Raw genomic sequence first — 228,735 nt, forward strand, 5'->3', positions numbered from 1 at the left:
AGCGGGAACGACAGCGCGCAGTACGCCGGACTCCCGGTCAGGCAGGGGGTGCACCGGCCGCACGACTGGTAGGACATGACCACCCGGTCGCCGGGGGCCACGGTGGTCACGGCGTCGCCCACGCGCTCCACGATCCCCGCGCCCTCATGGCCGAGGACCGCGGGCAGCGGGGTGGGCAGATGCTGGTCCCGGACATGGAGGTCGGTCTGGCACAGGCCGGCGGCCACGACTTTGACGAGCACCTCGTCGGGCCTCAGTGCGGTGTCGAGGACGAGGCCCTCGAAGGCGAACGGGCCGCCCTTCTCCCGCACCACCGCCGCTCTGACGGGGGTGGTGGCGGGGCCGGGGGCCTTCGCTGTCTGCGGGGAGGGCGAACCCTGCGCTGACGCCATGATCATTTCTCCCAACCGGACACGCGCCCCGGGCGGCGGACCTGACCGGTCACGCGGGGGCGGCGGTCCTTCGGCCGCCCGGCGGGCGGCGCGCTACGGAATGCCGGCGAACCGTGAGAGCGGGGTCCCAGTGCGACCCAGACCCTCATTTAGTTCGTTCTGCAACGAACCGTACGCCTTGCCGACGCGACGGTCAAGCGATGACGGATCCACCCCGCTCCACCCAGGCGCGAGAGCCGATCGGGGCTGATATATTTCGTTGCGAAACGAACTGGATCGCGGATCTCGCGACCTTCGGAACGCCCCCGCCCGACGTCGGTACGCCGGCCGTCCACCCGCCCGCTCCCCCGCACGCGACGCGGGCGCGCCGCCCGACCAACGTCTCTCCGAAAGCCCCGCCCCGCATCCCGGGCGGGGGCCGCGCACCCGGCGAGGAGGAGGAATCCGCATGCCCGGCGCCATCAGGGACGGTCGGCCGCACCGGCCCGGGGACGGCCGACGACCGCCGCCGCAGCGACTCGCCGCGCGGACCCCGGCGGCCGAGCGCGCGCGGAGACCGGGCCGCTCGGGACCTACGAGCGCCGCACGGCGTACCTGCGCCGCCCGGGCGGCCGGATCCGTGCGCGCGCGGAGACCGGGCCTCGCGGGGCCTGCGAGCGCCGAGCGCCCGCACGGTGTGCGGGCGCTACGCGCCGTCCGGGCGGCCGGGCCCGTCCTCGTACGCGGCGACGCGGACCCGGCGCAGGAAGTCCGCCACGGGCGCCTCCTCGCCGGGGAGGAGATGCCGGGCGAAGTGGCGCTCGATCCCGGCGAGGTGGATCCGGGACGCCTCGGCGAGCCGGTCCCGGCCCCGCCGGGTGAGCACGGCGCGCACGACGCGCCGGTCGTCCGGGGAAGGGCGGCGCTCGACGAGTCCGGCCCCGGCCATCCGCCCGGTGAGCCGGGTCAGTCCCCCGGTGCTGTAGACGACGGACTCGGCGAGATCGCTCATCCGCATCCGGCCGCCGGGGGCCTCGGCCAGCCGGAGCAGCACGTCGTACTGCGGGAGCGTGAGACCGGTGCTCCGGTGCATCTCCCGCTCCATCGCCCGGGTGATCCGCGCGTGGGCGAGGACGAGGTCCGTCCAGGCGTCCAGCGCCCGCCGTTCCATGCCGCCTCCCGTTCCTCCCGCCCCGAGAAATATATCTTTTCCGGCAATAGTTGCATCAGCAGACAATTCATTCTCGCGCCGACCGGCCCCGCGCCGGGCGCTTCACCCACAGGAGAGCGATCATGGGCATTCCCGCCGGTTCCGTCGGCGTCAACATCGACCCCTCCGCCTCGGGCTCCGCGGCGGCGCTGCGGCTGGCCCGGTTCGCGGACGACTCCGGGATCGACTTCGCCGGTGTGCAGGACCACCTCTACCACCCCGAGTTCCTGGACGCCTGGACGCTGGTCAGCACGCTCGCGGCGAGCACCAGCAGGCTGACCCTGCTGCCCAATGTCGCCAACACCGTGCTCCGCCTCCCCGCGCCGCTGATGAAGGCCGCCAACACGCTCGGCCATCTCAGCGGCGGCCGGGTCGCCCTCGGCGTCGGCGCGGGAGCCTCCGCCCCCGCCATCGCGGCCTACGGCGGCCCCGAGCACACCCCCGGCGAGGCCGTCGGCGCCTTCGAGGAGGCGCTGACCGTCATGCGGGCGATGAGCGACCCGGAGCAGCGGTCCGTCCGCTTCGACGGCGAGCACCACCAAATCCGCGGGGCCCGCCCGGGACCGTTCCCCGAGCGGCCGGTGCCCCTCATGGTCGGCGCGTACCGGCCGCGGATGCTGCGGATCACCGGCCGCCTCGGCGACGGCTGGCTGCCCAGCAACGGCTACGCGCCCCCGGAGCTGATCCCCGGCATGCGGAGCGTGATCGACGAGGCCGCAGAGGCGGCCGGCCGTGACCCGCGCTCCATCCAGCGGATCTACAACGTCATGGGCACCGTCACCGGCGAGGGCACTCCCGCCTCCGACGGGAAGGGCGTCGTCGGGCCGCCCGGATTCTGGGTGGACACCCTGCTGCGCTACCGCGAGGAGCTGGGCTTCGACTCGTTCCTCTTCTGGCCCGTCGACGCCGACAGCGAGAGCCAGGTCGCGCTCTTCGCCGAGCACGTCGCGCCCCACATCCGTACCCGCACCCCGTAAGGACCCCGGCAGTCATGAGCACCACACCCGACACCGCCCCTCGGGCGGCGCGGACCCTCGACGTCCCGCCGCCGGGGGTCTGGCACCTGGATCCCCTGCACTCCAGCATCGGTTTCGTCGCCCGCCACCTCGGATTCGTCCGGGTCCACGGACGCTTCACCGACGCCGAGGGCACCCTCACCGTCGCCGACCCCGTCGAGGAGACGACCGCGCGGGTGCGGATCGCCGCCGCCACCGTGGACACCGGCGTCCCGGCCCGCGACAGGCATCTGCGCTCGCCCGAGTTCCTCGACACCGCCCGGCACCCCGTGATGGAGTTCCGCGGCCACGGGGTCCGCCGTACCGAGGAGGGCTGGGCGATGGACGGGGACCTCACGGTCGCGGGCGTCACCCGCGCCCTCACCCTCGACGGGCGGTTCCTCGGCGAGGACGTCTATCCCTTCACCGGCGGCCGCCGGCTGGGGTTCACCGGGCGCGCCGCCGTCGACCGCGGCGACTTCGGCGTCTCGGGGCTGCCTCCGCTGCCCGGGGCCCGGATCTTCGTCGGCGCCCTGGTCGACATCACCCTCGACATCAGCATGATCGACCACGACATCCAGCCCTTCAACGAGCAGCTCCTCGGACGCCCCCAGGCGCTCTGAGCGCCTCCCGCCGAGAAGGCCCGCCCCTCCTCGGGGGCGCGGGCTCAGACTCCCGGCGGGAGGGTCGCGTCGGCGTTCGTGTCCATGGCCATCCGGTTCCGGTACGCCAGCGCGTCCGGGTACCGGGTCACATAGCGGGCCCCGATCAGCCGGTAGCGGGGATTGCCGGTGTGCAGCATCTCGTGCTGCTCGGCCGCCGTGCCGAGGACTCCCGTGCCGGGGGCGCGGCTCTCGGCGGTGAGGAAGTCCGCGAACGGCTCGGCGTGCGCGGCCAGTTCATGGTTGAGGATCTCCACGATCGCGCCCTCCTGGAGGGTCTGGTCGGTGACGGCCACCGTCACGGCGAGGGTGAGGGCGTCGTCCGGGTGGGCGGCGAGCCAGTCGCTCAGCGCGGCGGCCGTGCGATCCGTCAGATCGTCCGGGTTCGCGGGGTCCGGCCTGCCCCGGTACAGCCTGGTCGAGCCCTCCGGCAGCCGGCCGGCGCCGCCGGTGACGATCACATCGGTACGGGGCGTCCGCGCGAGCTTGGACAGCAGCGCCTCGGCCGGCCCGGGCCACAGCCCCCATCCGGCGTCCGCCGCCCCGGCGGGGCGGTCGCACTCCCGGAAACGGGCCTCGGCCTCCTGGAAGACCCGTACCGTCTCGGCGTCCCGGCGGGCCTTCGCGGCCATGGTCCGCTCGTACCGCCGCGCCTCGCCGGGATCCTCGAAGGTCTTCTTCGGCCCGGCGGCCCAGGAGGCCCCCACATCCCTGAATCTGCCCGTGAAGATCAGTGCCATCGTGTCTTCCCCCCGAGACCTCGGGTCCGGACGCCCCCGCGTCCGCGGCCCGTGACGGATCCTGTCACGGCACGGCCCCCCTGCGGGCGGGAACGCCCGGAAGCGGGCACGGTCGCCCCTGGTCCGGGACCGCCGGCGCGCGCGTCCCAACGGCCCCGCCCGCGAGACGCGTTGACGGGATCCGTCCCGGGAACCCTGGCGGACGCGTGCCCTCACCACATGCCAAGAGGTGCGCGATGTTCTAATATGTGCGATATGAGTTGGTCTCTGGGCCGGACATCCGGACGCCCGGCCCAGAGACCTCCTTCGCGTCACTTCGCGTCACGGAAAGGCGGTCGAGATGCCTTCGCCGTCCGTCGAGAACGCCGGGCCGGTCGCCCCCGTCGACCGGGCCCGGGTCGAGGCCGTGCTCTCCTCCCTGGCGAGCAGGCTTCCCGCGGCAGCACGATCCGTCCCCGGGCAGATCCTCTTCCGGCTGACCGGACCCGACGTCGACTTCGCCATCCGGACCGACGACGACGGAGCCCGCTTGGCCCCGCCCGACCGGGACCCCGCCGGTCCGCCGCTGATCGAGGTGGTCGGCGACGCCGCGACCGTGTGCGCCGTGCTGACCGGCGAACGCGACGCGCGGCGGCAGTTCTTCGAGGGCGGCTTCCGGGTACGGGGGAATCTCCGGCACATGAGCGATCTCGCGCTGGAGCTGGGACTGATCAGCACACCGCTGTGAGCGGCGGGGACGGTCGCCGCACCCCCTTCGCGGCACCGCGAGTTCATGGAACGACGAGCGAGGAGGCGTCCCATGGCGCAGACCACCGGGCTCGTACAGAAGATCTCCACCCTCTTCCGGAACGGCCCGTCCGCGTGCGCCTGGGTCGGCCCGTCACCCGCGAACGCGGTGATGCTCAATGTCGTGAGCGACGGCTCCCCGGCGGGCGTCGCGTACGCCAACGCCCTGATCGACGTGCTCACCGGCGCGATGACGCACCGCCGCGAAGTCGTCGCCTTCTTCGAGGAGTCCGGCTCGAAGATCACCGGCGTGAATATCGAACCGGTCTGACCGGGAGGTGTGAGCGATGGCGTCCTCTCAGGGCCGGGTGCTCAAGACGAGTGCGCAGCCCGCCCAGTCCGGGCCGGGCGGCGCCGTGTGCTTCTGGATCGGCGCGTCCCTGAGCGACGCCGCCGTCTGCTCGGTGGGCATCCTCGCCGACGACGATCCCGCCGAACTCGGCTTCAAAAGGGCCGCGCTGAAGACGCTGGCCGCGGCCCAGACGGCGGACTACCAGGTGATCGTCGAGCATCCGGACGACAGCGGCACGGTCACCCGGGTGACGCTGCTCTCCTACGATCTGTCGCCCGTCGGACCGGCGGTGCACCGCGACTTCTTCTCGGTCTGCGGCGGCGGCATCCCCCAGAACGCCGAGTTCGTGTTCGAGTCCGCCGCCGTCGAGGTGACCGTCACTCCCCAGCTGGTCCGCCCCCACTGGGCCTTCCTCTCCGAACTCCCCACTTCCGTGCCGACCGGCCGGAACACCGTCCGCCTCCAGGCCCCGGGCTACCGCACCCAGGCCGTGCCCATCGAGGTGTCCGCCGGACCCCGGACGTCGGTCCGCACGCTCTACCCCGGAGCGCCGAAGACCTCCCCGTACACCATCGCCTTCGTCGCCAACCCTGCCATCGAGGCACAGAACGGCGGAACGGTGCGCGCGGACCCCGCGGTGATCAACCGGACCGACTACCACGACGTGGTCCGCTACAGCCTGACGAACCTCTTCGCCCAGGAGGAGGACCTGCTGCGGGACGCGGACGTCGACGCGCAGATCCGGCTCGTCGCCGTCTGCGACGCGGCCCTGCCCGTGGCCGCCGGGAACGCGCTCGCGCACGAGATCTCCGGCGGCACGATGGAGACCCGCCGGGACCGGCTGAACGACTTCCTCGCGCAGTACGACATCGTCGCGGACTACGTCTCCGTACTGCACGACTCGGCCACCCATCTGCGGGCCAGCGCCTGGTACACGAGCGACGACCCGAACAGGCCGTCCACCTTCTTCACCTACGGAGGCGGCGAGTTCGGCCACGGCCACTTCGCCCGGGTGCCCGGCAGCTCGGCCATGCCGGTCACGACGGACCAGCGCGGACTCACCGCCATGCACGAGTTCTGCCACGCGGCGTCCGACTTCGACAACGGCCGGGTGTGGGACCTGTATGTGAACGGCGGCAGCGGGGGCTTCGACGTCAACTCCCACTCGCGCGCCGCGAGCACCGACCCCATACCGGTGGACTTCGCGTTCTACAACGGATTCTTCTACCAGAGCGACCGGACCCGGGACGGCCTCGGCTACCCGGCGGACTGGGTCTCGTACCACCCCGCCCTCATCGACACGACCCGCCCGAACCTCATGGACGACTACTGGCAGGCCGACTTCCCCCTCCGCTGCCGCCTGGACCGGCTCACCCGCGGCTGGCTCGGGAGCAGACTGCACGCCAAGATCTTTCGCTGAACCGCCGAAAGACGGGAGACGGGACTGTGGAACCGCTGCACCCCGAGCTGAGGCAGGCGCTCAAGGAGACCCACCCCGGGCTCACCGACGAGGACATCGACCGGGTGGAGGAGCTGAGCGCCAAACGGTTCGGCGTGGACCCGGAGCGGCAGCCGCGCGACCGGGCACGGCTCGACGACGAGGTCGACGAACTGATGGCGCGGCTCATGCCGCACTACTCCGAGGTGGTCACGGCCTTCGCCCAGCGGCGCACCCGCGGCCGCCCGCCCGCGCCCGAGCCCCGGGTGCGCTTCAAGTCGCCCGAGGAGTCCTGACTCCGGCCTCCCCCGGATCCGGCCGTGCGGTACGCGGCGGCCGCGTGCCGTGTCGTCACCCCGGCCCTCCCCGGCCGCCGTCCGGGGGCTCCCACACCGAGCAGTCGTGGGCGAAGAGCACCCTGCGCGGGTCGAAGTCGGCGAGCCGGTCCAGCCAGCGCGGAAAGCCGGGCAGCGGCTGCTCCGCTCCCTCCAGCGCGGCCCGGCGGGCCGACTGGTCCGACGCGAACTCGGACGCCAGGTCGTGGGCCTGCCCGGCGAGGACCACCGAGCCGTCGCCCCGGCGAAGGACCAGCGACTGATGGCCCGGCGTGTGCCCGGGAGTCGTAATGATCCAGACACCGGGCCGGATCTCCGCCTCCCCGGCGAGTTCCTCGTAGACCGCGCCGGGGAAGTCCACGAGCCCCTCGACCGTGTGGCCGCCCCGCCGGGCCGCGGCCAGTTGGGCCTCCTGGACCAGGATCGGCGTACCGGGCAGCAGGGGATTCCCTCCGCAGTGGTCGAAGTGCAGATGGCAGTTCACCACGAGCGAGACCTCTTCGAGCCCGACCCCTGCCGCCGACAGCGCCTCCCGCAGCCCTCGCCGCCGGGGCCGGTAGTACGCCTCGGTCCCCGGGTCGGCGACGCCGATGCCGGTGTCGAAGAGAATCACCCCCCGGCCGTCCCGCACCAGATAGGCCAGCACGGGCTCGACCCGCGCCCGCGAACCGCCCGCCTCCGCCGCCGGCCGAACGAAGTACCCCAGATCGAGCCGGCGCACCGCCGTGTTGCTCCCCATCCGCCCATAATCACAGTCCGGCGCCGCACCGTCCGGTCCGCTCTTCCGAGAGCAGAGTCCGGGGCTGTCCCGCGCGGGGGCCTCGGCTTCGACAGCGCCGCGCCCGCCCGCGGTCGTCACAGGTGTCCTAGAGTCGGGCCATGGACAGGACCGATCGCGTGGACCGGGTGATCGCGGCGTCGCGGGCGAGCGTTTACGGTGCGCTGCTCGACCGGGAGGCGCTGGAGGCGTGGCTGCCGCCGGAGGGGATGCGCGGGCGGATCGAGTGGTGGGATCCCCGGCCGGGCGGCGGGTTCCGGATGGTGCTGACGTATCTCGATGCGTCCGGCGGGCCGGGCAAGGCCTCGGGGGCGACGGATGTCGTCGATGTGGAGTTCGCCGATCTGGCGCCGTCGGAGCGTGTGGTGCAGCGGGCGGTGTTCGAGGCCGAGGACCCGTCGTTCGCGGGCGTCATGACGATGACCTGGGCGCTCGCCGACGCCGATGGCGGGACCAGGGTGACGGTCACGGCCACGGATGTGCCGCCCGGCATCGGGCAGGGGGACCACGAGGAGGGGATCGCCTCCTCGCTGGCGAATCTGGCGTCGTACGTCGAAGCGGCCGGCTGAGTCCGACCGGGCGCGCCCATGCCGTGGGGGCGGCGGTCGGCGGGCGGGGCGGGGCGGGGCCATGACGTCCGGGGTAATCGACCGCGTTCCGCTCCCCCGGCAGGATCGGGGACATGGGCGGGGAACCCCGCCCGCCGCGGCCCGAGGAGAGCGCCATGACCATCACTCCCACCGTCACCGACGCGAGTTCCGCCGCCGAGGCGACCCGGGCCGTCGTGCGGGAGTTCCTCGCCGCGCGGCTGGCCGGGGACACCGGGCGGCTGGTGGCGCTCTTCGCCGACGAGGTGGACTGGCTGCTGGCCGAGAACCCCGGCGTGCCGTGGATCCGTCCGCGGTCCACCGCCGCCGATTGCGCCGCCCAGGCGGCGGAGTTGACGGAGCACACCGTGCCGGAGGACGCGCGGGCCACGGTCGACCTCTTTCTCGTGGACGGCGCGGACGCCGTCCTGACCGGGCGTCTGTCGGGGACCGTACGAGCGACGGGCAAGTCCTTCGAAGGCCCGTTCGCGCTGCATCTCACCGTGGAGAACGGCCGGATCACCCGGCACCGCCTCTACGAGAACAGCCTGTCGATCGCCGGGGCCTGCGCTCCCTGAGAACGCGGCCGTACGGGAGCGGGCGGCGCGCCCGCGCCGCCGTGTGTCCGGCCAGGTGCGGATCATGGCCCTGGGGACGGGCCCCGGACCTCCCGAAAGCGCGGGGCCTCGTCGTCGGGGACGTCCGGCGAGGCGAAGTGGAAGGGCACTCCGAGGTAGTCGGCGAGAGCCCGGCCGGCCTCGGCCGCGGCGGGGGCCGGCGCGGAGCCGCCGGGTCCGTGATGGACGGTCGCCAGACTCCCTTCTCCGGCCGGCCGCTCCAGAACCGCCACCAGCAGCACGAACCAGTCGTGGACGGTATCGCCGTCCCAGACCGCCTCGACGGCGGTCACCCGGCCGGGGAGGGCGGCGGCACGGGCCGCGAGGGAGCGGACGTCGAGCGGGTCGGGCGGGCGGAAGCGGACTCGATCGCCCAGCGCCTCGTAGCGCTTGTGAACGACCAGTTCCGCCTCGTGCAGGCCGAGCCCCAGCGGCCGCAGCGCCTCCCAGACGGCTCTGACCGCCGCCATCCGGCGGTCGCTCGACACCTGCGCGTCCACCTCGCGACGGGTCCGTTCCTCCAGGAAGGCCCACCAGCCGCTCATACGCCTCCGATCCCGTTCCGCCGAGCCTGTCGTGAGCCGAATCCGCGCCGTCGCGGTACGGCCCGGCCCGGCCGTCCATCCGGCGCGCCGTCAGTCCGCCGCGCCCGTCAGTCCGTCGCGTCCCTCCGTTCGCCGCGCCGACCCGCTGACGCGGAGAGCGCGTGCCCGCCTCATCGGGGCGGCGCTCCGGCGTCAGCCGACGGGCTTCTCCCAGACCGAGACATGCCGAGTGCTCTCACTGGTGAACGGCTCCCTGGTCCATCCGTCCCACCGCTCGCTCAGCGTCATCCCGGCCAGCTGGGCCATCAGATCCAGCTCCGAGGGCCACACATAGCGGAAGGGAATCGACGACAGCTCACCCCGGCCGTCGACGAACTCGATGTAGTTCGAGCTGGTCGCCTGGGTGGCGACGTCGTAGACGTCCACGGCCCATCGTTTCCGGCTCACCTCGAACGGCACGGCGTTCTGCCCGGCCGGGAGCTTGCGCAGTTCGGGAATCATCACCTCGACGACGAAGCGGCCACCGGGCGCCAGATGGGCCGCGGCGTTGCGGAAGCACGCCACCTGCTCCGCCTGCGTCGTCAGATTCATGATGGTGTTGAAGACGAGATACGCGAGGGAGAACGTCCCCTCCACCCGCGTCGTCGCGAAATCCCCGATCGTGACGCCGATCGCGTCACCGCCCGGCTTGGCGCGCAGCCGGGCGGCCATCGCCCGTGACAGGTCGATGCCGTGGACCGGGACCCCGCGCCGGGCCAGCGGCAGGGCGATGCGTCCTGTCCCGATCCCCAGCTCCAGGGCGCGTCCGCCGCCGGAGAGACCCGCCAGGAAGTCGGCTGTCGCGTCGACGACGCCGGGGGCGAACATGTCGCCCTCCTCCTGGTCGTAGACCGCTGCGACACGTTCTCCGAAGTATCCGTCCCGATCGTCCATGGCCAGACCGTACTGACGGGGGCCGGCGCGGCGCACGGGATTTCTTTCGGCCGCCACGGCTCAGTCGGCGGTGGTGAGGGTCTCCAGGGTCATGCTGGTCAGGTCGGCTTCCAGTCCGCCGGCGTCTGGCATGACGGTGGCGCGGAAGGCGCGGGTGGCGAGCATCGACAGCAGCCACCAGGCGGCGGCCTCGGCGTCGATGCCTCCGCGGACGCCGCCGGCGGCCTGGCCCTGGCGCAGCAGGTCGGCGAGTTCCGCGGCGAAGCGGCGCAGGCACTCGCGGGCCGCTTCGCCGACCGCGGGATCGGCGGTCAGGGTCGAGGCGTCGGCGAAGAGGAAGCCGGCGGCCCCGGGGCGGTGGAAGTGTTCGACGTGGGCCGGTTCGAGGAAGCGGGCGAGCACCTGGGGCACCTCCTCGCCGCCTCGGGCCGCTTCGCGCAGGGTGTGGCAGACGGAGGCCACGGCGCGTTCCAGCACGGCGGCGTAGAGGGCGGGCTTGCTTCCGAAGTTGTTGAAGATCACCGGTTCGCTCACCCCGGCGCGGGCGGCGACGAGCGAGGTCCTGCCCCGCAGATAGCCGGTCTCGGTGAAGACCTCCGTGGCGGCGTCCAGGATCGACGCGCGCCGCGCCGCGGCGGTCAGTCGCTTGCCGCGCTGCGGCTTGGCCGGCTCGGCGGGCGGTGGGGAGGCGTTCACGCCGTTCAGCGTATAGCAGCCTCTCGACAACTTAGTGACGACTAAGATACGACTGTACTTAGTCACGACTAAGTAAGGAGTGGGGATGGATCTGCGGCATCTTCTGCACGGCCGTCACGACCCCTCGGCGCCCGGCGCCATCGGACGGGCCCGCGCCTACGAGGCCCTTTCCGCCGTGGTGCTGGCCGGGCGGCGGCGACGGACGTACGGGCGGCTGGTCGAGCTGAGCGGGGCCGGGCCCTCCGAGCGGGTCCTCGACATCGGCTGCGGCACGGGCTATCTCGCCGGTCTGCTGGCTCACGCGGTGGCCCCGGGCGGGACGGTGACCGGCGTCGACCCGGCGCCCGCGATGATCGACTACGCCCGTCGCCACGCCCGCCAGGACCACTGCGAGTTCGTGCGCGGGGTGGCCGAGGAACTGCCCCGCGCGGACGGATCCTTCGATCTCGTGGTCTCCAGCCTCGCCTTCCACCACATTCCCGAGGACCGGCGAGAGCGGGCGCTCGGGGAGATGTTCCGGGTGCTGCGGCCGGGCGGGCGGCTGCTGCTCGCCGACTTCCGCCCTCCGCGGGGGCGGGCGGCCCTGCGGCTGGTCGGCGCGACCGTCGGCCCGGTCATGCGGGACAACCGCGTCGACCTCCTGACGCCGATGGTGCGCGGCGCGGGCTTCACCGTGAGCGCGTCGGGCGAGCTGCGCCCCTTCCTGCACTGGGTACGGGCGACCAGGCCGGCCGGGGCGCCGGCCCGGTGAGCCGCGGCCCGCGCCGGGGCGGCGTGCTCCACACGGTCCTCGCGCTGATCCTCGCGGGCGTCGCCTGGCACCTGTGGCGAGGAGGATCGGGCGGTCCCGCCCTCGCCGTCGTCGCCCTCGCGGCGCACGGCGGGGCCGTGGCGCTGGGGTACTGGTGGCTGCGCCGCCGATTCGGCCGGACCGTCCCCCGCTCCGGCCCGGACCGCCGGGAACCCGGCCGCCGGGGCCCGCACCGCCGGTGCCCGGGCGGTCAGCGCGTCCGACGCGCCGGTCCGGCGGGCTCCACGGGCGGGCGGCGGCGGACGTGACTCCGCGCCGGGCCCCGGGCGCCGTACGGTCCGCGAGCCCGGGCGCCCGGCGGCGGGTTCACGGCCGGGGCCTCACCGCGAACACCCATCGGTTGCCCTCCAGCGCGTCGTTGGGCTCGGGCAGCGGGCCGCGTCCGAGGCGACGAGTGTGGTCGAAGGGGAGGTCCACCGAGACGGACCAGCCCCTGTTCGCCAGACCGCCGGCGGAGTCCGGCCGGGGCTCCCTGGCGAACAGTTCGAGCAGGTCGATGCCCAGCCGGCGGGTGGTCTCCGTGTAGAGCGGGCTGTCGCGGTACTTCAGCAGGTCCTTCTCCAGCTTGACCTCGAACGCCAGAGCGCTGCCCGCCGCGCTCAACCGGTGCACCGTGTCGATGAGATACGTCTCGGCGGCCGCCGGCAGATAGAACAGCAGACCCTCGGCCAGCCAGACGCTCGGTGCGGCCGGGTCGAAGCCCGCGTCGGCCAGCGCGCCGACCCAGTCGGCGCGCAGATCGAACGGGACCGGCACACGCGTGGCCCTCGGAGCGGCCGACAGCCCGTCGAGCACCCGGTGCTTGAAGGCGAGCACCCCCTCCCGGTCGATCTCGAAGATCACACTGCCGGGAGGCCAGTCGAGCCGGAACGCCCGGGCGTCCAGCCCCGCCCCGAGCAGCACCACTTGGCGGGCGCCCGCGCGCACCGAGCGGAGGAGGAAGTCGTCGAGGACCCTCGTACGCAGACCGAAGTAGCGCGCGAACCGTCCCCACAGCGGATCCGCGTCCCCGCCCGGGACCTGCTCCGGGCGGACCGGCCAGCCGGCGGACGCGGGGGCGGCGCGTACGAAGTGCTCCGCGTAGACGTCCCGCGCCAGGCTGTCGTGGCGGTGTGTCTCGAGCGCCCGGGCCGCGGCGACCAGGAGAGCGGTCAGACCGACGCCTCCTTCCACGCCGTCGACGCCGGTGTTGTGCGGCACGGTGCTGACCACATGCCCTCCTTGGGGCGAGTTGTCGGGGTCGCGGACGGCGGGGCGTCCGCCGGACGGATCAACGGTGCGCGGACGACGCCGAGGGCTCCGGGCCCGTCGGCGAAGGAGCGCCCCTCGGCGCGCGGACCGGCCGAGGAGCGCCGGGGCCGCCGGCGGGACGGCACGGCCCGTTCACCGGCCTCCCCCTCCCGGCAGCAGGACGGGTTTGACCACGCGGCCCGCCTCGCAGTCGCGTTCGGCCTCGTTGATGCCGGCGAGCGGATAGGTACGGATCAGCTCGTCGAAGGGGAAGCGTCCGGCCCGCCAGAGCCCGATCAGCCGGGGGATCAGCAGTCCCGGCACCGCGTCCCCCTCGCAGATGTGGGAGATCCTCCTCCCCCGGTCCAGCGCGCCCGGTTCGAGCGGCAGCGCGGTGTGGAGCCGTGCGACCAGACCGAGGTGACCGGTCGGGCGCAGGGCCAGGAGGGCGTCGTTGATCAGCCGGGCGGAGGCCGTGGTGTCGAGCGCGTACCGCGCGCCGCCGTCGGTCAGCCGCCGGATCCGGCCGGGCAGATCGGGCGACGAGGCGGGCAGCGGGATCGCGCCGAAGCGCTCGGCGAGGGCCAGGCGTTCGGGTCGCCGGTCGACGGCGACGGTCACCGCGCCGGAGGCGGCGGCCGCCATCACCGCGGCCAGGCCGACCGCTCCCGCGCCGAGCACGACGACGGTGTCGCCGGGCCCGGCCGCGAAGGAGTGGAAGACCGCTCCGGCGCCGGTGAGGAAGCCGCAGCCGAGCGGCCCGAGCAGTTCGACGGGGAGCGTGGGGTCGACCCGTACGGCGTTGCGGGCCGGGACCATCGCGTACTCGGCGAACGAGGACTGGCCGAACCACCGGGGGGCCAGCGCGATCCCGGCCGCGTCGGTGAAGCGGTCGGCGTTCTCCTCGCGCCCTCCGAAGAGATTGAGCGCGGTGAAGGAGTCGCAGTAGGCCGGGGCGGCGGCCAGGCAGTTCCGGCAGTGCCCGCAGGAGTCGAAGCTCAGCACGACATGGTCGCCGTCGCTCAGGCCGGTGTGCGGGCCGCCCGTCGCGACCACGACCCCGGCCCCCTCGTGGCCGAGCACCGCCGGGAGCGGTGAGCGCCCCGCCGAACGCCGGACCGCGAGATCCGTGCGGCACATTCCGCAGCCCGCGATCCTGACCAGGATCTCGCCGTCGGCCGGACCCGAGCCGATGATCACCTCCTCGACGGCGAACGGGCTCTCGGGCGAGCGCAGTACGGCCGCGCCGAATCTCATCGTCATGACTCCCCATCGAGCCGGTGCACGACAAACGGCCTGAGGTTTCCGTAGAGCCCCCAGGGGCCGCCCGCGACCCCGACGCCGCTCTCCTTGATGCCCGCGAAGGGCTGGGCCAGGGACAGTTCGGCGTGGTGGTTGACCCAGGCCGTCCCGCACTCCAGCCGGCCGGCCACCGTCTCGGCCAGATCCGCGTCGGTCCCCCACACCGAGCCGCCCAGCCCGAAGCCGGTGCTGTTGGCGGCCTCGACGGCCTCGTCGAGATCCCGGTACGGCAGCACGGGCAGCACCGGGCCGAACTGCTCCTCCGTCACCACCGGGCTGTCGGCCGGCACATCGGCCAGGATCGTCGGGGCGTGGAAGTACCCCGGCCGGTCCAGCCGGCGCCCGCCGGCGGCGGCCCGGCCGCCGTCGGCCAGGGCGCGGGCCGTGTAGCGCTCGACCCGGGCCAGTTGGGGGGCGTTGCTGACCGGTCCCAGCTGGGTGTCCGGGTCGAGGCCGGCGCCGACGACGGCGGTCCTCGCGCGCTGGGCGAGGGCCTCGACCACGTCGGAGTAGAGCCGGGCCGGGGCGTAGACGCGCTTGACCGCCATGCAGATCTGCCCGCAGTTGCGGAACGCCGCCCAGAACAGCCGGTCCGCGATCCGCTCGACGTCCACGTCCTCCAGCAGGACGGCGGCGTCGTTGCCGCCCAGCTCCAGGGTGACCCGGGCGAGCGAGGCCGCCGCGCCCCCGGCGACGGCCCGCCCGGTGGCGACGGAACCGGTGAAGGTCACATGGCGGATTCCCGGGTGGGAGGCCAGACGGGCGCCGAGGGGCTCGTGCCCGGTGACGATCGTCAGCACGTCCTCGGGGAGGGCGGCGGAGAGGACGGACCCCAGCAGCCGGGTGGAGAGCGGGGTGAACGGGGAGGGCTTGAGGATCATCGTGTTGCCCGCGGCGAGCGCGGGCGCGAACTTCGCCGAAGCGAGCTGGAGGGGAAAGTTCCAGGGGACGATCGCGGCGACGGGCCCGAGCGATCGCCAGCGGATCTCGCTGCGCACCGGGCGGCCGTCCGCGATGGGCCGGGGCCCCGCGTCGAGCCGGGCGAAGTAGCGCATACGGGCCGCCGTCCGGGCGACCTCCGCGGCGGACTCGGCCAGGGGTTTGCCCTGCTCACGGGTGAGCAGCGGGGCGAGGTCCGCCTCGGCCGCCGCCACGGCGTCGGCCGCCGCGAGCAGCGCGGCGGTGCGGGCCGCGGGGTCGGCCCGCCAGCCGCGCCAGGCCTCGTGGGCCCGGGCGACGATGGCGTCCAGCTCGTCCGGCCGCTGGTCGGGAGCCTCGTCGAAGGGCTCGCCCGTCGCCGGATCGAGGACGGCGAAGCGCTCTTGGCGGGGCGCGGGGCGGGTTCGGTGCGCCGGCATGCCCGCGGTCAGCCGGCGGCGGTGACGGCGGCCGCGTGTTCGCGGGCGTGCCGGTCCATCTCCGCCCGGAAGGCGGCCACCAACCGCGGCTGAATCCTTCCCGCGGTGCGGTCGCCGCCCTCGCAGACCGCCCCGCGCACCCCCACGATGTCGGTGCCGATACGGGTCAGCGCGCCGAGGTCGCCCGCCTTCACACTGCCCGCGAGGGCGGCGAGCAGACCGGCGTCGTGGGCGCGCCGGACGAACTCCGCGCAGACGTCGGGCGGCACATGGTCGAACAGCCGGGTGCCGTCCTTGACCGCGGTGTCGAGCATCGCGGCGTCGGAGCCTGACCGGCGGGCGATGTCGGGCAGCGCGAGCGGGTTGACGCAGCCGATCCGGTGGGCGTCGGCGTACCCGGAGGCGACGACGAACGCGTCCGGCCGGTAGTCCTTGACCGCGCGGACGACTCCGCGCATGACGTCGACGGCCTGCTCGGGCGTGGTGCACCCGTAGAGGCCGACCTTGATGTACGTGGCTCCGGAGACGGCCGCGCCGAGCGCCGCCTGGGCCACCGTGCCGGGCTTGTACGGCACGTCTCCCACGGTGGCGGAGACGGGCTTGTCCTCCGGCACCGCGTCGCGGATCGCCCTGATGACCCAGGGGTAGTTCGCGCCGAGCGAGCCCTCGTCGGGCTTCTTGACGTCGACGATGTCGAGATGCTCCGCCGCCTTCGCGCAGTCGAGAGCCTCCTCGACGCTGTCCGGAGAGATGAGAAGCAACAACACGGACCCCTTCCGCCGCGTGTTCACCTGGCCGGGGACAGGTGTGCGGAGTCGTTTGGATCACTTGCGGTCCGCTCATCATCACGGCGGGTCGTGACCGCCGGTAGGGCGCACGAGGTCCGCACAGAACCGCCGAGGTGTAAAGCGTGTGCGCCGTGTGCGCCGGTACAGACCAGAGCGAATCCTTCCGAACCGGCGCGCGGTCTCTCGGGGACCGCCGAGGCCGGCGGTCGGGCCGGACGGCCGCGCGGGCGGGCGGGCGGCCGGGTCCGGGTCGCGCACCCGTCGTCGGGGCCGGGCCGGGCATCGGGGCCGGGCCGGGCATCGGTGGAATGACCGATGTGCGCGAGGGGGCGGCGCGGCCATAGTCCTCGGGAGATCGTTTGCGGGCGGCGACGGCGCGCCCCGATCGTGGAAAGGCTCTTCTGTGGACATGTATGCGGACATGGTGTTTCTCGACGGCCGCGTGGTCACGGTCGACGCGGAGTTCTCCGTCGTCTCGGCCCTCGCGGTGACCGGTGGGACCATCAGCGCCGTCGGCGGACGGGAGGACGTCGAGCCGCTCATCGGTCCCGACACCCGCGTCGTGGACCTGCGGGGAGCGACCCTGCTTCCCGGCATCAACGATTCCCATCTGCACGGATGCGCCTTCGGCATGTCGACGCCGCCGCTCTCCGTCGACCTGAGCCACCCCGCCGTCTCGTCCCTCGCGGATGTGGCCGAGGCGGTGCGGGAGGCCGTCGGGACCCTTCCCGACGGGCAGTGGATCACCGGGCACGGCTGGGACACCGGCTACCTCGCCGAGTGCGTCGCCGATCCGTCCCGGCAGCCCTCGCGGCACGACCTGGACGCCGTGAGCCCGGACCGCCCCGTGGTGCTGTACTCCTTCTCCGGGCACGCCACCTGGGTCAACTCCAAGGCGCTGGAGCTGATCGGCGTCGACCGGCACACCGTCGCGCCGCCCGGCGGGGCCATCGTCGCGGACGAGGCCGGGGAGCCGACCGGGCTGCTCCACGAGGGGGCCCAGGCGCTCATCCAGAACGCGCTGCCGCCGCTCAGCCGGCAGGAGCGGACCGAGGCGATCAGGTCGACCCTGGCCACGCTCGCCCGCCTCGGCGTGACCAGCTACACCGAGCCCGGGCTCGGCCCCGGCGGCGACGGCATCATGCGGGGCGCGCTCGGCGCCGAGACCCTCGACGTCTACCGCGGGCTGCTGGCCGACGGCGAGCTGACCGCCCGCCTCGGCGTCCTTCTGCTGCCCACCGGAATGACGAGCACCGCCGAGGAGTTCGCCCGTGCCCTCGCCGGAATCGGCGACGTCGGCGACGCCGATCCGCGCCGCCTCGCGATCCACGGGATAAAGATCTTCGCCGACGGCATCGTCCCCAACAAGACGTCCTGGATGCACGAGCCGTACGTCGGCGGCGGCTGCGGCTCCCTGTGCGTCGGCGGCGACACCGACGCCGAGCGGGTCGCCGAGATCGAGACCATGATCCGGCACGCCCACGCCGCCGGGCACCAGCTGGGCGTCCATGTCACCGGCGACCGGGCGAGCGACACCGTCGCGGACGCCTTCGCGGCGGCCGCGGCCGAGCACCCCCGGGCCGACGCCCGCCACTACATCATCCACGGCGACTTCCTCACCGCGCACAGCATGAAGGTGCTGGCCGCGCACGACTTCGGCGTCAATATGAACCCCACCATCAAGTGGACCGTCGCCGACATGGAGGAGGAGTTCGTCGGCGCCGGGCGGGCCGCGTACGCCTGGCCCTACCGTGACGCCATCGACGCCGGCGTACGGGTCGCGAGCGGGTCCGACGCGCCCGTCACCCACCCGGACTGGCGGCAGGGCGTGGCCACGATGGTGCTGCGCGAGTCGAAGGCCGCCGGCCGGGTCAGCGGGCCCGAGCAGCGCATCGGGCTGGCCGAGGCGATCCGTACGTACACGATCGCCGCGGCCTGGCAGGACTTCGCCGACGACTGGAAGGGCTCCCTGGAGCCGGGCAAGGTCGCTGACCTCTGTGTGCTCGACGGGGATCTGCTCGCCGCCGACCCGCACGACATCCCGGAGATGCCCGTCGTGCTCACCGTCGTGGACGGGCGTGTCGTGCACGACACCCTCCAGAATTGACGTGTGCGCTTCGCTGTCAGCATCCTTGGACGATGACAGCGAAGCGGAGCACGGCGGACATTCTGGACGCTGCCGTCCAGGTCCGTGAGGCCGCCAGGAGCGCCACGAGCGGCGCGGCGGGCGTCGACACGGTCCTGACGGCGCTGTCGGAGGTCATGGAGTACGACCACGCCTCCCTGGCGCGGTGGGATCCGCTGCGCGGGCGTCACACCACCCTGGCCGGGAGCTATCCGGACGACGCCACGGCCTATATCGAGACCCGCCTCCACCACGACCCGGTTTTCCCCGTGCTCCGCAGCCCGGCCCGTGGCGGTCTCTGGCTCAGGGACGTCCCCTCGCACCTCCTCGCGGCGTCCCCGGGCTTCCAGGAGGTGCTGGACCCGCTCGGCATCGAGGACGGCGTGGCCCAGTGCCTGTTCGCCGCCGACGGCCGGTACGTCGGCATGCTGAACGTCAGCACCCGCCGGCCGCGGCGCGCGCCCGATCCGGTGCGCGCCGTGGTCACCCTGCTCTCCGAGTCCCTCGCCGTGACCGTCGACCACCGCGCGGGCCCGCCGGCCGAGCCCCTCGCCGAGGCCGCCCCCGCCGGGGACGCGCGGCGGCCCGGCGGACTCTCGCCCCGGGAACTCCAGGTGCTGGGCGAGCTGACCGCCGGCCGCACCAACCGGGAGATCGCCGAGCGGCTCTACATCACCCCGCGCACCGTGGGGACCCATATCGAGCACATCCTCGCCAAACTCGACCTCCCCAACCGCGCGGCCGCCGCGGCCCGAGCCGTCGCCTGGGGCGTCGGCCCCTCCCTCTGACACGGGCCCGCCTCCCGGCGAGGTCCCCGCACGGGCACGGGCACAGGCACGGACACGGCCGGACAGGGCGGGCGGGTCCCGTCAGGATCCGGCGGCGGGCGCGTCGCGGAGCCGTACGGTCGGCGTGCCGCGTCGCGGCGCGGACGACGGGCCCGAGCGGACCGCCTTCGAGCGGGGCGCGTTCCCGGGCGCGGACGGACGACACCCGGAATCCGCCGGTCCGCAGCGGTCGACGGTAGACGTACCGTGCCGCCCGCCCGCGCCGGTGTTCCGTCCCACGACGCGCCGGGACGGTTCGTCCCGACAGACCCGACGGTGACATCGGTCCTCGCGCCGCCGGTGCGGAGGTGACCGCGGCGCGCGACCCGACGCCTCGGCCGGGGACCTCGTAACGCCGGTCGGTCGGGCAGCGATCGGCGAATCGCTCGTGGTGGGCCATGACATCGAGGAAGTCGTCGATCCGCTCGGGCCGCCGCGGTACGTCGATCGGCAGGGTGACAGACCTCGCGCGGCTCACGGGACGGAGACCGTGTGCCCGCCCGCCCGAGCGGCCGACTCGCACCCGTTCGGGGCCGCCGCGCCCGGCATCCTTGGGCGAGCGAGGTGTCTCGATCATGCTGTCAGCGGTACGGAGAGGCCGTGCCCAGCGTGATCGAAGGAGAACGGGATGCCCCACGACACCGTCGCGCGATTCCTGGCCGCCCTGAGCCCGGAGCACCGGGAGGAGGTCGGCAGACGTCCGAGCGAGGAGCAGGAGAGGCTCGCCGCCGCCTGGGAGTCCGAGCTGGGGACGGACGATCTCGACACGCTGGACGAGCTGTCGCCCGTCGCGGCGGAGAGCGAGGCGGCGAGACGCGTCGTCGAAGGAGCCGGCGGAGCCGAGGGAACCGGCGGAGCCGGGCCTGATTCGGCGTAGCGCGCCCCTTCGCGCACGGCGGGCTCCTCCGATACGACGCCGCCGGGGCCGCCGGGCACCGGGCACCGGGCACCGGGCACCGGGCACCGGGCACCGGGCACCGGGCACCGGGCACCGGGCACCGGGCACCGGGCACCGGGCACCGGGCGGACGATCTCGCGGGCGGGGTGCGCACCGCGCGCGTCCGTCGTCGAGGGCGCGACTCAAGCCGTACGGGTCGGTCGGCACCGGCCCGACACCGAGCACGCCCGCCCGGAGAAGCTCCGTACACCCCCGGCCGTGACGCCGACGCAGGGACCCCGGCCGGGTCCTGGACGCCGGCGGTGCGCGAAGCCCGGATCGGCCGACAGCGCCATGGCCTCGGCGAGAGACGCCCGGGCGAGCCGGGCCGCCGGGGCCGCGCCGGGGAGCCCGGGCCGGGCGGCGAGGGCTCCGGACCGGCCGTCACCGGCCGGTCCGGCTCATGTCCACGATCGCGGTCACCGTTCGGCCGGCGGCGCCCCGGGTCCGCTCAGCGTCTCGGTGGCCGGCCGGGCGGCGGGCGGCTCCGCGACGGACGGCGCGGCGGGCGAATCCACGGCGACCGCCGTGTCGTCGCGGCTCTCCAGGACGATCGCCGGCTCCAGCGGCGAGGCGATCCCCTGCTCCTTGCTGCGGGACGCCCAGTCGCGGATGCCGATGAGGACCATCACGAAGAAGATCGCGTAGACGATGCCGGAGAAGTACAGCTCGGAGTGGATGGCGAGGGGCACCCCGACGAGGTCGACGGCCAGCCAGGCGAACCAGAACTCCACATACCGCCGGGCCTGCGTGTACATCGCCAGGATCGAGCCGACGAAGATCCAGGCGTCGGCGAGGACCATCCACCAGGGAGCGCCGGGGTAGAACGACGCCTCGGTCGTCTTGAGCAGGGCGCCGAACGCGAAGGTCCCGGCGACCATGGCGACGAGCAGCACGGTGCGCTCCCGCCACGACGCCCAGCGGACGTTGATCGTGCCTTCCCTCTCCCGGCTGCGCCGCCAGGTCGCCCAGCCCCAGGAAGCCGATGCTATGATCACAATCTGCCGGGCGGCGTTGCCCCCGAGATCGACGTTCAGACTCGCTATCAGCAGGAGCACGGATCCGAGGATCTGCACCGGCCAGGCGACCAGCGATCTTCGCAGCGCCAGCCACACGGTGGCGAGCGCGAGGATGTTGCCGAGGAAGTCGGACCAGTAGACGGGGAAGCCGAAGAAGCTGAACTGCTCATTCAGCCACGCGAATGCACTCATTACTCACACCTTTGTTCGTTCGGAGCAAGGCTGGGAGTGGGGGGTGGGGTCCGGACCGAATCGGCCGGGACGCGGGGAGTACGGCAGTGCGTGCCGAGTCCGCGCGGGGTGAAGCGTGTTTCGGGTGGAGCGAGTCGGGCGACCCGGCGCCCGTTCCGTCCACCGGGTCGCCGTGCGCCGGGTCGCCGGATGCCAGGTGCCGGATGCCGGGTGCCGGACCGTCAGCCGGAGACGGACTTCCGGTGGGCGGCGAGGGCGCCGGTGAGGACGCGGCGGCCGTGGCCGGAGGCGAGCAGCGCCTCCGACCTCCGGACGTCCCGCCGCGCGGCGTGGATCAGATCGCCGGGGGACGCGAACTTCACCGTGTCCCGGATCCGTGCCACGAACCACAGTCCGACGCGCTCTCCGTAGAACTCGTCCGACGTGTCGTGGCAGTACACCTCCACATGGACGTCCGCGGTGTCGCAGAAGGTCGGGTTCGACCCGATGCTGATCGTTCCCGGGTGGACGACGCCGGTCGAGTGGCGTACCACCCATCCGCTGTAGATCGCGGACGGCGGGACCCGGGAGCCGGGGTCCGCCGCGACGTTCGCGGTGGGGAACCCGAGCCCATGGCCTCGGCCGGCGCCGTGCACCACCGCGCCCGTGAGGTGCGCGTGGACCGTCGGCGTGTCACCCATGGGGGGTGAGCTCGCGGAACTGGCTGGTGTGGAAGACGAGCGGCTCGACGCCGGAGAACAGCTCGGCCGTCAGCAGCTCCATGAGCACGATCTCGTGGTCGCCGCCGTCGTACGTCGCGCTCACCCGGGCGGTCAGCCAGAGCGCGGCGTCCTCGATGACGACGGCGCCGTCGGGCGTCGCCTTCCACCCGACGCCGTCGAAGCGGTTGCCCTCCCGGGACGCGAGACGCCGGCACAGCCCGCCCTGCCCGTGGCTGAGCACGCTCAGCCCCAGGACGGGCGCTCCGGCGAGGCGCGGCCAGGTGGTCGAGGTACGGGCCACGCTGACCGCGGCCATGGGCGGTTGGAGCGAGATCGACACGAACGAACTCGCCGCGAAGCCGACCGGCTCGTCCCCGCGCAGCGCGCCGATCGCGACGACACCGGTCGGGTAGGCCCCGAACGCCTGTCGCAGCGTCGCCGCGTCCAGCTCCGCCGGCTCGGACGCCCCGGGAGGGGTGTGGACGGACGTGGCCATGGTCATCGACATCCTCTCGTCGCGCGTTCTGTCTCAGTGCCGGAATCGAGCGGCGGGGTGGCTGTCCGGCAGCGCGGGACCGGATGCCCCGGTGAGCCGTTCGCGCAGGCTCTCGCCCTCCGTGTACTCCCCGCGGAAGACTCCGCGCTTGCGCAGGATCGGCAGGACCGACTCCACGAAGTCGGTGGTCGACACCGGCTGGACCGTCGGGGAGAGCAGGAATCCGTCGAGGTCCGCGCCTTCGGCGAGCGCGCAGATCTCGTCGGCGATCTCCTCGGCGGTGCCGACGACGGGCCGCGCTCCGACGCCGTGGGTGTGCCAGTCGGCGAGGACGTCGCCGACCGTCTTGTCGGCGAAACGGGCCACCTGGGTCTGCGACAGCTCGGTGGAGAGGTCCGCCATGGGCGTCTCGGGCGCGTAGGACGAGAGGTCGAGCCCGGTGAACATGGCGTAGCTGGCGACGGTGACCTCGGACCGCTGAGCGTCGAGGATCCGCCGGTAGCGCCGTTCGGCGTCGGAGGTCGTGGCCCCGATGACACAGGAGAACGCCGACATCACCTTCACATCGTCGGCGCGGCGGCCCGCCTTGACCGCCTCCTCGCGGATGGAGGAGGTGTGCCCGGCGAGCTGCGCGACAGAGCCGCTGCCGACGAACATGCACTCGCCGTGCCGGCCGCCGACCCGGCGGCCCGCGGGCGAAGCCCCCGCCTGGAACAGGACGGGCGTGCCCTGCGGGGAGCGCGCGGTGTTGCCGTACCCCTGCGAGCGGAAGAACGGGCCCTCGTGGGTGACCAGGTGCACCTTGGCGGGGTCGGCGAACCGCCCGTCCTTGTCCTTCTCCAGGGCGTCCGGCTCCCAGGCCCCCTCCCAGTACTTGTAGACGACGTCGAGGAAGTCCTCGGCCATCCGGTAGCGGTCGTCGTGGCCCACCATCTCCATGCCGAACGCCTTGACCGCCGTGTCGGCCGTGCCCGTCGTCACGATGTTCCAGCCGATACGGCCGCCGGAGAGCTGGTCGAGCGTGGCCATCCGGCGCGCGAAGGCGTACGGGGGCTCCACCAGGGCCGAGCCCGTCATGACGAGACCCAGGTCGGTCGTCGTGGACAGCAGCGCGGACGCCACGACTATCGGGTCGAGCCGCGGGAGGTCGAGGGTCTCCTCGGTGGCGATGGGCGGGCGCGTCCCGTCGATCTCGGACCAGCCCCAGGCGTCGGCGAGGAACAGGAAGTCGAGCTTGGCGTCCTCGCAGACAGCGGCGAGATCGCGCCAGTACTCCAGAGTGTCGAAGAGATGCCGCCGGCTGTCGGGGTGACGCCAGGTGGCCGTGCCGCTCGCATTGGTCTGCGCGTTCTCGAACACGCCGATCTTGAGATTTCTCATGGGTGGTTCTCCGTAGTGCTGGTGCTTGTCCCGCGAGGGTGTCAGGGGGCGGTGGTGACCGCGGGTACGTCGAGCTGGTCCGCGTACGGCATGGAGGTCTGGGCGCCGTGACCGGTGGCGGCGTGCGATGCCGCGCGCACGGCGCGTTCGACCGCGGCCGGAAGATCGCTGCCGCGTCCGAGCGCGTCCGCGAGGGCGCCGCAGAAGGTGTCTCCGGCGCCCACCGTGTCGACGGCGTCCACCAGCGGCGCGGGGATGTGCGTGATGTCGGGGCTGTGGGCCTCCTTCAGGACCGCGCCGTCCGCCCCGAGCGTCACCACGACGGCCCGGCACGGGAGCGCGGCGCGCTCCAGCAGGGCTCGGGCGCCGTCGACGGTGGAGGGCCGGTCGGCGCCGAGAAGCGAGACCAGTTCTCCGAGGTTGGGGACGAGGACGTCGACCGCGGCGAGCACCCGTGCGTCGACCGGGCGGGCGGGGGCGGGGTTGAGGACGACGACCCCGCCCTGTTCACGGGCCCGGAGGACCGCGCGTTCGACCACGTCGGGCGCGATCTCGTTCTGGACGAGGACGATCTCTCCCTCGGCCCGGACGAGCCGGGCCGGGAGGTCCTCGACGCCGAGGCCGGCGTTGGCCCCCGGATTCACCACGATGGTGTTCTCGCCGGCGTTGTCGACCACCACCGCGGCGATTCCGGTCGTGGCCCGCTCGTCCGAGCGGACCGCGTCGACGTCCACGCCCTCGGACACGAGAGCGTCGAGGATGGCGGCCGCGTCCGCCCCGACCCTGGCCACGAGACGCACCCGTGATCCGAGGCGGGCGGCGGCCACGGCCTGGTTGGCGCCCTTGCCGCCGACGCCCTCCACGAAGTGCCGCGCGAGCACGGTCTCACCGGCGTGCGGCAAGTCCTCGACGGTCAGGACGAAGTCGCGGTTCACCGAACCGACGACGGTGATGAGCGACATGTGAACTCCTTGGGAGATCGATTTCCGACATGCTGTACCAGCGCACCCGTGGCGTCAAGTAGCCTCGTCGTGCCCGTTCGCCCCGCCGCCGTGGCGCACCCGCCCACCGACCGCGAAGGACACCTACGTGACAGCGCCCCGACTCATCGACGTGGCAGAGGCCGCCGGCGTCTCCCGCGCGACGGCCTCACGCGTTCTCGCCGGCACCCGGCGCAACGTGGATCCGGACCTCGCGCGCCGCGTCGAAGAGGCCGCGGAGCGGCTGGGCTATCAGCCCAACCATTCGGCCCGGGCGCTGCGCACCGGCGCGACCGGCACCATAGGCGTCATCGTCCCCACCCTCGCCAACCCCTACTTCGTCCAACTCGCCGACGCCATCGCCCAGCACGTGCGCGCCGTCGGCGGCACGCTCGTGGTCTCCGACGCTGCGAACGACACCACGATCGAGGCGGAGCAGATCGACACCCTGCTCGGCGGGCGGGTGGACGGCCTGTTCGTCGTCCCCGTGTCGGCCGACGCGTCGGGCCCCGCGATCCGCGAGGCCGCCGGCCGCCGCCCCGTGGTCCTCTTCGACCGGTGGGCCAAGGACTCCGGCACCGTCGCCGTCACCCTCGACAACATCTCCGCGGTGCGGCTGCTCGTCGATCATCTGAAGGACATCGGCAGGCGGCGGATCGCCCTCGTCGCCGATCAGGCCTCCTCCTCGGGCGCCGAACGGCTGGCGGCCTTCACCGAGTCACAGGGACCGGACGCCACCACGATCCTTCTGCCCAGCTTCACCACCGACGCCGGACGGACGGCCGGACGGCGCATCATCGAACAGGGCGACCAGGTCGACGCGGTCGTCTGCGGCGCGGACGTTCTCGCCGTGGGGCTCGTGAGCACACTGCACCGCTCCTCGGTCGCCGTGCCCCGCCAGATCGCCGTCACCGGCTTCGACGACACCGAGATGCTCAAGCTCCTCGACCCGCCCATCACCTCCATCCGCCACCCGCTCTCCGCGATGGCCGAACGCGGTCTGACGCTCCTTCAGGCGCCCGCCCGTGAAAGGGCGGAGCGGATCGAGCGCTTCCCTCCGCAGCTCGTCGTGCGCGCTTCGACCAGCGAGTCCTGACGGTCGGTCACTCCCCTTACGGGCGCCGCAGATACTCGCTCCTCGACCTCTCCGCCGCCCAGGCATAAGGGACTTGGGCGACGCCTCCGACCGGCGGACACGGTCCGCCTCCCCCGAAGGGCGCTCGCGGCCGCGCCCGACCCGAGGGGAATGAGCGTCTGGGCGGACGAGCGGGCCGGGGGCGGCCGCGGCCCGGGCCCGAAGGCGGCCGCGGGCACCGCGTGGCGCGGCACCTCCTGCGGCGCGATTCCTTGTATATAGGTGTATTCATGACATCCAGTGTGATCACGGTGACCTCCGTGGAGGAGCTTGTCGCCGCGCTGACCGGCACCGGGGCGGCGGACGAGGTGCGCGTCGAGGGCACGCTGACGGGAGTCCCCGGGGTGACCCTGCCGCCGGGAACGGCGCTGGCCGGGGCCGGGCCGGGCGCGGGCCTGGTGTTCGCGGAGGGGGCGGACGGCGTCCGTCTGACGCGGGACAACGGGCTGGCCGGTCTGCGGCTGGAGACCTCCGTCGCCTCCCGGGCCGTGCACAACGACACCGGGCAGGACGCTCTGGGCACACTCGCCGTGCGGGACGTGGTGACGGTCGGCCGGGTGGAGATCCTCGCCGCGGACGCGGTCCGCTCCGGCCATGTGATCGTCGACGGGCTGGACATCGAGGCCGCCGACGCCCGCGACGGGACGCCCCGGCCGCGCGGCTACGGGGTGGAGGTCCGCCACGGCGCGTTCACCCTGTACAACCGGCAGCCGGACCCGGGTGTGCTGATCACCTGCGATCTGACGGGGCTGTCGGCCGGCCGGGAGGGCGCGCCGGTACGCGGCGGCGGGATCTTCGTCTCCGGCGCCGAGGGGGGCGGGCGGGTCACCGGGACCCGGCTGCACACCGGCACGGTCCATGCGGACGGCGGCATCCCGCCGGGCACGCCGGACCAGATCACCGGCGGTGTGTTCGTCGTCCGCGCCGCCGTGACCGAGGTCGTCAACCACGGCCCGGTCACCACCTACGGACCCAACGACATGGTCCTCGACCTGTGGGGCGAGGTGGGCGCCTGGACCGCGCACGCCCCCATCACCTCGCGCGGGCCCAGCGGCATCGGCTTCGTCAACTTCGGCGTCATCGACCGGCTCACCGTCACCGCGCCGATCGAGACCTTCGGCGCGGGAGCGCGCGGGTTCAACATCTACGACGGCACCGTCAACACCGCCGAGTTCGACCGTATCGTCACTCACGCCGACGCGTCCGTCGGCGTCCAGATCAGCAAGCCCTTCGGCACCCTGACCGTGCGTCATGGCATCGAGACCCACGGCGGCACCGGTCCGAGCCTCGTGAAGGGCGAGATCAGGACCCTGCCCGCGACCGCGCTGAGTCTCCGACCCGGCAGCCGCGCCGCGGCCGTCCGCGTCGACGGCGGGATCATCGCCCATGGCGAGGGCGTGGCGGCCGTGGAGATCCTCGGCACGGTCGAGGAACTCACCGTCACGGGCGGCATCCACGCCCACGGCGTCGGCGAGGAGTGACCGGGCTTCCGCTGCCGCCGAGGGGCCGCGCTCCCCCGCCGGGCCGTCGGCTGTGCGTTGGCAGATCGGTGCGCATCAGTCGTAATGTGGATGGGTCGGGTGTTCGGCGAAGCCCGGTCGACACACGGACCGGGGGGATTCCCCGTCGACATCGACGACCGCGCGTCGCCGCCCTCCCGGGGACCGGCGGGTCGACCCCAGGACGAGGCCGGGCGCACCGCCCGGCTCCGGCCGCGCCTCGAAGGCCGCGGATCCCGACTGCCGGCGGCTCTCCGAGGGCCGGGCGGCCGTTCGCCGAGCCGCGCCGAGTCTCCGGCGGACGCCGGAGCGGCCGACCGGTTCGAAAGGCGTGATCTTCGATGCGAGCCACCTTTATGTACGGTCCGGGGGATGTACGGGTCGAGGAGGCCCCCGATCCGCGGATCCTGGAGCCCACCGACGCGATCGTGCGGATCACTCTGGCCTGTGTCTGCGGCTCCGACCTGCATCCCTACCGTTCGATGGACGCCAGTGACGAGGGCGTGCCGATGGGACACGAGTTCCTCGGGGTGGTCGAGGAGACCGGCTCCGAGGTCACGGGGCTGAGCAAGGGCGATTTCGTCGTCTCGCCGTTCGCGTTCGCGGACAACACCTGCGCCTTCTGCCGTGACGGCTTCCAGACCGCCTGCCCGCGCGGCGGCTGGTACGGCGCGGGCGGGGTGGGCGGCGCGCAGGCCGAGGCCGTACGGGTGCCGCAGGCCGCCGGCACCCTGGTGCGGCTCCCCGGGGACGTCGACGCGGCGCTCCTGCCCTCGCTGCTGGCGTTGAGCGATGTCTATCTCACTGGCTGCCACGCCGCCCATATGGGCCGGGTGTCCAGGGGAAAGACCGTCACGGTGATCGGTGACGGCGCGGTGGGACTCTCCGCCGTGCTGGCGTCCTGGCGCATGGACGCCGATCGGATCATCCTCATGGGCCGCCACGAGTCCCGTGTCGAGCTGGGCCGCGAGTGGGGCGCCGCCGAGGTGGTGGCCGAGCGCGGCGAGGACGGCGTGGCCCGGGTGCTGGAGCTGACCGACGGCGAGGGATCCCCCGTCGTCCTGGAGGCCGTGGGGCTGATGCCCGCGTACGAGCAGGCGTACGGGATCGTGCGCCCCGGCGGGGTGATCTCCCGGGTCGGGGCGCCGCAGTACGAGGAGGCCCCGGTGGGCTTCGGCTCGCTGTTCGGGAAGAACGCGGGCCTGACCGGCGGCCCGGCGCCGGTGCGCGCCTATATCGACGAGGCCGTTCCGGATGTTCTGGAGGGCCGGATCGACCCCGGCCGGGTGTTCGACGGCGAGGTCCCGCTCGAACGGGTCGCCGAGGCGTATCGCGCGATGGACGACCGCACCAGGCTCAAGGTGATCGTTCGCCCGTGATCTCGGCTGATCGTACGTCGGCGATCGCGGCGCGGGCCCGGGAGCGGCGACCGCCGCGGCCGCCCGCGGCGACGGGGTACGGCGACGGCGGACGCTCGGACCGCTCCTCCGTCACGCGTCGCGCGGCTCCGTCGTGTCCCCGGCCCGCTCGGCGAGCTTGCGGAACCAGGTCCAGCTGCTCTCGTTCGGCTCGCTCCAGCCCTCGGGGGCCCGGGCGAACTCCGGGCGCCGCGCGGCGATGTACTCGCGGGTGCGCTCGGGGACCTCGGACCAGGACGCGAGCTTCCGGCCCCGGCAGTGGAAGGCGAGTCCGCCGGGCCGCTGTCCCTGTGCCATCCAGGGCAGCCAGGGCGACATCCGCGCCCAGGACATCGTGCTCGGCACACTGGGCTTCTCGGTGCTCAGGGCCTCGGCCGGAGCGAAGAACTGGAACAGCTCCAGCGCCCGGTAGGTGTCGTCCGCCGAGTTCGCGGGGAACTCCGCCACCGGCAGCGGCGAGGGGTACGACAGCGGTATGTCCATGTTGAAGCAGATCTGGTCCCCCAGCTCCGTCAGGGGAATGGGGAACGGCTGCCACTTCTGGTTCGCCGGATCGTTCCAGACGTGGATGACCGGCTTGTCCTCCCAGGTCTCCAGGATCTCCCGGCTGCGCGGGTCGAGATAGAACGCCGCCTCCCGTGACAGCATCCGGTACCCGTCGCCGTCCTCGACGAGCCGCGCGACATTGACGCCCTCGAACCCGAAGACGCGCCGATAAGGCTCCCCCGGCTCCCAGGAGTGCACGTCGCCGGTCCAGTGGAAGGTCACCTCGGATCCGTCGAGCGAGGCACGGGTGCGGGCGAAGGCCCGCAGGAGTTCGGCGGGGGTCATCTTCTCGGATACCTCACTGTCGGTCGGGCCCGTCACCCCGAGGCGGAGGAGCAGTCGCGCCGGCTCTGCTCGATCCGCGCCGCGGGTACGGGCGGGGGCGGGGCCGCCGGGCGGCGCCGGGCGGCACCGGTGCGACCCCAGCGCGATCCTATGCGCTGCCGGGCCGCCGCTGATCAGGCCCCGGCGGCCGCATGCCCGCCGGGACACACCGGACCGCACGGGCCCGTGATCCGCAGGCCGGCAGCCAGGCGGTGTGTTCGGGCGGGCTCCGAGCACGGGCTCGACCGACGACGCGGTCGGGGGGCGGGGGCTCCGGTGCCAACGGCGACGCGGACCTGTACGGAACAGAACCGCCCTCCCGGTCCGGCGTGCGCGCCGGACCGGGAGGGCGGACTTCCCCCGGAAGGGTCAGATGCCGAACTCCGCCGAGGACAGCCCCAGCGCGCCGCACACCTCGCGCAGCACCTGCTCCTCGGCGGGCTGGATGTATCCGTCGGCGCCGGCGACGACGATGCCGGTCTGTACGACGGCGCGGGCCTCGGCGGGCTTCTTCGCCGCCTTGGCCACCTCCTGGAGGGCCTCGGCCTTGCCGCGGGCGAAGTCGGAGGTCAGCAGATCGACATGCTTGTTGAACCTGGTCCGCAGCTGCTCGGCGGGGAAGTTCTGCAGCACGTTGTTGGAGAGGATGAGGGACTCCACGTGCTGCCGCTCCGCCGGGTCCACCCGCCCGTCGGCCGCCGCCACCAGGGCGCAGACGGCCATGCTGGCATCGCGATAGGCGCCGCTCTTCAGCTCGGTCTTGAGGGAGTCGAGCTGGCTCTTCAGCATGCCGACCATCTGGGCCTTGGACCCTCCCGATCCGGAAGACCCCCGCCCTGCCGAGCCTCCCGACCCCTGCGACTGCTGGAGTGTTTTGGCCTGATCCTTGATCCGGTCCCACATAGCCACGGATTCCACCTCGACTTCGCCTGTCATTCCTCGGGCAAAACGCACTTCGTCACGCCCGTCCGGGAAACGTACGGGATCTCCGCAGAGTTCCGCACACGGCGGGCCCGTTGGGCCGCGCCCGGCCGGCGGATCGACGACCGAGTCATACCGATCCGAGCAGACCGTTGAGGACGGCCTTCTCGGCGAGGTAGAAGAGGAGACCGCCCACGGGAGCGAGCGCGGCGCACAGCCAGTACCGGTGCACCCCGGCGCGCGCCAGGTAGACGGTCAGGAGAGCGGTGAGCAGCGCGCCGACAGTCAGGAAGGCGACCGCTTCTCCCCAGTAGCGGAGCCCCAGCCCCAGCCAGCCCCCCTCGCCCAGCACCACCATCGCGATGACCGCCCCGGCCATCGGCCGCAGGTCGTCCCGCCCTCGTCGTACCGTCCACCCCGCCCATCCCAGCAGGGGCCCTCCGATCAGCCCCGCCACCGACCACACAGCGGCGGTTCCGAGCCCGCCGCTCCCGAAAGTGCCTCCGAGAGCGGACGCCGCGTAGTAACCGCCGCAGGTGGCGAGCATCATCAACGCCCCGCCCCAGACGGCGAGCCGCCGGCCACGGATCAGCGCACCGGCCGCGGCGGTCCAGACGATCCAGGCAGACGTCGAGTTGGTCACCCGATCCAGCACGGGCGTCGTTCCGTGCAGACCGTACGTCGCCCAGCCGAGCAGCAGTCCGAAGGCGACGGTCGCGGTCAGGACGGCGACAGGGGTGTTGCGACGGGTCGCGGTCACAGAAGCCATGCCTCAGGACTATACACGTGGTGTATACGCTCGATGTATAGTCGCTGAAGGGTTCCGGGCGCGCCGAGTGTTCGCTCCTGGTTCTTCGGCGGTCTGCCGCGGTCCTCGTCGGCGAGGGCCCCGGCCGGGGCGGGAGTCGCGAAGTGGTTTCGGCCAGGGCGCAGAAGGCGAGCGCCCCCGCCAGGAGTCCGGCCGGCAGCCGCCGTCTCATTCGGCCCGGCCCGGTCGGGCCCCGAGCAGGGGCGCGCCGACCGCCTCCCCCACGACGTACGCGGAGGCCGGGCTCGCGCCGAGGGTGTAGCGCGCCGGGCTCTCCCGGCTCAGAAACACCAGGGCCAGCGGGGCCCTGCCGGCAAGCGCCGCCAAGCCCCGGAGCAGCAGTTCACGGGTCATCGGATCCCGGTGGCGGGAGGCGGGCGCGGTCAACCGGATCCGCCCTTCGCCCGGGGCACGGCGAACAGATCCGGTCCGGTGTCGCGGGGGCGCGGTCGCGTACGGGCCGGTTCGCCGCGGGTCTCGGCGTCATGGGCCGCGGCCTCGTGGGGACTTCGGCGGTCACCGCCGAGGGGCGGCCGGACGTCGCGTACCGCCGTGAGCCCTTCGGGCGGGCCGCCGACGTCACCAGCGGGACGAGCGCACATGGAATCCGCCGCCGATGTAGGCGGTGCCGCAACGCGCGGGCGGCCCCTCGCCCGTGGGCTCGGGATCGCCGAGGACGAGTGCCGAGAGCTTGCTGAGGACTCTGACCATCGGCTGACGGGTGGATTGCGAGAGCCCCGCGCCCCCGGCGGTGAAGTTGTCCTGGGATCTGAAGGCGTGGTGGTCGCCTTCGAAGCGAATGCCCTGGTCCAGATGGACGCCTCGGCGTGTGGTCGTCATGTACTTGTAGATCTCATAGTCGGGGAGATCTTCGTAGGGGAGTTGTCGCAGTCTCTTGGTACCGCCGTTACGCATGATCAATTCGGTGGGAGAGAAGGCGGTCACCGATCTCTTGGTCAACAGGCCCGCCCTGCCCCAGATCCCCAACAGTCCGTCGAGGGAGTGCAGCCCGAGGGTGGTCAGATACTCGTCGTACCGGCGGTGGCCCCTGATTTCCTCGGGCAGCAGCAGCTCGCAGTCGTCGGCGCTCGTGTACAGGATCCGGCGGACCCGGTCGGCGAAGAACGCCGAGGCGGCGGCGGAGGCCTCGGGGTGGGACGACAGGCTGAACTCCTGGGGCCGGCATTCCGACAGGTGCGAGATTCCGACCGCGTAGGCGTCGTTCGTCCCGTCGTCCTTTCCGGCTACGACGATCATGCCGGCGATACGGTCGCCCTGCCCCGGGCCGCCCGCCACGGTGACGGGTCCGCCGCTGAAGCCGGGCTGGGCGCGCAGCGCGGATTCGGTGGACTTGTCGATCTGCAGGGCTCCGCGTCCCACGCGTCCGCGCAGGGTGCCCGACGCCCAGGCGCCGTTCTCGCGGCGGGGCGGGTTTCCCGGGAAGCCGTACAGCTCGACGGACTGCTCGCGCAGTTCGCCGCGGAAGAGGCGGCCGCGTTCGGCGCCTTCGGGCGGGGCGTCCTCCAGGAGCAGGCCGGCCACGTCGCCTCCGACCAGTCCGTCGGTGAGCGGCGGCGACCAGGAGACGACCCGCGCCGACAGGGGGCGTTCGTGAAAGCTCTCCAGCAAAGGGAATCTGACGGTGACGCGATCGTCGGCGGAGGGCCGGTCCTGGGAGCGCAGAGGTCTGCCGAGCGCCGCGTTCACCACATGGGCGCAGGTGACGATATGTCGACTCCCGAGCAGAAACCCGACTCCGGCCGGATTGTCCCCGGTCGTGCGGCAGATGCGAACGGTGAATTGCTCTCGTCTACTGACGGCCATCGCTGCGGTCCCACGAGAGACGCACCACGAAGTTCGCTTCGACGGTGCCCTTCGCGAAGATCACACCGCTCTCCCCGCCGACCTTGATACCGAACTCGACCTCCACGGCGTCCGGCGACACGGCCGCCAAGGAGTTGCGGATGTCGTTGAGCGCGGGGCGGAGTGTGGACAGCGCGGCCGACAGAGTCTCGCCCGCCCGGACCGTCAGTCCGGTCGAGGTCTCCGAGGCGAGCTGAAGTTCTTCGGAGAGGCTCTCCTGTTCTGTTTCGAAGACGGCCACGGGGCCGTCGGTGCTCGGTATCTCCACGAAAACGCGCGTCATCGCCGTCCCCCCAGATTCAGACTGAGGGCCACCGTAGAGGAGTGCCGAAGGGGCTGTCAGCGGATCCGGGAAGTTGTGCGAACAGCCCGCTGTCCGGGACCGGCGTGGGGACTTGGGGCCGGTCGCCGGGCGGGCGGTTCGGCCGGGTGGTCCGGCCGTGGTCGTGCTCACGCTGGAAACGCTCTCCGGCGCCCGGCGCCCGGCGCCCGGCGTCCGACGGCCGGTGGGCGGTCCGCGGGGAGCGCGCGCGGGCGGCGGTCTGAGGAGGCGGTGGTCGGTGCGCTGACGGGCGGCGCGGTCATCGCCTGTTCGAGGGGCGGCCGTTCCCGGCCCGGACGGTGCGGGAGCGCTCACGGGCCGAAGCGGGCCGCCCCGGTCACCCGTGCTCCGCCGCCATGGCCCGCTCCCCGCTCGGCGACTTCTTCGAGGCGACGACAGCGAGTGCGAGCAGCGCCAGCGCACCGAGTCCGAGGGCGGCCGCGACGACCGGCAGCAGTCCGGCCCCCGGGCCGCTCAGGGTCAGACCGCCGAGCACTCCGCCGAGCGAGACTCCGAGATAGGTGCCCGAGGTGTTGAGCGCCAGCGCCTGCGCCGCGGCCGGCCCGGCGAGCAGATAGAGGCGGGTCTGGATCGCCGGGGAGTTCCAGAAGGCCATGCCGCCCCAGATCGTCCCCACCACGACGAGTACGGAGAACGGCACGGGACGGACGAACCAGAGCATCCCCAGTATCGCCATCATGCCGGTGAAGACGCCCATTCCGGTGAACAGGGCGCGGTCCGGGCCCCATCGGTCGGCGGCCTTCCCGCCCGCCCAGATGCACAGGACGCCGGCGAAGCCGGACAGACTGAACGCGAGCGCACGCTGATCCACACTGGCCTCGCTCATCGCGGCGAGGTAGGGGGCCGTGTAGGTGAGCATCATCATCGACCCGGTCATGAGCGCGCAGTTCGCCAGCAGTCCGAGCGCCACCGGCGGGCCGGCGAGCACCCGCAGCTGTTCGGGGATGCTCGGCGTCCCGGCGGCCCGGTCGTCCCGCTCGCGCGGCAGCGTCACGAGCAGGAAGACCAGGGCCGCGGCTCCGGCCGCCGCCATCGACACGAAGGTCGCGCGCCAGCCGAAATGACCGCCGATCCAGGTGCCGATCGGGACTCCGGCCGCGATCGAGCCCGTGACGCCGAGCGCCACGACGGCGACGTATCTGCCGATATGGCCTTTCGGGGCTCGCTCGGCGGCATAGGCGAACACCGCCGGGGTGGAGGCCGCGGCCGCGAGCGCCGCCACGATCCGCAGGGCCACCAGGGGACCGAAGCCGGTCACCGCGGCCGCCAGGAGATTCGACGCCGTGAACAGCACGAACGAGACGGTGAACAGACGGCGGCGGGACACCCGCGCCAAGGCGACGCCGGCGATCGGCGCGGCCAGCGCGACCGTGAGCGAGAAGACGGTCACCAACTGCCCGGCACGCGCCTCACTGACCTTCAGATCTCTCGCGATCTCCGGGAGGACACCCGCGATCACATAGTCATCGGTATAGAGAACGAAAGCCGCGGCGAACAGCGCGAACAGCCACGCGGGCACAACAGGTCTCCTTCTGCGCCCCGGCGACACCGGTCCGTCGGCGCGGGTCAGCGGGTCAGCGGGTGGTCGGTACGGCGGCGGGCGCATCCGTCAGCGCCGATCGGAGCTGCGCCCGCAGCGTCCTGCGAAGCCGTTCGACGCCGAGCGACCCGTGGGGGGTCACCGCATCGAGAATCAGCCCGCCCATGACCGCGACGAGCCGTTCGGCCTCTTCGGCCGGATCGGGTACGCCGAGAACGTCCAGGGCTTCCGTGAAGACCCGGCGCATATCGGCGGCCATTCGCTCGGTCACCGGGCGGAAGATCGGATTCACCCGTGCCGCGACGATGAATTCCATCAGGACGATCGACTCGACACGGCGCTCCTCGTCGATCGGAAGCAGTTCCTCGGCCATCGCCTGGAGCGCGTCGACGGCCGGTTCGCCCGCCAGTCCCTCCCATCCCTCGGCCGAGTACCGGGTGAGCCTCCTCCCCATCCGGTCGCCGACCTCGGTCGCGGCCGCCACAAGAAGGTGGCGGTGATCGTCGAAGTAATGGCGCACCGATCCGATGTTCCACCCCGATTCGGCGGCGACCTTTCGCAGCGACAGACCGCTGAGACCTTCGGCGACGACAAGGCGGAACGCCGCCTCGATGACATCCTTGCGGCGCTGTTCCACATCGATCCGAGCTGGCATGGCCTCAAGTTATCACAGCTGTGATAAATGGGTGGGGTGATCAGCTGGGTGCCGGGCTGTCCAGCCGGAGTCGGCAGTGAAGGGCCGTCAGTTCGCCGCTGGGGGCGGGCGGGTGCGGGAGCGCCCCTCGCGCCCCCGCACCCGGGCCGCGCGCCCCTCGCGCTCGCACGTCGCGCCGCGCGCCGGCTCGGCCCCAGCGGGCCCGGCTCAGGGACGCCCGGGGCGGCACACGGTGGGGGCGGCTCCGTACCGGGGCCGGCGGCCGCGCCCTGCCGACGCGCCGCCTCGGCCACCAGCCCGGACGGCGAGCCTCGCGCGCTGTGCGGTCGAGGCGGCTACTCGCACGGCGGTACGTCGCCCCGGCAGCAGGCTCCGATCCGGCGACGCCGGGACCGGCACACCCCCAGGACAACCGACCTCGCACCAGCCACCACCCTGCCGACGCACGCACCAGGCCCCCGAACGGCGACGCGCCGCCCGACGCGCAGGCGGGCCGGCAGACCCGGGCCGGCCATCGCGGGGCAGTGCGCTGCCGTCGGTGATGCCCGGGAGGACGCGCTGCCCGGTGAACGGCCCCGGTCCGACGGGACCGGCAGTGCGCCGCAGGTCAACGGACCGGCCTCGGACCGGCCGTGCGCAGGTCGGTGCGCCGCCAGGGCGATGGGCCCAGTCGGGTGGGGCCGTGGCGACGCCCGCCCGGGACGACCGGTCTCATGACGTCGACGCCTCGCGCGACGAGCCGCCATGCCGTGGGTGGCGACGACGGCAGGCCGGTACGGCGACGCCTGGGCCCAGGCCACCGCCGGGGCGACCGGCTCCGGACCCGGCCCCGACCCCGGACCCGGACCGATCGCCGGTGGGCGGCCGCCGTCGACAGCCGCGCCCCGCCGATCGGCGATCCGCACCCCGTACCGACTCCCGGCGGAGCGCGGGCGTACGAACGCGCGACGGTCAGGCAGGCGGGGCCTCCGCGCGCGTCCTATGTGAGGAGCATGGCCATGCCGATCTCGGAGAGGCGTTCGGCGAGATTCGGGTGGTCGCCGGAGGTTCCGGTGCGGGCCGCGTTGTCGATGACGGTGAGGGTGGCGATGACGGTGATTCTGGCCTCGGCGGGGTCGAGACCGGGGCGTACCTCGTCGAGCAGGCGCACCCAGAGCGCCAGGTACTCGCGCTGGGCCTGGCGCGCGCCCCGGCGTTCCTTCTCCGGCAGCTGGTCCAGCTCGCCGACCAGGAGGCCGATCAAGTGGCGCTGGCTCAGGACGAAGTCGATGTAGGAGCGCAGCAGCCGCTCCACGGTCTCGCGCGGGGCGCCGGGCAGGGAAAGCGCCTGGGCCGTGCCGGCCCGGCGCTGTTCGCCGCCCCGCACGACGGCGGCGACCAGGAGATCGGTCTTGGTGGGGAAGTGCTTGTAGATGCTCGGGCCCGTCGCGCCGGCGGCCTCGCCGATGTCGTCGGTGCTGACCGACTGGAAGCCGCGTTCGTCGAAGAGCCGGATGGCCTCGACGAGGATCTCCTCGCGGCGGGACATCGCGAGGGCGGCATAGCCGCCCGGGGCGGGTTCGGCCCCGGCGGCGGGGCCGGTTCCGAGCGGGCAGTGCGTGGCGGCGTGGGCGAGGCGGTGGAGCAGTTCCTCGAAGCGGCGGCGCGGGAGGGAGGTGCGGTGCCAGGAGATGGAGGCGAACACGGACAGGGCGGCCCAGGCCAGCAGCTGGATCTCGGCGTGGTCCAGTTCCGGCCGGTCGGCGTGGATCAGCTCGCCGATCCCCTCGGCGACGGCGCTCAGCGCACGGCGCTGTTCCTTGCGGCGGTCCTCCGGGAGGTGGCGCGCCTCGCGCTGCCACAGGACGGCGGCGCCTCGGCGGTCCTGGGCCTGGGAGGCCGCGGCGCGGAGGTAGGAGTCGAGGTCGGGTGCGGCCGCCACGGACGCGGCGACCACGGCGACGGTGGAGTCCACGACGTGGAGCAGCAGGTCCGGCTTGCCGCGGAAGTGGCGGTAGAGGGCGGGGGCGGTGATTCCGACCTCGGCCGCCACATCCGCCAGGGAGACGTTGTGGTATCCACGGGCCCGGAAGAGCCCGGACGCCGCGGCGACGATCCGGGCCTTGCGGTCGGGAGGTCTGCGCGCGGTCCTCCGCCTCGGCTCCTCGGTCTGCATTCCCGCTCGTCCCTCGCTGTCGGCCACCTGGGCAAAGTACAGCATCGGAACACGGTTGTGAGCACTGGCTCACCGGGCATCCCCTCGCGCCGCTCTCCACTGAAGGGGTGGTGCGCGTCGGTAAGTGAACAGCTGCTCACTTCCGCGCGGCTCGGTGGAGGCGCGCCCGCCCGTCCGGTCGGACGTCGGGGCCGTGGGCGGCGGCCGGCCCGCAGCGGTGGCCCGGCGGTGGGACAGCCCTCTGAAGGTTCGGTACTGCCAAGTTAGAGAGAAATCACTCTGGCGTCCAGTGTCAGGCAATATCCATTTGATCCCTTGTCCACATGAGTTAGGGGTGGTTCACTTCCAGCCATTCGCCCCGCTGGACAAGGGAGGGCCGTCATGGCCGTTGAACAGCAGGAAGTGTCCGCACCGGAGCCGGGGGGCACGGCCGCGGGCCGTGCGGCCCCCGTGCGGCGCAAGGCATGGATCGTCCTCGCACTGCTCGTCTGTCTGATGCTGGTCAACTACGCCGACAAGGTCGTCGTGGGACTGGCCGGAGTCGGCATGAAGGAGGAACTGGGGCTGGACGACTCGCAGTTCGGAGTCATCCAGAGCAGCTTCTTCTGGCTCTTCGCCGTCGGGTCCGTCCTCGGCGGCTGGCTCGGGGGCAAGATACGGGCCCGCTGGCTGCTCGCCGGCATCGCGTCCCTGTGGGCGCTGAGTCTCGCGCCGATGGCCGCCCAGGTCGGTTTCACCACCATCGTCGCCTGCCGGGTGCTGCTCGGTTTCGCGGAGGGGCCGACCACCGCGCTCGCGATGCAGGTGGCGCACTCATGGTTCCCCGCCCACAAGAGGGCGATCCCCAGCTCGATCGTCGTCGCGGGCGCCGGCATCGGTCCGCTGATCGCCGCACCCGTGCTGACCTGGGTCATTCTCAACTACTCCTGGCACGCGGCCTTCGCGGTGCTCGCGATCTGCGGTGTGGTGGTCACCGTGCTCTGGCTGATCGGCGGCGACTCCGGGCCGGAGGACGCGCAGGGCGCCCATGGGCACGGCGCCGGGGCGGCGGCCGGACCGGTGCTGCCCGAGCGGGTGCCGCTGCGGCGGCTGTTCTCGACCGGGACCCTCATCGGCATGTCGCTGCTGTTCTTCGTCGCGTACGCCAACACCTCCGTCAAGGTCAGCTGGCTGCCGCTCTATCTGCGGGAGGGGCTCGGCTACGACGCCACCACGGCGGGGAATCTGGTCGCGCTCCCCTATCTGGGCTCGGCGATCGCGGTGATCCTCGTCGGCGTGCTCTCCGCCGCGCTGACCAGGAGGGGGGTGGGCGGCCGGCTGACCCGGGGCGTGCTGCCCGGCGCGATGGTCCTGGCCTCCGGGGTGTGCACCATCGCCTTCTCCTCGCTGGACCGGGGCGTACCGCAGATGGTGCTGCTCGTGATCAGTTCCTGTCTGAACTCGGCGGGGTACGGGGTCGCCTTCGCCGGGCTCGCCGATGTCGTGCCGGCGAAGCAGCGCGGCGCGGTCTTCGGGATCGTCACCGGGGTCTACAGCCTCGGCGGGATCGTGGCCCCGCTGGTCATCGGCAAGCTGGTGGACGCGGGGGACTCCGTCGCGCTCGGCTACGGGGACGGCTTCATGGTCCTCGGCATCACGATGATCACCGGCGCGGTGGCCGCGCTGCTGCTGGTCAATCCCGCTCGCGACGCCGCGAAGCTCTCGTCCGTGTGAGCGGCGGCGGAAGGGCGGCGTCCCGGGCCGGCGCCGATACGGCTCGGGACGCCGCCGGGGCGGTACGCGGCGGCGCACAGGGCCTCACCGCGACCGGACCGAACGAGCCGACCGGGCCGACCGGGCCCACCGGGCAGACCGGACCGGCCGTCCGCCGGCGGGGCGCGCCCCCAGGGCCCGAGGCCCGCGGAAGGCCCCGGCGGCGCCCGGTCGCCGTCCCCTGACACGGCGTGTACGGGGAGGGGGCGCCGCCCGCCGGACGCCGCCCCCTCCTCCGTGCCGGGCGAAGCCTCAGAGCAGTTCGAGGATCGTCGCGTTGGCCATGCCGCCGGCCTCGCACATGGCCTGGAGGCCGTACCGGATCCCGTTGTCGCGCATGTGGTGGACCAGCGTGGTCATCAGCCGCGCGCCGGAGCCGCCGAGCGGGTGGCCGATCGCCATCGCGCCGCCGAGCGGGTTCATCAGCGCGTAGTCCGCGCCGGTCTCCCGGAGCCAGGCCAGGGTGACCGGGGCGAACGCCTCGTTGATCTCGAACGCGCCGATCTCGCCGAGGGAGAGGCCCGCGCGCCGGAGGGCCTTCTCCGTGGCCGGGGCCGGGCCGAGGGCCATGGTGACCGGGTCGGCTCCGGCGAGCACGGCGGTGTGGACCCGGGCGATCGGCCGCCAGCCGTGCCGCCGGGCGATCTCGCTCGTGGTGATGAGCAGCGCGGCCGCGCCGTCGGAGATCTGCGAGGAATTGCCCGCGCTCACCACGCCGTTCTCCTTGAACGGAGTCTTCAGGGCGGCGAGCTTCTCCGGGGTCGAACCGCGCCGTACGCCCTCGTCGGTGTCGAAGACCCGCGTGCCGCCCTCCGCGCCGGCGACGGTGACGGGGGCGATCTGCGCGGCGAAGCGGCCCTCGTCCACCGCGCGGGCGGCCCGCTCGTGCGAGTCGAGCGCGTGCCGGTCGAGCCGCGCCCGGCTGAATCCGTACCGCTCGGCGATCATCTCGGCGCCGACGCCCTGGTCGAAGCCGCCCCGCCCGCCGGGGAAGTAGCGGTCCAGGACGAGCGGGCCGTACGGACTTCCCGCGCCCGGGACGTCGCGGGCCGAGCCCATCGGCACCCGGCTCATCGACTCGACTCCGCCCGCGACGGCGATGTCGTACTGGCCGGCGACGACCAGCCCCGCGGCGAAGTGCACCGACTGCTGGGAGGAGCCGCAGGCGCGCGAGACGGAGACGCCGGGCACGGACTCGGGCCAGCCGGCCGCGAGCGCCGCGAACCGGCCGACGACGCCCGACTGCTCGCCGACCTGGGAGACGGTGCCCCAGACGACGTCGTCGACGGTGGCCGGGTCGAGTCCGTTGCGCTCGGCGAGGGCGGTCAGCACATGGGCGGAGAGATCGACGGCGTGGATGCCGGAGAGGGAGCCTCCCCGCTTTCCGACGGGGGTTCGCACAGCGTCCACGATCACGGCGTCACGCACGGGCTACTCCTCAAAGAAGGGGAAGAAGGGGCGGAAAGCGCGGGCCCAAGTCGCCCTAAGTTATTTCAAGCTAACCGCGATGTCCAGGCTGGACAATGCAGGCCAGACGCCTTGACATCGAGGATATCGAGCGCAAAAGTGAAGCCTGGCTAACCCAGGAGCAGGAGAGAGGGCAGTATGCCGCGCACGGTATTCAACGAGGAGCACGAGGCGTTTAGGCAGATGGTCCGCGACTTCCTCGCCAAGGAGGCGGTCCCGCACCTCCAGGACTGGGTCGCGGCGAAGTCCGTCCCCCGCGACTTCTATCGCAGGCTCGGCGAACTCGGCCTGCTCGGCATGGAGGTGCCCGAGGAGTACGGCGGCGGGGCCCAGACCGGACACCACTTCGGCGCGGTGCTCGCGCAGGAGGTCGCCCGGGCCGGGGCCACCCTCGGCACCGCGATGACGCACTCCAACATCATCCTGCCGTACCTCCTGCACTTCGCGACCGAGGAGCAGAAGCGGCGCTGGGTCCCCGGCTGCGTCTCCGGCGACCTCCTGCTCTCCATCGCGATGACCGAGCCCGGCACCGGCTCCGACCTGGCCGGCATCCAGACGCGGGCGGCGCTCTCCGAGGACGGCTCGCACTACGTGCTCAACGGGGCCAAGACCTTCATCACCGGCGGCACCCAGTGCGATCTGGTCCTGGTGGTCTGCCGCACCTCCCCCGCCCCCGCGGACGACCGCAGGGGCGGTCTGTCGATCCTCGTCGTCGACGCCGCGAGCGAGGGTTTCACCGTCGGCCGCAGCCTCCACAAGATCGGGCTGCACGCCTCCGACACCGCCGAGCTGTCCTTCACCGACGTCAGGGTCCCGGCGGAGAATCTCCTCGGCGAGCAGGGCGGGGGCTTCTCCCTCCTCGGCCGCAACCTCGGGCGCGAACGGCTCGTGATCGCCGTCCAGGCGGCGGCCGCCGCCGAGGCCGCGGTGACCTTCGCCCGGGAGTACACCCGGGACCGCCAGGTCTTCGGCAAGCCGGTGGCCTCCTTCCAGAACACCAAGTTCGTGCTCGCCGAATGCGCCACCGAGGCCGAGGCCGCCCGGCTCATCGCGTACGAGGCCCTGGAGCGCGACGCGCGGGGCGAGCTGTCCCCCGACTACGCGGCCATGGCGAAGCTCTTCTGCACGGAGACCGCGAGCCGGGTCATCGACAAGTGCCTCCAGCTGCACGGCGGCTACGGCTACATGCTCGAGTACCCGATCGCCCGCCTCTACGCCGACACCCGTGTCATGCGGATCTACGGCGGCACCAGCGAGGTCATGAAGACCATCATCGCCAAGTCCATCGGCCTCTGAACCGAGACAAGGAACCCTCACCATGCAGATCAACGGAGTCTCCGCCGTCGTCACCGGCGGCGCGTCGGGCCTCGGCCTCGCCACCGCCCGGCGGCTGCTCGACCGGGGCGCGCACGTCGTCCTGCTCGACCTGCCCGCCTCCCCCGGCGAGCGGATCGCGAAGGAGCTGGGCGACCGGGCCCGCTTCGTCGCCGGTGACGTCCGCAGCGCCGACGACGCCGCCCGGGCCGTCGCCGCCGCCGCCGGCCTGGCCCCGCTGCGCGTCACCGTCAACTGCGCCGGGCTCGGCAAGGGCGGCCGTACCGTCGGCCGCGACGGCACGCCCTACGCCCTGGAGGACTTCGAGTACGTCGTCGGCGTCAATCTGATCGGCACCTTCAACGTGCTCCGGCTAGCCGCCGCCGAGATGTCCCGGACCGAGGAGGTCGACGGCGAACGCGGCGTCATCGTCAACACCGCCTCCGCCGCCGCCTTCGAGGGCCAGATCGGCCAGTGCGCCTACTCCGCGTCCAAGGGCGGCATCGTCGGCATGACCCTGCCGATCGCCCGCGATCTGGCCGCCGCCCGGATCCGGGTGATGACCATCGCGCCGGGCCTCTTCGCCACCCCGCTCCTCAACCGCAGGCCGCAGGAGGCCCTCGACGCGCTGGGCGCGCAGGTCCCGCACCCCTCCCGCCTCGGCGACCCGGCCGAATTCGCCCATCTCGCGACCTCGATCATCGAGAACCCCATGCTCAACGGCGAGACGATCCGCCTCGACGGCGCGATCCGCATGGCCCCGAAGTAGCCCCTCCCCTCACTCTCGCCCCAGGAGCAATCGTGTCCACCACCCCAACCGCCCAGAAGGTCGCCGTCGTCACCGGCGCGGCCCGGGGCATCGGCGCGGCCGTCGCCGCCCGACTCGCCCAGGACGGTCTCGCCGTCGCCGTGTTCGACCTCGACGAGGCCGCCTGCGCCACGACTGTCGAGACGGTCGAGAAGGCGGGCGGCCGGATCCTCGCCGTCGGCTGCGACGTCTCGGACTCCGAGCAGGTCGAGGCGGGCGTCGCCCGTGTCACGGCCGAACTCGGCGCGCCCACCGTCCTGGTGAACAACGCGGGCATCATCCGGGACAACCTCGTCTTCCGGATGACCGACCAGGACTTCGACTCGGTCATCGGCGTCCATCTGCGCGGGGCCTTCCTGATGGCGCGCGCCGTGCAGCGCCACCAGACCGCCGCGGGCTGGGGCCGTACCGTCAATCTCTCCTCCTCCGCCGCGCTCGGCAACCGGGGCCAGTCGAACTACTCGTCCGCCAAGGCCGGGCTGATGGGCCTCACCAAGACCCTCGCGATCGAGCTCGGCCCGTTCGGCGTCACGGTCAACTGCGTCGCCCCCGGTTTCATCGCCACCGACATGACCGAGGCCACCGCCGAGCGCATGGGCATCACCTTCGAGGAGTTCACCGAGCGGTACGTCAAGACCATCCCGGTCCGCCGGCGCGGCCGCCCCGAGGACATCGCCCAGGCGGTCTCCTTCTTCGTCCGCGAGGAGGCGGGGTTCGTCAACGGCCAGGTCCTCTTCGTCGCGGGCGGCCCCAAGGGCTGACCGCCCCGCCGCCCCGGGACCGGCCGGTCCCGCGCCGCCGGCCCCGTACCACCGGGCGCGCGCCGCCGGTCCCGTACCGCCGCATCCTCTGCCAACGACGATGGAGGGACTCCCGCATGGGTCTGCATCTGCCCGACGCCGTCCGCCTGCACGCGAGAGAGCGCGGGTCGACCGCCGCGCTCAGCTGCGAGGGCGAGACGGTCGGCTACGCCGAACTCGACTCCCGCAGCAACCGTCTGGCCCGCGCGCTGCTCGCCGAGACGGCCGCCGGCTCCCGGATCGGCCTTCTGGCCCGCACCCGCAACCGGGCCGCCGAGATCCTGGTCGGCGCGGCCAAGGCCGGGCTCGTGACCGTACCGCTCAACTGGCGGCTCGCCGTTCCCGAGCTGACCGCCGTGGCCGAGGACGCCGGGCTGACGGTCCTGCTGGCCGAGCCCGAGTTCCGGGCCGCCGCCGAGGCCGTGCGCGCGGCCCGGCCCGGGCTGCGGCTGATCGTCATCGGCCCCGGCGGGCAGCCGGACACGCCCGCGTACGAGAGCTGGCTCGCCGCCCACCCGGACGACGACCCGGGCCGGGGCACGGCGGAGGACGCCGGCGAGGTGTTCCTCCAGATCTACACCTCCGGCACCACCGGCGTCCCCAAGGGCGTCCTGCTCACCCACGGCAACTTCTACGCCGACGCCGCCGAGCTGGAGGAGTATCTCTGGGAGCCCGGTTCGGTCGCGCTCAACGCCCTGCCGATGTTCCACATCGGCGGGCTCGGCTGGCTGCGGGTGGCGCTCACCGCCGGAGCGACCAGTCTGATGCTCCCGGAGTTCGCCCCCGGCACGGCGGCCGAGACCATCGAGCGGGAGGGCGTCACCCACGCCTTCCTCGTCCCCTCGGTCCTGCACATGCTCACGGAGCTGCCCGGGATCGAGGAGCGCGACTTCTCCCGGCTCACCCTCATCGCCTACGGCTCCGCGCCCATCACCCCCGTACTGCTCCGCCGCTCGATGGCCGTCTTCGGCTGTCGCTTCATGGGCAAGTACGGGCTGACCGAGGGCGGCGGCACGGTCACCCAGCTGCCGCCCGAGGACCACGAGCCCGACGGGCCCCGACGGCGTCTGCTCACCTCGGTCGGCCGCCCCCGCCGAGGGGTCGACGTCGTCATCGCCGACCCCGAGACCGGCCGGCCCGTCCCGGCCGGGACCGTCGGCGAGATCCGGATCCGCTCCCGCCACAACACCCCCGGCTACTGGAACAGGCCCGAGGAGACCGAGGCGCTGTACGACGCCGAGGGCCTGCTGTGCACCGGGGACGGCGGCCTGCTCGACGCGGACGGCTATCTCTTCCTCACCGACCGGATCAAAGACATGATCGTCAGCGGCGGCGAGAACGTGTACCCCAGCGAGGTCGAGTCCGTCCTCGCCGAGCACCCGGCGGTCTCCGAGGTCGCGGTCGTCGGCGTCCCCGACGAGAAGTGGGGCGAGGCCGTCGTCGCGGTCGTCGTCCCGCGCGCCGGCGTCGACCGCCCCACCGGGGCGGAGCTGATCGGCTTCACCCGCGGCCGAATCGCCTCGTACAAGAAACCCCGGCGGGTCCACTTCGCCGAGGCGCTGCCCCGCAACCCCAACGGCAAGGTCCTCAAGCGCGAGCTGCGGGCCGGCCTCCACCAGTGAAGGGCCCCCACCAGTGAAAGGGACGGCGATGGCCGATCTCGAGTACGCGGTCCGCGACGGGATCGCGACCATTCTCCTCAACCGCCCCGAGCGCAAGAACGCGTTCACCATCGACATGGTGCACACCTGGGCCGACGCCCTCACCGCCGCGCAGGCCGACCCCGAGGTGCGCGTCATCGTCGTCACCGGCGCGGGCGGCTCCTTCTGCTCCGGCGTCGACCTCGCCGACTTCAAGGGCGAGCGACGGGACCCGCTCGGCGAGAAGGAGCTGCTCACCCAGAACGTGCACCGGGTGGCGCTCGCGCTGGAGGACGTCGACAAGCCGGTGATCGCCGCCGTCGCCGGCCCCGCCGTCGGCGCCGGGATGGACATGGCCCTCCTGTGCGACCTGCGCTTCGCCGGCCGCGGCGCCCGCTTCTCCGAGGGCTACATCAAGGTCGGCCTGGTGCCCGGCGACGGCGGCTGCTGGCTGCTGCCCCGCGCCGTCGGCGTCTCCACCGCGCTGCGGATGCTGTGGACCGGCGACTTCGTCGGCGCCGACGAGGCGCTGCGCATCGGCCTGGTGGACGAGGTCCACGAGGACGAGGAGCTGATGGACGCCGTGTACGCGTACGCCGCCCGGCTCGCCGAGCGCCCGCCGGTCGCGATCCGCACCATCAAGCGCGCCGTCCGCCAGGGCGCCCGCCACGATCTGCGGACCGCGCTGGACCTGATCTCCTCCCACATGGCCGTCATCACCTCCACCGAGGACTCGCGGGAGGCGTTCACGGCCTTCCGGGAGAAGCGCCCCGGCGTCTTCACCGGCCGCTGACCCGACCCCGTACGCCCGAAAGGCCGCCCATGGACCACCCCCCGGGACCGGACCCCCGCGCCGAGCCGCGCGCACAGGTCCGCGAGCTGACCGCCGCCTGGCGGGACGCCGGACGCTACACCCCCCGCAGCGACTCCTGGCTGCGCTCCTTCGACCTGGAGTTCAGCCGGGAGCTCGCCGCGCGCGGGCTGATCGCCATGACGTACCCGAAGGAGTTCGGGGGCGGCGGGCGCACCCATGTCGAACGGCTCGCCGTCACCGAGGAGCTGCTGCGCGCGGGCGCGCCCGTCGCCGCGCACTGGATCGGCGACCGGCAGATCGGCCCGGCGATCCTGCGGCACGGAACCCGTGCGCTCCAGGAGGAGATCGTCCCGGCGATCGCCTCCGGCGAGGCGGTCTTCTGCCTCGGGATGAGCGAGCCCGAGGCCGGCTCCGACCTCGCCTCCGTCCGCACCGCGGCGACGCCGGCCGACGGCGGCTGGCGGATCGACGGCCACAAGATCTGGACCACCCAGGCCCACCGCGCCACCCACGCCTATCTGCTCGCGCGCACCTCGCGCGGCGAGCGCAAGCACGAGGGGCTGACCGAGTTCATCGTGGACATGGACGCCGAGGGCGTGTCCGTCACACCGATCGTGGACCTCGCCGGCGAGCACCACTTCAACGAGGTCCGCTTCGAGAACGTGTTCGTCCCCGGCCACCGGGTCCTCGGCGAGGTCGGCGGCGGCTGGCGGCAGGTCGTGGAGCAGCTGTCCTTCGAGCGCGGCGGCGCGGAGCGCGCGCTCTCCAGCTACCCCGTCCTGGTCGAGCTGATCGCCGAGACCGCGCGGCGGCGGGACGACCGCGAACTCCACTCGCTGCTGGGCTCGCTGGTCGCCCGGCTCGCCGTGCTGCGCCGGCTCTGCTTCGAGGTCGCGCGGGCCATGGACGAGGGCCGGGCCCCCGTCCAGCAGGCCGCCGCGCTCAAGTACCTCGGCAACGCCTTCGAGCACGATGTGGTCGAGGCGCTGCGCCGCACCGGTCTGTGCCGGGAGCCGTCCTTCGACGGCTCGTTCGGTCAGACGCTGCTCGCCTCGCCCGCCTTCAGCCTGCGCGGCGGCTCCGCCGAGGTGCTGCTCTCCCTCATCGCCCGACAGGAGGCCCGTTCATGAGTGGCAGCGACATCGCGGCCGAGCTGCGGAAGCTGGTGGACGAGCTGGGCCGGACCGGCGGCCCCGGTCTCTGGGACAGCCTGGTCGGACTCGGTCTGCACCGTGTCGGCGTGGCCGAGGAGCGGGGCGGCTCCGGGGGGTGTCTGGACGATCTGCTCGTGGTCGTGGAGACCCTCGCCGGGCACGGCGCCGGCGTGCCGATCGTGGAGGCCTCGGTCGCCGACTGGGCGCTGGGCCGCGCCGGGCTCCTCGCCGGGGGGCTGACCACGATCCTGCTGCTGGACGAGCCGGTCGAGGCCCCCTCCGACGCCGAGCTGACGTCCGTGCCGTGGGCCCGCGACGCCGACCGGCTCCTGCTGTGCGCGCCCGGGTCCGCTCCGCTCCTGGTCGATCTGGGGCACTCCTCGGCGACCGTCCGGAACGTCGACAACATCGCCGGGGAACCCCGCGACACCGTGGTGCTCGCCGGCGCTCCGGTGACGGCCGTGGAGGGCGCGCCGGCGTACGCGGAGGTACGGGAGCGGCTCGCGCTGCTCTGGTCGGCGGCCGTCCTGGGCGCGGCCCGCGGCGCGTACCGGCTCTCCAGGACCTATGTCTCCGAGCGGGAGCAGTTCGGGGCCCCTCTGCTGAGGATCCCGGCCGTCGCCGACGGGCTGGCCCGGATGCGGGTCCAGCTCGTCCAGGCCGAAGCGGCGCTGGCCCTGGCCCGTGACGGCGGACCGTCCGGCGGCCGGGCCGACATCGCGCGGATCACCACGGCGGCCGCCGCCACCGAGATCGCCCGGACCGCCCATCAGCTGCACGGCGCGATGGGCATCACCGCGGAGTATCCGCTGCACCGTCTGACCCGGCGGCTGTGGGCCTGGCGCGACGCCGTCGACTCCGAGCGCGGCTGGGCCGAGAGCCTCGGCCGCCGCGCGGCCGGGGCGGGCGAGACCGGGGTCTGGACGGACATCACCGCCGGCGCGCCCGCCGCCGACCACGCCACCGCGACCTCCGCCGCCGGCGCGACCGCCCCGGCCGCCACCGCCACCGCAGCAACCACCGCCGCCGATCGTGAGGGATGACCGACCATGCCTGCCACGCCCGAACTCGACTGGGACGACACCGCCGACCACGCCAACGCCGCCCGCGGCCTGATCGACAGGCTGGAGCCCTGTGTCGTGCGCAACGACGCCGGCCGGGTCGTCTGGGACAACGACCGCTGGGACTTCCTGCGTCAGGACGAGTGCCCCGACACCGTGCACCCGAGCCTGTGGCGGCAGAGCCGGCTCAACACCGCCCAGGGGCTCTTCGAGGTCGCCCCCGGGATCTACCAGATCCGCGGCCTCGACGTCTCCAACATGACGATCATCGAGGGCGACACGGGTGTGGTCGTCGTCGACCCGCTGACGTCCAGGGAGGTCGCCGCCGAGGGCCTGGCGCTCTACGCCCGCAATCGCGGCGAGCGCCCGGTCAAGGCCGTGATCTACACCCACAGCCACGGCGACCACTTCGGCGGCGTCCTCGGCGTCACCGGCCATGAAGCGGTCCGCGGCGGGGAGTGCGAGATCGTCGCGCCCGACGAGTTCATGCACCACGCCGTCAGCGAGAACGTCTTCGCGGGCCCCGCCATGCTGCGCCGCGCCGTCTACATGTACGGACGCTCGCTGCCGGTCGGCCCCGAGGCGTCGGTCGGATTCGGCCTCGGCCAGGCCCTGTCCACCGGCACGGTCGGCCTGATCGCGCCGACGCGGAGCATCACGGAGACGGGGCAGGAGCTGGTCCTGGACGGGGTGCGGCTGGTCTTCCAGCTGACTCCGGACACCGAGGCCCCCTCGGAGATGAACTTCTTCCTGCCGGACCACGGCGTCCTGCTCATCGCCGAGAACGTCAACCACTCGCTGCACAACGTCCTCACCCTGCGCGGCGCCCAGGTCCGCGACGCCCACGCCTGGGCGTCGTACATCACCGAGTCGATCCGCCTCTTCGACGGGGCCGAGATCCTCATCGGCTCCCACAACTGGCCCACCTGGGGCCACGACGAGGTGATGCTCCTGCTCACCCGGCAGCGCGACGCCTACGCCTATCTCCACGACCAGACCGTACGGCTGATGAACCAGGGGCTCACCGGACCGGAGATCGCCGAGGAGATCCAGTCCTTCCCCGGCGAACTCGGCCGGGCCTGGAGCGTGCGCGGCTACTACGGGTCGATCAGCCAGAACGTCAAGGCCGTCTACCAGCGCTACATGGGCTGGTACGACGGCAATCCGGCGCATCTGTGGCAGCACCCGCCGACCGAGCAGGCGAAGCGGTACGTGGCCGCCATCGGGGGCGCGGACGCGACGGTCGCCTCGGCCCGCGAGGCGTTCGAGGGCGGCGACCCGCGCTGGGCCGCCGAGCTGCTCAACCATGTCCTGTTCGCCGAGCCGGAGCACACGGCGGCCCGCGAGCTGCAGATAACCGTGTACGAGACGCTGGGCTTCGGCCAGGAGAACGGCACCTGGCGCAATATCTATCTCACCGGCGCGAAGGAGCTGCGCGAGGCCGGCCGGGAGACCCGCGGGACCGGCGCGCCCGGCCGGGAGAGCGTCGACATGCTGGCCGCGCTCACCACCGGGCAGATCTTCGAATCGATGGCCGTCCGGCTGGACGGCCCGCGGGCGGCGGCGCACCGGCTGCTGCTGCGCTGGGAGTTCACCGGCCCCGACGAAGTGTGGACCCTGCTGGTCGGCAATGGGGTGCTCACCCCGATGCGCGGCGACGCGCCCGGCGGGGAGAAGCCTCAGCTGACCCTGCGGCTGGAACGGGCCACGCTCGATCAGATCCTGGCCCAGCGCACGACCTTCGCGGACGCGATCGGCTCGGGCGCGGTGACGATCGAGGGCGACGCCGGCGTGCTCGCCACGTTCCACGGTCTGCTGGAGCGGCCCCGGCGCGACTTCCCGATCGTGCTGCCGTGACGGCCGCGGGGCCGCCCGGGATCCGGGCGGCCCCGCTCCGTACGCACACTCCCCGCCCCCCACCCGTACACACCGAAGGGCGGCGGCCCTCACGGCCGCCGCCCTTCCGCGCCGTCAGGAGCCGGCGGCCAGCCTGCGCAGCTCGGTCTTGAGGATCTTCCCCGCGGCCGACAGCGGGAGTTCGTCCACGATCACCACCTCGCGGACCCGCTGGTAGGGGGCGACGCGGGCCGCGACGTACGCCATGAGGTCCTCGGCGGCGCCCGCCGCGTCCGGCGTCGGCGGCCCGGCCTTCAGCGCGACGAAGGCGATCGGGATCTCGCCGTGCCGGGGGTGCGGCCGGCCGACGACGGACGCCTGGGCGACCGCCGGGTGCTCGCGCAGGATGTTCTCCAGCGGTCCGGGATAGACGTTGTACCCCTTGTAGATGAGCATGTCCTTCGCCCGGCCGACCAGGGAGAGCCAGCCCTGCTCGTCGAGGGTGCCGAGGTCGCCGGTGCGGAGCCAGCCGCCGGCGTACTGCCCGGCGGTGAGTTCGGGGTGGCCGAGATAGCCCGCCGTGATCTGCGGGCCCCGGACCCAGACCTCGCCCCGCTCCCTGGGCGCGAGGGGGGTGACGCCGTCCAGGTCGCGGATCTCGATCTCGGTGTCGAACAGCGCGAGGCCGGTGCTGCCCTCCGGACGCGGCATCCGGTCGTCCAGCGGGCTGATCGAGACGCCCATGGTCGCCTCGGTCAGTCCGTATCCGTCGCTGACGATCGCGCGGGGGAAGATCTCGGCGAGTTCCGCGCTCGCGGCCGGGCTGATGGGCGCCGCGCCGCTGCTGACCAGGCGTACGCAGGACAGATCCCGTTCGCGCACCCCCGGTACGGCGAGGAGCGCGTGGCACAGGGCCGGGGATCCGGTGACGGCGTGGACGCCCAGCCGTTCGACGGTGTCCAGGTAGCGGGCCGCGTCGAAGCGTCCGAAGACCACCGCGGTGAGGCCCGTGGCGACGAAGACGCTCTGGCTGACCATGCCCATGCCGTGGAAGAGCGGGGCGATGGAGACGGTGGCGGTGCCGCCGAGCGGGATGTGGTGCTCGGTCCTCGCGCCGGGCACCTCGCGCAGCGTGATCCGGCCCTGTTCGTCGACGGCCGGGACGGCGGCGCTGCGCCAGCAGGCCACTTGGAGGACGTTCGTGATCAGATTGCGGTGCAGGACCATGACCGCCTTGGGCACGCCGGTGGTGCCGCCGGTGAAGGCGAGGTGCGCGATCGCGTCCCCGCCGACCTCGGTCGCGGGCGCGGCGTCGGAGGCGATCAGGCGGTCGAGGGGGACCTCGGCGACCGGGAAGGCGACCGGTCCGCCGTCGTCCGGCGCGGGGGCCGCCCCGGTCGCCGGGACGAGGTGGACGGAGCGGACCGCCGAGGAGCCTTCGAGGGCCCGGGCCAGCGGGGCGGCGACGGAGGGGTGGGTGAAGACGGCGACGGCGCCGGAGTCGTCCAGCTGGCGGCGCAGGGCGATCGGCGGCTGGGAGGGGTTGACGGGGACCACGGCGGCGCCGGCGAACAGAACGCCGTAGTACGCGACCGTGAACCAGATCGAGTTGGGCAGATGCAGGGCGACGGCCTCGCCCGGCGCGACGCCCTGCTCGCGCAGGCCCTGGGCGACGCGCAGCGCCCGGTCGCGCAGTTCGGCGAAGGTCAGGCACGCCTCGCCGTCGACCAGCGCGGGGCGGTCGGGGTAGGCGTGGGCGGATCCGGCGAGCAGGTCGGCGACCGTGCCGTCGGGGTAGTCGAGCGTACGGGGCAGGCCTCGGGGCCAGGTGGTGGTCATGGCGGAACTCCTTTGTCCGGTCATGCCCGGGTCGTCGCCTCGGGTCTGCGGCGGTGGTTCTCCTCGGGGCACAGCGGGGGCGCGCGGGGCCCGGGGGCGCGGGGGCTCGGGCGCGGGGGGCTCGGGGGCGGCGCGCGGGGGCTGGGGTCTTTCTTTTGGATCAGGCCGGATCAGGGAGCGGGGCCTGGTGACGTGCATCGCAAGGCGGAGGAATGAGTCCATGCGGTGGGGGTACCTCCCGCGCCGCCAGGCGCAGGGGGCCATCGGCGATTGACGACAACGCGGCGTGGGGGCGCCTCCCGCGCCGCCAGGCGCAGGGGGAGTGCGGTGCCAGGGCACGCGAGCCCGGCAAGATCCGAAAGAGAGGCCCTAGAGGGCTCGGGGCGTCAGCGTCCGCCCCAGCGCGGAGCGCGCTTCTCGGCGAAGGCGAGCGCGCCCTCCTTGGCGTCCGCCGACGCGAAGACCGGTTCGCAGGCGGCCCGGTTGCGGGCCCAGACCTCCTCGGCCGGCCAGTCGGCGGACTCCGCCACGATCCGCTTGGTGGCCCGGACCGCCAGCGGTCCGTTGGCGGCGATCTTCTTCGCGAGGGCCAGGGCCGCGTCCAGCGCCCCGCCCTCCTCGGCCAGTTCATTGACCATGCCGAACCGGTGGGCCGTCTCGGCGGGGAGGAAGTCGCCGGTGAGCGCGTACCGCATGGCGACGGTGTACGGGATCCGCCTCGGCAGCCGTACCAGACCGCCGCCCGCGGCGATCAGACCGCGTTTGGTCTCCGGGAGGCCGAAGGTCGCGTTCTCGGCGGCGACGATCATGTCGCAGGCGAGGGCGAGTTCGGTGCCGCCGCCGAGGGCGTACCCCTCCACGGCGGCGATCAGGGGTTTGGCGGGCGGCGTCTCGGCGATGCCGCAGAAGCCCCGGCCCGGGATGCCGGAGCGCTCCCCGGCGGCCAGGGCCTTGAGGTCGGCCCCCGCACAGAAGGAGCCGCCCGCGCCGGTGATCACTCCGACGACGAGGTCGTCACGGGCGTCCAGCTCGTCGACGGCCGCGGCGACGGCGTCCGCCACCGCCCGGTTGACCGCGTTCCGGGCCTCGGGACGGTTGATCGTCACGACGGCGACGCCGTCGTCGAACGAGGTGAGGACGAGATCGGACATGAGGGGTTCCTCCGGTGAGGCGTCGGGCGGGGTACGGGGGCTCGGGGGTACGGGCGGGTACGGCGGCGGGCGGGCGGGTGTACGCGCCGCCCTCACGCGTACGCCGCCGGGCGCACCGGGTCTACCGGGTCCGGCGGGCGCACCGGGTCCGCCGGGCTCGCCGGGCGAGGGGCGTTCCCGGGGCGGCGGGGAAGGGCGGGGTGGACGCCGGCGGGGCCCGTGCGGGGGCGCGGGCGCGGGCTCACCCGGAGGGCGGGCGTCCTCAGAGGAGTTCGAGGATGGTGGCGTTGGCCATGCCGCCGCCCTCGCACATGGACTGGAGTCCGTAGCGGATGCCGTTGTCGCGCATGTGGTGGACCATCGTGGTCATGATGCGCGCGCCGGAGCCGCCGATGGGGTGGCCGATGGCCATCGCGCCGCCGAGCGGATTCATCCGCCGGGGGTCCGCGCCCGTTGCGCGCAGCCAGGCCAGGGTGACGGAGGCGAACGCCTCGTTGATCTCGTAGACGCCGATGTCGTCCAGGGAGAGCCCGGACTTCTTCAGCGCCTTGGCGGTGGCGGGGATGGGTCCCTTGAGCATGGTGACGGGGTCGGTTCCGGCCACGACGGCGGTGTGGACGCGCGCCATCGGGGTCCAGCCCTGCGAGCGGGCGAACGCGCCGGTGGTGACAAGCAGCGCGGCGGAGCCGTCGGAGACCTGGGAGGCGTTGCCCGCGGTGATGGAGCCGTCGTCGCGGAAGGCGGGTTTGAGTCCGGCGAGCTTCTCGAGCGTGGAGCCGCGGCGTACGCCCTCGTCGGTGTCGAAGACGCGCGGGGCGCCGTCCTCCCCGGTGACCGGGACGGGGGTGATCTGGTCCTTGAAACGGCCCTCGTCGACGGCGCGGGCGGCGCGGGCGTGGGACTCCAGACCGTGCCGGTCCATCTCGGTGCGGGTGATGCCGTACTCGTCGGCGATCAGCTGGGCGCCCGTGCCCTGGTGGAAGCGGACGCCGCCGTAGCGGTCCCAGACGTCCGGGCCGAACGGCTCGCCGAAGGCGCCGTCCCCCCGGGAGGTGCCCAGCGGGAGCCTGCTCATGATCTCCACACCGCCGGCGACGGCCACGTCGTACTGTCCCGACACGACTCCGGCGGCGGCCTGGTGCACGGCCTGCTGGGAGGAGCCGCACTGGCGGTCGATCGTCAGACCGGGGACGGATTCGGGCCAGCCCGCGGCCAGCACGGCGGCGCGGCCGACACAGCCGGCCTGCATGCCGACGGCGGAGGCGCACCCCCAGATCACATCGTCGACGAGGACCGGGTCGAGGCCCGTGCGCTCGGCGAGCGCGTTCAGGACATGGGCGGAGAGGGAGGCGGAGTGGAGCGCGGAGAGCGAGCCTCCGCGCTTGCCGACAGGGGTGCGTACGGCGTCGACGATCACGGCGTCGCGCATGGGGTCCTCCGGGAGAGGTGGGGGTCGCGGGCTCAGAGCCCGAGGTCCTTGGCGATGATCGTCTTCATGACCTCGCTGGTCCCGGCGTAGATCCGGGAGACGCGGGTGTCCGCGTAGAGGCGGGCGATCGGGTATTCGAGCATGTAGCCGTAGCCGCCGTGCAGTTGGAGGCACTTGTCGATGACACGGCCGGCGGTCTCGGTGCAGAAGAGCTTGAGCCTCGCCGCGTCGGCGGGCGTCAGCTCGCCCGCCGCGTGCGCTTCGAGGGCGCGGTCCACGAAGGCCTGGGCGGCGGCGACCTCGGCCGCGCACTCGGCGAGGACGAACTTGGTGTTCTGGAACGCCGCGACGGGCCGGCCGAAGACCTGGCGTTCGCGCACATAGTCCCGGGCGAAGCCGATCGCGCCGGACGCGCCGGCGTACGCGTTGAGGGCGGCGCCGAGGCGTTCCACGACGAGATTGCGGGTGAGGTAGGAGAAGCCCGCGCCCTCCTCGCCGAGGAGATTCGCCGCCGGGACCCGGACGTCGGTGAAGGACAGCTCGGCGGTGTCCTGCGCGCGCAGTCCGATCTTGTCCAGCCTGCGCCCGACGGCGAAGCCCTCCGACGAGGTCTCGACGCAGAGGATCGACAGCCCGGCCCGGCGGTCGTCCGGGTCCTGGTCGGCGGTGCGGCAGACGACCAGGACGAGATCGGCCTGGGCGCCGCCGGTGATGAAGGTCTTGGCGCCGTTGAGGATGTAGTGCGCGCCGTCCTCGCTGAGCCGCGCGCGGGTGGTCATGCCGGCGAGGTCGGAACCGGCGCCCGGCTCGGTCATGGCGATGGCGGTCATCATCTCGCCGGAGAGGAACCCGGGCAGCCAGCGCCGCTTCTGCTCCTCGTTCCCGAACTCCAGCAGATAGGGCAGCACCAGGCAGGTGTGCACGGTGTCCGCGCCGAGGCCGACTCCCGCGCGTCCGCACTCCTCCCGGATCACGGCCTGGTAGGTGAAGTCGGCGACGCCCGCGCCGCCGTACTCCTCGGGCACCTGGATGGCGAAGACGCCCAGCGCGCCCAGTTTGCGATAGAGGTCGCGCGGGACCCGGCCCGCCCGCTCCCAGTCGGCGTAGTAGGGGACGACCTCCTTGGCGATGAACTCGCGGACGGTCGCCCGGAACGCCTCGTGATCCTCGGTGAACACGCTGCGGCGCACGGTGGCACTTCCTTCCTCGGGCGCCCGGCGCATCCGCCGGGAACACTCGTTAAGTTAATCCGCGATAACTGCACTGTCCAGGTGTTGCAGGCTGATTTCTGCTGTCGGGGCGGAGAGTTACGCATCCAGGAGTGACTCTCCGGTCGCCTCTCGACCCGATACGGGAGCCGAGCCGCACACGGCACGTCGGCGGCGTCCGGCGCTCACGGAAGGCCGCGCGGCACACGGCCTCGCCGCCGGCCGCGGAACACCGCGCACCGCCCTCCGGACCGCCGGCCGTCCCGGGCTCGATGTACGACGAGCACAAGGAGCCGGCGCGCCGCGCACGCCCCCGGCCGCGAGCCGGGGCGCGACGGACCGGCTCGCGCACGGCAGCCGTTCCGGCCGCGCCCGGGCCGACGCGCACGACGCCCGGCCGACGCGGCCCGGCTCGCGGCACGGGAAACCCCATGCCGTCGCGGCCGGGCCCATGTCAGAATCCGGCGTATGCCAGTTCGATATCCGCGCCCGCTGTCGCCCGGTGACCGTGTCGCCGTCACCTCTCCCTCCAGCGGCGTCGCGAAGGAGCTGCGCGCGCGGCTCGAGGTCGCCGTCCAGGAGGTGCGGGACCGGGGGTACGAGGTCGTCGTGGGGCGGTGCATGGACGGTTCCGGTCATGTCAGCGCCTCGGCGGCCGATCGCGCGGGCGAGCTGACGGCGATGCTGACCGATCCCTCGATCCGGGCCGTCGTGCCGCCGTGGGGCGGCGAGACGGCGATCGATCTGATCCCGCTGCTCGACTGGGACCGGCTGCGGGAGGCGGAACCGACCTGGCTCGTGGGCTTCTCCGACCTCTCGACCCTCATGACACCGCTGACCTTGCTCACCGGGACGGCGACCGTCCACGGCAACAACCTCATGGACACGCCCTATCGCGTGCCCGAGGGGCTGGTGTCCTGGCTCGACATCGTCACCGCGCCGCCGCGGGCGCGGATCGTCCAGCGGCCGCCCGGCCGGCACCGGGGAGCGGGCTTCGACGACTTCGCGGTCTTCCCCGAGACGCGGGAGTTCACCCTCGACACTCCGGGCTCCTGGACCCGGCTCGACGGCGGCGGCGACGTGGTGGCCGAGGGGAGGCTGATCGGCGGATGCGTGGAGATGCTGTGCAATCTCGCGGGGACGCCCTATCTCGACGTCTCGGCCTTCGCGCGCGAGGAGTCGCCGGACGGGCTGCTGGTCTATGTGGAGGCGGCCGACAACGACGCCTTGGCCATCTGCCGGAATCTGCACGGCATGCGGCTCGCCGGATTCTTCGACCGGGCGAACGCGGTTCTCGTCGGCCGGACCAGCGCTCCGGACAGCGGCTCGCTCAGCCAGCACGAGGCGGTCCTCGACGCGCTCGGCCCCCTGAAGGTGCCGATCATCGCCGATGTGGAGTGCGGCCACGTCCCGCCGTATCTGCCGATCGTCAACGGCGCGTACGGGCGGGTCGTCTGCGCGCCGGGACGGAACGAGCTGACGCAGATCCTGGACTGACGCTCCGGGCCGGGCCCTCCGCCGTACGGGCGTCCCCGGCGGGCGGGCGTGCTCCGCCGGCGGCGCGTCCCGGGCGGGGCCGGGACGCGGCCGGGGGCTTCAGCGGCCGAGGGCCTTGCGGAGCTGGTCCTTGTTCATGCTGGACCGGCCGTCGATGTTCTTCTTCCGGGCCTCCGCGTAGAGCTGGTCCTTGGTGGGGCCCTGGGCGCCGGAGTGGGAGCGCTGTCCGCCGCGCCGGGACGCGGACTTCGGATCGCGGGTGGAGGTCTTGCTCGCCGTCTTCGACTCGCCCGCCCGGGCGCGCTCCTTGTTCACCGTCCGGGCCGCGATCTCCTTCGCCCGGCGCTCGGACGCGCCTCGCCCGCGCGCGCTGTCCTTGATGTGCTCGTACTGCCGTTCCCGCTTGGGACTCGATCCTGCCGGCATCGTATGCCTCCCTTGTCTCCGGCCGGGGCGCTGTCGGTCCGTGCCCGGCCTCTGTCGGGTAGCCCGTCCAGGGCCACTTCACACCGAAGCCCGGGCTCCCGCGACACGGGACGGCGGGGCCCGGGGTCCGCCGCCGCCGGTCGGGTGAGGCGTGCGCGGGCCCGGGCGCGGGGGCGGCCCGGCGTCAGGACAGACGCGTCGGGCGGCGGGGCGGGGGCACGGCGCGCAGCAGTTCCCACAGCGGTGTCGAGCCGGCGGCCCACTGGGCGAGGAGGGTGCGGTCGACGAGGTGGAGCCGCTGGGAGCGGGCGAAGGCGACCGCCTGGGCGGTGAAGCGGCCGTTGGTGACCAGGACGACGACGTCGCCGTGGTGGACGGGGCGTCCGGTGCCGTTGAGGACGTGCAGATCGGGGGTGCCGACCGCGGCTCCGGAGAGTCCGGCCCGGCGGTGCTTGCACTGGATGACCCAGAGCCGCCCGAAGGGATCGGTCGCCTTCACATCGGCTCCGTCGTCGCCCGCTCCCCCGACCTGGACGGCGTCCGGGCATCCGTCCCGGCGCATCAGATCCCGTACGGCGTGTTCGAACTGGCGGTGGTGCAGGGCGTCGATCTGCGGCATCGCGTAGCGCAGCGCCTGCCGCCGGACCCGTTCCCACCGGGCCCGCTCGCGCCGCCGAAGCGCCCAGAGGGCGAGTGCGCCGACCGCGGCGACGAGGAGCAGGGCGACGACGGCGGGGTGGGCGGCGAGCCACCGCAGCAGTCCGGCGACCGCGCTCCAGACGACCGCGGCCGCCAGCAGGACCGCGGCGGGACGGGCCGGGCGGAGACTCTTCCCCCGGCCCGGGCCCCGGACCCGCCCACGGCCTCGGCGGCGCACGGGCCGTCGGGGGCTCACCGGTCCTCCCGCGCGAGGCCCCGCACCGACCGCGCCGGACGCGCCGCCCGCACCGCCCGTGCCGTCCGCCCCGGACGCGCCGTCCGCCCCGGACGACCGGGGTCGCCGCCCCGGGCCGCCCGCGTGGGCGCGGCACGGTCTCCGGCCCGTGTGCACCGGGGCCGCCTCACGACCCCGTACGCGGCCGCCGCCGTATCGACCCTGGCCAATCGCCCGACCTCCCCCGCCCCGGACCGCGACCGGCCCTCCCGGCCCGCTCTGTGCAGCCCTGTGCAGCCCTGTGCAGCCCTGTGCAGCCCTGTCTAGTCCTCAGGCCGCGGCGGCGTGGCCGGGTTCCCGGTGAATGGCAGAAAGGGATCTCTTGGCCGATTTCCGGCGGGAGCGGCCTCGACCGTACGGGTCGTCACCCGCCCCGGGTCACCAGCGCGCGGCCTTGGCGTGGAAGGTCAGCCCCGGCCAGGCCTCGACCGGCGTGGCCGAGCGCACGATCCGGCCCGCGCACAGATCGCGTTCGGCGAGTCCGTCGACGATCTTCGGGATGGCCTCCAGGGTCGTCGGCAGACCGTCGTGGAGCAGGATGATGCCGCCCGGCCGGACCGTGAGCGCGTTCGCCGCGATGGCGTCGGCGGGGATGCCGCTCCAGTCGACCGTGTCGGCCGTCCAGATCACCTCGGTCATCCCGAGCCTGGCGGCGTCCTGGCGGGTCCGCGCGTCGGTGCTCCCGAACGGCGGCCGGAAGAAGACCGGCGCACGGCCCGTCTGCGCGCGGACGACGCGGCTCGTGTCGCGCAGTTCCGCGAACGCGGTGGCCGCGTCGAGTTCGACCAGGTTGGGATGGGTGTAGGAGTGATTGGCGATCGCGTGGCCCTCGGCGGCGATCCGCCGGGTCCCGTCCGGGTCGGCCTGGGCCAGGGAGCCGGTCACGAAGAAGGTGGCCCTGACCCGTCCGGCGTCGCGCAGCGCCTTCAGATACGCGGCCGTCGCGCTCGTCGGGCCGTCGTCGAAGGTGAGGGCCACATAGCCGCCGGAGCAGCGGCGCCCGGAGTCGGCCTGAGCGGTCCCCGGCGCCGCCGCGAACGACGCCATCAGGGCCGCGACGGCGACCCCGAGCCCTATCCGCGATCTGCCTCGCGTCTTCATTCCGCGTTCCTCTCGATCGACGAACCACCGTGGCCGGGGGACGGCGGCGCGGCTCGGGGCGGTCCGCGCCCGTGTGCCGTCCGATGCCGGTGCCCCCGCCCCTGTCTGCCGTACCGCCGCGCCCGTTGCCGTGCGGCCGACCCGTCTCGTACATCAGTCCGAGCTTCGGTCGGACACCATTGAACGCGAGTCGGGGACGCCGCAGAGCGGTAATCCCGGGATCCGCCCGGCCCTTGGCCGGGGCCGCCTCTCCGCGGGCCCCGCGCGAGTCGCTCCGCCGGCCGGGAGACCGGGGAGACCGGCCGCCGGGGGCGTCCGCCCCACGGCGTCGGCGGCCGGAAGGCGTCCGGCCCGAGGCGTCAACAGCCGCGAAACATACGGCACTCGGGGACGCCGACGGCCGGGACGACCCTCAACAGTGCCCCGCTCCCCCGCCCTCCGAAACGCCGCGAGGCCGCGTCGGCGGCCGCTGCACCATCCTGCGGGCGACCTTGCAGCCTTGTGCCAGGCGACGATCTTCCGTTCGACCAACGCCGTCGCCAAGGTGGTTGCGAAGACGGAACGCCGCTCCCGACGGGCCCGCGAGGACCCGGGAGCGCGCCTCCGTACCCACCTGGCCGGCGCGTCCCCGGCTCCGGCCAGGCCGACAGAGGAGGGAAACCTTGCAACAGGTCAGATCGCGGACCTGGGCCGACTCCATCGGTCCGCTCGACGAGAGCGCCGAGGGCCAGGTGTTCGACAGCGTGACTCCGGTCGCCGCCACCCAGGTGATCGCCACCGTGGCCGCCGCCGTGGTCATCGCCTACGCGGCGGGGGCCATCATCGGCGAGACCAGCCCGGTGCTCGAGTGAGCCTCGCCCCGCGCCGGAGGCTCGCGGGAACTCCCCGCTGTCCGGCGACGCCCGTCACCGCCCGGGCGCTGACCGAGACCGACCCCGGGTCCACCGAGACCACCATCGCCCCGGTCACCCTCGCCGTCGCGTTCGTCGCCGTGTCGGAGTGCGTGCACGGCGGCGGAATGGGCCACATCATCGGCAGCGAGCAGGAGCCACGGCTCTGAGCGGGCCCCGCCGCCGCCCTCCAACACCCCAGGAGACCACCATGAGCGTTGCCGTGTGCCCCGTCGTGCCGTTCACGACGCCCGAACTGTCCGAGACCGACCCGGGGTTCGCCGTCGCCGCGGCCGCCCCCGTCGCGGCCACCCCGGTCGCCGTGGCGGCCTTCGGCGCGGGCATCGCGCTCGGCGTCGCCGTCTCCGTCGCGATCGGCGAGACCAGCCCGGTGCTGGAGTGACCGCGAACCCAACCGTCCGTCAGACGAGGAGATCCCCATGAACGACGTGTCCTTCCTGAACCGCCCAGGCGCCCTCACCGACATCGGCATCCAGGACGTGCGGGGCCGGTTCGTCACCGCCCGCGCGCCCATCATGGCCACCCCCGCCGTGGTGTGCGGAGTCATCATCGGCGGGGCGCTGGTGAACGCCTTCGTGGCCGGCCGGGACGGCGGCTCGATCGGCGAGACCCAGCCGGTACTGGAGTGACCGGACGCCCGGCTCCGGTGAACGCCTTCGTGGCCGGCCGGGACGGCGGACCGCTGAACCCGTGTCCGGAACCGGAGACCGGTCCCGGCTGACCGGGCCGTCGACGGCCCGGCCGGGACGGTGAACCGGCGCCGGCCGGCCGTCGACACCTCGCACCGCAGCGCTTCCCGAACCGGCAGTGCCCATGCCGAACAGTCCCCGCCGCCGGTCCCCACCGGCGGCGGGGGCCGCCGAACCGACGGCGGGCAAGACCGACTTCCGTCCAGGAGAACCTTCCATGCCCTCTCCCCTCGCCCAGCCGCGACGATCCAGGCCCACAGCCCGAGCGGTGCTGTCCGCCCTCAGCGGCCCCATGCCCCTCTCCCGCAACCAGGCGATGGGAGCGTCCGAGCGCCTGTCGGCGGTGACCTCCCTGCTGTCCAGCCTGGAACACCTCGTCAACCGGAAGCAGAAGCGGCCGGGCGGGCTGAACGACTGGGCGATCGCCAGACACGGCCACGCCCGTTACGGCAGACCGCTGCGCAAACTGCTCGACGCCGTCGCCGACGAACGGACCACGACGGTCCTGCACAGCGCCCGGGCGACCGCGAGCGCGGCCCTGCTGCTGCCCGGCGACGGCCGCTGGCGCGGAGCGGCCAATCTCTTCCTCGGCGTCAGCGGCGCCCTGCTCTACCCGACCCACCGCTACGGCACCGACGGCTCCGACCAGGCCTCCGGTCTGGTGCAGACCGCGACCGGCCTGGCCCGGCTCGCGCCGACGCCCCAGGCCCAGGACGCCCTGCTGTGGTACGTCGCGATCCAGTCCAATCTGTCGTACGCGGTCTCCGGCTGGGTCAAGCTCCTCGGCCGCGACTGGCGTACCGGCGCGGCCCTGAGCGGCGTCATGCGCACCAGGACCTACGGCCACGAGGGCGTCTGGCGGCTGACGAAGCGCTACCCCCGCTCCGCGCGGACCCTCGCGCACGGCGTGCTGGCCCTGGAGTGCCTCTTCCCGGTGCTCTATCTCAAGGGCGGCCTGCTGACCCGGCCGGTGATCGGCGCCGTCGCCTCGTTCCATGTCGCGAACGGCTTCGTCATGGGGCTCGGCAGATTCGTCCCCGCCTTCGCCGCGATGCATCCGATGGTCGCCTACACCAGCACGCCCCGCAGCCATCCCGCGGTCGCCGGCCGGGACGACCGGATGCTGGGGACCATGGGCCTGCTGCTGGCCGGCGGCGCGGTCGCGGCCTCGGCGGTCGCCGCCCACCGCCGGCTGCGCGCCACCGACCGCGCCCACGGCTCGACCGTGACCACCCGGCACGGCAATGAGCTGTTCCACGACGGCACGATGACCGGGCACGGCTCCGGTCCGGTCGTGGTCCTCGTCCACGGACTCGGCGCGATACCCGCGCACTTCAGCTGGTACACCCGCGCGCTCAACGCCGACGGCCGGCAGTGGCTGGCGTACAGCCGGGCCGGTTACGGGCCCAGCAGACGCCGCGCCGACACACCGCACCATCTGAACGAGTCGGTGGACGACCTGGTCGATCTGGTCCGCGCGGCGGTCCCCGAAGGACGCCAGGTGTCGCTGGTCGGACACTCCCTGGGCGGTGAGATCGCCCGCCGGGCCGCGGTCCGGCTCGGCGAGCGGGTGCACTCCGTCGTCTATGTCGACAGCTCCCACCCCGAGCAGCTCGACCGCTCCGACCAGCAGGGCAAGAACGCCCGCTTCGTCGAGGAGATGATCGGCACGACCGCCGTGAGCCTGCGGCTGGGCCTCGGGATCCTGATGCAGACCCCCGAGTGGGTGCGCAATCTGCCCGCCACCGTGCGGAGCAGGGCGATGGCCGAGTACGCGGACCACCGGGTGTGGACCGCGGCGCTGCGCGAGTGGCGCGCGGCCGAGCGGGACTTCCGCTCCTTCACCGGGCCGCTCGCCCCGCTGGACGCGCACGCCCTGGTGCTGTCGGCCCAGCACACCGTGGACCGCGATCCCGACCATCTGCTGATGCACAAGGATCTCGCCGACGCGCACGGGACGGGACGGACCGTCCGCAGCGCCGTGGTCGAGGGATCCGACCACGAGGGCATCCTCACCGATCCGCAGTTCGCCGCCGAGGCCGTCCGCCATCTGCTGGCCTTCCTCGGCGACACCACCGCCCCGGCCCCGTCCGGGCAGCACACCGCCACGGCGGACCAGGAGGCACGGTGAGCACCACGGTCATCTCACGGCCCGCGCGGCAGCTGCTCGCCCGGCACTTCGGCGGCACGGACGGGACCTTCCGGCTGCTCGCCGGGCTCGCCCTGGTGGGCACGGTCTGCACCCAGCACCCCCTGCCGACGTTCAGCCGGGTCGTCAAGCTCGACGTGTTCTCCACGCTCTTCCCCAACTGGCGCTTCTTCGCCCCGACCCCGGCCCAGCACGATCTGCAGTTCTACTGCCGGACCCTCAACGAGGCCGGGGAGACCTCCGACTGGTCGCCCGTGGAGGTCATCGCCGGGCGCCGGGCCCACCAGATCGTCTGGTTCCCCGAGCGGCGCGCCGAGAAGGCGGTGTTCGATCTGGGCACCGAGGTGATGCGCCATCTCGACAAGGGTTTCCAGACGGCCCGCGGGCTGCCCGGATACCGGATGCTGACGGCCTACTTCCGGGCCGGGATCGAGCGTTCGGGCGCTCCCGGCGTCAAGGGCTTCCAGTTCACGCTCGTCCGCAACGCGGGCTACGACGACAGCGAGGAGCCCGAGATCATCTTCGTCTCCCCCTACACGCCGATGCGCACCACGTCCGCACCGGCGGCAGAAAGCGAGCACGCGTGAGCACCGCGACCGCACCCTCGAACGCCGCCGGGCCGAACCCGGACCTGCCGGACACCGCCCCGCCCCACGCCGACGCGCCGGACACCGCTCCGTCGACCACCGACGCGCCGGACACCGCTCCGTCGACCACCGACGCGCCGGACACTGCTCCGTCGACCACCGACCCGTCGACCACCGCCCCCGAGATCGCGGACATCGGCTACGGGAGGGCCTTCGCCGGCTTCTACGACCGGCTGTTCCCCCGGGACGGCTCCGCCGAGCGCACCGCCGAGACCCTGGCCGCCTGGCACCCCGGCGGGCGCACCCTCGAACTGGGCGTGGGCACCGGACGCGTCGCCGTGCCGCTCGCGCGCCTCACCGGCGAGGTGGTCGGGGTGGACTCCTCGCCGGAGATGCTCGAACGGCTCCGCGCCGCCGTCGAGGAGTCGGGCGTGTCCGTCACCCCCGTCCACGGCGACATCCGCGTCTACGACGACGGCTCCCGGTACGGACTCGTCTACTGTGTCTGCGCCACCCTGTCCCTGGTGGTCGACCCCGCCGCGCAGCGCGCCGCCGTGGCGCGGGCGGCCGCTCATCTGGCCCCCGGGGGAGCGCTGGTGGTGGAGACCCACAATCCGGGCGTCGTCCATGTGCTGCACGACGGGCGCGCCCGGACCTCGTTCTTCGTGCCCTACCCGGAGCCGGGGACCGGGCTCCAGACGTACTCCACGCTGCTCCCCGAGCGGAATCTCTGGCACACCTCCCATCTCTGGCACGAGGGGGGCGGTGTGCGGGTGGGCACCGAGATCACCCGGCTCACCACGCCGGAGGACGTCGACGCGTACGCGGCGGACGCCGGGCTCGTGCCGGTGTCGCGGCACGGCGACTGGTCGGGCGCGCCGTTCGTCGTGGACGAGAGCCCGGTCCACATCAGCCGCTATGTCCGGGCCGAGGACCGGGGGGAGCGGCCGTGACCGCCACCGCCCCCGCGCCCGCGGCGACCGCGACCGCCCCGGATCCGGCCGCGCCGTCGAAGGCCGCCGCGCGCGGCCTGATCCGGAAGCTGACCCGCGCTCAGCGGAAGCTGCTGCTGGGCGGGGTGCTGCTGGGCGTCGTGGGGGTGGTGTCCACGCTCGTACAGCCCAAGCTCGTGGCCGGTCTGATCGAGGCGGTCGGGGGGAACCGGCCGGTCGCCGGGCTGATCACGCTGCTGGCCGTGCTGTTCGTGGCGGACGCCGCGCTCTCGGCGACCCAGGGGTATCTCATCGGCCGGGCCGGCGAGAACATCGTCCGCGACGCCCGGGTCCTGCTGTCGGGGAAGGTGCTCCGCGCCGATCTCGCGCATCTGAACGCGCAGCGGCAGGGCGATGTGCACACCCGGCTGGTGGGCGACACCGCGCTGATGAAGATCGCGCTCACGCAGAGTCTCGCGCAGATCGTCCTCAACGGTCTGATCGTGGTCGGCGGGGTGGTGATGATGGCCCTGATCGACGTCTGGCTGCTGCTGGTGACCGTCGGCTGTCTCGGCGTCGCGAGCGTCGCCTCCGTGTGGGTGGCCCGGGGCCTGCGCAAGGCGGCCCTGGTGAACCGGGCGGACACCGGCGCGTTCGGCGCCGATCTCCAGCGGGTGCTGGCCGCCCTGCCGACCGTGAAGGCGTCGAACGCCGAGGGCCGTGAGGAGGACCGGCTCGCGGAGCTGGCGGACCGGGCCCGCCGGTCCGGGAACCGGGTGACGGTGCTCAACGCGCTGCTGTCGCCGGTGCTGAACGTCGGCCTCCAGGCGTCGCTGGCCGCCGTGATGGGCCTCGGCATGGCCCGGGTGGCGACCGGCTCCCTCGGCGTGGCCGACTTCACGGCCTTCACGATGTACCTCTTCTACCTCGTGTCGCCGCTGGTCCTGGTGTTCCTGTCGATCGGCACCTATCAGCAGGGCCGGGCCGCGGTGCAGCGGGTGGACGAGCTGGCCGGGCTGCCGCAGGAGGACGCCCCCGGCCCGGACGGCGTCGCGGGGCCGCCCGCGCCGGCGCCGGCGCCCGACGGCGGGCATCCGGCCGTGGAGTTCCGGGACGTCGGCTTCGGCTACGGCGACCGGCCGGTTCTGGACGGGGTCTCCTTCACCGTCCCCCGCCGCGGGCTCACCGCCCTGGTGGGCGTCTCCGGCGCGGGCAAGACCACGGTCTTCCAGCTGATCGAGCGGTTCTACCGGCCCGGCCGGGGAACCGTCGTCCTGGACGGCAGGGACATCGCCCATCTGCCGCCGACCGAGGTCCGCGAGCGGGTCGGCTATGTCCAGCAGGACAACGCGGCGATGCGCGGAACGCTCCGCGAGAACATCGTCTACGCCGCGCCGGACGCCTCCGACGAGGACATCGAGGAGGCCGTCGAACTCGCCGGACTCACCGGGGTGGTGGCCGGGCTGCCCGACGGTCTGGACACCCTCCTCGGCGACCAGGGCATCGGGCTCTCCGGCGGGCAGCGGCAGCGGCTGTGCGTGGCGCGCGCCCTGCTGCAGAAGCCCGCGGTGATCCTTCTCGACGAGGCCACCGCCCATCTGGACTCCGACGCCGAGGCGGCGCTCCGCGACAGTCTGCGGCGCATCGCCCACCGCTGCGCGGTCGTCGCGATCGCCCACCGCATCTCCACCGTGGTCGAGGCCGATCGCATCGTGGTCCTGGACGGCGGCCGGGTGCGCGCCGTGGGCACGCATCCGCAGCTCATCCAGAACGACGACCTCTACCGGCGGCTGGCCGCCGCCCAGTTCGCCGACGGCGCCCTCGCCGGGCCCCCCGCCCCCGCCGAGGGGCCGTCCGACGCCCCGTCGGCCCTTCCCACCGCAGGAGTAGCCGGATGAACCCCGCCCTGGCCGACCGTGCGTCCGGCCGTTCCCCCCGTACCCCCGAGGGCGCGGCGACCGCCGTCAACGGGTGGCAGTGACATGAGGCGCGCCCCGACCGGCCGGCGAAGCGTCCGGGAGACCGTCCGGGAGACCGATCGGAAGGCGGCCCGGGAGTCCGTCCGGAGAGCCGTCCGGAAAGCCGTCCGGGAGATCGTCGCCGAAGAGGAGCACGGCCGGTGAGCGAGGTGGACGCGGCCGTCGTCGGCAGCGGGCCCAACGGGCTCTCGGCCGCCGTCGTCCTGGCCCGCGCGGGACTGCGCGTGGCGGTGTACGAGGCCGCCGACACGATCGGCGGCGGCCTGCGCGGGGCCGCTCTCTTCGACTCCGACGTGGTCCACGACATCTGCTCGGCGGTGCACCCGATGGCCGTCGCCTCCCCGTTCTTCCGGGAGTTCGGCCTCGCCGAGCGGGTGGACATGCTCCGCCCGGAGATCAGCTACGCGCACGCCCTCGACGGGGGGCGGGCGGCGCTCGCCCACCATGACCTCGACGCGACCTGCGCCGGTCTCGGCCCGGACGGACCGCGCTGGCGGCGGCTGATGGAACCGCTGCTGGCGCGCAGCGCGGACATGGTCGAGCTGCTCCTGTCCGATCTGCGCGGTCCGTCCGGGCTCCGGGCCGCCCCGGCGCTGCTGAGCCGGGTGCTGCTCCACGGCACCCGCCTCGGCCCGCGCTCCTTCGCCGGGGAGGAGGCCAGGGCGCTGCTGGCGGGGACGGCCGCCCATCTGATCGGTCCGCTGCCGTCGCTGCCCGGCGCGGCCGTCGGGCTGCTGCTGGCGCAGCTCGCCCACGGTCCCGGCTGGCCGCTGCCGCGCGGCGGCAGCTTCCGTATCGCCGAGGCGATGGCGGCCGACATCCGGGCGCACGGCGGCGTTCTGCACACCGGGCGGCGGATCACCGATCTGCGGGAGCTGGGCGGGGCGCGGGCGGTGCTGCTGGACACCGCGCCCACCGCCCTGCCGGGCCTGGCCGGGGGCCGGCTGCCCCGGGGGTACGTCCGCGGGCTGGGCCGCTACCGGTACGGTCCGGCCGCCGGCAAGGCGGACTTCCTCGTGTCGGAGCCGATCCCCTGGTCCGCGCCGGGCGTCGGCCGGGCGGGCACGGTGCACATCGGCGGTACGGCGGCGGAGGTCTTCCGGCAGGAGACGGCCAACGCCCGCGGGGAGGCGGGCGACCGGCCCTTCGTCCTGGTGGTGGATCCGGCGGTCGCGGACCCGGGGCGGGCGGCGTCCGGACGCCGCCCGGTCTGGGCGTACGCCCATCTGCCGCACGGCTCCGCCCAGGATCCGCTGCCGCTGGTGCGGGCCGCGATCGAGCGGCACGCCCCGGGATTCGCGGAGACCGTGATCGCCGAACGCGGGCTGTCCGGCGCCGCGTACGCCGAGTACAACCCCAACTACGTCGGCGGGGACATCTCGACCGGGGCGATCGATCTGCGGCAGAGCGTGTTCCGGCCCGTCGCCCAGTGGGATCCGTACCGCACTCCGCTGCCGGGCGTCTATCTGTGCTCGGCCGCGACTCCGCCGGGGCCGGGTGTGCACGGGATGTGCGGTCTGCTGGCCGCGCGGTCCGCGCTGCGGCGGGAGTTCGGTCTGCCGCTGCCGGCCCTGGGGCGGGCCGCCGCCGGGGTGGGCGGAGGGTGAGGTCCGGCGCTCGGGGACAGCCGGGGGCGAGCGCCGGGACGGGCGCGGGCGGGGTCCGGCGCGCCGGGGCCGGCGGGGCGGGCGGGCGCGCCGGGGCCGAGGTCACACCCAGCCTCGTTCGCGGGCGAGCAGCGCCGCCTGGGCCCGGTTGCGCGCGCCGAGCAGCCGCAGCAGGTCGGAGATGTGCCGCCGGTAGGTGCGCAGCGACATCCCGGCCTCGCGGGCGCCGGTCTCGTCCTTGCTCGCGGCGCACATGACGGTCAGCACCAGGTGCTGGGTGTCGGTGAGCCGGGCGGCCCGGCCGCTGTCGGCCGCCGCCGGGGCGGCGAAGTCGGCCGCCGCGGCCCAGAGTCTCTCGAAGAGTCCGACGAGGCTGTTCACCAGCCCGTCCTCCTCGGTGCACAGGGCGCCTCGGCCGGTGTCGCGGGCGTCGATGGGCACCAGGGCCGTGCGGCGGTCGTAGACGAGGATCAGCTCGGACAGTTCGTCGGCGACCCTGATGCTCGCGCCGGCGAAGTGCAGCTCCCGCAGATAGTCGAGGGTACGGAGGTCCTGGAGCGCCTTGGCGCGCACGAGGCTGCGGACGCGCACCCCGCGCCGCAGGCAGCGGAGGTCGAGGTGCCGGGCGTGCGCGATGTTCTCCGGCGAGAGGGCGTCGTAGGGCTCGGCCGCCAGCACCTCCGACCGGGCGTTGAAGGCCAGTTGGTCGATGTGGGCCCGGACCTGGCGCAGATCCTCCAGCCGGAACAGGGCCGCGTCGCCGCCGGGGAGGAAGGACGCGGACTCCGGTCCCGGTCTGTCGCGCTGCAACGACCGGAGGATCGGGCGGGTGTTGACCAGCTGACGCATCGTCCGGTGGGCGGTGTCGAGCTGCTCCTCGGCCAGCCGGGGCACGGCGACGCCCGGGTCGGTCGCCCAGGTGCTCTCGCCGTCGCCGTGCAGCAGCCAGAGGTCCCGCAGCCGGGCGACGGCCCGGGCGACGCTGCCCCGGTCGGGCGGGAACACCCCGTGGACCTCGCGCTCGGGCGTTCCGGGGTTCCGCAGAAAGTGCCGGTAGACGTCCTCCTCGGTGCTGGTGAGGCCGAGTACGGACATGCTGTGCGTGTTCATGGCTGCTCCCCGAGTGCTCAGTCCCCGTATGCCTGGTGTGACCACGGACACAAGCTAGCCGGGCGCCGGTGGAGCGGAGTCTCACGGAAGTCTCAGATGAGACCGGTGGTGCAACCGTCTTCTCGCCATGACGCTCGGTCAATAAGGTGGTCGCCGTGTGCGACAACGGACCGTTCGGTGAACGTGGCAGGTGGTCTGATGACTGACGCGGCAGCTCCCGGGGCCTCACCGCGGACGACGCCGGACGTGGTGGCGGCGGCGGTGGAACGGCACCGGCTGGTGAATCTCACCGGGCCGCTCGGCAGCGGGAAGACCTGGCTGGCGTCCCGGCTGCCGTCGGCGCGGGTGGTGGATCTGTCGGCGCCGGGCGCGGCGGACGCGGTGTCGGCGGCGCTCGGCGCGCGCACCGGGGAGCCGCTGGTCCTGGACGGCGCGGACGGCCCGGAGGCGCTGGCGGCGCTGGAGTCGGTACGTCCCTTCGGCAGCGCGCCCGCGGCGGACGGCCGGCCCCTGCTCGTGGTGAGCCGGCGTTCCTTACTGGCCCAGCCCGGCTGGACGCTGTCGGGGGCCTCGGTCCTCGGGGTCCGTCCCTGGGAGGACGAGCGGATCGGGCGGCTCACGGCACAGGCGCAGCTCACGGATCCGCCGGCCCGGGAGCTGGTGGTGCGTCTGGCCGGGGGCAATCCGCTGATCGCCGGCGCGGCCTGCCGGGCCCTGCACGCGGGCGCCGCGCCCGACTCCCCCGGGGCCGTGGCCGACCAGGTCGTACGGGAGATCTTCGAGCGGCTCTCCCGCGAGCGGCCCGCCGAGCGGTGGCGGCCCGCGCTGGAGCGGCTGGCCACCATGTGGGCGGGCGACCGGGAGCTGCTCAACGCGGACCGGGAGCTGTTCGACGCGCTCGGCGGGCTCAGTCTCGTGACCCGTACGGAGCTGGGTCTCACCGTCCTCGAACCGTTCCGCAGGGTGATCGAACAGGCGCATCGCTGGCGGCAGCCGGCCGCCCACGGCGGTTCGCGGACCCGTGCGCTGACCCATCGCAGGAGCCAGCTGGCCCTGGACTCCCCCGCCGTCTGCCGGAGCCGGCTCGCCGAGGGGGTGATGGCCCTCAGCAGCGACGAGACCATCCGCGAGACCCTGTTCCCCGCGAGCCCGTCCGCGGGTCTGATCCAGACCTCCGTCCCGGGCGACGCCGACGACATCGGCGGGCTGATGCACCGGTGGGCCCGGCAGGGGGGCATGGACACCCGGCGGACGGACCGTCTGGTGGAGCGGTGGCTGGCCGACGATCCGGCCGGCTTCCGGCTGGCCCGGGACGGCGACGGCCGGGCGGTGGGCGTCATGGGGCTGGTCCGGGTCGCCGACACCACCGTGAACAGCGTGGAATCCCTGCTCCAGCAGCACACCGACCGGCTGCTCGCCCCCGGCCGGACGGAGTCCCTGGTGCTCGGGGCCGCCTACTGCCCGGACCGGGGTCTGCACGCGCGGCTGCTGCGGGATCTGCTGCATCACGTGATGGCCAACGGACTGCTGCTGACCGTCTCCACGCCGAACCCGCACTACCAGCGGCTGCTGCGGGTTCTGCGGTTCCACCAGCACGGCACCACCGCCGACGACGTCTACCGGTGCGGCCGGAAGCCCGAGATCCACAGTCAGGACTTCGGCCGCGACGCGATAGCCGACTGGGTGGGGCGGCTCTTCCTCGGGCCGGGCGGCGACGGCTCCCGGCAGCCGACGGGCCGGGACGTGGGCCGGGCCCTCGCCCACATCGGGGACACGGCCCGGCTGGCGCACAGCCCGCTGCTGCGGCCGGCGCGCGTCTCGACGGCGGCGGAGCTCGCGGCGCGGCTGCGGGAGGGGGTGCGCGCGCTGGCCGACAGCGAGCTGCCGGAGGACGCCGAGGCGGGATGGATCCTGCTGCACTACTACCTCGGGCGGCCCCAGACCCATCAACAGCTGGCGCGCCGGCTCCATATGAGCCGGGCCACGTACTTCCGCCGGCTCCGGCACGGTCTGGAGGCCCTGGGCCGGCGGCTGACGGCGGACTGAGCCGCCGGCGCGCGGGGAGGTCTCCCGGGCGCGCCCCGTACGGGTAGGAGAATCGGCCAGTCGGCTCTTCGGGCCGACGGCGGGCGGGTGGTCGGGGGGCGGTCGACCGGCTTCGGCGCGGGGGCCGGGAGCGCTGTCGCGGGGAGGAGGGCGACGGCTGCGGCGACGCCGAGAAACAACTGTGCGATTGTCGGAGGCTCATGATAATCACTAGATCCACACGGGGGGTGACCATGTCCCTCCCGGTTCGTACACAGCAAGGGGTGGGACATGGCGTTGCTCCGTGAATGGGGGCTCACGCTGGGGAGATGGGCGGGCAGACCCAGCGCGCGGGTGCAGGAGGACTCCGGCGACCCCGAGGTGGCCCGGGTGCGGGAGGCCGCCTCGGCGGCGGACTGGGACACCGTTCGGCAGGTGCTCGAGGCCCGCCCCGAGAGCGAGGACCGGTCGGAGTTGCTGCGGGCCGTCAGCGACACCGAGGGGGTGGAGCTGTGGATCCCCGGGATCCTCGAAGCGGAACCCGAAGCGGCGCTCCCCCGGCTCGTGGCCGGAATGCGTCATATCAGCTGGGGCTGGGAGGCCCGGACCGGAGCCCGGGCGAAGGACGTCTCACGCGGGCAGTTCGAGGTGTTCCACACCCGGCTGCGCACGGCCGAGCGGTGGCTGTACGAGGCGGCGGAGCGCGAGCCGCGGTGGACCTCGCCCTGGTACGGCCTCCAGTTCACGGGCCGGGGTCTGCAGGTCGGCCAGACCGTCGCGCGCCGCCGGTTCGAGGCGGCGGTGCGGCGCGACCGGCACCATCTGGGCGCCCATCAGCAGCAGCTCCAGCAGGTCTGCGACAAATGGGGCGGCTCGCACGAGGAGATGCACGCCTTCGCGCACCAAGCCGCGTTCGGGGCTCCGGGCGGCACCCTGCTGGGCCAGCTCGTCGCGGTGGCCCACCTGGAGGAATGGCTCTCGCTCGACTCCGGTCCCGACGCCGTCTACATCGGCGCGCCCCGGGTGACGGCGTCCCTGCGGGCGGCGGCCGACCACTCCTTCCGGCATCCGGACTTCGTCCCCCGGGGAGCGTGGATCCAGGTCCTCAACACTTTCGCCATGGCCTTCTCGCTGGCCGGGGACACCGCCTCCGCCCGGGAGTGCTTCCGGGCGACCGAGGGCCGTGTCACCGAGTTCCCCTGGTACTACCTGGACGGCTCCGACCCCGCCGACGCCTACCGGAAGCACCGTTCGTCGGCCGGACGCTGAGCCCGGGCCGCTCGGCCCCGGCCGTACCGGCCCGTCCCGCGCCCGAGGATCCGCACGGGACCCGGGCCCGGGGGACGCGCCCCGGACCGCGGAGTCACAGCCCCGCCGCCGATCCGCACGGCACGTCCGGCACGTCCGGCGCGTGCGGACCCGCCCGCGCGGCTCACCGCGACCCGAACCGCCCGAACCGCCCGAAACCGCCCGCCCCGTACTCCCGCCCTCCCGTACTCGCGAACTCCGCCCTCCCGCATGCGCCCGTGCCGCCCCGGCGCGGACGCCCCCATCGAAAGACTGCGCCAGGTGCCCCACCCCGAGAACGCCCATACCTTCCAGGTCGACCTGCGCGGCCTGGTCGACCTGCTCTCCCACCATCTCTACTCCAGCCCCCGCGTCTACCTGCGCGAACTGCTGCAGAACGCGGTGGACGCCATCACCGCCCGGCAGGCGGCCGCGCCCGGCGCGCCCGCCTCCATCACCGTGCGCACCGGTGACGCCCTCACCGTCACGGACACCGGCATCGGTCTCACCGAGGCCGACGTCCACCGGTTCCTCGCCACCATCGGGCGCAGCTCCAAGCGGACTCCCGACGGCGCTCTGGACGGCGCGGGACTCGACGCGGCCCGGGGCGACTTCATCGGCCAGTTCGGCATCGGACTGCTCGCCTGCTTCGTGGTGGCCGACGAGATCACCGTGCTCAGCCGGTCGGCGGCCGATCCGTCGGCGCCCGCCGTCGAATGGCGCGGCCACTCCGACGGCCGGTACACCATCCGCACCCTGCCCGCCTCGGCCGTGCCGGAGCCGGGCACCACCGTCTCGCTGGTCCCGCGCGCCGACAACGCCGAGTGGACGAGCCCCGACCGGGTCGTCTCCCTGGCCCGGCACTACGGCGGTCTCCTGCGGCACGGGGTCACCGTCGTCGGTCCGCGCGGAGAGACCCACCGCATCAACGAGACACCGCCGTGGGAGGAGTCCCACCGCTCCCCGCTCGCCCGCCGCGAGGCGCTGACCGCGTACTGCCGGGAACTCTTCGACTTCACCCCGCTCGACAGCATCGAGCTGGACCTTCCGGCGGCCGGGCTGCGCGGCGTCGCCTATGTGCTGCCCACCGCCATGAGCCCGGCCCGGCGCGCCGGGCACCGGGTGCACCTCAAGGGCATGCTCCTCACGGACCAGGCCCCCGAACTGCTCCCGGAGTGGGCCTTCTTCGTCCGCTGCGTGGTCGACACCACCAGCCTGCGCCCCACCGCGTCCCGGGAGGCGCTGTACGAGGACGGCACTCTGTCCGCCGTACGGGACGCGCTGGGCGAGCGGATCCGCGACTGGCTCACCGGTCTCGCCGCCAGCGACCCGTCCCTGCTGCACCGCTTCATCGACACCCACCACCTCGCGGTCAAGGCGCTCGCCCGCTACGACGACGAGCTGCTGCGCATCGTGCTGCCGTGGCTGCCGTTCGAGACCACCGACGGCAATGTCACGCTGGAGGAGTTCGCGCGGACCCACCCGACGCTCCTGGTCACACGCAGCGTCGAGGAGTTCCGCCAGGTCGCCCCCATCGCCTCGGCCGCCGGACTGGGCGTCGTCAACGGGGGCTACACCTACGACCGCGACCTGGTGCACCGGCTGCCCGAGATCCGCCCCGGCACGGCCGTCGCCGATCTCGACCCGGCCACCGTCACCGCCCATCTCGACGCCGTCGACCCGAACGCCGAACTCCGCGCGGCGGCCTTCCTCGCCGTCGCCCGGGAGACCGTCGGCGTCCACGACTGCGATGTCGTCCTGCGCGACTTCCAGCCGGTCACCGCCCCCGCGCTGCTGCTGGACAACCGGGAGGCGCGCCACGAGCGGACCCGGTCGAGCCTCGCCGCCGACAGCGACGGACTGTGGGCCGACATCCTCGGCTCCCTGCGCGGCGAGACCCCGCGCGCCCGGCTCGTGCTGAACCATCTCAACCCGCTGGTCCGCCAGGCGATCACCATCACGGAGCGGGGACTGGCCGTCACGGCCGCCGAGGCCCTCTACGGACAGGCCCTGCTGCTCAGCCGCCGGCCGCTCCGGGCCGCCGAGAGCGCCCTGCTCAACCGGGCCTTCATCGGCCTGCTCACCCACGCCATGCACCGGCCCGGCACGGCGGCGCCCGGCTCCGAGCCCCGGAAGGAACTGTAGATGCTGGACACCCCCGAGGCCGTGATCGAGGCGCTGCGCCAGAACGACGAGCGCCCGCACGGACTGCCGCGTACCGTCACCGCCGAGGAACTCGTCGAGGCGGCCGAGGTCTTCGACCAGCCCGACGTCCTCGTCACGGCGCTGCTGGAGCTGATGGCGGCGTACGAGTTCACCGGCGAGCACCGCAAGGCCCCCGTCGTCTTCGCCCGAGTGCTGAAGCTCTGGGACACCACACCGGAGTCGTTCAGCCAGTGGGAGGCCCATCAGGTCTTCTGGCGCTTCAAGTGGGTGACGACGTCCCTGCTCCAGGTCCCCGAGATGCCGCTGACCGCGCTCCGGGGCTGGATCGACCAGATGCGCTCCCGCTACGAGGCGGCCGACCACGGCATGCAGCCGGTGGCGGCGATGCGCTACCACGTCGCCGCCCACACGGGCGCCGGCGTCGCCGACGCCTACGACCTCTGGGTCACCCGGCCCCGTACCGGGCTGAGCGACTGCGAGGCGTGCGAGACCCGGCATCTCGCACGGCATCGGGTCGCCTCCGGCGACGACGCCGGAGCCCTCGACAGCTGGCGGCCGGTCCTGGAGGGGACCTCCAGCTGCACCGAGGAGCCGCAGATGAGCCAGGCGTGCGCCCTGCTGCCGCTGCTGCGCACCGGCCGTACGGACGAGGCCCGCTCCCACCACCTCAGCGGCTACCGGCGGGTCCGCGGCAACACCGGCATGCTGGACGAGGTCGGACTGCACCTGGAGTTCTGCGCCCTCTCCCGCAACGAGGGCCGGGGGCTGGAGATCCTCGCCGAGAACCGGCCGCTGTTCGAGGCGCACGGCGCTCCGCTGGCCCGGCTGGAGTTCCTCACCGGCGCCGAGGTGCTGCTCGCCCGGCTCGCCGAGGACGGTCACGCCGACACCGCCGTCGCCGGGCCGCCCGGGCGGAACTGGACCGGGGGCGAACTCCTCGCCCATGTCCGGTCCGAGGCGGATCTGCTCGCCGCCGCCTTCGACGAGCGCAACGGCACCACGAACATCGGGGACCGCCGCCGGCTGCGCCTCGCACAGCGCCCGCTGCTCGACGAGCCGCTGCCGCTCGGCCTGCGGACCTCCGCCGCGCGTCCCCCGTCGTCGGCGGCGGGTGCGCCGGCGGGCTCCGCGACCGCGGCCGCCGGTCCGGAGATTCCCGACGACTTCGTCGCGCTGGTCCGCGAGGCACGGCGGCTGGCGTCGCTGGGGCACCCCGGACGCTCACGGCTCTGGACCCGGATCGCCGAACGGCTGGCCGACGGCTCCGCCGCGCACGACGACCGGCTCGGCCCCGAGGATCTGCTCGGCGCGGAACTCGCGGAGCACCGCGCGGCCCGGCTCGCGAAGGACGACCGCGAGCGGGAGAGCGCCGCCGAACTGGCCCGGGCCGCCGAGCTGTTCGAGGGGCTCGGGATGCCCTGGCAGGCGCTCTCCGCGCGCACGCGCTCGTTCGCCTGGGCGGCGGCCTCCGGCGACACCGAGACCGAGACGGAGACCGACACCGACACCGACACCGACACCGGAGACGGCGGCGCGGACCGTGCGGACCCGCCGGAGCCGAAGGCGGACCACGGCGCCGGGCGGCCGTCCGCGGAGGCGATCCGGACCGGCGTCGACAACGCCCTGCGCGAGGCGGAACGCCTCCAGGCCGAGGCCCCGTTCACGGGCGAGGCGCCCGGCGAGGGCGAGTCCGCCGCCGGGGACGACGTGGGCGCGGAACGCGTGCTGGAGTACCTCAGCGTGCTCTACTGCTGCGCCTTCGCCGCCTTCCAGGAGGTGCGGCGGCAGCCCGGGGGAGACTCCGGCCCCGCCCTGGAGCGGTGCGAGGAGCTGGCCCGTACGCTGCGCTCCGAGGCGGAGCGCCTCGCGGTCCCCCACCAGTCGGCCAACGCCCGGCAGTTCCTGGCGGACCTCGCCGACCGCCGGGGCGACGCCGAGAAAGCCGAGGCGGAGCTGCGCGCGGCCCTGAAGGACGTGGACGCCTCCGAGCGGCCCTGGCGCGGTTCGCCGCCGCGCGCGCTGCTCGCCCAGCTCCTGCTCTCCAGGGGCGAGGCGGCCGAGGCGGCGGAGCTGCTGCACCGGGCGGCCGCCGACGCGGTCCGCCACGACGACGCCGAGTTCGCGCTCGCGCCGACGTACGCGCTGCTCGGCCACGCGTCCGCGCATCTCGGCGACGGCGGCGGCGCGGTGCGCCACCTCTCGGAGGCGGCCGCGCGGTACGACCGGGAGGGGGCGTACCACGAGGCCACCGAGGTGCGGCTGCAGCTCGCCGACGTCCTGGCGGGCGACGGTCAACAGGCGGACGCCGTCGCCGTGCTGGAGTCCGTCCTCTCGGACGGGGCGGCGGCCGGGCTGGACGAACGGCTGGTGGCCCAGGCCCGGCTGAATCTGGCGCGCGGGCTGCGGGAGCTGGAGGAGCATCTGGCCGCCGCCGAGGAGTTCCTGCGGCTCGCGGACGTCGTCGACGCCTGGGAGGACGACCGCGCGGTGCACACCCTGGTGGCGTCGGAGGCGGCCACCGCGCTGGCGACGGCCGACCGCTGGGAGGCGGCGGCCACGGCGTACGAGCGCGCCGTGGCGTCGCACGCCGACGCGCCGAACCCGTCCGTGATCATCCGCATGATGGGCGAGTTCGCCCGTCTCACGATGGTGTCCCGGGGAGCCGAGGGTCTGGACGCGGCGCTGGAGCATCTGGCCGGGGCCGACGCGGTCCGGGCCGGTGTGCCCGAGGACGACGAGCACTTCGTCCCCTGGTACGAGAGCGGCTCGGTGCACTACCGCCGGGCCCGGGTCCTGGCGGACGCCCAGCGCTTCCCGGAGGCCCTGGCCGAGGCGGAGGCGGCCGTCGCCGACCATGAGCGCGGCGGGGAGCACGGCGAGGCGCCGCGGGCCGAGGCGGTCCGGATCGCCGCTCTGATCGAGGGCAACGGGCTGGAGCGGTACCACGAGGCCGTCGCCCGGCTGACGACGGCGGCGGCCCGCTGCCGCAGGGCGGACCTGCCCGAGGCCGCGCGGATCCTCACCGCCCTGCGGGAGGAGTACGTGACCCGGTCGCGGCGGGCGTGAGGCCACGGCCCCTGTGCTCCGTCGCGGACCCCAGGGGCCTGCCTCTCCCCTCCGCCGGCCGGGGGCTCTCCCGGCTGTGCCCGGCGAGGCGTCCGCCCCGGCGGCCGGCGGCGTCTCCAACCGCGGTCCCGGCATGAGCCGTTCGCCCGCGCGGCCACGGCGAACGACCCGACCGCGCGGAGGCGGCGGTGGCGAGGGCACACGTGGAGGGCGTGCCGGGGCCGCCCGGCCCGGGCGGGGGGCGATCCCGGAGCACCGGGGAGCGCTGTCCGGAAGGGGACTTCCGGCCGACGGTCCCGGGATGATCCCGGCCGGAGCGGTAGGGTTCGCGGTCATGGTCTCCCTGCGCCCTCTCGGCTCCTCCGGTCTGGATGTGTTCCCGCTCGCCCTGGGCGGCAATGTCTTCGGCTGGACCGCCGACCGGTCCGACACTTTCGCCGTCCTCGACGCCTACGCCGGGGCGGGCGGCAATCTCATCGACACCGCCGACTCCTACTCCGCCTGGGTGGAGGGCCATCGGGGCGGCGAGTCGGAGACGCTGATCGGCGAGTGGCTGGCCGCCCGCGGCCGTCGCGACGACATCGTCGTCGCCACCAAGGTCGGCGCCCACCCCGACTACAAGGGGCTCTCCGCCGCCACCGTCAAGGCCGCCGCCGAGGCGTCGCTGAAGCGGCTGAACACCGATGTCATCGATCTCTACTACACCCATTTCGACGACCCGTCGGTCCCCGTGGAGGAGATCGTCACCGCGCTCGACGAACTGGTGCGCGCGGGCAAGGTGCGGGCGATCGGCGCGTCCAACATCACCGCCGAGCGCCTCCAGGAGTCCATCGACTTCTCCGACCGCGAGGGTCTGGCCCGCTACTCCGTACTCCAGCCGCACTACAACCTGGTCTCCCGCGACACCTACGAAGGGCCCCTCCAGGCCCTCGCCTCGCGCTCCGGCCTCGCCGCCGTCCCCTACTTCGGGCTCGCCTCCGGCTTCCTCACCGGCAAGTACCGGCCCGGGGCCGCCGTCGACAGCCCCCGCGCCGGCACGGCCCTGGCCCATCTGGACACCGAACGCGGCCGACGGGTCCTCGCCGCCCTGGACACGGTCGCGGCGGACCGGGGCGCCGAGGTCGCGACGGTCGCCCTCGCCTGGCTGGCGGCCCGCCCCACGGTCGCCGCGCCGATCGCCAGCGTCCGCAACCCCGGGCAGCTCCCCGCTCTTCTGGCGCTGGCCGGACTGGAGCTGACCGAAGCGGAGGTCGCCCTGCTGACGGAAGCCTCCGCACAGTAAAGATCGAGCCATTCGGGTACGAGCGGTCCCGGCCCCGGCCGGGTCCGCCCGCACCCGGCGGTCAGGTTCCGGCGGTGAGGGCGAGGAGGGCCATGTCGTCGGTGACGCCCGCGCGGGTGTGCCGCCGTACATCGGCGACGACCAGGTCGAGCAGTTCCGCGGGCGCGGCGGGCGGCAGTGCGGCGAGCGCGGTCGCCGGGTCGTAGAAGACGCCGTGCTCGTCGCGCGCCTCGGTCAGCCCGTCCGTGAACAGCAGCAGGGTCGCCGCCTCGGGCATCGGGTACTCCCGGCGCCGGACAGCGTCCCCGCCGAACGCGGCCATGCCGAGCGGCAGCCCGGGCCGGGGGTCCTTCAGCGGAAGGGGCGCGCCGCCGGGCCGCAGGAGCAGCGGGGCCGGATGGCCGTGGTTGACGATTCTGACCACCCGGCGGCCGTGGGGGATCTCGGCGAGGACGGCGGTGGCGAACAGTTCGTCGGCGTCCAGACCGCCCCGCCGTTCGGCCTCGCGGGCGAGCGCCCCGTCGAGCCACTCCCCCACCGCCTCCAGCCGCTCCTCCCGGTCGGCGGCCTCGCGGAAGGCGCCCACGGCCGCCGCCACCGTCCCCACGGCCCCCAGCCCCTTGCCCCGTACGTCCCCGACCACGAGCCGCACCCCGTGCGCGGTGTCCTGGACGGCGAAGAAGTCGCCGCCGATCAGGGCGTCCCGCGCGGCCGCCTCGTAGCGTGCCGCGACCAGCAGTCCGCCGAGCCGGGCGGGCGGAGTGGGCAGCACCGCGCCCTGCGCGGCCTCGGCGATCTCGCGGGCGGAGGCCAGCCGCTCGCCTCCGCGCCGGATCAGGACGTTGATCACCAGGGCCAGGGCGGCGACCGTGAGGACGGTGAACTCCTCCGTGTACGCGTACGCCTCGCCGAGGGTGCTGTCCTGCACATGCAGCCCCGCGACGGCCACGGTGGCGATCAGACCGGTGAGCAGGGTCCCGGCGAAGGAGTAGAAGGGCGCGGCGACCAGCGGCGCGGCGGCGAACAGGGGCGCGGCCGTGTACTGCTGGGGCGTGAACACCGCGAACACCACGCCCCCGGCGATCAGCAGCGCGGGCAGCAGCCGGACGGCACGTCGAGACCCCATCACACACCAGTGGTGCCCCCGCTTCCTCGTCCGTTAACCGGGCTCTGGGCCGATCGGGGGGCCGCCCGTACGCCGCCGGGCCCGCCCCGGCCGTACCCCCGGCCCGGCGGCACGGGCCCGCAGCGGAACGGGCGAAATCCGGTTGCGGATCCCGGCGGCGCCTCGCCAGGCTCGGTCCCATGGCAGACACCGCTTCGCAACAGGCCCCCGCCGGATCGCCCGTGCTGCGGGAGGAGATCCTCGCCTACTACGAGCGGGGGAAGGAGGACGGCAGGCTGCGCACCGGGGTCGGGCGGCTGGAGTTGTGGCGCACCCAGGACGTGCTCCGCAGGCTGCTGCCGGAGCCCCCGGCCACGATCCTGGACGTCGGGGGCGGCAGCGGTGTGCACGCGGCCTGGCTCGCCGGGGACGGTCATCGTGTGGAGGTGATCGATCCGGTGCCGCTCCATGTGGAGCAGGCCGCCGCGCTGCCCGGTGTCACCGCCCGGGCGGGGGACGCCCGCGCGCTGCCCGTGCCGGACGGCTCGGCCGAGGTGGTTCTGATGCTCGGGCCGCTGTACCACCTCACCGAGCGGCGGGACCGGGTGCGGGCGCTGGCCGAGGCCCGCCGGGCGGTCCGGCCGGGCGGGCTGGTGGTCGCCGCCACGATCAATCGTTTCGCCGGGCTCCACGACTCTCTCGACAACGGCGGGTACGCCGATCCCGGGCTGCGGGCGTTCGTCGACGCCTTCAGCCGCGACGGCAGGCACAGCGCCGAGGGCGGCTCCTTCACCACCGCCTACTTCCACGAACCGGCCGAGGTCCCTGAGGAGTTCCGGGCGGCGGGGCTGACGCCGACCGGCCAGTACGGGCTGGAGGGCGCGGCCTGGCTGATGCGGGACGCGGTCGCCCGCCCGGCGGACGGCGATCAGCGGCACGCCGTGCTGGCGGCGCTGCGGCGCGTCGAGTCGGTCCCCTCCCTGCTGGGGATCAGCGGCCACCTCCTCACGGCAGGGACGGCCGCCGCGGCCTGATCGCGGGCCGGTCCCGGCGGCCGCCGGAGCACAGGGGGCCGCCGGAGCACAGGGGGCCGCCGGAGCACGGGGGCGGCGGGCTAGCGGGTCCGGGCGAGGAAGAGGTCGCTCATGTGGTGCATGTCGATGCCGCCGCCGTGGGCGTCGAGCAGCCGGCCGGTGTCGGCGAGGGCCCGTTCGCGGCGGTCCTCGGGGAGGATGCGGTAGGCGGAGACCGAGGCGAGATAGGACAGATAGCGGGCGGTGTCGTAGCGGGCGGGACGGCGGAAGCGGATCGACCGCAGGTCGGTGAAGCGGCCGTCGCGGCGGCACTCGGCCTCGGGCCAGTCGTCGCCCGGTCCGCTGCCCGCGGGCTCGTCCCCGAGGGCGGAGGCCAGTTGGCCGTGGGGCGGGGCGACGACGCCGTGGCGGCGGTCGATCTCGGCGAGTTCCGCGTGCAGTCCGCTGTCCACCACGGCGTGCGGGTTCCAGAACAGGGCGACCGTCCCGCCGGGTTCCAGCGCGGTGTGGACGAGGTCCCAGCGGCGGTCGCGGGCCATCCAGTGCCAGCAGGTGGCGGCGTAGAGCAGCCCGTAGCGGCGCGGGCCGGGCCGCCACTCCTCGAAGCCCCGGACCTCGACCCGGACGTTGGGGTGTCCCGCGGTGTTGCGGCGCAGCACCTCGGCCATGCGCGGGTCGGGCTCGACGCACAGGAGCGGGACTCCGCGCGCGGCGAAGGGGATCGTGGCCTTGCCGGTGCCCGCGCCGATCTCCACGGCCGCCCGGTCGCCGAGCGCCGCGTGGTCCAGCACCTCGGTGACGAGAGCGTCGGCGTATCCCGGGCGGGCGGCGTCGTATGCCTCCGCGACCTCGCCGAAGACCTTGCCGCGCACCGTGGCGGTGCGTCCCTCCGCGGTCATGGGCGTGCCTCGATTCCCTGGTCGACTGCCGGTCACCCTATCGACCGGGCCGGTCGGGGGGGGGCCGGCGGTCCCGGGGCGCCGGGCGGTGCGCGGTCATCCGGCGGCGGCCGCCGCGCGAGGGGCGGCGCCCGCGCTGCCCAGGGGGATGACGAGCGGGCTTCCCGCGACGGGGTCGGTGATGATGGTGCAGGGGAGTCCGAAGACCTCTTCGACGAGTTCCCCGGTGATGATGTCCGAGGGCGCGCCCTCGGCGACGACGGTCCCGTCCTTCATGGCGATGACATGGGTTCCGTAGCGTGCGGCCTGGTTGAGGTCGTGCAGGACAGCGACCAGGGTGCGGCCCTCCCGGTTGAGCCGGGTGAACAGCTCCAGCAGTTCGATCTGGTGCGCGATGTCGAGGAAGGTCGTCGGCTCGTCGAGCAGGAGCAGCGGGGTCTCCTGGGCGAGGACCATCGCCACCCAGACCCGCTGGCGCTGGCCGCCGGAGAGTTCGTCGACCGGCCGGCCCGAGAGGGCGGAGACGTCCGTCGCCTCCATGGCCCGCAGCACGGCGGCCTCGTCCTGTGCCGACCACTGTCTGATCAGCCGCTGGTGGGGGTGGCGGCCGCGGGCTATGAGGTCGGCGACGGTGATCCCGTCCGGGGCGAGCGAGGTCTGCGGGAGCAGTCCGAGCACCCGGGCGACTTCCTTGGACCGGTACGAGGTGATGGCCTTTCCGTCCAGGACGACCTGGCCGGTGGTGGGTTTGAGCAGTTTGGCCAGGCCCCGGAGGAGGGTGGACTTTCCGCAGGCGTTGGGGCCGACGATGACGGTGAACGATCCGTCGGGGATGTGGACGGACAGGTCACGGGAGATGGTGCGGCCGTCGTAGCCGAGGGTGATGTTCTCGGCGCGCAGCCGGGCGGTGGGGGTGTCGTCGGTGTGCAGTCGGGCGGTGGGGGTGTCTTCGGTGTGCATGGCCTTCGGGGTGTGGGTGGTGCGGCGGCTCTGGGCTCTGGTCATGTCCGGGCTCCTCGGGCGTTCGGTCGGGTCAGCCGGCCCTGCGGGCTTCGCGCACCAGCAGCCAGACGAAGTACATTCCGCCGATCGAGACGGTCACGATGCCGACCGGCAGCTGGACCGGGGCGAAGAGACGCTGGCCGGTCAGATCGGCGAGGACGAGCAGGAAGGCCCCGAGCACGGCGGACGGCAGCAGGGCGACCGACGAGGAGCGGGTGACGCGCCGGGCGATCTGCGGTGCGACGAGGGAGATGAAGGCGATGGGGCCGGCCGAGGCGGTCACCAGGGCGGTGAGCGCGACTCCCAGCACGACCGCGACGAGCCGTACGGCGTCGGTTCGGGTGCCGAGGGCGGCCGCCGCGTCGTCGCCGAGTTCGAGCTGCCGCATCGCCGGGCCGGTCGCCAGGGCCAGGGGTACGAGCACGGCGAGGATGCCCAGGACCGGCCAGAGCTGGTCGTACCCGAGGCTGTTGAGGGAGCCGCCGCCCCAGACCGCGGCGAGCATGGCCTCCTCGAGGTCGGTCCGCAGCAGCAGCCAGGTGTTGAACGCGCCGAGCATGGCAGAGATCGCGATGCCGACGATGATCAGCTGGAAGGCCTGCGCGCCCCGGCGGTAGGCCAGGACGAAGACCAGGAACGCGGTGGCGATGCCGCCGAGCAGCGAGCCCGCGGCCACCTGGTAGTAGCCGCCGCCGCTCAGCAGCATGACGACGAGCGCGCCGGTGTAGGAGCCGGAGGAGAAGCCGATGATGTCCGGTGAGCCGAGCGGGTTCCGGCTGACGGACTGGAAGATCGCTCCGGCGATGGCCAGGGCGGCGCCGAAGAGCACGGCGAGCAGCGCCCGGGGAAGCCGCCACTCGACGATGATCTTCCTGGTGCCGGCCTCCCCGCCGCCGGTCAGTGTGCTGATCACCTCGCCGAGCGGGATCTCGTAGGTGCCGTACGCCAGGGAGATCAGCACGGCCGCGGCCGTGAGCAGGGAGAAGACGGCGCAGGCGACGGCGGTGCGCGCGTCGGCGCGGAGCGACCAGCGGGAGCCCCGGGAGACGAGGACCGTTCTGCCGAAGTCGACGGCCGGGCCGCTCACAGTCCGCTCGCCTTCTTGCGGCGTACGAGCAGGATGAGCACGGGGGCTCCGATGAACGCGGTCACGATACCGACCTGGAGTTCCTGGGGGGTGAGGACGATGCGGCCGACCGTGTCGGAGACGATCAGCAGAATCGGCGCGCAGACGATGGTGTACGGGATGATCCAGCGCTGGTCGGGGCCGACGAACCAGCGGACGACATGGGGCACCATCAGGCCGACGAAGCCGATGGGTCCGGCCGCGCCGGTGGCCGCCCCGGCGAGCAGGGTGACGGCGACGACCACCATGACCCGGGTGCGGCCGATGCCCGCGCCCAGGGACCGGGCGAGGTCGTCGCCGAGGGCGACGGCGTTCAGGGAGCGGGCCGAGAGGAGGGCGAGCACCAGGCCCGCCGCGATGAAGGGGAGCACGGCCCGGATGACGTCCCAGTCGCGGGCGGCGAGCGAGCCCGCCGCCCAGCCGCGCATCGCGTCGAGGGTCTCGGGTTTCAGCAGGGCGACGGCGGCGGAGATCCCGGCGAGCACCGCGCTGAAGGCCACGCCGACGAGGGTCAGCTGGACCGGTGTCGCGCCGGCCCGGCCGGCCGATCCGAGGATGTACACCAGGGTGGTGGTGACGACGGCTCCCGCGAAGGACATGCCGAGGTACTGGCCGATCGAGGTGAGTCCGAGGAAGGCGACGCCGATGGTGACGGCGAATCCGGCGCCGGCGTTGACGCCGAGGATGCTGGGGTCGGCCAGCGGATTGCGGGTGAGCGCCTGGATGAGGGCTCCGGAGACGCCCAGGGCGGCCCCGACGATCAGTCCGAGGAAGGCGCGCGGCACCCGCAGGTCGCGCACGATGAAGGCGTCCTCGGAGCCGTCGTAGGCGGTCAGCGCCTGCCAGACGTCGGCGACGGGGATGGATTTGGCGCCGAAGGCGAGGCTCAGCACCAGGCACGCGCCCAGGACGGCGAGGGAGACGAGGAGTCCGAGGGTTCGGCCCGCGTTGGTGCTCACCAGCCCCGGGCGGCACCGTCCGCCGTCCTCGCCGCGGGCGGCGGGCGGTCCGGACGGCGGGGCCGGGTCCGGTCCGGGCCGCCCCGCGCGACCGGCGGCCACTGTGGTGCTCATAGGCCGAGACGCTCCAGCTGCTTCTCGTAGAGGTCGCGTCCGAGTTCCGCGTCGTCGGTGCGGGTCCAGACGCTCTCCAGGCGCGCGACGGTCTCCTCGTCGAGGGCCTCGTACCGCCGGAGCCACTCCTCGTGCTTGAAGGTCCAGTAGCCGATCACCTGATACCACTCGGCGGGCAGGCGCAGTTCGTGGCGGAGGTAGCGGCGGGCGACGCGGAGTTCGGTGGATTCACCGGCCACCCAGACATAGGCGCCGGGGGCGATCGTGAGTTCGCGCAGGGCCTCGGTGATGGCGCTGGGTCCGACGCCGTTGCCCCGGCCGGGGATCCAGCGCACGTCGAGCCGCCGGGAGGGTCCGGTGAGTTCGAGGGCGTGGGAGGCGTCCGCGATCTCGACGACGGCGGTGGCCTCGGTCTCGGGGTCGAGCTGTTCGAGGAGGCGGCCCAGGGCGGGCAGACCGGTGGCGTCGGTGACGAAGATCTGGCGGGCCGCTCCGGCGGGCGGTTCGTAGAGCCGCCGGGGCGGGCCGAAGACGATCCGGTCGCCGGGCCGGGCCGCCTGCGCCCAGCCCGCCGCGCGGCCGTGACCGTGCAGGACGAAGTCGATGTCCACCTCGGCCGCCGCCGGGTCGAACCGGCGGATCGTGTAGGGCGCGACATGCGGGTAGCGGCCCTCGGGGTAGTTCCATCCGCCGTTCTCGCCGATCTCGGGCAGAACCGGTTCGGCTCCCGGCTCGGGGAAGTGGACGCGGACGTACTCGTCGCCGATCCGGGTCGAGGAGTAGGAGCGGAGGGTCTCGCTGTGGAGCGTAACCCTGGTCATCCCAGGGGAAAGCGCGCGCACCGCGGTGACTTCCGCGAGGACGCAGGGGGCGGCGGCGGTCACTTTCCGGCCTTGGCGTCGATCCGGGCGAGGAGGGTGTCGAGCTGGTTCAGGCTCTCCGTTCCCCATTCGAAGGAGGAGACCACGGCGGCGGGGATGTTCTCGAAGACGAGACCGTTCTTCACCGCGGGGAGGTTCTTCCACACCGTGTTCTTGGAGAGGGAGGTCACGAAGTCCCCGGCCCCGTAGGAGTGGATCAGGATGTCCGCGTTGGAGAGCTTGCCGATCTGTTCGAGCGACAGCCACTGGCTCACCGTGCCGGGCTCGCCCTTGTGCTCCCCTTCGGTGAAGGAGCGGAACCGGGCGCCGACGGCGTCCCAGGAGGGGACGTAGAAGTGTCCGGCGGGGTAGGTGCCCCAGGTGGACTGGTCCTGGCCGTAGCCGAACACGGCGATCTTGTTCTTGGTCAGGACGTCCGCGTACTCGGTCTTCAGCTCGGCCGCGCGCTTTCTGAAGACCGTCTGCTGCCGCTTGCCCTCGTCGGCCTTGCCGACGGCCGCGGCGATCATGAGCGTACGGTCCTCCCAGGCGCCGACGCCGGAGGCGTCGAGCTGGACGACGGGGGCGATGCCCTGGAGCCGCTCCAGCTCGCCCTTCCGGAGGAAGCGGGTCTCGGCGAAGATCATGTCCGGGTCCTGCTTCGCCACGGCCTCGATGTTCAGCTCGTAGTAGGTCCCGACGGTCGCCGTCTTGCCGAGGGCGTCGTGGTACTTCTTCGGGCGGAGGTTCGGGTCGGGGTCGTCGAAGCCCTCGACGACGCCGATCGGCTTGATCCCGAGGTCGACCAGGGCGGCCGGGGAGTAGAAGTCGACGGAGACGATCCGCCGGGGCTCGGCCGGGACCTCGACCTTCCCGGCGATGTCGGTGACCGTGCGGGTCTTCGCGCCGGAGCCCTTGCCGGAGTCCCCGCCGGAGTTCTTCGCCTCCGCCGAGCAGGAGCTGAGGGTCAGCACGGCGGCGACGCCCACGGCCGCCGCCGCGAGGGCTCTGCGTCGCGGGAGGCGGAAGGCGGGGGTGGTGCGGGGTGTCATCGGACTCCTTCGGGGACCCGTACGGACGGTCGACAGACCGCCAATTCGGGCTTAGGGCAGGCTTACCTAAGAAAGGTAACCCAGTTCCCATCAGGGTATGGCGACACTCTGTTCCGGTTTCACGACACGGCGGGCCGGGGGCGGGGCGCCGTTTTCACGACACGGTGGACCGTGGGCGAGGAGCTGCCCGCGCCGGATCGTCGAGCCCGCTCACCGAGCGGAAGTAGGCCGCGGGCGTATGGCCCGTGACCTGGCGGAAGAGATCGATGAAGGTGCTCGGATTGGCATAGCCGAGCCGGCGCGACACCGAGACCACCGGCTTGCCGGCCGCGATGTCGATCAGCGCGGACCGGACCCGGACGAGGATGCGCCACTGGGTGAGGCTGACGCCGGTGTCCCGCTGGAACCAGCGCATCAGGGTGCGGCCGCTCAGCCCCAGCTCCCTCGCCCACTCCTCCGTCGTACGGTCGTCCGCCGGATCGGCGATGATCCGCTCGGCGATCGAGCGCAGCTCCGGGGTCTTGGGCAGCGGGATGTCGAGCGAGGTGGCCTGGACCGGTCTGACGAGGTCCACCCCGACCTGCTGGAGCCGCAGCCGCGCGTCCTCCGGCATCGCCTCCCGCTGGTTGTGCAGCAGGATCTCGCGCAGCAGCGGACTCATCGGAATGCCCGTGACGGTGTGCCAGGACGTCTGGACGAGGCCGGGATTGAGATACGTGGCGTAGGTGACCGCGCCCGCGCTCGCCTTGACCCGGTGGGGCATGCCCGCGGGCAGCCATATCCCCAGCGCGGGCGGGACGAGCCACACATGCCCGGCAGCCTCGACCGTCACATTGCCGGTGCTCGACCAGAGCAGCTCCGGCTCGGGGTGGGACATCTTCTCCCACTCCATCGGCTCGCGCGCGGTGAAGGTGCTGGTGGTGAGCAGCCAGGGATCCTCGACCTGCCGTTCCCCGCCGGGCACGTACGCGGTCCACTCGTCGGGCTCCAGCGTGGGCGCGCCCCAGAGGCGCACCGCCGAAGCCCTTTGTCGCTTTACCGTCATAGCGTGTCACGTTACCTGCTTGTGTACTCGTCCCCGGCCTTCCTAGCGTGAGGCGGTGACCGCTCCCGACACCCGCCCCGCCCCCGCCTCCCCGGGGCCGCGACCGCCCGGACACCGCACCGGCGCACCACGGCCCGCCCCTCCCGACGGCGGTCCGGCGAGCCCGGGCGCGCTGATCCGGCACGGGTCCTTCGGGTCCGGCCGGGGTCGGCGTCTCGGCGTCGCCGGCACCGGATTCGCGGGCCACCAGGTCGCGGAGGCGATGGTCCCCGTCCTCATCGGCGTGGTGATCGACCGGGCCGTCCGCACCGGGGACACCGGCGCGCTGCTGAGCCTGCTGTCCGCGCTCGCCCTCCTGTTCGCCCTGCTGATCCTCTGCTGGCGGACGGGTTCCCGCCTCACCACGCACGTCTACTCCTACGGAGAGCACGAGCTGCGGCTGCTGGCGGCGGGCCGGGTGCTGCACCCCCGGGGCATGGCCACGAGACGCTCCCCCGGCGATGTGCTCACCGTCGCCACCTCCGACGCGTCGAACGTCTCCGGCCTCGCCTGGGTCCTCGCCGAGCAGGGCGGCGCGCTCGCCGGACTGCTCACGGCGACGGCCGCCCTGCTGCTGATCTCCTGGCAGCTCGCCGCCCTCGTCCTGGCGGTCGCGGCCGTCCAGCTGCTGGCGCTCCATCTCCTGAGCGGACCGCTGGAGCGGCGGGTGTACGCCGAGCAGCGCGGGGCCGCCCGGGCGGGCGCGCTGGCGGCCGACTTCACCGGCGGGCTGCGGGTGCTCAAGGGCTTCGGGGCCGAGGGCACGGCGGCGGACCGCTACCGGGACGCCAGCCAGGAGTCCGCGCGGGCCGCGCTGCGCCGGATCCGCTCCCTGGCGGATCTGTCCGCGCTGAACTCCGCGCTCTCCGGGGTCGCCCTGGCCGGGATCGCGCTGGTCGCGGGCTTCATGGCGCTGGACGGGTCGATCACGGTCGGGAATCTCGTCACCGCCGTGGGTCTCGCCCAGGTGGTCGCCGGGCCGATGGAGACCCTCGGATTCCTGGGCGCGGCCGTCGCCTCCAAACGCGGCTCCGCCCGCAGACTGGCCGAACTCCTCGCGGTCCCCCACCGGTTCCCCGAGCCGTCCGCGGCTCCCCCGGACCGGACCGCCGGCCCCGAGGACGGGACCGAGGAGCGTCCCTCCGACGGCCCGCTCCTCGCCCTGCGGCTGGACGACGGCCCGGCCGTCACCGCCGGGCCGGGCGAGGTCGTCGGCATCCGCGCCCAAGGTGAGACCGCCCGGGAGCTGGCCGAACTGATCTCCTGCCGGCGGGTCCCGGAGCCGGGCCGGTATCTGCTGCGCGGCCGGGACGTCGCGGGGCTCTCCCCCGACGAGGCGCGCCGTACCGTCTTCGCACCGCCGCACGACTCCGCCGTGTTCACCGGCACCGTCGCCGACAATCTCGCCGCCGAGGCGGTGGACCCGGCCGCCCTCACCGCCTCCGGACTGGACGACGTGCTCACCCATCTGCCGGACGGAACCGCCTCCGAGGTCGGCGAACAGGGCCGGCTGCTGTCGGGCGGCCAGCGGCAGCGGCTGCTGCTCGCCCGGGCCCTGCACCAGCCGCAGCCCGTCCTCGTCCTGCACGAGCCCACCACCTCCGTCGACAGCGTCACGGAGGACCGCATCGCCCGGGCGCTGCGCGGGTTCGGCGACCGGGCGATCGTCCTCGTCACCACCAGCCCCGCCCTGCTCGGCGCCTGCGACCGGGTCCACGAGGCCCCGGAGCCGTCCGGGCCGGCGGCCGGGACGCACCAGGACCGGGTGACCGCGCGATGACCACCACACCGACGGAGCCCGGGGACCGCACGGCGGCGGACGGCGCGGGACCGGCGCCGCTGCCCGTCGCCTCCACCCGGGAGACCGCCCGCGGCGCCCTCCGCCTCCTCTCTCCCCACCGGGCCCGTCTCGCCGGAACCGTCGTGGTGCTGCTCGCCGCCGCCGCGTCCGCGCTGGCGGCCCCCGCCCTGCTGGGCGTGATGGTCGACATCGTGATCGCCAAGCGGCCCCGGCACGAGCTGCTCCTGCCGGCCGGCGGGGTGCTCGCGGCGGCGCTGCTGAGCGCCTGCCTCGGCCGGTGGGGGCGGCTGCTGCTGGCCCGCACCGCGCAGCACGCCCTCGCCGAGCTGCGCGAGGACGTCTTCGCCACGGCGGTCGCCCAGCCCTCCGCCCTGGTGGAGAAGGCGGGGACGGGCGATCTCGTGTCCCGGGTCGCGGGCGACGCGGAGGCCGTCAACACCGTCATCGGACGGGTGCTGCCCGCCTTCGTCTCCGCGTTCCTCACCATCGCGCTCACCCTGATCGGGATCGGGGCGATCGACTGGCGGTTCGCCCTCGCGGTGCTCGCCGCAGCGCCCCTCCAGTACGTGGCGCTGCGGCGCTTCCTGGCCCGGTCGGGTCCGGTGTACCGGGAGCTGCACAGCGCCGAGGCCGCTCGCGGCCAGGAGATCGTGGAGACCCTCAACGGCGCGGACACGGTGGCCGCCCTCCGGAGTCAGCGCCGGCGGCTCGCCCGGATCGCGGCCTCCTCCGAGCGCGCCATCGGCCATGAGCTGGACGCCGTACGGCTGCGCAACGGCTTCTACGGGCTGCTGAACGTCGCCGAGCTGATCGGTCTCGCGGCCGTGCTGGCGGTCGGCCACCGGCTGGTCATGGACTCCGCGGTGAGCCTGGGCGCGGCCACCGCCGCCGCCCTCTACTTCCACCAGCTGTTCGGCCCGGTGGGCGTGCTGCTCTCGAACGTCGACGAACTCCAGGACGCCGGGGCGGGTCTGGCGCGTCTCGTCGGCGTCACCGCCCTGCCGAAGCCGCCCGCGGCCTGCCCCCCGCCGGCGCCCGGCCCGTCCGGCGGCGGCCGGGTCGTCCTCGACCGGGTCTCGTACGGATACGGTCCCGGCCGGCTCGCGCTCGACCGGGTCTCGCTGACCGTCGAGCCCGGGGAGACCGTCGCGATCGTCGGGGCCAGCGGGGCCGGGAAGACGACGCTCGCCAAGCTCGTCGCCGGTGTGCTGAGCCCGGACAGCGGCGAGATCGTCATCGACGGCGCGCGGGCCGCGTCACCGGCCGGGCGCGCCCGGACCGTCCTGGTGAGCCAGGAGGTCCATGTCTTCGACGGGACCGTCGCGGAGGATCTGCGCCTCTTCGCCCCCGGCGCGGACGACGACCGGATCCGGGCGGCGGCCGCGCGGCTCGGCGCGGAGTGGATCGACGGGCTCCCCGCCGGACTCGACACCCCGGTCGGCGCGGGCGGCCACGAGCTGACCGCCGCGCGGTCGCAGCATCTGGCGCTGCTCCGGCTCACCCTGGCCGCCCCCTCGGTCGCGGTCCTGGACGAGGCCACGGCGGAGGCGGGGAGCACGGACGCGGGTCTGCTCGACCGGGCGGCGGCCTCGGCGCTGTCCGGCCGTACCGCCATCGTGATCGCCCACCGGCTCGGCCAGGCCGCGCGGGCCGACCGCATCGTCGTCATGGAGGACGGCCGGGCCGTCGAGTCCGGGACGCATACGGAGCTGGTGCGGGCGCGGGGGCGGTACGCGCGGCTGTGGGAGGCGTGGGAGCGCGGCCGCTGAGCGGGCGCGGCCCCCGGGCCCCCGGCGGTCAGTCGAAGCGGACCCGCGCCGCCGGCGTCACCCGGATCGAGCGTCCGGGGTACTGGATGGTGGCGAAGGTCGTGTTGTGGTGCTCGACGACCTGGGCCGCGGTCGGCACGACGCCCACCGGGCGTACCGGTGTGGTGTGTCCGTCCGAGACCAGCACGAGATCGTGGCCGAGGGAGAGAGCGGCCCGGGCGGTGGAGTCGACGCAGTACTCCGTGGCGAAGCCGGTGACGACCAGCCGGCGCACCGCCCGTCCGCGCAGCAGGTCGCCGAGGCCGCTGCCGAGGAAGGAGTCGGCGCTGTCCTTGTCGAGGACGGCGTCGCCCGGCCGGGGCGCGACCGCCGGGTGGATGTCGCGGAGTTCGGCGGGCACGGGGTAGGCGTCGAGGCGTTGCCTCAGATGGACGACGGGCGTCCCGGCGGAGCGGGCCCGGCCGGCGAGGCCGGCGATCCGGGAGAGACAGCCGTCGGCGTCATGGGCGTCGGCCAACAGGGCGATCTGCATGTCGATGATGAGCAGCGCGGTCTCCGGCATCCCGCGAGCCTATCCCTCCGGCCGCGCGCGTCGGCGGGGAACGCGGCCGGGCGACCCGGGCGATCGGTGCGCGGGGGCGGCGGCCCGGGTGCGCGTCGCCCGTACGGTGAAGCCCTCCCGGCGCATGTCGGCGGCGGCGTCCTCGGGCAGCGCGTCGAGCATCGTGCGGTGGGCGGGGGCGAGCAGCCCGCCGGCCGGCCGATCCTCTCCTGTCGGCGGACGGAGCGTTCGAAGAACAGATCGCGGGCTTCGTCGGCGGGGTCGGCCGGCACGAGGTCCGCTGCGCGTTCGGGGGCGGCCCCGGCGGCGAGGCGTACGAGCGGCCCGCCCCAGCTGTGGCCGACGAGGACGAACGGCCCGGGGCCGAGGCGGTCGAGAAGGTCCGTCAGGTCCTCGGCCATCCTGTCGAGGGCCCGGGCCGCCGGGTCCCGGCGGCTCCGGCCGAGGCCGCCGCGGTCGTGGACCACCGTGCTCGTCCGCCCGGACGAGCGCCCCGTACGAGCGGCCCGCGGCGAGCCCTCCCCCCTCCGATCCGGCCTGCTCGGCGCGGGTCGGCCGCCGCCAATCCCGAACCATCCGTGTCTCATGTCACGGTCCGGAATGTGAACAGCACTGTCCGAAGGCACGCGATCCCTCTACGCTGACCGGTGCAGCTGGTTCGCCCTGTCCGCCAGACAGACGCGTCGCAAGAGGGAACCCGGTGGAAATCCGGGACTGCCCCGCAGCGGTGAGTGGGAACGACCGCCGTCATACGCACTGGATCCGGGAAACGGATCTGGGAAGCGACGGCCAGTAGGTGCCGACCGGGAGACCGGACGGCGGGCCCGCGAGTCCGAAGACCTGCCCGCTGTCCGCGCACGACCCGTTCGTGTGCGGATATCCCGGTGACCTCGTGGGCGGGTCGGCGACCATATCCGGCGGACGACCGCGCCCTGCGCGGCACGGGTCCGTCCGATGTGTCCTCCCTTCGCCTCCTCGTCCCGTCACCGGGATCCACAGGAGACATCTCGCGAAGGAGAGTTCCGTGACAGCGAAGTCCGCAGCCGCGGCAGCACGGGCCACCGTGTACGGCTACCCCCGCCAGGGCCAGAACCGGGAACTGAAGAAGGCCGTCGAGGGGTACTGGAAGGGCCGCGTCACCGCCGACGCCCTCCGGGAGACCGCGGCGGATCTGCGCCGGACGAACTGGCGTCAGCTGGCCGACGCCGGCGTCCACGAGGTGCCGACCGGCGATTTCTCGTACTACGACCACATGCTGGACACCAGTGTCATGGTCGGGGCTGTCCCCGGGCGGCACCGCGCCGCCGTCGCGGCGGACGCCCTCGACGGCTACTTCGCCATGGCGCGCGGCACCCAGGACGTCGCGCCCCTGGAGATGACCAAGTGGTTCGACACCAACTACCACTATCTGGTGCCCGAACTCGGCCCCGACACCGTCTTCACCGCCGACCCGTCCAAGCAGGTCGCCGAGTTGACGGAGGCCCTCGCGCTCGGGCTCGCCCCCCGCCCGGTCCTCGTCGGCCCCCTCACCTATCTCCTGCTGGCCAAGCCCGCGCCCGGCGTCGCCGCCGACTTCGAACCGCTGACCCTGCTGGACCGGCTGCTGCCGGTGTACGCCGAGGTCCTCGCCGATCTCCGCGCGGCCGGCGCGGAGTGGGTCCAGCTGGACGAGCCCGCCCTGGTCCAGGACCGCACCCCGGCCGAGCTGAACGCCGCCGCCCGCGCCTACCGCGACCTCGGCGGACTGACCGACCGTCCGAAACTGCTGGTCGCCTCCTACTTCGACCGCCTCGGCGAGGCCCTGCCCGTACTGGCCAAGGCCCCCGTCGAAGGGCTCGCCCTCGACTTCACCGAGCGGGCCGCCGGCAATCTCGACGATCTCGCCGCCGTCGGCGGACTGCGCGGCAAGCGCCTGGTCGCGGGCGTGGTCAACGGCCGCAACATCTGGATCAACGACTACGAGAAGTCCCTCGCCACCCTCGGCACCCTGCTCGGTCTCGCCGACCGCGTCGACGTCGCGGCCTCCTGCTCCCTGCTGCACGTCCCCCTCGACGCCGGGGCCGAACGCGACATCGACCCGCAGATCGCCCGCTGGCTCGCCTTCGCCCGGCAGAAGACGGCCGAGCTGGTCACCCTCGCCAAGGGACTGGCCCAGGGCACCGGCGCGATCACCGCCGAACTCGCCGCCAACCGGGCCGATCTGGCCTCCCGCGCCGGATCCGCCCTCACCCACGACCCGGCGGTACGCGCCCGTACCGCGGCCGTCACCGACGCCGACGGCCGCCGCTCCCAGCCGTACGCCGAGCGGACCGCCGCCCAGCGGGACCTGCTCCGGCTGCCGCTGCTGCCCACCACCACCATCGGCTCGTTCCCGCAGACGAACGAGCTGCGCACCGCGCGCGCGGATCTGCGCGCCGGGCGCATCGACACCCCCGGGTACGAGGAGCGCATCAAGGACGAGATCCGCGAGGTCCTCGCCTTCCAGGAGAAGGCGGGCATCGACGTACTGGTGCACGGCGAGCCCGAGCGCAATGACATGGTCCAGTACTTCGCCGAGCAGCTCACCGGCTATCTCGCCACCCAGCACGGCTGGGTCCAGTCCTACGGCACCCGCTATGTCCGCCCACCGGTCCTGGCCGGGGACATCTCCCGGCCGGAGGCGATGACGGTCCGCTGGACCTCGTACGCCCAGTCGCTCACCGAACGGCCCGTCAAGGGCATGCTCACCGGCCCGGTGACCATGCTCGCCTGGTCCTTCGTCCGCGACGACCAGCCGCTCGGCGACACCGCCCGGCAGGTCGCCCTCGCCCTGCGCGACGAGGTGAACGATCTGGAGGCCGCGGGCGCCTCCGTCATCCAGGTCGACGAACCCGCGCTCCGCGAGACCCTCCCGCTGCGCGCCGCCGACCACTCCGGCTATCTCGCCTGGGCCACCGAGTCCTTCCGCCTCACCACCGGCGGCGTCCGTCCGGCCACCCAGATCCACACGCACATGTGCTACGCGGAGTTCGGCGACATCGTGCAGGCCATCGACGATCTCGACGCCGACGTCATCAGCCTGGAGGCCGCCCGCTCCCATATGCAGGTCGCCCGCGAACTGGCCGCCCACGGCTATCCGCGCGAGGCCGGACCGGGCGTCTACGACATCCACTCCCCCCGGGTCCCGAGCGCCGAGGAGGCCGCCGCCCTGCTGCGCAAGGGGCTCGAGGCCATCCCGGCCGAACGCCTCTGGGTCAATCCCGACTGCGGCCTGAAGACCCGCGGCTGGCCCGAGACCCGCGCCTCCCTGGAGAACCTGGTCGCCGCCGCCCGTGAGATCCGCGCGGGGCTGACCGCCGAGAACGCCTGACCACCGGGCCGGGGCGGGCGCCCGCGCGGCGCCCGCCCCGGCCGGGCATCCGCTAACCCCAGGTGAGCGGGTCGAGATGGAGGTAGAAGCTCAGCCGGTCGTGATCGAGGTCGACGCCGTACCGTTCGGCGAACGCGGCGTCGGCGTCCCGCGCCCGTGTCTCGTCCGGCCAGGTCTCCCGCGCGTTGGCGAGCAGCAGGGACAGATCGGCGTAGCGGTCGGCCCGACCGAGGCGGCCCAGATCGACGAAGCCCGTCACCTCCAGGGTCTTCGGATCGAGGACGATGTTGGGCAGGCACAGGTCCCCGTGGCAGACGACCGGGTCGGCGGCCTCCTGGTCCCGCCGGAGCGGGATCGCCGGCTCCAGCCGGGCCAGCAGTTCCCCGGGCGGGGTGTCCCGCTGCCCGGCGGGGAGGAACTCCGGATTCACCGCGTCGCGGGCCACGACATCGCGGGCCGCGGCGACCATCGCGTCCAGGCCGCGGCCGAACGGGCACTGCTCCACGGGCACCTCGTGCAGACCGCGCACCGCGTCCGCGACGCGGTCCCAGGCGGCGCGCAGCTCCTCGGCGGACACCCGGTCGGCGGGGACGCCGGGGACGGCGCTGGTCACCAGGCGGGCTCCCGTGCCGTCGGCGTGCCAGTCGAGCACCCGCGCCCCGGGTACGCCCCGGTCGCCCAGCCAGGCGACCCGGTCGCGCTCGGCCTCCAGATCGGCCGTGTCCTCGGCGGAGACGCACTTGGCGTACCGGGCGCCGTCGGCGCTGCGGAAGACGGCGGCCGCCGACTCCCCCGCCGTGACGGGCAGCCAGTCGCCCTCGGCCGGCGGCGACGGCGACGGCGGCAGGCTCCGGGGGCTGGAGTGATCGCGCATGTCTTCCTCTCTCACGCGGTGCGGGGTTCGGCGGTGGTCCACGCGGCGGCCGCGCGGGCGGGGCTCAGTACGGAGCCGTACGACTTCTGACGGCGAGCGCGGCGGCGTACGGACGCGGTGCGGCCGACCGCGGGTCCGGTCCCGCCCGGTCCCGCCCGGTCCCGCCCGGCCCGGCCCCGCCCGGCCCGGCCCGGGACGGCCCGGGACGAGCGGGCCCCGGCCCCCTCGACGTACGCCGTCGTCATCGCACGTCGACGCCGTGCGCCCGGGCCAGTCCGTCGAGCCCGTCGGCCCAGCCCTGGCCGATGGCGCGGAGCTTCCATGCGGGACGGCCGTTCCGGCTGTGCCGGTACAGCTCGGCGACGACCATGGCGCGTACGTCCGGATCGCTCGGCGGCCGGAACTCCCAGGCGGCTCCCGTGCCGCACTCCATGCGCAGGGCGGCATGGGTGAGAGCGCCGCAGTCGAGGCCCGATTCGACGTTCATGTTCACCGCCACGGCGATGCGCCGGACCTGTTCCGGCAGCGCGGCCAGATGGATGCTGGCGCTCTCCACCGTGCCCCGCCCCTCCGGATGTCTGCCCAGCAGCCGGGCCGCGCCCCCGGCCGCGGAAGGCTGGTTGTAGAAGACGAAGTCCTCGTCGCCCGAGACCCGTCCGTCGCCGTCGGTGAGGAAGAGGGTCAGATCGGCGTCCGCCCCCGCGAAGCCGAAGGTGATGAGCAGGCCCTGCCACGCCTCCTCGGGAAGCGTCAGATTCTGTCCGGGGACGAGTGTCACCGCGGTCTCCCGCGCGATGACGACCGTGGCGGCCGTCGGCGAGGCGGCGATCCCCTCCCGCCACTGGGCGAAGGGCATGATCCAGTACGGGTCCGACGGCGGCTCGGGATCTCCGTACGCGGTTCCGTCGTGGAGCCCGATGTTCAGACTGGCCAGGGTGGATCCGCCGGAGTCCGGATCGTCCTCGGCGTGGTCGAGAAGGGACCGGAGGCCGGGCAGCCGACGGGTGTTCAGCGGCTTGACCGTGCTGGAGACGTTCCCCGTCGCGGTCTTCCGCACCGAGCAGAGGACGTCCTCGCCGATGTCCAGGAACCTCAGCGCGTCGTCGGCCCCCTGCCACGCGGTGCTCTCGACGGACCGCCGGGTCCAGTGGCCGTACGCCACCACGCCGAGCCGCCGGGTCTCGGGCATCCGGGTCAGCACGGCCAGATTGACGGCGGTGATGCCCGGAGCGGTCGCGAATCCCTCCTTGAGGGTGGCGATGACATTGGACCCCATGACGGTGAGCCACCACTCGGTGCGTTCGCGCTTGTTGAGATCTCTCAGCGTCGGCCGGCCCGCCGGGGTGAGCCCCGGGGCCTGCGCGGGCAGCGAGTCGAGATCCGGCTGCCGCATCACCACGGACATCACGGAGCCGTCGACCCCGACGGCGCACCCCGCGGCCGGATTGTCGGAGAAGGCGGCGTTCACCGCCTCGCAGACGGTCTCCTCGTCATTGCCCGTCAGCGCCCGCCACCACTGATCGGCCTCCGCCGTCAGCCGTTCGTGCGCGTTGCGCAGACGTGCCCGCTGGTCGGCCAGATAGACGGGGGCGTCGCGTTCCGCCCGTTCCCTGCCCGCCGCCCGTTCCGCCCGGGCGAACATCCCGACTCCCCGCAGATGGAAGGCCTCGGCCTCGGCGCGCGCCCACTCCGGTCCGAGCATCGGCGGTCCGGCGACGACCGGCGGGCGGGACGGCGGGAAGGTCCGCAGATGCACATGGGTCATCCGCTGCCGGAGCTGCTGGAGTTCGACGATGGCCGCGTCCCGCTGCACCTCCTGTTCGGCCCGTTCGGCCCGCCGCCGCGCCCGGTCCAGCTCCTCGGCCGACGGGGCGGCATCCCGGGCCGGCGGGGTGCGCCGGGTGCTGGTGCCCGGACGAGCCGGACGTGCCGCACGCGCGGGCGCGGCCGGGCGCGGCGGCGGCGAGGACGGCCGGGGCGGCGGCGCCGGGGCTCCCTCGTCGCTCCCGCCGATCCGGGCCACCCGCGAGCCGACGGCCACCCGCACCCCGCGCGTCGACACCCGGACGCTCATCCCCGGCACCCCGACGTGAAAATCGAACCCCATGGCTCATCCCTCCCTGGCGGAAGTCTGTCACCACCGGGGCGTGGGAGCCTCATGAGCTGGAAGGGAGCGGTGGACGGCCGTGTCGACCGCGGTACGCCCGGGCCGTCCCCCCGGCCGGCGCTCTGGCGCGCCGGCCGTGGCAGGGACGACTCTTCCCGCGCGGACTTGGGCACGGTCCATGGGCGGGCCGTGCCCGGCGGACGGGAGTGATTCCCGCGTACGGGGTCGGGCGCGGGGTCGGACGTCGGACGTCGGAGGGGACGCGATCAAGGTGTCGCGCGCTCGGGAGGGCCCCGGAGGGGCCCGGAGGAGGTCCCGGGGAGCCTTCAGGAAGCGCCGGGGGCGCCGGGGCGCCGGCCCAGGTGCCGGGTGAAGAACCGCAGCGCGCTGTCCAGTTCGTGCGCCGGGACCTCCGCGTGCCCGCCGGGGTTGGCGTGCAGTGTCTTCTCCGCCGAGGCGAAGAGGTCGAAGAGCGCCAGACTCGCCGCCCGGGGCACCCTCTCGTCGTCCCACTGCGCCAGGAACTCCAATGGAACGGTGATCTGCCCGGCGGCCCCGGCCGAGGTGTCCACCCCGTTCAGACCCAGCACGGCCGCGCGGATCCTGGGCTCGGCGGCGATGAAGGGAATGCCGAGCGCGCAGCCCAACGACACCCCCCAATAGCCCACCGGACCGGCGCCGACCCGGTCGAGTTCCTGTACGGCGTCGAGCACCGCCCGCCATTCCGGGACGCTCTGCGCGGCGAGGAGCGCGTGGAACTCCGCGAGCACCGGAGCCGCTTCCCCTCCGGTGCGCATACGGTCCCGCAACTCGGCGATGACCCGGTCATGGTCCTCCTCGCGCGGCCGGTCGCCGTGCGCGGGCGCGTCCACGGCCACGGCCGCGTATCCGCACTCGGCCGCGAAACGGCGGGCGCGCTCCGCCATGCCGGGGGCCTTCTTGTGCTGCCCGCCGCCGTGCCCCAGCAGGATCAGGGGCCGGGGCCGGGGACGCCGTCGGGAGTCCACAGCACACCGGGGACGTCACCGAAGGCGGAAGAGAGGGTGAAGAGCTGTTCGGTGACGCCGTCGGACGACGTGCGGGAGATGAAGCGCATCTGCGTTCAAACCTTTCGGGGTGCCTGTCGCGGGCGCTCCCCGGCCCATGCGGAGGAGGGAGTCCCGACCTGTCACAGCGTTGATCGGTCTCACCTCCTCGACACGCACGGGCGTTGGCGGCGCTGAAGCTATCACAGCCGGGCCGCACCGGCGCGCTGTCGCGCCGTATCACCAGGGCGTGATCCCGACCGGACTCTGCCGCTCAACTCCCCCGGGGCATGGGCGTATTCGGCTCTCCGGCGCGGCAGTAGAGTGAGCGCGTGACCGCTCTGCCGGACGACCGGCCGCCACTGATCAGCGAAGACGACCGCGACACGGCCGTACGGCGACTCCAGGAGGCGTATGCCGAAGGGCACCTCTCGCACGAGGACTTGGACGAGCGCCTCCACCAGGTGCTCACGGCGGGGAAGCACAGCGAGATGGCGTCCGCGCTGGACTCCCTCCCGGCGGAGAGCCCGGTCACCACCTCCGCCATCACCGCCGGCACCGGACTCATCAAGCGGCGCGGCGCATGGCGGGTGCCTCGGAGCCTCAAGGTCGAGTCCGCGTTCGGCAGGGTGCGCCTGGACCTGTCCCGGGCCGTCCTGGAGCACGGGGCCGTCGACATCGAACTGCAGCTCGGCACCGGCAGGGCCAAGGTCACGGTGCCTCGCGACACCGTCCTCGACATCGAGGATCTCCACACCGGCTGGAAGCCCCTGCGCTACAAGGCCCCGCGCCGCTCACGCCCCGGCGGGCCGAGGATCCGGATCTTCGGGGCGATCGGGCTCGGCCGGCTGACGATCCGGCACGCGCGCCGCTGACGCGCCCCGGAGTGAGCCGGTGTGGACCGCCAGCGGTCCGGCGCCCCGGGTGAAGGCTTCGGCCAAGGCGCCCAGGAACTCGCCGAGCGATCCGTACCCGGGGGAGGCGAGCGGCTCCGGCGGCTCACCGGCCGCCTGGCTGAAGGCCGCGAGCCGGCCCCGGGCGTCGATCGCCAGGCCGCTCCACGGGGCGAGGGAGTAGTCGTCGACGGCGAACGGAATCCACTCCTCCCAGTACTGATCGGCGGTCCCTCGCGCCTCCCGGACCGTCGAGATCTCCCGCAGCGGCAGCAGATGGCGCTCCGCGAGCAACAGGCCCGGGTGCCGCTCGTCGGGGTCGCGGTCATGGGCTGAGGCGTCGACCGTTCCGTCGCACACCGTCAGCAGTGCCACCAGGTCGGCGGGCAGGCGCACGCCCAGCTCGTCCTCGGCGGTACGGACCTCTGCCATGGTCGCGCCCGGCCGTAGCGTGGCGTGCGAGGCGGGTGCGTGCACCGCCAGCCAGTCGGTCACAGCCGCCCAGGCGAGTGCGATGTCGCTCATCATGTCCTCCGTATGTCCTGCGTCGGGGCCGGCGTGGAGAGGGGCGGGACCGCCCGGCGTCCACCGGCGGACGCCCCCCGCGTAGCCGGATCCCAGTGAACTCCGTCGAGTCGAGTCCCGCGGGCGAACGCCGCCTGACGCGGCCCCAGGCGTCGTCGAGACCGCGCTCGTGGCGGTCGGCGGCGCCGGAGGCCGGCCGGGCCGGCGTGGGCCGCTCAGCGGGGAGAGCCGTCGATCCGCACCCGCCGGCTGTCGCCGTCGGAGAGGAACGACGCCATCGCCTCCCCCTCCTCGGCGACGGCGGTGCGGTCGGCCCGGGAGAACCGGCCCAGCGGGGCGACCGCCACGGTGTCGTCGTTTTCGACGGTCCAGGTCGCGGCGACGCGGCCGTCGACCAGGACGACGCGGGCGCCGGCGACCGAGAGTCCCCGGTGGGCGTCGTCGATGATCCGGGTGCGGTCCTGGTAGCCGAGGACGGCGTTGTCGAACGCGGGGAGGAAGCGCACCGGGGCCGGGGTGTCGGGGTCGGGGCGCGGCGCGTCGGGAAGGTCCAGCAGTTCCCGGCCCCGCTCGTCGCGGAAGGAGACCAGTTCCTCGCGTACGGCGGCGACCGCGGCGGGCAGTCCCGCGAGGCCGCACCAGGCGCGCAGGTCGGCCGAGGCCGCGGGGCCGAACGCGGCCAGATAGCGCCGTACGATCGCCTCGCCGACGGGATCGGTTCCGGCCGGGGCCGGCGGGTCGATCTCGCGGCCGAGCCAGGACGAGAGGGTCGCGTTGCGCACTCCCGCCCTGGTGCGCCAGAGTCCGCGCGGCGGGAGCTGGACCATCGGGACGAGGGCGGCGACCAGCATCTCCCCCAGCGCCCGCCGGCCCGGCGCGGGCCACCGCTCGCTCACCGCCCGAGCCAGCTCGGTCATCGTGCGCGGCTCGCCGTCGGCCATCACCGCCCGGCCGGCCTCCGCCAGCTCTTCGAGGTCCACCCCGTCGAGATCCTGGCGGTAGACCCCGAGGACCCGCTGGCGCAGCATGGCGTCGTGGCGGGCCCGCCAGGCCAGGGCGTCGTCGGCGGTGACGAGGTGGACGGTGCGGCGCATGAGATGGGTCCGCACCACGCGCCGTCCGGTCAGCAGGTCCGAGAGGACCGACGGGTCGAACGCGCGCAGCCGCGACCAGAGTCCGATGAAGGGCTCCTGCGGTTCCTGCGCCTGGAGTCCGCCGAGGGCGGCGACGGTGTCGAGCACCGGCGCGTCGGCGCGGGCGAGCAGCGACTGCCGGGCCAGGGCCGCCCGGTTGAGCGCCCGGTTGTCGAGAACGGTCATCGGGTCGCCCCTCGGCACGCTCGCCGGCCGATCGCGGACGCTTCGGCGCGCCCCCGGCGGTCGGGGGAGGGCGGGGCGGTCCGCTCGCCGACGGGAGTCAGGGGCGGCGCGGTCGCGGCGGTGGGGCCCTGGAGGCAGTCATCGTTGTCTGGCACAGAGAGACAGTGTCAGGAGAAGCGGACAGCTGGTGACCGCGTCTCGGGTCCTGAGGGCATCGGATTGCGGGATTCCGTCCGTCGGGTTTCGGGCGACCGGCCCTGGTGCCGTCGGAGCGAGGAGGTTCTCGATCCGTCCGCGGCCGGTGTGCCCGGCCCGCCCCCGGGCGGAGTCCCTCGCGGCACTCGGCCCGGATCGCCGCGGGCTCGGCCGGGAGTGGTGGCCGGCCGGGCCCGGCAGCCGCCGCCGGGTGTGACGCCGGTGGCGGTGCCGTCGTCCGGCCGGTATCCGCAGATCGTCTGACCGGCGCGGGTACGGGCCTGCCGCCCGCCTCGGCAGGCGGCAGGCGGCAGGCGGCAGGCGGCAGGCGGCAGGCGGCAGGCGGCAGGCGGCAGGGTCGCGTACCCGCCCCCGGGTCTGACGGGGCGAGGCGTGGTCGACACGGGGCGTACGGCCCCACGCCCCCGCCGGGCGGGCGGCGGGCGGTCCGGGCCGCCCGGCCGCGCGTGTCAGCGCCGGTAGTTGTTCGCGTTGTCGAAGGCGTACCCCAGCGCGCTGTCCCGGGCCGCCGCCGTCCCCAGGGCGCCGTGGCCGAAAGCGGTCGAGCCGCTCGCGGTGGGGCCGGTCCTCGTTCCCTTGAAGACCCAGACCGATCCCGCGCCCCGGTTCTCGCCGACTGCGCCGACGATCAGCTCAGGGCGTTGGTCGCCGTTCAGATCGGCCAGTGCGGTGGAGTGGCCGAAGGCGTCCTTCGCCTCGGCCGCGCCCGGCACTCCCGCGGTGTTCTGGGTGAAGAGCTTCGCCCCGGTGGCGGTCGGCCCCTTCGCGCCGCCGCGCAGGAGCATCACGGCTCCGGCCCCCTCCGCGCCGCCCGCCTTCTTGCCCGGGAGGCCCGTCGCGATGTCCGCATAGCCGTCGCCGTCCGCGTCGGCCACCGAGACGCCGGAGCCGAAGTAGTCACCGTACGCGGCGGCGCCCGGCACCCCCTCGGTGTTCTGGGTCAGGACCACGGCCTTCGAGACGACCGGCCCCTTCGCCGAGCCGGGGAAGAAGACGATCCGGCCGCCCTTGCCCACGTCCAGGTCGGTCTCGCGGAAGTCGTCGCGGCCGACGACCACATCGGCGTACCCGTCTCGATTGACGTCGCCGACGTCGACATTGTCGCCGCCCGGTGTCGACCGGTCGTTCACATGCTTCCGGAGGATCTTCGGCTGGGCGGGGAGCCCCTTGGCCGTGCCCGTCCACACGGCGGTCTCCGGGTGCTCGTACAGATCGGAGTGGTAGCGGGCGGCCACGAGGTCCGCGCGGCCGTCGCGGTCGACGTCCCCGGCGGCCAGGTCGGTGATCCTGTCCTCCTCGTTCACGACGCGCGCGCTCGCGGCGGGTGAGCCGTTCCGCTGAAAGGGTCCGAACAGCACCCGCAGCCGGCTCTGGCCCTCGGTGACGGCCACGTCCTGGTCGCCGTCGCCGTCGAAGTCGCCCACCGCGAGGGACTTGCCGAGCCAGGAGTGGCGGTCCGCGCCCTCCAGCAGGGTCGCCCCGGCGGAGAGCCCCTTCGGCCCGCCCCACAGCACGGAGACCGAGCCCGCCTCCTGGCGGCCGGGGCCGGGGGTGTCCTTGAAGGCGCCGACCAGCAGATCGGCGTATCCGTCCTGGTCGAGATCGCCGCCGGCCAGCGCGGAGCCGTACCGGTCACCGGGGGCGGCGGTCCCGGGAACGCCCGGCGCGTCCTGGTGGAACGTCTGCTTCCGCGCGGTGACCGGCTGGGTCCGCGAACCGAGGACCACCGAGACATGGCCCGCCTTCGCCGTCCGGCCCGCGGTCCCGCCCGGCGCCGCGACGGCGAGGTCGCTGATCCCGTCGCCGTTGAAGTCGTTCGGCTTCGCGGCGGCCTTCTTCGGGGCGGCGGCGGGAGGAGCGGCGGCGGGGGCGGCGACCGCCGTGGGAACGGTCAGCGCGGCGACGGCCGTGACGGCGACGGCGAACACCGTTCCGCGGAGCGGTCGATGTGAGGTCATGATCAGCCTTTCGACGGGGCGGCTCGGGGGCGCGGAGCACTCCGCGCGTCCGGCGGACGACCCTTGTGACCCGTGGGACGCCGAAAGGGTTGCGCACCGCCGGGAAAGTCGAACAGCCCTGTTTACGGCCGCAGTTGGGAAGCGGGAAATACGCGCCTCTCCTGCCGCACGTCCGGCAGGCGCTGCGCGCCCGGGCCTCGCCCAGCCGTCTCGTTCCGCCTCGCTCACTCTATGAGGTCAGATCAAACCCGGAGGCGGGTCGGAACCGCCGTGCACAGCACACGGGTTCCGTGGACGGCGACCCGTGCGATCGGGCTCGGCTCCGGAGCTTTCGCGTCCGGTCGTTCACGGGCGTCACGGTGCGGGGCGATCGTCGCTCGGGGCGGGCGCCCGGGTGATTTCGCCGCCGGCCGGGGCGCGTTCGTCGTGCACCGTCTCCGCGGGCGGGTCTGGCCGTCGCGGGTCGCCCTGACGTCCTCGGTCCATGCGGTCGGGCGAACCTCCTTCACCGGAGGGCGATATGACGAGAAGCGTTATCCATCCCATTGCGAGAATCGGCGTTTCGTGGCCTGCCGCGGAGGCCGGTAGCGTCGAATTCCATGGAATGGAGCTTTCGAACGGCCGAAGAGTCGGCGGCCGCATTGCGTAACGGTGAAGTGACCTCGGCGGAACTGACCGATGAGGCGATAGCCCGTATCGAGCGCGACGACGGAGCGGTCAACGCGATCTGTGTGCCGGACTTCGACCGGGCGCGGGCCGCCGCGCGCGGCGCCGACCGGGCGCGCGCCCGCGGCGAGGTCCGGCCGCTGCTCGGTATTCCGGTGACGGTCAAGGAGTCCTACGACATGGCCGGGCTGCCCACGACCTGGGGCATGCCGCAGCACCGGGACCATGTGCCGGCCGAGGACGCCGTACAGGTGTCACGGCTGAAGGCCGCGGGCGCGGTGGTGCTGGGCAAGACCAATGTGCCCGTGGGGCTGCAGGACATCCAGAGCTTCAACGAGATCTACGGCACCACGAACAATCCGTGGGATCACGATCGCACCTCGGGCGGATCCTCCGGAGGATCGGCGGCGGCCCTGGCGTCCGGATTCGGCGCGCTGTCCATCGGCTCCGACCTGGCCGGTTCGCTGCGCACCCCCGCTCATTTCTGCGGCGTCTACGCGCACAAGCCGACGCTCGGACTGGCGGCGACCCGGGGTATGGCCGTGCCGCCCGCACCGCCGTCGCCGGTCGATCTCGACCTCGCCGTCGTCGGTCCGATGGCGCGCACCGCCCGTGACCTCATGCTCCTCCTCGACGTCATGGCCGGGCCGGACCCGCTGACGCTCGGCAAGGCGCACCGGGTGACGCTGCCGCCCGCGCGCCACGAGCGGCTCGCCGACTTCCGGGTCCTGGTCGTCGACGAGCATCCGCTCATTCCGACCGGGGCCGCCGTGCGGGCGGGCGTGAACCGGGTCGCCGACGCGCTCGCCGACGGCGGCGCCCGCGTCGAACGGCACACTCCGCTGCTGCCCGATCTGACCGAAGCCGCCGTCGTCTACATGCAGTTGCTGTTCTCGGGCTCTGTCGCCCGCTTTCCCGTCGACGCCTACGAGCAGTTGCGGACCCGCGCCGCCGGGCTGCGCGCGGACGACCGGAGTCTCGACGCGGCGCGGCTGCGCGCGATGGTGTTCAGCCACCGCGACTGGATCGAGACCGACAACCGCCGCGAGCTGCACCGTCACGGCTGGCGGCGGTTCTTCGCCGAGTTCGACGCCGTGGTGTGTCCGATCACGCCGACTCCCGCGTTCCCGCACGACCACCATCCCCAACCGCTGGAACGCCGGATCGACATCGACGGCGTCGGGTACCCGTACTTCGACCAGCTCGTCTGGGCCGGTCTGGCCACCATGCCCGGCCTGCCCGCCACCGCCGTGCCGGCGGGCCGGACCTCTGACGGCCTGCCCGTGGGGGTGCAGCTGATCGGCCCGATGTACGAGGACCGCACCCCGCTGCGGCTGGCCGAGCTGCTCGAACAGCGGATCGGCGGCTTCCGGGCGCCGGGGTAGGGCGTACTGCCGCGACCGGCCCCGGACCCGGCCCGCCCGCTCCGCCGTCCGTACTCCCCGACGGCGGGGCGGGCCGGGCGCGCTCACGCGTCGACGGTGAACCCGTGGCTGATGACCGTGCTGGGCGCCTTGAGGACGGACACATCGCGCAGCGGATCCCCGTCGACCAGCACGGCGTCGCCGCGGAAGCCGCGCACCAGACGGCCCGCCGTCCGCTCGAGGCCGATCAGCCGGGCCGCGCCCGTGGTGGCCGTACGGATCGCGTCGAGGGCGGGCAGACCGGACTCGCGCATCAGCTCGATCTCGCGTCCGATGGGGTCGATCACCCCGCCGGAGGAGTCGGTGCCCGCGGCGATCGGAACGCCCAGTTCGAAGGCCCGGCGCACCGCGCGTCGGGCGATGGGCAGGAAGAGGCGGCCCCGCTCGGCGAGGATCGGGTCGGGATCGGCGGCCAGGCTCGCCATCGCGGCGAGGGTGGGGGTGAAGTACGTACCGCGTCGGCGCATTTCGGCCATGGTGCGCTCGCCGAGGTAGACCCCGTGCTCGATGCTGTGGACGCCCGCCATGACCGCGTCGTGGATGCCCTTCTCGCTGTAGCTGTGGCAGAGCACGGTGGCCCCGCCGCGCCGGGCCGCCGCGACGGTGGCGGAGAGCTGTTCCCGGTCGTAGACCTGGGTGAGCGGGTTCTCGGTCGGCGAGCCGGCCCGCTCGTTGACCCGGGTCTTGATGACGTCGGCGCCCCGGGAGATGTTCACCGCGACCATCCGGCGCAGCGCCTCGGGTGTGCGGACCCCGTCCTTGAGCAGGGCGAGCGGGGCGAGGTCGGGGTCGGCGAGCACGGTGTCGCCGGGCTTCGGGGTGATGAAGACGCCCGCCGCGCGCATCCGGGGGGCCCGCCCCGGATTCCAGCGGGCGAGTTCGCGCAGGGCTATGTCCTGGTAGAAGGCGGTGCTGCCGCTGCGGACGCTGGTCGCGCCCAGGCTGACGGCCCGGTGGGCGTCGGTGAGGGTGCTGAGGTGGATATGGGCGTCGACGAGTCCGGGGAGCACCCAGCGGCCGTGCGCCCGGACGGTCTTGGCCCGGCCCCGTACGGCGGCGACGTCCTGCCGGGTGGCCTTCCGGGTGCCGGCGGCGCGGACGGTTCCGTCCTCGATGACGACCACGGCGTCCTCGGTGATCCGCCCGGTGTGCGGATCGAGAAGGGCGCCGCCGTCGATGATGAGCGTGCCGCCGCGCGGCGGACGCCCCGAGCCTCGCCCGGACGCCCCTCCGGCCGCTGCCGCCGGGCCCGAGACGGCGCCGGTCAGCGCCGTGCCGCCCGCCAGTACGGCGGCGGCCGCCACCACTCCGCGACGGGTGACACGTGGCGAGGGGGGCGGGGTGTTGGGGTCAATGCACATGGACACAGCTCCTTGAGGGTGGGGCGATGACTCCGCGGCGCCTGGCCAGTGCCTGATGGCGTGGACGATAGCTGCACGTGAAGGTGCATACAACACTTGATGCACGAAATTATGCAGAGGGAGAATGGGCCGGTGAGCGATGACTGCGGGCGGGACGGCGGCGGCGGGCATCCGCCCGGGGACGGCACCGCCGTCGCCCGGTGGCTGGACGGTTTGGCGACGGGGGTGCGGCTGGGGCCGAAGGCCGGACAGGTGCGGCAGGTGCTGACCACGCAGCCCACCTTCGGCAGTTACGCCACCGCCGCCGAGGTCGCCGCGCGGGCCGGGGTGAACCGGGCGACGGTGGTGCGGTTCGCGCAGAGTCTCGGCTTCGCCGGATGGCCGCGGTTCCAGGCGGAGTTGCGGGCGGCGCATCTCAGCGGGCGGTTCGACCCCGGGAGTCCGTCCGGTGCGGCCGGAGGGCCGCTGGCCTCGGCCTTCGCCCGGGACGCGCGGAATCTGCGCGAACTGGAGCGCTCCTTCGACTTCGGGACCGCCCACGCCGTGGTGCGCGCCGTCCGCGACGCGCGCCGCACTCTCGTCGTCGCCTCCGGTACGCACGCGGTCCCGGCGAGCGTGCTGGCGCTGGTGGCCGCCAGCCGGGGCTTCCCCGTGGAGTACGAGGACCGGGGCGGACCGCGCCTCGCCAACGCGCTCGCGGGTCTGGGCCCCGGCGACTGCGTGGTGGCCTGGAGCTTCTGGCAGCACTACCGCGATACGGCGACGGCCCTGCGGGTCGCCCGTGCCGCGGGCGCGGTGACCTGCGTGATCACGGACACCCGCCATGCGCCGCCCGCCCTGGAGGCCGCGCACGTCCTGGTGGTCCCGACCGAGGGCGTGGCCGGCGTCCAGTCCATGACGGCCGCGACCAGCGTGGCGTACGGTCTGCTCGCGGAGTTGCTGGCGACGGATCCGCCCGCGAGCCGGTCGGCGGCGCTGCGCGTCTCCGACGTCTGGGGCGAACTCGGCCTCTTCGAGGAGGACATGCCGCCGGTACGCGGCGAGCCGGGCGCGGACGGCGAGGAGGACGCCCCCGGGTGAGCCCCGCGCGGAAGCGGACGACCGTACCCGATGGGCCCCGCGCCGAAGCGGACGAGCCCGAACCCGACGGGCCCGGCACGCATGCGGACGGGGCCGTATCCGAAGCGTCCGGCCCGGGAGCCGCGAAGCCGTACCCGATGGGCCGGACCGGCTCCGGGCCGGGAGGCGGTCCTGTTCGTCGATCGGCCGCGTGACGAACGGCGCCGACGACTCCCGACGCTCAGACGCCGGTCACCCGCCGCGTCCGCTCACGCGCCCGCGGCTTCCTGAGCCCCCGGCCGACCCCGGCAACCGCCGGGGCGGGGCGAGGCGGGACGGGGCGGGACGGGTCCCGGGCGTGGTCATCGCGGGTCCGCCGCCTCGCGTCCGGGCAGGGTGAGCACCACCTCGTCGATCTCCTCGCCCCGCGCGGGCGCGAAGCCCCGCTCATGGCCCGTCGTCACGAATCCGCACTTCTCCAGCACCCGTACCGAGCCGGTGTTGTCCGCGGCGGCGCGGGCGTGGAGCGGGCGCTCCGGTATGAGGTCGAGAAGGCGGCGCAGGGCGGCGGTCGCCGCTCCCCGGCCCCAGTGCTCCCGTCCGATCCAGTAGGTGACCTCGCGCTCCTCGGGCGGTCCGTAGACGGCCGCGTGTCCGACGACGGCGCCGTCCTCCGCGACCACGGTGCGTGCGACGACGGACGGATCCCGGCGTATCCGCGTCCAGTGGGCGTCGAAACGGGCGCGGTCGGACGGGTCCTCGGCGGTGAACGCGGCCATCCGCACCGCCTCGGGGTCGATCGACTGGGCGTAGAAGACGGGCAGATCGCCGTCCCGTACCTCGCGCAGCGACACGTCCATCGCGGTCCTCCGGTGCTGATCGTGAGCGTTTCCCCCACTCTCCCACCCGGGTCTGACAGTGCCCGCCCCCGGCCGCTCAGTGGCCGGGGGCGGCCATCCGGTACATGGCCGTCACCCGGAGCGGGCCGACGGGCAGTTCTCGCAGGGTCCGGAATCCCAGGCGCCGGTAGATCGGCACATTGCCGGGGTCGGCCGTGGTGAGGAAGACCCCGGCCGTGGACGGCGCGCCGGCGAGGGCGTGGTCCAGGAGCCGCCGCCCGGCGCCGCGCCCCGCCGCCGAGGGCAGGACGCCGACGAACTCCAGGGTCCAGGCCCCCTCGGGCGCCCCCTCCTCGGCAGCCCGGAGACAGCTCAGGGTCCGCCCCAGAGGGCGCGGTCCGCAGCGGGCGAGGACCCGGGCCGCCCATCGCGCCCGCGCCACCGCCGGGGGCTCCGCCGCGGGCGGGGTGAGCACGGCGGCCCCCACGGGCCGGCCGTCGGGCCCGGCCAGCGTGTGGCGGCGGGCCCCGGGCAGGGCGGCCTGGGTGCGCAGGGTGGCGGTGAACCAGCTCTGTCGTACGGAGGCGGAGCCGCCGCAGATCCAGGAGGTGGCCGGTTCCCTGACGAAGGCGTCGGCCAGCAGCCGGGCGCAGCGGTCCGGCTCGGGCCGGTCGTCGGTCCGCCACCGCTCCCCGGCCTCAGTCATCGTGGCCCCGGCTCGTGAGGGGCGCCTCGGGGACGAGGTGGCAGACGAGGAGTTTGAGGAAGAACAGGGGCGCGAACCAGACGAGCGCGGCGGGAATCTCCAGCCAGAACTGATTGACCAGGACGGCGGTCATCAGGACGGCCATGGAGAGCGGGCGTTTGAGGTGTACGGGGGTGAACTCCACGGCGGTCGCGCCGGCCAGGAGCAGCGCGCCGTTGGCGAGGATCCAGGTCCAGTCGCCGGCCAGGACGATCAGTCCCATGGCGGCGAGGTGGAGCAGATGGGCGCCGACGAAGGCGAGCCGGGCGTGCCGGGTCCCCGGTTCCGGGCGGTGGTACCAGCGCTTGGCGGCGTTGGTGGCGTTGGTGAGGACGCCGCCGACGAGGTCGAGGCCGATGAGGGCGACGACGGCCAGCTGGAGCGCGGACCAGTCGCGGTACGCGCCGCCGGAGAGGAGGCCGGCGGCGAGGACGGCGGCGCACACGGCCAGGCCCGTGTACTCCACGGCGGATTCGGAACGGGATTTGCCGGGGCCCATGAAGCGTTCCAGCCGCCCCTGCCAGCCGGGCGGTGTCGGGGGTATCTCCCAGTCGACGCGCGGCTCGGCGCGCACGGCCGCCGCCCTCCCCGGCCCCGTCCTGTCCGGCATCGCCGCGTCCGGGATCGCCGCGTCCGGGATCGCCGCGTCCGGGATCGCTGCGCCAGGGCTCGCTGCGCCAGGGCTCGTCGTGTCCGGGCTCGTCGTGTCCGGGTTCATCCTGTCCCTGCCTCGTCGTGCGCCGATCTCCCGGGTCCGGGTCCGGGTCCCGGTCCGGGCTCGCGGGCGCGGTCGCCGGGCGCGGTCCACAGCCCGCGCAGCAGGCTCCACACCTGGCGGTCCGCGCCGTCCCCGGAGGGAAGGGGGGCGGTGTCGGGCGTGCCCGGCGGCCGCATCCGGGCCAGGGTCCACTCGTCGGCGGCCCGGAAGACGGCCGCGGTCGCCGCGACGAGCAGCCCGCGGTCGGTGTCGGTGCGGACGACGCCGAGCCGCTGTCCGTTCTCCACCACCGCCTCGAACCACTGGAGCCACCCCTCCGGGCCGCTGCGGGCGAGCGCGGCTCCGGCGAGCGCCAGATCGTCGGGGTGGGTGTGCAGATGGGTCACCAGCGCCCGCGACCCCGTTTCGAGCCGTTCCCAGAACGCGTCGGCGCGATCGGCGGCGGACCAGGGGCCCAGCGCTTCGAAGAGGCGTTCGCGCACTCCGTCGAGGACCGCCGAGAGCAGATCGTCCCGGCTGTCGAAGTACTGGTAGGCGGCGGTCTTCGAGAAGCCCACCGCCTCGATGATCTTGTTGTAGGAGGCGGCTTCGGGACCGTGCTCGGCGAAGTGCCGCTGGGCGACGGACAGGATGTGCTCCCGTCGCTCGGGAGGCAGCCGGTGGAAGCGGGGAAGTGGCATGAACCGATAGTACAGACCACTGGGGTGTACTGCCAGTACACCCCCGAGGGGCGCGGCCCGGCCCGGCAGGTGTCCGGGCTCGCGCGGCACGGGCTCGCCGGGCGGCCGACGGTCCCCCGACCGGTCCGCCGGGTCGCCTACGGTGTCGGTCCGACGACGCTCTCCGCGCGTCCGGATCCGGACGGCCGGGCGGCGATGAGTTCCGGGCGGGCCGAAGGTCCTCACAGAGAAGGCGGAGAGAACCGCGGCACCGAGCGCAAGGGGAATGCCATGCCCACCATCACTCCCAACCTCTGGTTCGACACCCAGGGCGAGGAGGCCGCGACGTTCTACGTCTCGGTCTTCCCGAATTCGGGGATCACCAACGTCTCGCACTACGGCGAGGCGGGTCCGCGCCCGGCGGGCACCGTCCTGACGGTCGACTTCGTCCTCGACGGCCAGCCGTACACCGCGATCAACGGCGGCCCCGAGTTCACCTTCACCGAGGCGATCTCACTCCAGATCGACTGCGCCGACCAGACGGAGGTCGACCACTACTGGACGAAGCTCTCCGAAGGCGGCGAGGAGGGGCCGTGCGGCTGGCTCAAGGACAGGTACGGACTGTCCTGGCAGGTCGTGCCCGCCGCGCTGGGCGAACTGCTCGGCGATCCGGACCAGGGCCGTGCGCAGCGCGCCATGCGGGCGATGCTCGGCATGAAGAAGCTCGACGTGGCCCGGCTGCGCGAGGCGGCCGACGCCGAGGAGTGAACGAGTCCGCCGGACCGCCCCCGGGCGTCCGGCCGCACGCCCCCGTACCGAAGCGCCCCCGGGCGCCCGGCCGCGCACCCCGTACCGAAGCGCCCCCGAGCGCCCGGCCGTACCTCGCGTACCGGGCCGTGCTCAACGGTCCGGCCGCAGGCCCCGTGCCCAGGAGCGAGGCCCTCCCCCGCGTACCGGACCGCCCCGAGAGCGACGGCGCTGCCCCGCGCGGGACGCCCCGGTCACTCCGTCAGCGCCCGGTGCACGGGGGCCAGCAGGGAGAGGTCGTCGGTGGTGACGGTGAGATGCGTCGCGCCCGCCGCGCGGAAGTCGTCGGCGAGGGAGCGCCAGGCGCCGGGGCGGCCGGGGGCGGGGCGGAGGCGGGCCTCGACGCCGAAGGCCGCCGGGTCGCGGCCGGCTTCGGCGACCGCCGTCCGCAGCTCCGCGATGATCCCGGCGGCGCGGTCGACCCGGTTGGCGAGCAGCCCGGACATGGTGAAGCCGTCGGCGAGGGCGGCGATCCGGCGCAGTGCGCGCGGTCTGCCGCCGGTGCGCAGGGTGCCGCCGCCCATCCAGATCGGGATCGGCGCGGGCCGGGGGGTGAGGGTGACGCCGGAGAACGCGAGGTGCTCGCCGTCGAAGCCGGCCTCCGGCCCCGTCCACAGCACGCGCAGCGCGCGGACCTGCTCCTCGAAGAGGGCCGCACGGGTCCCCCGGGCGACGCCGAGGGCTTCGGCCTCCTCCGGGTCGGCCCCTACGGCGACGCCCAGCCGGAGCCGGCCCCCGCTGAGGAAGGCCAGCTGGGCGGCCTGTTTGGCGGCGAGCACCACCGGGCGGTGCGGCAGGATCGTCATCGCCGTGGCGAGTTCGATCCGGGCGGTGACCGCCGCGAGATACGCCACCAGGGTGAGGCTCTCGTAGGCGGGCTCACGGGACACCAGGTGTTCGGGCACGGACAGATGGTCGTAGCCCAGCTCCTCCGCGGTCGTCGCGAACGCGCGGAGTCCGGCGGGCGAGAGGGCTGTCGGGACGGTGCAGCCGAGACGGAGGGTCATTTGCGGAAGCCCTCGGGTTCGGCGGCGGAGAGGATGACCGCGCGCGGTCGTTCGGCGGGCAGCAGCTGGGAGTTGAGGAGGCGCAGCGCCGCCTTCTCCCCGCCGGGTACGGGGTCGGTGACCGACAGGTGTACGTCGAGGACGGGGGTGCCGCCCTCGTCCACGACCCGGGGGACGCAGCGCACGACGCCGGGGATGGCGTGCGCGGCCTGGCGGACCGTGTTCAGGGAGACCTTCTCGCCGCGCAGGACCACGAAGTCCGAGAGGCGTCCGTGGAAGGTGAGATAGCCGTCGTCGACCGAGAAGGCGTCCCCGGTGGCGACGGTCCGCGGGGCCACCAGGCCGCGTTCGCCGGGGTCGCCGCGTTCGCCCACCCGGCGCAGCAGGACGGTGTCCGATTCGACGAGCAGCTCCCCCACGCCGTCGCGCGTCTCGCGCAGCGAGGCCCGTACGCCGGAGAGGGGGAGGCCGACCGAGCCGTGCCGGTGCGCGGGTTCGGCGTGTGCGGCGAGCGTGGAGACGCGAGGGCCGGCCTCGGTGAGTCCGTAGGTCACGTACAGCTCCCCGGACGGCCGGGCGGCGAGCAGGCCGGCCACTTCGGCGGGGGTGACGCGGTCCCCGCCGACGGCGAGCGCCCGGAGGCCCCGGGGGACGAGCGCGGGGTCGGTGAGCAGCTGGCGGACGATGGTGGGGGTGACCGAGGAGTGGGTGACGCCCCGGGCGGCGATCCTGTCGCGGTACACGGCCGGGGAGAAGGGCGGTCCGTCGAGCACCAGCCGCGCGCCGGTGACGTACGCGGCGAACACCTGCGCCACCAGGGCGTAGGAGTAGTACAGCGGCAGGTTGACGAGCAGGGTGTCGGCCTCGGTGACGCCCGTGGCGTCGGCGTGCCGGCGGGCGTTGCGGAGCAGCGAGGAGACCCGGTGCACACAGGCGCTGAACATCCCGGAGGTGCCGGAGGTGGAGAGCAGGATCTCGCCCGGCTCGTACGGGGTGGCGAGGTGTCCGGTCGGTACGGCGAAGGCGCCGCCCACCGGCCGGCGGGGCGCGGGCCCGGTGAGCCGGGTGGTCACCACCGTGCCCGCGCCGATGTGTCCGGCCAGGGCGCGGACGCGCTGCCACGGTGTGCTCGGCGGTACGGCCAGGGGCACCAGGCCCAGCAGCAGTGACGCGAGCTGTACGCGCAGCAGGTCGGTCCCGTTGGCCAGGCAGAGCACGACCGCGTCCCCCGGCCGCAGCCCCAGCCGGGCGAGGTCCTCGACGATGTCGTCGACATCGGCGGGCGCGCCGTCGACGCGGGTGAGGAAGTCGACCGCTCCGGCGCGGGTGACGGCGTTCACCGGTCCCCCGCCGGCTCGGTGAGGATCTCGCAGCGGCAGAGGCAGCCGTCGGGGGTGGGGCGCAGGCCGGCCAGGATCACATGCCGGGCCTGTCCGTCCGCGAGCCATCCCTCGATCATGGTGAGGGCGACGGGGGCGGCCGTGTCCGGGTCCGCGGCCAGCACCAGCGAGGGGCCGCGCAGTCCGTGGCGGATGGCGGAGAGTCCGGCGAGCACTCCCGGATTCGCCCCGGCGAAGCGGAGCGGCGAGACCCGGGAGCGGAGCGCCGCGCGGGCGATGTCGCGCATGGTCCGTTCGCTGCCGGTCGCGCTCATGACCACGATGCCGGTGTCGTCGGCGTCGTCGAGCACGGGTTCGGCGCATTCGGCGAGGGCCCGGTCGACGGCCTCGGCGACCAGCCAGGCGGCGGGGTCGGCGTAGAAGGACGGTTTGTTCGCCGAGTGTTCGGCCGGGTCCTCGGCGACGACCGTCGCCGAGGCCAGCAGCCGCGTGCCCGGCAGCACGTGCGTCACGCCATCACTCCTTCGAACAGCAGACACGTGTTGAACCCGCCGAATCCCAGGGTCAGGCTCAGTCCCGCGCCCGGGCCCACGGGGCGGGCCGATCCGCTCGCCAGCCGCAGGGGTGACGCCGGATCGCGCAGGCCGACGATCGGCGGGATCCGCCGGTGGCGGAGGGCGAGCACGGTCGCGACGGCCTCCACGGCCCCGGTCGCGCCGAGGCTGTGGCCGAACGCGCCCTTGGTGGCGAACACCGACGGGCCGTCGGCCCCGAAGAGTTCCAGCAGGCCGCGCGCCTCGGCCGCGTCGTTGAGGGCGGTGCCGGTGCCGTGCGCGTTGACCAGCGCGACATCGGCCGGCGCGAGGCCCGCCGAGGCCAGACAGCGTCGTACGGCGCGCACCACGGCGCTGCCGGTCGGGTCGGGGGCGGTGAGGCCGGCCGCCTCGTTGGCCGCGCCGGTGCCGCGCAGCCGGGCGTGGACGCGGGCGCCGCGCCGCTTCGCGGAGTCGGGGTGTTCGACCACGACGAATCCGGCGCCCTCGCCGAGGAGCATGCCGTCGTGCGCCCGGTCGAACGCCCGGCTGCCGGTGGGGCTCATGGTGCCGAGGGCGGAGTGTCCGAGCCGTTTGGCCTCGGTGACCACGTCCACGCCGCCGGCGACACAGACGCGGCGGCGGCCGGAGCGGACCAGGGCGTGGGCGACGGCGATCGCGTCGGAGCCGGCGGAGCACGCGGTCATCACGCACACCGGCCGGCCGGGGTGTCCGACGTCGGCCGCGGCGTCGTCGGCCCAGGCGTGCAGCGTCGGTTCCGACTCGTCCAGGGAGGCGCCGAAGCTCGTGCCGAGGACCAGGCCGACCTCGGGGTCGGAGGCGGCGAGGCCGGCGTCGTCGAAGGCGGCGGCCAGCGTACGGGCGGCGAGGGCCCTCTGGCGGTCGGCGGCCGGGTCGGCGTACGGCAGGGACTCGGCCAGGGCCGCGGCGGTGTTGCGCAGCCGGTGCGGCGATGCGAGGTCCGCGAGGCCTGATTCGCCCGCGCACAGCCGGTCCCACACGGTCTCCTGGTCCCGGCCGAGCGGGGTGTCCCAGGCCACTCCGGTGATCACCGGGGTCACCACGGCCGGGCTCCCGCCGGGTCGACCTTGGCGCGGCTCATCGCGCCGCGGAAGCCGGCGACCGACCGGCCCTCCACCTTGGCGGTGGCGGAGAAGGTGAAGGTGTGGCCGGACAGCCGGTCGGCGCGTACGTCGAGGACGACCTGGTCGCCGGGGACGACGGGGGCGAGGAAGCGGGACTTGACCGTGCCGACGAGGGTCACCTCGTCGTCGGCGAGGGGGGCGCTGCTCAGCTGGTAGAGCAGTACCCCGGACTGGGCGAAGGCCTGCATGGTGTGGCTGCCGGGCAGGATCACGCCCGGTGTGAGCGCCCGCTCCGGAAGATGGCCTGAGAGCGCTCCCATCTCGGCGGAGACGGCGAACATGCTGCGCAGGAACTCGCCGGGTTCATGGTCGAGCACGCGGTCGATGAAGAGCCGGGGGTGGCGTCCGCGGACCAGGGCGGCGATCTCAGACGTGCCCAGCGGCCGAATCTCGCGGTCCGCCGCGGGAGTGGGTGCCGATTCGTTCGTGTGCCGCATCCGGGACGATTCCTCTCAGGGCTTTGCGCAGCGGCGCCGGCAGGGGCACCGCGCGACGGGTGTGGGGGTCGACGGCGGCGAAGGTGAGGAGGCCGGAGACCAGGGGGGTGCGGGCGCCGTCCTCCTCCTCGCGGAGCAGGCTCACGGCGAGCGTGAACCAGGCCGCGCCGACGTGTTCGACCCGGGTGTCGCCGACGACGACGTCGCGGTGCACGGCGCTGTTGAGGTAGTTCACCCGCAGTTCGACGGCGACCGGGTCGACGCCCGCCTCGGTGAAGGCGGTCAGGCCCGCGCCGTGCGCCTCCAGGTGTTCCGTGCCGGCCGTCTCCATCAGCGAGGTGTAGCGGGAGAAGTGCACGACCCCGGTGGCGTCGGTGTCGACGTGCTCGACGCGGGTGCGGAAGCGCGCGCTCACCGCAGCGCCCGGGCGCCCGCCTCCACCCGGTCCACGATCTCGCCGGCCAGCGCCCGGTCGGCGGTGAGCGGGAGGACGATCCGCAGGGTGGGGTGGATGTAGCGGTGGTCGCCGGAGCGCTTGCCCGCGCCGGCCATGAACTCCGCGTACACGCCTGCCTCGATCAGCTCGGCGCGCAGCGGGCCGATCCGGTTCGCGGCGGCGGCGGTCAGTTCGACGCCGAGCATGAAACCGCTCCCACGAACCTCGGTGAAGAGGTGCGGATGGCGTCCCACCAGGGCGGAGTCGAGTTGTTTGGCCAGTTGTACGCCAATGTCGGCGGAGCGCCGCAGCAGTCCTTCGGCCTCGATGTGCTCGATGCCGTCGCGGATGACGGCGCAGTTCATGGGCCGCAGATCGGAGGTGGTGACGGCGCCGGAGGGGCGGACGGCCAGCTCGCGGCGGGCGATCACCATCGAGGTGGAGACCGCTCCCATGCCGAGGAATTTGCCGATGACGGTGATGTCGGTGGGCACCGGCCCGTCCGCGTCGCGCATGGCGAAGTAGCCGCCGGTCTTGGCGAAGGTCAGCACCTCGTCGGCGACGAGCAGTACGCCGTTCGCCTCGCACATCCGCGCCAGGGCGCGCAGATAGCCGGGCGGGGGCACGAGGATGCCCGCGTCGCCCTGGATCGGCTCGACGACGACGGCCAGCAGCCGGTCGGCGGAGGCGGCGAAGTACTCGTCCAGGGCCGCGGGGTCGCCGAAGGGGATGTGGTCGACCCGGACGCCGTACGGGCCCTCGGTGTCGGGGGCGGGGAGTCCGGCCCGGTAGTGCCGGCGGTTGAGCAGCTGCACCAGTCCGCTGGTCCAGCCGTGCCAGGCGCCCTGGAAGGCCAGGACGGTGTCCCGCTGTTCCTTGCCCCGGTGGTGGCGCAGGCGCCGGGTGTCGAAGCGGGACTCCAGGACGAGCCGCATCGCCAGCTCGTTCCCCTCCGAGCCGGAGTTCCGTCCGCTGACGTGGTACTGACCGGAGGGGAAGTGGTCGGTCCACAGGCCGCCGGGGCCGAACAGCCGGTCGAGGAGTTCCGCCCGTTCCAGCGAGCCGATCTCGTCGGTGACGTTGCCGACCCCGGCGCCGCGGGCCAGCGCGGCCCGGACGACCGGGTGGTCGTAGCCGAGTGTGGCGCTGGCGTAGCCGCCGCTGGCGTCCAGGAGCTTCAGTCGCCTGCCCCGGCGTTCCGGGCCGAGGTCGACCATGTCGAGTTCCAGGCCGCTCGCGCCCACGCAGGCGAACGGCAGCCGTGGCGCCCCGTAGTGGTTGAGGTGCAGGTCCGCGCCGCGCGACAGCACTCCGGTGGGATCCCCGGTGCGGTCGTCCCGTGCGGCCGGGGCCGCGCTCACGCAGTCGCCGGGGTCTGGTCGGAACCCGACAGCCGCTCGATCAGCGCGAGTACGTCGCCGAGGGTGAACAGCTCGCCCGCGGCGAAGGCCTCGTCGGGGATCTCGACGCCGAAGGCCTCCTCGCACCGGACGCGCAGCTCCACGAAGCCGAGTGAATCGATGCCATAGCCCTCGCGGAGCTTGTCATCGAGCTGCATCTGGTCGATCGGCACTTCCACCAGCACATCGGAGGACAGAATTCGCTTGATCGTCTGTAACGAGTTCATCAGCATTTCCCCTCTGGACGGTTCATATCCGAAAGGTCGCTGCCGACGCCCGGAACATGCGGAGTCCGGATGCGAATGCGGCAGTGAATGGGATGCGCACGGGCTATATCGACCGAGATTGGGCCGACGCCGGCTTCAACTCCATCGAAGCTAGACCGAAGATGCGTGGAATGTCAATGCAACTCCTGACGCCAACATCAATTGCCCATCCTGCTTGCACCATACACATGGGTGTGCAAGTTTTTTTGGCATAAGTTTGGCCGGAACATACTCCACGCCCCCATGGGCTGCTCGGCGGGTATCCGGACCGAATAAACACCGATCTCCAGCCATTCACGAGAGATGGCCGGAAGGCATCTCCAGATGGCGTCCGAACCAGAGTTTTCAAGGATTCATATATATATTTCTGCACCATTCGGACGCCTGCCGGAGAGGGCTTGCGGCCTTGATCACCCCTGATCTAGAATCGACCCCGCCTCAGCTCGTATCCCTGTTCACGACGTGAACTCGGAGTACGGGTCGCCTGGGCAACCGGGTCATACCCTGGTCATTCGCAACCGGGTATCACGGTGACATTTTCGCGTACCTCTCGCGGGCTCCACTGCGATTTCACCGCAACCGCATAAAAGACTGCGGCCGCGGTTTCCCCCTTCCGGTTGCCGAACTCCGCCTGGTCTCGCAATCGTCGAGCGCGGTCGTCGGCAGACTCTGTCGAAGGAGTATCGATCATTCATGAGTGCCACCCCGGACGCCCTCCGCGGCGTCACCCTCTTCGTCGGCGGTCCCATCCAGCACGCCCTGGTGCCCGGCGGAATGGCGGCGCCCGTCCGCGACCGTCTGACCCTCACCATCGACCAGCTGCGGCGGGCCGGCGGCACCGTGCTCTCCGCGCATGTGGCCGAACGCTTCGGCGCCGACACCGCCTCCTTCACCCCCGACCAGGTCTCCGTGCGCGACTTCGCCTGGATGCGCGAGTGCGACGTGTTCGTCCCCGTGCTGCCCGTCGTCGACGGCACCCTGCTCCGCACGGACGGCACGCACATCGAATTAGGCTGGGCCAGCGCCCTGGGCCGGCCCGTCGTCGGCATCACCGACCAGCCCTTCAGCGAGTCGGCCAGCCATCTGCTCAAGGGCCTCTCCCAGGTCGCCGACGCCGTCTTCCTGTCCCCCAAGGAGGTCGCCGACGCCCCGGAGCGGCTGATCGACACCGTGCTCGCGGCGCTGGCCCGGACCAGGGCAGCGGTCTGACATGGCGGCCGTGACACACGTACTCGGACTGGAGCTGGCCAATCCGGTCATGATCGGTTCGGGCCTGCTGACCGACCAGGAACGGAACATCCGCAGACTCCTGGAGACCGGCGCCGGCGCGGTGGTCACCAAGACCATCCACCCCAGTCCGCCGCCCGACCTCGACGAGCGCATCCTCCGGCTGCCCACCGGAATGATCAACAGCACCACCTACTCCAAGCGGTCCGTCGACCACTGGCTCGGAATCCTGCGCGAACTGGCGGGCGACCGGCTGCCGGTCATCGCCTCGCTGCACGCCGACACCCCGGCGGAGCTGGCCGCACTGGCCGCCCGGTTCGAGGCGGTGGGCTGCCCCGCGCTCGAACTGGGCATCTCCTGCCTCAACGAGGAGGACGGCCTCGACGACACCCCCGAGCGGGTGCACGCCTACACCACGGCCGTCCGGGCCGCGACCCGGCTCCCCTTCTCCGTCAAACTGGCCAGCGGCGAAGGGCTGAACGCCCGGGCGTTCGCCGCCGCCCGCGCGGGCGCGGACGCCGTCACCATCAGCGACACCCTGCCCGCCGCCGTCGTCCACCCGGAGACCGGCGCCCTCGAACTCGGCGGCGTCTTCGGCTACTCGGGACCCGGCATCAAACCGCTCGTCCTGGCCTCCCTCTGGAGCCTGCGCCGAGCCGGATTCACCCTCCCCGTACTCGGCTCCGGCGGCGTCCAGTCGGGCCGGGACGTCCACGACTATCTGCGGGTCGGCGCGGTGGCGGCCCAGGTCTACAGCGCGCTGCACACCGACATGTACGCCACGCTCGCCCGGATCGTGGCCGAGACCGCGCGGCCGGCCGAACCGGACCCCGCCGCGAAGACGCGCGACCCCGCGCGGGTGCGGTCGTGACCCCCCGGTCCGCCGGGCCGCGGCTGTCCGACCTCAGCAGCGCCGACGTCCTGGCCGCCACCGCCGGACAGACCGTGGTGTGGCCGATCGGGTCCATCGAACAGCACGGCCCGCACCTGCCGCTCTCCGTGGACACCGTGCTCGCCGAGGCGTTCGCCCGGCAGATCGCCTACGAACTCACCGCGTTCACCCTGCCCGTACAGTCCATCGCCGCCCGGTCGCTGCCGCAGAGCGGCGGCGGACTCGCCTTCCCCGGCACCGTGCATGTGCGGGGCCAGTCCCTGCTGGACTTCCTGGTGGACACGGTGCAGTCGCTGTGCGCCCTGCCCTGGCACCGGCTCCTGGTCGTCAACGGCCACTTCGAGAACGAGCCCTTCGTGTTCGAGGCCCTCGACCACGTGGCCGCGCGCCCCGCGGCCGCGGGCAAGGAATTCATCGCGCTGAGCTGGTGGAGCCTGGTCGACCAGCGCTGGCTGGCCGAACGGGTGCCGCTCTTCCCGGGCTGGCACGCCGAACACGCCGGCGTCACCGAGACCAGTCTGATGCTCTACCTCCGGCCCGAACTGGTCTCGCCCGAACGGCCCGACCACGGCGACCCGCCCCGCCCGGGGATCTATCTGCACCCCGCCGATGTGGAGCGCACCACCAATCAAGGCGTCCTCTCCGGCACTTCGGGCGCGAGCGCCGCCCTGGGAGAGGAACTGTTCTGGCACATCGTCTCGGCCGCGGTCGCCCTGGTGACCCGGGGCGACGGGCTGCTGCGGGAGGAGAAGCCATGACCGTGCCCACCGTCTGCGTGTGCAACGCGGTCGACACGCTGCGGGACTTCGCCGTCCGCGCCGACGACGTCGACCGACTGCTCTCGGAGTGCTACGCCCAGCAGGACCAGGCGCTGTTCTGGGGACCGCTGCGCAAGATGCTCATCACCTACGAGCCGATCGGCGACCTGGACTGGCAGCGGAAGTTCCTGGAACTCGACGGGGTGGTGAACCTCAGCCCGGCGGGCCGCGGCGGCTCGCTCTTCGCCGACGCGCTCGCCGACCCGGAGCTGATGGCCGCCGTGGCCGCCCACGCGGGCCCGGGGCGCAGGATCCGGCTGATCCCGCACACCACCACCGCCGATCTGTGGCGGTTCGCCGAGGCGCTGCGGAGCGGGTACGGCATCGAGGTCGAACTGCCGGAGAGCACACCGGACCAGAGCCTGCGCGATCTCTTCGACACCAAGACCGGACTGCGCGACCTGGCCGCCGGCCTCGGAATGACCGACGGGCCCTGCCGCGTCCCGCCGGGCGCCCACTGCGACGACGTCCAGGAGGTGGAGTCTGCGGTGCGGGCCATGCTCGCCGACGGGACGCCGTGCATCGTCAAGGCGGACAGGGGGGAGGCGAGCCTCGGCCTGCTGATCTTCAGACCGGGCGACGACGACATCGCCGAACGCCTCGCCGCCAGCGAGTTCTACGGCGAGGACCCGGTGGTGGTCGAGGAGTTCATCGACGGCGACATCGCGTTCCCCTCGGTGGAGTACATGGTCCCCGAGGACGGCCCGCCCCACCTCTGCTACACCACCGACATGCTGTTCGAGGGAGCCACCCGCCTGCGCGGCAACGTCACCGCGCGGGAGCTGAAGGACGCCTGGTGGTACCGGCCGCTCACCGAGGGCGGACTGCGGCTGGCGCGGGAGATGCAACGGCGCGGCTACCGGGGGCACTTCGGCATCGACGCGATCGCCCGCGACGGCGTCGTCCACATGCACGACCTCAACGCCCGCCGCACCGGCTCCACCCATGTGCACGAGTTCGGCGACCAGCTCATCGGTCCTAAATACCTCGATACCCATGCGGTCGGCAACTACGATCTTTACGGGCTCCCGGCCGGGCTGGATCTGGCGGAGGTGCTGCGGCTGCTCGGGCGGCTCGTGGCCTCGCCCCGGACCGCCGACCGGGGTGTGGTCCCCACCGAGTTGACCGATCTGCGTACCGGAAGAGTGAGCTGCATGTTCTTTGCGCCAAATCTGGCAGAACTACACGAGCTGATCGACGAAGCCAGGATGGCTCTGGGCCTGTCCCGGTGACCAGTACCCTCCCCGTGGTCGGGTCGGCCCGGCGCTGGCTGGTGCTGACGGTCCTGCTGCTGTGCTTCCTGCCGGCGGCCATGGACGTCACCATCCTCACCATCGCCGTGCCGACTCTGGCCGACGAACTGCACGCGTCCCCGACCGAGTTGTTGTGGATCGTGGACGTGTACTCGCTCCTGATGGTCGGACTGGTGCTGGTCACCGGTCCGCTGGGCGATCGAATCGGACACAAACGGCTGCTGATGATCGGTTTGACGGTCTTCGGCGCGGCCTCGGCGCTCTGCGCGACGGCCTCCCAGCCGCTCACCCTCGTCGGGTCCCGGGCCGTTCTGGCCGTCGGCGCGGCGATGATCATCCCGGCCACGCTGGCGCTCATCCGGCAGACCTTCACCGGAGACCGCGACCACGCGGTGGCCATAGGCGCGTGGAGCGCGGTGGCGGCCAGCGCGGCGGCGCTCGGACCGGTGGCCGGCGGAATTCTGCTGAACCACTTCTGGTGGGGCTCGACCTTCCTGGTCAACCTGCCGATCCTGGCGGTGGCCATGCCCGCCGTCGCCCTGCTGCTGCGCAACAAGGTGGAGGCGGAGCGGCAGCCCTGGGAGGCCGTCTCGCCCATCCTCTCGATCGTCGGGCTGCTGGGCACCGCGTACGCCATCATGGCCTTCACCCACGACGGCGTCGGCCTCGTCGAGGTGGCGCTGCCGGGCGCGGTGGGCGTGACCTCGCTGGTCCTCTTCGTACGACGGCAGCAGCGGACACGGCACCCGATGCTGGACCTGTCCCTGTTCCGGCTGCCCCTGCTGCGCGCGGGGGTGGTGGCCTCGGTGCTGCCGGTGCTGGTGATGATCGGCTTTGAGCTGCAGCTGGTGCAGTATCTCCAGTTCGCCGAGGGGCTGTCGGCGGCGGACGCCGCGATGCGTCTGCTGCCGATGCCGGTCGCCGCGGTGGTGGCGGGGCTCGCGGGCGGGCTGATCGTGTCCCGGATGGGACCACGGGTGGGCGTGCCCGCCGGGCTGCTGCTCGCGGTCGCGGGCTACACGCTCGTCGCGTCCGGAATGACGGTCCCGCTCGGGCTGGCCATGATCGGATTCGGACACGGTCTGATCCAGACGGTGGCCTCGATCCTCATCATGACCACCGCGCCCTCCGAACAGGCGGGCGCGGCGGCGGGAATCGAGTCCGTCGCCTACGAGGTCGGCGCCGGCATGGGCATCGCCATCTTCGGCACGATCACCACGGTGATCTACCGGGTGCTCCTTCCACCGGGCTCGGCGTCGTCGTCCCCGCTGTCGGCGGGCGACTCCCCGGACACGGCGCAGGCGCTCACCGACGCGTTCCAGGCCACCACCTGGATCGCGGCCGTTCTCACCGTGGTCACGATCTTCCTGGCCACGCCGAGAGCGATGCGCAGGGCCTGAGGTACGGCCCCGGGCGGTGGTCGCCTTCGGCCGCCGAAGGCGCCCACCGCCCTCCCCCGCCGGACACCGTCCCCGCCACCCGGCGCACCGCGCCGGGGTGTGACCGCTGGGACAGCGGGAACACTGCCTGGACACCGCAAAACGGTGCAACCGACGACAGGTGGGGGTGTACGCATATGAACAGCATCAGCACCACGCCCTCGGCGCCTCCCGCGCCGACCGTGGTACGAGGCGGCAGCGCGAGCAGTGTTCACCTGGCCCGGGAGGCCGCTCGGGCCTTCACCGACAGACTGACCCCGGCGCCGGACCCGGCCACGGCGGACACTCTCGTCCTGGTGGTCTCCGAACTCGTCACCAACGCGCTGCGGCACGGCGGCGGACGCTACGTCCTGAAGCTCTCCGCCGGCCCGGACGCGGTGACCGCAGCGGTCACCGACCCGAATCCGGCGCCGCCCCGCGAGCGCGCGCCCGACCTCGACGGCGGGAACGGCGGCTTCGGCTGGCACATGGTCCGCCGTCTCACCACGCATCTCACCACCACACCGGGGCCGGGTCCCGGCAAGACCATTCACGCCCGGGTCCCCCGGTACGGAGGCGCTCCCGCCTGAGCGCGGGCGCGGATCCCCGGGCCCGAGCCGAAGGGCCGCCGGGCGACCGGGCGACCGGGCGACCGGCGGCGGGACGATCATTGATACGGTCGCCGGATGCCCGAGACACACACGACAAGCGACTCCGTCACGGCGGCCGACGTCGAGTACGCCGTCCGTCTGGCGGCGACCGCCCTGCGCGGCGCCGAGTCCCCGGACTGGGACGCCAGGGCGGGGTCCCTGGAGTGGAGCTGCTGGGAGACCGTCGAGCATCTCGCCGACGATCTGTTCGCCTACGCCGCGCAGCTCGGCCCCGAGAGTCCGCCGCTGGACGCGCACGTCCCGATCGTCTGGGAGCGGAAGAGGCCGGGCGGCCCGGCGAACGTCATCTTCGCGGACCGGGACACCGGCACCGCCGGCCTGGTGCAGGTGCTGGAAGCCTGCGGGGCGCTGCTGGCGGCCATCGTACGGACCAAGCCGCCGGCGGTGAGGTCGCACCACGTCTTCGGCGCGGCCGACCCCGAGGGCTTCGCCGCGATGGGAATCGTGGAGACCCTGGTGCACACCCACGATGTCGCCGAGGGGCTCGGCATCGCGTGGACGCCGGACGCCGCCCTGTGCGCGCGGGTGCTGAACCGGCTCTTCCCCCACGCGCCGGCGGACGCCGATCCGTGGACCGCCCTGCTGTGGGCCACCGGCCGCGCGGAACTCCCGGGACGGGCCCGGCTGACGAGCTGGCGCTGGTACGGCGCGCCCGCCGCCGACGGAGAGTAGACGCCCGGCGCGGAACGGGGTCCGGACCCGGATCCGGGTCGGGGTGCGGGTCCGGGTCCGGGTGCGGTGCGCCGGGCTCGGAGCGTCGCCCGGCGGCGGGCGTCAGGGGCGGTCACCCTGCCCGTGTCACGCGCGCGGGGAGATCTTGCCCGTGGCCGTCGCGACGGTCGTGTCCCTGGCCTTCTTGGCGGTCTCGTCCTTGGCGCGGGCCTCGTACTGGCCGGCCTCGACGAAGAGCCGAACGGCCTCCGGGGTGTTCTTCCTCAGCGCCGCCAGGGCCGCGGCCCTGACCGCGGGCCCGCCCGCGCTGCTGATCTGGGTGACGCGCACCCGGTCGTCCTGGTGGCGCGCGGTGTGCTGACCGGCGTCCAGGAAGAGCCGGAGGCTCTCGGGGGTGTCGGCCGTCAGCGCCTTCTGGCCCGCCGCCTTCACCGCGGGTCCGCCGAAGTTGATGATCCGCGAGACCTGGACGCGGTCGTCCTCCAGCTGTGCCAGGTGCCGTCCGGCGTCCAGGAACTGCCGGACGCTCTCCCGGGTGTTGGTCTTGAGAGCCGCCGTCCCGGCCTTCTTCACGGCGGGCCCGCCGAAGTTGATGATCTGTGAGATCCGGACCTGGTCGTCGATGAAGCGCGCCTCGTACTGGCCGGCCTCCAGGAACTCCCGGAGCGCCTCGGCGGTGCCCGCCTCCAGGGCCGCCCGGCCCGCCTCCCGGACCCCGTGGCCGCCCAGGTGGACGATCTGGGCGACGCGCACCCGGTCGTCCTCCAGCCGCGCGGTGTGCTGACCGGTCTCCAGGAAGCGCCGCATGTCCTCGGGAGTACCGTCGAGCGCCTTCCGCGCCTCCCGGCGAACGCCCTTGCCACTGGCGGGATCGGCCAGCATCTTCTCGATGGCGGCCCGGTCCTCGTCCGCGGACGAGGAGGAGACGGCGGTGGCCGTCGGCGACGGGGACCCGGCCGAGACCGCCGGGGAGGCGAGCGAGGTGAGAAGGGCGGCCGGAACGAGAGCGGCCGTCGTGGCAATCGCGGAAAGCCGAGATACTTTCATCATGAATCCAGGTTGATCGGGGGGTTGATCGGTGATCATCCTAAGTGCATGCCGAAGCGGTTTCTCCCGCATTTCCCGGGGATGGGCGCACCGGCCCCATCGCGCGAAAGGTTGTACGGCGCGGGGTAACAATCCGGCGCTGTTCCCGCCGGCCGACACGCCGTCGCGACGGGCGGGTTCCCGGCCGCGTACCCCTGGCGCGCGCCGAGGCCGCCGGCACGCGGGCGGGTCAGGACCCGCCGCCCTCCGAAGACGGCGCCGGGGCGTGGGCGGGCGGTGCCGAGCGGTGCCAGGCATGGGTGCATCCGTCGGCGCAGTAGCGTGCTCGCCGCCGTTCGTCGGCCACTCCGAGCAGGGCGATCAGCAGCCGGAACGCCTTGACCCGCTCGTTCCGCGGCAGGTTCACGATCTTCGTGAGCTGCTCGGCGAGGCGGCCGCGGACGATCAGCACCGCCGGTGTGTGGGTGGGCCGGATCCCGGCCCGGGAGATGCTCTCCGGGCCGTCCTCGGTCAGGGCTCGGGCCTGGATACAGAACTCGGCGAGGTCGCGCAGGACTTCGCTCTGCTCGACGGCGTCCAGGCTCTCGTACCATTCGACGCCGAGATCGAGCGGGCACAGCCCCTGGGCCAGTCGATTCAGCATCACCGCGCGCTCGTTCATTGCACCGCTCCCCCGCCGTCGCATACTCTGCCGGATTTCCGGCCGCGATGCCGATGCCGCCCCCGATCCCCGGAATTCAACCCCGTGGACCGCCGCACCGGTTCGCGCGTACGGCGGAAACGCTACGCCTTCCGCGGACTCGCGGCGGACGCCGGGCACGGAGCCGGGAATCTCGCGCGGGGCGGGATGCCGGGCCGGGGCACCCCGATGTCCGGTGGAACACGGCGATCACCCCGTCGGGCGCGAGCCGGGGGCGCGGATCCGCCGGGGCGCCCGGATCGAACCGCCGCCGGCGCGGCACGGCGAGCGCGGCACGGCGGATGCGGTCGCGGAAGCGGGAACCGTAAGCGGCCGTCGGGGGCGCGGACGACGCCGCCGCGACCGCACCAGCCGTGAGCCACCCGGATCCGGGCGAATTCCGGTACGGCGGCCGGAGCGGAGGCGGTCGGCGACCTCTCCGGCGGGCGGTTTCACCGCCGGGCCGTGCTCGCCCTCGGCCGAAGCCCGCACGGCCGGCACGGCCGGCACGGCCGATTCCGCGCGATCCGCCTCGGGGCCGCCGCCGTGCGCCGGGACCGCGGCTCCCCGGCGCACGGCCGTACGCGGGCCGGTCCGGCGGGGGCGTCAGTCGGACCGGCGGCCGGGGCGGCCGTAGAGCTGGACGGGGAGGGTCAGATAGTCGTTGCCGATGAAGGAGTGCTGGGGCTCCAGCTGGTCGCGGTCGACGGCGAGGTCGATGGCGGGGAACCGCTCGAAGAGGGCCGGCAGGGCGATGGCCGCCTCCAGCTTGGCCAGCGGCGCGCCGATGCAGTAGTGGATGCCGTAGCCGAAGGCCAGATGGGCCTTGTCCCCGCGGTCGAGCCGGAAGGCGCCCGGGTCCTCGTGGGCGCCGGGGTCCCGGCCGTGCGCGCCGAAGTGGATGACGATGGTGTCGCCGGTGCGGAGTACGACGCCCTCGCCGAGGTCGATGTCGGCGGTGGCGTAGCGCAGCGGCAGATGCATGATCGGCGCGTGCATCCGGAGGGTTTCCTGGGTGACGTCGTCCCAGCGGCCGGGGTCGGCGAGGACGAGGTCGAGCTGGTCGCGGTGGGTGAGGAGTTCGCAGACGGCGTGGTTGATGAGGGAGGTGGTCGTCTCGGTGCCGGCCGCGATCATGTTGAAGAGGGTGGAGACCATCTCGTGGTCGTTGAGCCGGCCGCCGTCCTCGGTCTGGGCGGCGATCAGCAGACTGGTCATGTCCTCGCCCGGGTCGCGGCGCTTGGTCTCCACCAGGGTCCGCATGGCGTTCATCATGGTGTCGCGGGTGGCGGCGGCCTCCGCCTCGGTGGCCTCGGTGTCGAGGGAGGCGGAGATGGCGTCCAGCATCGCGGGCCGCTGGTCCTCCGGCATGCCGAAGAGGTCGCAGATGACCCGGTTGGGCAGCTGGTGGGAGAAGTCGGCGCGCAGCTCGACGGGTTCGTCCCGGGGCCGGGCCGCCATCGCCTCCAGCAGATCGGCGGTGATCTTCTCGACGGCGGGGCGCAGTTCCTGGACGCCCCGGGGGGTGAATGCCTTGCCGACGAGGGAGCGCAGCCGGTCGTGGTCGGCTCCGTCGGTGGTGAACATGGAGGCGACGTCCACCCAGGGGTTGAGCCAGGGTATGGCTCCGGGCTCGTAGCCCGGCCAGGACTTGCGGGCGTCCTTGGAGACGTGCGGGCTGGAGAGGAGCCGCTTGGCGATGTCCCCGCGGGTGACGGACCAGGCGATGAGACCCTCGGGCAGCCGGATGGGGATGGCGGGTCCGGCGGCGCGGAGTTCGTCGGTCTGGAGGTGGACCTGCTCGCCTCCGGTGCTGGTGAGTTCCACGGCGCTGCTGGTGGGTGTCACGCTGGTTCTCCTGTCGCTGGCGGTGGCGGCGGGTGGGGTTTCCCGCCGTGCCCGCGCCGTCGCGGCGGCGGGCCGGGGGGCTCGTGGCCGTCGGACGGGCGCGGGTCCGGAATGCTCCTGGGTACGGAAGGGCGCGCGCCGGGACGCGGGCGCCGGGCCGGACACGGGCGGTCGAACGCGGCTGTCGAACGCGGGCGGTCGGACACGGACGCCGGCGGCTGGACGCGGGCGCGCTGTCGGACGCGCGGGGACGCGGCGGGCGCGCGGTCAGTCGCGGGTGGCGGCTCTGAGGTGTTCGGCGGTGAGGGAGTCCGGCGCGGCGAGCAGTTGGGCCGGGGTGCCCTCGAAGACGACGCGTCCGCCGTGGTGTCCGGGGCCGGGGCCGAGGTCGATGACCCAGTCGGCCTCGCGGACGACGTCCAGGTCGTGTTCGACGACGACCACGGTGTTGCCGCCGTCCACCAGCCGGTTGAGCAGGTCGAGGAGGCCCGCGACATCGGCCATGTGCAGTCCGGTGGTCGGCTCGTCGAAGAGATAGAGGTCGCCCGCCTCGTGGAGGCGGCCCGCGAGCTTCAGCCGCTGTCGCTCGCCGCCGGAGAGGGTGGACAGCGGCTGGCCGAGGGTGAGATAGCCGAGGCCGACGTCGTGCAGGGCGCTCAGCCTGCGGAGCACCTTGTCGTCGGTGAAGAAGTCGAGGGCGTCGTCGGCGGTGAGGGCGAGCACCTCGACGACGGTGCGGCCGTCGAGGCGGTGGGCGAGCGCTTCGGGTCGGTAGCGCAGGCCGTCGCAGGCCTCGCAGGTGACGGTGACGGGGTCGAGGAAGGCGAGGTCGGTCTGGACGACGCCGCGGCCCCGGCACTCGGGGCAGCCGCCGTCGGAGTTGAAGCTGAACAGACCGGGGTCGACGTCGTTCGCGCGGGCGAAGAGCCGGCGCACGGTGTCCATGACGCCGGTGTGGGTGGCGGGGGTGGAGCGCGGGGAGATGCCGGTGGACGACTGGTCGACGCTGATGGCGCGGGGGTGCTGGGCGGCGAGCGCGCCGGAGACCAGGGTGCTCTTGCCAGAGCCCGCGACGCCGGTGACGGCGGTGAGCACACCGGCGGGCACCTCGACGGTGATGTTCCGCAGATTGTGCTGGTCGGCGTCGCGGACGGTCAGGGTCTCGTCCCAGGCCCGGAAGGAGTCCTTGACCCGGGGGGTGCGGCGCAGCTGACGGCCGGTGACGGTGTCGGCGGCGCGCAGACCGGCGGGAGGTCCCTCGTAGACGATCGCGCCGCCGTGGGCGCCCGCGCCGGGGCCCAGCTCCACGACATGGTCGGCGGCGGCGATGACCTCGCGGTCGTGCTCGACGACCAGGACGGTGTTGCCCTTGTCGCGCAGGGCGCGCAGCAGTCCGGTCAGCCGGTGCACATCGCGGGGGTGGAGGCCGACGCTGGGTTCGTCGAAGACGTAGGTGACGTCGGTGAGGCTGCTGCCGAGGTGGCGGACGGTCTTCAGCCGCTGTCCCTCGCCGCCGGAGACGGTGGGGGTGGGCCGGTCGAGGCTGAGATAGCCGAGGCCGATGTCCTCGATCCGGCGCAGGGCGGCGAGCGCGGCGGTCAGGACCGGGCGGGGCGCGGGGTCGTCGACGGCTTCGAGGACGCGGATGAGGTCGCTGATCTCCATGGCGCAGTGGTCGGCGATGGTGTGGGGGCCGATCCGGGTGCGGAGGGCGGCCGCGTTGAGCCGGGCGCCCGCGCACCGGGGGCAGGTCTCCTCGCGGACCACCTCGGCGAGCGCGCGCCGGTCGCGGTCGCCGAGGGCGTTGGCGTCGCGTTTGAGATAGCGGCGGTTGAAGCGGGTGACGACGCCCTCGTACTCGTTGCGGAAGACGCTGTGCCGGGTGCGGCGTTTGACGGAGAATCCGCCGCCGTTGAGAAGCAGTTCGCGTTCTTTCGCGGTGAACTCGGCGATGGGTTTGTCGGGGTCGAAGAGTCCGGACTCGGCGTAGATCTGCCATGAGGCGGTGCCGACGGCGAACGCGGGGAAGGTGAGCGCTCCCTCGTTCAGGCTCAGGCTCTCGTCGACGAGCCGGGCGAGGTCGGCGGCGGCGGTCCGGCCGAGGCCCTCGCAGTGCTCGCACATGCCGCGCGGGTCGTTGAAGGAGTAGGCGTTGGACGGGCCGGCGCTCGGGCGTCCGTAGCGGGAGAAGAGCACCCGCAGCACGGGGTGGACGTCGGTGAGGGTGCCGACGGTGGAGCGCGCGCTGCCGCCGAGGGGTTTCTGGTCGACGACGATCGCGGTGGAGAGATTCTCGATGGCGTCGGCGCGGGGCCGTTCGGCGCGGGCGAGCCGATTGCGGACGAACGCGGGAAAGGTCTCGTTGAGCTGTCGCCTCGATTCGACGGCGATGGTGTCGAAGACCAGGGAGGACTTGCCGGATCCGGAGAGTCCGGCGAATACGGTGAGTCTGCCTTTGGGGATGATCAGGGAGATGTTCTTGAGGTTGTTCTCCCGGCCGCCCCGCACCACGATGTCACCGCTGTAAGGGCTCATGGATTCTTCACCTCCGATTCCCTTGGGGCCACTCTATCGCATATGGTTTCCTCATGGCAATCATCCGGCCGGGGTGGCGGCCTTCCCACACATCGCGAGGATTCCATGTGGACGTATGAGCACACCATCACCACCAGTGCCGCGCCGGAAGCGGTCTGGGGCTGTTACGAGGACCCGGCGCGCTGGCCCGAATGGGACCGGGAGGTACGGGAACTGATTCTGGACCGCCCCTTCGCCGCCGGCGCGAGCGGCACGCTGCATCTGCACGATCTGCCGCCGATCCCCTTCGCGGTGACCGCGGCGGAGCGGTTGGTCGGATTCCGCACCGAGACCCGGATGGCGGACGGCACGGTCATCCGCTTCGTACACCGGCTGAGCGAGGCCGAGGGCGCGACACGGATCACCCACGGGGTGGAGATCGAGGGGCCGTCGGCCGGTCAGGCCTTCGGCGAGACGGTGACCGCGCCGGTTCCGGACACCATGCGGAAGCTGGCGGACGTCGCCCGGGCCGACGGCCGGTAGGGCCCCGGGGGCGGGCCGGCCGCCGGGCCGGGCGGGCCGCATCAGCCCGGGCTCCGCTCGGCGGCCGCGCGGTCCGCGGGCGCCGCCGCCTCCCCGGCGGCGGCGCTCCGCTCCGTACGACCGCCGCCCAGCACGACCGGCAGGACGGCCAGCAGTCCCGCCGCCGCCATTCCGCAGCCGATCCACAGCGGCGAGGTCAGTCCGAGGTCGGCGTCGATGGCCAGACCGCCCGCCCAGGGGCCCACCACCACGCCGACGTTGACCGCCGAGGCGTTGACCGTGGACACCAGCGGCCCTTCGTTGGAGACCTGGATCACCCGGGCGCTCATCACGGGGCTGAGCGGCAGTCCGATCAGTCCGAGCACGGCGACCGCGACCAGCGTCGCCGCCGGATTCCGCGCCACGAGCGCGAACACCGCGAGCACCACGGCCACCGCGGCGAATCCCCAGCCGAGCATCGGCATCATGTACCGGTCGGTGAACCGGCCCATGACCATGTTCCCGATGATCGTGCCGACGCCGAACAGCCCGAAGAGCCAGGGCACCGCCGAGGACGGGAAGCCGGTGACGTCCACGAAGATCGGCGAGAAGTAGCTGTTCGCCGCCATGATCGCGCCGATGATCAGGGCGTTGGTGCCGTACACGCCCCAGAGCGGGCCGTTGCGGAAGGCCGAGATCTCCGCCCGGAGGTCGATCCGGCCCGGGGCCGTAGAGGTGGCGGGCACCAGCCGCGCCACGGCGAGCGTGCTCAGCACGGCGAGTCCGGCCACCGCCCAGAAGCTGGCCCGCCAGCCGAAGTGCTGGTCGACCAGGGCCGCGGCGGGAAGCCCCACGACGTGCGCGACCATCAGCCCGCCGAAGAGGGTCGCGAGCGCCCGGCCGTGCCGCGCGGGCGGGACCAGCCGTACGCACACCGCGACCGCGATCCCGAAGAACGCCGAGGCGGCGAGCGCCGTGACGATCCGGGCGACGACGAGCACCCAGAACTGCTCGGCCAGCGCGCCCAGCACCTGCCCGGCCATGAAGACCGTGAGCAGACCGAGCAGCGCGGCCTTGCGGGGGACGCGCAGCAGCGCGACCGTCAGCACCGGCCCGCCCACCACCATGCCCAGCGCGTAGACGGAGATGAGGTATCCGACGGTGGACACCGAGACGCCGAACTCGGCCGACAGACTGGGCAGCAGACCCGCGATCATGATCTCCGTCGTATTGAGACAGAAGACCGCGATCCCGAGAACGGTGATGGCAACAGGCATGAGGATTCCACTTTCACTGTCCCGGCCGGGCGTCCGCGCGGCGGGGCGGCCGGGGCGGTGTCCGCCCCGGCCGGGTCATCCAGAAGGCTCCCGGGCGCGGGAGAGATGGTGCTCCCGCCGGCCCGGCGGGAGAGCGTGGGCTCGTACCGGACCGGCGGGAGGGGGCGTGCTCGTGTCAGCGGGCGGCGGACCGTATGCGCTCGATGTGCCGCGCCAGTTTCTCCGCGCTGTCGTGGCGGAAGATCTCCTCGACTCCGACGTCCACGCCGAAGACCGTGCGCAGACCGGCGGAGAGACGGACGAAGTGCAGTGAGGTGCCGCCCTGTTCGAGGAAGCCGTCCTCGGCCGTGCAGTCCTCCCGGCCGATGACGTCCTGCCAGGTCCGCAGCACGGCGGAGACCAGGGGGCTCGACGGGCGGGCGGCGGGCGCGGGGCCGCCGCGCCCGGCCTCCGGGACCGTGAGCCGGGCGCGGTCGATCTTGCCGTTCACATTCACCGGGAACGCGTCGAGCCGGTGGAAGGCGGAGGGGATCATGTAGTCCTGCACCGTGTCCCGGAGATGGCCGACGAGTGCGCCGGGCGTGGGCTCGGCGCCGTCGCGCGTGGTGTAGAAGGCGACGAGTTCCTTCTGCGAGACCGCGTCGCCGGTCGCCTTCACCACCGCCCGGTCGATGTCCGGGTGGGCCCTCAGGGCCAGTTCGACCGCCCCGGTCTCCACGCGATAGCCCCGGATCTTGACCATGCCGTCGGTGCGCCCGACGAGGACGATGTCCCCCTGGGCGGTGGTGCGCGCGCGATCGCCGGTGCGGTAGAGCGGTTCGCCGTCCGGGCGGTGTACGAACCGCGCCCGGGTCAGGGCCTCGTCGCCGGTGTAGCCGAGGGCGACGCCCGAGCCCCCGATGCACAGCTCGCCCAGGACGCCGGGCGGGCAGGGGCGCAGCTGTTCGTCGAGGACCTCGGCGGTCATGCCCGGCAGCGGGCGGCCGACCGGCACCGGCTCCGAGGGGCTGAGGGCCGAGGGATCGGTGTGCACCGGGTGGACGGCGACGAGGGACGAGCCCTCGGTGCATCCGTAGACGTTGTAGACGGCGGCCGGGGTCGCGGCGACGGCCCGGGCCAGATGGCCGGGCGAGGGGAAGTCGCCGCTGACGGTGATGACCCGCAGTCCCGCGAGGCTGTGCGGGTCGTCGTCGACCAGCAGGTTGAAGAGTCCGCAGGGCAGGCTCAGAAAGGTCACTCCGTGCCGCTCCAGGGCGGCCCGCAGCTCGGGCACGGTGGGGACCTTCGGGGGCATGACGACGAGCCTCGCGCCGTGCAGCAGGCTCTGCCAGATCTCGATGGTGGAGGCCGCGAAGGAGAACGCGGCCTGCTGGAGGAAGCAGTCGTGTTCGGTGATGCGCAGTTCCTCGCTGTGCCCGGCGAGCCGGGCGAGGCCGCGGTGGGCGATGCGCACGCCCTTGGGGGCGCCGGTCGAGCCGGAGGTGAACAGGAGCAGGGCGGGGTCCTCGGCGCCCACCGGCGGCTGCGGTTCGCCGAGGTCGTCCGGGGCGTACGAGGCGGCCCGCGCGGCGAGTTCCCCGACGGCGAGGCCGGGTGCTCCGGCGCCGAGGCCCTCCGCGCTCTCGTCGTCGCGGTGCACGACCAGGGCGAGACCGGCCTCCCGGGCGACGCGCCGTACGACGGGCGCGGGGTGGGCCGGGTTGAGCGGGACCAGACAGGCGCCGGCCTTGAGCACCGCGAGCATCACCACGTACAGCTCGATCGAGCGGACGAGATGGAGGCCCACCCGGTCGCCGGGGGCCACGCCGGCCAGTCGCAGCGCGCGGGCGGTCCGGCCGGAGCGCCGGTCCAGCTCGGTGTACGTGAGGCGCTCGTCGCCGTACTCCAGCGCCGTTCTGCCGCCGTGCCGTGCCACGACGTCCGCGAAGGCCCCGGTGAGGGTCCCGGCGACGGTCACATCCGTCCGTAACGCTCCAGGCATGCTCCGACTCCCTGTCATCGCTGATGCTTCCGAAAATTCCCGAACACGCTGTGCGAACGTTCCCTCGAATCGCCGACGCATGCCCTGCCGACGTTGTTTTCTTTCAGGAAACTACCTTCAGCGCATCGCATGACCGATGTCAAGCCCGCCTCGTCCCGCACCGCCGTCGCGCATACGCCACGACCGGCAGGGCGCGGCCGGCCGAAGGGCGGACCGGCCGCGCGGACCCGGCCCCGGCGACATGTCGCACGGCGAAGTCGCGGGAGCGGCGCGGAAAGTCCGCGCCGAGCCGGAGGAGGGCGCCGGCCGGGACGTCACGGATACCGGCCGACCTCGTACGCGCCACACCCCGGACAGCGAGTCGACAAAGAAGATACCATCTGGTTTCCTATTGGAAATCATTAGAAGAATCGCCCAGTCCCCCAAGAACGCACCCCTCTCCGTCCGCCGGTATTCAGGAGGCGTTTCATGACCAGGCCACCTCTTCGCCCGACGCAGCCGCCCGGCCCCTCGGCCCGGGAGCTGATCGGCACTCTCACCTCCGGCCCCCGGCCGCCCGCCTTCGCCCTGCTGAGGCGCGCCTCGCCCGCGACCGGCCGCCCCGGCCCGGTCGAACTGCTGCTGGGCACGGTCACCCGGGTCGAGCGGATCGCCGACATCCCGCTCTCCCCCGACGGCGAAGGCCCCTCCGCGCTCGCGCTCGTACCCTTCCGGCAGATCGGCGAACGCGGGTACGCATGCCATGACGACGCGACCCCGTTGCAGGTCCTGGCCGTGGAGGAGAGCCACACCCTCGATCCGGCCGAGGTCCTCGACGCCCTCCCCCAGGCCCGGGCGGCGCTGGGCGACGCGGCCTTCGACCTCGACGACGACGCCTACGCGGACGTCGTACGGCGCATCATCCGGGAGGAGATCGCCCCGGGCGCCGGGGCCAACTTCGTCATCCGGCGCGACTTCACCGCCCGGATCGACGGCTTCGGCCCGGCGGAGGCGCTCACCCTGTTCCGCAGGCTGCTGACCGCCGAGGCGGGGGCCTACTGGACCTTCTGCGTCCACACCGGCCCCGAGGAGTCCGGCGGCGACGGCCGCACCCTGATCGGCGCGAGCCCCGAGGCCCATGTCCGGGTGCGCGGCGGCCAGGTGGTGATGAATCCGATCAGCGGCACCTACCGCTATCCCCCCGGCGGACCGGACGCGGAGAGCCTGCTCGCCTTCCTCGGCGACCCCAAGGAGCGCGACGAACTCTCCATGGTGGTGGACGAGGAGCTGAAGATGCTCTGCTCCGTCGCCGACCGGGACATCCACGTGCGCGGCCCCTATCTGCGGGAGATGGCGCATCTGGCGCACACCGAGTTCGAGATCCGCGGGCACGGCGCCCGCGACGCGCGCGAGGTGCTGAGGCGCACCATGTTCGCCGCGACCGTCACCGGCAGTCCGCTGGAGAGCGCCTGCCGGGTGATCCGCCGTTACGAGCCCTCGGGCCGCGGCTACTACGCGGGGGCGCTCGCCCTCTTCGGCCGGGACGCGGAGGGGACGCCCTGGCTGGACTCGCCGATCCTGATCCGCACCGCGGACATATCCGCCCGCGGTGAGCTGCGGGTCTCCGTCGGGGCGACCCTGGTGCGCGACTCCGATCCGCGCTCGGAGGTGGCGGAGACCCACGCCAAGCTCGCCGGGGTCCTCGGCGCGCTCGGGGTCGCCGACCGGCCGGCCCCCGGGCGCGGGAGCGAGACCGGGCGCGGGACCGGGCGCGGGACCGGGAGCGAGCCGCCCGCCGCGTCGCTGCGCACGCCCGAGGTGCTGGCCGCGCTGGCCGGGCGGCGCGGGAATCTGGCCCCGTTCTGGCTGGACCCCGCCCGGTGCGCTCCCGGTGACCGGGCGGGGCGGCGGGGGACCCCCGAGGAGGTGCTGCTCATCGACGCCGAGGACGACTTCACCGCCATGCTGGCCCATGTGCTGCGCTCGGCCGGGCTGCTGACACGGGTCCGCCCGTACGACGATCCGGGGCTGGGCCGGGCGCTGGACGCGCACCGGGGGGCGGTGCTGCTCGGCCCCGGACCCGGCGATCCGAACAGCGGCACGGACGCCCGGATCGGCGCGCTGCGCTCCCTCGCCGCCGAACTGCTCGGCCGGGCCCGCGCCGGGGGCGGCCCGCTGGTCGGGGTCTGCCTCGGCTTCCAGCTCATGTCCGCCGCCCTCGGGCTGCCGGTGCGGCGGAGCGAACGCCCCTTCCAGGGGGCGCAGCGCACGGTGACGCTGTTCCGGGAGCCGGTGACGGCGGGTTTCTACAACTCGTTCTCCGTACGGGCGGGCGCGGAGCGGGCGGATGCGCTGCTGGCGGAGGGGGTGGAGCTGTCCCGGCACCCGGCGACCCGGGAGGTGACGGCGGTGCGCGGGCCGGGGTTCGCCGGGGTGCAGTTCCACCCCGAGTCCGTGCTCAGCCTCTCCGGCCCTCGGACCCTGCGGTGGCTGCTCGGGGAGGCCCGCCGGACCCGTCCCGGCGCGGCGGCCCCGCAGGGGGCGGCGGCCCGGTGAGCTGAACCCGGGCCGGGGCGGGCTCCGGTGGGCGCACGGGCCGGCGCGCCCACCGGAGCCGTCCGCTCCGTCGCCGTCGGCCGTTCCGTCGCCGGGAGCCGTTCCGTCGACGACCGCCCCGCCGTCGGCAGCCCCGCCGCCCGCCGTTCCGCGATCACGACGGGCAGGACTCGGCGGAACGGGCCTGCGGTAAAGTGTTTTCCATACGGAAAGGATGCAGGGGTGGTGCGGCCGGGTGCCCCGGACCGTCCCGTACCGTGGCGCGGCGCGCCCCGCTCCCCTGCCGTCCGCCCGCGCAGAAGTGGAGTGAGGCAGATGACCGGATCGCGGACCGCACCGGCGGCGGCGAAGAGCGGGACGCCGAGCCTGGAGGACGCGCTGTCCTTCCTCCAGTGCGTCCTGGTGGCCCGGCGCACCAGCGCCAGCCCGGAGCCGATCAGCTGGCAGCAGTACGACGTCCTGGAGCTGCTGCGCATCCGGGGCGCGATGACTCCCTCGCTGCTCAGCGCGTCCCTGGGGGTGTCCCGGCAGACCGTCTCCAAGGCGCTGCGGGTGGTGAAGGACCTGGGGCTGGTCGAGCAGGCGGCGCTCGGCGACGACCGGCGCGAGCAGACGACGTCGCTGACGCACAAGGGGCATCTCTTCCTCTCCCGCAGCGCCCGCGGCCGCCGGGAGAACGCGCAGGCGGCGATGGGCGCGCTGGGTCCCGGCGAGCAGGAGGCGTTCGCCGAGATGTGCCAGAAGGCGGCGGACGCCATCAAGGAACTGCTGCACGAGCGGCCCGCCGGCCGGGGCTGACCGTCGGCCGGCGGGCCCGCGGCCCGGACCGCCGCGCGGCCGGGAACGCGGGGCACGGCGCGCCGCGGACACCGTGGCCGGACGGCGGTACGGTGACCGGGGCGCCATCGCTCAGCGCGACCCGGTGGGGCCGGCCGTCCCTTCGGCGGCGACCCGTTCGCGGGCGCCCTGCTGCCAGTGGGCGGCCACCGCGACCGCCTGCATCAGATTGAGCCTCGGATCGCACAGGGTGCGGTAGCCCGGGCCCCGGGCGGGGGTCACCCCGGCCCCGGCGCACTCGCCGATGTCCTGCGGCGAGGACTCGATATGGAGTCCGGCGCAGACTCCGCCGCCCTCCGAGACGGCGGTGAGGAAGCCCCTGATCTCGTTCATGATGTCCTCCAGCCGGCGCACCTTCAGCCCGTCGCCGTCCTGGACGGTGTTGCCGTGCATCGGGTCGCACATCCACAGCACCGGGTGGCCGCTGAGCCGCACCTCCCGCACCAGCGGGGCCAGTCGCGCGACCTGGGACGCGCCGAACCGGGCCACGAGGGTCAGCCGGCCCGGGGTGCGCCGGGGGTCGAGCAGGGCGCACAGCTCCCGTACCTCCCCGGCGGTGGTGCGCGGACCCACCTTGCAGGCCACCGGGTTGTCCAGCCGGGCCAGCAGCCGGACATGGGCGCCGTCCGGCTGGCGGGTGCGCTCGCCGATCCAGGGCCAGTGGGTCGAGGCGAGATAGTGGCCGCCGTCGCCGGTGGGGCGGATCAGCGGAGCCTCGTAGTCGAGGAGCAGCGCCTCGTGGCTGGTCCAGATCCGTTCCAGCGGATCGGCCCCCGCGCCCCGGCCGAGGGCGTCGAGCGCGCGGTGGGCGCGCCCGGCGGCCGTGTGGCACTCCAGCATCCGCGCCGGGTCCGCCCGCCGGGCGCGCGGGGTGGGCTCCGGCCCGTTCACGATGGGCCCCCGGAAGACCGGGAGGGTGAGCCCGTCCCTCGTCTCGTACGGCTGGGAGCGGGGCTTGGCGAACTGGCCGGCGAGCCGGCCGACCCGTACGACGGGACGGTCGGCGCCGACGCGCATGATGTCGCCGAGGACGTCCAGCATCTCGGCCTTGGGGGCCACATCGGCGACGTCCGAGTCGGCCGGGTCCTCCGCGCAGTCGCCCGCCTGAAGGACGCACAGCTCGCCCGCGGCGACCCGGGCCAGCAGACCGGAGAGCTGCCGTACGCCGGGCCAGGCGACGGGCGCGCGGGCCTGGGCGAGCCGGGCGCGCGCGGACGCGGCCCGGTCGGGATCGGGCCAGACGGGCTGCTGGCGCGCGGGCAGGGCGAGGGCTCTGTCCAGTTCGGCGCGGCTGCGGCGGACTGCGGTCGGGACGCGCTCGGTCACGGTTCGTTCCCCATCTTCTTGAGATCCCGGCGCCGCCGGGGCGGCGCCGGCTCGGCGTCGCGCGGCGAGGGCCGCGCGGCGGGGTTCAGTCAAGCTCGCCGGTCTCCCGGAAGAAGCCGATCATCCGGGCCACGGCCGCCGCGTCGATGGGCGGATACTCCATCCCGGCGGCGCGCAGCGCCCGGGTGGTCGCGTCGTTGGCGTAGGTGTTCTCGCCCAGCTCCAGCGCGCCTTCGCGGAAGAGGGGCGCGGTGGCCGCGAGGGCGTTGTCGCCGTCGGCCTCCGCCGTCTCCTCCAGCCGCCGGAACCAGGCGTCGGGAGGGACGATGTCCAGCGGCCGGCCGCTCTCCCTGATCGCCGTGTGGACGACGTCGAAGGAGACCGGGCGGGGGTGGAACAGATGGAAGGTCTCGTCGGGCCGGTCCGTGCGCCGGGAGAGCGTCACCAGGGCGCGGCTGACGAAGTCGACGGGCAGCAGATCGGTCCTCATGGTCTCCGGGGGCGGTGCGGAGCCCAGTTGGACGAAGCTCTTGATCTGCCGCCAGAAGAAGTCGTCGGCCTGGCAGGCGCCGGTCGCGCTGTCCCCGGCGATCCGGCCGATGCGGTAGACGGTCACCGGCAGCCCGCGGTCGCGGGCGAGTCCGGCGAGCCGTTCGGCGACCCATTTGCTCTGGGTGTAGCCGATGCCCAGCCGGCTGTCGTCCTCGGGGACGCTCCGCTCGGTGATGGCTCCCGCGTGCCCGGCCGGGGAGAAGACCGCGATGGTGGAGGCGTAGTGGAGCGGCACCGGCCGGCCCGTGGACGCGCACAGCTCCAGGACGGCCGTCATCCCGTCGACGTTGGCCGCCTTCACCAAGGCGTAGGGGGCGACGAAGTTGATGTGCGCCGCCGCGTGGTAGACCGCTCCGACGCGGGCGGAGAGGGTGTCGTACGCCGTGTCGTCCATCCCGAGGCGGGGGGCGGCCAGATCGCCGGGCACGGGGACGATCCTGGGGTCGTCGAGGTCGTGTCCGAGGCGGTAGCGGCGGGCGGTGTCGGCGAGCCGCCGTCGGGCGGCCGTCTCGTCGGCGGCCCGGACGAGGCAGTGGATCCGGGCGCCGGTGTGCTCCAGCAGGTCGCGCAGGAGATACGCGCCGAGGAAGCCGGTGGCTCCGGTGAGCAGGATGTCGTCGCTCTCCCGGGTGAGCCGGCCGCTGTCGGCGGCGTGGTCCGGGGGCGTCGCGGGGCCGGTGACGGTGTCGGGGAGTTCGATGTCCGCGCGCAGGTCGGGCCGTGCGTCGCGGGTCCCGGGCGCGCTGTCCCCGGGCGCGCCGTCGCCGGCGGCGGTGTTCCCGGCGGCGAGGCGGGCCTCCACGGTGGCGGCCATCCCGGCGACGGTGGGACGGGCGAGGAGTTCGCGCAGTCCGATGTCGGCCCCGAAGTCGGTCCGGATCCGGTAGACGAGCCGGGTCGCCAGGATGGAGTGGCCGCCGAGGGCGAAGAAGTCGTCGTGGGCCCCGATGCCGCCGGTCTTCAGCAACTCGCCCCAGCGGTCGGCGATCTCGCGCTCGGCGGGGGTGCGGGGCGGGGTGGACGCCGTCCGGTCCGCCGGGTCGAAGAGGGCGGGGAGCGCCTTGCGGTCGATCTTGCCGCTGGGCGCGGTGGGGATACGGTCCAGCCGGACGAAGTGGGAGGGCAGCATGTAGTCGGGCAGCACCTCGCCGAGCCGGGCGCGCAGGGCGGCGGTGTCGGCGTCCTCGTCGGCGGCGATGAAGGCGACCAGCCGCTTGTCCCCGTCCGCCAGGGGCACGGCGGCGACGGCGGACGCCTCCACTCCGTCCAGGCCGTTGAGCGCGGACTCGATCTCGGAGGGCTCGATGCGGTAGCCCCTGACCTTGACCTGGCTGTCCACCCGTCCCAGGTACTCGAAGTCGCCGTTCGCGCCGATCCGGGCCAGGTCCCCGGTGCGGTACAGCGGCAGCGCGCGGTCGGCCCCGGGGGCCCGGGCCCCGGAGGCGGTCGCGCCGTACGCCAGGAAGCGCTTCGCGGTCTCCTCGGGCAGCCGGTTGTAGCCGGGCGAGATCAGCGCGCCCCCGAGGTGGAGTTCGCCGGTGACGCCGGGCGGCACCAGATTGCCCGCGCCGTCCAGGACCAGCATCGAGAAGCCGGGCAGCGGACGGCCGATGGAGGCGGCCTCGGCCCAGACCGCGGGATTCTCCGACAGCCGGTGGGCGGAGATCACATGGGTCTCGGACGGGCCGTACATGTTCCAGAGCCGGGCCCGCCGATGCTCCCGGAAGAACTCCCTGATCTGCGGGGAGACCACGAGCTGTTCGCCGGTGGACACGACTTCGCGGAGCGCGTCCAGGCGCAGCCCGGCCGAGGTCGCGAGGGCGGCCAGCTGCTGGAGCGCGATGTACGGGAAGTAGGCGCGGGCGACGCGCTCGCGGCCCATGAACTCGGCGAGGCGGTGCAGGTCCCGGTAGAGGTCGTCGGGGATCAGGACCAGGGTGCCGCCCCCGCAGAGGGTGCCCAGGATCTCCTGGATGGAGACGTCGAAGGACAGGCTCATGTATTGGAGGGTCCGGTCGCCGGGACCCACCGCCGTCACGGAGAGCTGGTACTCGATCAGATTGGCGATGGTGGCGTCCGTCAGCACCACGCCCTTGGGGGCGCCGGTGGAGCCGGAGGTGTAGATGACGTAGAACTCGTCGTCGGGCGTCTTGACCGGGCCAGGATCGGTCACCGGGTGCTGGGCGATCTCGGCGGCCGACTCGTCCAGGCGGAGGAGTTCCGGTCCTGCCGGGAGCCGGCCGGCGACCGCGGACTCGGTGACCACGAGCCGTACGCCGGCGTCGCGCAGCGCGTACCCCGTGCGCTCCTGGGGGTAGGACGGGTCGATCGGCACATACGCGGCGCCGGACTTGAGGATGCCGAGCAGCCCCACCACCATCTCCGGCGACCGCCGCAGGAAGACGCCCACGCGGGAGCCCGCGCCGACGCCCCGGGCGCGGAGCAGACGCGCCAGCTGGTTGGCGCGCTCGTCCAGACGCCGGTAGGTCAGGGAACGGTCGCCGTGGACGAGGGCGGTGGCGTCGGGGTCGCGGGCGGCCCTGTCGCGGAAGCGGTCCATGACGGGCCGCAGCACGGGCGCGGCCCGGGGCCGGGTGCAGCGCGCCAGCAGCCGCCCCTCCTCGGCGTCGTCCAGCAGCCGGACCCGGCCGAGCGGGGTGGCGGGCCGGTCGGCGAACTGGGTGAGCACGGTGCGGAAGTGGCGGCCCATGGCCTCGGCCGTGCCGGGGTGGAACAGGCTCGCGTCGTACTCCAGGATGCCGGTCGCACCGCCGTCGCCCGCGCCGCCCTCGATGAGCAGGGACAGGTCGTACTTGGCGTTGTCGCTGCCGTACAGCTCCGCGTCCATGGGGAGCCCGAGGCGGTCGAAGAGTCCGGCGTCGCCGTCGGGCATGACGAACATGGTCTGGAAGACGGGAGGGTGGCCGGCGCTGCGCTCGGGCTGGATCCGGCGGATGATCCGGTCCAGGGGGGCGTGCTTGTGCCGGAGGGAGGAGACGACGTCGTCCTTGGTCCGCCGCAGCAGCTCCCGCAGCTCCGTCCGGTCGTCGAAGCGGTGCCGGGTGACGACGGTGTTGACGAGATAGCCGACGACGTCGCGCAGGGCCGGGGTGTCGCGGAGCGAGGCGGGGCTGCCGATGAGGACCTCGGGCTGGCGGGTGTACTTGTGGAGCAGGACCGCGTACGCCGAGAGCATCAGCATGTACGGGGTGACGCCCTCCGCGGCGGACCGCCGCCGCACCCGGTCCATCAGCCCGGCCGGGAGGGTGAAGCGGTGGCTGCCGCCCTCGTGGGTGCGGACGGCGGGGCGGGGTTTGTCCAGGGGGAGATCGAGCAGCGGCAGCGGGCCCGCGAGCTTCTCCTGCCAGTACGGGAGCAGGGTCTCCAGGGGGTGTTCGTCCAGATGACGGCGTTGCCAGTCGACGAAGTCCCGGTACTGCGCGGGGGCCGGGCGGCCGTCGTCCGGGCGGCCGTCGCGCAGCCGCAGATAGGCGGTGAACCAGGCGTCGAGGAAGAGCCCCACGGAGGTGGCGTCGAAGACGATGTGGTGCACATTGCAGAGCAGCCGGACGCGCTCGCGGTGGTCGACGGCGCAGGCGACGCGCACCAGCGGGCCGCCGGCCAGGTCGAAGGGGGTGTCCATGACCCGGTGGAGGATCTTGGCGTACTCCTCGTCGTCGCGGTACCGCTCGACGGAGAAGTCGACGCGGGGCTCGGGGGAGATCCGCTGGACCAGTTCGCCGTCCGCCGTGGCGAAGGTGGTGCGCAGGGCCTCGTGGCGGGCGACGGCGCGGCCCAGGGCCTGTTCGAGGAGGGCGGGGTCGACCGGGAAGCGGGGCCTCAGGACGATCGGCGAGTTGTAGATGGCGGAGTTGGCGACCGACTGGTCGGTGTACCAGAGTCCGCGCTGGCCGTACGAGGCGGGAACCACTCGGTCGCCCGTGCCGTCCTGGCGGGTCGGGGGCGGGGGATCTTCGGTCCGGTCCTGGGCGACCGGGCGGCGTAACTCCTCGACGCGTGCGGCGACTTCCCCGAGGCCGGGCTGCCCGGCTATCTCCTCGGGGCCGATATCGACATCGAGGACACTGCGCAGTGCGGTGGTGAATTCCAGGATGCGGGCCCGCAGGTCACCCTGGCTTTCCCTGTGCTCGGGAACTTCGGCGACGGCAGGGAAGTCCCCCTGTCCGGCGACGCTTTTCCATATGTCCACCACCACGGACTCCAGTGGGCTTGGCACGGCCCCACCGCCTTTCGTTTCAGAGGTCAGGACATAGCTCACACCGAATGATTTCTCTTTGGAAATCAGTATGGTTTGGCCTGTGTAGACGTGTCAAGGACACCCGACGGGCCTCCCGTTCGCACAGTGCGAGAGAAAGGGCTTGCGGCCGCCCCGGCCCAGGAGCGCGGAAAGGGGGCTGACCGGCGGACGGAGCGTTCGGCGGGACCCGCCCGCGAACTCAGGCGGCGGCCCGGGGCTCCCGGCGGTCCCGACGGACCTGACGGAGAGCCTTCTCAGCGGCTCGGCGACAGGGATCCGGCAGGGAACCGACAGGGGTACGGCGAAGAAGGGGCCGCCGACGGAACGTCACACTCCGAGCAGCGTCCGCCGCGAGCGGGCATGACATTCTCCGGCGAACGGGGAACGGAATCGGAAATATCCGCCGCGCCTGCTGGGTCTGATCATGATTTCGGATGTGCCTTCCTGGAGCCACTTCCGGCGATATCTGCCGTCGGCCCCTGCTCCGGATCGACTTCCGCCGCACCGTCGGGTGTCAGGCGGTTCCGCACATGGTGGCGTCGGCACTGCGCGAGTGTTGCACCATCGGCAACCAATGGTCAAGGCTTCCCAGAACGGCACGGAGTATTCCCGGCCCATGGCGTCCTTGTCATTCGGGACGGTCGAATTCACGACGATCACGCGGAGGGGATGCGCCGCCGGGGGCCGCGCGGGCCTTGTGAAGGAGGCGGAGAGGCGCGGAGAGGGAGGCGGAAAGGCGGGAATGGCTGACGTGGCGTCAGCGGTCGGGAGCCGGTGGGGCGGGCGGACGGCGGGACGGGCGACCACCGGGCCGGGCGGCCACCGGGACGGCGGGCGTCCGGCGGCGGAGGCGGGGCGGGCGGCAGGGCCGCCGGGCCGGCCGAGGTGCGGGCCCGGCTCTCGCGGCCGGCCGGGACACGGCTGATCGGGCCTTCCTACGACGCCTCGGACGACGCCGCGCACCACATGTCAGGCGGCTCGCCCGCCCACTGGTTCGACGCCGTCGTCCATGTCGACGAGGTCACCCCCGCCCGCCCGCTCACCGACTGACGACAGACGAGCGAAGCCCCACAAGCGGCTAAGCCACATTGCCACAGCTCCGGAAAAGTCACCCCGTCGATCACCTTCGGGCACTCCTCGGCGAGGACCGGGCGAGAACGAGGATTCGACCAGGTGAAGACCGCCCCTTCGTCACAACGATCAAACCCTTGACCCACTCGTGAAGCATGTGCACACTACAGAAAGTGGATAGGCCACTATGGTGGAAGCCGGATCGCCCGTCGGGCGGTCGCCTAAAGGTCCCACCGTTTCGCATCAGGCGATCAGCCACCGAGGGGGCACCCGTGTCTTTGCAGGAGTTCATCCCCACCCCGCGGTTCGAGGAGTACAAGGAGCGGTTCAAGGACTTCTTCCTCCTCGAACGGACGGACGGCGTCATCGTGGCCCGGGCGCACACGCTCGGCGGCCCGGTCCAGCTGAGCGTCCAGAACCACCGCGCCCTCGGCCAAATGCTCAAAGTGATCGGCGCGGACCCCGAGAACGAGGTGCTCATCCTCGCCGGAACCGGCGACGAGTTCATGATGGACGCGGACCCCGAGGGCTTCGCCCTGGAGGACGAGGACATGCCGCACTGGGCGTACGAGTACGCCTACAAGGACGGCCGGATCAACGTCAGCTCGCTGATCAACGATCTGGAGATCCCCACCATCGGCGTCTTCAACGGCCCCGGCTTCCACTCCGAGATCGTCCTCATGTGCGACATCACCCTCTGCGCCGAGGACGCGACCGTCTTCGATCTCCACTTCGACATCAGCTCGGTCCCCGGCGACGGGATCCACAGCTGCTTCCAGGAGCTGCTGGGCGTCAAGCGCGCCGCGTACGCCCTGCTCACCGGAGAGGCGATCTCCGCGCGCCAGGCGCTGGAGTGGGGCATGGTGAACGAACTCCACCCCCGCGAGGAGCTGATGGAACGGGCCGGGGTCATCGCCCGCCACATCATGAGCCGCCCCCGGGTCACCCGCCGGCTGACCGCCCAGATCGTCCGCAGACCGTGGCGCAGACGCATCACCGACGACCTCGACGGCGGCTTCGGCATCCAGATGTTCGGCCATCTGGCGAAGCGGAAGTCGCTCCACGGCAAGGACCACATCGCCGGGACCGTCGCGTATGTGCGCGAGGGCCGCAGGAACAACTTCGACTGAGCGCCCCGCGCCCCAGCAGCCGTACGCCGACGACCGTGCCGCACCCGGCACGGTCGTCGGCGTACGCGCCGGAAGAACACGCCCGGCGGGCCGCCGGGCCGGAATCAGCCGCTCATCCGCAGATGCCGCGTCATCACCTCGTGGTGGTGGCGCACGGCGTACAGCGCGGATTCCACGTCCCGGTTCCGCACGGCGCGCAGGATGGGCTCGTGGACGGCCGTCAGCGCGGGGATCCGGTCGGGCGCGAGCCAGCCGGGCACCGTCCCGTTGTCGATCCAGGTGCGGTACTCGTAGTTGATGAGCGCGGTGTGCACGCTGTCGAACATCGACGCGAGATAGGTGTTGTGGGAGGCGTTGACCAGCGTCGCGTGGAAGCAGGTGTCGGCGCTCATCCAGGCGGCGGTGTCGCCGCCGCCGCTCTCGAAGCCGCGCAGCGCGCGCTCGGCCTCCGCCAGCTCCTCCTCCGTGGCCCGTTCGATGGCCCGGACGACGCCCGTGGACTCCAGCGACAGCCGCAGCTCGGCCAGTTGAGCCACCGAGCCGGGCTCCACCTCCAGCATCAGGCCCATCGACGCGGCGAGCGTCGCGCCGGGGCGCAGCCGTACATACGCGCCGGAACCGCGCCGGGACTCCACCAGCCCCTTGATGACGAGGATGCGGATCGCCTGGCTCACGGTGGGGCGGCTGGTCGACAGCAGGGCCGCGAGATCGCGTTCGGAGGGGAGCCGTGAGCCGTCCGTCAGCTCCCGGGAGAGGATCAGCTGCTGGACGCGGTCGGCGATCTCCTCCGCCGCGCCCTCCGGGCGGCTGCTCGCGAAGTCCTGGAGAGCCTGCCACGGGCTGTCGGACGGAATCTCCTTCGTGCGTGCCACGGACCCTCTCCTCCACCGGCCGCCCCGCGGCCGGCTGCGGCCCGCGGTGATCCCCCACGCACGTTACACCGGCCCCGCCGTGACGGCGGAACGGCCTCCGCGCGGAGCGGGGGCCGTCGCCGGAGCGGGCCGGACCGGGGGGCGGGTTCCGTCGGTGCGCGCCCGCGAGCCGGGGGCGGGACCGGGGCGAGGGGCGGGCGCGTCGCGTACGGCGGGGGCGCGTCGCGTACGGCGGTGCGCCCGGCGGAGGCGCCTCCCCCGGCACGCCGGGCACATCGCGCACGCCGGGCGCGGGGCGGGCGCGTCCCCCGGGCCGCCGGGTGCGGAGGGAGTGCCGCGCGGCGGAGGACGGAAAGGCCCGGGGGGCGGGGCCGCCGAGCCCCGCCCCCCGGGCCCGCCGCGGGCGGCCTCTCACCAGTCGGCGGCGATGTACTTGGTCTCGGTGTATTCGAGGATTCCCTCATGGCCGCCCTCGCGCCCCAGACCGCTCTGCTTGACCCCGCCGAAGGGAGCGGCCGGGTCGGAGACGACGCCCCGGTTGACGCCCACCATCCCCGTCTCCAGCGCGCCCGCGACGGCGAGCCCCCGCCCCAGATCGCGGGTGCAGACATAGGAGACGAGACCGTACTCGGTGTCGTTGGCGAGCCGGATCGCGTCGGCCTCGTCCCGGAAGCGCACCAGCGGGGCGACCGGGCCGAAGATCTCCTCGGCGAGGATCGCGGAGTCCGGCGCGACCCGGTCGAGCACGGTCGGCTCGTAGTAGTGGCCCCGGCCGGCCGGGGCCCGTCCGCCGGTGAGCACCCGGGCGCCGCGCGCCACGGCGTCCTCGACCAGCTCGGCCACCTTGGTCCGCGCGGCCGCGTTGACCAGCGGTCCGACCTCGGTGCCGGGGTCGAGCCCCGGGCCGACGCGCAGCGCGCCCATCGCGGCGGCGAGTCGGGCGCCGAACTCGTCGGCGACCGACTCGTGGACGTAGAAGCGGTTGGCGGCGGTGCAGGCCTCGCCGCCGTTGCGCATCTTCGCGAGCAGCGCCGCTGCCACGGCGACGTCCGGGTCGGCGTCCTCCAGGACGAGGAAGGGGGCGTTGCCGCCGAGTTCCATGGAGGTGCTGAGGACCCGGTCGGCCGCGGTGCGCAGCAGGGTCCGGCCGACCTCGGTGGAGCCGGTGAAGGAGAGCTTGCGCACGGCGGGCCGGTCGAGCATCGCGGCGACGACCGCGCCGGAGCGGGCCGCGGGGACGACGTTGACCACGCCGGCCGGCGCGCCCGCCTCCGCCATCAGCGCGCCGACGGCGAGCGCCGTCAGCGGGGTCTCGCCGGCCGGTTTGAGCACCACGGCGCAGCCCGCGGCGAGCGCGGGGCCTATCTTGCGGGTCGCCATGGCGGCGGGGTAGTTCCAGGGGGTAACCAGCACGGCCACGCCGATGGGCGCGCGGTCCACCAGGATGCGGCCGCCGCCCGCGGGGGCGTGCTGGACGGTGCCCGCGAGGCGTACGGCCTCCTCGGCGTACCAGCGGAAGAACTCGGCCGCGTAGCCGACTTCGGCGCGGGCGTCGGTCAGGGCCTTGCCGTTCTCGGCGCTGATGAGGGTGGCGAAGTAGTCGGCGCGCTCGGTCATCAGCTCGTACGCGCGGCGGAGGACGGCCGAGCGCTCGCGGGCGGGCGTGGCGGCCCAGCCGGGCAGGGCCAGGGCGGCCGCGTCGACGGCGGCCACGGCGTCGGCCTCCGAGGCGGAGGCGCACGAGGCGATCGGCTCGGCGGTGGCGGGGTCGTGGACGGTGATGCGCCGGCCGTCGGCGCCGGGCCGCCAGTCGCCGCCGACGAGGAGTTCGGTGGGGCACTGCTCCAGTGCTTCGCTCAGTTTCACGGTGCTCGCTCCGGTCGCGGAGGGGGTGGGTGGGGACCGCCGTGCGCGGGACGGTGGCGGGACAGGGCGCTTGTCCCGCACACGGCGGTGTCTGGGGGACCGGGACCGGTCCGCGCGGTCAGGCCCGGTCGTCGCCGCGCAGGCCGGCGGCCGCCGACTCGACCTCGTAGAGCGTCGCGTAGTCCCGCTCGGCGAAGCCGTGGCCGATCGCGGTCTGGATCAGACCGTGGACCATGGCGCTCACGGGCATGGGCACCTCCAGCTCGCGGGCGGCGGTGTGGCCGAGGTCGAAGTCCTTGCGGAGCATCTTGTTGTTGAAGGTGGGCGTGTAGTCGCGTTCGACCATGGCCCGGCCCTTGTGGCGGATGAAGGTGGAGCCCAGCACCGAGCCGTTGATGAAGTCGACGAACGCGGCCGGGGGCACCCCGCCCTTCTCGGCGAGGACGGTGACCTCCGCCAGCGCCTGGGTGATCATGCCGAGCATCAGGTTGTGACAGATCTTCACCAGCCGGCTCTGCTCGCCCGGTCCGGCGTGCACCACGGTGGGCGCGATCATCCTGAGGTACGGCAGCACCCGGTCGTACGTCTCGCGCGGCCCGGAGGCCACGATGGCGCCCATCCCGTCGGCGACCATGTGCGGGTTTCCGCTGATCGGGGCGGCCAGGAAGGCCACTCCCGCCGCCTCGGCCGCCGCGCGCACCTCGGCGGAGGCCTCGGCCGAGACGGTCGAGCAGTCCACGATCGCCTCGGGCCGCCGCTCGCCGTGGAGCAGTCCGCCCTCGCCCGTGGTGACGGCGAGCAGATCGGCGCTCGCGGAGACCATGACGAAGACGATGTCGGCGCCGGCCAGGTCGGCGATCGTGCCGGCCGCCTTCGCGCCGTCGGCCACGAGGGGCGCGGCCTTGGAGGCCGTACGGTTCCACACGGACAGCTCCGCGCCGCCGGCGAGCAGGGCGGCGGCCATCACCGAGCCCATGTTGCCGGTGCCGAGCCAGCCGAGCCGTTCATTGGGGGTTGCGCTCATCGCTCTGTGCCTTTCGATCGTTGACTGATGAGGATCGTGGGGGACGGATCGCCGGCGGGCCGGGATTCATCCGTCCAGCGCGGCGCGTACGGTCGCGACGATCCGGTCCGCCGAGGGGATCGCCAGGTCTTCCAGGGCGTCCGCCGACGGCAGCGGGATGTGCGGGGTGGTGATGCGTACGGGCGCGCCGGTCAGGGACGGCCAGCACTCCTCGGTGACGATGGAGACGATCTCCGCGCCCCAGCCGCAGAGCCGGGGGTTCTCCTCGACGGTGAAGAGCCGTCCCGTGCGGGCGGTGTGTTCGAGGATGGTCCGGGTGTCGAGCGGGACCAGGCAGCGGACGTCGAGGACCGTGCACTCGATGCCGTGTTCGCCGCTGAGCCGGTCCGCGGCGGCGATCGCCCTGGGCACCATCGCCGCCAGCGCCACCAGGGTGGCGTCGTCGCCCTCGCGCCGCACGGCGGCCCGGCCCAGCTCCTCGACGATCTCGCCGTCGAGGTCGGGGATCTCCTCCTTGGCGGAGTAGAGGGCCTTGTGGTTGAAGAAGACGACCGGGTCGTCGTCGCGGACGGCCGCCGCCATCAGTCCGATGACGTCGCGGGCGGTGGCCGGGGCGACCACCTTGAGACCGGGGACGGCCATCGCCCAGTTCTCCAGGGACTGGGAGTGCTGGGCGCCGAAGCGCAGTCCCGCGCCGTTGCCGCACTGGACGACGAGCGGGAAGGAGACCTGTCCGTCGGACATGTAGCGGCTCTTGGACATCTCGTTGGCGACCAGGTCCCAGCAGACCGCGAGGAAGTCGCTGTACATGATCTCGGCGATGGGCCGCAGCCCGGTCATGGCGGCGCCCATGGCCGCGCCGAGGATCGCCTGTTCGCTGATGGGGGTGTCGCGGACGCGCAGCGGGCCGAACTCCTCGAGCAGTCCCGCGGTGGTCTTGAACACGCCGCCGGCGGCGGCGACGTCCTCGCCGAGGAACACCACACTGGGGTCCCGGCGCATTTCCTGGGCGATGCCGTGGGCGACCGCCTTGCGATAGGTGAGCAGGCTCAACGGGTGGTCCCCGCTTTCCGTTCGGTGGGTGCGCCGCCGCGCGCGCGGGCGCGCGGCCGGCCGGGTGCGTCTCGGTGCGCGCGAACGCGCGGGCGGTGTGATGCGTCGCGGTACGGGCGGGTGCGCGGGCGGTCCGCCGTCTCGCGGTACGGGCCGGTGTACCGGTGGTCCGCCGTCTCGCGGTACGGGCGGGTGCACGGACGGTCAGCCGTCTCGTGGTATGGGCCGGTGCCGTGCCGGCGGTGCGCGGCGCCCGGGGCGTCAGTTGCGCCAGGCATGGCCGCCGTCGCTCCAGACGTTGGTGTACAGCCGGGAGTGGTCCGGCCAGGTCCCGGAGATCGCCTCCTCGGTCGCCGCGTCGACCTCGGCGACGATCTCCGCGTCGATCGCGTCGAGGACCTCGTCGCCGACGCCCCGCTCGTTGAGCCGCGCCCGGTAGGTGATCATCGGGTCCTTCGCCAGCCAGGCCCTGACCTCCTCAGGGTCGCGGTACTTCGCCGGGTCGGCCCGGGAGTGGCCGCCGTGCCGGTAGGTGACCGCCTCGATGAGGGAGGGCCCGCCGCCCGCCCGGGCCTTCGCGATGGCCTCGGCGGCGGTGAGATGGACCGCGTCCGGGTCGTTGCCGTCGATGAGGACGGACGGCAGTCCGTAGGCGGCGGCCCGGTCGGCCGCCGGATTCGGGACGGCGGTGACGGCGTCGATCCGGGTGTACTCCATGTAGAGGTTGTTCTCGCAGACGAAGACGACCGGCAGATTCCACACCACGGCGAGGTTGAGCGCCTCGTGGAAGGCTCCGATGTTGGTCGCGCCGTCGCCGAAGAAGCAGACGGTGACCTGCCCGCTGCCCCGGTACTGGGCCGACCAGGCGGCGCCGTTGGCGATGACGAGCTGGGCGCCGATGATCGCGTACGAGCCGAGGATGCCGCGCTCGGCGTCGATGAGGTGCATCGAGCCGCCCTTGCCGTGCATCAGCCCGTTGTCCCGGCCCAGGAGTTCGGCCATCAGCGGGGCGAGCGGGGTGCCGCGGGCGACGAGGTGGTTGTGGCCCCGGTAGGTGATGAAGGAGTAGTCGTCGGGGCGCATCGCGGCGGCGACCCCGGCGGCGACGGCCTCCTGTCCGATGCCGAGATGGGTGGTGCCCTTGACCAGGTTCCTGAGGAAGAGGTCGTAGGCCCGCTTCTCGAACTTCCGGGCGGTGCTCATCGTGCGGTAGAGCGCGAGCGCGGTCCGCTCGGACACCTCTCCGGCGGCGGGCGCCGGCTGGGGCCGGTCTGTGGCGTCGATGGTCATGGTTCCTTCCTCGGGGTGGGGGACGGAGGGGTGCGGCGGGGGCTCACGCCGTGGTGGGCGCGGCCCCGCCGGCGGCCCGCAGCCTGCGGCGGTCGGCGGTGCGGGCGGCCTGGCGCACCGGGTCGGCGACCAGGGTGGAGGCCAGCAGGGTCTTGGTGTACGGGTGGGTGGGCGAGCGGTAGACCTGGTCGGCGGGGCCGGACTCCATGAGCCGGCCGAGGTGGAGCACCGCGATCTCGTCGCTGATGTGCCGGACCACTTCGAGGTCGTGCGCGATGAACAGATAGCTGACGCCCAGCTCCCGCTGAAGCTCCATCAGCAGATTGATGACCTGGCTCTGGGTGGAGACGTCGAGCGCGGAGACGGGCTCGTCGCAGACGATCAGCCGGGGGCGCGGGGCGAGCGCCCGGGCGATGGCGACCCGCTGGCGCTGGCCGCCCGACAGCTCGTGCGGATAGCGGTCGGCGTGGTATCCGGCGAGTCCGACCCGGTCGAGGGCGTGGGTGATCTCGCGGTCGCGTTCGGGGCCCGCCAGGCTCCGGTGGCGGGTCAGCGCCTGGGCGATGGTGTCGGCGACGGTCTGGCGGGGGTTGAGGGAGGACATGGGGTCCTGGAAGACCACCTGGACGTCCCGGTTGAAGGAGAGCGGGGTGCGGCGGCCGAAGGCGGAGACGTCCTGTCCGTCGAAGACGATCCGGCCCTCGGAGACGGGCGCGAGCCGCAGGATGGCCCGGCCGATGCTGCTCTTGCCCGAGCCGGACTCGCCGACCAGCCCGAGGGTGCGGCCCGCGTCGACGGTGAAACCGACGTCGCGTACGGCGGTGAGCGTCCTCGCCCGCCCGGTGAGTCCCCGGCCGAGCCGGTAGCGCACGGTCAGACGCTCCACCGAGAGCAGCGGGGCGTTCGGCTCCCCGTCCGGGGCCGGCGGGGCCGCCGACTCCCTCCCCCGGTCGGCCGGCGCCAGCGGGGCGTTCGGCTCCCCGCCCGCGGGTCCCGGCGGCAGCGGGGTGTTCGGTCCGGTCATCGGGCACCTGCCAGGTCGAGTTCGGCGGCCCGCAGACAGCGGGCCCCGTCGGCGTCGATGGCCACCGCGCCGGAGCGGCACTCCTCGGTGGCGTACGGACAGCGCGGGTGGAACCGGCAGCCCTGGGGCCAGGCCCAGGCGGGCGGCACCCGGCCGGGGATGGTGGGCAGCGGTTCGCCGTCGGTCCCGGCGTGCGGGACGGCGGCGAGCAGCGCCTCGGTGTACGGGTGGCGGGGGGCGGCGAACGCGTCGGCGACGGTGCGCTCCTCGACGATCTGGCCGGCGTACATCACCGCGACCCGGTCGCAGCTGTCGGCGACGACTCCCAGGTCGTGGGTGATGATCAGCAGGGACATGTTGAGCCGCTCGCGCAGGGAGGCCAGCAGATCGAGCACCTGGGCCTGGATGGTGACGTCGAGGGCCGTGGTGGGCTCGTCGGCGATCAGCAGCTCGGGGTCGCAGGCGAGGGCTCCGGCGATGACGACGCGCTGGGCCATGCCGCCGGAGAACTGGTGCGGATAGTCCTTGAGCCGCTCCCTCGGGTCGGGGACGCCGACGAGTTCGAGGAGTTCGGCCGCGCGCTCGGCGGCCTCCTTCCGGGAGAGCGTGGAGTGGGCCCGGACGGCGTCGGTGAGCTGGCGGCCGACCGTGTGCACCGGGGAGAGCGCGGAGCCGGGGTCCTGGAAGACCATGCCGACGCGCCGGCCGCGCACCTGGCGCAGCTCCTCGCCGGTGAGGCCGCCCAGTTCGGCGCCGTCCAGCCGGATGGAGCCGGACCGCACGGTGACCCCGCGCGGCAGCAGTCCGAGCACGGCGGAGGCGGTGATGGACTTTCCGCAGCCGGACTCCCCCACCAGACCAAACGTTTCTCCTCGCTTGATGTGGAAGGAGACTCCGGAGACCAGCTGGGCGCCGCCCGCGTCCGTCACGGTGAGGCCCTCGACCCGCAGCAGGGCGTCGGCGGGGACCTTGGGCGCCGGGTCGGCGGGAAGCTCGACGGCGGGTCCGGCCCGGCGGGGCGTGTCGGCGGAGCGCGGCGAGGAGGCGTCCCGCAGCCCGTCGCCGAGCAGATTGAAGACGAGGACGGTGAGGGTGATCGCCGCGCCGGGGAGGATCGCGAGCAGCGGGTGCTCGGCCACGTGCTGGCGGGACGCGTCGAGCATCGCTCCCCAGCTGACCTGGCTGGTGTCGATGCCGACCCCGAGGAAGCTCAGGGTGGCCTCGATCAGCAGCGCGGTGCCGAGCGCGATGGACGCCTGCACGATGATCGGCGGCGAGACGTTCGGCAGCACCTGCCGGAGCATGATCCCCGAGGAGCGCAGCCCGAGCACCCGCGCCGCGTCCACGTACAGCTTCTCCCGTTCGGCCAGGACGACCGCCCGGGTGATGCGCATGAAGCTGACGGCGAAGATGAGTCCGACGGCGAGCATCGCGTTGCCGAGGCCGTTGCCGAGGACGGCGACCAGGGCGAGCGCGAGGAGCAGCGCGGGGATGGACTGCATGACGTCCGCGACGCGCATGCCGATCCGGTCCCACCAGCCGCCGCGGTAGCCCACGAGGAGTCCGAGGCCGACGCCGAGCACCAGGCCGACGGCGACGCTCTCGGAGGAGGCGAGCAGCGCGGTGCGGGTGCCGTGGATGAGCCGGGAGAGGGTGTCGCGGCCGAGGTCGTCGGTGCCGAGGAGGTGATCGGCGCTCGGGCCCTGGAGCTTGTTCCGCACATCGGGCTGCGCCGGGTCGTAGGGGGCGATCAGCGGCGCGGCGAGGGCGACGGCGATCTGGAGGGCCAGCAGGGCCAGACAGACGAGGGTGACGGGCTGTCGGATCATTCTGCGCAGGGCGCGTCCCCTGACACGGGGTTCCGCCTCGGTGCCGGGGAGGGCGGCGGGCGCGGCGGCGGCTTCCACGGCGCCCGCGCCCGGGGTGGTGTCGCTCACTGGGGTCTCACCTTCGGGTTGATCACGCCGTAGAGGAGGTCGGTCGCCAGATTGACCAGCAGGACGATGACCGCCACCAGGACGATGGAGCCCTGGAGCACCGGGTAGTCGGCGCGGACGACGCTGTCGATGAGCATGGTTCCGAGGCCGGGGACGGCGAAGATCCGTTCGATGACGAAGCTGGCGGCCACCAGCACCGACATCTGGATCGCGATCACGGAGAGGACGGGGACCATGGCGTTCTTGACGGCGTAGCCCAGCACGATCCGCCGCCGGCGGATGCCGCGGGCCAGCAGGGTCTGGACGTACGGGGACTCCAGCGCGTCGATCATGGCGCTGCGGGTCTGGCGGGCGATGACGGCGGCGGTGTGGGAGCCGAGGGCGAGGGCGGGCAGGATCATGCCGGTCGCCCAGGCCCCCGGGTCCTCCAGGAACGGGGTGTAGCCGACGACGGGCAGCCAGCCGAGCTGGACGGCGAAGACCAGGACCAGCAGGAGTCCGAGCCAGAAGCTGGGGACCGCGAGCCCGAGGGCGACGAGGGTCGTCAGCAGCCGGTCGGCGGCGGTGCCGGGGCGGAGCGCGCCGAGGATTCCGAGCGGCACCCCGGCCGCCAGCGCGATCACCATGCCGGCGATGGCCAGGGAGAGGGTGATGCCGATTCCGGTGGAGATGGACTCGGAGACCGGGACGCCGGTGTAGAGGGAGACGCCGAGGTCGCCGCGGAGGGCGCCGCCGAGCCAGTCCGCGTACTGCTCCGGCATGGGCCGCAGCAGGCCGAGCTGTTCGGCGAGGGCCTTCCGGTCGGCGGCGGGGGCGCCTTCGCCCAGGATCTGCGCCACCGGGTCGGTGGGGGTGAGATGGACGAGGGTGAAGACGAACAGCGAGACCAGGAGCAGGGTGGGCAGCGCGGAGAGCAGCCGCTGGAGGATGAATTTCGTCATTCGCGCGCGCCCTTCGCGGGCGGCGGGCCGGAGAGGACCCGCTCGCGGACCCGGCGGGCGGCCGCGCCCGCCTCGGCGGGGTCGAGGTCGGTGAGCCTCTTGCCGCGCTTGCGGACGGCGCCGCCGACGACGACGGTGTCCACGTCGCCGGGGCCGGTCTGGAGCACGATGTGCGCCGCCGGGTCGCCGAGCGCCATGCCGTACGGCTCGGTGTCGACGAGTACGAGGTCGGCGAGGCAGCCGGGGGCGAGCCGGCCGAGTTCATGGCCGAGGCCGAGGGAGCGGGCCGCGTTGACGGTGGCGTACTCCAGCAGATGGCGGGGCTCGACGAGGGGGGTTCCGGGCCGTCGTTCCAGCGGGTAGCGGCCGGCCTCGCGTTCGGCGGCGGCGTCCACGTTGCGCATCAGCAGGAAGGTGAGCCGCATGGCGGCGAAGAGGTCGATGGAGACCCTGGCGGCGGTGTCGATGCCGAGGCTGGAGCAGACCCCGGCGCGGTGGGCGCGGTTGAGGACGGTCATGGAGCGGCCGCCGCCGAACTCGCCCTCGGGGGTGAAGGAGATGCCCCCGCCGCACTCGGCCAGCAGTTCCAGTTCCTCGTCGTCGGCGGCGTTGGCGTGCGCCGGGAGGATGTCGGGGCCGAGCAGTCCGGCCCGGTGCAGGGCGCGGATCTGGCCCGCCGGGTTCTGGTGGACGGTCATCCGCATGCCGAGTTCGCGGGCGAGGGCGATCTCGGTCGCGGTGCGGTCCAGGCTGCCGAATTCGAGGGAGGACAGGGCCACGCCGACGCGCAGCAGCCCGTCGTCGCCGGTCCGGCCGCGCAGCTCGCGCAGGTGTTCCAGCCGCCAGGCGTGGTCCTCGGGCGGGGCGTCGAAGCTGCCGAGCATGCCGTACGCCCACAGGGTGCGCTGGCCGGTTCGGCGGTGGGCCCGCAGCCCGGCCTCGGCGTGGTCGGGGGACATGACGTTGTGGCAGAAGTCGAGGACTCCGGTGACTCCGCTGTCGAGCATCTGGACGGAGCCGGCGAAGGTGGCGTCGTGGATGTCCTCGACGCAGAAGCGCTCGCGCAGGTGGAAGACGCGCGACTGGTAGTCGTCGAAGGTCCAGCCGTCGGCGTGCAGGCCCTTCAGCGGGGTCTGCCAGGCGTGCATGTGGGTGTCGATCAGACCGGGGATGGCGATCATGCCCCGGGCGTCGACGATTTCGGCGTCCGGGGCGCTCAGCCCGGGGCCGACGGCGGTGATCCGGTCGCCGGAGATCAGGATGTCGCCGTTGGTCAGATCGCCGACGGTCTCGTCCATGCTGAGGACGGCGGCGCCCTTGATGAGCAGCGAGGGTTCCCGGTTCGTGGTCTCAGGCACGGCTGACTCCCTGGGGTTCGAAGGCGGTGACGGGCAGTTCGGCGAAGGGTTCCGCGGTGTGCACGACGCGTCCGCCGACGAGGGTGAGCACGGACTCGATCCGGGGGATCAGCTCCTGGGGCACCGTGAAGTAGTCGTCGCTGAGGACGGCGAGGTCGGCGAGGAGTCCGGGTTCGAGCCGGCCGCGCTCGTTCTCCTCGAAGCTGAACCAGGCCCCGGCGGCGGTGTAGCCGCGCAGCGCCTCCTCGCGGGTGAGGAGATGGCGCGGGGCGAGGGTCTCGGTGCCCCGGACGGTCCGTCCGTCGAGGAACCAGGCGAGGGTGGCGAAGGGGTTGTAGGAGGCGACGCGCATGGCGTCGGAGCCGAGCGCCATGGGGATGTCCCGTTCGAGGATGGTCCGCAGCGGCGGGGCCTCGGCGACGGTCTCCGCGCCCCAGGTCTCGATGGCCTCCTCGCCCTGGAAGCGGTAGAGCCCCTGGGCGAGCACCCCGGCGCCGAGTGCGGCGATCCGGTCGACGTCGGCGGGGGTGAGGGGTTCGGCGTGCACGAGGGACCAGCGCAGGGGGCTGATGTCGTGCTCCGCGTGGACCTCCTCCCAGGCGCTGAGGACGGCGTCGATGGTGGCGTGCTGATGGGCGTGGGCGTGCACGGTCCATCGGTTGCGGGCCAGTTCGCCGAAGATCTCCCGGAACTGCTCGCGGACCTCGTCGCCGATCTCGACCGGGTGGCCGATCTTGTCGACGGTGCGGTAGAGGATGACCTCGCCGACGCCGATGACCCGCAGCAGGGTGTCGCCGACGTCCAGCGCCGTGTAGCGCTGATAGCCGGCCAGGTCGTCGCGCTCGGTGCCGGCGCGCTCGGCGTGCACGGCGAGGCGGGTGCGTACGGTGAGCTGTCCGCGCCGCCAGACCTCGCGGATCGCGGGGTAGGCGGCGGGCCCGCTGTTGAAGCCGCCGCCGTCGATGGCGCCGGTGATGCCGAGCCGGTTCAGCTCGCGGGACATCTCCGCGGTGGAGGCGACCTGCTCCTCGAAGGTGGGCGCGGGCATCCGCCGGTAGAACCACTCCATCAGCGGGGTGCCGCTGACCTTGCCGGTCAGCTCGCCGTCGGGGCCGGTCTCGAAGGACTCGGTACGGAAGCCCTGGGCGCCGAGTTCGCGCACCAGCGCGTGGTCGACGCCCAGTTCCCGCATGGCGGCGGTGTTGAGGACGGCCCAGTCGTACAGGAACTGCACATAGACGGGGTGGTCGGGCGCGGCCCGGTCCAGCTCCTCGCGGCTGGGGCCCCGGCCCTCGGGGAACTGCGCCGGGTGCCAGCCGCCGACGACCTTGACCCAGCTGCCCTCGGGGCGTTCGGCGGCGCGGCGGGCGATGGCGGCGAGACCGGTCTCCAGGGTCCGCTCGTCCTCCCAGCGGACCTCGTCGCGCCAGGTGCGTCCGGCGCGGACGATATGGACGTGGGAGTCGATCAGACCGGGGACGACCCGGCGTCCCGCGAGGTCCACGACGGTGGTGCCGGGGCCCGCCAGTTCCCGGATCTCCCGGTCGGCGCCGACGGCGGAGATCCGGTCGCCGGTGATGGCGACGGCCTCCGCCTCCGCGTCGCCCGCGTTCGTGGACATGGTGGTCACACGGCCGTTGACCAGGATCAGATCGGGCCGGGTGGGCTGGGTCGGGAGGGTGCTCATGGGCGGTTTTCTCCATCCGGGGTGTACGGAACGGAAGGCTCTGCCGGGTTCTCCGGCGGGCGGCGGGCCCCTGCCCGGCGGGGGCCGGGCGGTACGCGGCGGCCGGCGGGCGGGGCGTCGGAGCGAGCGGTGCGGGAGGTGCAGGGAGTGCGGGAGGTGCAGGAGAGGGGAAGGCGCGGCGGGCGGTGCGGGGAGGCCGGGGCGGTACGCGGCGGCCGGGCCGGGTGCGGGCCGGGGTGCGGCGGGACGGGCCGCCGGGGCGGTCAGCCCTGGGGCCGGGCCTCCTTGTAGCGGAAGACCGCGACCTCGTGGTGGGTGGAGACGATGTTGTCGACCTTCTTCGGGTTGTAGGCCCAGAAGCCCGAGTAGTCGAAGTAGCCGCAGTCCAGCGCCTCTTCGTCGACGATCGTGGAGATCTCCTGCCAGGCGGCCTCGCGGTCCCGGGGCGTCTCGGCGTCGAGCCCCTTCTCGACGGAGGCGTCGAGCCGCGGATACGCGACCTTGAGCGGATTGCCGGCGGCGTCCGGGGCGAACTTCCTGATGTAGTAGTCGTACGGGCCCGAGCGCGCGCCGTCCGAGAGGATCGCGGCGGGGTACTTGCCGCTCTGGTACACGCTCAGGAACTGCGGGAAGTTGGGCATCTCCAGTTCGACCTCGACGCCGATCCTCTCCATCTGGCTGCGGAACAGCTCCGCGATGGCGCGCTGGGTGTCATAGCTGACGAGGGTGAACGAGCGCTTCCCGCCGCCCAGTTCGCTCATCAGCCGCTTCGCCTTGTCCAGATCGTGCGGATGGCCCCGGAGCGCGGGGTCGTGACCCGGCTGCCCCTCGGGGAAGCGCTGGAGCGGGACCCCGCCCTTGCCGCCGAGCGCCGCGTCCACGTAGTCCTGCGGATTCATGGCGTGGCAGACGGCCTGGCGGAACTTCTTGTCCTTGAAGACGCCGTCGGTGTCGTACATCTGGAGGTGCCAGAGCACCGAGGGGAACCAGGCGGACTTGAGCCCCTCCTTCTCGGCGCGGGCCGCCAGCGGCGGAGTGCTCCACACGACGTCGAGCTGTCCGGCGCGCAGGGCGTTGTAGAGGCTGTCGGGGTCGTTGATCTGGGTGACCTCCACGCGCGCGGGGCCGACGGACTTCTTGTCGTAGTACTTGTCGAACGCCGTGACGACCGTGCGCAGTCCCTTGACGGACGCCTTGGGGTCGTACCTCCACGGTCCGGTGCCCACCCCCTTGGTCTTCCAGTCGCCGTCGGCGAGCGCCTTGGGCGAGACCATGTACATCCCGAGCCGCGCGAGATTGTTGACCAGTGCGGGCGCGGGCTCCCTGAGATCGATGCGGACATGGGTGTCGTCGACGGCGGTCACCGACTTCACGGCGTCGAGCTGGCTGCGGTACTGGCTCGGGGTCTTTCGGACCCGCTCCAGATTGGCGACGACCGCCGCCGCGTCGAAGCGGGTGCCGTCGTGGAAGAGCACGTCCGGGCGGAGGGTGAAGTCGACCCGCAGCGGGGACTCCTTCCACTCGGTGGCCAGTTGGGGCTTGAGGGTGTACCCGTCGGCGGCGACGCCGAGCAGCGACTCGTACACCAGTGAAGTGAAGGTGGCGTTCTGCTTGGTGACGGTCTCCCAGTCCTCGAACTGCTGGTTGGTACCGAAGCGGAGGGTGCCGCCCGACGCGCCGCCGGCGCCTGCCGGGGCCGCCGAACCGCCGGAACCGGAGCCGGAGCAGGCGGCGAGGGTGACGCTCAGCGCGGTGGCGAGGAGCACCACGCCCGCGGAGCGGCCGGATCTGGACCTGGGCCCGGACCGGCGGGTCCGCCCCGCGCGTCCGGGTATGCCGATGACTGTCACAGCGAGGACCTCCACACGACTGCGGGGGGCGTCGAGAGCGACGCTTTGTGCGTCATAGTGGACGCAGCGTGCAGTATTCTTGTCAAGGGTTGAACTTCTTTCTCTTGAAATCACCGCATCCCGCGCAGGTCCGAGGCGATCAAGCGGAACAAGACGCCCATCACCTCTGCACAAATGAACAGCGAGTGTGTGCAGTGCTTCGTTCACTCTGTTCACCATCGTGTGCACTGCTGTACAGTTCTGTGCAGTCCTATACAGTTGGCCCGTGGCTGAACGCGACCGTTCGGATGGATCAGGAGGCGCGATGAAGACCGAGGGGGGAAGCACGGGGCTCGGCGGGAGGCTCAGAAGGGTCCGTACCGAACGCGGATTCTCACTGCGCGAGCTGGGCAAGCTCGCGGGCTGCTCGGCGAGCCTGCTCTCACAGGTGGAACGCGGCCAGACCGCCCCTTCGGCCGGAGTGATCTACGGGATCGCGAACGCGCTGGAGATTCCCCTGGAGTATCTGTTCGGAGCGGGCGACGACCAGGACGTGCCCGCGCCGCTCTCCGCCCGTTCGCCCTTCGCGACGGCGGCCCCGGTCAACGGCGCGCGCCCGGGGACCGGCGAATCAGCGGACGGGCCGGCGGGCGGCGCACCGCCCCCGGGGCCCGCGCTCGCGCCCGCGGGCGAGACGATCGTCCAGCGCCGCGGCCACCGCCGCACGATCGACCTCGCGAGCGGGGTCCGCTGGGAGCGGCTGACGCCCCAGCAGGACGCGCGGGTCGACTTCCTCGAAGTCGTCTACGCGCCCTACGGACGCTCCACCGACACCCGCTCCCCCATCCGCCACGACGGGCGCGAGTATCAGCTCGTCCTCCAGGGCAGCCTGCACGCGGACATCGGCTTCGAGACCTATCTCCTGGAGGCCGGGGACTCCCTGGCCTTCGACCCGGCGACCCCGCACCAGTACCGGAACATGACCGCCGAGGAGGTCCGGGTCATCTCGGTGGTCGTCCACGCGCAGTGAGCCGGGAGCGGGCGAGTGGGCGGCGGTGACGCGGCCGGGTGGCGGCGAGGGGGCGCGGCGTGACCGCGCGGCGGTGATGCGACCGGGGGCGCGGCACGACCGGCGGGCCGTGGCGTTCGGACGGCGGCGCGGCTGTCCGGACCGCTGTGCCGCCCTCGGGCAGCGATCAGAACCAGACATTTAATGCGCGTCGTATCGAGCCCCTCACCAGCCGGGCGAGCCCCTCGGCACGGCAGCGGACGGGAGCGCTCCCCCGCCCCTCCCCGACGGCTCCCCCGGCGGATTCCCGCAGGCCGGAGCGGAATGCCCGGGGCTCGGCGATACGGCGGCCACCCGGCCGCGGGGGCTCCGGCCGGGGTGTCGGGGCTCGGCCGCGTCCGAAAGTTGATCTTGTCGCTCCGCTGTCCGGAGTTCATGCTTCCTAGCGCATGGATTGACAGGCTCATGACCTCGCATCCGCGGTCGTGGCCTGCGCTTGGACACGCTTCGGGCCCGCCACCCCACGGGCCCGCACCCCCCACAGCGAGGATCCGGAGTGGAGAGTCACGCCCTGCTCACGCCGCGACGGCGGTCCCCGGCGGCCACGGCCGCGCGGTCGCCGCACTCGGCGGCGGCACGGCCCCTCTCCTCCCGTGACGGGCGAGCGCCCTCCGGGACCGGCCCGCGGCGTCGCGCGGCGAGAGCGGTCCGTACGCCCTCGCCGTCCGCGCGCCCGAGGCCGGGCCGGGCGCGCCACGGCGGTCTCCGCCGTCCGCCTCGCCAAGCCCTGGAAAGGAACAGCGCCTTGTCGGCGAGAGATCCCCTGGCATCCGGCAACCGAACCCCCGTCTCGATCACGCGCCCCACCGTCGTGGTCCCCGAACACCAGGTGACACAGGACGAGATCGTCACCGCGCTCGGCGAGCTGTTCGCCGACGTCCCCCATGTCGGGCGCGGGCTCGACCTGATACGCAGCACGACCGTGGAGACCCGGCGCATGGCCGTCGAGCTCAAGGAGCTGTTCGCCGGCCGTTCCTTCGGCGTCCGCAACGCCACGTACACGGAGGAGGTCGTCCGGCTCGGCGCGGAGGCCGCCCGGCGGGCGCTCGCCGACGCGGGCGTCGCGGCGGCGGACGTGGACCACTTCGTCTTCGTCTCGTGCACGGGCTACGCGCTGCCCGGGCCGGACGCCTACATCGCCCAGGAGATCGGCTGCCGGCCGACCGTGCGCCGGACGCCGATCCAGCAGCTGGGCTGTGCGGCCGGGGTCTCCGCGGTGGCGGAGGCGTTCCACTTCCTCCAGGCCCGGCCGGACGCCACCGCTCTGGTCGTCGCCGCCGAACTCTGCTCGCTGTCGTTCCAGCCGGACGAGTCCACGCTGAGCGATTTCATATCCAACGGCATCTTCGGCGACGGGGCGGCCGCCGCCGTGCTCCGCCGGGCCGCCCCCGAGGCCGCCGGTCTCCAGATTCTGGGCGCCCGGCAGCATCTGCTGCCCGACTCGCATTCGGTGATCGCGGGCAGCACCACGGAGCGGGGATTCCACTTCAGGACGGATCCCCGGGTCCGCAGAACCGTGCCGAAGGTGATCCCCGAGATCGAGTCCTTCCTCGCCGAGTTCGGGTGGAAGCCGGACTCCCTCGGGTTCTGCGTCTCGCACACCGGCGGACCGCTGATCATGGACGGGGTCGAGGAGGGGCTGTCCCTGCCGCCCGGCGCCCTGCGACACAGCCGCGAGAGCATGGCGCGGATCGGCAACACCTCCAGCGTCTCGGTGTTCGACGTGCTCCGGCGTCACCATGAGGACGGTCCGCCCGCCGACGGGTCCCCGGGGCTCATGGTGGCGTTCGGGCCCGGCTTCACCACCGAGATGATCGCCGGAACCTGGAACTCCGGCACGGGAGTCTGAGACGGGGCCGGAGGGGCGGACCGCCCCGGTCCGCCCCTCCGGCCCCTTCCTCCGGCCCGCTCTCCGGTCCGCTCCTCCAGCCGGCTCTCCGGCCCGCTCTCCGGCCCGCTCTCCGGCCGGCCGAGGCCCTCCCCGGCCCGTACGCCGCCGGTCAGGCGAGGGCGCTCTTGGCCCGCCAGTCGTCCCAGGACAGGTTCCACTCGCCGTAGCCGTTGCCCGGGGCGGGGTTCCCCTTGTGGCCGGGGCCCGAGATCTCGAAGGGATCGCCGGGGCGGACCTGGGAGTACAGCCAGGACGCGTCCCCGTCGCTCATCCCGATGCATCCGGAGCTGCGGTTCGCGTTGCCGAAGTGCGCGGTGTTCCAGGGCGCGGCGTGGGCGTACATTCCCGACCAGGTCAGCCGCATGGAGTGGTCGACCATCTTGTCGTACGCGTCGCCGAGGCCGACGGTCTCGGAGTTCATGTTGATGGTGCCCTCCTTCGCCATCAGCACGGAGGTGCCGCCCCAGGAGCGCTTCACCCCGCCGGGCGTGCCCGCCGACATCGGGATGGAGCGGAGGGTCTCGCCGCCGCGCACCAGCTTGAGCCGCTTCGTTCCCAGGTCGACCTTGACGACCTGGGGCGCGCCGATCGTGAACGACAGATCGTAGTCGCGGACGAACCAGCCGCCCGCCGTGCCGGAGTCGACGCCGTTCAGCTCCGCCTGGAGCCGCACCTCGGTGCCCGTGCGCCAGTACTCCTTGGGCCGCCAGTCGATCCGGGACCTGCCGTCGTAGTGGTCGATCCAGCCCCAGGAGCCGGTGGTGTCGTTGGAGGTGGTGATCTTGAGGGAGCGCTCGACGGCGGCCTTGTTCTTCACCGGGTGGTCGAAGACGATCGACACCGGCTGCGCGATGCCCACGGTGGAGCCCTTGCTGGGAGTCATCTCCAGCTTGTTCACCTTGCCGGCGGCGGCCGTCGCGAAGGCCGCCCGCGCGGAGCCGCCGTCCTTCGTGGTCGCCTCGACCGTGTACGAGGTGCCCGGCGCGGCCGCCCGCTGCGAGGTCCAGGTGCCGCCGTCCTTCGACACCGTGCCGCCGAGCGGCGCGCCCTTGGCCCCGGCGACCTTGACATCCTTCAGCTCGCCCTCCGCGAGCTTCACCGTCACGGGCTTGCCCGGCGCGGCGGCCCGGCCCGTGAGGTTCACCGATATCTCGGGCTTGGCGGCGGGCTTCTTCTCCCCGCCCTTCGCGTCGTCCTGCGAGCCACCGCCGGTCGAACAGGCGCTGAGCAGGAGCGCGAGCCCGGTGGCCGCGACCACCGTCGACCGGCGCCCGCGACGGTCACGGGGGCGGACGGGAGCGGTGGCCGGCGTGCTGCGGTGCGGTGCGGGACGCAGCGGTGTGCTGGACAAGGGTCGTACCTCCTTGCGATGCGGAATCGCAAGGAGAGAGGGGGTGAATACCCGAAAGGTTGCTCGATCCCCCGATTACCTCACTCTCGTCACAGAATTGGATACGGCTTGCGGGAACACCCCATTTCATGGCAGTGGCGCGGCCGTCCGCCGGGCGGGTCCCTCAGCCCGCCCGTACGCGGAAGACGCGTGCGAGGGCGGCGGCCAGCCCCTCCCGGGACGGCGGGCTGATCCGGGCCCCCAAATAGCCGTCCGGGCGGACGACGAACGCGGTGGGCTCCCGGGCCGCGTACCTGCGCGCGAAGTCGCCCCGGCTGTCGCGGTAGACCGGCAGCGGGCTCCCGCGGCCGTCGGGCGCGTCGCGCGTGAGCACGAGGAGGGTCTCCATCCGGCCCCGCGACAGCTCTCGGGCCAGGGCGGCGAGTTCGGTCCCGGCGGCGGACGCGGCGCCGGACGCGTCAGGTGCGCCGCCCGCCGGGTCTCCGTGCCCGTTTCCGATTCCGTTTCCGGGCCCGTCCGCGTATCCGTGTCCGTTCCCGTTTCCGTAGAGCAGCAGCACGTGGTCGCGGCCCCGCAGCACCTCGTGGAGCCGGAGTGGGTGGGCGGCGATCTCCCGGGTGAGGCCGGCGCAGTCCGGGGCGCGGTCCCCGGGCCGGGGGCCGTCCCCGCCGGCCGGGTCCGGCGGGCCCACGAGGGGGCTGTCCCGGTAGCCGAGGAGGAGTTGCGCCTCGCGCAGCATCAGGACGGCCGGATCGCCGGGGTCGTGGTCGATGCCCTCGACGGCGTGCCGGACGGTGCGCCCGACGACCTCCTCGCCGATGGGCCGCCGCTCGGCGTCGTAGCTCGCGAGCAGACCGGGCGCGGCGTCCCCTTCGACGGCGAGGGCGAGCTTCCAGGCCAGATTGCAGGCGTCCTGGACACCGGTGTTCATGCCCTGCGCGCCCGTCGGCGGATGGATGTGCGCCGCGTCCCCGGCGATGAGGACCCGGCCGTCGGAGTACCGGTCGACCAGCCGGTGGCTGATGCGGAAGACCGAGGACCAGCGCAGCGCGGAAGCCGTCGTGGGCCTCGGCGACAGCCGGTCCAGGACCGCCTGGACGTCGGCGAGCGCGGGGGCCCGGCCGCCGCCGGGGCCGTGCGCCACCCCGTCCGCGCTCTCGCTCGCACTCCCCTCGCCGCTCCCTCGCGCGTCCTCGGCCGCCCGGGCCGCCGACAGTTCGGGCGGGACCAGCATCGACATCCGGTACCGGCCGCTCCCCGGGAGCGGGACGCACACCAGCAGATCGTCGACCGCGCCGTCGGGGCCGAGGTGCGTGGCGCGGACGCCGTAGCCGTACGGCAGGTCCCAGTCGACCTCCACATCGGCGAGCATGTACTCCTCGGGAAAGGCGCCGCCCTCGAAGGAGATCCCGAGGGTCTTGCGCACGACGCTGTGCGCCCCGTCGCAGCCCACCAGGAACCGGGAGCGGATCTCCCGGCGCGCCCCGGAGGCGGTGATCAGCCGGCTGGTCACCCCGTCGGCGTCCTGGGCGAACGACACCAGCTCGGTCCCGCGCTCGATCCGGGTCCCGAAACGGCCCAGGTACTCCTCCAGGACGCGCTCGGTCTCGTACTGCGGCAGCGCGGCGAATCCGTACGGCACCTCGGGCGGCAGCGCCAGCTCGATCCGGGCCCGCTCGACGCCGTCGACGTACACCAGCTGTCCGCGCATCGGGACGGCCGCGTCGAGCGCGGCCCGCACCAGCCCCATACGGTCCCAGATCTCCAGGGTGCGCGGCTGGACGCCCACGGCCTTCGCGTACGGCAGCCGGGCCGGGAGTCTGTCGACAAGCCGACAGCCCACCGAACGCCGTCGCAGCTCGGCGGCCGCGCTCAGCCCGACCGGACCGGCCCCGACGACCAGCACGTCCACCGCTTCGGTGCGCACCATCGGCGTCTCCCGGTGAGAGGCCCCCGCTCACCCCACTCCATGCTCGTCCGCCGGGTCTGCGCTGTCCACCGCGCGCCCGGCCCGCGGGCGATGCCCCGGGCCGGGGTCGGGGAGAGGCCGGGAAGGCACGAAGCGGCCCCGGATCCTCGGTGGGGAGGGTGTCGTCCCTGACGGGACGCGGGGCGGTCCGGAGAGCACCGCCGGGGGGACGGGCCCGCCGTCCCCCGGGGGGAAGCGCCTTTCCGGCGGGGCGTGTTCGCCGGGCGGCGCGCTCAGCCCGCGACGAGCGAGTCGTCCTCCGGCCGGGCCCCGGGCAGCCGGTGGCGGGCCGCGATGAGCGCCGCGTCGACGTCGCGCGTGCCCGTGGACACACACAGGGTGTACGCGATGTCCTCCATCCGGCGTCGTGCCTCGGGGCTGCCCGTCTCGGCGTTGAGCAGCCTCAGCGTGTCGTACTGCTCGACCAGATTGCCCAGGACCACGGGATGAGCCATCAGCACGTCGGATCTCCTTCGGGACGACGTCAGAACGTCTTCGGAACGGCTTCGGACCGACCGGCGCTCCGCCGTGTCCGCGGGCGCCGTCGGGCCGCGCCTACCCGCTTTCGGGACCGTCAGACGTGAGCCGCGGAGATCCGCGCGGTGCGCCGGTCCGTCCCGTCGGCGGGACTGACCGGCGTCGTCCGACTGCGGCGATCGTGACCGTGAGGGGCCGTCAAGCGCCATGAAGAGCACGGCGGAGCCGAGCCCGGAAGCCTACGGCCGGGACGGCGCGGCGACCGGCCTCGGGACCGTGGGGCGACCAGCCTTGCGAGCATGTGCGGCGACCAGGCCCCGGACGGCGTGCAGGGATCGTACGGCGTTCAGCGCGCCGGGCGCCGCGACGGGCTCCCGCGCCTCACCAGTAGTGCCGCCGGCCTCCGACCGCGTGACCGAGCGCGCCCAGGACCCAGAGCACCACCCCGATCCCGACCAGGATGATCCCGATGGTCCACAGAATGCCGATCCCGGCCACCAGGCCGATGATCAGCAGTACAAGACCGAGGATGATCATGACGTCTCCGATCGCGGAGGAATCCCCCTGTCGCAGGGGTCCCCGGGCGTCGCCCCGGTGAAACATCCGGGGCTGAAGTGCCAGGTGGGACATCTGACGACGACACGGCGGCCCGACCGCCACCGGGGGAGCACCCGGCCGGTCAGCGCTCCGGGTCCCGCTCCGGCCGCGTTCCCGTGCCCGCCGTGCCTCCCGTGTCGCCCGGTGTGCCCGGCTGCCCCCGCTCGGCGGCGCGCCGCGCGGTGGCGGCGGGCTGCTCGTCGGGGCGCGGCGGCCTGCTCCGGCCCCGTCCCCGCCGCCGGATCACGATGCCGGCCAGCAGGGCGACCACCGCGAGGCCGACGAGGAAGGGACCGATCCACGCCGTCGCTCCGCCCGCCGCCAGACCCGCGGCTGTTGTCGTGTTCATACGCTCCTCCAGGTGTCCTCGTCGTGTCGTCCTTCCTCTCCCGACTGCCCAGAAGCGGCGCGATCACCCGGACCGATCGGAGGCGGAGGATCCGCCCGGGCCGATCGGAGGCGGGGCGGGGCCCCGTACGGGCCGGTACGGGGCGGGGGCCCCGTACCGGCCCGGGGACGTCCCCGGGCCCGGCGGTCGCGGGCGTCAACCCGCCGCCGTCCGGAACCTGATCGGGCGATCGGCCAATCCGGATCGCGAGCGGCTCCGAATGCCGGTTGTGAGCAGGCCCCGCCAGGCGGCGGTCCACGGTCCGGACGGACCCGGGACCCCGCCGGGCGGCCCGGCCTCCCCACTGGAAACCGACCACACCTCAGGAGTCCCCGTGAACACCCCCCGTCTCCGCCGCGCCGCCGTCGCGATCGCCACCGCCGCCCTCCTCCCCCTCGTCCTCACCGCCTGCTCCGACTCCGGCTCCACCAAGGACAGCGCCGCCGAGACGCCCCGGGACAACGCCCAGAAGCAGGAGTCCAAGGCCCCCGCCACCGCTCCCGACCAGCCCTTCGGCACCGCTTGTGCCACCGTCCCCAAGGAGGGCTCCGGCTCCTTCGACGGCATGGCCAAGGACCCCGTGGCCACCGCCGCGTCCAACAACCCCGCCCTCTCCACCCTCGTGACCGCGGTCAAGAAGGCCGGACTGGTCGACACCCTCAACAACGCGGAGAACATCACCGTCTTCGCCCCCACCAACGACGCGTTCGCCAAGATCCCGAAGGCCGACCTCGACAAGGTCCTCGCCGACAAGGCCATGCTGACCAAGGTCCTCACCCACCATGTGGTCGGCGAGCCCCTCACCCCCGCGAAGCTCGCGCAGGGCACCCACACCACCCTTCAGAAGGGCACCCTGACCACCGCCGGCTCCGGTGAGAGCTACACGGTCGACGGCACGGCCAAGGTCGTCTGCGGCAATGTCACCACCGCCAACGCCACCGTCCACATCGTCGACACCGTCCTCATGCCCAAGTAGCCCCGGGTACGGACGCTCCCGGTCCCGGACCCCGCGCGGGTCCGGGACCGGACGATCGTCAGCTCCGGTCGATGGGGAGGGCGATGTCGGTGACCTGGCGACGGGCGGGGAAGGCCCCGAGATCGCGTACCGCGCCGGTCAGGACGTCGACCTCGTACAGACGGTGGGCGGAGCCCCGCTGGAGGGCCGCGAAGCCCCGGTTGACGCCGTCCGCCGGGGAGAAGTGGATGTCGAATCCGGCGTCGGGGCCGGCGTCGACGCCCAGGCCGCCGGTGGGGGCGAGACTGCCCGCGTTCGCGGGCGACTGGAGGACGACCCGGTCGGCGAGGGTGTCGATGTCGAACAGGGTGGTCGCCGTGGCGGCGTCGAGGTCGTTGTTGGTGTAGGCCGCGCCGGTGACGCCCTGGGCGGTGGCGGGCGGCGCCGTGGGGTTGGTGAGCGTGCCGTCGACGACGGTGCCGGGCGCGCCCGCGGCGTCGTCGATGTTGTGACGGAGGTTCTGGCCGGTGTCGCTGATGACGCGCAGCCGGTTGGCCGCGGGGTTGAAGTCGACGCCGAACCGGGCGCCCGCGAGCGCGACCGTCAGCTGGGAGACCTTCACGGCCCGGGCGGCCGTGTCGAGCGTGTAGACGCCGCCCTGGTCGCCGACGCCGTACAGCGCCAGATTCTGTACGCGGCGGTCGATGCCGACGAGCCTGGTGTCGCCGGTGAGGCCGCTGATCCGGCCGAGGGTCTTGGTCTCGGCGGGCTTGTCGACGGCGAACCGGACGAGCCGCTGATCGGCCGTCAGCCCCAGCGCGACGAGCGCCTTCGGGGCGGCGGCGGCCCGGTCGCGGGGCGCGGCGGGCGCGGCGCCGGAGTCGGCGAGCGCGAGGGCTGGGGCGGCGAGGGCCGCGGCCAGGCAGGCGGCGGCGGTGGCGACGGAGATGCGCATGATCGTGCTCCTTGAGTGGCGGCTCACCCGGAGTGGGCGGCCTCACTTCACCCTTCGGAGCGAAGTCCCGGCGGTATGGGCGAGAGTTTCATGTATCACCCCGATGGCGGACAAAACACCTCCCGGATGTACGCCTGCCGGCCCCGGCCGACGGTACGCCCGCCCCGGTCAGGGGACGCTCGCGGTCGTGCCGTCGGCCGGCGGGCGGGGGACGATCTCCCGCTTCCGCGCTTCCGTCGGCTCGGTCTGTTTCACCCGCGCCGTCTGCTCCCGCGCCGGCTCGATGAAGGCGCGCACCGCGGGGCCGGGGGCCTCCGAGGCTCGGGTGGCGAGGCCGAGACGGCGGCGGGCCGTCGCCCGGGGCGCGTCCACCGGGCGGGTGACCAGGGCCGCGGGCAGGGGCGGCACGGCCAGTTCGGGCATCAGGGCCAGTCCGGGACCGGCCTCCACCATGGCCAGGGCGGTGACTCCCTCCTTGACCGCGCCGGCCTCGCTCGGACCGAGTCCGGCGCGGCGGAACACGTCGCGGACCAGTGCCGCGCAGCCTCCGGTGGAGAGGATCATCGGCTCCGCGGCGAGCGCGGCGAGCGGAACCGTCCCGTACCGGGCCGGCGGGTGCGTCCCGGGCAGCACCAGCGTCAGTTCGTCCTCGGCCACGGGGACGGCGTCCAGTTCGCCGGCCGGGAGGACGACGAAGCCCACATCGACCTCGCCGCTGATCAGCCGCTCCCCCGTCTCCACGTCATTCCCCTCGTGCAGGGACACGTCGATCCCGGGGTGGCGCAGCCGGTAGGCGGCGAGGAGGCGGGGCAGGAGCCGGGTGGAGGCGCTGGTGAAACTGCCGACCCGCAGCCGGCCCGCGCGCAGTCCCCGCAGCGCGAGAATCTCCTCCTCGGCGGCGCGGACGCGCGCCAGTACGGCCCGGGCGTGGACGGCCGTGCGCGCTCCGGCGCCGGTGGCGGTCGCCGGGCCGCGTCCGCGCCGCACGAGCGCGACGCCCAGCTCTCGTTCCAGCCCGATCACGGCATGGCTGACCGCTCCCTGGGTGACGTGCAGGGTCTCGGCGCCCCTGGTGAAGGAGCCGGTGTCCAGGACCGCCATGAGGCAGCGCAGCTGCTGGAGTTCCATCATGAGCCCGCTTCATGGAGGACATGAAAGACATTCCTTTGACGCATGCCCCCATGGTCTCCATGCTCGGAGCACCGGGGCGACCTCCGGTGGGGCAGTCCCCTCGCGCGTCCCCGGGCAAGGAGGCGGCAGACGTGGATCTCGCGCGCTTCCGTGACCAGTTCCCCGTACACGACCACGTCGCGTGGCTGTTCACGCCCAGCTGCGCCCCCGCGGCCCGGCCGGTGACGCGCGCGCTGCGCGAGGAGTTGGACGGCTGGGAGTCGGAGGCCGTCTCCCGGTCGCGGCGCGACGAGCCGGCGCGGCGCGGCCGTGGGCTGATGGCCCGGCTGCTCGGGGTGGACTCCGCGGACGTCGCGCTGGCGCAGTCGGTGGCGGAGGCCGCCGCGACGGTGGCCGCGTCGCTGCCCGCGGGGAGCCGGGTGGTGGTGGGCGCGCTGGAGTACCGCAGCAATCTCTTCCCCCGGCTCGCGGCCGAGGAGCGCGGTGTCGAGGTGCGTACGGCGCCGATGCCGCGGGGGCGGCTGAGGAGTGAGGACCTGGCGGCGGCGATCACCGAGGGGACGACGCTGGTGGCGATCGCCGACGTGCAGTCCGCCACGGGGTGGCGGACCGATCTGTCCGTCGTCGCGGCGCGCTGCCGGGAGGTCGGGGCGCGGCTGTTCGTCGACGCGACGCAGAGCGCGGGCGTGCTGTCGCTGCCGGATTCGGTGCGGCCCGACTACATCGCCGTGCACGGCTACAAGTGGCTGCTCTGCCCCGGGGCGCGGCCTGGCTGTACGTGCGTCCCGACCGGCTCGCCGGGCTGACGCAGCTGGCCCCCAACCCGAGGAGCGCCTCGCACCCCTGGCGGGACTACTTCGGAGGTCCGCTGTCGTACGCTCCCGGCGCCCGCAGGCTCGACATGTCGCTGTGCTGGCCGTCCTGGGCGGGGGCGGCCGCCGCGCTCGATCTGATCGGCTCGCTCGACCGCGAAAACCTCGAACGGCACTGTCTCGGGCCGGCCCGGCTGCTCCGCGACGGCGCGGGCGAGCGCGGCTTCGTCCGCTCGCCGAGCGAGCGGCCGAGCCATGTCGTCACCCTCCGGGTCCCGGACGCCGAGCGCGCGATGCGCGGCCTGCACGCCCACGGGGTGCGTGCGACGGCGCGCGCCGGAGCCGTCCGGTTCGGGTTCCACGGCTTCAACACCGCGGGCGATGTCGCGCGGGTCCTGACCGCCCTCGAATCCCTCCCCCGAACCGCCGGGTGAGCGCACCGGCTTCGACAGGAGGCCGCCGGATCGGTCACCGCGTCGGCGACGGCGTGATCCCGAGCACGTGAGGAGACCGACCATGACACCCGACCGGTCCGAACGGGACGGCGTCCGCGCGCGGTTCCTGGCGTTCGGCGCCTCTGCCGCCGCCGACGCCCTGGACGAGTTCGGCCTCACCGACCAGGGAGTCCACCCCGGTCTTTCCGCGCTCTCCGGGGAACGACCGGCGGGTTGGGCCTTCACCGTCGCGGGGGCCATGACCCCGTACGAGGGCACGGGCGATCCGGCGAAGATGCGGGCCTGTGCCGAGATCGGCGCGGGCGAGGTCTCCGTATGGGCGGGGAACGGCGAAGGCGTCTGCCACTTCGGCGAACTCATCGCGCTCGGCATGGCCGGGCGCGGATCCGTCGGCGCGCTGGTCGACGGGGGCGTACGGGATCTCCGGCAGCTCCGGGCCCATGGCTTTCCCGTCTTCGGCCGCTACCGCAGCCCCGTCCAGTCCATCGGCCGGTGGCGGGTCACCGAAGCCCAGCGGCCGGTCCGGGTGCGCGGGGCCACGACGCGCTGGGTCACCGTGCGGCCCGGCGACTTCGTTCTGGCCGACGAGGACGGAGCGCTCATCGTGCCCGGCCCCCGGATCGACCGGGTCCTCGCCCGGGCCGAGGAACTGACCCGGGCGGAGGACGGCGTGCGGGAGGCGATCCTCGGGGGAATGTCCCTTCAGGAGTGCCTGGACGCGTTCGGCCATGTCTGACCGCTTCCCCGACGGCCGCCGGGCAGGGCGTCGGGCTCGGGCGCGGGCGCGGGCGCGGGCGCGGGCGCGGCATCGGCATCGGCATCGGCGAAGAAGGCGACCGCGTCGACCCCGCCCAGGTCGACGGAGTCCAGGGCCAGATAGCCCTGGTGGGCCAGTGGTCCGGTACGGGGGACGAGGACGGGAGCGCGGTCCGCGGCCGCCGCCAGGGGGCCGGCGGGGAAGAGGGCCCGTTCTTCGGTGACCTCGTGGAGAAGCCCCTGAAGGGTGTCCGGCGCGGGCTCCCCGATCCCCCGGGCGGGGGCGGCTCCGAGGTCGCAGGCGATCACGGCGTACCGCTCCGCGAGGTCCGACGCGGCGTGCGTACCGGCGCTCCACCAGGTCACATCCATGCCCGCGAACCTCAAGGCGCTGCTGTCCCTCCGCAGACGGTGATTGTGGGCGAACACCAGCGACGGGCCCCGGTCCCGCTCGGCCTCCACGACGGCCAGGAGATTCTCCGCCAGCATGGCGTCCCTGGCCCCCATCATCCGGGCGATCCGGGCTCCCGGCGCGGCCGCCGTGTCCGCCATGATCGCGTGGTAGCGCAGCAGACCCCGCGCCGTGCGTCCGAACAGCCGCGCCCTGGCGAGGCGTTCCGGCGAGGCGGCCGCGGCCAGGCCCGGCGACTCGGCCGCGAGGACTCCCAGCAGATCGTCGGTGATCGCGCGGAGTCGCCGCGCCCGGTCGGAGCCGCCGACGGACCGGGCCGGGTCCATCAGGGTCGCCGGGTCGTTCCACGCCGCGTCGTCGCCGAGCAGTGAGTCGATCGTCTGTCGCGGCCAGGGCAGCGCGGACGCGTCGAGATGGTCGGCGAGAAAGCGGTGGAGCGCGGTCAGCGCGGTACGCGGGCTCTCCGTGCCGGACATCTCGATCGGGGCGTCGACGCCGTGGAATCTGACCTGGTCGCGGGGTGCGCGGCCCTCGTTGTGGCCGCGGAGCCAGCCGACCAGCTCGCGGTTGGCCGCCAGCGCGCCGAAGTCGTGGCTGAAACCGGTCGCCAGGACGTCTTCGAGGCGGCCGCCGCCCCCGGTGATGTGCTCGTCCACGGCGAGGGCGGCCAGACAGTCGCTCTCGACGGCGATCGAACGGCAGCCCCGGTGCTCGACCAGATGTCTCAGCACCTGGTTGCGGAAGCGGGGGAACGCCTCGATGCCATGGGTCGGTTCGCCCAGGCCGAGCAGCAGGGGCGGTACGTCACGGGAGTCGAGGAACTCGTCCAGCGCGCGGCCGAGGCCGGAGCCGGTGTGGGTGAAGGGCAGGCCCGATGAGTGAAGGGCGGTTCGAAGGGGCATCTCTTCCGCTCCTGGAGGGGTTGGATTACCTTCAACTTTATCTTTGAACGCCCGGTTGAGACTTTTGACCGATCAGCCGCCGCGATACGCCGACAACTCTCAAACACGGGGTGATGGGGATGAGTCAGGGGCGGCTGCGGCCGGCCGATCTGGCCCGCGAACACGGTCTGTCGACGCAGGCCGTGCGCAACTACGAGGAGGACGGGATCCTGCCGCCCGCGCCGCGCAGTCCGCACGGGTACCGGCAGTACACCCGGGTGCACGCCCAGGCGCTCCGGACCTTTCTCGCGCTGAGGCCGGGGCACGGGCACACGACGGCCGGCGCGATCATGCGGAGCGCCAACGCGGCGGACCGGGAGGCGGTCTTCCGGCTCGTGGACGAGAGCCATGCCCGGTCGCTGCGGGACCGGGTGACCCTCGACGAGGTGGGCCGCGCGCTGGGCGAGATCACGGCGGCCCCGGCGCCGCTCCCGGCGGGCGAACGGCCGATGTCCATCGGCGCGCTCGCCCGCCGGCTCGATGTGCATCCGGCCACGCTCCGTACGTGGGAGAGGGCCGGGATCCTCAGCCCGGAGCGCGACCCGGTGTCCGGCTACCGGCGGTACGGCGCGGAGTCCGTGCGCGACGCGCACCTGGCCCAGCAGCTGCGGCGCGGCGGCCACCCGCTGAGCCGGATCGCGCCCGTGGTCGACCAGCTGAGGTCCGCGGGCGGGGCGGCCCCGCTGGAGGAGACGCTCCGCGGGTGGCGGGCCGGCCTGTCGCGGCGGAGCCGGTCCATGCTGACCGGCGCGGTCCAGCTCGCGCGCTACCTCGACCTCGTGGACCCCGAGGAGCCGGACGGGGCGTGAGGCTCGGCCCCCGGCCCGGCGGGCCGGTCGAGGCGGGCGCGCCGGGCCGGGGTCAGCCGCAGCTCGCGCGCGGCGGTGTACTCCTCCGGATGGTCGGTCCCGGCACGCCCGACGGCGCGGTTGAGGCGGGGGCGGGGCTACCGGCCGTCGGTCAGCGGGTCCGCCGGGGCCGGGGGCCCGGTCTCCAGCAGCCGGCCGTCCGCGAACCGCAGCCAGCGGTCGATCCCGATCTCCGCGAGGAACCGTTCGTCGTGGCTGACCACCACGAACGCGCCCTCGAAGGCGTTGAGCGCGCTCTCCAGCTGACCGACGCTGGCCAGATCGAGATTGTTGGTCGGCTCGTCCAGCAGCAGCAGCTGGGGGGCCGGTTCGGCGTACAGCACACAGGCCAGGGTGGCGCGCAGCCGCTCGCCCCCGGACAGCACCCCGGCCGGCAGATGGATGCGGGAGCCCCGGAACAGGAAGCGGGCGAGCAGATTCATCCGCTCCGACTCCGGCATCCCGGGGGCGGCGTCGGCGAGGTTCTCGGCCACGGTGCGGTCGAGATCCAACAGGTCCAGCCGTTGCGAGAGATGGGCGACCCGGCCGACGGCCGGCTTCGACACCCCGCCGCCGATTTCCAGCTCACCGTTGATCACTCGCAGCAGGGTGGACTTCCCGACGCCGTTGGGGCCGGTCAGCGCGATCCGCTCGGGGCCGCGGATCGCCAGGTCGAGACCGTCTCCGGTGAAGAGTTCCCGCTCGCCGCGCCGGATCCGCATCCGCTCCCCGAGAAAGACGGTGCGGCCCGCCGGGACCCGGGTTTTGGGCAGTTCCAGGGCGATCAGCTGCTCGTCGCGCAGGGCACGGCCCGCCTCGTCCAGCCGGGCCTTGGCCTCGCCGAACCGGGCGGAGTGGGTCTGGTGCGACTTCCCCGCCGCTTCCTGCGCGCCGCGCTTCATGTTCCCGGCGAAGATCCTCGGCAGACCGGCGTTGCTCAGATTGCGGGCGGCGTTGCCGGCCCGGCGCTCGGCCCGCTCCCGGGCCTGCTGCATCTCCCGCTTCTGCCGCTTGACCTCCGCCTCCGCGCTGCGGATGTTCTTCTCGGCGACCTCCTGCGCGGCGCGCACGGCCGCCTCGTAGGCGGTGAAGTTGCCGCCGTGGAAATGGATCTCGCCCCGGTCGAGTTCGGCGATGCGGTCCATCCGGTCGAGCAGGATCCGGTCGTGGCTGACCACCAGCAGAGTGCCGCCGAAGTCGTCGAGCGCTCCGTACAGCCGGTGCCGTGCCTCGAGGTCGAGATTGTTGGTCGGCTCGTCGAGCAGCAGGACGTCCGGCCGCTTCAGCAGCTGCGCCGCGAGGCCCAGGGAGACGATCTGTCCGCCGCTCAGGGTGTGCAGCGGCCGGGAGAGCGCGATGTCGCCGAGTCCGAGCCGCTCCAGCTGGGCCCGGCTGCGCTCCTCGATGTCCCAGTCGTCGCCGATCGTGGCGAAGTGCTTCTCGTCGGCGTCCCCGGACTCGATGGCGTCGAGCGCGCGGATGACCGGGGCCACGCCCAGGACCTCGGCCACGGTCACATCGCCGATCAGGGGCAGGTTCTGCGGGAGATGGCCCAGTACGCCCTGGACGGTGACGGCTCCGCCGGTGGGCCGGTACTCCCCCGCGATCAGCTTGAGCAGGGTGGACTTGCCGGCCCCGTTCGGCGCGACCAGCCCGGTGCGGCCGCCGCCGACGGCGAAGGACAGCTCCTGGAAGACGGGCTGGTCGTCGGGCCAGGAGAAGGAGAGGTTCGAACAGATGATGGATGCGTCTGACATGTACTCGGGACACCTCATGCGGTGACGGGGGCGCGCCGAGGGCGCCCGCCGGGGGGAATTGACGAAACGACTGGTAGGGCCACGGCGGCGGTGGTGGTGCGTGCCTGCCGGTGGCCGATCACTTCCGGTATCACCCGGAGATGTCGTCGTCGCCCAACATGTCGATCTCCCTACGTTCCCGTTCACTCGCGCCGACATCGTACTCAAGTCCGTCCGTGGTGTGCACGCGATTTTTCGGACAGGGCGGTGGAGCGGTCCGCCGGGGCAGGCGGGACGGTTCTGCGGGCGGGCGCGGAGAGGCGGACGGGCGCGGACGGGCGGACGGGCGGACGGGCGGACGGGCGGACGGGCGCGGACGGGCGGACGGGCAGCCGATCGGGTGGCTCGTGGCGGCAGCCGGGTAGGGGCGGGCGGCGAGGGGATACCGGTGGCTGTATGAGCCCTCAGTCGAGTCAGCCGCAAGCATCCGCCCCGCGCCCCCGCCGGGCCCGTACCGTCGCGGCGATCTGTGCCGTCGCCGGCTCTCTGCTGTCCCTCGCCGCCTGCGGGAACGACAAGGACTCGGTGACGTCGGCGGCCGACGCCGCCCGGGAGGCCGGAGCCCAGCCGACCCATTCGACGCCCTCGGCCGTGCCGTCCCTCTCGCAGGAGCGGCAGCGGAGACAGGCGCTGGTCGGGGCCACCAAGATCACCTGGGACAAGGCCGCGGACACGGCCGTCGGCGAGGAGCCCCAGAGCAAGCTGGTCGAACTCGATCTGGAGCGCGCCCCCAGCCCTCCGAGCCCCTCGGAGGCCACGGGGTCGCCCCGGCCCTCCTCGAGCCCCGGCTCCCCGCAGTGGGCGGCGACCGTGGCCCAGAAGGACGGCACGGCCCGGATCGTGATCATCGACGCGGTCACCGGGAAGGTCACCGAGTCCCGGCTCGAACAGGGCCAGGACGCGGAGGAGAAGCAGCACCTCGCGGGGCTGCTCGGCCGGGCGACCCAGACCCCGGAGCAGGCGGTCAGGACCGCCACCGACAAGCAGCCGGGGACCGTCACCGGAATCCAGCTCGACGACGACGACAACGACGTCGCCGTCTGGGAGGTCGAGGTCGCGAACACGGACGACTGGACCGAGGCGGACTTCACGATCGACGCCGCGAAGGGGACCGTCGTACGGGAGCAGGTCGACCGGGACTGATCCGGGGGATCCGGGGGCGTGTGCGGGGGCCCGCGTCACCGCGGGCCCCCGGTTCCTCGACGCGGCTCGGGCAGCGGACGGGTGCGAGGCCCGACTCCTTCCGTACCGCGTCCGCCGTACGCCGTGCCCGTGCCGCGCCCTTCATGGAGTCGGGCCCGCGCCGCCGGATCCGTGGAGTCGGGCCCGTGCCGCCTTGCCCGCGCCGCCGGGTCCGTGGAGTCGGGCCCGCTCAATCGGCGCGGGAAGCGCTTCCTCCGTCAGTCGCGGTCAGTCACGGTCGCCGGTCTCACCGGCCCTGTCGGCCCTGCCCTCCGTCCCGGCGCGACGGGCGCTCGACCGGACGCCCGGCCGCTGCGTCCGGCGCCGCCAGGCACATCCGATTCCGGTCGCCAGGATTCCGCCGACGAGCTGGGACGGCAGATTGGTCAGCAGCCCCTCGTACACGAGAGCGAACAGTTCAGCCACGGCAACTCCCCTTCTCCGGAGCCCTTTCGGGCCTCCACCGCGACCACCGTGCACCCGGCTCCCGCCCCGTCGGACGGCGTGCCGCCGCTTCCCCACATGTACGGACGGCACCACACGCGTCCGTACGCGGTGGCATCCTGACCGGACGGTTCTGGACGGTTCTGGACACGGGGGTGTGCGGGTTGGGGAAGCCTGGAGTCTTCACGAAACCGCGGTTGGACGACGGACCGCTCAAAGCGCTCAACGACGCCCTCCACACCTTCCACCTGTGGGCCGGCCGTCCCTCACTGACCGAGATGTACGCGGCCCTCAGCGACGAGGCGAAGAAGAAGATCTCGCGCAGCACCCTGCACGCCGCTCTCACGGGGACGGCGCTGCCCCGGCGGGACACGGTCGACGCCCTGGTCGAGATCCTGGGCGCCCGGGCGCGCAACACCACTCCCGAGGAACAGCTCCTGCGCTTCGACAAGCTGTGGCAGCGGGCCGCGGCGGGCGAGATCTCCGCGAACGCCCTCGGGGGCGCGGCCCTGCCCGTCGACGTGCCGGGCGCGGGTCCGGATCTTCCCGCGCTGGTCGCGCGGTACATGGGGAGCCGTCCCGGGGAGGACCGTCTGACCTTCGTTCTGCTGCTGATGGAGGCCCTGAAGGGCGGCCCGGAGAGCGAGCGGCAGGACCGGGCGTCGGACCTCTTCAGGTTTCTGGTGACCAGGGACCGCGACCGGCGCCGGCAGCTGCCGCCCGGGGCCGCCCCCGACGCCTTCGACCTGCCCGCGGCCTCGGACGACGTGGACGCCTCGATCCCCTCCGCCGAATCCGGCGAATCCGATGAATCCGACGGCCACTACTACGACGACGACGTCATCGACGCCGAGATCGTCGACTGAGGCGGCCATCGCGGCGGTTCGCGCGGAGCCCCGGCCGGGGACGGCCGGGGCTCCGCGACCGCGTCCGCCCCGGTCAGTCCAGGCAGAACTCGTTGCCCTCGGGATCGGTCATCACGATGAAGCCGGTGCTCATCGGGGGTTCGGGCTCGAAGCGGCGCACCCGTTCCGCCCCCAGCGCGAGCAGCCGGTCGCACTCGGCCTCCAGCGCCGCCATCCGTTCGTCCCCGCTCAGTTCGGGGGCGACGCGGACATCGAGATGAACGCGGTTCTTGGCGGTCTTGTCCTCCGGCACCTGCTGGAAGAACACCCGTGGGCCCTGTCCGTCCGGGTCCTCGATGGCCGACCTCGTGTTGCGCTCCTCCTCCGGCACCCCGAGCCGGGCGAGGAAGTCGTCCCACGCGGCCAGCGGGTCGGCGCCCTCGGGCAGCTCGACCCCGGGCGGCCCGGGATGGACATAGCCCAGCGCCTCGCGCCAGAAGGACGACAGCGCCCTCGGATCGCGGGCGTCGAAGGTGACCTGGATGTGACGGCTCATCAAGTTGCTCCGTTCGTTGCCTGGTTCATGTGCGGGCGGGAGTCGCTCGGAGTCCGACCCAGCCCCCGGCTCCACCCTGACATGCCTTGCGGACAGGATCTGTCCGCGGACGTCGGCGAAGGGGGCGACACGGCCGCGGCAAGCGGGGGACGAGACCGGCGAAACCCCGGAACCGCCGTGGGCGCCGCCCCGGTCGGGGCCGGGACATCCCCCGAACGTGGTGGGAACACTCCAAGGCCGGCTCGTGATCGTTGTCCCCCGCGCGGCCGCTGTCCGGGCCCGCCCTGTCGCAGACTGGCGGGACGTGGCGGCCGCGCCGGTCGCCGCGCCCGTGTCCCGGCCGACCCAAGGACGACCATCGTGAGCGAGCGTGTTCTCACCCCCCGCAACCGGGGCTTCCTCTTCCTCGACTCCCATCCGGCGGGCTGCGAGCGGCTGGTGGCCGACATGTGGCAGGAGTGCCCGGCTCCGGACAGCGAGCCGGCGGGCGCCGGACCGGTGGCGCTGATCATCGGTTCCTCCGCCGGATACGGCCTGGCGGCCACGCTCGCCGGACTCAAGCGCGCCGGCATCCGCGGCGTCATGGTCTCCTTCGAGAAGGCCCCCACCGAACGGCGCACGGCCACGGCCGGCTGGTACCGCACCGCCGCCACGGCCGGCATCGCCCGTGACGCCGAGCGGGATCTGGTGTTCCTCAACGGCGACGCGTTCTCCGACGCGATGAAGGACCAGGTCGCCGACATCGTCGAGCGGCGCTTCGGCGGCCGGCTGGACCATCTGATCTACTCGGTGGCCGCGCCCCGGCGCACCGACCCCGACACCGGGGCCGTGTACGCCTCCGTCCTCAAGCCGATCGGCCGGACGAACCGCACCAAGACCCTCGTCTTCGACGGCCAGGGCGTTCCCGAGGTCCGCGAGGTCGAGACCGGGCCGGCCGAGGGCGACGACGTCGAGCAGACGGTGGCCGTGATGGGCGGCGCGGACTGGGAGCGCTGGATCGACCGCCTCGCCGGCCGGGGTCTGCTCGCCGAGGGCTTCACCACCGCCGCGCTGTCGTACATCGGATCGCCGCTGACCGAGGCGATCTACCGGCAGGGCACCATCGGCACCGCCAAGGCCCATCTGGAGGCGACCGCCCGCACCCTGAACCGGAGGCTCGGCGAGACGGTGGGAGGACGGGCGGTGACCTCCGTCAACGGGGCCGCCGTCACCCAGTCCTCCACCGCCATCCCCGGCATCGCCCTGTACACCGGTCTGCTGCGCGGAGTCCTCGGCGAGGGTCTGGTCCCGCCGGTGCGCCAGCTCGCCGCCCTGTGGGACCAGCTCACCGGCGCGGCCGCGCTCGCCCTGGACGACGAGGGCCGGATCCGCCTCGACGGCTGGGAGCTGACCGACGACGTCCAGTCGGCCGTCGCCGAACGCTGGGAGGCCGCGGCCACCGACACCATCGCCGGCCTGGCCGACCTCGACTGGTTCCGCGGCGAGGTCCGGCGCCTGTACGGATTCTCCGTGCCGGGCGTCGACTACACGGCCCCGGTCGCCACCGATGTGCCCTGGCCCGGTCAGGACTCGTCCCCGGTCATGGGATGAGCGAAGGCCCGCGCCGGGACCGGGCCCGCGACGGCTCCGTACGGCCGGGCGACGGCTCCGTACAGCCGGGCGACGGCTCCGTACGGCTGGGCGACCATCTCCGTACGGCCGGCTCGCGGCGCGGGGAGAAGCCATGACGGGCCATCGGCACGCCGAACGCCGGACCGCGTCCTCAGCGCGGGGGAAACGGCGCGAGAAGCCGATCCCACTCCTCCGCCGCCCGCGTCAGCCCGGCCCGGTCGGTCTCGATCTCGACCTCGATCACCTCGATCTCGATCACGTCGTCGGGACTCTCGTCGCGCCCCTGTACGGGCTCGTCCCCGGGTGAGAGACGCACCCGCAGCACTCCCGCGCCGTCGTGCCACCGGACCTGGCTGAAGGCGAGGAGCGGTTCGAGGAAGGCGAGGTCCGGGACGAGGTCCCCCTCCGGGTCCGGCTTCGCGTCCGGCCTCCTTCCGTCCGCGACGGCGCGCAGCCACGCGGACAGCCGACGGGCCTCGTCGGTCAGCAGACACGCGTCGGTGAAGGACCGGCGGACCGTGGGAGTGGTGACTTCGGCCCTGATGACGAGCCAGTTGTCGTCCCAGTGGTCACCACTGGCCCTCGTGAACTGGTAGCGGAGCGGCGTCAGGTCGACGGCGGCCGCTCGGTCGGAGAGTCGCACCGCCGAAGGATGCCACGTTTCGCGGGGCCCGTCGTCCGGCGAAAGGGCCTGTCGTACGGCGGAGTGGTCTTTGTACGGCGTACGGCGGGGCGACCGGCCCGCCGCGCCGGTCCTCCGGGGGCGGAGAGCGCGGGCGGCCCCGGCGTCAGCGCAGGATCGACTCCAGGAAGTCGCTGCCCAGTCGCGCCACCACGGTGAGGTCCAGCTGGTGCTGTACGTACCTCCCGTGCCGCCGGGTGGTGAGCATCTCGGCCTGGCGCAGGACCCTGAGATGGCGGGACACCTCGGGGGCGGTCATGCCGAAGACCTTCGCCAGCTCGCTCGTGGTGTGCGGGGCGCGGGCCAGTGCCCAGCACAGGCGGATTCTGGCGGGGTGGGCGAGCGCCATCAGGCGCTTCTCCGCCAGCTCGGAGGCGCCCGGGCCGGGTCGCGTCTCGGAGGACGGGACCGGGTACTCGACGACAGGCCGCCATCCCGGCGCGTGCTGCACGAGCACATGGGGCCGGCCGAACGTGCTCGGCACGAAGGTGACACCGGGGTCGACGCCCGGCTGGGCGGCGCTCGTCCGGCCCTGGGACAGTTTGTCGACATGGATGCGCCGGCCCCGCTCGTCCTCCCGGAGGGTCACGGTCGGCGACACCGCGCTGAGCGCGTCGGCGAGGCCCCGGCGGCGCAGCAGCTCGGACTTCTCCCGCGCGTCCGCGACGAGTCGCGGGCGGACGCGCTGCCAGACCTCGGCGAAGAACGCGTCGTCGCAGTCCTCCAGCAGACGCCGGATCCAGTCGCGGACCGCCGCCGGATCCTCCAGCAGACGCTGGGCGAAGCCGAACTGCCGGGGCCCGCGCGCGGACGCCCGCTCCAGGGCGGCGTCCCGGGCGGCGGCGTCCACCAGGGGGGAGCGCCCGCCGCGCAGCGCGCAGCCGGAGGCGTTGATCTCCAGCGCGGCTTCGACGTAGGTCTCGTCGTCGAGCCGGTCCACCGCGTCCAGTTCCTCCGCCAGGGTGGCCGACGGCGTCGCACGGCCGGGCAGCAGGATGTCGGACCGCGTCGACCGCCACAGGAACTCCGCCTCCGACATCCGGCTCAGCAGATCCGGTTTCAGTCCGGCGGCCGTCGCCGTCGCCCAGCCGTGCAGGCCCGGGTGGTGGCCGGGCTCGGAGAGCACATGGAGAGCCGCGCCCAATTCGGCCAGCGGGGACGGCCCGAAGACGATGCGCTCCCGTGGAAGCCCGGTGATGTCGATGTCGACGCCCATGGCCCCATGGTGCACGGGGCACCACAGGACGGCGCCCCGATTGGCCGTGATGGTCAATCGATACGCCGGCTCCTCGAACCGGGAGGATCGTCGAGGCATGATCCCTCCCATCGGCACACGGTTCTCGGCGATCTCCGGCGGACGCCCCCGCGTTCTGATCGTCGGCGGCGCGCTCCAGCACGTGCGCAAGGCCCGGCAGCTCGGCCTGGACGTGGTGCACGCCCAGTTCCCCGACGAGTACGACCGGGGTCACTGGCCCTGTGTCGATCAGGCGCTGCTGCTCGACTACGGCGATGTGGACCGGCTCCTTCCGCTGGTCCGGGCGCTGCACGAGGACCGTCCGTTCCGGGCGGCCGTATCGCTGTTCGAGCTGGGACTGCTGCCGGCGGCGCGGGTCAACGAGGCGCTCGGGCTCGGGGGCGAGTCGGTGGCCACCGTGGAACTGCTGCTGGACAAGTGGCGGATGCGGCGTCGGCTGGCGGCGCGGGGCATCGGCCCGGTGGCCGCCGGGGTCGGCCGTTCCGCCCGCGAGCTGCGGGAGTTCGGATCGGCGCACGGCTTCCCGGTCGTCGTCAAACCGATCAGCGAATCGGGCAGCCTGGGGGTGTTCCTCGTCCGCGACCCGGCCGACGCGGAGACGGTCGCCGAGCGGTTCCGGTCCCTCGGCGCCGGGCGCTGGTCCGCCAAGGATCTGTCCCGCGCCGACTCCTTCGACGCGTTCCTCATGGAGGAGTTCCTCGACGGTCCGGAGATCAGCGTGGAGACGCTGACCTTCGAGGGCCGTCATGTGGTCGTCGCGGTGACCGACAAGGAGTGCGGAGGGCCCGGCTTCGTCGAGATCGGGCACTCCCAGCCCAGCGGCTGCCCGGCGGAGACGCTGCGCGAGGTCGGCCGATCGGTGGCGGAGTTCCTCGACGCGGTGGGGCTGCGCGGCGGTCCGGCGCACACCGAGGTCAAGCTGACCTCGCGCGGGCCCCGGATCGTCGAGTCGCACAACCGGGTGGGCGGTGACCGGATCAACGAACTGACCGAGACCGTGTACGGCGTCGACATGGAGCGCTACGCGCTGGGCGCGGGCTTCGGCCTGGTGGAGCCGCTGACCGGGTCGCCCGAGCCCCGGGGCGGAGCGGCCGTCCGGTTCCTCACCCCGGAGCCCGGCCGGGTCGTGGAGGTGACCGGCGTCGACGCGGTGCGCGCGGACCCGGCGTTCGTCGACCTCCGGCTGGGGGTGCGGCCGGGGGGCGAGGTGCCGCCGCTGGCGTGGAACGAGGACAAGGTCGGTCATGTCGTCGCCCGCGGCGACACCGCCGCCGAGGCGATCGCCCACAGCAGGCGGCTGGCCGCGGCGATCCGGGTGCGCACCGAGCCCGTCGCGTGAGCACCGCGCCGCCGGAGCGGCCGGGCGCCGGCGAGCCGTCGTTCCGCGAGGCTCTGCGCGGTCTGCCCGGCCGGGTGTGGATCGTCAGTCTCGGGATCCTGGTCAACCAGATCGGCAACTTCCTGCCCGTGTTCATCGTGCTCTATCTGACCGGGCGCGGTCATTCCGCCGGCGCGGCGGGGCTGGTGCTGGGCGTGTCCGGGGTGGGCAGGGTGCTCGGCAACGCCGTCGGCGGCCATCTCGCCGACCGGATCGGCCGGCGGCGGACCATCGTGCTGTCCGCGGTCACGACCTCCGGGCCGACGGCGGTCGTGCCGTTCCTCGACCCGCTGCCCCTCATCGTCGCGGTGGTCGCTCTCATCGGTGTGACGTCGCAGATCTACCGGCCGGCCGCGGCGGCGGCGCTGGTCGACTCGGTGGCGACCGAGCGGCGTCGGCTGGCCGCCTTCGGGGTGTTCCGGTTCGCGCTGAATGTGGGCTCGGCGGTGGGCGGCGTCATCGGCGGGGTGCTGGCCGGCTCCTCGTACACGGGGCTCTTCCTGGTCAACGCCGTCGCGTGTCTGCTGTTCGGCGTGGTCGTGGCGGCGCTGCCGCGGGACGCGCCCGGGGCGCGGTCCGACCGGGGCGACGGGACGCGCGCGGGGGCGAAGGGGGCGGCGTACCCGGGGACGAACCGGTCGGCGGCGTGGCCGGGGGCCGCTCGGGCGGCGGGGTACCGGCGGGTGCTCGCGGACCGGGCCCTGACGCGTTTTCTGCTGATGACCGCGGTCGCCGAGTTCGTCTACGTCCAGTCCACCGCGGGCCTGCCCCTGCACATCGACGCCGTGGGTCTGAGCGAGCGCGACTTCGGTCTTCTCCTGGGGCTCAACGGACTGCTGGTGCTGCTCTTCGAGCTGCCCGTCACCGGCGCGGTCGCCCGGTGCCGGCCGGAGCGCGTTCTGGCCGTGGGCAATCTGATCACCGGCGCGGGCCTGGCGCTGACCGGTTTCGGGACCGATCTGGTGCTGCTGTCGGCGACGGTGGTGATCTGGACGGTCGGCGAGATGACGAACAGCGCCGTCTCCCAGGCCCATGTGGGCAATCTGGCTCCGCCGGGGATGGTCGGGCGCTATCAGGGGCTGCACGGGGTCGCGTACACGGTCGGCACGGGCACCGGGCCGCTCGTCGGCGGCGCGGTGTACGCGATCGACCCGTGGGCGCTGTGGGGCCTGGTCGGCGCGGCCGGGCTGTGGTCCGCCCGGCTGAGTCTGCCGAGCCGCCGGGCGAAGGCCCCGGTGGGCGGGGCGCGTTCCTGACCCGGACGCGCTCCCCGCGCCTGCGGCTCCGCCCGGGCCCGCCGCAGGGTCGCCGCAGGGTCGCCGCCGTTCCGGCCGGGCGCCCCCGACGACGGCGCGCCGCCCGGAACGGTGTCCGGACGGCGCGTCGTATCATCGCGGGGCGACGGGGGCTGATGCGGGGTCAGTCCTCGCAGGTGACCTTGTCGCGGGGGGTGTAGCGGGTGTGGAAGGGCTCGCGCTTCACTTCCTCGCCGCCGGAGCCGAGGACGCGCTCGACCGTGACGTCGAACCCTTCCAGCGGGGTCTGCGGCTGGCACTCCTTGGCGTTGCCCGGGCGGGTGCCGGGCTCCTGGACGTTGGTGCGCGGCCCCTTGACGGCTTCCACGGAGTCGTACTTCTTGGTGCCGAGGAAGGTGATCGTCACCGAGGAGTTCGTGGACTCGGCCAGGATGTAGATGGCGTTGCCGGAGTCGTTCTTGAACTTGAGGTCGAGGCTGCCCCAGGCCACGGTGGCCTCGCGGCCCTCCGGGTAGCGCTCGATGTAGAACGAGTGCGCGCCGTACTCCACGGGCTTCACGCCGGCGAAGAAGACGGCGTTGAAGACGGTGGTGGCGACGGCCGAGACGCCGCCGCCGGCGGCCTTGGCGTACTGGTCGTTCAGGATGATCGTGCCGTCGACGAACCCGTTGGCCTTGGTGCGCTCGCCGACGGTGCTGTTGAAGCTCCAGGTCTCGTCGGGCAGCACGACCGAGCCGTTGATCAGCTCCACGGCGCGGCCGATGTTCTTGGTGCGGTACTCGGCGGGCTCGAAGTCCACGGTGAAGGAGGACATCTCCTCCTTGATCCCGAGTTCGTCCAGATTCTCGCGGGTCACCTTGGGCTGCGTCAGCTCGGTCGCCACCTCGCCGGTGCGGGCGGCCGTGCCGGTCTTGGTGAGGAGGGGCACAACGGCCTCGGTGACCGCCTTGGCGGTGACCTCCCGGCCGGGGGCGCCGGCCGTCACCGCTTCCACGCGGTCGCCGTCGAGCCGCAGCTCGGCGTCGGTGACCTCGTTCGTCGCGTCGGCGAACGAGCGGGCCAGCTCCGGATCGCCGGTCAGGGCCTTGCCGTCGAGCTTCGGCACCAGCTTGCCCTCGTCGTCGGGCCGCACCGTGAGGTGCTCGCCGAGGACGGCGGGGCTGATGGTGATCCGTTCGCCGCCCGTGGTGAGCGTGACCGGCCCGGACATCGCGGGCCGCGCGAACTCGTTCATCACGCGCTCGGTCTCCGCCGTGCCGATCTTCGGCTCGGTCTCACGGGTCGGGAGCTTCGCCGGCCCGGTCCTGCCGTCGAGGTACGCGGAGCGCAGCGGATCGATCGAGCCCTCGACGTCGAGGGTCTGCCCGCTGCGCGGCCGCACCTGCCGGGGCTCGCCGTCGGCGAAGGAGATCGCGCCGTCGCGGACCTTCAGCTCGTGCTTGTCGGCGAGCTTCTCCAGGGCGGTACGGGCCTTGGCCTCGTCCATCCGGATCACCGGCTCGCGGTCGCCCCCGTCGGAGCTGAAGAGCGCGCCGATGACGGTGAACGGGTCGCTGCCCTCGCGGACGGCGCGGGCGGCGGTCTCCTCGGTGTCGACGTCGAGTCCGGCCGCGGCCGGGTCGACGGTGTCGGAGCGGTCGCCGATCTTCACGGCCAGCGGAGCCGAGCCTGCCGCGGCGAGCTTCTCGTCGAGCCGCTTCTCCGCCTGGGACTGGCTGAGGCCGCCGATGTCCACTCCGCGGACACTGGTCCCTTCGGGTATCTCGTCGCCGGTCAGCAGCAGCCCGGCGAGATACAGGGCGCCCGCGCCGATCACCACCGCGCCGCCCGTCGCTGCGGCAGGATGTATTCGGCGACGCATGAGACTCCCTGGAAACGACCCTCGTGGATCCGCCCGGGAGTGACCCGGACGGGACGGCAAGCCCGTCATACTACCAGCGGCCGCATATATTGACCATAAGGCATCATTTTCCCCCAGAATGGCACCGTTGGACCTGCGCCGATGGCTCTCGGGTCACCGCCCATGACGCTGCGCCGACCGATCCGGACACGGGCGGATCGGCCGGGCGCGGGGCGGGCGCGGGGCGGGCGCGGGGCGGGCGCGGGCCGGGCGCGGGGCGGGCGCGGGCCGGGACGGGAGCCGGACGGGCGCGGCCGGGGGCGAGGGCGCAGACCGGCGCGGGCCCGCGTCGGGGGCCGTCGGGCCGCCGTCAGGGGCTGAGCGTGCGGACGAAGGCGTACCGCCCCTTGTCGCCGCCCCGGACGCCCGGCGGTATCAGTTCCACCAGGGCCATGGGCCGGTCGGCGGGCTCCCCGGTGTCCGGGGCGAAGGCGATCCGGCCGCTGACGCCGCGTACCCGGTAGGTGCCGTTGGTCTGCCCGAGGAGATCGAGCACGGTCGCGGCGGTGACCCGGTCCGGACCGTAGCTGTCGACGGCGCGCCGGGCGGCGATCCCTGCGGTGTAGACGGCGTCGTGGCCGACCATGGCCTGCCCGTTGTCGAGATCGCGCGGACTGCCGCCGCGTATCTGGAGATACCGGCGCTCGAAGTCCGGGAACGGCCCGCGCTCGCGACCGCCGTACAGCCGCGCCGCCGCGGAGGGATGGGTGTAGGCGGTGTAGAAGGCCCGCAGACCGCTGGCCGTCCAGCGGTTGTCGAGTTCGGCGAGTTCCCGCGCGCCCTTCTCGTGGGCGGTGTCGAAGTAGACCCCGACGGCGCTGGAGCCGGAGAGCACGGTCACCGGGCAGCGGCGGCGGTTCTCGCCCGCGGCCTCGATGAAGCCGCGCAGCTCGCGGCCCCGGGCCGCGAAGTACACCCCGTCCGGCGGGGACTCGTCGCCGCAGATCTTCTCGGCGACCACCCGCAGGGCGTTGCCCTCGCCCTCGGCCGCGCCCGAGGTGAACGGGACGGTCGCCTCCACCCGGAGCCCCAGCCGGTCGGCGGCGGCGCGGAACCCCTCGTACAGCGAGGCGGCGTACGAATCGCCCGACTTGCTGTCCTTGACCACCTGGACCCGGTATCCGGGCCGCCGGTCCTGTTCCCGCTTGAAGTGGCGCGCGGCGGCCGCGGCCTGTTCGCCCGCGGGGAAGGAGACGCGGAAGAATCCGGGCTCCTTGGAGCGCATCTCGTCCGCGGCGACCGTCGCCCCGACCGTGGGCACCCCGGCGGCGCGCAGGGCGCGCACCGCCGCGACGGTGCGGGCGTCGCTCTGGCCGATCCCGGCGACCGCGACCAGCCGCTCCTTCTTCCGCAGGCTCAGCAGCCGGTCCACGACCCGGTCGGCGTACGCGTCGTCCCGGCCGGTGTTGGCGAGCAGCAGCCGCACCCGGGGCAGGGTGGCGCGCTCGGCGTTGAGCGCGAGCTGGGCGAGATGCGCGCCGGTGACGGCCTGGACGGTGCCCTCGGGGCCCCGGTCCTGGATCCCGCCGGACATGGACTCCAGATAGGCGATGGTCACGGATCGCTCGCCGGACGCCTCGACCCGCCGGTTCTCGGCCAGTATCCGGTCGCTGATGCCGCGCAGCGCGGGGAAGGCGTGGCTTCCGTCGGTGACTCCGACGCACTCGCCGCCGGCCATTCTGGCGACGCCCTCCGCGCACCCCGGGTCGTCCCGGGTGAGGTGGAAGGCTCCGTATCCGGCGATCAGGACGAGCGCCAGGGCCCCGGCCGACCACAGCGTCCGCCGCCGGGGCTGCCGGGGCACGATCAGGACCGGCGGGCCGGGGACGGCCGGGGAGCGGGTCATCGCCAGGGCTCCTTGTCGTACTGCCCCGCCTTGTCGTGCAGCACGGCCGTCCAGGCGACGCGCTGGGTGTGGGCGGTGGCCAGGGTGTGGAAGCGCGCGTTGATCTCCGCGTAGAGGGAGGCGCACGGGTCGCCGAGCGGTTCGCGGTAGGGGTCGCCGACATGGTCGGTGGCGGGGACGTCGGCGGGCTCGGGGCCGAGCCAGCTGGCGGCGAGCAGCCGGGTCACGGTCCGCAGCCGGGGTCCGACCGCGTCGTCCGCGAGATGGCGCACCAGATGTTCGTAGCGGCTCCACGGGGAGTCGCCCGCCTCGCCGATGGACCGGGGGAGCGGGGCGCGGCGGAGCCGGCAGAGTTCGGCGCACCACTCCTCCGGTTCGAGCCGGTCGAAGGCGGCGTCCAGATGGGCGGCCGCGGCGGGCAGATCGCCGGTGGCGAGCGCGTGATAGGCGGCGAGTCCGGGCTCGCCGCGGGCCTCGGCCTCGGTGCGGAGCCCGGCGTGCAGCAGGTCCGGGTCGTCGAGCGAGTCCAGCAGAAGGCGGCGGAGCAGCGGGTGGGGCGTCCCGGGCGGGCCGTCGGCGCAGGGGTCGCCGGTGTCGATGTGCAGGGTGCGCAGCCGGTCCCGGACGAAGGAGTGGAACTCGCCGCGCAGATGGTCGGTCGCCTCGTCCTGCATCCAGCGGGTGACCAGGGCCTGGGTGAGGGCGGGGGCGGCGGAGGCGCGGACCAGCGCCTGGCGGAGTCCCCGGGGCAGATCGATCGGCAGCAGCCGTTCCAGCAGGCCGGGGGCGAGACCGGTGGCGGGCAGGAGGACGCGGCACAGCCGCTCCTCCCACTCCACGGCGGGCTCGAAGGCGTGCAGAGCGGCGAGGACGCGGGCGGTGCCCTCGGGCTGGCCCCGGGTGAGTTCGTACACCGCCCAGCCGAGCCAGCGGGATCCGGCGCCGCCCCGGGGGGCGGGCGCGGAGGCCGAGCGCAGCACCTCCTTGGTCTGCTGTTCGACCTCATTGCGGGTCAGATCGCGCAGCCGGCCGACCCGCAGTCCGTCGGTGACCGGGCCCGGGGCGAAGGCGGTGCCGGGCGGCCAGTGCCCGGGGTGGCCGTCGCCCGCGTACTGCCAGCCGAACTCGACGTCGCGCAGGGTCTCGGGATAGCTGCCCGCCATGGCCAGCACCACCAGCGGGTCGTGGCCGCAGGCCGGGCCGTTCTCCGCCCGGCGCTCCTGGAGGAGGAGCCGGAGCAGGTCGCCGCCGAGCCGGTTGTCGACGTTGTCGAGCAGCACCAGGCAGCGGACGGCCCAGTCCTTGCGGGCGTAGGCCCGGCGCATCTCTTGGAGGAAGACCTCGCAGACGACGCGTTCGGTACGGGAGCGGTCCTCGTCGGCGCCGCTGTTGTAGGCGAGGTTCAGCTCGATGAGGAAGTCGAGGGCCGAGGTGACGGCGGTGGCCCGGCGGATCCTGGAGAGCGTCCAGCGGGTGCTGCCCTGCTGCCAGCGCCGTTCGCCCAGCGGCAGCAGCTGCAGGGCGGCGGTGAGCGCGGCCGGCAGTCCGACGACGGAGGCGGCGACCTGCGCCACCTCGGGCACATGGGTGAGCCAGCGGGACGGCGGACCGGCGAGCTCCTGATCGAGTCCCCGGCGGGCGGCGGCGCGGTTCCCCGGATCCAGATCGGCCCCGAGCGCGGCGCACACCAGCCGGAAGGCGGGGAGCGAGATGTGCGGCACATGCCGTTTGCGGGGCTCCAGGCCGAAGGCGACCGCCTTGAGCACATCGACGGAGCGCTGTTCCTGGCGGGCCATCTCGGCGATGTCGAGCCGGACCACCGGCGCGGATCCGGCCCACTCGGCGAGGGATCTCAGCAGGGTGGTCTTGCCGCTGCCGCGCGGGCCGAGGACCAGCGTCATCGGCCGCTGCGCGGCGCTGTGGGAGCCCTCCGCCGGAAGCAGCAGCGACTCCACATAGTTCTGCACCGAGCGGTCGCGCTCGGACTCCCCCGCCCAGTCCCGCGGCATCGGCCCACCTCCCCCGCCTGCCTGACGGAGGATCAATATCCCGTTGGGCCAGGGGTTCCGCAACCGGTTGTGGAAAACGTGCCCGGCGCGAACCGGCGCGGGGTGCGGAGGGGGTGGGTCCGGGTAGCCCGCCGAGGGGTGCGGCCCGGGGCGCCGTACCGCCGCGCGCCTGGTCAGCGGTGGTGGGCCGGGCCGCCGAGGTACGGGACGCGCGGCGGGGAGCGCGTACGGCCCGGCGCGCGGTGAGGGGAAGGTCACTTCGGGAGCGCCCGTCCGGCGGCGCGGACCGGGGCGGGCGGCCCGTGGGCGGCGGGGACGGGAGCGGCTCCCGGGGCCGGGGAGCGTGGACCGCGACCGCCTGCCCGGCGTTCTCACCCCATCGGCGCACACCCTCCGCGTTGCGCGCCTCCGACGGGACGGACCGCGCACCAGAATGCCCGGGGACACCGGGAACGGGCGCGTCACCCCGGAGCACGGACGCGGACGCGGCACGGACGCGGACGCGGCACGGACACGGACGCAGGCACAGACTCAGAACACCGGCACGGAGCGGGAGTACACGATGGGCGGCATCCGGCGAGAGCCCTGCGCGCCGTGACGACGGGCCGGGTCTCCGTCGTCGTACCGTGCCGCGATGTGTCGGAGATCCTCCGGACCTTCCACTCCGCCCTGGTCGGTGCGCTGGTGCCCACCCGTCAGTCCTTCGAGATCTGTTACGTGGACGACGGCAGCCGCGACGGCACCAGGGCGCAGCTGATCGCGCTCAGCGCCTCGGACCACCGGGTGCGCTTCACCTCGCTGAGCCGGAGATTCGGCGCGGAGGCAGCCACGCTCGCCGGGCTGCGCATGGCGCGCGGCGACGCCGTGATCCTCATGGAGGCGGGCTCCCGGCATCCGCCGGAGCTCGTGCCCCGGATGCTGGAGCTGCGCCGGCTGGGGTACGACCAGGTCGTCGCGCGGCGGGACCGTACGGGCGAGGGTCTTCGGGCGTTCCTGGGCCGGGCCTGCCACCGGGCGATGGAGCGCTTCATGGAGATCGGCCCCGTCGACGGGGCGGGCGATTTCCGGCTGCTGTCCCGGCGGGCGGTGGACGGGGTGCTCTCGCTCCCGGAGCACGACCGGTACTCCCGGGGGATCTTCTCCTGGATCGGCTTCGACACGGTGAGCCTCAGCTACCGGCAGCCCGGCCGTACGGCGGCGGGCGGGAGAGCGGGGCGAAGCGTCGGGGAGCTGGTAGGCCGGGGGATCGACGGGGTCGTCTCCTTCAACAGCCGGCCGCTGCGGCTGGCCGTCCACGCCGGTCTCGGGCTCGTTCTCGCGGCACTGGCGTACACCGTCTGGGTCGTGGTCCACGCGGTGCGGCACGGTGTCGGCGTTCCCGGATACACCACCTTGCTGACGGCCGTGGTGGCGCTCGGCGGAATGCAGTGGGTGACCCTCGGGATCATCGGCGAGTACGTGGGGCGGATCCATCACGAGGCGAAGCACCGTCCGCACTATGTGGTGCGCGAGACGGACACGGCGCGGGCCGTGCGGCCGCCCGCCGGACCTCCGCGTCCGGCGGCTCCGCGGGACCCGGCCGGTGAGGCCGAGCCCTCCGGCACGGCGGGAGCCGGGCGGGCCGGGCGGCGCACCGTCCGCCAGTTCGCGGTCTTCGCGGCGATCGGCTGTGTGAACACGGCGGTCTATCTGGCGGTGTACGCCGTGATGAACCGCTGGATGCCGTATCTGACCGCCCATCTGGTGGGGTACTCGATCAGCGTCGTGGTGTCGTTCCTGCTCAACTCCCTCGTCACGCTCCGGACGAGGCCGACGTGGCGGGCCTTCGCCCGCTACCCGGTCTCCAGCGTGGCCGGTCTGCTGGGCGCGGGCGTCCTGCTCTATCTCGCGGTCGGCGTGCTGGGGATGGACAAGAACATCGCCGCCCTCGCGGCGGGGGTGCTCGTCACCCCGCTCTCCTTCCTGCTCGCCCGGTGGGCCATCACCTCCGGCGCGGTCGCGCCGGCGGGCCGACAATGAAAGGCGGAAACGCACATGGCCGTCGACACGCCGGGGGCAGCCCGTCCCCAGCCGCCGGACGAAGCGGCGCGGACCGGCCGCGCCGACGGCGGCGGAGAGGAGAGCGGCGGACCGGGCGCGCGGCCGGCGCTCTGGGCGGCGGCGCTCGCCCTGCTGCCGCTCGGCCTCCTGCTCGCGGGCGCCTGGCTCGGCCAGCATGTCCGGCCCGGCGCCGACGACTGGTGTTTTCTGCCCGCCGCCCGTGACGGCGGGATCGGCGGGATGGTCGAGAAGTTCTACTTCTGGGACAACGGCCGGATCGGCAACGCCCTGCTGGTCGGGCTGTACGCCAGGCCGGGGGTGCCGGGGCACCAGTGGTTCGCCCCGGTCGGCGCGGTGTTCATGGGGTCGGTCCTGTGGGCGGTGACCGCCCTGGGGCTGCGCCGGGCGGCGCTCTCGGTCCCGCGCGGCGTCCCGCTGCTCGTGGCGTCCATGGTGACGGCGGTCTTCCTGTTCGCCAGCCCCAACACGTACAAGACGTTCTTCTGGCCGGCGTCGGCGGTGTCGCACACCGTGGCGCCCGTGCTGGCGTGCACGGCGGCGATTCCGCTGCTGCTGGCGCGGACCGCGCGGGGGCGGCGGGCCGCACTGGCCGCCGCGTTCCTCGTCGGGGCCTTTCTCGCCACCCTCTCCGAGGCGGCGTCCGTCGTGGGCCTCGTGGTGCTCTCCTGTGTGCTGCTGCTCAGCCGCCGGATCTTCGCCGAACGGGCGCGCGGCCTCGCGCGGCGGTGGTGTCTCGCGGGGATGGCGGGGATCGGCGCGGGCGCCCTGGTGCTGCTCACCTCGCCCGGCTCGCAGAGCCGCCGTGAACGGTACGGCGCGAACGCCTCCATGTTCGCGCCCGAGTCGCTGACCGGCGCGCTGGAGGCCTTCTGGCGGATCCTCGGCACGCTGACGACGACCTGGGAGTATCTGGGGGCGGTGGCGGCCGGGGTGCTGCTGGGGCTGGTGTGCCGGAGCGAACCGGGCCGGCGCGCGCCCGTCGTCCTCACGCACCGGCCGCTGCTCGCCGCCGTCGGCACGGGGGCCTTCCTGGTCTCCGGCTATCTCTGCACGCTGGTGGCGTACCCCGTCTTCGGCGCGGGCACGGCGACGGTGTCACGCGCCTGGAACGACTACCTCCTGCTGTACGCGGTGCTGCTCGCCGGCCTCGGCGCGCTGCTGGGGCGCGCGCTGCGGACGCGGTCCCGGGGGGCGCGCGCGGTCGGCGGGTACCGGGCGGCGGCGGCCGCCGTGTGCGCCGTCTGCTGTCTGGCGCTCGCTGTGCCGCTCGCGCGGCTCGGGGAGGACATGGAGGCGCGGGCCCGGTCCTGGGACCGGCAGGACCGGTGGCTGCGCGCCCAGGCGGCGGACGGGGCCAGGGTCCTCCCGTACAAGCCGCTGTCGGTGAGCGCCATGGGCGAGCCCTTCGGGAAGCACGGGTCCTGGCCCGCCGGGTGCGTCGCCGATTACTACCATGTCGACAAGATGACCCACTCGACCCGGCTGCCCTGAGGCGCGGGCCCGGAGCGGGCCGACCGGGCCCGGGCCCGGTCAGATCGTGTCGTCCTCCAGGACGGAGAGGACGTTCCCCGCCGGATCCCTGAACCAGGCGATGGGCGGCCCGCCCTGGTCCCTGGCGATGCCCTTCTCGTCGTGGCTGAAGCCCGGGTACCGCTCGAAGGTCACGCCCCGCGCGGCCAGCGCGTCCACGGCCCGCTCGATGTCGTCGACCGGGAAGTTGAGGATGGTGAAGCCCGCGGGCGTATGGTCCGGCTTGGGATAGACGAGGACGGACGCGCCGCCGCCGAGCGTCAGATTCAGCATCCCGTACTCCTCCGCGACCTCCAGTCCGAGGATCTCGTCGTAGAAGCGTCTGGCCGCCGGAATGTCGTCGACGGCGAATCCGCTGAATGCCCTGGTGTCCCGGAACATGCCGTACCTCCGCTCCCCCCGTGTCGGTCTCGGTCTCTCCGTCCCCCCGTCGTCCCTCCGGCGCTCACTCCGTGCGACCGAGCGCCCTGCGCCGTCCCCGGCCTCCCGCGACCGTCCGGGGCGCGGAAGGCCAGGGACGAGGAGGCGTCCCTGGAATCAGTCCACTGTTTCGCGATTGGACTGGGCCACACGACGATCGGCCTGCCTACATTCCTGTCATGAGAATCCACGTCGTCGACGCCTTCACCGACCGGCCCTTCACCGGAAATCCTGCGGGGGTGTGTCTGCTGCCCGCCGGTCCCTGGCCGGAGGACGCCTGGATGCGCCAGGTCGCGGCGGAGATGAACCACTCGGAGACCGCCTTCGCGCTGCCGCTGCCCGCCGGGGCCGACGCCGATTTCTCCATCCGCTGGTTCACCCCGCTGATGGAGACCAATCTCTGCGGGCATGCCACATTGGCCACCCGTCACATCCTCCGCACGGAACACGGAATCCTCGGTCCCGTCCGGTTCGACAGCCGGTGGAGCGGTGTCCTCGTCGCCGACGCCGACCCGGACGGCACGATCACCCTGGACTTCCCGGCCGCCCCCCTGACCGAGACGCCCGTCCCCCCGGGGCTGGCCGAGTGCCTCGGGCTCGTGCCGGAGGCCGCGTTCCGCACCGGCGCCCTCGGCGATCTGCTGACCGTGCTGCCCGACGAGGCCGCCGTCCGCGCCCTGCGGCCCGACCTGGCGGCGATGGCCGGGCTGACCCGCGCCGAGGAGCTGCGCGGGGTCATGGTCACCGCCCCGGCCGCCGCCGACGGCGAGGGGTACGACTTCGTCTCCCGCTTCTTCTCACCCGCCGAGGGCATCCCGGAGGACCCGGTCACCGGCAGCGCCCACACCGCCCTCGCCCCCTACTGGTCGGCCCGCCTCGGCCGCGACGGGCTCACCGGCCTCCAGGCGTCCCCGCGCGCCGGACTGGTCCGTACCGCCGTACGCGGCGACCGCGTCCGCCTCGGCGGCACGGCCGTGACCGTCCTGGAGGGGACCCTGCTCGGCTGACGCGCGCCCGTCCCGTGGGCCCTGTCCGGCCGGGGCGCCTGTTCGTTCGAGACGGTCTCCTCGGCGACGGCCTCCACCGAGGTGACGGTGAGCACCCCCGCCGAGGTGCGCGGATCGGCGCCCGGCCGGACGGCGGGGCGACGCCGATCCGCCGTCGCCCGGCTCATGTCACCGGCTCATGGTCACCGGGTCAGGGGACGCCGCCGGGTCGGGGGAGGTCGTCGGTCTGCTCCAGGGTGGAGGCGGCGCGCTCGCGGAGGAGGTTCTTGCGCAGTTTGCCCGTGGAGGTGGTGGGCAGCGGGCCGAAGACGACGCGCCGGGGCGCTTTGAAGCGGGCCAGCCGGGAGCGGACGAAGTCGATCAGCTCGGCCTCGCCGACCGTGGCTCCGGGGCGGCGGGCCACGAAGGCGACCGGCACCTCGCCCCACACCGGGTGCGGCCCCGCGACCACCGCCGCCTCGGCGACGCCGGGGTGCGCGGTGAGGGTGTTCTCCACCTCCACGGAGGCGATGTTCTCTCCGCCGGAGATGATGACGTCCTTGGCGCGGTCCCGGATCTCGACATAGCCGTCCGGATGACGCACCGCCAGATCGCCGGTGCGGAACCACTCCCCCAGGGACGCCCGGGCACTCGCCTCGGGGTCCCGGTAGTACCCCAGCGTCACATTGTTGCCCCGGAGCAGGATCTCGCCGACCGACCGGCCGTCGGCGGGCGTCTCCCGGCCGTCGGGGGCGACCACCCGGGCGGGCTCCCCGACGATGTTGGCGACGCCCTGGCGGAGCGCCGCCCGGGTCCGGGCGTCCGGGTCGAGAGCGGCCCACTCCGGCTGGCCGACGCAGAGCAGGGCGTTGCCGAAGGTCTCCGTCAGCCCGTAGAAGTGGGTGACGTCGAAGCCGAGGCCGTCCAGCCGGGCGAGGAGCGCGGGGCGCGGCGGCGCGCCGCCCGAGTAGACCCGTACGCGGGTGGGGAGCGGGGCTGCGTCCGGGTGGTCGGCGAGCAGGGCGAGCACGGTGGGCGCGGCGCAGAAGTGGGTGATCCCGTCCGTCCTCAGGACGCGCCAGATCGCCTCCGGGGCAGCCTTGCGCAGCGTGTGGTGGACCGCGCCCGCCGCGGTGACCGCCCAGGGGAAGCACCAGCCGTTGGTGTGGAACATCGGCAGCGTCCACAGATAGCGCGACGAGGTGTCCATGGCCGTGTGGTACGCCATGGCGAGCGCGTTCAGATAGGCCCCCCGGTGGTGGTACATCACCCCTTTGGGGCGTCCGGTGGTGCCGCTGGTGTAGTTGATCGACAGGAGTCCGCGCTCGTCGGCCGCCTCGACCCGGTGGGGCGCGGCGGCGGCGAGCAGCTTCTCGTAGTCGTCGGAGGCGATGACCTCCGGGGGTACGGGGAGATCCCGCGCGGCGGCGGTGAGCAGCGGCCGCAGTTCGCTGTCGACGAGTACGGCCCGGACGCCGCTGTGTTCGAGGATGTGGCCGGTCTCGGCGGCGGACAGCCGGGTGTTGAGGGCGACCAGCACCGCGCCGGCCAGGGGCACGCCGTAGTGCGCCTCCAGGGCCTGCCGTGAGTTGGGCGCGAGGAGTCCCACCCGGTCGCCGGGGCGGACGCCGCGGTCCGCGAGCAGCCCGGCGAGCCGCTGCGACCGCTCCCAGAGCTGTGCGTGGGTGAAGCGCTCCTCCGCGTCGGCCACGGCGGTCCGGCCGGCGAAGACGGCGGCGGCCCGGCGGAGGAAGGAGACCGGTGTCAGCTCGGTGAAGGCGAAGGGGTGGGCGGTGGGCCGGGCGGTGGGCGAGGGGGGCCCGCAGGCGCTCACGCGCGGCTCGCGGTGATCGCGTACATGTCCAGGGAGAGCGGATGCACCGGGCCGAGGGCGAGTCCGGCCCGGTCGAACAGCTCCGCGTACTGGCTCTCGGAGCGTTCGCTGCCGCCGACCAGGACCATCATCTGGAGGTCGAACCAGAGTCCGAGGGAGGTCTCGCCGGTGGGCGGGATGGTCCGTTCCAGGACGATGACGGTGCCGTCCGGGGTCATCGCGTCCCGGCAGCGCTTGAGCAGATCGACGCAGGAGTCGTCGGAGCGGCTGTGCAGGATGCGCGACCAGAGGTAGACGTCGCCGCCGACGGGGATCGACTCCGTGTAGTCGCCCGTGGCGTAGGAGATCCGGTCCGCGGGGGCCGCGTCCCCGATGACGTCGCGGGCCGCCGCGATGACATGGGCCTGGTCGAAGAGCACGCCGCGGGCGCCGGGGGAGGCGCGCAGCACCTCGCGGAGCAGCGCGCCGGTGCCGCCCGCGATGTCCACGACCGTCCGGGCGCCGGAGAAGTCGTGGACCCGGGGCAGGTCGGCGAAGAACGCGCCCCCGGCCATCGTGCCGTCGAATCGGCGGGCGGCCTCGGGATGGGCGGCGAGGTACGGGTACATGGGCTCGCCGAAGGTGTGCTCGAAGGCGGGGCGGCCGGTGCGGACATGGTCCAGGAGGCGGCCCCAGGTGCGGTAGAACTCGTCGCCGTACATGAGCACGAGGTCGTGCAGGGAGTCCGGGGCGTCCTTCCTGAGCAGCGCGCCCGCGGGGGTGAGGGTGAAGCCCGACTCGTCGTCGCCGCGGAGCAGGCCGAGGCCGGCGAGGAAGCGCATCAGCTGGAAGAGCGAGCGCTGGTGGGCGCCGGTGGCGGCGGCCACCTCCCGGCTGGTGGTGCGGCCGGCCTCCAGATGTTCGGGAAGGTTCAGCGCGGCGGCCGTGTAGACGCTCTGCGAGGCCCAGTATCCGGTCATCAGGTCCAGCACCGTGCGCGTCGGGGACTCGTCCATGGGTCATTCCCTTCGGAGGTGATGCGGTCGGGGCGGGCGGCCGGGACGGCGGGGTGTGCCGTCGGCCGGCCGGGTTCGGGCGGGCGGGGGCGGCGCGGGTCTCAGGCGGGGCAGCGCGGCGCGGGTCTCAGGCGGGGGCGTCGCGGCGCGGGATGTTCTGGAGGCGGAGCCGGCCGTGCGCGAGGAGCGTGCCGTCCCCGGCCGCCGTGACGGAGACGGACCAGACCTGCTGGTCCTCGCTCTGGAAGACGGGTTCGGCGATGACCTCGGCGGGGCCCTCGGCGGAGTGGACGAAGACGTCGGTCGCGTTGTGGACGCCGACGGCGAACAGACCCCGGTCGGCGACGGCACGGGACGCGCCGACGCTGGCGGCCCGTTCGACGGCCGTGCTGTAGACGCCTCCGTGCACATCGCCCCAGGCGTTGCGGTGACGGTGGTCGATGCGGAGGCGGCCGGTGACGCGGTCCGCGCGGGTCTCGTCGAACTCCAGGCCCAGGACGGCGGCGAATCGGCCGGCGGTGTCGAGGCCGAGATCGGGGAAGGCGGCCATGGGTTCTCCGCTCCTCTCTGTGGGGCGGGCGGTGTCGGCGGCTCAGCGATCGGCCGGCGCGGCGACGACATGGGCGAGCCGGACCTGGCCCCGGGCGACCGGTCCGCCGTCGGAGACGGTCACGGTCCAGATCTGCTGGGTACGTCCCTGGTGCACGGGGCGGGCGCGGACGGTGACCCGGCCGCCGGTCCTCGCCCGCAGCAGATCGGTGGCGACATGGACCGCGACGGCCCGCTGTCCGCGATGGGCGACCGCCGCCGACGCGCCCGCGCAGGCGGCGCTCTCCACGGCGGTGGTGTAGACACCGCCGTTCACGATCCCCCAGGGGGTGTGGTGTTCCGGGCCGAGGTCGACATGGCCCTCGACGCCGGCGCCGTCGACGCTCTCCAGGACCAGTCCGGCGACGGCGACGAAGGCGGCGGAGGCGGTGAGCCGCAGATCGGGCGCGGGCGCGCGGAGCGGGGGCGGGCCGGCGGGCGGGCCGAGGTCGGGCGGGGGCGGGACGGCGAGGGGGGTACGGGCGGAGGGGGCCGGGTCGGCGGGGGGACGGCGGTCGGGGCGCGTGCGGTCAGCGGAAGGCGGAGACACCGGTCACCGCCCTTCCGATGGAGAGCAGATGCATTTCCTCGGTGCCTTCGTAGGTCACCACCGTCTCCAGATTCACCAGATGGCGGAAGACCGGGTAGTCCAGGGTGATGCCGTTGCCGCCGAGGATGCTCCGGGCGCTGCGGGCGACGTCGAGCGCGGCCCGGGCGTTGGCGAGTTTGCCGACGCTGATCTGCGCCGGGCCGAGCCGGCCGGCGTCCTTGAGCGCCCCGAGCCGGGCGGCGAGGAGCGAGGCGTGGGTGACGCTGATCGCCATCTCGGCCAGCTTGCGCTGGGTGAGCTGGAATCCGGCGATGGGGCGGCCGAACTGCTCCCGGCCCACCGCGTAGGAGAGCGCCGTCTCGTAGCAGGCGCGGGCCGCGCCGACGACGCCCCAGGCGATGCCGAACCGGGCCTCGCTCAGACAGGACAGCGGTCCGCCGAGCCCTTCGGCGGCGGGCAGCACGGCCTCCCGGGGCAGCCGTACGGAGTCGAGGACGAGTTCGCCGGTCTCCGAGGCGCGCAGCGACATCTTGCGGGGGATCGCGTTGACGGTGAGGCCCGGGGTCCCGGTGGGGACGACGAATCCGCGGATCCCCTTCGTACCGTGCTCGGGTTCGGTCCGCGCCCAGACCACGGCGACGTCCGCGAGGGGCCCGTTGGTGATCCACATCTTCGATCCGTCGAGCACCCAGTCGCCGCCGTCGCGCCGGGCCCGGGTGCGCATCGCGCCGGGGTCGGAGCCGGCGTCGGGTTCGGTCAGCGCGAAGCAGCCGACGGCGTCCCCGGCCGCCATCGGGGGCAGCCAGCGCTCCTTCTGTTCCGGGGAGCCCCAGCGGTGCAGCGCGTACATGGCCAGGGATCCCTGGGTGGAGACCAGGGAGCGCAGTCCGGAGTCGACGGCCTCCAGCTCACGGCAGGCCACTCCGTAGGCGGTCGCGCCGGCGCCCGCGCAGCCGTACCCCGTCAGATGCATGCCCAGCAGGCCGAGCGCGCCGAGCTGTTTGACCACGCTCCGGGGCACCGTCCCGGATTCGTACCAGTCGGCGATGAAGGGGGCCAGTTCGGCGCGGGCGAAGGCGCGTACGGTGTCGCGGATCCCGCGCTCGGTGTCGTCGAGGCCGTCGTCGACGGCCAGCGGGTCCGCCGGGTCCAGCGGCGGGGAGGCGGTGCCCATGCGTCAGTTCCTCTCGTGGTCGGGGGCCCCGGCGGGGTGCGGAGCCGGCGGATCGGTGAGCCGGAGGACGGCGCGGGCGATGGAGTCGCTGTCGCCCACGGTGATGGAGTTGACGAAGGGGCGGATCCCGGTCTCCGTGATCCAGTTGGCGCCCTCGGTGGGCACGCCGAAGACATAGCGCCGGGGGTGGACGCTGCCGTCCTCCCGTACCGCCCGGTACGGACGCCGGGTCACCGCCACGCCGCCGGTGCGGTGCTCCCCCAGCGGCGCGGTGAGCAGGCTGAAGTTCTTGACCTGCCGCTGTTCGCGGAGGTGGGCGAGGACCGTGTTGCGGGTCCTGGTCAGATCGACCTCGGGGAGTCTGGCCTCCATCAGCGCGGTGGCCTTGCTGAGGTCGCCGGGGACGCGGGAGCTGCCGGTGAAGACGGACTCGGCGGGGTCGAAGGCGACGGTGAATCCGGGGCCGGCCACCGTGACGACGCCCGCGTCCATCAGGGCGATCAGCTCCTCCACCCGGCTCCAGGGCGGACCGAGGGAGAGGAAGGCGTGCAGGGAGTTGAACCAGCCCTCCACATCGGTGCGGTAGGAGTGCCCTTCGATTCCGCCGTTGTTCATCAGGAAGCGCATCTCGTTGCGGATGTCGCGGACGACGTCGACGGCGGACTTGAGCGGGCTGGTCACATTGCCGCGGCGGGCCTCGCGGACGTCGGCGAGCAGATGGGAGCGGAGGAAGGTCCGCCAGGCGTCCGCGGTGGCGATGTCCTCGGCGGTCCAGGGCCGGGCCACCCGGGTCCAGTTCCAGCGCCGTTCCTCCGGGACCTTGAACTTGCGCAGCACCACGCGTTCCGCGTCGCCGCCCCAGGGCGCGGCGGCGTAGAGACCGCTGAACTCCTGGGCCGTCTCCTCGGAGGCGCGAAGGGCCAGCAGCCGGGTGTAGTAGACGGTCTCGACCTCCTTGGCGATCAGCGGCCAGCAGTCGCGGCGGAAGTCGAGCGGGCCGCCGGCCCGCTCCCTCAGCTCCTCGATCCGCGCCTCGGTGAGGAAGACCGGTTCATGGCGTCCGGCGCCCTTCTCGTTGTCGGCCCTGCCGTGCAGGGGGACCCCGCGCCGTGAGCCGCAGACGATCCTCGGCTCGTTCCCGGAGGGGTGGTAGCGCAGGCCCTGGGCGGTTCTGGTGTAGCGGCCGCCCCGGCCCTGGGTGAGAAGGGCCATGTAGTCGAAGAAGGAGAGGCCGAGGCCCCGCATCAGCAGCGGCCGGCCCGGCTCTATGCCGCCGAGATCGACGTCGGCCGGGTTGGCCGGCGGGTAGTACCGGCCGCCCGTACGGTCCGCGAAGGCCCGGAAGGCCGTCTCGGCGGCGGAGGGGACCACCGGGCCGTGGCCCGTCGCCAGGACCAGTTCGTCGACCTCGGTGGTGTGCCCGAGGTCCGTGGTCACCGCCTGGCGTCCGGAGGGGGTGTCGGCGACCAGCAGCACGGTGCGGCGGTGTTCGCGGATCTCGACGCCGGGCGGTGCGCCGCGGACGATCTGGGCGTAGGCCCATCTCAGATAGTGCCCGTAGTAGGACCGGCGGCAGTAGCTGTTCGCGTCGACCCCGGCGGCTTCGGCGAGGACCTCGGGCGGGCCGGCGTCCTCGATGGCTCCGGCCGCGACGCCGAGCGACCACTCGTGGAGGCTCGGCCCCTCGCGGATCGGGCCCGCCATCCGGACGGTGCGGTCCGGGTAGGCGGTGATCTGGGAGGCGACGATGTTCATGATGAGGTCGGGGGACTGGTCCGTGCGCCACACCTCGCCCGGTCCGAACTCCCGCGACTCGAAGAGATGGACGACGATCGGTTCATGGAAATGCTCGCGCGCGTTCTCCACCATCCGTTCCAGGACGGACAGTCCGCGGGGGCCGACGCCGATGATTCCCACCGTGTGCGCTGCGTTCTGATTCACAGGGGCTCCAGAAGGGGTTTTCCCGGTTTCCGACGCTGTCCCGTGTACAGGACATCGAGGCGGCTCGCCGGGCGTCGAACGCCCGGCGCCGCCCGATTCACTTCAGCTGTTCGCTGACGCTTTTGACGGTGCGTACGGTGTCGATGGCGGCGGGAATCCCGCAGTAGACGGAGCAGTGGAGCGCGACTTCGACGAGTTCGTCGACCGAGCATCCGTTGCGCAGGGCTCCGCCGATGTGGAGTTCGAGTTCGTGCCGGCGGTTCGTCGCGGTCAGGACGGCCACGGTGAGCAGACTTCTGGTTCTCCGGTCGAATGCCGGGCGCTGCCAGACGGTGCCCCAGGCGAATCGCACGACCAGATCCTGCAATTCGGCCGCGCCCGCCCAGGCGTCGGATACGCCGTCGACATAGGCGTCTCCGAGGACTTCGCGCCGCAGTGCGTCTCCGGACTCCCATTCTGATCCGGGCATGGGAAATGAGCCCCCTCGAAGCGATGGTGAAGGTGCGTCTTCGACGCGTCTGTGACGCGTCTCCGTGCGTCCGTGGTGCTGCGTTTCTCTTCGAAAAGGAGTCTGGCAGCGGAATGCGGTGGGACGACAGGTCCGGACGTCCTCACGATCACGACTGTCGTAAAGAGGAGCGACCCGGCGGGCGCGGGGCCCGGACGAAAGGGCGCGGGCGCGGGCGCGGGGGGGCGCGGTCAGCGGCGGTGCGCGGGCTCCGGGAAGAGGTCGGTGAGCAGCCGGTGCGGGCCGCCGCGCAGGGCGACGCTGACCCGGTCGTCGCGGAGCGAGGAGTCGGCGCCGGGCCCCTGGCGTACGAGGAGGTCGCCGGGCGGGGGGACGAGATCGCAGACCGGGCACCGGCCGTCGGCGTCGAGATCGGCGTCGCACACCGTATGGCTGAAGAGCCGCCGGACGCCCTGGGGCGCGAACCAGCGCTCGCCCCACTGGGCGAGGGCGAACACGACCGGCCAGAGATCCAGGCCGCGTTCGGTCAGCGCGTAGTCCACCTCGACGCCGGTGGTGTGCGGGCGGCGCTCGACGATGCCCATGGCGGCCAGGGACTTGAGCCGGTCGGTGAGCACGGCGCGCGGAATGTCCAGATGGGCGCGGAAGTCACCGAAGTGGCGGACCCCGTAGAAGCAGTCGCGGAGCACCAGGAGCGTCCAGCGCTCCCCCACCACTTCCAGCGCGCGGGCCAGTGAACAGTCCTGACTCGCGTAGCCGCGTCCCAATCCCATCGAAACATCCTAGCAGTTCGGTCAATGAACTGGATGGTTCGGTGAATGAACTGCTAGAGTCCCGCCCGTCCGGCCCGCCGACCCCTGGGGGTTGCTGTGACGACCGAACCGGTCGTACGTCCGTCATCCGCCCGAGCGACGCTGTGGATCGCCTGCGCCGCGCCCCTGCTGGTGCTCGTCGCGTTCACCGCTCCCGTGTCCACGATCCGGGTCCTCACCGAGGAGCTGGGCTCCGGGGAGTCGGGGCGGACCTGGATCCTGGGCAGCATCAGCGTGGGGCTGGCGGCCTCCCTGATGGCGGCGGGCACGCTCGCCGACCACTTCGGCCGCAGACGGCTGCTGGTGCTCGGCGGGGCGGGCCTCGCGCTGGCCTCCGCCGTCTGCGCGACGGCGAGCGACACCCCGGTCTTCGTCCTCGGCCGGCTCGCCCAGGGCGCGGCCGGGGCCGCGCTGCTGGCCTCCAGTCTCGGTCTGCTGGGGCACGCCTTCCCGCCCGGCCCCCGGCGGGCGCGCGCCACCGGACTGTGGGGGGCGATGGTCGGCGGCGGCATCGCGATCGGTCCGGTGTACGCGGCCGTGCTGACCGAGGCCGCCGGCCGGCCCTCGGTGTACTGGGTGCTCGCCGTCCTCGCCGCGGTCGTCGCGCTCTGGGGCGCGCTGTCGCTCCAGGAGTCCCGGAGCACGGTACGACGGCGCTTCGATCCGGCGGGGGTGCTCACCCTGGCGGCCGGGATCTCGCTGCTGGTGGCCGCCCTCACCGAGGGCAGGAGCGGTTGGACGCGCGCCCCGGTGGTGCTGTCGCTGGCCGCCGGGGTGCTGCTGCTCGGCTGTTTCGCCCTGGTGGAGCGGCGGGCCGCGGATCCGGTGCTGGAGCCGGCGTTTCTGCGGCGGCCCGCCTTCGTCGCCTCGACGACCGGGGCCCTGGTGACCGGGGTCGCGGTGATCGGGCTGATGACCTATGTCCCGGTGGCGGCCCAGCTCGTGCTGGGGCTGAGCCCGCTGGAGAGCGCCGGGCTGCTGGCCTTCTGGTCCGGGCTGTCGTTCCTCGTCGCTCCCCAGGCCCGGCGGTTCGTCCAGCGGGTCGGCGACCGGCAGCAGGTCGCGGCCGGGCTGCTGGTGTGCGGGGTCGGCATGCTCGCGCTGACCGGCGTCACCGGGGAGTCGTCGTGGTGGCGGCTGGTGCCCGGTCTGGTGCTCGCGGGGGTGGGCAGCGGTGTGGTCAACGCGGCGCTCGCCTCCCTGGCGGTACGGAGCGTGCCGCCGGACCGGGTCTCGGTGGGGTCGGCGGCGAACAACACCGCGCGCTACCTCGGTTCCTCGCTGGGGGTGGCGATGGTCGCGGCCGTGGTCGCCGCGCCGTCGGCCGGAGGCGGCCGGGCCGGGGCGTTCAGCACCGGGATGAGCTGGGCCGCCGTCGTCTGCGGGGCGCTGGCGATCGCGGGCGCCGTCGTCGTCGCACTCTGCCGGGAGCGGACGGCGCCCACGCCGGAGGGGACCACGCCGGAGGGGCCGGGCGGCGACCGGGCCGGCGGGGCCCGGCCGCCCGCCGCGCGCCGGCCCTGAGTCCGGGCGGCGGCCCTGAGTCCGGGCGGCGGCGCGCGGCGTCCGGTTCAGGGAGAGAGCGGCCCGTCCCCCGGCAGCCCGCGCTCGCGGCAGAGGTAGCCCAGCTGGAACCGGCTGGTCGCGCCGAGTTGGCGCATCATCTCGGAGACGTGGCGCTGGCACGTCCGTACCGAGATGCCCAGCGCGCGGGCGGTCGCCCGGTCGTCGGCGCCGTCGAGGAGATGCTGGAGAATGGAGCGCTTGGTCCGGTGGGCGAGGTCCTGGACGAAGGTCTCCTCCCGGTGGCCGCCGAGCCGGTCGCCGGTCAGCCAGAAGGCGTTGAACATCTCGGTGGCGGAGGCGATCAGATCCTCGTTGCGGACGACGAGCACCCCGTCCGAGCCGTCGCGCAGCGGGACGACGAGCGCCTTGCGGTCGAAGACGACGAACCGCGCGAGATCCCCGGTGACGGTTCTGGCCTCGGCGCCCGCCGCGGTGGCCTCGTCGACGAACCGGGCCGCCTCCGGGACGAATCGCACCGCGTACTGGTAGAGCGTGCGCAGCCGTACGCCTCGGTCGCGCAGTCTCAGGCTGGGGTGCCAGGCCACGGCCGGCTCGGCGGCCGGGCCCGGCTGGGCGGTGAGGACCTCCTCGTCGCTGGTGTCGGCGTATCGGTTCAGGGTCCGGACGACCTCGTCCGGTGAGGTGATCCGCTCCAGCTGAGGGCCTTCGGCTGGGTGCCGCTGGGTGGCGTAGATCAGGCCCAGTTCCGCGATCTGACTGCGCATCCAGAGCAGATCCAGCTGTGCGCTGTGGGCCCGCTGCTGCCATTTCTCCAGCAGCCGGTCCGACACCCGCGCGGGGTCGACGGCGGCCACGACCCCGGTGCCCAGCCGTCGCACCAGACCGACGGAGACGAGTCTGTCCAGCGCGCGGACGGGGTGGTCGGCCTCCGCGCAGTCGAGCAGCTCCTCGACGCGCAGCGGGCCCTGCCGGGCGATGTGCCGGTAGAAGACGATCTCGGTGGATGTGAGGTCCATACGCGGATCGCCGGTCTGTTCGACGTCGTCGAGCAGCGTCTTCATGTCAGTACCTGTCACCTGTCTGTTTCCTTCAGCCCCGGTCACCGGGCCCGATGGCGCTTCCCGGTGCGGCGGCACGTGGGGGGTGTGGTGAGGCCGATGAGGCGGCGGGCCGGTCGCGGACGCGCCGTGCCGCCGGCTCCGGCCCGGGGGCCGCCGGCGGTGGGCGCGCTCCCGCCACGGCGGCGGGACCGGCCGCGCGGTGTCGCGGAGGGGTACGGCGCCGCGGGAGTACGCGGCGGTTATCGCGCCCGGCGGCCGGCGGGGCGCCGGGCGGCCGGTCGGGTCCGGGGTCCGTCGTGCGGAACGAAGGGAGCGCCCCGGCGTCGGCGGGGCGCGGAGGCCGGCGGGGGAAGTCCGGCGGTGACGCGCAAAGGTCGTTCTCCCCTCGGTGGAGAGTCGATGTTCCGTCTGATGCGCTGAGTCCGAATACCTTGATTCTTGAATTTGCCGCTTGGACATGTCAACGCCGGACAGCGGGATGGCCGGTATGGGACTTGGCGCGCGCCCGAGGCCCGGCGGGCCCGCGAGGCCGCCCTCGGCGGCGGTCCCGCGCGGGGTCGCGGCGGCCCCCGCCGCCGGTCCGGACGGCTGCCCGGGGCGGCGCGCCGAGGCCCGTCCGTCCGGCCGCCGCCCGGCCACAGCGCCGGAAGCGGAAGCTCCGGAACACCCGTGGAGGGCTCCCCCATCGACGCGTGATGGCCGAACCCCGCCACCCGTCCGACCGGACCGCCGGATCCCCGGCCACGACCACCCCTGCACCGGCGACAACACCGGCACCACCTGCCACAACGCGGCCCGCCCCGACCCCCGGAGCGCCGCCGCGCCACCCGCCGAACCGGACCACCGGCCCCCGGGCTCCACGGGCCCACGCCCGCCCGAGGGCGACCCCACCACGACGCCCTCCCGACCGCCCCGTCTCCCCCGGCCACCCCGTCACCACCCGACCGGACCAGCCCCTCACAGGCCGGAGGGCCCGCCCGGCCGCCGAAGCACCGGGACACCGAACCGCCGCACCGAAACGCCGCACCGAAACGCCCGCCCGCACCCCCGGACCGCCGGAGGGCCACCCGTACCCCCGTACCCCCGTATCGGTGGACCGGCGGACCGGCGGATGCACGACCCCACGTACGCCGTACCGCCCGGAGCGCCCCCGCCCGCACAGCCGCGGGCGCGGCCGATGGACGCGCCCGGAGCGCCCCCGGCCGGAGGCCCCACCCGGCAGCGGAAGATGCTATGAACTTAATAAGCGTTTTTCATCGATTCATCCCTTTTCAGGGAGGTATCCACGTGAGCGGGACATCGACCGCCGGCGCCCCCGACACCGCCGCGGACACCGGCCCGGTGCACATCCTCTGGATCAACGCGGGGCTGAGCTGCGACGGCGACTCGGTCGCGCTGACCGCGGCCACCCAGCCCAGCATCGAGGAGATCGTCACCGGCGCGCTGCCGGGGCTGCCCGAGGTCGCCGTGCACTGGCCCCTGATCGACTTCGAGTGCGGGCCGGTCCAGGGCGCGGACAACTTCGTCGAGTGGTTCTTCGCGGCGGACCGGGGCGAACTGGAGCCGTTCGTGCTGGTCGTCGAGGGTTCGATCCCCAATGAGCAGATCAAGGCGGAGGGCTACTGGTGCGGGTTCGGCGACGACCCCGAGACCGGTCAGCCCATCACCACCAGTGAGTGGCTGGACCGGCTCGCGCCGAAGGCCACCGCCGTCGTCGCGATCGGCACCTGCGCCACGTACGGCGGCATCCACGCCATGGCGGGCAACCCGACCGGAGCAATGGGCGTCCCCGACTATCTCGGCTGGGACTGGAAGTCGAAGGCGGGCCTCCCGATCGTGTGCGTGCCCGGCTGCCCCGTCCAGCCGGACAACTTCGCGGAGACGCTCACCTATCTGCTCTACCAGCTCGCCGGCTCGGCGCCGATGATCCCGCTGGACGACAAGCTCCGCCCGACCTGGCTGTTCGGGGCGACCGTCCACGAGGGCTGCGACCGGGGCGGCTACTACGAGCAGGGGCAGTTCGCCTCCTCGTACGGCACCCCCGAGTGCCTGGTGCGGCTCGGCTGCTGGGGCCCGGTCGTCAAGTGCAATGTCACCAAGCGCGGCTGGATCAACGGCGTCGGAGGCTGCCCCAACGTCGGCGGCATCTGCATCGGCTGCACCATGCCGGGCTTCCCCGACAAGTTCATGCCGTTCATGGACGCCCCGCCCGGCTCGCACATCTCCAGCAACGCCAGCTCCGCGTACGGCGCGGTCGTCCGCCGGCTGCGCACCATCACGACGAGGACGCTGGACAAGGAACCCCGGTGGCGCCGGACCGGTCGCGCGCTGACGACCGGCTACCGCGCGCCCCGCTGAGCCGTCCCCGCCGCCCGGCCTCCCGGCCTCCCGCCGCACCTCTCCCGTTTCGCAGAAGGGCACACGAGACACGATGGCACCAACGACCAAGGCGGCCGGAGACGGCACGGGCCTGGTGGAGATGTCCTGGGACCCGATCACCCGGATCGTGGGCAGCCTGGGCATCCATACGAAGATCGACTTCAAGCAGAAGAAGGTCGCGGAGTGCTACAGCACCTCGTCCGTCTTCCGCGGCTACAGCGTCTTCATGCGCGGCAAGGACCCGCGCGACGCCCACTTCATCACCAGCAGGATCTGCGGCATCTGCGGCGACAACCACGCCACCTGCTCGGTCTACGCCCAGAACATGGCGTACGGGGTGAAGCCGCCGCACCTGGGCGAGTGGATCATCAACCTCGGCGAGGCGGCCGAGTACATGTTCGACCACAACATCTTCCAGGAGAACCTGGTCGGGGTCGACTACTGCGAGCGGATGGTCCGCGAGACCAACCCCGGGGTGCTGGAGGAGGCCGAGCGCACCGAGGCCCCGCACGCCGGCGAGCACGGGTATCGGACGATCGCCGACATCATGCGCTCGCTCAACCCCATCGAGGGCGAGTTCTACCGCGAGGCGCTCCAGGTCAGCCGGTACACCCGGGAGATGTTCTGTCTGATGGAGGGACGGCATGTCCACCCCTCCACGCTCTACCCGGGCGGGGTGGGCACGGTGGCGACCGTGCAGCTCTTCACCGACTACCTCACCCGGCTCATGCGGTACGTGGAGTTCATGAAGAAGGTCGTCCCGCTCCACGACGACCTGTTCGACTTCTTCTACCAGGCGCTGCCCGGTTACGAGGAGGTCGGCCGCCGCCGGGTGCTGCTCGGGTGCTGGGGCAGTCTCAACGACCCGGACCACTGCGACTTCACCTACCGCAATATGACGGACTGGGGACGGAAGATGTTCGTCACCCCGGGCGTCGTCGTCGACGGCAAGCTGGTCACCAACGACCTCACCGAGATCAATCTCGGCATCCGGATCCTGCTCGGCAGCTCCTACTACGAGGACTGGCAGGGCAAGGACCTCTTCGTCACCCACGACCCGCTGGGCAATCCCGTCGACCCGCGCCACCCGTGGAACCAGCACACCATCCCGGCCCCGCAGAAGCGGAACTTCGACGACAAGTACAGCTGGGTGATGTCGCCGCGCTGGTTCGACGGCAAGGAGCACCTGGCGCTGGACACCGGAGGCGGGCCGATCGCGCGGCTCTGGTCCACGGCGCTCTCCGGGCTGGTCGACATCGGCTACATCAAGGCCACGGGCCACAGCGTGGTCATCAATCTGCCCCGCTCGATGACGAAGCCCGAGACCACCTTCGAGTGGAAGATCCCTCAGTGGAGCAACGCCATCGAGCGCAATCGCGCCCGTACCTACTTCCAGGCGTACGCGGCGGCGGCGGCCCTCCACTTCGCGGAGAAGGCGCTGGCGGAGGTGCGGGCCGGGCGCACCCAGACCTGGGAGAGGTTCGAGGTGCCCGACGAGAGCATCGGCTGCGGATTCACCGAGGCGGTGCGCGGGGTGCTCTCGCACCACATGGTGATCCGCGACGGGAAGATCGCCAACTACCACCCGTATCCGCCCACGCCGTGGAACGCCAGCGTCCGCGACTCGTACGGCACCCCGGGACCGTACGAGGACGCGGTGCAGAACACCCCGATCTTCGAGGAGAACTCCCCGGAGAACTTCAAGGGCATCGACATCATGCGGGCCGTCCGCAGCTTCGATCCCTGTCTGCCCTGCGGAGTGCACATGTACGTGGGCGGCGGCCGCACCCTCAAGCAGCTGCACGTCCCCACCGGGCTGAGCGGGCTCGCCTGATGGCGGCGGAGGAGACGGGCCTGCGGGTCCAGGAGGCGCTGGACCGGCTGACCGGCACGGGGGCCCGCGAGGCGGGCGAGGATCTGGTGCGCGAACTGATGGCGTTCTACGGGGAGGGCCTGGCCGCGCTGGTCGGGGCGGTGGCGCCGGAGGCGCTCGTACCGGCGCTGGACCGTCCGGCGGCGGCCGGGCTGCTGGTCCTGCACGATCTGCACCCCGAGGACGTCGGCGCGCGGATCGTCCGCGCGCTGGACTCGCTGCCGAGGACTCCGGCCGTGCTCGTCGGCCACGACCCGGACAGCGGCACGCTGACGCTGCGTCGCGCCGAGTCCGGCGGCGGGTGCGGCTGCGGCGGCGGCGACGAGCGGGAGGTGGAGAACGCGATCGCCTGCCACGCGCCGGAGGTGACCGCGATCGTCTGGGAACAGGCCCCCGCCCTGCTCCAGATCGGCAGCCGCCCGCCGACGGCGGCGGAGGCCCGGTGACCACCCGCACCGACGGCGGCACAGGCCCGGCGGCCCACCGCCAGACCCACGGCGAGACCGAACCGGACCCGGTGACCCGCCACCCCGGCGGCGGCCCGGGCCCGGCCGGCGTCCGCCGGCCGCTGTCCCGCACCGGCACCGCGCTTCTGCGCGGGCTGCGTGAACCCGCCCCGCCGCTGCCGGAGCGCTGCGCCTTCTGCGGCGCCGGGCTCGCCCCGGGCCACCGGCATCTCGCGGACACCGCCGAACGCGCCCTGGTCTGCGCCTGCGGCGCCTGCGCCCTGCTGTTTCAGCAGCCCGGGGCGGCCGGGGGCCGCTACCGCGCCGTGCCCGACCGCTGTCTCACCGACCCCGGCCGGGAGCCGGGCGAGGGCGTCTGGGCGGCGCTGGGCATCCCGGTGAGCACGGCCTTCCTGCTGGTCAACTCGGCCGCGGGGGGCCCGGTGCTCTGCTACCCCGGCCCGGCCGGAGCCACCGAGAGCGAACTCGCCGAGACCGCGTGGCGCAGCGCCTTCGGCGACAGCCGGCTCGCGGCGGCGCTGGAGCCCGATGTGGAGGCGCTGCTGATGCGCCGTACACGGGAGGGCGTCCGGTGCTTCCTGGTGCCGGTGGACCTCTGTTACGAGCTGGTCGGCCGGATGCGGCTGTACTGGCGGGGCTTCGACGGCGGCGCGGAGGCCCACGCCGAACTCGACTCCTTCTTCACCGCCCTCGAGAGCCGGGCACGGCCGCTGCCCGAGGAGGCTCTGACATGACCGAACTCCACTTCACCTGTACGGAGGTCCGCGCCGACCGGCACGCCGCCGGGCCCACCCTGGTCTTCCGGCTGCGGATCACCGCCGCCGGCGGGCACCGGGTGCACGCGGTGGCGCTCCGCTGCCAGCTGCGCATCGAGCCGGCGCGCCGCACCTACGCCGACGCCGAGGGCGAACGGCTGACGGATCTCTTCGGCGAGCGCGCCCGCTGGGGCAGCACGCTCCATCCGATCCAGTTCGCCCAGGTCTCCCTGATGGTCCCGGGATTCACCGGCGAGACCGAGGTCGACGTCCCGGTCGCGTGCACCTACGACCTCGACATCGCCGCCACCCGGTACTTCCGGGCCCTGGACGAGGGCGAGGTGCCGCTGCTGCTGCTCTTCTCCGGCACCGTCTTCAGCGGCCCGGCGGGCTTCCAGGTCACTCCCGTCTCCTGGGACCGGGAGAGCACCGTGCGTCTGCCGGTGCGGGTGTGGCGGGAGATGATCGAGCAGCACTTCCCCGGCTGCGGCTGGCTGCGGCTGCCCGGCGACGTCATCGACGGTCTGCTCGCGTTCCGCACCCGGCGGGCGCTGCCTTCGTGGGAGGCGACCGTACGGGCGCTCCTCAGCACCGCGGAACCGCCGGAGCCGGCGGAACCCGTGAAGATCGGGGAGATCGGGGAGCCCGTGGAGGCGGAACCCGTGGAGATCGGGGAGGGCGTGCGATGACGGACACGGCCGCCGGACCGGACGTCTCCGCCGACGGACCCGACGACTTCCCCACCGGGGCGGACGGTTCCCCCACCGGTCCCGACGCCTTCCCCGCCGAGCTGGAGGAGCGTCTCGCCTCGGTGCGCCAGATCGCCGACGCGGTGCTGTTCGAGGGGTACGTCCTCTACCCGTACCGGGCCTCGGCCGCGAAGAACCGGCTGCGCTGGCAGTTCGGCGTCCTGGTCCCGCCCGCCTGCGGCGGCGAGGGGAGCGGCGAGCACGTCCGGCAGCGGACCGAGTGTCTGATGGAGCCGCGCGACGGCGCGCGGCTCGCCGTCGAGCTGCGCTTTCTGCGCGCGCGGCGCAGGACCGTCCAGCGGGTCACGGCCGACGGCGGCCATGAGACGGTCCCCGAGCTGGAGCTGAGCGACCGTACGCTCGTCGCCTGGGACGAGGGCGTGGAGGAGCGGGTCCGGCTGCTCGTACCGGTGGCGGAGCCGGCGCGCGACGGCGGAGTGGTCCGCCCCTTCCGGCTGCCCGCCCGGCGGGACGAGGAGCCGGTCGTGGACTCGGGCGTCCGGAAGGGCCGGCTGCTGCGGGTCCGGGAGGCGGTCGAGGGCGTGATCCGGCTGCGCACCCGGGAGATCCCGGGCCCGTATCGCGCGGTGCGGCTCACCGCCGTCGTGGAGAACACCGCCGCGTGGGAGGGGCCCGGCGAGCCGCGCCGGGAGGCGGTGCTGCCGCACTCGCTGGTCTCGGCGCATCTGCTGCTCGCCCTCGACCGGGGCTCCTTCCTGTCGGTGACCGATCCGCCCCGGTGGGCCGCGGCGGCGGTGGCCGAGTGCCGCAATGAGCACACCTGGCCGGTGCTGGCCGGGGAGCCCGGCCGCGATCAGGTGGTGCTCTCCTCGCCGATCATCCTGGAGGACCGGCCGCGGATCGCGCCGGAGAGCCCGGGGGCGCTCTACGACGCGACCGAGATCGACGAGATCCTCGCCCTGCGCACGGCGGCTCTGACCGACCGTGAGAAACGCGAGGCCCGGGGCACGGACGACCGGGCGGGCGCGGTGATCGATCTGGCGGACTCCATGCCTCCGGAGGTGCTGGAACGGCTGCACGGCGCGGTACGGGCGCTGCGCGAGGTGACCGGTCCGCCGGGGCCCGGCCCGGGTGAGGTCTCGGCGGGGCCCGGCCCCGGAGAGGTCCCGGCGGGTTCCTGGGACCCGTCCGCGCCCATGGAGCGGCCGTGGTGGGATCCGGGGGCCGACCGGGACGTGGACCCCGCCCGGGACCGGGTGCTCATCGCGGGCCGTCAGGTCGGCGCGGGCAGCCGGGTGGTGCTCGGTCCCGGCCGCCGCCGCACCGACGCGCAGGACCTCTTTCTGCACGGGCGCACCGCGCTGGTCGAGGCGGTGCTGCACGACGTCGACGGCTCGGTGCATCTGGCGGTGACCGTGGAGGGCGATCCGGGCGCCGATCTCTGGCGCAGCCAGGGCAGGTTCCGCTACTTCCAGCCCGACGAGGTCACCCCGCTGGAGGAGCCGTGACCGGCCGGGTGCTGGTCGCCGGGGTGGGCAATGTCCTGCTGGGCGACGACGGGTTCGGGGTGGAGGCCGTGCGGCGGCTCGGCGCGGCCGGGGTGCCGGACGGGGTCGAGGTGGCCGACGTCGGGGTCCGGGGCGTGCATCTGGCGTATCAGCTGCTGGAGGGCTACCGGACGCTGGTGCTGGTCGACGCGGTCTCCCGCGGCGGCCCGCCCGGGACGGTGTATCTGATCGAGGCGGAGACGGGCCCGGTGGAGATCTCGGACGCGCCGGCGCTGGACGGCCACCGGATGGGCCCGGACGCGGTGCTGGCGCTGCTGGCGACGCTGAGCGCGGGCACCGGCGGCGTACCGCCCGAACGGGTGCTGGTGGTCGGCTGCGAGCCCGCGACGCTGGAGGAGGGGATCGGGCTGAGCGAGCCGGTCGCGGCCGCGGTGGCCGGGGCCGTACGGCTGATCCTCGAAGTGCTCGCGGACGAGACCGGTCCGGCGAAGGAGACCGCTGGGGTCCAGCGGTCCGGGAGAAGGGCGTGACCATGGTGAGGACAGTGCTCGTCGCGGCGCTGGGGGCCGCCGTCGGAGCGGTGCTCTGGCAGACCCTGCCGGACATCAAGAGGTATCTGCGCATCTCCCGGATGTGACGGTCCGGGCGCGCGCACGGGCGATCTCAGGGCGCGCGGGCCGCCCTTCGCGGTCGCGGACTCCGGTCGGACGAGGCCCGGACGAGGCCCGGACGCGGGCCGGGGCCAGTGGGGTGGCCCGTGTGCGCGCGGGCGGCGTGGCGTCCGGCTCCGGCCGGCGGCGCGCCGTGCAATGGGACCGCTGTCACGCCGCGCCGCCGAGCCGCCGCGGGCGACCGGAGCGAAGCCGTGGAGCGAGGCGTACCCATGCACGAGATGTCGATCGCGGCGGCCGTCGTCGACCAGGTGGACCGGGCCGCCTCCGCACGCGGCGCGACGTCGGTGGCCGTGGTGCGGCTGGACGTCGGCGAACTCGCGGGAGTGGTGCCGAAGGCGCTGGACTTCTGCTTCGAACTGGCCTGCCGGGGCACCGCCCTGGAGGGCGCGCGGCTGAGCACGCGGAGCGTTCCGGCCCGGGCGCGGTGCGGTCCGTGCGAGGTCGAGTGGGCTCCTGGCATGCCGCCCGACCTGGCCTGTCCTCGGTGCGGCGGCGCCCGCGCCGAGCTGCTGACGGGACGTGAACTGGAGATCCGTGAGGTCGAGTGGGCCGACGGCCCGCTGCCCGCCCACGGCTGACGAGGAAGGCGGAATGCCATGTGCGGTACGGCCGATCTCCGGCAGGCGGTCCTCGCCCGCAACGACGACAGCGCGCGGGCGCTGCGGGCCGAGCTGGCGTCCCGGGGCACGGTGGCGGTGAATCTGCTGTCCAGTCCGGGGAGCGGGAAGACCGCGCTGCTGGAGGCCGAACTCGCCCTGGCCCGCGAGCGCGGGGTGCCGGTCGCGGCGCTCACCGCCGATCTCGCGACCGAGAACGACGCCCGCAGGCTGGCGCGTACGGGGGCCCCGGTCCAGCAGGTGTTCACCGACGGGCTGTGCCATCTGGAGGCGGTGATGCTGCGCGGCTATCTGGCGGGCTGGCTGCCCTCGGGCACCCGGGTCCTCTTCGTGGAGAACGTCGGCAATCTGGTCTGCCCGGCCTCCTACGACCTCGGGGAGTCGCTGCGGGTGACGCTGGCCTCGGTGACGGAGGGCGAGGACAAGCCGCTGAAGTATCCGGGCGCGTTCGGGCTGGCCCAGCTGGTGATGGTCACCAAGACGGACATCGCGGAGGCCGTCGGCTTCGACCAGGACACGTTCGTCCGCAATGTGGCGCGGGTCAATCCGGGCGTGGAGGTGGTCTTCACCTCGGCCCGCGCCGGGCGGGGCGTCGGCGCGCTGCTGGAGCGGGCGCTCGCGGTGCGGGAGGGGGCGGCCGCGCACCGGCCGGTGATGTCCCGTACGGCGGACCGGCACTCCCCCGCACACCCGCACCCGGACACGCACCCATACGCGCATCCGCACCCGGACACGCACCCACAGGCGCACGCGCACCCGCACCCGGACGCGCACGGCCCGGACACGCACGTCCACGACCCGGCCCTCCACGAACACGACCACGCCCCGGACGTCCACGTCCACGGCGCACACTCCCACGACCACCCCGCCGTGCCCCACGCCCACGAACCCGACGCGGTCCCGCGCGCGCACCGGCACGGCGGCCCGGTCGCGGACCACCGGTGACCCGGTCGCCGGAGGCGGTCGCCCCGCTGCGCCGGAGGGTCGCCGTGCAGGGGGTGGTCCAGGGCGTCGGCTTCCGGCCGTACGTCTTCGCGCTCGCCGCCGAACTCGGGCTCTCCGGCCATGTCACCAACACCGGCGACGGGGTCCTCGCGGAGATCGAGGGGACGCCGGACGCGGTCGACGCCTTCTGCCGCCGGGTGGGGACGGACGCCCCGGAGCCGGCCCGGGTGGCCTCCGTACGCCACGAGGGCATCGACGCCACCGGGGCGAAGGGCTTCGCGATCGCCCCCTCCCGGGCGGGCGGCGGCGCGGGCCGCGCCCTCATCCCGCCCGACACCGCGACCTGCGCGCCCTGTCTGGCCGAACTCGCCGACCCCGGAAACCGCCGCCACCGCCATCCGTTCATCACCTGCACCGGCTGCGGGCCGCGCTTCACCATCGTCACGGGTCTGCCGTACGACCGGGCGGCCACGACGATGGCGGACTTCCCGATGTGCCCGGAGTGCGAGCGGGAGTACCGCGACCCGGCCGACCGGCGCTTCCACGCCCAGCCGGTCTCCTGTCACGACTGCGGCCCCCGGCTCGCCCTGCTGGCCCCGGGCCGGTCGGCGCTCGGCGGCGGGGAGGCGCTCGGCCGGGCCCGGGAACTGCTGGCGGACGGCGCGATCCTGGCGGTCAAGGGGATCGGCGGCTACCACCTGGCGTGCGACGCCGGGAACGCGGACGCCGTCGCGGAGCTGCGCCGCCGCAAGAACCGGGGCGACAAGCCGTTCGCCGTGATGGCGCGCGGGCTCGCGGACATCGAGCGGCTCGCGGACGTCGGCGCGGCCGAACGGGCGCTGCTGACCGGTCCCGTCCGGCCCGTCGTCCTGCTGCGGCGGCGGCCCGGCTCCCGGGACACGGCCGGGGGCGCGGCGCTGGACGCGGTCGCGCCGCGCGGCCCCGACCTCGGCGTACTGCTCCCGTACACCCCCCTGCACCATCTGCTGCTCGGTCTGCCGGGGGATCCGCCCGGGCCCCGGCTGCTGGTCATGACCAGCGCCAACCTCGCCGGGGAGCCCATCGTGACCGACGACCGGGAGGCGCTGGAGCGGCTCGCGCCGCTGGTGGACGCCTGGCTGGCGCACGACCGGCCGATCCATGTGCCGTGCGACGACTCGGTGGTGCGGGTCGTCGACGGGCGGACGCTGCCGCTGCGCCGCTCGCGCGGATACGTCCCCACACCCGTCCCGCTGCCGCTGCCGGTCCACCCGGTGCTCGCGGCGGGCGGCGATCTGAAGAACGCGCTCGCGCTCGCGGAGGGCCGGCACGCCTGGCTGTCGGCGCACATCGGCGACATGGACGATCTGGCGACGCTGGACGCCTTCGACCGCGCGGCCGGTCATCTCGGCGCGCTGACCGGCGTCGCGCCGGCCGTGCTGGCCGCCGACCGGCACCCCGGCTACCGCTCGGCGGCCCGTGCGGCGCGCCGGGCGGACGGCCGGCCGGTGCGGCGGGTGCAGCACCACCACGCGCATGTCGCGGCGGCGATGGCGGAGCACGGTCTCGACGGCGGCCGGCCGGTCATCGGCGTCGCCTTCGACGGCACCGGGTACGGCGACGACGGCGCGGTGTGGGGCGGCGAGGTGCTGCTCGCGGACTACGACGGCTTCACCCGCTTCGGTCAGCTGTCCTACGCGCCCCTGGCGGGCGGCGACGCGGCGGTGACGCGCCCGTACCGGATGGCGCTGGCCCATCTGCGGTCCGCGGGCATCGGCTGGGCGGACGATCTGCCGCCCGTCGCCCGCTGTCCCGACGACGAACGCCGGGTGCTGGCGCGCCGGCTGGACTCCGGACTCGGCTGCGTCCCCACCTCCAGCATGGGCCGGCTCTTCGACGCGGTCTCCTCGCTGGCGGGGATCTGCCACCTCAGCGGGTACGAGGCGCAGGCGGCGATCGAGCTGGAGGGCGCGGCGCACGCGCACGGCCCGGCGGAGGGTTACCGCTTCGCGCTGCGCGAGCGGGAGGGCCGGTGGCTGGCCGATCCCGCCCCCGTCCTCGCGGCGGCGGCGGCCGAGGTGCGGGCCGGGGCGCCGGCCGGCCGGATCGCCGCCCGCTTCCACGCCGCCGTGGTGGAGCTGGTGCGGCGGCTGTGCGCGCGGGCCCGGGAGGCGCACGGGCTCACGACGGTGGCGCTGACCGGCGGGGTGTTCGGCAACGCGCTGCTGCTGTCGGGGTGTGCGCGCGATCTGACGGCGGACGGGTTCACGGTGCTGCGGCACCGCCGTGTGCCGCCCAACGACGGAGGGCTCGCGCTCGGCCAGCTGATGGTGACCGGGCGGGTCCTGACCTGAGAGGAGACGGCTCCATGTGTCTGGCGGTGCCCGGCAGGGTGATGGAGATCGCGGAGCGGGACGGCGCCCGGATGGCCGTCGTCGACTTCGGCGGAGTGGTCAAGGACGTGTGTCTGGAGTATCTGCCGGACCTGAAGGTGGGCGAGTACGCGATCGTGCACGTCGGGTTCGCCCTGCAGCGGCTGGACGAGGAGTCGGCGCGCAGAACGCTCGACCTCTTCGCCGAGCTGGGTCTGCTGCAGGAGGAGTTCGGGGATCCGTGGGAGGTGGAGCGGTGAAGTATCTGGAGGAGTTCCAGAATCCGGAGCTGGCCAGGGGCCTGCTCGACGACATCAGGGCGACGGTGACCCGGCCGTGGGCGCTGATGGAGGTGTGCGGCGGGCAGACGCACACCATCATCCGGCACGGCATCGACCAGCTGCTGCCCGACGGGGTGGAGCTGATCCACGGCCCGGGGTGTCCGGTGTGCGTAACACCCCTGGAGATGATCGACAAGGCCCTGGAGATCGCCTCCGCGCCGGGGGTGATCTTCTGTTCCTTCGGGGACATGCTGCGGGTGCCGGGCACCGGGCGGGATCTGTTCCAGGTCCGCGGCGCGGGCGGCGATGTGCGGGTGGTGTACTCGCCGCTGGACGCGCTGCGCATCGCGGTCGAGAACCCCGACCGCGAGGTGGTGTTCTTCGGCATCGGCTTCGAGACCACCGCGCCGCCCAACGCCATGGCCGTGCACCAGGCCCGCAAGCGCGGCATCCGCAACTTCAGCGTGCTCATCTCGCACGTCCGGGTGCCGCCGGCCGTCGAGGCGGTCATGAGTTCGCCCTCCTGCCGGGTGCAGGGCTTTCTGGCGGCCGGTCATGTGTGCAGTGTGATGGGCACCGACGAGTACCCGGCGCTCTCCGAGCGCTGGCGGGTGCCGATCGTCGTCACCGGCTTCGAGCCGCTCGACATCCTGGAGGGCGTACGGCGCACCGTGCGGCAGCTGGAGCGCGGCGAGCACCGGGTCGAGAACGCCTATCCGCGGGCGGTGCGGCCGGAGGGGAATCCGGCGGCGCGGGCCATGCTGGACGATGTCTTCGAGGTGACCGACCGCGCGTGGCGCGGGATCGGCGTGATCCCGCTCAGCGGCTGGCGGCTGAGCGCCCGCTACCGCGAATTCGACGCCGAGCACCGCTTCGACGTCGCGGACATCACCACCCTGGAGCCGGCCGAGTGCCGCAGCGGCGAGGTGCTCCAGGGGCTGATCAAGCCGAACGAGTGCGCCGTCTTCGGCACCGTCTGCACCCCGCGCACCCCGCTCGGCGCGACCATGGTGTCCAGCGAGGGCGCCTGCGCCGCGTACTACCTCTACCGCCGTCTGGACACCCCGGCGGCCGCCTTGGAGGCGAACCCCGTTGGCTGACGCCCCGTCCGCACTCGAAGCCCCCGCCGCGCCGGACGTCTGCGGCTGGACCTGTCCCCTGCCGCTGCGCGACCAGCCGCGGGTGGTGATGGGCCACGGCGGGGGCGGCGCGCTCTCCGCCGAACTGGTGGAGCACATCTTCCTGCCGGCGTTCGGCGGGCGTACGGCGGCCGATCTCGGCGACAGCGCGGCACTGCTGATCGGCGGCGCGCGGCTCGCGTTCTCCACGGACTCGTTCGTGGTCCGGCCGCTGTTCTTCCCCGGCGGCAGCATCGGCGATCTCGCGGTGAACGGCACCGTCAACGACCTCGCCATGAGCGGTGCGCGGGCGGCCTATCTGTCCTGCGGCTTCATCCTGGAGGAGGGGGTGGAGACCGAGCTGCTCGGCCGGGTCGCGCGGGCGCTGGGGGACGCCGCCCGCGCGGCCGGTGCGGAGGTCGTCACCGGCGACACCAAGGTGGTGGAGGCGGGCCACGGGGACGGGGTGTACATCAACACCTCGGGCATCGGGCTGATCCCGCCCGGGGTGGACATCAGACCGCAGCGCGCCGAGCCGGGCGATGTGGTGATCGTGAGCGGGGAGATCGGGCTCCACGGGGTGGCGATCATGAGCGTGCGCGAGGGCCTGGAGTTCGGGGCGGAGGTGAGCAGCGACTGTGCGGCCCTGACCGGGCTGGTGGAGACGATGCTCGCCGTCACCCCGGATCTGCACGTCCTGCGCGATCCCACCCGGGGCGGGCTGGCGGCGGCGCTCAATGAGATCGCGAGGGCCGCCGGGGTGGGGGTGCTCGTCCGGGAGCGCGCCGTGCCGGTGCCGCCCCAGGTCGCCAACGCCTGCGCGATCCTCGGTCTGGACCCGATGTACGTGGCGAACGAGGGCAAGCTGGTCGCCTTCGTCCCGCGTGAGCACGCGGACGCCGTACTGGCCGCGATGCGGGCCCATCCGCTGGGCGCGGCGGCCGCGGTGATCGGGGAGTGCGTGCCGGAGCACCCGGGGATGGTGGTCGCCCGGACCGCGTTCGGCGGCACCCGGGTGGTCGATCTGCCGCTGGGCGAGCAGTTGCCGCGTATCTGCTGAGCGGGCGCGGCGGCCGGGGGCCTGCCGGGGCGTGCGGGGCGGCCGGGGACCTGCCGGGGCGTGCGGGGCCCCGGGACCCGGCCGGGGCGTGCGCGGCCCCGGGACCCGGCCGGGGCGTGCGCGGGTGCCGGGTGCCGGGTGCCTGCCGGGGCACGCGCGGGCGCCGGGTGCCGGTCCGAAGCGGGCGCGGGTGCCGGGTGCCGGTCCGAAGCGGGCGCGGGTGCCGGGTGTCCGCCGGGTGCGGACGGCGGCCGGGCGGCTCACGAGGCGGACGCGGCCGGGGCGGTCCGGCGGGCGGGAGATCGCCCGCCGGACCGCCCCGGAGTCGCTGTCGCGTTCCGCGCGACGGCTCCGTCCGGGGCAGGCGTACGGAGGAACGCGCCGCCCCGGGCGGCGCGTTCTCAGCGCGCCGGCGAGGCGGGCTGGTCGGCCGCCCGCGCGGCGGATCCGGCGGCCCCGGCCCGGGCCCGCCTTCCCATCAGCGGCGCGGCGGCGCTCAGCAGGGCGGGGGCCGCCGCCAGCGCGAAGCAGAGCGGCAGGGGCAGCCGGCCGACCATCAGGCCCGCGACGGCCGTGCCGCCCGACATCCCCGCGTTGATGGCGGTGTTGACCCACGCGCCGGCCCGGGTACGGCCGTCGGGGGCGGCGGACCGGTCCGCGATCAGATACGCGGTGGTGATGGCGGGGGCGACGAACAGCCCGGCCAGCGCGGCCGCCGCGGCCAGCAGCCAGAGATTCGGCGAGAGACCGGCGGCGGCCAGCGCCAGGGCGAGCGCGCCGACGAACAGCCCGAGGCGGGTCCGGTCCGCTCCCCGCCAGTGCACCGCGCCGTGCGTCAGACCGCCGACGGCACTGCCCGCGGAGAGCGCGGCCAGCACCCAGGCGACCGCGCCGGGCCGGTGGCTCTGCTCGGCGAAGGCCACCACCAGGAGGTCGAGCGACCCGACGCACAGGCCGACGCCCGCCGACATCGCGATCACACCGCCCAGTCCCGCGCCGCCCCGCCGGCCCCGCGCGGTCCGGGCGGTCCGGCTCTCGCCGGCCGGCCGGGCCTTCACGGCGCGCGCCGCCGCGCGGGCGGGCGGGGAGGAGACGAGGGCGAGGGTGCCGGAGAGCACCAGCGCGGCGCTGAGCGCGATGCCGGCCGCCGGTTCGGCGACGCTCGTCACCAGACCCACCAGCAGCGGGCCGGTGACGTAGAGGAGTTCCTCCGCGACGCCGTCCAGGCTGTAGGCGCGCTGGAGCAGCCGCCGGTCGGGGAGGAGGTCGCTCCAGAGCGTCCGCATCACCGGGCCGAGCGGCGGGGTGCACGCGCCGGCCGCGGCGGCCGACACGCCGACCAGGAGCCCGGACGCGCCGGGTTCCCAGGTGGCATGGGCCAGCACCGCCAGCAGCAGCGCGTAGGCGGCGGCCATCGGCGGCAGCGCCCGGCGCGGACCGTGCCGGTCGATCAGGGCGGCGCGGACCGGCGAGAGAAGGACGCTCGTCGCGCCGAAGAGGGCCATCACGGTGCCCGCGACGGCGTAGGAGTCGGTGCTGCCCGCGACCGCGAGCAGCAGGGAGAGGGGGACGGTTCCGTAGCTGAGGCGGCCCAGCAGGGCCGCGCCGAAGGTCCGGCGGGCGTGCCGGGTCCGCAGAACAGCGGCGTACGAGGGAACGCGCGAAGGCGCAGTCATGGTGATGTTCCTCGGGAGGACGGCGCGCGAAGAGGGCGCCGCGTGTGTACGGGGACGCTGAAGCGGCGCACCCGGTGGGTGCGCGCGGAGTCAGACGGCCCTAGACACGGTGAGGAAGCATGTCCGTGACGCTAGCAGGGGCGCGGCCGGACCGGAACCCGTTGTCGGCGCCGCGGCCGGGCGGTCACGTGCGTACCGCCTCGCGCGGCCGTGCCCCCGGGTGCGGTCGACTCTCGTGTATTCGCAGGTGAGGGCGGTGGTTCGGGGATTGCAGTGCGGGCCGTGCCCCAGCCGCCGCGGCCTCCGCCCCTCCCCGGTCCCGTTCCCCGTGGACGGCGTCCC

200 protein-coding genes, 1 pseudogene and 1 riboswitch are annotated in these 228,735 nt (G+C 73.7%); of the genes and pseudogenes, 91 read left to right on the plus strand and 110 right to left on the minus strand.

Translation table 11 applies throughout. The features are described 5' to 3' along the window. Window positions 1–392, minus strand: a 392-nt coding sequence (locus ACF089_RS19790) for an alcohol dehydrogenase catalytic domain-containing protein (RefSeq protein ID WP_392028197.1), incomplete at its 3' end; no start/stop codon positions are given. Between the two features lie 685 nt (window positions 393–1,077). Further along, the gene (locus tag ACF089_RS19795; RefSeq protein ID WP_392028199.1) at window positions 1,078–1,542 is read right to left on the minus strand and encodes a MarR family winged helix-turn-helix transcriptional regulator; all 465 of its coding nucleotides are present in this window, start codon (window positions 1,540–1,542) and stop codon (window positions 1,078–1,080) included. 122 nt (window positions 1,543–1,664) lie between these two features. On the opposite strand from ACF089_RS19795, the gene ACF089_RS19800 reads away from it, so the two are divergent. Continuing rightward, window positions 1,665–2,558 (plus strand): LLM class flavin-dependent oxidoreductase, encoded by an 894-nt coding sequence (locus ACF089_RS19800; protein ID WP_392028201.1) that lies wholly within the window; start codon window positions 1,665–1,667, stop codon window positions 2,556–2,558. Between the two features lie 14 nt (window positions 2,559–2,572). Beyond that, window positions 2,573–3,199 carry a YceI family protein gene (locus ACF089_RS19805; RefSeq protein ID WP_392028203.1) on the plus strand — a complete coding sequence of 209 codons (627 nt, stop codon included), beginning with the start codon at window positions 2,573–2,575 and terminating at the stop codon, window positions 3,197–3,199. Between the two features lie 44 nt (window positions 3,200–3,243). Here ACF089_RS19805 and ACF089_RS19810 read toward each other — a convergent pair whose 3' ends face one another. Further along, complete coding sequence (locus tag ACF089_RS19810; RefSeq protein WP_392028205.1) at window positions 3,244–3,978, minus strand: hypothetical protein; 735 nt, start codon at window positions 3,976–3,978, stop codon at window positions 3,244–3,246. A 340-nt stretch (window positions 3,979–4,318) separates the two neighbouring features. Here ACF089_RS19810 and ACF089_RS19815 point away from each other — a divergent pair, with 340 nt between their 5' ends. The 4 genes from ACF089_RS19815 (at window position 4,319) to ACF089_RS19830 (ending at window position 6,790) form a co-directional block, all read left to right on the plus strand. Next, window positions 4,319–4,705, plus strand: a complete 387-nt coding sequence (locus ACF089_RS19815; RefSeq protein ID WP_392028207.1) for a hypothetical protein — start codon at window positions 4,319–4,321, stop codon at window positions 4,703–4,705. A 72-nt stretch (window positions 4,706–4,777) separates the two neighbouring features. Then, window positions 4,778–5,035: a hypothetical protein gene (locus tag ACF089_RS19820; protein WP_392028209.1), complete on the plus strand. Its 258-nt coding sequence runs from the start codon at window positions 4,778–4,780 to the stop codon at window positions 5,033–5,035. Window positions 5,036–5,051: 16 nt separating this feature from the next. Then, the gene (locus ACF089_RS19825) at window positions 5,052–6,476 is read left to right on the plus strand and encodes a hypothetical protein (RefSeq protein ID WP_392028211.1); all 1,425 of its coding nucleotides are present in this window, start codon (window positions 5,052–5,054) and stop codon (window positions 6,474–6,476) included. A 26-nt stretch (window positions 6,477–6,502) separates the two neighbouring features. Beyond that, window positions 6,503–6,790, plus strand: coding sequence for a hypothetical protein (locus ACF089_RS19830; RefSeq protein WP_392028213.1), 288 nt, complete (start codon window positions 6,503–6,505; stop codon window positions 6,788–6,790). Window positions 6,791–6,845: 55 nt separating this feature from the next. Here the strand turns inward: ACF089_RS19830 and ACF089_RS19835 are convergent, their stop codons facing one another. Beyond that, a complete protein-coding gene (locus tag ACF089_RS19835) occupies window positions 6,846–7,568 on the minus strand; it encodes an N-acyl homoserine lactonase family protein (protein ID WP_392028215.1) in 723 nt (240 codons plus the stop codon). Window positions 7,569–7,708: 140 nt separating this feature from the next. Between ACF089_RS19835 and ACF089_RS19840 the strand changes: the two genes are divergently transcribed. Beyond that, window positions 7,709–8,176 (plus strand): SRPBCC family protein, encoded by a 468-nt coding sequence (locus ACF089_RS19840; RefSeq protein ID WP_392028217.1) that lies wholly within the window; start codon window positions 7,709–7,711, stop codon window positions 8,174–8,176. A gap of 155 nt (window positions 8,177–8,331) precedes the next feature. After that, window positions 8,332–8,772: a nuclear transport factor 2 family protein gene (locus ACF089_RS19845; RefSeq protein ID WP_392028219.1), complete on the plus strand. Its 441-nt coding sequence runs from the start codon at window positions 8,332–8,334 to the stop codon at window positions 8,770–8,772. Window positions 8,773–8,834: 62 nt separating this feature from the next. Here ACF089_RS19845 and ACF089_RS19850 read toward each other — a convergent pair whose 3' ends face one another. From ACF089_RS19850 to ACF089_RS19860, 3 genes are all read right to left on the minus strand, one after another. Continuing rightward, complete coding sequence (locus ACF089_RS19850; protein WP_392028221.1) at window positions 8,835–9,356, minus strand: hypothetical protein; 522 nt, start codon at window positions 9,354–9,356, stop codon at window positions 8,835–8,837. A 192-nt stretch (window positions 9,357–9,548) separates the two neighbouring features. Further along, the gene (locus ACF089_RS19855; RefSeq protein ID WP_392028223.1) at window positions 9,549–10,289 is read right to left on the minus strand and encodes a class I SAM-dependent DNA methyltransferase; all 741 of its coding nucleotides are present in this window, start codon (window positions 10,287–10,289) and stop codon (window positions 9,549–9,551) included. A 60-nt stretch (window positions 10,290–10,349) separates the two neighbouring features. Further along, window positions 10,350–10,985: a TetR/AcrR family transcriptional regulator gene (locus tag ACF089_RS19860; protein ID WP_392028225.1), complete on the minus strand. Its 636-nt coding sequence runs from the start codon at window positions 10,983–10,985 to the stop codon at window positions 10,350–10,352. A gap of 85 nt (window positions 10,986–11,070) precedes the next feature. Between ACF089_RS19860 and ACF089_RS19865 the strand changes: the two genes are divergently transcribed. Then, window positions 11,071–11,736 (plus strand): class I SAM-dependent methyltransferase, encoded by a 666-nt coding sequence (locus ACF089_RS19865; protein ID WP_392028227.1) that lies wholly within the window; start codon window positions 11,071–11,073, stop codon window positions 11,734–11,736. After that, on the plus strand, window positions 11,733–12,044 hold the full coding sequence (locus ACF089_RS19870) for a hypothetical protein (RefSeq protein ID WP_392028229.1): 312 nt from the start codon (window positions 11,733–11,735) through the stop codon (window positions 12,042–12,044). The genes ACF089_RS19865 and ACF089_RS19870 overlap by 4 nt, the downstream gene beginning before the upstream one ends. Window positions 12,045–12,102: 58 nt before the next feature. Here the strand turns inward: ACF089_RS19870 and ACF089_RS19875 are convergent, their stop codons facing one another. The 4 genes from ACF089_RS19875 to ACF089_RS19890 all read right to left on the minus strand — a co-directional run bounded on the left by ACF089_RS19875 (window position 12,103) and on the right by ACF089_RS19890 (window position 16,450). Continuing rightward, complete coding sequence (locus ACF089_RS19875; protein WP_392028231.1) at window positions 12,103–13,008, minus strand: SAM-dependent methyltransferase; 906 nt, start codon at window positions 13,006–13,008, stop codon at window positions 12,103–12,105. Between the two features lie 171 nt (window positions 13,009–13,179). After that, a complete protein-coding gene (locus ACF089_RS19880) occupies window positions 13,180–14,283 on the minus strand; it encodes an NAD(P)-dependent alcohol dehydrogenase (protein ID WP_392028907.1) in 1,104 nt (367 codons plus the stop codon). 2 nt (window positions 14,284–14,285) lie between these two features. Next, window positions 14,286–15,686: an aldehyde dehydrogenase family protein gene (locus tag ACF089_RS19885; protein ID WP_392028233.1), complete on the minus strand. Its 1,401-nt coding sequence runs from the start codon at window positions 15,684–15,686 to the stop codon at window positions 14,286–14,288. 8 nt (window positions 15,687–15,694) lie between these two features. Further along, window positions 15,695–16,450 carry a (5-formylfuran-3-yl)methyl phosphate synthase gene (locus ACF089_RS19890; RefSeq protein ID WP_392028909.1) on the minus strand — a complete coding sequence of 252 codons (756 nt, stop codon included), beginning with the start codon at window positions 16,448–16,450 and terminating at the stop codon, window positions 15,695–15,697. A gap of 445 nt (window positions 16,451–16,895) precedes the next feature. Here ACF089_RS19890 and ACF089_RS19895 point away from each other — a divergent pair, with 445 nt between their 5' ends. The 3 genes from ACF089_RS19895 to ACF089_RS19905 all read left to right on the plus strand — a co-directional run bounded on the left by ACF089_RS19895 (window position 16,896) and on the right by ACF089_RS19905 (window position 20,303). Next, complete coding sequence (locus ACF089_RS19895; RefSeq protein WP_392028235.1) at window positions 16,896–18,581, plus strand: amidohydrolase; 1,686 nt, start codon at window positions 16,896–16,898, stop codon at window positions 18,579–18,581. A gap of 32 nt (window positions 18,582–18,613) precedes the next feature. Further along, window positions 18,614–19,387, plus strand: a complete 774-nt coding sequence (locus tag ACF089_RS19900; protein ID WP_392028237.1) for a LuxR C-terminal-related transcriptional regulator — start codon at window positions 18,614–18,616, stop codon at window positions 19,385–19,387. A gap of 667 nt (window positions 19,388–20,054) precedes the next feature. Next, complete coding sequence (locus tag ACF089_RS19905) at window positions 20,055–20,303, plus strand: hypothetical protein (RefSeq protein WP_392028239.1); 249 nt, start codon at window positions 20,055–20,057, stop codon at window positions 20,301–20,303. A 479-nt stretch (window positions 20,304–20,782) separates the two neighbouring features. Here ACF089_RS19905 and ACF089_RS19910 read toward each other — a convergent pair whose 3' ends face one another. The 5 genes from ACF089_RS19910 to ACF089_RS19930 all read right to left on the minus strand — a co-directional run bounded on the left by ACF089_RS19910 (window position 20,783) and on the right by ACF089_RS19930 (window position 25,113). Further along, a complete protein-coding gene (locus ACF089_RS19910) occupies window positions 20,783–21,574 on the minus strand; it encodes a nicotinamide riboside transporter PnuC (protein WP_392028240.1) in 792 nt (263 codons plus the stop codon). Between the two features lie 221 nt (window positions 21,575–21,795). Beyond that, a complete protein-coding gene (locus ACF089_RS19915; RefSeq protein ID WP_392028241.1) occupies window positions 21,796–22,254 on the minus strand; it encodes a riboflavin kinase in 459 nt (152 codons plus the stop codon). Continuing rightward, window positions 22,247–22,777 carry a flavin reductase family protein gene (locus tag ACF089_RS19920; RefSeq protein ID WP_392028243.1) on the minus strand — a complete coding sequence of 177 codons (531 nt, stop codon included), beginning with the start codon at window positions 22,775–22,777 and terminating at the stop codon, window positions 22,247–22,249. Before ACF089_RS19920 ends, ACF089_RS19915 begins: the two co-directional genes overlap by 8 nt. A 27-nt stretch (window positions 22,778–22,804) precedes the next feature. After that, on the minus strand, window positions 22,805–24,151 hold the full coding sequence (locus tag ACF089_RS19925) for an NtaA/DmoA family FMN-dependent monooxygenase (RefSeq protein WP_392028245.1): 1,347 nt from the start codon (window positions 24,149–24,151) through the stop codon (window positions 22,805–22,807). A 41-nt stretch (window positions 24,152–24,192) separates the two neighbouring features. Continuing rightward, the gene (locus ACF089_RS19930) at window positions 24,193–25,113 is read right to left on the minus strand and encodes a ribokinase (protein ID WP_392028247.1); all 921 of its coding nucleotides are present in this window, start codon (window positions 25,111–25,113) and stop codon (window positions 24,193–24,195) included. A 127-nt stretch (window positions 25,114–25,240) separates the two neighbouring features. On the opposite strand from ACF089_RS19930, the gene ACF089_RS19935 reads away from it, so the two are divergent. The 3 genes from ACF089_RS19935 to ACF089_RS19945 all read left to right on the plus strand — a co-directional run bounded on the left by ACF089_RS19935 (window position 25,241) and on the right by ACF089_RS19945 (window position 29,144). Then, entirely contained in the window at window positions 25,241–26,227 is a 987-nt protein-coding gene (locus ACF089_RS19935; RefSeq protein ID WP_392028249.1) for a LacI family DNA-binding transcriptional regulator, read from the plus strand. A 269-nt stretch (window positions 26,228–26,496) separates the two neighbouring features. Beyond that, window positions 26,497–27,747, plus strand: a complete 1,251-nt coding sequence (locus ACF089_RS19940; RefSeq protein ID WP_392028251.1) for a hypothetical protein — start codon at window positions 26,497–26,499, stop codon at window positions 27,745–27,747. Window positions 27,748–28,106: 359 nt separating this feature from the next. Further along, window positions 28,107–29,144, plus strand: coding sequence for an alcohol dehydrogenase catalytic domain-containing protein (locus tag ACF089_RS19945; RefSeq protein ID WP_392028253.1), 1,038 nt, complete (start codon window positions 28,107–28,109; stop codon window positions 29,142–29,144). Window positions 29,145–29,255: 111 nt separating this feature from the next. Here the strand turns inward: ACF089_RS19945 and ACF089_RS19950 are convergent, their stop codons facing one another. The 9 genes from ACF089_RS19950 to ACF089_RS19990 all read right to left on the minus strand — a co-directional run bounded on the left by ACF089_RS19950 (window position 29,256) and on the right by ACF089_RS19990 (window position 38,383). Then, the gene (locus tag ACF089_RS19950) at window positions 29,256–30,014 is read right to left on the minus strand and encodes a DUF1838 family protein (protein ID WP_392028255.1); all 759 of its coding nucleotides are present in this window, start codon (window positions 30,012–30,014) and stop codon (window positions 29,256–29,258) included. A gap of 408 nt (window positions 30,015–30,422) precedes the next feature. After that, window positions 30,423–30,962 carry a tellurite resistance TerB family protein gene (locus ACF089_RS19955; protein ID WP_392028257.1) on the minus strand — a complete coding sequence of 180 codons (540 nt, stop codon included), beginning with the start codon at window positions 30,960–30,962 and terminating at the stop codon, window positions 30,423–30,425. A gap of 142 nt (window positions 30,963–31,104) precedes the next feature. Then, on the minus strand, window positions 31,105–31,743 hold the full coding sequence (locus ACF089_RS19960; RefSeq protein ID WP_392028259.1) for a DUF6518 family protein: 639 nt from the start codon (window positions 31,741–31,743) through the stop codon (window positions 31,105–31,107). A gap of 207 nt (window positions 31,744–31,950) precedes the next feature. Continuing rightward, window positions 31,951–32,136, minus strand: a complete 186-nt coding sequence (locus ACF089_RS19965) for a hypothetical protein (RefSeq protein ID WP_392028261.1) — start codon at window positions 32,134–32,136, stop codon at window positions 31,951–31,953. Between the two features lie 225 nt (window positions 32,137–32,361). After that, window positions 32,362–33,606 (minus strand): serine protease, encoded by a 1,245-nt coding sequence (locus ACF089_RS19970; RefSeq protein WP_392028263.1) that lies wholly within the window; start codon window positions 33,604–33,606, stop codon window positions 32,362–32,364. Further along, window positions 33,593–33,928, minus strand: coding sequence for a CU044_2847 family protein (locus tag ACF089_RS19975; protein WP_392028265.1), 336 nt, complete (start codon window positions 33,926–33,928; stop codon window positions 33,593–33,595). The genes ACF089_RS19970 and ACF089_RS19975 overlap by 14 nt, the downstream gene beginning before the upstream one ends. Window positions 33,929–34,304: 376 nt before the next feature. Further along, a complete protein-coding gene (locus ACF089_RS19980) occupies window positions 34,305–35,507 on the minus strand; it encodes an MFS transporter (protein WP_392028267.1) in 1,203 nt (400 codons plus the stop codon). 55 nt (window positions 35,508–35,562) lie between these two features. After that, window positions 35,563–36,183: a TetR/AcrR family transcriptional regulator gene (locus ACF089_RS19985; protein ID WP_392028269.1), complete on the minus strand. Its 621-nt coding sequence runs from the start codon at window positions 36,181–36,183 to the stop codon at window positions 35,563–35,565. A 979-nt stretch (window positions 36,184–37,162) separates the two neighbouring features. Then, window positions 37,163–38,383 carry a TetR/AcrR family transcriptional regulator gene (locus ACF089_RS19990; protein WP_392028271.1) on the minus strand — a complete coding sequence of 407 codons (1,221 nt, stop codon included), beginning with the start codon at window positions 38,381–38,383 and terminating at the stop codon, window positions 37,163–37,165. A 336-nt stretch (window positions 38,384–38,719) separates the two neighbouring features. On the opposite strand from ACF089_RS19990, the gene ACF089_RS19995 reads away from it, so the two are divergent. Next, window positions 38,720–40,051 carry an MFS transporter gene (locus ACF089_RS19995; RefSeq protein ID WP_392028273.1) on the plus strand — a complete coding sequence of 444 codons (1,332 nt, stop codon included), beginning with the start codon at window positions 38,720–38,722 and terminating at the stop codon, window positions 40,049–40,051. A 291-nt stretch (window positions 40,052–40,342) separates the two neighbouring features. Here the strand turns inward: ACF089_RS19995 and ACF089_RS20000 are convergent, their stop codons facing one another. Further along, window positions 40,343–41,518: a thiolase family protein gene (locus tag ACF089_RS20000; RefSeq protein ID WP_392028275.1), complete on the minus strand. Its 1,176-nt coding sequence runs from the start codon at window positions 41,516–41,518 to the stop codon at window positions 40,343–40,345. A gap of 177 nt (window positions 41,519–41,695) precedes the next feature. Between ACF089_RS20000 and ACF089_RS20005 the strand changes: the two genes are divergently transcribed. From ACF089_RS20005 to ACF089_RS20040, 8 genes are all read left to right on the plus strand, one after another. Next, entirely contained in the window at window positions 41,696–42,853 is a 1,158-nt protein-coding gene (locus ACF089_RS20005) for an acyl-CoA dehydrogenase family protein (protein ID WP_392028277.1), read from the plus strand. A gap of 22 nt (window positions 42,854–42,875) precedes the next feature. Further along, complete coding sequence (locus ACF089_RS20010; protein WP_392028279.1) at window positions 42,876–43,640, plus strand: SDR family NAD(P)-dependent oxidoreductase; 765 nt, start codon at window positions 42,876–42,878, stop codon at window positions 43,638–43,640. A 32-nt stretch (window positions 43,641–43,672) separates the two neighbouring features. Next, window positions 43,673–44,440, plus strand: a complete 768-nt coding sequence (fabG, locus tag ACF089_RS20015; protein ID WP_392028281.1) for a 3-oxoacyl-ACP reductase FabG — start codon at window positions 43,673–43,675, stop codon at window positions 44,438–44,440. Between the two features lie 116 nt (window positions 44,441–44,556). Continuing rightward, a complete protein-coding gene (locus ACF089_RS20020; protein WP_392028283.1) occupies window positions 44,557–46,101 on the plus strand; it encodes an AMP-binding protein in 1,545 nt (514 codons plus the stop codon). A gap of 28 nt (window positions 46,102–46,129) precedes the next feature. Further along, window positions 46,130–46,912: an enoyl-CoA hydratase/isomerase family protein gene (locus tag ACF089_RS20025; protein ID WP_392028285.1), complete on the plus strand. Its 783-nt coding sequence runs from the start codon at window positions 46,130–46,132 to the stop codon at window positions 46,910–46,912. A gap of 29 nt (window positions 46,913–46,941) precedes the next feature. Beyond that, window positions 46,942–48,063 carry an acyl-CoA dehydrogenase family protein gene (locus ACF089_RS20030; protein WP_392028287.1) on the plus strand — a complete coding sequence of 374 codons (1,122 nt, stop codon included), beginning with the start codon at window positions 46,942–46,944 and terminating at the stop codon, window positions 48,061–48,063. Further along, window positions 48,060–49,130: an acyl-CoA dehydrogenase family protein gene (locus ACF089_RS20035; RefSeq protein ID WP_392028289.1), complete on the plus strand. Its 1,071-nt coding sequence runs from the start codon at window positions 48,060–48,062 to the stop codon at window positions 49,128–49,130. The genes ACF089_RS20030 and ACF089_RS20035 overlap by 4 nt, the downstream gene beginning before the upstream one ends. Before the next feature lie 6 nt (window positions 49,131–49,136). Then, a complete protein-coding gene (locus ACF089_RS20040; protein WP_392028291.1) occupies window positions 49,137–51,005 on the plus strand; it encodes an alkyl/aryl-sulfatase in 1,869 nt (622 codons plus the stop codon). A 114-nt stretch (window positions 51,006–51,119) separates the two neighbouring features. Here the strand turns inward: ACF089_RS20040 and ACF089_RS20045 are convergent, their stop codons facing one another. The 4 genes from ACF089_RS20045 to ACF089_RS20060 form a co-directional block, all read right to left on the minus strand. Beyond that, complete coding sequence (locus ACF089_RS20045) at window positions 51,120–52,823, minus strand: AMP-binding protein (RefSeq protein WP_392028293.1); 1,704 nt, start codon at window positions 52,821–52,823, stop codon at window positions 51,120–51,122. Between the two features lie 386 nt (window positions 52,824–53,209). Then, window positions 53,210–53,974: a crotonase/enoyl-CoA hydratase family protein gene (locus ACF089_RS20050; protein WP_392028295.1), complete on the minus strand. Its 765-nt coding sequence runs from the start codon at window positions 53,972–53,974 to the stop codon at window positions 53,210–53,212. A 262-nt stretch (window positions 53,975–54,236) separates the two neighbouring features. After that, complete coding sequence (locus tag ACF089_RS20055) at window positions 54,237–55,403, minus strand: thiolase family protein (protein WP_392028297.1); 1,167 nt, start codon at window positions 55,401–55,403, stop codon at window positions 54,237–54,239. Between the two features lie 32 nt (window positions 55,404–55,435). Then, window positions 55,436–56,593 (minus strand): acyl-CoA dehydrogenase family protein, encoded by a 1,158-nt coding sequence (locus ACF089_RS20060; RefSeq protein ID WP_392028299.1) that lies wholly within the window; start codon window positions 56,591–56,593, stop codon window positions 55,436–55,438. 486 nt (window positions 56,594–57,079) lie between these two features. On the opposite strand from ACF089_RS20060, the gene ACF089_RS20065 reads away from it, so the two are divergent. Continuing rightward, the gene (locus tag ACF089_RS20065; protein WP_392028301.1) at window positions 57,080–58,108 is read left to right on the plus strand and encodes a S66 peptidase family protein; all 1,029 of its coding nucleotides are present in this window, start codon (window positions 57,080–57,082) and stop codon (window positions 58,106–58,108) included. A 99-nt stretch (window positions 58,109–58,207) separates the two neighbouring features. On the opposite strand, the gene ACF089_RS20070 is transcribed toward ACF089_RS20065, so the two are convergent. From ACF089_RS20070 to ACF089_RS20080, 3 genes are all read right to left on the minus strand, one after another. Beyond that, the gene (locus tag ACF089_RS20070) at window positions 58,208–58,534 is read right to left on the minus strand and encodes a plasmid stabilization protein (protein WP_392028303.1); all 327 of its coding nucleotides are present in this window, start codon (window positions 58,532–58,534) and stop codon (window positions 58,208–58,210) included. Between the two features lie 184 nt (window positions 58,535–58,718). After that, entirely contained in the window at window positions 58,719–59,429 is a 711-nt protein-coding gene (locus ACF089_RS20075) for a restriction endonuclease (RefSeq protein ID WP_392028305.1), read from the minus strand. 417 nt (window positions 59,430–59,846) lie between these two features. Beyond that, window positions 59,847–60,569, minus strand: coding sequence for a polysaccharide deacetylase family protein (locus ACF089_RS20080; protein ID WP_392028307.1), 723 nt, complete (start codon window positions 60,567–60,569; stop codon window positions 59,847–59,849). A 662-nt stretch (window positions 60,570–61,231) separates the two neighbouring features. Between ACF089_RS20080 and ACF089_RS20085 the strand changes: the two genes are divergently transcribed. The 9 genes from ACF089_RS20085 (at window position 61,232) to ACF089_RS20125 (ending at window position 69,423) form a co-directional block, all read left to right on the plus strand. Beyond that, window positions 61,232–61,420 (plus strand): hypothetical protein, encoded by a 189-nt coding sequence (locus ACF089_RS20085; protein WP_392028309.1) that lies wholly within the window; start codon window positions 61,232–61,234, stop codon window positions 61,418–61,420. After that, entirely contained in the window at window positions 61,417–61,629 is a 213-nt protein-coding gene (locus ACF089_RS20090) for a hypothetical protein (RefSeq protein WP_392028311.1), read from the plus strand. Before ACF089_RS20085 ends, ACF089_RS20090 begins: the two co-directional genes overlap by 4 nt. 41 nt (window positions 61,630–61,670) lie before the next feature. Beyond that, window positions 61,671–61,862: a hypothetical protein gene (locus ACF089_RS20095; protein WP_392028313.1), complete on the plus strand. Its 192-nt coding sequence runs from the start codon at window positions 61,671–61,673 to the stop codon at window positions 61,860–61,862. A 37-nt stretch (window positions 61,863–61,899) separates the two neighbouring features. Then, window positions 61,900–62,109, plus strand: a complete 210-nt coding sequence (locus ACF089_RS20100; RefSeq protein WP_392028315.1) for a hypothetical protein — start codon at window positions 61,900–61,902, stop codon at window positions 62,107–62,109. Between the two features lie 277 nt (window positions 62,110–62,386). Next, window positions 62,387–64,300, plus strand: a complete 1,914-nt coding sequence (locus ACF089_RS20105) for an alpha/beta fold hydrolase (RefSeq protein WP_392028316.1) — start codon at window positions 62,387–62,389, stop codon at window positions 64,298–64,300. Then, complete coding sequence (locus ACF089_RS20110) at window positions 64,297–64,905, plus strand: hypothetical protein (protein ID WP_392028318.1); 609 nt, start codon at window positions 64,297–64,299, stop codon at window positions 64,903–64,905. The genes ACF089_RS20105 and ACF089_RS20110 overlap by 4 nt, the downstream gene beginning before the upstream one ends. A 185-nt stretch (window positions 64,906–65,090) precedes the next feature. Next, window positions 65,091–65,858, plus strand: coding sequence for a class I SAM-dependent methyltransferase (locus ACF089_RS20115; protein ID WP_392028911.1), 768 nt, complete (start codon window positions 65,091–65,093; stop codon window positions 65,856–65,858). A gap of 77 nt (window positions 65,859–65,935) precedes the next feature. Continuing rightward, window positions 65,936–67,735 carry an ABC transporter ATP-binding protein gene (locus ACF089_RS20120; protein WP_392028913.1) on the plus strand — a complete coding sequence of 600 codons (1,800 nt, stop codon included), beginning with the start codon at window positions 65,936–65,938 and terminating at the stop codon, window positions 67,733–67,735. 221 nt (window positions 67,736–67,956) lie between these two features. After that, entirely contained in the window at window positions 67,957–69,423 is a 1,467-nt protein-coding gene (locus ACF089_RS20125) for a phytoene desaturase family protein (RefSeq protein ID WP_392028320.1), read from the plus strand. 102 nt (window positions 69,424–69,525) lie between these two features. Here the strand turns inward: ACF089_RS20125 and ACF089_RS20130 are convergent, their stop codons facing one another. Beyond that, window positions 69,526–70,533 carry a helix-turn-helix transcriptional regulator gene (locus ACF089_RS20130; RefSeq protein WP_392028322.1) on the minus strand — a complete coding sequence of 336 codons (1,008 nt, stop codon included), beginning with the start codon at window positions 70,531–70,533 and terminating at the stop codon, window positions 69,526–69,528. A gap of 198 nt (window positions 70,534–70,731) precedes the next feature. Between ACF089_RS20130 and ACF089_RS20135 the strand changes: the two genes are divergently transcribed. The 5 genes from ACF089_RS20135 (at window position 70,732) to ACF089_RS20155 (ending at window position 80,359) form a co-directional block, all read left to right on the plus strand. Continuing rightward, a complete protein-coding gene (locus ACF089_RS20135; RefSeq protein WP_392028324.1) occupies window positions 70,732–72,579 on the plus strand; it encodes a hypothetical protein in 1,848 nt (615 codons plus the stop codon). Window positions 72,580–72,849: 270 nt separating this feature from the next. Beyond that, on the plus strand, window positions 72,850–73,827 hold the full coding sequence (locus tag ACF089_RS20140) for a hypothetical protein (RefSeq protein ID WP_392028326.1): 978 nt from the start codon (window positions 72,850–72,852) through the stop codon (window positions 73,825–73,827). Between the two features lie 249 nt (window positions 73,828–74,076). Then, complete coding sequence (locus ACF089_RS20145) at window positions 74,077–75,990, plus strand: HSP90 family protein (RefSeq protein WP_392028328.1); 1,914 nt, start codon at window positions 74,077–74,079, stop codon at window positions 75,988–75,990. After that, the gene (locus ACF089_RS20150; RefSeq protein ID WP_392028330.1) at window positions 75,991–79,077 is read left to right on the plus strand and encodes a hypothetical protein; all 3,087 of its coding nucleotides are present in this window, start codon (window positions 75,991–75,993) and stop codon (window positions 79,075–79,077) included. It abuts the gene before it with no gap. A 334-nt stretch (window positions 79,078–79,411) separates the two neighbouring features. Beyond that, on the plus strand, window positions 79,412–80,359 hold the full coding sequence (locus ACF089_RS20155; RefSeq protein WP_392028332.1) for an aldo/keto reductase: 948 nt from the start codon (window positions 79,412–79,414) through the stop codon (window positions 80,357–80,359). A gap of 61 nt (window positions 80,360–80,420) precedes the next feature. Here ACF089_RS20155 and ACF089_RS20160 read toward each other — a convergent pair whose 3' ends face one another. Then, window positions 80,421–81,485 (minus strand): PP2C family protein-serine/threonine phosphatase, encoded by a 1,065-nt coding sequence (locus ACF089_RS20160; protein WP_392028334.1) that lies wholly within the window; start codon window positions 81,483–81,485, stop codon window positions 80,421–80,423. Between the two features lie 179 nt (window positions 81,486–81,664). On the opposite strand from ACF089_RS20160, the gene ACF089_RS20165 reads away from it, so the two are divergent. Then, window positions 81,665–82,498: a class I SAM-dependent methyltransferase gene (locus ACF089_RS20165; RefSeq protein ID WP_392028336.1), complete on the plus strand. Its 834-nt coding sequence runs from the start codon at window positions 81,665–81,667 to the stop codon at window positions 82,496–82,498. 80 nt (window positions 82,499–82,578) lie between these two features. Here the strand turns inward: ACF089_RS20165 and ACF089_RS20170 are convergent, their stop codons facing one another. From ACF089_RS20170 to ACF089_RS20200, 7 genes are all read right to left on the minus strand, one after another. Then, entirely contained in the window at window positions 82,579–83,397 is an 819-nt protein-coding gene (locus tag ACF089_RS20170; RefSeq protein WP_392028338.1) for a class I SAM-dependent methyltransferase, read from the minus strand. 96 nt (window positions 83,398–83,493) lie between these two features. Further along, complete coding sequence (locus tag ACF089_RS20175; RefSeq protein WP_392028915.1) at window positions 83,494–84,357, minus strand: ABC transporter ATP-binding protein; 864 nt, start codon at window positions 84,355–84,357, stop codon at window positions 83,494–83,496. A 73-nt stretch (window positions 84,358–84,430) separates the two neighbouring features. Then, window positions 84,431–85,486, minus strand: a complete 1,056-nt coding sequence (locus ACF089_RS20180; protein WP_392028340.1) for a FecCD family ABC transporter permease — start codon at window positions 85,484–85,486, stop codon at window positions 84,431–84,433. Beyond that, complete coding sequence (locus tag ACF089_RS20185) at window positions 85,483–86,598, minus strand: iron chelate uptake ABC transporter family permease subunit (protein ID WP_392028342.1); 1,116 nt, start codon at window positions 86,596–86,598, stop codon at window positions 85,483–85,485. Before ACF089_RS20185 ends, ACF089_RS20180 begins: the two co-directional genes overlap by 4 nt. Continuing rightward, entirely contained in the window at window positions 86,595–87,482 is an 888-nt protein-coding gene (locus ACF089_RS20190; RefSeq protein WP_392028344.1) for a siderophore-interacting protein, read from the minus strand. The genes ACF089_RS20185 and ACF089_RS20190 overlap by 4 nt, the downstream gene beginning before the upstream one ends. Beyond that, window positions 87,479–88,510, minus strand: coding sequence for an ABC transporter substrate-binding protein (locus ACF089_RS20195; protein ID WP_392028346.1), 1,032 nt, complete (start codon window positions 88,508–88,510; stop codon window positions 87,479–87,481). The genes ACF089_RS20190 and ACF089_RS20195 overlap by 4 nt, the downstream gene beginning before the upstream one ends. A gap of 154 nt (window positions 88,511–88,664) precedes the next feature. Further along, on the minus strand, window positions 88,665–89,555 hold the full coding sequence (locus tag ACF089_RS20200; protein ID WP_392028348.1) for an AraC family transcriptional regulator: 891 nt from the start codon (window positions 89,553–89,555) through the stop codon (window positions 88,665–88,667). A gap of 55 nt (window positions 89,556–89,610) precedes the next feature. Here ACF089_RS20200 and ACF089_RS20205 point away from each other — a divergent pair, with 55 nt between their 5' ends. After that, window positions 89,611–91,374, plus strand: coding sequence for an ABC transporter transmembrane domain-containing protein (locus ACF089_RS20205; protein ID WP_392028349.1), 1,764 nt, complete (start codon window positions 89,611–89,613; stop codon window positions 91,372–91,374). Continuing rightward, the gene (locus tag ACF089_RS20210; protein ID WP_392028351.1) at window positions 91,371–93,164 is read left to right on the plus strand and encodes an ABC transporter ATP-binding protein; all 1,794 of its coding nucleotides are present in this window, start codon (window positions 91,371–91,373) and stop codon (window positions 93,162–93,164) included. Before ACF089_RS20205 ends, ACF089_RS20210 begins: the two co-directional genes overlap by 4 nt. Before the next feature lie 28 nt (window positions 93,165–93,192). Here ACF089_RS20210 and ACF089_RS20215 read toward each other — a convergent pair whose 3' ends face one another. Together ACF089_RS20215 and ACF089_RS20220 are read right to left on the minus strand one after the other, a co-directional pair. Continuing rightward, on the minus strand, window positions 93,193–93,705 hold the full coding sequence (locus ACF089_RS20215) for an isochorismatase family protein (protein ID WP_392028917.1): 513 nt from the start codon (window positions 93,703–93,705) through the stop codon (window positions 93,193–93,195). Beyond that, a complete protein-coding gene (locus ACF089_RS20220; protein ID WP_392028353.1) occupies window positions 93,588–94,313 on the minus strand; it encodes an alpha/beta fold hydrolase in 726 nt (241 codons plus the stop codon). Before ACF089_RS20220 ends, ACF089_RS20215 begins: the two co-directional genes overlap by 118 nt. 50 nt (window positions 94,314–94,363) lie before the next feature. Next, window positions 94,364–94,589, plus strand: a riboswitch (cobalamin riboswitch). A 161-nt stretch (window positions 94,590–94,750) separates the two neighbouring features. Here ACF089_RS20220 and metE point away from each other — a divergent pair. Beyond that, entirely contained in the window at window positions 94,751–97,075 is a 2,325-nt protein-coding gene (gene metE / locus ACF089_RS20225) for a 5-methyltetrahydropteroyltriglutamate--homocysteine S-methyltransferase (RefSeq protein WP_392028354.1), read from the plus strand. A 52-nt stretch (window positions 97,076–97,127) separates the two neighbouring features. Here the strand turns inward: metE and ACF089_RS20230 are convergent, their stop codons facing one another. The 4 genes and pseudogenes from ACF089_RS20230 to ACF089_RS20245 all read right to left on the minus strand — a co-directional run bounded on the left by ACF089_RS20230 (window position 97,128) and on the right by ACF089_RS20245 (window position 101,152). Then, the gene (locus ACF089_RS20230; protein ID WP_392028356.1) at window positions 97,128–97,949 is read right to left on the minus strand and encodes an APH(3'') family aminoglycoside O-phosphotransferase; all 822 of its coding nucleotides are present in this window, start codon (window positions 97,947–97,949) and stop codon (window positions 97,128–97,130) included. Window positions 97,950–97,960: 11 nt separating this feature from the next. Next, complete coding sequence (locus tag ACF089_RS20235) at window positions 97,961–98,194, minus strand: hypothetical protein (RefSeq protein WP_392028358.1); 234 nt, start codon at window positions 98,192–98,194, stop codon at window positions 97,961–97,963. Next, window positions 98,191–100,056, minus strand: coding sequence for a TerD family protein (locus ACF089_RS20240; protein ID WP_392028360.1), 1,866 nt, complete (start codon window positions 100,054–100,056; stop codon window positions 98,191–98,193). Before ACF089_RS20240 ends, ACF089_RS20235 begins: the two co-directional genes overlap by 4 nt. A gap of 326 nt (window positions 100,057–100,382) precedes the next feature. After that, a pseudogene (locus ACF089_RS20245) lies at window positions 100,383–101,152 on the minus strand (alpha/beta hydrolase). A gap of 261 nt (window positions 101,153–101,413) precedes the next feature. On the opposite strand from ACF089_RS20245, the gene ACF089_RS20250 reads away from it, so the two are divergent. After that, window positions 101,414–101,956 carry a DUF1707 domain-containing protein gene (locus tag ACF089_RS20250; protein WP_392028362.1) on the plus strand — a complete coding sequence of 181 codons (543 nt, stop codon included), beginning with the start codon at window positions 101,414–101,416 and terminating at the stop codon, window positions 101,954–101,956. Here ACF089_RS20250 and ACF089_RS20255 read toward each other — a convergent pair. The 3 genes from ACF089_RS20255 to ACF089_RS20265 all read right to left on the minus strand — a co-directional run bounded on the left by ACF089_RS20255 (window position 101,876) and on the right by ACF089_RS20265 (window position 105,992). Then, complete coding sequence (locus ACF089_RS20255) at window positions 101,876–102,499, minus strand: SMI1/KNR4 family protein (protein WP_392028364.1); 624 nt, start codon at window positions 102,497–102,499, stop codon at window positions 101,876–101,878. The two genes, ACF089_RS20250 and ACF089_RS20255, sit on opposite strands and share 81 nt — an antisense overlap. A gap of 215 nt (window positions 102,500–102,714) precedes the next feature. Beyond that, a complete protein-coding gene (locus tag ACF089_RS20260; protein ID WP_392028366.1) occupies window positions 102,715–103,818 on the minus strand; it encodes a winged helix DNA-binding domain-containing protein in 1,104 nt (367 codons plus the stop codon). Window positions 103,819–104,483: 665 nt separating this feature from the next. Then, window positions 104,484–105,992, minus strand: coding sequence for an FG-GAP-like repeat-containing protein (locus ACF089_RS20265; protein ID WP_392028368.1), 1,509 nt, complete (start codon window positions 105,990–105,992; stop codon window positions 104,484–104,486). Between the two features lie 599 nt (window positions 105,993–106,591). Here ACF089_RS20265 and ACF089_RS20270 point away from each other — a divergent pair. After that, window positions 106,592–108,043 (plus strand): amidase, encoded by a 1,452-nt coding sequence (locus tag ACF089_RS20270; protein WP_392028370.1) that lies wholly within the window; start codon window positions 106,592–106,594, stop codon window positions 108,041–108,043. Window positions 108,044–108,126: 83 nt separating this feature from the next. On the opposite strand, the gene ACF089_RS20275 is transcribed toward ACF089_RS20270, so the two are convergent. Next, complete coding sequence (locus ACF089_RS20275) at window positions 108,127–109,443, minus strand: amidohydrolase family protein (RefSeq protein ID WP_392028372.1); 1,317 nt, start codon at window positions 109,441–109,443, stop codon at window positions 108,127–108,129. A 132-nt stretch (window positions 109,444–109,575) separates the two neighbouring features. Here ACF089_RS20275 and ACF089_RS20280 point away from each other — a divergent pair, with 132 nt between their 5' ends. Beyond that, the gene (locus tag ACF089_RS20280) at window positions 109,576–110,523 is read left to right on the plus strand and encodes a MurR/RpiR family transcriptional regulator (protein WP_392028374.1); all 948 of its coding nucleotides are present in this window, start codon (window positions 109,576–109,578) and stop codon (window positions 110,521–110,523) included. Window positions 110,524–110,864: 341 nt separating this feature from the next. On the opposite strand, the gene ACF089_RS20285 is transcribed toward ACF089_RS20280, so the two are convergent. The 4 genes from ACF089_RS20285 to ACF089_RS20300 form a co-directional block, all read right to left on the minus strand. Further along, complete coding sequence (locus tag ACF089_RS20285; protein WP_392028376.1) at window positions 110,865–111,362, minus strand: GNAT family N-acetyltransferase; 498 nt, start codon at window positions 111,360–111,362, stop codon at window positions 110,865–110,867. A 76-nt stretch (window positions 111,363–111,438) separates the two neighbouring features. Next, a complete protein-coding gene (locus ACF089_RS20290; RefSeq protein WP_392028378.1) occupies window positions 111,439–112,047 on the minus strand; it encodes a GNAT family N-acetyltransferase in 609 nt (202 codons plus the stop codon). After that, entirely contained in the window at window positions 112,040–112,660 is a 621-nt protein-coding gene (locus ACF089_RS20295; protein ID WP_392028380.1) for a hypothetical protein, read from the minus strand. The genes ACF089_RS20290 and ACF089_RS20295 overlap by 8 nt, the downstream gene beginning before the upstream one ends. Window positions 112,661–112,800: 140 nt before the next feature. Next, entirely contained in the window at window positions 112,801–113,484 is a 684-nt protein-coding gene (locus tag ACF089_RS20300; RefSeq protein ID WP_392028382.1) for a TetR/AcrR family transcriptional regulator, read from the minus strand. 270 nt (window positions 113,485–113,754) lie between these two features. Here ACF089_RS20300 and ACF089_RS20305 point away from each other — a divergent pair, with 270 nt between their 5' ends. Then, window positions 113,755–114,231, plus strand: a complete 477-nt coding sequence (locus ACF089_RS20305; RefSeq protein ID WP_392028384.1) for a VOC family protein — start codon at window positions 113,755–113,757, stop codon at window positions 114,229–114,231. A 233-nt stretch (window positions 114,232–114,464) separates the two neighbouring features. Here the strand turns inward: ACF089_RS20305 and ACF089_RS20310 are convergent, their stop codons facing one another. Genes ACF089_RS20310 through ACF089_RS20345 form a run of 8 tightly spaced genes read right to left on the minus strand, consistent with a single transcriptional unit; the run spans window position 114,465 to window position 120,816 of the window. Continuing rightward, the gene (locus ACF089_RS20310; protein ID WP_392028386.1) at window positions 114,465–115,277 is read right to left on the minus strand and encodes a TIGR03619 family F420-dependent LLM class oxidoreductase; all 813 of its coding nucleotides are present in this window, start codon (window positions 115,275–115,277) and stop codon (window positions 114,465–114,467) included. Further along, on the minus strand, window positions 115,274–116,617 hold the full coding sequence (locus tag ACF089_RS20315; RefSeq protein ID WP_392028388.1) for a class I adenylate-forming enzyme family protein: 1,344 nt from the start codon (window positions 116,615–116,617) through the stop codon (window positions 115,274–115,276). The genes ACF089_RS20310 and ACF089_RS20315 overlap by 4 nt, the downstream gene beginning before the upstream one ends. Further along, window positions 116,614–117,129 (minus strand): beta-ketoacyl synthase N-terminal-like domain-containing protein, encoded by a 516-nt coding sequence (locus ACF089_RS20320; RefSeq protein ID WP_392028390.1) that lies wholly within the window; start codon window positions 117,127–117,129, stop codon window positions 116,614–116,616. The genes ACF089_RS20315 and ACF089_RS20320 overlap by 4 nt, the downstream gene beginning before the upstream one ends. Further along, on the minus strand, window positions 117,126–118,235 hold the full coding sequence (locus tag ACF089_RS20325) for a beta-ketoacyl-[acyl-carrier-protein] synthase family protein (RefSeq protein WP_392028392.1): 1,110 nt from the start codon (window positions 118,233–118,235) through the stop codon (window positions 117,126–117,128). Before ACF089_RS20325 ends, ACF089_RS20320 begins: the two co-directional genes overlap by 4 nt. Then, the gene (locus ACF089_RS20330) at window positions 118,229–118,633 is read right to left on the minus strand and encodes a 3-hydroxyacyl-ACP dehydratase FabZ family protein (RefSeq protein ID WP_392028394.1); all 405 of its coding nucleotides are present in this window, start codon (window positions 118,631–118,633) and stop codon (window positions 118,229–118,231) included. Before ACF089_RS20330 ends, ACF089_RS20325 begins: the two co-directional genes overlap by 7 nt. Before the next feature lie 49 nt (window positions 118,634–118,682). Further along, the gene (locus ACF089_RS20335; RefSeq protein ID WP_392028396.1) at window positions 118,683–119,168 is read right to left on the minus strand and encodes an acyl-CoA thioesterase; all 486 of its coding nucleotides are present in this window, start codon (window positions 119,166–119,168) and stop codon (window positions 118,683–118,685) included. Next, window positions 119,165–120,550, minus strand: coding sequence for an aminotransferase class III-fold pyridoxal phosphate-dependent enzyme (locus tag ACF089_RS20340; protein WP_392028398.1), 1,386 nt, complete (start codon window positions 120,548–120,550; stop codon window positions 119,165–119,167). Before ACF089_RS20340 ends, ACF089_RS20335 begins: the two co-directional genes overlap by 4 nt. Continuing rightward, window positions 120,547–120,816, minus strand: coding sequence for an acyl carrier protein (locus ACF089_RS20345; protein ID WP_392028400.1), 270 nt, complete (start codon window positions 120,814–120,816; stop codon window positions 120,547–120,549). Before ACF089_RS20345 ends, ACF089_RS20340 begins: the two co-directional genes overlap by 4 nt. Window positions 120,817–121,548: 732 nt before the next feature. On the opposite strand from ACF089_RS20345, the gene ACF089_RS20350 reads away from it, so the two are divergent. The 7 genes from ACF089_RS20350 to ACF089_RS20380 all read left to right on the plus strand — a co-directional run bounded on the left by ACF089_RS20350 (window position 121,549) and on the right by ACF089_RS20380 (window position 127,806). Continuing rightward, window positions 121,549–122,064: a nucleoside 2-deoxyribosyltransferase gene (locus ACF089_RS20350; RefSeq protein WP_392028402.1), complete on the plus strand. Its 516-nt coding sequence runs from the start codon at window positions 121,549–121,551 to the stop codon at window positions 122,062–122,064. A gap of 1 nt (window position 122,065) precedes the next feature. Beyond that, on the plus strand, window positions 122,066–122,953 hold the full coding sequence (locus ACF089_RS20355) for a dihydroorotate dehydrogenase (protein ID WP_392028404.1): 888 nt from the start codon (window positions 122,066–122,068) through the stop codon (window positions 122,951–122,953). Then, window positions 122,950–123,732, plus strand: a complete 783-nt coding sequence (locus tag ACF089_RS20360) for a creatininase family protein (RefSeq protein WP_392028406.1) — start codon at window positions 122,950–122,952, stop codon at window positions 123,730–123,732. The genes ACF089_RS20355 and ACF089_RS20360 overlap by 4 nt, the downstream gene beginning before the upstream one ends. Continuing rightward, the gene (locus ACF089_RS20365) at window positions 123,729–125,024 is read left to right on the plus strand and encodes a hypothetical protein (RefSeq protein WP_392028408.1); all 1,296 of its coding nucleotides are present in this window, start codon (window positions 123,729–123,731) and stop codon (window positions 125,022–125,024) included. The genes ACF089_RS20360 and ACF089_RS20365 overlap by 4 nt, the downstream gene beginning before the upstream one ends. After that, entirely contained in the window at window positions 125,021–126,445 is a 1,425-nt protein-coding gene (locus ACF089_RS20370; RefSeq protein WP_392028410.1) for an MFS transporter, read from the plus strand. Before ACF089_RS20365 ends, ACF089_RS20370 begins: the two co-directional genes overlap by 4 nt. A gap of 176 nt (window positions 126,446–126,621) precedes the next feature. Beyond that, window positions 126,622–127,053, plus strand: a complete 432-nt coding sequence (locus ACF089_RS20375) for an ATP-binding protein (RefSeq protein ID WP_392028412.1) — start codon at window positions 126,622–126,624, stop codon at window positions 127,051–127,053. A gap of 96 nt (window positions 127,054–127,149) precedes the next feature. After that, entirely contained in the window at window positions 127,150–127,806 is a 657-nt protein-coding gene (locus tag ACF089_RS20380; RefSeq protein WP_392028414.1) for a hypothetical protein, read from the plus strand. Window positions 127,807–127,932: 126 nt separating this feature from the next. On the opposite strand, the gene ACF089_RS20385 is transcribed toward ACF089_RS20380, so the two are convergent. The 4 genes from ACF089_RS20385 to ACF089_RS20400 form a co-directional block, all read right to left on the minus strand. Further along, window positions 127,933–128,856: an ALF repeat-containing protein gene (locus ACF089_RS20385; RefSeq protein WP_392028416.1), complete on the minus strand. Its 924-nt coding sequence runs from the start codon at window positions 128,854–128,856 to the stop codon at window positions 127,933–127,935. Window positions 128,857–129,082: 226 nt separating this feature from the next. Continuing rightward, a complete protein-coding gene (locus tag ACF089_RS20390; RefSeq protein ID WP_392028417.1) occupies window positions 129,083–129,514 on the minus strand; it encodes a DUF5958 family protein in 432 nt (143 codons plus the stop codon). 624 nt (window positions 129,515–130,138) lie between these two features. Further along, window positions 130,139–131,380 (minus strand): cytochrome P450, encoded by a 1,242-nt coding sequence (locus ACF089_RS20395; RefSeq protein WP_392028419.1) that lies wholly within the window; start codon window positions 131,378–131,380, stop codon window positions 130,139–130,141. 267 nt (window positions 131,381–131,647) lie between these two features. Beyond that, window positions 131,648–133,915: an ATP-binding cassette domain-containing protein gene (locus ACF089_RS20400; protein WP_392028421.1), complete on the minus strand. Its 2,268-nt coding sequence runs from the start codon at window positions 133,913–133,915 to the stop codon at window positions 131,648–131,650. 105 nt (window positions 133,916–134,020) lie between these two features. On the opposite strand from ACF089_RS20400, the gene ACF089_RS20405 reads away from it, so the two are divergent. Next, window positions 134,021–134,437, plus strand: a complete 417-nt coding sequence (locus ACF089_RS20405; protein WP_392028423.1) for an SRPBCC family protein — start codon at window positions 134,021–134,023, stop codon at window positions 134,435–134,437. A gap of 41 nt (window positions 134,438–134,478) precedes the next feature. On the opposite strand, the gene ACF089_RS20410 is transcribed toward ACF089_RS20405, so the two are convergent. Then, the gene (locus ACF089_RS20410; RefSeq protein ID WP_392028425.1) at window positions 134,479–135,693 is read right to left on the minus strand and encodes an MFS transporter; all 1,215 of its coding nucleotides are present in this window, start codon (window positions 135,691–135,693) and stop codon (window positions 134,479–134,481) included. Window positions 135,694–135,868: 175 nt separating this feature from the next. Next, entirely contained in the window at window positions 135,869–137,674 is a 1,806-nt protein-coding gene (locus ACF089_RS20415; protein WP_392028427.1) for an amino acid adenylation domain-containing protein, read from the minus strand. 468 nt (window positions 137,675–138,142) lie between these two features. On the opposite strand from ACF089_RS20415, the gene ACF089_RS20420 reads away from it, so the two are divergent. Both ACF089_RS20420 and ACF089_RS20425 read left to right on the plus strand, forming a co-directional pair. Next, a complete protein-coding gene (locus ACF089_RS20420) occupies window positions 138,143–140,209 on the plus strand; it encodes an anthranilate synthase family protein (protein ID WP_392028429.1) in 2,067 nt (688 codons plus the stop codon). A 315-nt stretch (window positions 140,210–140,524) separates the two neighbouring features. Further along, on the plus strand, window positions 140,525–141,007 hold the full coding sequence (locus tag ACF089_RS20425; RefSeq protein WP_392028431.1) for a MarR family winged helix-turn-helix transcriptional regulator: 483 nt from the start codon (window positions 140,525–140,527) through the stop codon (window positions 141,005–141,007). A gap of 111 nt (window positions 141,008–141,118) precedes the next feature. Here the strand turns inward: ACF089_RS20425 and ACF089_RS20430 are convergent, their stop codons facing one another. Next, window positions 141,119–142,372 (minus strand): 3-deoxy-7-phosphoheptulonate synthase, encoded by a 1,254-nt coding sequence (locus tag ACF089_RS20430; protein WP_392028433.1) that lies wholly within the window; start codon window positions 142,370–142,372, stop codon window positions 141,119–141,121. A gap of 85 nt (window positions 142,373–142,457) precedes the next feature. Further along, window positions 142,458–147,161: an amino acid adenylation domain-containing protein gene (locus ACF089_RS20435; protein WP_392028435.1), complete on the minus strand. Its 4,704-nt coding sequence runs from the start codon at window positions 147,159–147,161 to the stop codon at window positions 142,458–142,460. A 795-nt stretch (window positions 147,162–147,956) separates the two neighbouring features. On the opposite strand from ACF089_RS20435, the gene ACF089_RS20440 reads away from it, so the two are divergent. Both ACF089_RS20440 and ACF089_RS20445 read left to right on the plus strand, forming a co-directional pair. Further along, the gene (locus ACF089_RS20440; protein ID WP_392028437.1) at window positions 147,957–148,232 is read left to right on the plus strand and encodes a hypothetical protein; all 276 of its coding nucleotides are present in this window, start codon (window positions 147,957–147,959) and stop codon (window positions 148,230–148,232) included. 293 nt (window positions 148,233–148,525) lie between these two features. Then, window positions 148,526–149,383, plus strand: a complete 858-nt coding sequence (locus tag ACF089_RS20445) for an enoyl-CoA hydratase/isomerase family protein (RefSeq protein WP_392028439.1) — start codon at window positions 148,526–148,528, stop codon at window positions 149,381–149,383. A 104-nt stretch (window positions 149,384–149,487) separates the two neighbouring features. On the opposite strand, the gene ACF089_RS20450 is transcribed toward ACF089_RS20445, so the two are convergent. The 11 genes from ACF089_RS20450 to ACF089_RS20500 all read right to left on the minus strand — a co-directional run bounded on the left by ACF089_RS20450 (window position 149,488) and on the right by ACF089_RS20500 (window position 164,285). Continuing rightward, window positions 149,488–150,255, minus strand: a complete 768-nt coding sequence (locus ACF089_RS20450; RefSeq protein WP_392028441.1) for a FadR/GntR family transcriptional regulator — start codon at window positions 150,253–150,255, stop codon at window positions 149,488–149,490. Window positions 150,256–150,666: 411 nt separating this feature from the next. Further along, a complete protein-coding gene (locus tag ACF089_RS20455; RefSeq protein ID WP_392028443.1) occupies window positions 150,667–152,121 on the minus strand; it encodes an NAD-dependent succinate-semialdehyde dehydrogenase in 1,455 nt (484 codons plus the stop codon). A 118-nt stretch (window positions 152,122–152,239) separates the two neighbouring features. Continuing rightward, entirely contained in the window at window positions 152,240–153,145 is a 906-nt protein-coding gene (locus tag ACF089_RS20460) for an NAD(P)-dependent oxidoreductase (RefSeq protein WP_392028445.1), read from the minus strand. A gap of 66 nt (window positions 153,146–153,211) precedes the next feature. Then, a complete protein-coding gene (locus ACF089_RS20465; RefSeq protein WP_392028447.1) occupies window positions 153,212–154,198 on the minus strand; it encodes an alpha-ketoacid dehydrogenase subunit beta in 987 nt (328 codons plus the stop codon). Window positions 154,199–154,459: 261 nt separating this feature from the next. Then, window positions 154,460–155,488: a thiamine pyrophosphate-dependent dehydrogenase E1 component subunit alpha gene (locus ACF089_RS20470; protein WP_392028449.1), complete on the minus strand. Its 1,029-nt coding sequence runs from the start codon at window positions 155,486–155,488 to the stop codon at window positions 154,460–154,462. A 43-nt stretch (window positions 155,489–155,531) separates the two neighbouring features. Beyond that, window positions 155,532–156,512 carry an ATP-binding cassette domain-containing protein gene (locus tag ACF089_RS20475; RefSeq protein WP_392028451.1) on the minus strand — a complete coding sequence of 327 codons (981 nt, stop codon included), beginning with the start codon at window positions 156,510–156,512 and terminating at the stop codon, window positions 155,532–155,534. Further along, a complete protein-coding gene (locus tag ACF089_RS20480) occupies window positions 156,509–158,449 on the minus strand; it encodes a dipeptide/oligopeptide/nickel ABC transporter permease/ATP-binding protein (protein ID WP_392028453.1) in 1,941 nt (646 codons plus the stop codon). Before ACF089_RS20480 ends, ACF089_RS20475 begins: the two co-directional genes overlap by 4 nt. Then, window positions 158,446–159,390 carry an ABC transporter permease gene (locus tag ACF089_RS20485; RefSeq protein ID WP_392028455.1) on the minus strand — a complete coding sequence of 315 codons (945 nt, stop codon included), beginning with the start codon at window positions 159,388–159,390 and terminating at the stop codon, window positions 158,446–158,448. Before ACF089_RS20485 ends, ACF089_RS20480 begins: the two co-directional genes overlap by 4 nt. Further along, window positions 159,387–160,748: an amidohydrolase family protein gene (locus ACF089_RS20490; RefSeq protein ID WP_392028457.1), complete on the minus strand. Its 1,362-nt coding sequence runs from the start codon at window positions 160,746–160,748 to the stop codon at window positions 159,387–159,389. The genes ACF089_RS20485 and ACF089_RS20490 overlap by 4 nt, the downstream gene beginning before the upstream one ends. Beyond that, a complete protein-coding gene (locus ACF089_RS20495) occupies window positions 160,741–162,435 on the minus strand; it encodes an amidohydrolase (RefSeq protein ID WP_392028459.1) in 1,695 nt (564 codons plus the stop codon). The genes ACF089_RS20490 and ACF089_RS20495 overlap by 8 nt, the downstream gene beginning before the upstream one ends. Window positions 162,436–162,698: 263 nt before the next feature. Then, window positions 162,699–164,285, minus strand: coding sequence for an ABC transporter substrate-binding protein (locus tag ACF089_RS20500; RefSeq protein WP_392028461.1), 1,587 nt, complete (start codon window positions 164,283–164,285; stop codon window positions 162,699–162,701). A gap of 304 nt (window positions 164,286–164,589) precedes the next feature. Between ACF089_RS20500 and ACF089_RS20505 the strand changes: the two genes are divergently transcribed. Continuing rightward, window positions 164,590–165,294: a helix-turn-helix domain-containing protein gene (locus tag ACF089_RS20505; protein ID WP_392028463.1), complete on the plus strand. Its 705-nt coding sequence runs from the start codon at window positions 164,590–164,592 to the stop codon at window positions 165,292–165,294. A gap of 784 nt (window positions 165,295–166,078) precedes the next feature. After that, window positions 166,079–167,182, plus strand: a complete 1,104-nt coding sequence (locus ACF089_RS20510; protein WP_392028465.1) for a type III polyketide synthase — start codon at window positions 166,079–166,081, stop codon at window positions 167,180–167,182. Between the two features lie 151 nt (window positions 167,183–167,333). Here ACF089_RS20510 and ACF089_RS20515 read toward each other — a convergent pair whose 3' ends face one another. The 5 genes from ACF089_RS20515 to ACF089_RS20535 form a co-directional block, all read right to left on the minus strand. Further along, window positions 167,334–168,575 (minus strand): Ig-like domain-containing protein, encoded by a 1,242-nt coding sequence (locus ACF089_RS20515; protein ID WP_392028467.1) that lies wholly within the window; start codon window positions 168,573–168,575, stop codon window positions 167,334–167,336. A 163-nt stretch (window positions 168,576–168,738) separates the two neighbouring features. Beyond that, the gene (locus tag ACF089_RS20520) at window positions 168,739–170,505 is read right to left on the minus strand and encodes an FAD-dependent monooxygenase (protein WP_392028469.1); all 1,767 of its coding nucleotides are present in this window, start codon (window positions 170,503–170,505) and stop codon (window positions 168,739–168,741) included. Window positions 170,506–170,777: 272 nt separating this feature from the next. Next, entirely contained in the window at window positions 170,778–171,005 is a 228-nt protein-coding gene (locus tag ACF089_RS20525) for a DUF5133 domain-containing protein (protein ID WP_392028471.1), read from the minus strand. 397 nt (window positions 171,006–171,402) lie between these two features. Beyond that, complete coding sequence (locus ACF089_RS20530; RefSeq protein ID WP_344477951.1) at window positions 171,403–171,558, minus strand: hypothetical protein; 156 nt, start codon at window positions 171,556–171,558, stop codon at window positions 171,403–171,405. Between the two features lie 142 nt (window positions 171,559–171,700). After that, window positions 171,701–171,967, minus strand: a complete 267-nt coding sequence (locus ACF089_RS20535) for a DUF6479 family protein (protein WP_392028473.1) — start codon at window positions 171,965–171,967, stop codon at window positions 171,701–171,703. 373 nt (window positions 171,968–172,340) lie between these two features. Between ACF089_RS20535 and ACF089_RS20540 the strand changes: the two genes are divergently transcribed. Further along, on the plus strand, window positions 172,341–172,982 hold the full coding sequence (locus tag ACF089_RS20540; protein ID WP_392028475.1) for a fasciclin domain-containing protein: 642 nt from the start codon (window positions 172,341–172,343) through the stop codon (window positions 172,980–172,982). A 58-nt stretch (window positions 172,983–173,040) separates the two neighbouring features. Here the strand turns inward: ACF089_RS20540 and ACF089_RS20545 are convergent, their stop codons facing one another. Then, the gene (locus ACF089_RS20545; RefSeq protein ID WP_392028477.1) at window positions 173,041–173,916 is read right to left on the minus strand and encodes a DUF4394 domain-containing protein; all 876 of its coding nucleotides are present in this window, start codon (window positions 173,914–173,916) and stop codon (window positions 173,041–173,043) included. A gap of 168 nt (window positions 173,917–174,084) precedes the next feature. Beyond that, a complete protein-coding gene (locus ACF089_RS20550) occupies window positions 174,085–175,047 on the minus strand; it encodes a LysR family transcriptional regulator (RefSeq protein ID WP_392028479.1) in 963 nt (320 codons plus the stop codon). 131 nt (window positions 175,048–175,178) lie between these two features. Here ACF089_RS20550 and ACF089_RS20555 point away from each other — a divergent pair, with 131 nt between their 5' ends. From ACF089_RS20555 to ACF089_RS20565, 3 genes are all read left to right on the plus strand, one after another. Then, a complete protein-coding gene (locus ACF089_RS20555; protein WP_392028481.1) occupies window positions 175,179–175,853 on the plus strand; it encodes an aminotransferase class V-fold PLP-dependent enzyme in 675 nt (224 codons plus the stop codon). Next, window positions 175,790–176,293, plus strand: a complete 504-nt coding sequence (locus tag ACF089_RS20560) for a hypothetical protein (RefSeq protein ID WP_392028483.1) — start codon at window positions 175,790–175,792, stop codon at window positions 176,291–176,293. The genes ACF089_RS20555 and ACF089_RS20560 overlap by 64 nt, the downstream gene beginning before the upstream one ends. An 82-nt stretch (window positions 176,294–176,375) precedes the next feature. Continuing rightward, entirely contained in the window at window positions 176,376–177,050 is a 675-nt protein-coding gene (locus ACF089_RS20565) for an RraA family protein (protein WP_392028485.1), read from the plus strand. Here ACF089_RS20565 and ACF089_RS20570 read toward each other — a convergent pair. Beyond that, a complete protein-coding gene (locus ACF089_RS20570; protein ID WP_392028487.1) occupies window positions 177,017–178,384 on the minus strand; it encodes an erythromycin esterase family protein in 1,368 nt (455 codons plus the stop codon). The genes ACF089_RS20565 and ACF089_RS20570 overlap by 34 nt on opposite strands. A gap of 113 nt (window positions 178,385–178,497) precedes the next feature. Between ACF089_RS20570 and ACF089_RS20575 the strand changes: the two genes are divergently transcribed. Next, entirely contained in the window at window positions 178,498–179,232 is a 735-nt protein-coding gene (locus tag ACF089_RS20575; protein WP_392028489.1) for a MerR family transcriptional regulator, read from the plus strand. A gap of 137 nt (window positions 179,233–179,369) precedes the next feature. On the opposite strand, the gene ACF089_RS20580 is transcribed toward ACF089_RS20575, so the two are convergent. Beyond that, window positions 179,370–181,028: an ABC-F family ATP-binding cassette domain-containing protein gene (locus tag ACF089_RS20580; protein WP_392028491.1), complete on the minus strand. Its 1,659-nt coding sequence runs from the start codon at window positions 181,026–181,028 to the stop codon at window positions 179,370–179,372. Window positions 181,029–181,463: 435 nt separating this feature from the next. Here ACF089_RS20580 and ACF089_RS20585 point away from each other — a divergent pair, with 435 nt between their 5' ends. Continuing rightward, the gene (locus tag ACF089_RS20585) at window positions 181,464–182,210 is read left to right on the plus strand and encodes a PepSY domain-containing protein (RefSeq protein WP_392028493.1); all 747 of its coding nucleotides are present in this window, start codon (window positions 181,464–181,466) and stop codon (window positions 182,208–182,210) included. Window positions 182,211–182,477: 267 nt separating this feature from the next. Here ACF089_RS20585 and ACF089_RS20590 read toward each other — a convergent pair whose 3' ends face one another. Further along, complete coding sequence (locus tag ACF089_RS20590; RefSeq protein ID WP_392028495.1) at window positions 182,478–182,675, minus strand: hypothetical protein; 198 nt, start codon at window positions 182,673–182,675, stop codon at window positions 182,478–182,480. 215 nt (window positions 182,676–182,890) lie between these two features. Here ACF089_RS20590 and ACF089_RS20595 point away from each other — a divergent pair, with 215 nt between their 5' ends. Continuing rightward, the gene (locus tag ACF089_RS20595) at window positions 182,891–183,559 is read left to right on the plus strand and encodes a hypothetical protein (protein ID WP_392028497.1); all 669 of its coding nucleotides are present in this window, start codon (window positions 182,891–182,893) and stop codon (window positions 183,557–183,559) included. Between the two features lie 73 nt (window positions 183,560–183,632). On the opposite strand, the gene ACF089_RS20600 is transcribed toward ACF089_RS20595, so the two are convergent. Beyond that, a complete protein-coding gene (locus ACF089_RS20600) occupies window positions 183,633–184,094 on the minus strand; it encodes a VOC family protein (protein ID WP_392028499.1) in 462 nt (153 codons plus the stop codon). Between the two features lie 360 nt (window positions 184,095–184,454). Between ACF089_RS20600 and fabV the strand changes: the two genes are divergently transcribed. Together fabV and ACF089_RS20610 are read left to right on the plus strand one after the other, a co-directional pair. Then, on the plus strand, window positions 184,455–185,684 hold the full coding sequence (gene fabV, locus ACF089_RS20605; RefSeq protein WP_392028501.1) for an enoyl-[acyl-carrier-protein] reductase FabV: 1,230 nt from the start codon (window positions 184,455–184,457) through the stop codon (window positions 185,682–185,684). Further along, window positions 185,681–185,821, plus strand: a complete 141-nt coding sequence (locus ACF089_RS20610) for a hypothetical protein (RefSeq protein ID WP_392028503.1) — start codon at window positions 185,681–185,683, stop codon at window positions 185,819–185,821. Before fabV ends, ACF089_RS20610 begins: the two co-directional genes overlap by 4 nt. Window positions 185,822–185,856: 35 nt before the next feature. On the opposite strand, the gene ACF089_RS20615 is transcribed toward ACF089_RS20610, so the two are convergent. Continuing rightward, entirely contained in the window at window positions 185,857–186,348 is a 492-nt protein-coding gene (locus ACF089_RS20615) for a hypothetical protein (RefSeq protein WP_392028505.1), read from the minus strand. 145 nt (window positions 186,349–186,493) lie between these two features. Further along, a complete protein-coding gene (locus ACF089_RS20620; protein ID WP_392028919.1) occupies window positions 186,494–187,603 on the minus strand; it encodes a DUF5937 family protein in 1,110 nt (369 codons plus the stop codon). 97 nt (window positions 187,604–187,700) lie between these two features. Between ACF089_RS20620 and ACF089_RS20625 the strand changes: the two genes are divergently transcribed. Together ACF089_RS20625 and ACF089_RS20630 are read left to right on the plus strand one after the other, a co-directional pair. Continuing rightward, window positions 187,701–188,981 (plus strand): ATP-grasp domain-containing protein, encoded by a 1,281-nt coding sequence (locus ACF089_RS20625; protein ID WP_392028507.1) that lies wholly within the window; start codon window positions 187,701–187,703, stop codon window positions 188,979–188,981. After that, window positions 188,978–190,276, plus strand: coding sequence for an MFS transporter (locus ACF089_RS20630; RefSeq protein WP_392028509.1), 1,299 nt, complete (start codon window positions 188,978–188,980; stop codon window positions 190,274–190,276). Before ACF089_RS20625 ends, ACF089_RS20630 begins: the two co-directional genes overlap by 4 nt. Window positions 190,277–190,439: 163 nt before the next feature. On the opposite strand, the gene ACF089_RS20635 is transcribed toward ACF089_RS20630, so the two are convergent. The 3 genes from ACF089_RS20635 to ACF089_RS20645 all read right to left on the minus strand — a co-directional run bounded on the left by ACF089_RS20635 (window position 190,440) and on the right by ACF089_RS20645 (window position 196,031). Continuing rightward, on the minus strand, window positions 190,440–192,137 hold the full coding sequence (locus ACF089_RS20635) for a VanW family protein (protein ID WP_392028511.1): 1,698 nt from the start codon (window positions 192,135–192,137) through the stop codon (window positions 190,440–190,442). Between the two features lie 349 nt (window positions 192,138–192,486). Then, window positions 192,487–194,022, minus strand: coding sequence for a hypothetical protein (locus ACF089_RS20640; protein ID WP_392028513.1), 1,536 nt, complete (start codon window positions 194,020–194,022; stop codon window positions 192,487–192,489). Beyond that, entirely contained in the window at window positions 194,019–196,031 is a 2,013-nt protein-coding gene (locus ACF089_RS20645; protein WP_392028515.1) for an ATP-binding protein, read from the minus strand. Before ACF089_RS20645 ends, ACF089_RS20640 begins: the two co-directional genes overlap by 4 nt. Before the next feature lie 636 nt (window positions 196,032–196,667). Here ACF089_RS20645 and ACF089_RS20650 point away from each other — a divergent pair. Next, window positions 196,668–198,050 (plus strand): glycosyltransferase, encoded by a 1,383-nt coding sequence (locus ACF089_RS20650; RefSeq protein ID WP_392028517.1) that lies wholly within the window; start codon window positions 196,668–196,670, stop codon window positions 198,048–198,050. A gap of 15 nt (window positions 198,051–198,065) precedes the next feature. Next, window positions 198,066–199,583 (plus strand): DUF6056 family protein, encoded by a 1,518-nt coding sequence (locus ACF089_RS20655; RefSeq protein WP_392028519.1) that lies wholly within the window; start codon window positions 198,066–198,068, stop codon window positions 199,581–199,583. 39 nt (window positions 199,584–199,622) lie between these two features. Here ACF089_RS20655 and ACF089_RS20660 read toward each other — a convergent pair whose 3' ends face one another. Next, complete coding sequence (locus tag ACF089_RS20660) at window positions 199,623–200,003, minus strand: VOC family protein (protein ID WP_392028520.1); 381 nt, start codon at window positions 200,001–200,003, stop codon at window positions 199,623–199,625. 218 nt (window positions 200,004–200,221) lie between these two features. Between ACF089_RS20660 and ACF089_RS20665 the strand changes: the two genes are divergently transcribed. Then, complete coding sequence (locus tag ACF089_RS20665) at window positions 200,222–201,049, plus strand: PhzF family phenazine biosynthesis protein (RefSeq protein WP_392028522.1); 828 nt, start codon at window positions 200,222–200,224, stop codon at window positions 201,047–201,049. Window positions 201,050–201,239: 190 nt separating this feature from the next. Here the strand turns inward: ACF089_RS20665 and ACF089_RS20670 are convergent, their stop codons facing one another. The 8 genes from ACF089_RS20670 to ACF089_RS20705 form a co-directional block, all read right to left on the minus strand. Beyond that, window positions 201,240–202,862, minus strand: a complete 1,623-nt coding sequence (locus tag ACF089_RS20670) for an AMP-binding protein (RefSeq protein WP_392028524.1) — start codon at window positions 202,860–202,862, stop codon at window positions 201,240–201,242. Next, a complete protein-coding gene (locus ACF089_RS20675) occupies window positions 202,859–203,857 on the minus strand; it encodes a methyltransferase (protein ID WP_392028526.1) in 999 nt (332 codons plus the stop codon). Before ACF089_RS20675 ends, ACF089_RS20670 begins: the two co-directional genes overlap by 4 nt. Window positions 203,858–203,984: 127 nt before the next feature. Further along, the gene (locus ACF089_RS20680) at window positions 203,985–204,407 is read right to left on the minus strand and encodes a PaaI family thioesterase (RefSeq protein WP_392028528.1); all 423 of its coding nucleotides are present in this window, start codon (window positions 204,405–204,407) and stop codon (window positions 203,985–203,987) included. A gap of 42 nt (window positions 204,408–204,449) precedes the next feature. Further along, the gene (locus ACF089_RS20685; RefSeq protein ID WP_392028530.1) at window positions 204,450–204,995 is read right to left on the minus strand and encodes a PaaI family thioesterase; all 546 of its coding nucleotides are present in this window, start codon (window positions 204,993–204,995) and stop codon (window positions 204,450–204,452) included. Then, window positions 204,976–206,169 carry an acyl-CoA dehydrogenase family protein gene (locus ACF089_RS20690; protein ID WP_392028532.1) on the minus strand — a complete coding sequence of 398 codons (1,194 nt, stop codon included), beginning with the start codon at window positions 206,167–206,169 and terminating at the stop codon, window positions 204,976–204,978. Before ACF089_RS20690 ends, ACF089_RS20685 begins: the two co-directional genes overlap by 20 nt. 3 nt (window positions 206,170–206,172) lie before the next feature. Continuing rightward, a complete protein-coding gene (locus tag ACF089_RS20695; RefSeq protein ID WP_392028534.1) occupies window positions 206,173–208,110 on the minus strand; it encodes an FAD/NAD(P)-binding protein in 1,938 nt (645 codons plus the stop codon). Window positions 208,111–208,207: 97 nt separating this feature from the next. Next, on the minus strand, window positions 208,208–208,579 hold the full coding sequence (locus ACF089_RS20700; RefSeq protein ID WP_392028536.1) for a carboxymuconolactone decarboxylase family protein: 372 nt from the start codon (window positions 208,577–208,579) through the stop codon (window positions 208,208–208,210). Window positions 208,580–208,809: 230 nt separating this feature from the next. Continuing rightward, the gene (locus ACF089_RS20705; RefSeq protein ID WP_392028538.1) at window positions 208,810–209,352 is read right to left on the minus strand and encodes a winged helix-turn-helix transcriptional regulator; all 543 of its coding nucleotides are present in this window, start codon (window positions 209,350–209,352) and stop codon (window positions 208,810–208,812) included. Window positions 209,353–209,448: 96 nt separating this feature from the next. Between ACF089_RS20705 and ACF089_RS20710 the strand changes: the two genes are divergently transcribed. Then, entirely contained in the window at window positions 209,449–210,915 is a 1,467-nt protein-coding gene (locus ACF089_RS20710; protein ID WP_392028540.1) for an MFS transporter, read from the plus strand. A gap of 47 nt (window positions 210,916–210,962) precedes the next feature. Here the strand turns inward: ACF089_RS20710 and ACF089_RS20715 are convergent, their stop codons facing one another. Beyond that, window positions 210,963–211,994: a LuxR C-terminal-related transcriptional regulator gene (locus ACF089_RS20715; protein WP_392028542.1), complete on the minus strand. Its 1,032-nt coding sequence runs from the start codon at window positions 211,992–211,994 to the stop codon at window positions 210,963–210,965. Window positions 211,995–213,266: 1,272 nt separating this feature from the next. On the opposite strand from ACF089_RS20715, the gene ACF089_RS20720 reads away from it, so the two are divergent. From ACF089_RS20720 to hypE, 14 genes are all read left to right on the plus strand, one after another. After that, window positions 213,267–214,337, plus strand: a complete 1,071-nt coding sequence (locus ACF089_RS20720) for a hydrogenase expression protein HypE (RefSeq protein ID WP_392028544.1) — start codon at window positions 213,267–213,269, stop codon at window positions 214,335–214,337. A gap of 73 nt (window positions 214,338–214,410) precedes the next feature. Beyond that, window positions 214,411–216,192 carry a nickel-dependent hydrogenase large subunit gene (locus ACF089_RS20725; protein WP_392028546.1) on the plus strand — a complete coding sequence of 594 codons (1,782 nt, stop codon included), beginning with the start codon at window positions 214,411–214,413 and terminating at the stop codon, window positions 216,190–216,192. After that, window positions 216,192–216,677, plus strand: a complete 486-nt coding sequence (locus tag ACF089_RS20730; RefSeq protein ID WP_392028547.1) for a thioredoxin — start codon at window positions 216,192–216,194, stop codon at window positions 216,675–216,677. The genes ACF089_RS20725 and ACF089_RS20730 overlap by 1 nt, the downstream gene beginning before the upstream one ends. A gap of 122 nt (window positions 216,678–216,799) precedes the next feature. After that, on the plus strand, window positions 216,800–217,432 hold the full coding sequence (locus tag ACF089_RS20735; protein ID WP_392028921.1) for a DUF5947 family protein: 633 nt from the start codon (window positions 216,800–216,802) through the stop codon (window positions 217,430–217,432). Beyond that, on the plus strand, window positions 217,429–218,142 hold the full coding sequence (locus ACF089_RS20740) for a DUF6084 family protein (RefSeq protein ID WP_392028549.1): 714 nt from the start codon (window positions 217,429–217,431) through the stop codon (window positions 218,140–218,142). The genes ACF089_RS20735 and ACF089_RS20740 overlap by 4 nt, the downstream gene beginning before the upstream one ends. After that, a complete protein-coding gene (locus ACF089_RS20745) occupies window positions 218,139–219,671 on the plus strand; it encodes a hypothetical protein (protein WP_392028551.1) in 1,533 nt (510 codons plus the stop codon). The genes ACF089_RS20740 and ACF089_RS20745 overlap by 4 nt, the downstream gene beginning before the upstream one ends. Then, window positions 219,668–220,201, plus strand: a complete 534-nt coding sequence (locus ACF089_RS20750; RefSeq protein ID WP_392028552.1) for a hydrogenase maturation protease — start codon at window positions 219,668–219,670, stop codon at window positions 220,199–220,201. The genes ACF089_RS20745 and ACF089_RS20750 overlap by 4 nt, the downstream gene beginning before the upstream one ends. 2 nt (window positions 220,202–220,203) lie before the next feature. Further along, window positions 220,204–220,308 (plus strand): DUF6893 family small protein, encoded by a 105-nt coding sequence (locus ACF089_RS20755; RefSeq protein ID WP_392028554.1) that lies wholly within the window; start codon window positions 220,204–220,206, stop codon window positions 220,306–220,308. Window positions 220,309–220,554: 246 nt separating this feature from the next. Further along, window positions 220,555–220,923, plus strand: coding sequence for a hydrogenase maturation nickel metallochaperone HypA (gene hypA, locus ACF089_RS20760; RefSeq protein WP_392028556.1), 369 nt, complete (start codon window positions 220,555–220,557; stop codon window positions 220,921–220,923). 18 nt (window positions 220,924–220,941) lie between these two features. Further along, window positions 220,942–221,907: a hydrogenase nickel incorporation protein HypB gene (gene hypB / locus ACF089_RS20765; RefSeq protein ID WP_392028558.1), complete on the plus strand. Its 966-nt coding sequence runs from the start codon at window positions 220,942–220,944 to the stop codon at window positions 221,905–221,907. Then, entirely contained in the window at window positions 221,904–224,240 is a 2,337-nt protein-coding gene (gene hypF / locus ACF089_RS20770) for a carbamoyltransferase HypF (protein ID WP_392028560.1), read from the plus strand. Before hypB ends, hypF begins: the two co-directional genes overlap by 4 nt. Before the next feature lie 14 nt (window positions 224,241–224,254). Beyond that, the gene (locus ACF089_RS20775) at window positions 224,255–224,518 is read left to right on the plus strand and encodes a HypC/HybG/HupF family hydrogenase formation chaperone (protein WP_392028562.1); all 264 of its coding nucleotides are present in this window, start codon (window positions 224,255–224,257) and stop codon (window positions 224,516–224,518) included. Then, the gene (gene hypD / locus ACF089_RS20780; RefSeq protein ID WP_392028923.1) at window positions 224,515–225,639 is read left to right on the plus strand and encodes a hydrogenase formation protein HypD; all 1,125 of its coding nucleotides are present in this window, start codon (window positions 224,515–224,517) and stop codon (window positions 225,637–225,639) included. The genes ACF089_RS20775 and hypD overlap by 4 nt, the downstream gene beginning before the upstream one ends. Beyond that, window positions 225,632–226,717: a hydrogenase expression/formation protein HypE gene (gene hypE, locus ACF089_RS20785; RefSeq protein ID WP_392028564.1), complete on the plus strand. Its 1,086-nt coding sequence runs from the start codon at window positions 225,632–225,634 to the stop codon at window positions 226,715–226,717. The genes hypD and hypE overlap by 8 nt, the downstream gene beginning before the upstream one ends. 401 nt (window positions 226,718–227,118) lie before the next feature. Here hypE and ACF089_RS20790 read toward each other — a convergent pair whose 3' ends face one another. Beyond that, on the minus strand, window positions 227,119–228,393 hold the full coding sequence (locus ACF089_RS20790; protein WP_392028566.1) for an MFS transporter: 1,275 nt from the start codon (window positions 228,391–228,393) through the stop codon (window positions 227,119–227,121). Window positions 228,394–228,735: the final 342 nt, after the last annotated feature.

The organism is Streptomyces sp. NPDC014894 (assembly GCF_043080985.1).
In the GTDB taxonomy this organism is placed as follows: domain Bacteria; phylum Actinomycetota; class Actinomycetes; order Streptomycetales; family Streptomycetaceae; genus Streptomyces.

Bases quoted from the DNA above. Each gene is read 5' to 3' on its own strand.
- ACF089_RS20475 (WP_392028451.1), bottom strand. From the start codon at position 156,512: ATGACCGGACCGAACACCCCGCTGCCGCCGGGACCCGCGGGCGGGGAG.
- ACF089_RS20420 (WP_392028429.1), top strand. From the start codon at position 138,143: ATGACCAGGCCACCTCTTCGCCCGACGCAGCCGCCCGGCCCCTCGGCC.
- ACF089_RS20580 (WP_392028491.1), bottom strand. From the start codon at position 181,028: ATGTCAGACGCATCCATCATCTGTTCGAACCTCTCCTTCTCCTGGCCC.
- ACF089_RS20680 (WP_392028528.1), bottom strand. From the start codon at position 204,407: ATGGCCGCCTTCCCCGATCTCGGCCTCGACACCGCCGGCCGATTCGCC.
- ACF089_RS20665 (WP_392028522.1), top strand. From the start codon at position 200,222: ATGAGAATCCACGTCGTCGACGCCTTCACCGACCGGCCCTTCACCGGA.
- ACF089_RS20210 (WP_392028351.1), top strand. From the start codon at position 91,371: ATGACCACCACACCGACGGAGCCCGGGGACCGCACGGCGGCGGACGGC.
- ACF089_RS20645 (WP_392028515.1), bottom strand. From the start codon at position 196,031: ATGCCGCGGGACTGGGCGGGGGAGTCCGAGCGCGACCGCTCGGTGCAG.
- ACF089_RS20575 (WP_392028489.1), top strand. From the start codon at position 178,498: ATGGGGATGAGTCAGGGGCGGCTGCGGCCGGCCGATCTGGCCCGCGAA.
- ACF089_RS20100 (WP_392028315.1), top strand. From the start codon at position 61,900: ATGAACGACGTGTCCTTCCTGAACCGCCCAGGCGCCCTCACCGACATC.
- ACF089_RS20740 (WP_392028549.1), top strand. From the start codon at position 217,429: ATGACCGAACTCCACTTCACCTGTACGGAGGTCCGCGCCGACCGGCAC.
- ACF089_RS19900 (WP_392028237.1), top strand. From the start codon at position 18,614: ATGACAGCGAAGCGGAGCACGGCGGACATTCTGGACGCTGCCGTCCAG.
- ACF089_RS19930 (WP_392028247.1), bottom strand. From the start codon at position 25,113: ATGTCGCTCATCACCGTCGTCGGTTCGGTGAACCGCGACTTCGTCCTG.
- ACF089_RS19805 (WP_392028203.1), top strand. From the start codon at position 2,573: ATGAGCACCACACCCGACACCGCCCCTCGGGCGGCGCGGACCCTCGAC.
- ACF089_RS20010 (WP_392028279.1), top strand. From the start codon at position 42,876: ATGCAGATCAACGGAGTCTCCGCCGTCGTCACCGGCGGCGCGTCGGGC.
- ACF089_RS20155 (WP_392028332.1), top strand. From the start codon at position 79,412: ATGGTCTCCCTGCGCCCTCTCGGCTCCTCCGGTCTGGATGTGTTCCCG.
- ACF089_RS20105 (WP_392028316.1), top strand. From the start codon at position 62,387: ATGCCCTCTCCCCTCGCCCAGCCGCGACGATCCAGGCCCACAGCCCGA.
- ACF089_RS20145 (WP_392028328.1), top strand. From the start codon at position 74,077: ATGCGCCCGTGCCGCCCCGGCGCGGACGCCCCCATCGAAAGACTGCGC.
- ACF089_RS20260 (WP_392028366.1), bottom strand. From the start codon at position 103,818: ATGACCGTTCTCGACAACCGGGCGCTCAACCGGGCGGCCCTGGCCCGG.
- ACF089_RS19970 (WP_392028263.1), bottom strand. From the start codon at position 33,606: ATGGCCGTCAGTAGACGAGAGCAATTCACCGTTCGCATCTGCCGCACG.
- ACF089_RS20040 (WP_392028291.1), top strand. From the start codon at position 49,137: ATGCCTGCCACGCCCGAACTCGACTGGGACGACACCGCCGACCACGCC.
- ACF089_RS20195 (WP_392028346.1), bottom strand. From the start codon at position 88,510: ATGACACCCCGCACCACCCCCGCCTTCCGCCTCCCGCGACGCAGAGCC.
- ACF089_RS20725 (WP_392028546.1), top strand. From the start codon at position 214,411: ATGGCACCAACGACCAAGGCGGCCGGAGACGGCACGGGCCTGGTGGAG.
- ACF089_RS20690 (WP_392028532.1), bottom strand. From the start codon at position 206,169: ATGGGCACCGCCTCCCCGCCGCTGGACCCGGCGGACCCGCTGGCCGTC.
- ACF089_RS19800 (WP_392028201.1), top strand. From the start codon at position 1,665: ATGGGCATTCCCGCCGGTTCCGTCGGCGTCAACATCGACCCCTCCGCC.
- ACF089_RS19995 (WP_392028273.1), top strand. From the start codon at position 38,720: ATGGCCGTTGAACAGCAGGAAGTGTCCGCACCGGAGCCGGGGGGCACG.
- ACF089_RS20175 (WP_392028915.1), bottom strand. From the start codon at position 84,357: ATGCACACCGAAGACACCCCCACCGCCCGACTGCACACCGACGACACC.
- ACF089_RS19975 (WP_392028265.1), bottom strand. From the start codon at position 33,928: ATGACGCGCGTTTTCGTGGAGATACCGAGCACCGACGGCCCCGTGGCC.
- ACF089_RS20755 (WP_392028554.1), top strand. From the start codon at position 220,204: ATGGTGAGGACAGTGCTCGTCGCGGCGCTGGGGGCCGCCGTCGGAGCG.
- ACF089_RS20150 (WP_392028330.1), top strand. From the start codon at position 75,991: ATGCTGGACACCCCCGAGGCCGTGATCGAGGCGCTGCGCCAGAACGAC.
- ACF089_RS20235 (WP_392028358.1), bottom strand. From the start codon at position 98,194: ATGACGACGGCGTACGTCGAGGGGGCCGGGGCCCGCTCGTCCCGGGCC.
- ACF089_RS19885 (WP_392028233.1), bottom strand. From the start codon at position 15,686: ATGCCGGCGCACCGAACCCGCCCCGCGCCCCGCCAAGAGCGCTTCGCC.
- ACF089_RS20345 (WP_392028400.1), bottom strand. From the start codon at position 120,816: ATGAACTCGTTACAGACGATCAAGCGAATTCTGTCCTCCGATGTGCTG.
- ACF089_RS20705 (WP_392028538.1), bottom strand. From the start codon at position 209,352: ATGGGATTGGGACGCGGCTACGCGAGTCAGGACTGTTCACTGGCCCGC.
- ACF089_RS19845 (WP_392028219.1), top strand. From the start codon at position 8,332: ATGACCATCACTCCCACCGTCACCGACGCGAGTTCCGCCGCCGAGGCG.
- ACF089_RS20375 (WP_392028412.1), top strand. From the start codon at position 126,622: ATGAACAGCATCAGCACCACGCCCTCGGCGCCTCCCGCGCCGACCGTG.
- ACF089_RS20675 (WP_392028526.1), bottom strand. From the start codon at position 203,857: ATGGACGAGTCCCCGACGCGCACGGTGCTGGACCTGATGACCGGATAC.
- ACF089_RS20790 (WP_392028566.1), bottom strand. From the start codon at position 228,393: ATGACTGCGCCTTCGCGCGTTCCCTCGTACGCCGCTGTTCTGCGGACC.
- ACF089_RS20400 (WP_392028421.1), bottom strand. From the start codon at position 133,915: ATGAGCCCTTACAGCGGTGACATCGTGGTGCGGGGCGGCCGGGAGAAC.
- ACF089_RS20660 (WP_392028520.1), bottom strand. From the start codon at position 200,003: ATGTTCCGGGACACCAGGGCATTCAGCGGATTCGCCGTCGACGACATT.
- ACF089_RS20160 (WP_392028334.1), bottom strand. From the start codon at position 81,485: ATGGGGTCTCGACGTGCCGTCCGGCTGCTGCCCGCGCTGCTGATCGCC.
- ACF089_RS19910 (WP_392028240.1), bottom strand. From the start codon at position 21,574: ATGAGTGCATTCGCGTGGCTGAATGAGCAGTTCAGCTTCTTCGGCTTC.
- ACF089_RS20185 (WP_392028342.1), bottom strand. From the start codon at position 86,598: ATGAGCACCACAGTGGCCGCCGGTCGCGCGGGGCGGCCCGGACCGGAC.
- ACF089_RS20415 (WP_392028427.1), bottom strand. From the start codon at position 137,674: ATGCCTGGAGCGTTACGGACGGATGTGACCGTCGCCGGGACCCTCACC.
- ACF089_RS20530 (WP_344477951.1), bottom strand. From the start codon at position 171,558: ATGATCATCCTCGGTCTTGTACTGCTGATCATCGGCCTGGTGGCCGGG.
- ACF089_RS20460 (WP_392028445.1), bottom strand. From the start codon at position 153,145: ATGAGCGCAACCCCCAATGAACGGCTCGGCTGGCTCGGCACCGGCAAC.
- ACF089_RS19865 (WP_392028227.1), top strand. From the start codon at position 11,071: ATGGATCTGCGGCATCTTCTGCACGGCCGTCACGACCCCTCGGCGCCC.
- ACF089_RS20355 (WP_392028404.1), top strand. From the start codon at position 122,066: ATGGCGGCCGTGACACACGTACTCGGACTGGAGCTGGCCAATCCGGTC.
- ACF089_RS20620 (WP_392028919.1), bottom strand. From the start codon at position 187,603: ATGGGCGTCGACATCGACATCACCGGGCTTCCACGGGAGCGCATCGTC.
- ACF089_RS20310 (WP_392028386.1), bottom strand. From the start codon at position 115,277: ATGACCCTCCGTCTCGGCTGCACCGTCCCGACAGCCCTCTCGCCCGCC.
- ACF089_RS19840 (WP_392028217.1), top strand. From the start codon at position 7,709: ATGGACAGGACCGATCGCGTGGACCGGGTGATCGCGGCGTCGCGGGCG.
- ACF089_RS19855 (WP_392028223.1), bottom strand. From the start codon at position 10,289: ATGGACGATCGGGACGGATACTTCGGAGAACGTGTCGCAGCGGTCTAC.
- ACF089_RS20255 (WP_392028364.1), bottom strand. From the start codon at position 102,499: ATGAGCGACATCGCACTCGCCTGGGCGGCTGTGACCGACTGGCTGGCG.
- ACF089_RS20775 (WP_392028562.1), top strand. From the start codon at position 224,255: ATGTGTCTGGCGGTGCCCGGCAGGGTGATGGAGATCGCGGAGCGGGAC.
- ACF089_RS19815 (WP_392028207.1), top strand. From the start codon at position 4,319: ATGCCTTCGCCGTCCGTCGAGAACGCCGGGCCGGTCGCCCCCGTCGAC.
- ACF089_RS19820 (WP_392028209.1), top strand. From the start codon at position 4,778: ATGGCGCAGACCACCGGGCTCGTACAGAAGATCTCCACCCTCTTCCGG.
- ACF089_RS20625 (WP_392028507.1), top strand. From the start codon at position 187,701: ATGATCCCTCCCATCGGCACACGGTTCTCGGCGATCTCCGGCGGACGC.
- ACF089_RS20585 (WP_392028493.1), top strand. From the start codon at position 181,464: ATGAGCCCTCAGTCGAGTCAGCCGCAAGCATCCGCCCCGCGCCCCCGC.
- ACF089_RS19950 (WP_392028255.1), bottom strand. From the start codon at position 30,014: ATGACCCCCGCCGAACTCCTGCGGGCCTTCGCCCGCACCCGTGCCTCG.
- ACF089_RS20505 (WP_392028463.1), top strand. From the start codon at position 164,590: ATGAAGACCGAGGGGGGAAGCACGGGGCTCGGCGGGAGGCTCAGAAGG.
- ACF089_RS20700 (WP_392028536.1), bottom strand. From the start codon at position 208,579: ATGCCCGGATCAGAATGGGAGTCCGGAGACGCACTGCGGCGCGAAGTC.
- ACF089_RS20065 (WP_392028301.1), top strand. From the start codon at position 57,080: ATGCCAGTTCGATATCCGCGCCCGCTGTCGCCCGGTGACCGTGTCGCC.
- ACF089_RS20230 (WP_392028356.1), bottom strand. From the start codon at position 97,949: ATGCGCGATCACTCCAGCCCCCGGAGCCTGCCGCCGTCGCCGTCGCCG.
- ACF089_RS19850 (WP_392028221.1), bottom strand. From the start codon at position 9,356: ATGAGCGGCTGGTGGGCCTTCCTGGAGGAACGGACCCGTCGCGAGGTG.
- ACF089_RS20640 (WP_392028513.1), bottom strand. From the start codon at position 194,022: ATGACCCGCTCCCCGGCCGTCCCCGGCCCGCCGGTCCTGATCGTGCCC.
- ACF089_RS20020 (WP_392028283.1), top strand. From the start codon at position 44,557: ATGGGTCTGCATCTGCCCGACGCCGTCCGCCTGCACGCGAGAGAGCGC.
- ACF089_RS19895 (WP_392028235.1), top strand. From the start codon at position 16,896: ATGGTGTTTCTCGACGGCCGCGTGGTCACGGTCGACGCGGAGTTCTCC.
- ACF089_RS20200 (WP_392028348.1), bottom strand. From the start codon at position 89,555: ATGACGGTAAAGCGACAAAGGGCTTCGGCGGTGCGCCTCTGGGGCGCG.
- ACF089_RS20655 (WP_392028519.1), top strand. From the start codon at position 198,066: ATGGCCGTCGACACGCCGGGGGCAGCCCGTCCCCAGCCGCCGGACGAA.
- ACF089_RS20745 (WP_392028551.1), top strand. From the start codon at position 218,139: ATGACGGACACGGCCGCCGGACCGGACGTCTCCGCCGACGGACCCGAC.
- ACF089_RS20095 (WP_392028313.1), top strand. From the start codon at position 61,671: ATGAGCGTTGCCGTGTGCCCCGTCGTGCCGTTCACGACGCCCGAACTG.
- ACF089_RS20470 (WP_392028449.1), bottom strand. From the start codon at position 155,488: ATGACCATCGACGCCACAGACCGGCCCCAGCCGGCGCCCGCCGCCGGA.
- ACF089_RS20135 (WP_392028324.1), top strand. From the start codon at position 70,732: ATGACTGACGCGGCAGCTCCCGGGGCCTCACCGCGGACGACGCCGGAC.
- ACF089_RS20220 (WP_392028353.1), bottom strand. From the start codon at position 94,313: ATGAGACACGGATGGTTCGGGATTGGCGGCGGCCGACCCGCGCCGAGC.
- ACF089_RS20035 (WP_392028289.1), top strand. From the start codon at position 48,060: ATGAGTGGCAGCGACATCGCGGCCGAGCTGCGGAAGCTGGTGGACGAG.
- ACF089_RS20290 (WP_392028378.1), bottom strand. From the start codon at position 112,047: ATGACTGAGGCCGGGGAGCGGTGGCGGACCGACGACCGGCCCGAGCCG.
- ACF089_RS20550 (WP_392028479.1), bottom strand. From the start codon at position 175,047: ATGATGGAACTCCAGCAGCTGCGCTGCCTCATGGCGGTCCTGGACACC.
- ACF089_RS20380 (WP_392028414.1), top strand. From the start codon at position 127,150: ATGCCCGAGACACACACGACAAGCGACTCCGTCACGGCGGCCGACGTC.
- ACF089_RS20070 (WP_392028303.1), bottom strand. From the start codon at position 58,534: ATGCCGGCAGGATCGAGTCCCAAGCGGGAACGGCAGTACGAGCACATC.
- hypA (WP_392028556.1), top strand. From the start codon at position 220,555: ATGCACGAGATGTCGATCGCGGCGGCCGTCGTCGACCAGGTGGACCGG.
- ACF089_RS20080 (WP_392028307.1), bottom strand. From the start codon at position 60,569: ATGAAGACGCGAGGCAGATCGCGGATAGGGCTCGGGGTCGCCGTCGCG.
- ACF089_RS20025 (WP_392028285.1), top strand. From the start codon at position 46,130: ATGGCCGATCTCGAGTACGCGGTCCGCGACGGGATCGCGACCATTCTC.
- ACF089_RS19880 (WP_392028907.1), bottom strand. From the start codon at position 14,283: ATGAGATTCGGCGCGGCCGTACTGCGCTCGCCCGAGAGCCCGTTCGCC.
- ACF089_RS20300 (WP_392028382.1), bottom strand. From the start codon at position 113,484: ATGCCACTTCCCCGCTTCCACCGGCTGCCTCCCGAGCGACGGGAGCAC.
- ACF089_RS20390 (WP_392028417.1), bottom strand. From the start codon at position 129,514: ATGAACGAGCGCGCGGTGATGCTGAATCGACTGGCCCAGGGGCTGTGC.
- ACF089_RS19945 (WP_392028253.1), top strand. From the start codon at position 28,107: ATGCGAGCCACCTTTATGTACGGTCCGGGGGATGTACGGGTCGAGGAG.
- ACF089_RS20730 (WP_392028547.1), top strand. From the start codon at position 216,192: ATGGCGGCGGAGGAGACGGGCCTGCGGGTCCAGGAGGCGCTGGACCGG.
- ACF089_RS19810 (WP_392028205.1), bottom strand. From the start codon at position 3,978: ATGGCACTGATCTTCACGGGCAGATTCAGGGATGTGGGGGCCTCCTGG.
- ACF089_RS20055 (WP_392028297.1), bottom strand. From the start codon at position 55,403: ATGCGCGACGCCGTGATCGTCGACGCCGTACGCACCCCTGTCGGCAAG.
- ACF089_RS20285 (WP_392028376.1), bottom strand. From the start codon at position 111,362: ATGGACGTGTCGCTGCGCGAGGTACGGGACGGCGATCTGCCCGTCTTC.
- ACF089_RS19795 (WP_392028199.1), bottom strand. From the start codon at position 1,542: ATGGAACGGCGGGCGCTGGACGCCTGGACGGACCTCGTCCTCGCCCAC.
- ACF089_RS20410 (WP_392028425.1), bottom strand. From the start codon at position 135,693: ATGCCTGTTGCCATCACCGTTCTCGGGATCGCGGTCTTCTGTCTCAAT.
- ACF089_RS20045 (WP_392028293.1), bottom strand. From the start codon at position 52,823: ATGACCACCACCTGGCCCCGAGGCCTGCCCCGTACGCTCGACTACCCC.
- ACF089_RS19920 (WP_392028243.1), bottom strand. From the start codon at position 22,777: ATGACCATGGCCACGTCCGTCCACACCCCTCCCGGGGCGTCCGAGCCG.
- ACF089_RS19905 (WP_392028239.1), top strand. From the start codon at position 20,055: ATGCCCCACGACACCGTCGCGCGATTCCTGGCCGCCCTGAGCCCGGAG.
- ACF089_RS20570 (WP_392028487.1), bottom strand. From the start codon at position 178,384: ATGCCCCTTCGAACCGCCCTTCACTCATCGGGCCTGCCCTTCACCCAC.
- ACF089_RS20265 (WP_392028368.1), bottom strand. From the start codon at position 105,992: ATGACCTCACATCGACCGCTCCGCGGAACGGTGTTCGCCGTCGCCGTC.
- ACF089_RS19965 (WP_392028261.1), bottom strand. From the start codon at position 32,136: ATGACCCGTGAACTGCTGCTCCGGGGCTTGGCGGCGCTTGCCGGCAGG.
- hypB (WP_392028558.1), top strand. From the start codon at position 220,942: ATGTGCGGTACGGCCGATCTCCGGCAGGCGGTCCTCGCCCGCAACGAC.
- ACF089_RS20520 (WP_392028469.1), bottom strand. From the start codon at position 170,505: ATGGTGCGCACCGAAGCGGTGGACGTGCTGGTCGTCGGGGCCGGTCCG.
- ACF089_RS19985 (WP_392028269.1), bottom strand. From the start codon at position 36,183: ATGCCAGCTCGGATCGATGTGGAACAGCGCCGCAAGGATGTCATCGAG.
- ACF089_RS20240 (WP_392028360.1), bottom strand. From the start codon at position 100,056: ATGGGGTTCGATTTTCACGTCGGGGTGCCGGGGATGAGCGTCCGGGTG.
- ACF089_RS20130 (WP_392028322.1), bottom strand. From the start codon at position 70,533: ATGAACACGCACAGCATGTCCGTACTCGGCCTCACCAGCACCGAGGAG.
- ACF089_RS20165 (WP_392028336.1), top strand. From the start codon at position 81,665: ATGGCAGACACCGCTTCGCAACAGGCCCCCGCCGGATCGCCCGTGCTG.
- ACF089_RS19915 (WP_392028241.1), bottom strand. From the start codon at position 22,254: ATGGGTGACACGCCGACGGTCCACGCGCACCTCACGGGCGCGGTGGTG.
- ACF089_RS20140 (WP_392028326.1), top strand. From the start codon at position 72,850: ATGGCGTTGCTCCGTGAATGGGGGCTCACGCTGGGGAGATGGGCGGGC.
- ACF089_RS19990 (WP_392028271.1), bottom strand. From the start codon at position 38,383: ATGCTGTACTTTGCCCAGGTGGCCGACAGCGAGGGACGAGCGGGAATG.
- ACF089_RS20270 (WP_392028370.1), top strand. From the start codon at position 106,592: ATGGAATGGAGCTTTCGAACGGCCGAAGAGTCGGCGGCCGCATTGCGT.
- ACF089_RS20565 (WP_392028485.1), top strand. From the start codon at position 176,376: ATGACACCCGACCGGTCCGAACGGGACGGCGTCCGCGCGCGGTTCCTG.
- ACF089_RS20610 (WP_392028503.1), top strand. From the start codon at position 185,681: ATGAGCGAAGGCCCGCGCCGGGACCGGGCCCGCGACGGCTCCGTACGG.
- ACF089_RS20405 (WP_392028423.1), top strand. From the start codon at position 134,021: ATGTGGACGTATGAGCACACCATCACCACCAGTGCCGCGCCGGAAGCG.
- ACF089_RS20350 (WP_392028402.1), top strand. From the start codon at position 121,549: ATGAGTGCCACCCCGGACGCCCTCCGCGGCGTCACCCTCTTCGTCGGC.
- ACF089_RS20535 (WP_392028473.1), bottom strand. From the start codon at position 171,967: ATGAACACGACAACAGCCGCGGGTCTGGCGGCGGGCGGAGCGACGGCG.
- ACF089_RS20600 (WP_392028499.1), bottom strand. From the start codon at position 184,094: ATGAGCCGTCACATCCAGGTCACCTTCGACGCCCGCGATCCGAGGGCG.
- ACF089_RS20050 (WP_392028295.1), bottom strand. From the start codon at position 53,974: ATGTCCGATCTCGTCCTCACCTCGTTCGACGACGGCGTCGCCGTCGTG.
- ACF089_RS20635 (WP_392028511.1), bottom strand. From the start codon at position 192,137: ATGCGTCGCCGAATACATCCTGCCGCAGCGACGGGCGGCGCGGTGGTG.
- ACF089_RS20485 (WP_392028455.1), bottom strand. From the start codon at position 159,390: ATGACGAAATTCATCCTCCAGCGGCTGCTCTCCGCGCTGCCCACCCTG.
- ACF089_RS20005 (WP_392028277.1), top strand. From the start codon at position 41,696: ATGCCGCGCACGGTATTCAACGAGGAGCACGAGGCGTTTAGGCAGATG.
- ACF089_RS19960 (WP_392028259.1), bottom strand. From the start codon at position 31,743: ATGGCTTCTGTGACCGCGACCCGTCGCAACACCCCTGTCGCCGTCCTG.
- ACF089_RS20275 (WP_392028372.1), bottom strand. From the start codon at position 109,443: ATGTGCATTGACCCCAACACCCCGCCCCCCTCGCCACGTGTCACCCGT.
- ACF089_RS20305 (WP_392028384.1), top strand. From the start codon at position 113,755: ATGCCCACCATCACTCCCAACCTCTGGTTCGACACCCAGGGCGAGGAG.
- ACF089_RS19825 (WP_392028211.1), top strand. From the start codon at position 5,052: ATGGCGTCCTCTCAGGGCCGGGTGCTCAAGACGAGTGCGCAGCCCGCC.
- ACF089_RS20170 (WP_392028338.1), bottom strand. From the start codon at position 83,397: ATGACCGCGGAGGGACGCACCGCCACGGTGCGCGGCAAGGTCTTCGGC.
- ACF089_RS19835 (WP_392028215.1), bottom strand. From the start codon at position 7,568: ATGGGGAGCAACACGGCGGTGCGCCGGCTCGATCTGGGGTACTTCGTT.
- ACF089_RS20545 (WP_392028477.1), bottom strand. From the start codon at position 173,916: ATGCGCATCTCCGTCGCCACCGCCGCCGCCTGCCTGGCCGCGGCCCTC.
- ACF089_RS20030 (WP_392028287.1), top strand. From the start codon at position 46,942: ATGGACCACCCCCCGGGACCGGACCCCCGCGCCGAGCCGCGCGCACAG.
- ACF089_RS20365 (WP_392028408.1), top strand. From the start codon at position 123,729: ATGACCGTGCCCACCGTCTGCGTGTGCAACGCGGTCGACACGCTGCGG.
- ACF089_RS20385 (WP_392028416.1), bottom strand. From the start codon at position 128,856: ATGATGAAAGTATCTCGGCTTTCCGCGATTGCCACGACGGCCGCTCTC.
- ACF089_RS19925 (WP_392028245.1), bottom strand. From the start codon at position 24,151: ATGAGAAATCTCAAGATCGGCGTGTTCGAGAACGCGCAGACCAATGCG.
- ACF089_RS19940 (WP_392028251.1), top strand. From the start codon at position 26,497: ATGACATCCAGTGTGATCACGGTGACCTCCGTGGAGGAGCTTGTCGCC.
- ACF089_RS20495 (WP_392028459.1), bottom strand. From the start codon at position 162,435: ATGAGCACCCTCCCGACCCAGCCCACCCGGCCCGATCTGATCCTGGTC.
- ACF089_RS20425 (WP_392028431.1), top strand. From the start codon at position 140,525: ATGACCGGATCGCGGACCGCACCGGCGGCGGCGAAGAGCGGGACGCCG.